The 193520-nt window shown below is 73.1% G+C and carries 134 protein-coding genes, 2 pseudogenes and 1 riboswitch; of the genes and pseudogenes, 32 read left to right on the top strand and 104 right to left on the bottom strand.

The annotated features are described in order from the left end of the window. The 24 genes and pseudogenes from ACFYZL_RS19260 to ACFYZL_RS19145 all read right to left on the bottom strand — a co-directional run. A partial coding sequence (locus ACFYZL_RS19260; RefSeq protein WP_388680225.1) for an adenosylhomocysteinase occupies positions 1–752 on the bottom strand: 752 nt, incomplete at its 3' end. Beyond that, positions 730–1653, bottom strand: a complete 924-nt coding sequence (metF, locus tag ACFYZL_RS19255) for a methylenetetrahydrofolate reductase [NAD(P)H] (protein ID WP_388680222.1) — start codon at positions 1651–1653, stop codon at positions 730–732. The genes ACFYZL_RS19260 and metF, both read right to left, overlap by 23 nt. Continuing rightward, a complete protein-coding gene (gene metH, locus ACFYZL_RS19250; protein ID WP_388680219.1) occupies positions 1650–5141 on the bottom strand; it encodes a methionine synthase in 3492 nt (1163 codons plus the stop codon). The genes metF and metH overlap by 4 nt, the downstream gene beginning before the upstream one ends. Further along, the gene (locus tag ACFYZL_RS19245) at positions 5138–6121 is read right to left on the bottom strand and encodes a carbohydrate kinase family protein (protein ID WP_384746064.1); all 984 of its coding nucleotides are present in this window, start codon (positions 6119–6121) and stop codon (positions 5138–5140) included. The genes metH and ACFYZL_RS19245 overlap by 4 nt, the downstream gene beginning before the upstream one ends. A 30-nt stretch (positions 6122–6151) precedes the next feature. Beyond that, complete coding sequence (metK, locus tag ACFYZL_RS19240; RefSeq protein ID WP_388680216.1) at positions 6152–7360, bottom strand: methionine adenosyltransferase; 1209 nt, start codon at positions 7358–7360, stop codon at positions 6152–6154. Positions 7361–7423: 63 nt separating this feature from the next. Beyond that, a complete protein-coding gene (locus tag ACFYZL_RS19235; protein ID WP_384746062.1) occupies positions 7424–7657 on the bottom strand; it encodes an acyl-CoA carboxylase epsilon subunit in 234 nt (77 codons plus the stop codon). Next, positions 7654–10476: pseudogene (locus tag ACFYZL_RS19230) on the bottom strand (beta-ketoacyl synthase N-terminal-like domain-containing protein); the annotation flags it as partial. The pseudogene ACFYZL_RS19230 and the gene ACFYZL_RS19235, both read right to left, overlap by 4 nt. 145 nt (positions 10477–10621) lie before the next feature. Then, positions 10622–17230: pseudogene (locus tag ACFYZL_RS19225) on the bottom strand (SDR family NAD(P)-dependent oxidoreductase); the annotation flags it as partial. 21 nt (positions 17231–17251) lie between these two features. After that, complete coding sequence (locus tag ACFYZL_RS19220) at positions 17252–25966, bottom strand: type I polyketide synthase (RefSeq protein WP_388680213.1); 8715 nt, start codon at positions 25964–25966, stop codon at positions 17252–17254. Positions 25967–26125: 159 nt separating this feature from the next. Continuing rightward, positions 26126–27229 (bottom strand): zinc-binding dehydrogenase, encoded by a 1104-nt coding sequence (locus ACFYZL_RS19215; RefSeq protein ID WP_384746060.1) that lies wholly within the window; start codon positions 27227–27229, stop codon positions 26126–26128. After that, positions 27226–28038 carry a phytanoyl-CoA dioxygenase family protein gene (locus tag ACFYZL_RS19210; protein WP_384746059.1) on the bottom strand — a complete coding sequence of 271 codons (813 nt, stop codon included), beginning with the start codon at positions 28036–28038 and terminating at the stop codon, positions 27226–27228. The genes ACFYZL_RS19215 and ACFYZL_RS19210 overlap by 4 nt, the downstream gene beginning before the upstream one ends. A gap of 86 nt (positions 28039–28124) precedes the next feature. Next, positions 28125–28862, bottom strand: coding sequence for an SDR family NAD(P)-dependent oxidoreductase (locus ACFYZL_RS19205; RefSeq protein ID WP_384746058.1), 738 nt, complete (start codon positions 28860–28862; stop codon positions 28125–28127). 5 nt (positions 28863–28867) lie between these two features. Next, positions 28868–29710: a phytanoyl-CoA dioxygenase family protein gene (locus ACFYZL_RS19200; protein WP_384746057.1), complete on the bottom strand. Its 843-nt coding sequence runs from the start codon at positions 29708–29710 to the stop codon at positions 28868–28870. 115 nt (positions 29711–29825) lie between these two features. Continuing rightward, positions 29826–30635, bottom strand: coding sequence for a thioesterase II family protein (locus ACFYZL_RS19195; protein WP_384746056.1), 810 nt, complete (start codon positions 30633–30635; stop codon positions 29826–29828). Next, on the bottom strand, positions 30632–31048 hold the full coding sequence (panD, locus tag ACFYZL_RS19190) for an aspartate 1-decarboxylase (RefSeq protein WP_384746055.1): 417 nt from the start codon (positions 31046–31048) through the stop codon (positions 30632–30634). Before panD ends, ACFYZL_RS19195 begins: the two co-directional genes overlap by 4 nt. 40 nt (positions 31049–31088) lie before the next feature. Then, the gene (locus ACFYZL_RS19185) at positions 31089–31295 is read right to left on the bottom strand and encodes an MbtH family protein (protein ID WP_384746054.1); all 207 of its coding nucleotides are present in this window, start codon (positions 31293–31295) and stop codon (positions 31089–31091) included. Next, positions 31292–32188, bottom strand: coding sequence for a class I SAM-dependent methyltransferase (locus tag ACFYZL_RS19180; protein WP_384746053.1), 897 nt, complete (start codon positions 32186–32188; stop codon positions 31292–31294). Before ACFYZL_RS19180 ends, ACFYZL_RS19185 begins: the two co-directional genes overlap by 4 nt. Before the next feature lie 57 nt (positions 32189–32245). Continuing rightward, positions 32246–36643, bottom strand: a complete 4398-nt coding sequence (locus tag ACFYZL_RS19175; RefSeq protein ID WP_388680206.1) for an amino acid adenylation domain-containing protein — start codon at positions 36641–36643, stop codon at positions 32246–32248. After that, positions 36640–39675, bottom strand: coding sequence for a type I polyketide synthase (locus ACFYZL_RS19170; protein WP_388680203.1), 3036 nt, complete (start codon positions 39673–39675; stop codon positions 36640–36642). The genes ACFYZL_RS19175 and ACFYZL_RS19170 overlap by 4 nt, the downstream gene beginning before the upstream one ends. Then, complete coding sequence (locus ACFYZL_RS19165) at positions 39668–46435, bottom strand: amino acid adenylation domain-containing protein (RefSeq protein WP_388680200.1); 6768 nt, start codon at positions 46433–46435, stop codon at positions 39668–39670. The genes ACFYZL_RS19170 and ACFYZL_RS19165 overlap by 8 nt, the downstream gene beginning before the upstream one ends. Next, positions 46432–48774 carry an acyltransferase domain-containing protein gene (locus ACFYZL_RS19160; protein WP_388680197.1) on the bottom strand — a complete coding sequence of 781 codons (2343 nt, stop codon included), beginning with the start codon at positions 48772–48774 and terminating at the stop codon, positions 46432–46434. Before ACFYZL_RS19160 ends, ACFYZL_RS19165 begins: the two co-directional genes overlap by 4 nt. A gap of 17 nt (positions 48775–48791) precedes the next feature. Next, complete coding sequence (locus ACFYZL_RS19155; RefSeq protein ID WP_384746047.1) at positions 48792–49247, bottom strand: ester cyclase; 456 nt, start codon at positions 49245–49247, stop codon at positions 48792–48794. A gap of 273 nt (positions 49248–49520) precedes the next feature. Beyond that, positions 49521–51074 carry an MFS transporter gene (locus ACFYZL_RS19150; protein ID WP_388680194.1) on the bottom strand — a complete coding sequence of 518 codons (1554 nt, stop codon included), beginning with the start codon at positions 51072–51074 and terminating at the stop codon, positions 49521–49523. A gap of 111 nt (positions 51075–51185) precedes the next feature. Then, on the bottom strand, positions 51186–52589 hold the full coding sequence (locus tag ACFYZL_RS19145; RefSeq protein ID WP_384746045.1) for an MFS transporter: 1404 nt from the start codon (positions 52587–52589) through the stop codon (positions 51186–51188). Between the two features lie 265 nt (positions 52590–52854). Here ACFYZL_RS19145 and ACFYZL_RS19140 point away from each other — a divergent pair, with 265 nt between their 5' ends. The 4 genes from ACFYZL_RS19140 to ACFYZL_RS19125 are packed head-to-tail and all read left to right on the top strand — an operon-like array spanning position 52855 to position 60957. Next, positions 52855–53838 (top strand): AfsA-related hotdog domain-containing protein, encoded by a 984-nt coding sequence (locus ACFYZL_RS19140; protein WP_388680190.1) that lies wholly within the window; start codon positions 52855–52857, stop codon positions 53836–53838. Between the two features lie 11 nt (positions 53839–53849). Further along, on the top strand, positions 53850–56795 hold the full coding sequence (locus ACFYZL_RS19135) for a BTAD domain-containing putative transcriptional regulator (RefSeq protein WP_388680187.1): 2946 nt from the start codon (positions 53850–53852) through the stop codon (positions 56793–56795). A gap of 2 nt (positions 56796–56797) precedes the next feature. Beyond that, positions 56798–59179: an ATP-binding protein gene (locus tag ACFYZL_RS19130; RefSeq protein ID WP_388680184.1), complete on the top strand. Its 2382-nt coding sequence runs from the start codon at positions 56798–56800 to the stop codon at positions 59177–59179. After that, the gene (locus tag ACFYZL_RS19125; RefSeq protein ID WP_384750648.1) at positions 59176–60957 is read left to right on the top strand and encodes an AMP-binding protein; all 1782 of its coding nucleotides are present in this window, start codon (positions 59176–59178) and stop codon (positions 60955–60957) included. Before ACFYZL_RS19130 ends, ACFYZL_RS19125 begins: the two co-directional genes overlap by 4 nt. Positions 60958–60996: 39 nt before the next feature. Here ACFYZL_RS19125 and ACFYZL_RS19120 read toward each other — a convergent pair whose 3' ends face one another. Continuing rightward, complete coding sequence (locus tag ACFYZL_RS19120) at positions 60997–61953, bottom strand: polyprenyl synthetase family protein (protein WP_384750651.1); 957 nt, start codon at positions 61951–61953, stop codon at positions 60997–60999. 226 nt (positions 61954–62179) lie between these two features. Then, entirely contained in the window at positions 62180–64930 is a 2751-nt protein-coding gene (locus ACFYZL_RS19115) for a LuxR C-terminal-related transcriptional regulator (protein ID WP_388680180.1), read from the bottom strand. A 426-nt stretch (positions 64931–65356) separates the two neighbouring features. Between ACFYZL_RS19115 and ACFYZL_RS19110 the strand changes: the two genes are divergently transcribed. Further along, a complete protein-coding gene (locus tag ACFYZL_RS19110) occupies positions 65357–66034 on the top strand; it encodes a 4'-phosphopantetheinyl transferase (protein ID WP_384750656.1) in 678 nt (225 codons plus the stop codon). 162 nt (positions 66035–66196) lie between these two features. On the opposite strand, the gene ACFYZL_RS19105 is transcribed toward ACFYZL_RS19110, so the two are convergent. Then, the gene (locus tag ACFYZL_RS19105) at positions 66197–66412 is read right to left on the bottom strand and encodes a hypothetical protein (RefSeq protein WP_384750659.1); all 216 of its coding nucleotides are present in this window, start codon (positions 66410–66412) and stop codon (positions 66197–66199) included. Between the two features lie 188 nt (positions 66413–66600). Between ACFYZL_RS19105 and ACFYZL_RS19100 the strand changes: the two genes are divergently transcribed. After that, on the top strand, positions 66601–67635 hold the full coding sequence (locus ACFYZL_RS19100) for a LuxR C-terminal-related transcriptional regulator (RefSeq protein WP_384750661.1): 1035 nt from the start codon (positions 66601–66603) through the stop codon (positions 67633–67635). A 51-nt stretch (positions 67636–67686) separates the two neighbouring features. Here the strand turns inward: ACFYZL_RS19100 and ACFYZL_RS19095 are convergent, their stop codons facing one another. Genes ACFYZL_RS19095 through ACFYZL_RS19060 form a run of 8 tightly spaced genes read right to left on the bottom strand, consistent with a single transcriptional unit; the run spans position 67687 to position 78580 of the window. Then, complete coding sequence (locus ACFYZL_RS19095) at positions 67687–68538, bottom strand: 4'-phosphopantetheinyl transferase family protein (RefSeq protein WP_384750664.1); 852 nt, start codon at positions 68536–68538, stop codon at positions 67687–67689. Further along, positions 68535–68717, bottom strand: coding sequence for an acyl carrier protein (locus ACFYZL_RS19090; RefSeq protein ID WP_384750667.1), 183 nt, complete (start codon positions 68715–68717; stop codon positions 68535–68537). The genes ACFYZL_RS19095 and ACFYZL_RS19090 overlap by 4 nt, the downstream gene beginning before the upstream one ends. Positions 68718–68760: 43 nt before the next feature. Then, complete coding sequence (locus tag ACFYZL_RS19085; protein ID WP_388680175.1) at positions 68761–70665, bottom strand: HAD-IIIC family phosphatase; 1905 nt, start codon at positions 70663–70665, stop codon at positions 68761–68763. A gap of 55 nt (positions 70666–70720) precedes the next feature. Next, on the bottom strand, positions 70721–71737 hold the full coding sequence (locus ACFYZL_RS19080; RefSeq protein WP_384750671.1) for a 3-oxoacyl-ACP synthase III family protein: 1017 nt from the start codon (positions 71735–71737) through the stop codon (positions 70721–70723). A gap of 11 nt (positions 71738–71748) precedes the next feature. After that, complete coding sequence (locus ACFYZL_RS19075; RefSeq protein ID WP_388680172.1) at positions 71749–74622, bottom strand: type I polyketide synthase; 2874 nt, start codon at positions 74620–74622, stop codon at positions 71749–71751. After that, positions 74622–74966, bottom strand: coding sequence for an acyl carrier protein (locus ACFYZL_RS19070; RefSeq protein WP_388680169.1), 345 nt, complete (start codon positions 74964–74966; stop codon positions 74622–74624). Before ACFYZL_RS19070 ends, ACFYZL_RS19075 begins: the two co-directional genes overlap by 1 nt. Positions 74967–74999: 33 nt before the next feature. Then, the gene (locus ACFYZL_RS19065) at positions 75000–76784 is read right to left on the bottom strand and encodes an acyl-CoA dehydrogenase (RefSeq protein WP_388680166.1); all 1785 of its coding nucleotides are present in this window, start codon (positions 76782–76784) and stop codon (positions 75000–75002) included. Beyond that, positions 76781–78580, bottom strand: a complete 1800-nt coding sequence (locus ACFYZL_RS19060) for a fatty acyl-AMP ligase (protein ID WP_388680163.1) — start codon at positions 78578–78580, stop codon at positions 76781–76783. Before ACFYZL_RS19060 ends, ACFYZL_RS19065 begins: the two co-directional genes overlap by 4 nt. Before the next feature lie 226 nt (positions 78581–78806). On the opposite strand from ACFYZL_RS19060, the gene ACFYZL_RS19055 reads away from it, so the two are divergent. Next, the gene (locus ACFYZL_RS19055; RefSeq protein WP_388680160.1) at positions 78807–79544 is read left to right on the top strand and encodes a DUF4097 family beta strand repeat-containing protein; all 738 of its coding nucleotides are present in this window, start codon (positions 78807–78809) and stop codon (positions 79542–79544) included. Positions 79545–79658: 114 nt separating this feature from the next. Here ACFYZL_RS19055 and ACFYZL_RS19050 read toward each other — a convergent pair whose 3' ends face one another. Then, positions 79659–80996 carry a class I SAM-dependent RNA methyltransferase gene (locus tag ACFYZL_RS19050; protein WP_388680157.1) on the bottom strand — a complete coding sequence of 446 codons (1338 nt, stop codon included), beginning with the start codon at positions 80994–80996 and terminating at the stop codon, positions 79659–79661. 100 nt (positions 80997–81096) lie between these two features. Further along, positions 81097–83145, bottom strand: coding sequence for an APC family permease (locus tag ACFYZL_RS19045; RefSeq protein WP_384750691.1), 2049 nt, complete (start codon positions 83143–83145; stop codon positions 81097–81099). Between the two features lie 220 nt (positions 83146–83365). Between ACFYZL_RS19045 and ACFYZL_RS19040 the strand changes: the two genes are divergently transcribed. Both ACFYZL_RS19040 and ACFYZL_RS19035 read left to right on the top strand, forming a co-directional pair. Further along, complete coding sequence (locus ACFYZL_RS19040) at positions 83366–84034, top strand: potassium channel family protein (RefSeq protein ID WP_384592346.1); 669 nt, start codon at positions 83366–83368, stop codon at positions 84032–84034. After that, the gene (locus tag ACFYZL_RS19035) at positions 84031–84693 is read left to right on the top strand and encodes a potassium channel family protein (RefSeq protein ID WP_384592343.1); all 663 of its coding nucleotides are present in this window, start codon (positions 84031–84033) and stop codon (positions 84691–84693) included. Before ACFYZL_RS19040 ends, ACFYZL_RS19035 begins: the two co-directional genes overlap by 4 nt. 144 nt (positions 84694–84837) lie before the next feature. Here the strand turns inward: ACFYZL_RS19035 and ACFYZL_RS19030 are convergent, their stop codons facing one another. The 7 genes from ACFYZL_RS19030 to ACFYZL_RS19000 all read right to left on the bottom strand — a co-directional run bounded on the left by ACFYZL_RS19030 (position 84838) and on the right by ACFYZL_RS19000 (position 91400). After that, entirely contained in the window at positions 84838–85563 is a 726-nt protein-coding gene (locus tag ACFYZL_RS19030) for a DUF3159 domain-containing protein (RefSeq protein ID WP_384757013.1), read from the bottom strand. A 3-nt stretch (positions 85564–85566) separates the two neighbouring features. Next, positions 85567–85995, bottom strand: coding sequence for an OB-fold nucleic acid binding domain-containing protein (locus tag ACFYZL_RS19025; RefSeq protein WP_384592337.1), 429 nt, complete (start codon positions 85993–85995; stop codon positions 85567–85569). Between the two features lie 38 nt (positions 85996–86033). Further along, a complete protein-coding gene (locus tag ACFYZL_RS19020) occupies positions 86034–86720 on the bottom strand; it encodes a response regulator (protein WP_384757016.1) in 687 nt (228 codons plus the stop codon). Further along, positions 86717–89332: a DUF4118 domain-containing protein gene (locus ACFYZL_RS19015; protein ID WP_388680152.1), complete on the bottom strand. Its 2616-nt coding sequence runs from the start codon at positions 89330–89332 to the stop codon at positions 86717–86719. Before ACFYZL_RS19015 ends, ACFYZL_RS19020 begins: the two co-directional genes overlap by 4 nt. A gap of 163 nt (positions 89333–89495) precedes the next feature. Beyond that, positions 89496–90278, bottom strand: coding sequence for a DUF3710 domain-containing protein (locus tag ACFYZL_RS19010; protein ID WP_384757022.1), 783 nt, complete (start codon positions 90276–90278; stop codon positions 89496–89498). A 1-nt stretch (position 90279) separates the two neighbouring features. Further along, the gene (dut, locus tag ACFYZL_RS19005; RefSeq protein WP_384592326.1) at positions 90280–90816 is read right to left on the bottom strand and encodes a dUTP diphosphatase; all 537 of its coding nucleotides are present in this window, start codon (positions 90814–90816) and stop codon (positions 90280–90282) included. Continuing rightward, on the bottom strand, positions 90816–91400 hold the full coding sequence (locus ACFYZL_RS19000) for a PaaI family thioesterase (protein WP_384757026.1): 585 nt from the start codon (positions 91398–91400) through the stop codon (positions 90816–90818). The genes dut and ACFYZL_RS19000 overlap by 1 nt, the downstream gene beginning before the upstream one ends. A gap of 58 nt (positions 91401–91458) precedes the next feature. On the opposite strand from ACFYZL_RS19000, the gene ACFYZL_RS18995 reads away from it, so the two are divergent. Continuing rightward, a complete protein-coding gene (locus ACFYZL_RS18995; protein ID WP_384757029.1) occupies positions 91459–91920 on the top strand; it encodes a DUF3093 domain-containing protein in 462 nt (153 codons plus the stop codon). Here ACFYZL_RS18995 and ACFYZL_RS18990 read toward each other — a convergent pair. The 4 genes from ACFYZL_RS18990 to ACFYZL_RS18975 all read right to left on the bottom strand — a co-directional run bounded on the left by ACFYZL_RS18990 (position 91914) and on the right by ACFYZL_RS18975 (position 95420). After that, positions 91914–92822, bottom strand: coding sequence for a hypothetical protein (locus tag ACFYZL_RS18990; protein WP_384757031.1), 909 nt, complete (start codon positions 92820–92822; stop codon positions 91914–91916). The two genes, ACFYZL_RS18995 and ACFYZL_RS18990, sit on opposite strands and share 7 nt — an antisense overlap. A gap of 12 nt (positions 92823–92834) precedes the next feature. Continuing rightward, on the bottom strand, positions 92835–93131 hold the full coding sequence (locus tag ACFYZL_RS18985) for a DUF4193 domain-containing protein (RefSeq protein WP_384592316.1): 297 nt from the start codon (positions 93129–93131) through the stop codon (positions 92835–92837). A 382-nt stretch (positions 93132–93513) separates the two neighbouring features. Next, positions 93514–94761, bottom strand: coding sequence for a sensor histidine kinase (locus tag ACFYZL_RS18980; RefSeq protein ID WP_384757033.1), 1248 nt, complete (start codon positions 94759–94761; stop codon positions 93514–93516). 5 nt (positions 94762–94766) lie between these two features. Further along, entirely contained in the window at positions 94767–95420 is a 654-nt protein-coding gene (locus ACFYZL_RS18975) for a response regulator transcription factor (protein WP_030008767.1), read from the bottom strand. A gap of 258 nt (positions 95421–95678) precedes the next feature. On the opposite strand from ACFYZL_RS18975, the gene ACFYZL_RS18970 reads away from it, so the two are divergent. Beyond that, entirely contained in the window at positions 95679–95846 is a 168-nt protein-coding gene (locus ACFYZL_RS18970) for a hypothetical protein (RefSeq protein WP_384757035.1), read from the top strand. 222 nt (positions 95847–96068) lie between these two features. On the opposite strand, the gene ACFYZL_RS18965 is transcribed toward ACFYZL_RS18970, so the two are convergent. Both ACFYZL_RS18965 and ACFYZL_RS18960 read right to left on the bottom strand, forming a co-directional pair. Next, positions 96069–96869 (bottom strand): inositol monophosphatase family protein, encoded by an 801-nt coding sequence (locus ACFYZL_RS18965; RefSeq protein WP_384758166.1) that lies wholly within the window; start codon positions 96867–96869, stop codon positions 96069–96071. Between the two features lie 27 nt (positions 96870–96896). Further along, positions 96897–98054, bottom strand: coding sequence for a ferrochelatase (locus ACFYZL_RS18960; RefSeq protein WP_388680145.1), 1158 nt, complete (start codon positions 98052–98054; stop codon positions 96897–96899). Between the two features lie 170 nt (positions 98055–98224). Between ACFYZL_RS18960 and ACFYZL_RS18955 the strand changes: the two genes are divergently transcribed. Together ACFYZL_RS18955 and ACFYZL_RS18950 are read left to right on the top strand one after the other, a co-directional pair. Further along, positions 98225–99478 (top strand): MFS transporter, encoded by a 1254-nt coding sequence (locus tag ACFYZL_RS18955; protein WP_384758161.1) that lies wholly within the window; start codon positions 98225–98227, stop codon positions 99476–99478. After that, positions 99432–100757: a D-arabinono-1,4-lactone oxidase gene (locus ACFYZL_RS18950; RefSeq protein ID WP_384758159.1), complete on the top strand. Its 1326-nt coding sequence runs from the start codon at positions 99432–99434 to the stop codon at positions 100755–100757. The genes ACFYZL_RS18955 and ACFYZL_RS18950 overlap by 47 nt, the downstream gene beginning before the upstream one ends. A gap of 31 nt (positions 100758–100788) precedes the next feature. On the opposite strand, the gene ACFYZL_RS18945 is transcribed toward ACFYZL_RS18950, so the two are convergent. Continuing rightward, positions 100789–101586: a hypothetical protein gene (locus ACFYZL_RS18945; protein WP_388680142.1), complete on the bottom strand. Its 798-nt coding sequence runs from the start codon at positions 101584–101586 to the stop codon at positions 100789–100791. Between the two features lie 527 nt (positions 101587–102113). Between ACFYZL_RS18945 and sepH the strand changes: the two genes are divergently transcribed. Then, positions 102114–103166 (top strand): septation protein SepH, encoded by a 1053-nt coding sequence (sepH, locus tag ACFYZL_RS18940; protein WP_388680140.1) that lies wholly within the window; start codon positions 102114–102116, stop codon positions 103164–103166. Positions 103167–103262: 96 nt separating this feature from the next. Here sepH and ACFYZL_RS18935 read toward each other — a convergent pair whose 3' ends face one another. Next, entirely contained in the window at positions 103263–104108 is an 846-nt protein-coding gene (locus ACFYZL_RS18935; RefSeq protein ID WP_384746225.1) for a sulfurtransferase, read from the bottom strand. 182 nt (positions 104109–104290) lie between these two features. Here ACFYZL_RS18935 and ACFYZL_RS18930 point away from each other — a divergent pair, with 182 nt between their 5' ends. After that, positions 104291–105082, top strand: coding sequence for a VOC family protein (locus ACFYZL_RS18930; protein ID WP_384746224.1), 792 nt, complete (start codon positions 104291–104293; stop codon positions 105080–105082). 50 nt (positions 105083–105132) lie between these two features. Here ACFYZL_RS18930 and ACFYZL_RS18925 read toward each other — a convergent pair whose 3' ends face one another. The 9 genes from ACFYZL_RS18925 to ACFYZL_RS18885 all read right to left on the bottom strand — a co-directional run bounded on the left by ACFYZL_RS18925 (position 105133) and on the right by ACFYZL_RS18885 (position 114555). Further along, the gene (locus ACFYZL_RS18925) at positions 105133–105441 is read right to left on the bottom strand and encodes a hypothetical protein (RefSeq protein WP_384746223.1); all 309 of its coding nucleotides are present in this window, start codon (positions 105439–105441) and stop codon (positions 105133–105135) included. Between the two features lie 60 nt (positions 105442–105501). After that, positions 105502–105924, bottom strand: a complete 423-nt coding sequence (locus ACFYZL_RS18920) for an acyl-CoA thioesterase (protein WP_388680136.1) — start codon at positions 105922–105924, stop codon at positions 105502–105504. Between the two features lie 46 nt (positions 105925–105970). Beyond that, entirely contained in the window at positions 105971–107080 is a 1110-nt protein-coding gene (locus tag ACFYZL_RS18915; RefSeq protein ID WP_384746222.1) for a radical SAM protein, read from the bottom strand. A gap of 50 nt (positions 107081–107130) precedes the next feature. After that, a complete protein-coding gene (locus ACFYZL_RS18910; protein WP_384746221.1) occupies positions 107131–107844 on the bottom strand; it encodes a Phenylacetic acid catabolic protein in 714 nt (237 codons plus the stop codon). 114 nt (positions 107845–107958) lie between these two features. Then, positions 107959–108834, bottom strand: coding sequence for a helix-turn-helix transcriptional regulator (locus ACFYZL_RS18905; protein ID WP_384746220.1), 876 nt, complete (start codon positions 108832–108834; stop codon positions 107959–107961). A gap of 260 nt (positions 108835–109094) precedes the next feature. Continuing rightward, the gene (locus ACFYZL_RS18900; protein WP_384746219.1) at positions 109095–109745 is read right to left on the bottom strand and encodes a thymidine kinase; all 651 of its coding nucleotides are present in this window, start codon (positions 109743–109745) and stop codon (positions 109095–109097) included. Positions 109746–109829: 84 nt separating this feature from the next. Beyond that, positions 109830–111032 carry an alkaline phosphatase family protein gene (locus ACFYZL_RS18895; protein WP_384746218.1) on the bottom strand — a complete coding sequence of 401 codons (1203 nt, stop codon included), beginning with the start codon at positions 111030–111032 and terminating at the stop codon, positions 109830–109832. After that, the gene (locus ACFYZL_RS18890) at positions 111032–111631 is read right to left on the bottom strand and encodes a DUF5998 family protein (protein ID WP_362294668.1); all 600 of its coding nucleotides are present in this window, start codon (positions 111629–111631) and stop codon (positions 111032–111034) included. Before ACFYZL_RS18890 ends, ACFYZL_RS18895 begins: the two co-directional genes overlap by 1 nt. 53 nt (positions 111632–111684) lie before the next feature. Then, the gene (locus ACFYZL_RS18885; RefSeq protein WP_388680130.1) at positions 111685–114555 is read right to left on the bottom strand and encodes a GNAT family N-acetyltransferase; all 2871 of its coding nucleotides are present in this window, start codon (positions 114553–114555) and stop codon (positions 111685–111687) included. 196 nt (positions 114556–114751) lie between these two features. Here ACFYZL_RS18885 and ACFYZL_RS18880 point away from each other — a divergent pair, with 196 nt between their 5' ends. Then, positions 114752–115033: an HPr family phosphocarrier protein gene (locus ACFYZL_RS18880; protein ID WP_384579769.1), complete on the top strand. Its 282-nt coding sequence runs from the start codon at positions 114752–114754 to the stop codon at positions 115031–115033. Positions 115034–115370: 337 nt separating this feature from the next. On the opposite strand, the gene ACFYZL_RS18875 is transcribed toward ACFYZL_RS18880, so the two are convergent. The 4 genes from ACFYZL_RS18875 to ACFYZL_RS18860 form a co-directional block, all read right to left on the bottom strand. Beyond that, complete coding sequence (locus ACFYZL_RS18875; protein ID WP_384746216.1) at positions 115371–116048, bottom strand: GntR family transcriptional regulator; 678 nt, start codon at positions 116046–116048, stop codon at positions 115371–115373. A 176-nt stretch (positions 116049–116224) separates the two neighbouring features. After that, complete coding sequence (locus ACFYZL_RS18870) at positions 116225–117028, bottom strand: M23 family metallopeptidase (protein ID WP_384746215.1); 804 nt, start codon at positions 117026–117028, stop codon at positions 116225–116227. A 13-nt stretch (positions 117029–117041) separates the two neighbouring features. After that, positions 117042–117198: riboswitch (cyclic di-AMP (ydaO/yuaA leader) on the bottom strand. A 220-nt stretch (positions 117199–117418) separates the two neighbouring features. Beyond that, entirely contained in the window at positions 117419–118786 is a 1368-nt protein-coding gene (locus tag ACFYZL_RS18865; RefSeq protein WP_384746227.1) for a M16 family metallopeptidase, read from the bottom strand. Positions 118787–118806: 20 nt separating this feature from the next. After that, positions 118807–120162, bottom strand: coding sequence for a M16 family metallopeptidase (locus ACFYZL_RS18860; RefSeq protein WP_384746214.1), 1356 nt, complete (start codon positions 120160–120162; stop codon positions 118807–118809). 359 nt (positions 120163–120521) lie between these two features. On the opposite strand from ACFYZL_RS18860, the gene ACFYZL_RS18855 reads away from it, so the two are divergent. Then, positions 120522–122978 carry a DNA topoisomerase (ATP-hydrolyzing) subunit A gene (locus ACFYZL_RS18855; RefSeq protein WP_388680125.1) on the top strand — a complete coding sequence of 819 codons (2457 nt, stop codon included), beginning with the start codon at positions 120522–120524 and terminating at the stop codon, positions 122976–122978. Positions 122979–123071: 93 nt separating this feature from the next. Further along, complete coding sequence (locus ACFYZL_RS18850) at positions 123072–125126, top strand: restriction endonuclease (RefSeq protein WP_388680122.1); 2055 nt, start codon at positions 123072–123074, stop codon at positions 125124–125126. On the opposite strand, the gene ACFYZL_RS18845 is transcribed toward ACFYZL_RS18850, so the two are convergent. Together ACFYZL_RS18845 and ACFYZL_RS18840 are read right to left on the bottom strand one after the other, a co-directional pair. Beyond that, complete coding sequence (locus ACFYZL_RS18845) at positions 125072–126235, bottom strand: CobW family GTP-binding protein (RefSeq protein ID WP_384746211.1); 1164 nt, start codon at positions 126233–126235, stop codon at positions 125072–125074. The genes ACFYZL_RS18850 and ACFYZL_RS18845 overlap by 55 nt on opposite strands. Before the next feature lie 35 nt (positions 126236–126270). Then, on the bottom strand, positions 126271–127437 hold the full coding sequence (locus ACFYZL_RS18840) for a citrate synthase/methylcitrate synthase (RefSeq protein ID WP_388680119.1): 1167 nt from the start codon (positions 127435–127437) through the stop codon (positions 126271–126273). 65 nt (positions 127438–127502) lie between these two features. Here ACFYZL_RS18840 and ACFYZL_RS18835 point away from each other — a divergent pair, with 65 nt between their 5' ends. From ACFYZL_RS18835 to ACFYZL_RS18825, 3 genes are read left to right on the top strand one after another with little or no spacing between them, the layout of a single operon-like run. Continuing rightward, positions 127503–128777, top strand: a complete 1275-nt coding sequence (locus ACFYZL_RS18835; RefSeq protein ID WP_388680117.1) for a citrate synthase — start codon at positions 127503–127505, stop codon at positions 128775–128777. Positions 128778–128836: 59 nt separating this feature from the next. Then, positions 128837–130528 (top strand): ATP-binding protein, encoded by a 1692-nt coding sequence (locus ACFYZL_RS18830; RefSeq protein WP_388680115.1) that lies wholly within the window; start codon positions 128837–128839, stop codon positions 130526–130528. Further along, on the top strand, positions 130525–131229 hold the full coding sequence (locus ACFYZL_RS18825) for a response regulator (RefSeq protein WP_384746207.1): 705 nt from the start codon (positions 130525–130527) through the stop codon (positions 131227–131229). Before ACFYZL_RS18830 ends, ACFYZL_RS18825 begins: the two co-directional genes overlap by 4 nt. Positions 131230–131256: 27 nt before the next feature. Here the strand turns inward: ACFYZL_RS18825 and ACFYZL_RS18820 are convergent, their stop codons facing one another. The 3 genes from ACFYZL_RS18820 to ACFYZL_RS18810 all read right to left on the bottom strand — a co-directional run bounded on the left by ACFYZL_RS18820 (position 131257) and on the right by ACFYZL_RS18810 (position 135585). Then, positions 131257–132849: a cation acetate symporter gene (locus tag ACFYZL_RS18820; RefSeq protein ID WP_384746206.1), complete on the bottom strand. Its 1593-nt coding sequence runs from the start codon at positions 132847–132849 to the stop codon at positions 131257–131259. Continuing rightward, positions 132846–133325, bottom strand: coding sequence for a DUF485 domain-containing protein (locus ACFYZL_RS18815; RefSeq protein ID WP_388680111.1), 480 nt, complete (start codon positions 133323–133325; stop codon positions 132846–132848). Before ACFYZL_RS18815 ends, ACFYZL_RS18820 begins: the two co-directional genes overlap by 4 nt. 139 nt (positions 133326–133464) lie before the next feature. Then, complete coding sequence (locus ACFYZL_RS18810) at positions 133465–135585, bottom strand: type IIA DNA topoisomerase subunit B (protein WP_384746204.1); 2121 nt, start codon at positions 135583–135585, stop codon at positions 133465–133467. A 447-nt stretch (positions 135586–136032) separates the two neighbouring features. Here ACFYZL_RS18810 and ACFYZL_RS18805 point away from each other — a divergent pair, with 447 nt between their 5' ends. Then, positions 136033–136266, top strand: a complete 234-nt coding sequence (locus tag ACFYZL_RS18805) for a hypothetical protein (RefSeq protein ID WP_243631750.1) — start codon at positions 136033–136035, stop codon at positions 136264–136266. A gap of 158 nt (positions 136267–136424) precedes the next feature. Here ACFYZL_RS18805 and ACFYZL_RS18800 read toward each other — a convergent pair whose 3' ends face one another. The 7 genes from ACFYZL_RS18800 to ACFYZL_RS18770 all read right to left on the bottom strand — a co-directional run bounded on the left by ACFYZL_RS18800 (position 136425) and on the right by ACFYZL_RS18770 (position 146811). Beyond that, positions 136425–137363 carry a S1 family peptidase gene (locus ACFYZL_RS18800; protein WP_384746203.1) on the bottom strand — a complete coding sequence of 313 codons (939 nt, stop codon included), beginning with the start codon at positions 137361–137363 and terminating at the stop codon, positions 136425–136427. A 109-nt stretch (positions 137364–137472) separates the two neighbouring features. Beyond that, positions 137473–139062 (bottom strand): RNA polymerase sigma factor, encoded by a 1590-nt coding sequence (locus ACFYZL_RS18795; protein ID WP_384746202.1) that lies wholly within the window; start codon positions 139060–139062, stop codon positions 137473–137475. 461 nt (positions 139063–139523) lie between these two features. After that, entirely contained in the window at positions 139524–140408 is an 885-nt protein-coding gene (locus ACFYZL_RS18790) for a FadR/GntR family transcriptional regulator (RefSeq protein WP_384746201.1), read from the bottom strand. A 191-nt stretch (positions 140409–140599) separates the two neighbouring features. Next, a complete protein-coding gene (locus tag ACFYZL_RS18785) occupies positions 140600–142426 on the bottom strand; it encodes an ATP-binding cassette domain-containing protein (protein WP_388680108.1) in 1827 nt (608 codons plus the stop codon). Positions 142427–142528: 102 nt separating this feature from the next. Continuing rightward, a complete protein-coding gene (locus tag ACFYZL_RS18780; RefSeq protein ID WP_384746199.1) occupies positions 142529–143275 on the bottom strand; it encodes an NUDIX domain-containing protein in 747 nt (248 codons plus the stop codon). Between the two features lie 69 nt (positions 143276–143344). Further along, entirely contained in the window at positions 143345–145333 is a 1989-nt protein-coding gene (locus ACFYZL_RS18775) for a glycogen debranching N-terminal domain-containing protein (protein WP_388680105.1), read from the bottom strand. 212 nt (positions 145334–145545) lie between these two features. Next, on the bottom strand, positions 145546–146811 hold the full coding sequence (locus ACFYZL_RS18770; RefSeq protein WP_388680102.1) for a DUF4192 domain-containing protein: 1266 nt from the start codon (positions 146809–146811) through the stop codon (positions 145546–145548). A gap of 123 nt (positions 146812–146934) precedes the next feature. On the opposite strand from ACFYZL_RS18770, the gene ACFYZL_RS18765 reads away from it, so the two are divergent. Together ACFYZL_RS18765 and ACFYZL_RS18760 are read left to right on the top strand one after the other, a co-directional pair. Further along, positions 146935–149094 carry a RecQ family ATP-dependent DNA helicase gene (locus ACFYZL_RS18765; protein WP_388680100.1) on the top strand — a complete coding sequence of 720 codons (2160 nt, stop codon included), beginning with the start codon at positions 146935–146937 and terminating at the stop codon, positions 149092–149094. 214 nt (positions 149095–149308) lie between these two features. After that, positions 149309–149938 (top strand): hypothetical protein, encoded by a 630-nt coding sequence (locus ACFYZL_RS18760; protein WP_388680097.1) that lies wholly within the window; start codon positions 149309–149311, stop codon positions 149936–149938. A gap of 177 nt (positions 149939–150115) precedes the next feature. On the opposite strand, the gene ACFYZL_RS18755 is transcribed toward ACFYZL_RS18760, so the two are convergent. From ACFYZL_RS18755 to ACFYZL_RS18745, 3 genes are all read right to left on the bottom strand, one after another. Continuing rightward, positions 150116–150796, bottom strand: a complete 681-nt coding sequence (locus ACFYZL_RS18755; RefSeq protein ID WP_384746194.1) for a hypothetical protein — start codon at positions 150794–150796, stop codon at positions 150116–150118. An 8-nt stretch (positions 150797–150804) separates the two neighbouring features. Continuing rightward, positions 150805–151515: a ribonuclease HII gene (locus tag ACFYZL_RS18750; protein WP_384746193.1), complete on the bottom strand. Its 711-nt coding sequence runs from the start codon at positions 151513–151515 to the stop codon at positions 150805–150807. 281 nt (positions 151516–151796) lie between these two features. Next, positions 151797–152399, bottom strand: coding sequence for a TetR/AcrR family transcriptional regulator (locus tag ACFYZL_RS18745; RefSeq protein WP_388680236.1), 603 nt, complete (start codon positions 152397–152399; stop codon positions 151797–151799). A gap of 154 nt (positions 152400–152553) precedes the next feature. On the opposite strand from ACFYZL_RS18745, the gene ACFYZL_RS18740 reads away from it, so the two are divergent. Then, on the top strand, positions 152554–154107 hold the full coding sequence (locus ACFYZL_RS18740) for an MFS transporter (protein WP_388680092.1): 1554 nt from the start codon (positions 152554–152556) through the stop codon (positions 154105–154107). Positions 154108–154179: 72 nt separating this feature from the next. On the opposite strand, the gene ACFYZL_RS18735 is transcribed toward ACFYZL_RS18740, so the two are convergent. The 8 genes from ACFYZL_RS18735 to nrdR form a co-directional block, all read right to left on the bottom strand. Next, positions 154180–155919 carry a DUF4153 domain-containing protein gene (locus ACFYZL_RS18735; RefSeq protein ID WP_388680089.1) on the bottom strand — a complete coding sequence of 580 codons (1740 nt, stop codon included), beginning with the start codon at positions 155917–155919 and terminating at the stop codon, positions 154180–154182. A 207-nt stretch (positions 155920–156126) separates the two neighbouring features. Continuing rightward, the gene (locus ACFYZL_RS18730) at positions 156127–157044 is read right to left on the bottom strand and encodes an ADP-ribosylglycohydrolase family protein (RefSeq protein ID WP_388680086.1); all 918 of its coding nucleotides are present in this window, start codon (positions 157042–157044) and stop codon (positions 156127–156129) included. 11 nt (positions 157045–157055) lie between these two features. Then, positions 157056–157715 carry a histidine phosphatase family protein gene (locus ACFYZL_RS18725; RefSeq protein ID WP_388680084.1) on the bottom strand — a complete coding sequence of 220 codons (660 nt, stop codon included), beginning with the start codon at positions 157713–157715 and terminating at the stop codon, positions 157056–157058. Positions 157716–157821: 106 nt separating this feature from the next. After that, positions 157822–158427, bottom strand: a complete 606-nt coding sequence (locus ACFYZL_RS18720) for a YdbC family protein (protein ID WP_329378496.1) — start codon at positions 158425–158427, stop codon at positions 157822–157824. Between the two features lie 32 nt (positions 158428–158459). Next, complete coding sequence (locus ACFYZL_RS18715; protein WP_388680081.1) at positions 158460–159296, bottom strand: arylamine N-acetyltransferase; 837 nt, start codon at positions 159294–159296, stop codon at positions 158460–158462. A 158-nt stretch (positions 159297–159454) separates the two neighbouring features. Beyond that, positions 159455–160144 (bottom strand): DUF6215 domain-containing protein, encoded by a 690-nt coding sequence (locus ACFYZL_RS18710; RefSeq protein WP_388680079.1) that lies wholly within the window; start codon positions 160142–160144, stop codon positions 159455–159457. Positions 160145–160329: 185 nt separating this feature from the next. Beyond that, positions 160330–163221, bottom strand: coding sequence for a vitamin B12-dependent ribonucleotide reductase (locus ACFYZL_RS18705; protein ID WP_384753664.1), 2892 nt, complete (start codon positions 163219–163221; stop codon positions 160330–160332). A gap of 140 nt (positions 163222–163361) precedes the next feature. Further along, a complete protein-coding gene (gene nrdR / locus ACFYZL_RS18700; protein ID WP_384579736.1) occupies positions 163362–163874 on the bottom strand; it encodes a transcriptional regulator NrdR in 513 nt (170 codons plus the stop codon). Between the two features lie 467 nt (positions 163875–164341). Between nrdR and lexA the strand changes: the two genes are divergently transcribed. Further along, positions 164342–165136 carry a transcriptional repressor LexA gene (gene lexA / locus ACFYZL_RS18695; RefSeq protein ID WP_384579735.1) on the top strand — a complete coding sequence of 265 codons (795 nt, stop codon included), beginning with the start codon at positions 164342–164344 and terminating at the stop codon, positions 165134–165136. Positions 165137–165284: 148 nt separating this feature from the next. Here the strand turns inward: lexA and ACFYZL_RS18690 are convergent, their stop codons facing one another. The 5 genes from ACFYZL_RS18690 to ACFYZL_RS18670 form a co-directional block, all read right to left on the bottom strand. Then, positions 165285–167255, bottom strand: coding sequence for an ATP-dependent DNA helicase (locus tag ACFYZL_RS18690; protein WP_384753668.1), 1971 nt, complete (start codon positions 167253–167255; stop codon positions 165285–165287). Between the two features lie 52 nt (positions 167256–167307). Continuing rightward, positions 167308–169164, bottom strand: coding sequence for an IucA/IucC family protein (locus tag ACFYZL_RS18685; protein ID WP_388680073.1), 1857 nt, complete (start codon positions 169162–169164; stop codon positions 167308–167310). A 97-nt stretch (positions 169165–169261) separates the two neighbouring features. Continuing rightward, positions 169262–169960, bottom strand: coding sequence for a GNAT family N-acetyltransferase (locus ACFYZL_RS18680; RefSeq protein ID WP_388680070.1), 699 nt, complete (start codon positions 169958–169960; stop codon positions 169262–169264). Between the two features lie 32 nt (positions 169961–169992). Beyond that, positions 169993–171942 carry an IucA/IucC family protein gene (locus ACFYZL_RS18675; RefSeq protein WP_388680233.1) on the bottom strand — a complete coding sequence of 650 codons (1950 nt, stop codon included), beginning with the start codon at positions 171940–171942 and terminating at the stop codon, positions 169993–169995. 855 nt (positions 171943–172797) lie between these two features. Beyond that, positions 172798–174294 (bottom strand): diaminobutyrate--2-oxoglutarate transaminase family protein, encoded by a 1497-nt coding sequence (locus ACFYZL_RS18670; RefSeq protein WP_388680067.1) that lies wholly within the window; start codon positions 174292–174294, stop codon positions 172798–172800. Between the two features lie 200 nt (positions 174295–174494). On the opposite strand from ACFYZL_RS18670, the gene ACFYZL_RS18665 reads away from it, so the two are divergent. Next, positions 174495–175670, top strand: coding sequence for a trypsin-like serine peptidase (locus tag ACFYZL_RS18665; RefSeq protein WP_388680064.1), 1176 nt, complete (start codon positions 174495–174497; stop codon positions 175668–175670). A gap of 134 nt (positions 175671–175804) precedes the next feature. Here the strand turns inward: ACFYZL_RS18665 and hflX are convergent, their stop codons facing one another. From hflX to miaA, 6 genes are all read right to left on the bottom strand, one after another. Beyond that, positions 175805–177310, bottom strand: coding sequence for a GTPase HflX (hflX, locus tag ACFYZL_RS18660; RefSeq protein WP_384745541.1), 1506 nt, complete (start codon positions 177308–177310; stop codon positions 175805–175807). A 134-nt stretch (positions 177311–177444) separates the two neighbouring features. Then, a complete protein-coding gene (locus tag ACFYZL_RS18655; RefSeq protein ID WP_388680061.1) occupies positions 177445–178887 on the bottom strand; it encodes a M1 family metallopeptidase in 1443 nt (480 codons plus the stop codon). Positions 178888–178998: 111 nt separating this feature from the next. Beyond that, positions 178999–181077 (bottom strand): RelA/SpoT family protein, encoded by a 2079-nt coding sequence (locus tag ACFYZL_RS18650; RefSeq protein WP_384745545.1) that lies wholly within the window; start codon positions 181075–181077, stop codon positions 178999–179001. 140 nt (positions 181078–181217) lie between these two features. Beyond that, a complete protein-coding gene (dapF, locus tag ACFYZL_RS18645; RefSeq protein ID WP_388680057.1) occupies positions 181218–182093 on the bottom strand; it encodes a diaminopimelate epimerase in 876 nt (291 codons plus the stop codon). Between the two features lie 88 nt (positions 182094–182181). Continuing rightward, complete coding sequence (locus ACFYZL_RS18640) at positions 182182–182730, bottom strand: hypothetical protein (RefSeq protein ID WP_384745566.1); 549 nt, start codon at positions 182728–182730, stop codon at positions 182182–182184. Between the two features lie 131 nt (positions 182731–182861). Beyond that, a complete protein-coding gene (gene miaA / locus ACFYZL_RS18635; RefSeq protein WP_384745549.1) occupies positions 182862–183800 on the bottom strand; it encodes a tRNA (adenosine(37)-N6)-dimethylallyltransferase MiaA in 939 nt (312 codons plus the stop codon). Between the two features lie 198 nt (positions 183801–183998). Here miaA and ACFYZL_RS18630 point away from each other — a divergent pair, with 198 nt between their 5' ends. Then, entirely contained in the window at positions 183999–184229 is a 231-nt protein-coding gene (locus tag ACFYZL_RS18630) for a hypothetical protein (protein WP_384745550.1), read from the top strand. Positions 184230–184252: 23 nt separating this feature from the next. Beyond that, the gene (locus ACFYZL_RS18625; RefSeq protein ID WP_384579719.1) at positions 184253–184501 is read left to right on the top strand and encodes an antitoxin; all 249 of its coding nucleotides are present in this window, start codon (positions 184253–184255) and stop codon (positions 184499–184501) included. A gap of 78 nt (positions 184502–184579) precedes the next feature. On the opposite strand, the gene ACFYZL_RS18620 is transcribed toward ACFYZL_RS18625, so the two are convergent. Further along, the gene (locus ACFYZL_RS18620; RefSeq protein WP_388680053.1) at positions 184580–185290 is read right to left on the bottom strand and encodes a class III extradiol dioxygenase subunit B-like domain-containing protein; all 711 of its coding nucleotides are present in this window, start codon (positions 185288–185290) and stop codon (positions 184580–184582) included. Positions 185291–185435: 145 nt separating this feature from the next. Then, positions 185436–186956, bottom strand: a complete 1521-nt coding sequence (gene miaB, locus ACFYZL_RS18615; RefSeq protein ID WP_384745554.1) for a tRNA (N6-isopentenyl adenosine(37)-C2)-methylthiotransferase MiaB — start codon at positions 186954–186956, stop codon at positions 185436–185438. Positions 186957–187120: 164 nt separating this feature from the next. Between miaB and ACFYZL_RS18610 the strand changes: the two genes are divergently transcribed. Next, positions 187121–188116 (top strand): TAXI family TRAP transporter solute-binding subunit, encoded by a 996-nt coding sequence (locus ACFYZL_RS18610; RefSeq protein WP_384745555.1) that lies wholly within the window; start codon positions 187121–187123, stop codon positions 188114–188116. A 26-nt stretch (positions 188117–188142) separates the two neighbouring features. On the opposite strand, the gene ACFYZL_RS18605 is transcribed toward ACFYZL_RS18610, so the two are convergent. The 3 genes from ACFYZL_RS18605 to ACFYZL_RS18595 all read right to left on the bottom strand — a co-directional run bounded on the left by ACFYZL_RS18605 (position 188143) and on the right by ACFYZL_RS18595 (position 191374). Further along, positions 188143–189108 carry an ROK family protein gene (locus ACFYZL_RS18605; protein ID WP_388680230.1) on the bottom strand — a complete coding sequence of 322 codons (966 nt, stop codon included), beginning with the start codon at positions 189106–189108 and terminating at the stop codon, positions 188143–188145. A 124-nt stretch (positions 189109–189232) separates the two neighbouring features. Further along, positions 189233–190645, bottom strand: a complete 1413-nt coding sequence (locus tag ACFYZL_RS18600; RefSeq protein ID WP_384745557.1) for an ATP-binding protein — start codon at positions 190643–190645, stop codon at positions 189233–189235. A gap of 12 nt (positions 190646–190657) precedes the next feature. Continuing rightward, complete coding sequence (locus ACFYZL_RS18595) at positions 190658–191374, bottom strand: response regulator transcription factor (protein ID WP_384745559.1); 717 nt, start codon at positions 191372–191374, stop codon at positions 190658–190660. 273 nt (positions 191375–191647) lie between these two features. On the opposite strand from ACFYZL_RS18595, the gene ACFYZL_RS18590 reads away from it, so the two are divergent. Then, positions 191648–192433 (top strand): amino acid ABC transporter ATP-binding protein, encoded by a 786-nt coding sequence (locus ACFYZL_RS18590; RefSeq protein ID WP_388680047.1) that lies wholly within the window; start codon positions 191648–191650, stop codon positions 192431–192433. A gap of 117 nt (positions 192434–192550) precedes the next feature. Continuing rightward, positions 192551–193405, top strand: coding sequence for a glutamate ABC transporter substrate-binding protein (locus ACFYZL_RS18585; RefSeq protein WP_384745562.1), 855 nt, complete (start codon positions 192551–192553; stop codon positions 193403–193405). Positions 193406–193520 lie beyond the last annotated feature (115 nt).

The raw sequence follows: 193520 nt of genomic DNA, 5'->3' as shown, positions 1-193520 counted from the left end.
ACGTCGGTGGCGCGGTTGATGCCGTCGATCAGGGAGTGGCGGCAGCCGTACTTGTTGTCGAACTTCGACTTCGTCACGGCGTCGTTCACGTTGATGGCAGGGAAGAGCAGGGCGCCTTCCTTGTGCATCTCGTACAGGCGGTGGACACCGGTGGTGGTCTCCTCGGTCACGCCGCGGATGCCGTCGGCGAGGGTGACCCAGTCGATGGTGCTCTTCTGCAGCAGGCCCAGGACGAGCGCGTACTCCTCGTTGTCCGCGGTGGACGGGTCCGGGACGGAGCCGGCCTTCGCGAACTCGACGCCCTTGTGGACCAGGAGGGTGGCGTCACCGCCGTCGTCGAGGATCATGTTCGGGCCCGCGTGGCCCGGCCAGGTCAGCGCCTGCTCGGTGCACCACCAGTACTCCTCCAGCGTCTCGCCCTTCCAGGCGAAGACGGGGATGCCGGCGGCGGCTATGGCCGCGGCGGCGTGGTCCTGCGTCGAGTAGATGTTGCACGACACCCAGCGGACGTCGGCGCCGAGGGCGACGAGGGTCTCGATGAGCACGGCCGTCTGCACGGTCATGTGCAGGGAGCCGGTGATACGGGCGCCGGCCAGCGGCTGCGACGCCGCGTACTCCCGCCGGATCGACATCAGACCGGGCATCTCGTGCTCGGCCAGGGTGATCTCCTTGCGGCCGAACGCGGCCAGGGAGATGTCGGCGACCTTGAAGTCGGTGAAACCGCTCGGGTCAGTGGGCGGCTGCGAGTGCATGGAAGCTCCTGTCAGAGGTGCGGAGGGAACGGGTGGGGCGGATGTTCTCGTGGATCTCAAGGGTCGCGGTCGATCGGTTGAGGGTGATGTAGTGCAGCCCCGGCGCGCCTTCCGCCAGAAGTCGTTCGGCCATGAGGGTGGCGTATTCGACGCCGATGCGATGAGCGTCGGCAGGGTTGTCGCCGGCTGCCTCCAGACGTGCGGCGAGGCCGGTGGGAAAACGGGCGTTGCTGAGCTCGGCGAAGCGGGCGATCTGGCGGAAGTCGGTGGCCGGCATGATCTCCGGGATGATCGGCGTCAGGCAGCCGACGGCGGCCAGCCGGTCGCGCAGCCGCAGGTAGTCCTCGACGTGGAAGAACATCTGCGTGATCGCGTAGTCGGCGCCCGCCCGGCACTTGGCGGCGAAGTGCCGGATGTCGTCGGCCCAGTCCGCGGAGCGCGGATGGCGCTCGGGGAAGGCCGCGACGCCCACGCTGAAGTCACCCAGCTGCCGGACGAGCCGAACCAGTTCGTGGGCGTGGGTGAAGCCGTGCGGGTGCGGGACCCAGGCACCCTTCGGATCGCCGGGCGGGTCGCCACGCAGCACCAGGACGTCGCGTACGCCGGCGTCCGCGTACGCGCCGATGATGTGCCGCAGCTCCGCGACCGAGTGTCCGACCGCGGTCAGGTGCGCGACCGGCCGCAGGGTCGTCTCCGCCGCGATCCGCTTCGTGACGTCGATGGTGCGGTCACGGGATGAGCCGCCGGCCCCGTACGTCACCGAGACGAAGGAGGGGCCGATGGGCTCGATCCGGCGGATGGCGTTCCACAGGGTGCGCTCCCCCGCCTCGGTCCTGGGCGGGAAGAACTCGAAGGAGAAGGTGGGAGTGCCCGTGGCGAGCGTCTCCCGCAGCGTGGTCATGATCGGCCTCCGGCGTTGAAGTACGTGGCCTCGGGGTGGTGGATGACGATGGCGTCGGTGGACTGCTCGGGGTGGAGTTGGAACTCCTCCGAGAGGTGGACCCCGATCCGCTCCGGCCGGAGCAGGTCGGCGATCTTGGTCCGGTCCTCCAGGTCGGGGCAGGCGGGGTAGCCGAGGGAGTAGCGGCAGCCCTGGTACTCGGTGCGGAACATGCCTGCCATGGACGTCGGATCCGATCCTGCGATGCCCAGTTCGGTACGTACGCGGGCGTGCCAGTACTCGGCGAGGGCCTCGGCGAGCTGGACGGACAGGCCGTGGAGTTCCATGTACTCGCGGTAGGCGTCGGCGGCGAAGAGCCGGGCGGTCTCCTCCCCGATGCGACTGCCTACGGTCACCACCTGGAGGCCGACCACATCGGTTTCCCCGGACTCCTCCGGGCGGAAGAAGTCGGCCAGGCACAGCCGACGGCCACGGCCCTGGCGCGGGAAGGTGAAACGCGTCCGCTCCGAGCCGTGCTCGTCGAGCACGATCAGGTCGTCGCCCTTGGAGACGCAGGGGAAGTAGCCGTGAACCACGGCCGCTTCCAGGAGGTTGTCGGTCTGTAGGCGGTCCAGCAGCCCGCGCAGGCGCGGCCGGCCCTCGGTCTCCAGGAGCTCTTCGTAAGAGGGCCCACCGCGGGCCTGCTTCAGCCCCCACTGGCCCTTGAACAGGGCGGTCTCGTCGAGCCAGGACGCGTACTCCTTGAGCGGGATGCCCTTGACCACACGCGTGCCCCAGAACGGCGGGGCGGGCACCGGGTTGTCCACGACCACATCGGACCGGCCTCCCGGATCGGGCTCCGCCACCTGGAGGGCGGGAGTGTCCCGCTTGGCGACGCGGCGCTGTTTCAGAGGCGGCAGCTCGACTCCGGGGACTCCGCGCTTGACGCCCATGAGCGCGTCCATGAGGCGCAGGCCTTCGAAGGCGTCGCGGGCGTAGCGGACTTCGCCCTCGTAGATCTCGTGGAGGTCCTGCTCGACGTAGGCGCGGGTGAGCGCGGCGCCGCCGAGGATGACGGGGTAGTCGGCGGCCAGCTTGCGCTGGTTCAGCTCCTCCAGGTTCTCCTTCATGATCACGGTGGACTTCACGAGGAGGCCGGACATGCCGATGACGTCGGCCTTGTGCTCCTGCGCGGCCTCCAGGATCGCGGAGACCGGCTGCTTGATGCCGATGTTGACGACGTTGTAGCCGTTGTTGGACAGGATGATGTCGACGAGGTTCTTGCCGATGTCGTGGACATCGCCGCGGACGGTGGCCAGCACGATCGTGCCCTTGCCCTCCGCGTCCGACTTCTCCATGTGCGGCTCCAGGTAGGCCACCGCGGTCTTCATGACCTCGGCCGACTGGAGCACGAACGGCAGCTGCATCTGGCCCGAGCCGAAGAGCTCACCGACGACCTTCATGCCCTCCAGAAGCGTGTCGTTGACGATGTTCAGGGCGGGGCGTTCCTGGAGCGCCTCGTCGAGGTCGGCCTCCAGGCCGTTCTTCTCGCCGTCGATGATGCGGCGCTGGAGCCGCTCCTCCAGCGGCAGGGCCAGGAGCTCTTCGGCGCGGCCGGCCTTCAGGGACTTGGTGTTGACGCCCTCGAAGAGGGCCATCAGCTTCTGCAGCGGGTCGTAACCCTCGGCGCGGCGGTCGTAGATCAGGTCGAGCGCGGTGTTGACCTGCTCCTCGTCGAAGCGGGCGATCGGAAGGATCTTGCTCGCGTGGACGATCGCCGAGTCCAGGCCGGCCTTCACGCACTCGTCGAGGAAGACCGAGTTCAGCAGCACACGGGCGGCCGGGTTGAGGCCGAACGAGATGTTCGACAGACCCAGCGTGGTCTGGACGTCGGGGTGGCGGCGCTTGAGCTCGCGGATCGACTCGATCGTGGCGATGCCGTCGCCCCGGGACTCCTCCTGACCGGTGCAGATCGTGAACGTCAGGGTGTCGATGAGGATGTCCGACTCGCGGATCCCCCAGTTGGTGGTGAGGTCCTCGATGAGGCGCTCGGCGATCGCGACCTTGTGCTCGACCGTGCGGGCCTGGCCCTGCTCGTCGATGGTCAACGCGATCAGCGCGGCACCGTGCTCCCGCGCGAGGCGGGTCACCTTCGCGAAGCGGGATTCGGGGCCGTCGCCGTCCTCGTAGTTGACCGAGTTGATGACCGCACGGCCACCCAGCTTCTCCAGACCCGCCTGGATCACCGGGACCTCGGTGGAGTCCAGGACGATCGGCAGCGTCGACGCGGTCGCGAAGCGGCCGGCCAGCTCCTGCATGTCCGCGACGCCGTCACGACCCACGTAGTCCACGCACAGGTCGAGCATGTGCGCGCCCTCGCGGATCTGGTCCCGCGCCATCTCCACACAGTCGTCCCAACGCGCTTCCAGCATCGCCTCGCGGAACTTCTTCGACCCGTTCGCGTTCGTCCGCTCACCGATCGCCATGTACGAGGTGTCCTGCCGGAACGGCACCGTCTGGTACAGCGACGCCGCACCCGGCTCCGGCTGCGGGGTCCGTGCGGTGACCGCCGCTCCGCGCACCCGATCGACCACCTGGCGCAGGTGCTCCGGGGTGGTACCGCAGCAGCCGCCGACCAGCGAGAGCCCGTACTCGCGGACGAAGCTCTCCTGGGCATCGGCCATCTCGGAGGCCGACAGGGGGTAGTGCGCCCCGTCCTTGCCCAGCACCGGCAGGCCCGCGTTCGGCATGCAGGAGATCGGGATACGGGCATTGCGCGCCAGGTAGCGCAGGTGCTCGCTCATCTCCGCCGGGCCCGTCGCGCAGTTCAGACCGATCATGTCGATGCCCAACGGCTCCAGCGCGGTCAGCGCCGCACCGATCTCCGAGCCCAGCAGCATCGTGCCCGTCGTTTCGACCGTCACCGAGCAGATCAGCGGGACGTCGACACCGAGCCGGTCCATGGCCCGACGGGCCCCGATGATCCCCGACTTGGCCTGGAGCAGGTCCTGGCAGGTCTCCACGACGAGCGCGTCGGCGCCACCGGACAGCAGCCCCTCGGCGTTCGTCTGGTACGCGTCACGCAGCCGCGTGTACTCGACGTGCCCGAGCGTGGGCAGCTTGGTTCCCGGGCCCATCGAGCCCAGCACCCACCGCTGACGGCCACTGGAGGCACTGAACTCGTCGGCCACCTCACGGGCGATCCGCGCACTGGCCTCGTTCAGCTCGAAATTGCGGTCGGCGATGTCGTACTCGGCCAGGGCCGACAGATTGCCACCGAAGCTGTTCGTCGAGACGCAGTCCACCCCGGCCGAGAAGTACGCCTCGTGGACCGATCGGACGATGTCGGGCCGCGTCACGTTCAGGACCTCGTTGCAGCCTTCGAGCTGCTGGAAGTCCTCCATCGAGGGGTCCTGCGCCTGGAGCATCGTCCCCATCGCCCCGTCGGCGACCACGACCTGCGAGGCCAACGCCTTCCTCAGCGCCGTCACGCGGCCCGGCGCGCTCACAGGGCCCTCGCCACATGCGGCGCGAAGTCCGCGACCGCCGCCGGGCCGTACGCCTCGCCCAGCCGGACCGTCAGGTTCTCGCGGTCGAGCCGGTACTCCTGCGTGCCGACGCACTCCAGGACCACCGTGGCGATCGCGCTGCCGAGCTGCGCCGCCCGCTCCACGCCCAGACCCCAGGCCACGGCCGCCAGGAATCCCGCGCGGAAGGCGTCGCCCACGCCGGTCGGGTCCACGGCGGTGGTGGTGGGAACGCTCGGCACCTCCAGGGTGGGCCGACCCGCCCGCCGGATGCGGGAGCCGGCCTCGCCGAGGGTGGTGACCCACATTCCGGTGCGCCCGAGCACCTGCTGCTCCGTCCACCCGCTGCGCTCCTTGAGGAGCACCGATTCGTACTCGTTCGTGAAGAGCACCTCCGCGCGGTCGATCAGGGCCCGTACCTCGTCCCGGTCCAGCCGCGCGAGCTGCTGGGACGGATCCGATGCGAAGGGGATGCCGAGCGCGCGGCACTCCTCGGTGTGCCGCAGCATCGCCGCCGGGTCGTTCGGGGAAACGAGCACCAGGTCCAGGCCCCCGACGCGGGTGGCGATCGGCGCCAGGCCGATCGTGCGCGCCTCGGCCATCGCACCGGCGTAGAAGGTGGCGATCTGGTTGTGGTCGGCGTCCGTGGTGCAGACGAACCGGGCCGTGTGGTGCGCGGGAGAGACGTGCACCGATTCGGTGTCGACGCCGTGTTCCTTGAGGCGGACCTCGTACTCCCCGAAGTCGCTGCCCACGGCTCCGACCAGGACGGGAGCGAGTCCCAACTGCCCGAGCCCGAAGGAGACGTTCGCTGCCACTCCCCCGCGGCGGATGTCCAGGCTGTCCGCCAGGAAGGAGAGGGACACGTGCTCGAGACGGTCGGCGACCAGCTGGTCGGCGAACCGGCCGGGGAAGACCATGAGGTGGTCGGTGGCGATGGATCCGGAGACGGCGATGCGCATGGCGTGGGGATCTTCCTGGGCTCGGGCGGGTCAGACGCCGGCGGCGCTGCGCAGGGCGTCGGCGCGGTCGGTGCGTTCCCAGGTGAAGTCCGGCAGTTCGCGGCCGAAGTGGCCGTAGGCGGCGGTCTGGGCGTAGATGGGCCGCAGCAGGTCGAGGTCACGGACGATGGCGGCCGGGCGGAGGTCGAAGACCTCGGTGATGGCCTGCTCGATGCGGTCGGTGGGGGCGGTGTTGGTGCCGAAGGTCTCGACGAAGAGGCCGACGGGCTCGGCCTTGCCGATGGCGTACGCGACCTGGACCTCGCAGCGCGACGCGAGGCCGGCGGCGACGACGTTCTTGGCGACCCAGCGCATCGCGTAGGCGGCGGAACGGTCGACCTTCGACGGGTCCTTGCCGGAGAAGGCGCCACCACCGTGACGGGCCATGCCGCCGTAGGTGTCGATGATGATCTTGCGGCCGGTCAGGCCCGCGTCACCCATCGGGCCGCCGATCTCGAACCGGCCGGTCGGGTTGACGAGCAGGCGGTAGCCCTCGGTCTGGAGCTTGATGCCGTCCTCCGCGAGATGCGCCAGGACGTGCTCGACGACGTACTCGCGGATGTCGGGCGCGAGCAGCGAGTCGAGGTCGATGTCGGAGGCGTGCTGGGTGGAGACGACGACCGTGTCGAGACGGACCGGCTTGTCGCCGTCGTACTCGATGGTGACCTGGGTCTTCCCGTCCGGGCGCAGGTACGGGACGGTGCCGTCCTTGCGGACCTCGGTGAGGCGGCGCGAGAGCCGGTGGGCCAGGTGGATGGGCAGGGGCATCAGCTCGGGCGTCTCGTCGGTGGCGTAGCCGAACATCAGGCCCTGGTCTCCCGCGCCCTGCCGGGACAGCTCGTCCTCACCGCCCTCGACGCGGGACTCGTACGCGGTGTCCACGCCCTGCGCGATGTCCGGGGACTGCGCGCCGATCGAGACGGAGACGCCGCAGGAGGCGCCGTCGAAACCCTTCTGCGAGGAGTCGTAGCCGATCTCCAGGACCTTCTCGCGGACGAGCTGCGCGATCGGCGCGTACGCCTTCGTCGTCACCTCGCCCGCTATGTGCACGAGGCCGGTGGTGATCAGGGTCTCCACGGCGACCCGGGAGGTGGGGTCCTCGCGGAGCAGGGCGTCGACGATGGTGTCGCTGATCTGGTCGGCGATCTTGTCGGGGTGGCCCTCGGTCACGGACTCCGAGGTGAACAGGCGGCGCGACATGACTTCTCTTCTCCACTGGTGGGGATGGGCTCAAGGAGCGTCCGGGCGGCTCCTTGCAATGGCCTAAAGCGGTCGGTCCCCGGTGCCGAAGCGGCGTACGGAGGCCCATGAGCGGGGGGCGCGGTAGCCGCGGTCGAATGCCCAGCGGGGGCCGGCGGGCCCACCCCGCTCCACGAGAGCCGGGTGGACGCCGCCGCGCAGGACCGCGATCAGGGCGAGGGTGGCGGCCGCGATCTGCTCGTCGTCGGGGCGGCCGCGGACGAAGCGGAGCACGTCCGTCTGCTCCTGTGGAGTCACGCCGCCCACGCCAGGGCGGCGGGGGCGGGGTGCTCGCGGGTGTCGTCCGTCGCGCACCACAGGACGGGGCGGTCCGGGAGGCCGTGCAGAACACGGGCGAGGGCCAGGGTGGCCACCGTGCCGCGCGGCAGGGCGAGAGCTTCGCCGCACGGGGTGGCGTCGGTGTCCAGCAGGCTGAGCACGGCGGCGGGGCGGGTCTCGGCCACCGCCTGCGCCAGCAGGGCGGCCAGCCCCTCCTCGTCGTCGGCCGCCCCGTCGAGGGCGATGGTGCGGGTCGCGACCGGGGTGCCGTCGGCGCCGAGGGCCGCGACGGCGTCGGTGACGAACGGATCGTCGGCGAATCCCGCCGGGACGAGCGCGAGCCGGAGGCCTGCGGCCGGGTCGGGTGTCGCGGGAGCCCACGTGACCGACTGGCGTTCCGTGACCGTGCGTTCGGGGGCGCCGAGCCAGTAGGACTGTCGCTGGAAGGGATAGGTGGGCAGGTCGACATGGCCGTCCCCGCCTGCCGGGGCGACGGTGGCCGCGGCCCAGTCGACGGGGGCGCCACCCGCCCAGGCGGCCGCGAGGGGGGCCAACAGGGAAGCGGGGTCGGCCAGGTCGACGACGGGACAGGAGCCGGCGGCGCCGGCGTCCACGGCGGGGCGGGGGCGGAACCACGGGTCGGACGGCCGGGCCAGGTCCGGCCGCTCCCCCAGGGCCACGCTGCGAGCCGCGGCGTCGAGAGAGAGGGCGCCGGCCGCATGGGCGGCAGCGGCCTCGTGAACCGTGTCGCCCACGAACAGCTCGGGCTCGACACCGAGCTCGCGCCACAGGTGGACGAGCGCGAGGGTGGCGGCGAACAGGGCACACCGCTCGGTCACCGCGTCCGCCGGGCGCTCGGCCCGCCGGACGCCCGTACCGGCGGCTCCCGCTTCGGGCACGGACGAACCGGAGCCGGAGGTGCCGAGTACGGCGTCCAGGACGGGCGCGTCGGTGTGTGCCGCCAGCGCGCGGGCCGTGGACTCCAGGCTGTGCAGGAACGCCGGTGCTGCGGCGGCCAGTTCGCGGGCAGTACGGCGCCACCGGCTGTCGGGTGCGGGCAGCGCGTACGCGAGTCGCTCGTCGCCCGCGACGCCTTGGACCACGTACGGCGAGTCCTCGCCGGCGGCCAGCGCCCGCAGCCCGGCTTCGAGTTCGGGGCGGGTGGCGCCCAGGACCACGGCCCGGTGGGTGAGCGCGGCGCGGCCGCGCGCCAGCGCGCGGGTGATCGCGGCGGGCTCGGTGCCGGGGTGGGCGGTGCTGTGTTCCAGGAGGCCCACGGCCTGGGCGCGCAGTGCCTCCGGGCTGCCGGCGGACAGCGGCCAGGCGAGCTCCGTGGTGCGCAGGACGGGCGGCTGCGGCTCCTCGGCGGCCGGACCGGTCTCCGCGTCCGCCTCGGGTGCCTGTCCCTCGTGTCCCTGTCCCTCGGGGGCCTGTTCGACGATGACGTGCGCGTTGGTGCCGCTGATGCCGAACGAGGAGACCGCGGCCCGGCGCGGGCGGCCGGTCACGGGCCAGGCCACCGTCTCGGTGACCAGCTCGACGGCGCCGGAGTCCCACTCCACGTTGGGCGTCGGGGCGTCCACGTGCAGGGTCTTGGGAACGGTGCCGTGCCGCATCGCCATGACCATCTTGATGACGCCGCCCACGCCGGCGGCCGCCTGCGTGTGGCCGATGTTCGACTTCAGGGAGCCGAGCATCAGGGGCTGTCCGGCCGGGCGGCGGCCGTAGGTGGCCAGCAGGGCGCCGGCCTCGATGGGGTCGCCGAGCCGGGTGCCGGTGCCATGGGCCTCCACCACGTCGACGTCGGCGGTGCCGAGGCCGGCCTGGGCGAGTGCCTGGCGGATCACCTTCTGCTGGGAGGGGCCGTTGGGAGCGGTCAGGCCGTTGCTGGCGCCGTCCTGGTTGACGGCGGAGCCGCGGATCAGGGCCAGCACGCGATGTCCGTTGCGCACGGCGTCGGAGAGCCGCTCCAGGACGAGCACGCCCACGCCCTCGCCCCAGCCCGTGCCGTCGGCGGCGGCGGCGAAGGCCTTGCAGCGCCCGTCGGGGGCCATGCCGCGCTGGCGGGAGAACTCCACGAACACCCCGGGGGACGCGAGGACGGTCGCGCCGCCCGCGAGGGCGAGGTCGGTCTCGCCGGAGCGCAGCGACTGCGCGGCGGTGTGCAGGGCGACGAGGGAGGAGGAGCAGGCGGTGTCGAGGGTGACCGCCGGGCCCTCCAGGCCCAGGACGTAGGAGATCCGGCCGGAGACCACGCTGCACGTGGTGCCGGTGAGCAGGTGGCCGTCCGCGCCCTCCCACGGCTGGTGCAGCCGTGGGCCGTAGTCCTGGGCGATGGCGCCGATGTACACGCCGGTGCTGCTGCCGCGCAGCGACAGCGGGTCGATGCCGGCCCGCTCCAGGGCTTCCCAGGTGGTCTCCAGCAGCACCCGCTGCTGGGGGTCCATGGCGACGGCTTCGCGCGGGGAGATGCCGAAGAACTCGGCGTCGAAGCGGTCGGCGTCGTGGAGGAAGCCGCCTTCGCAGGCGTACGAGGCACCCGCCCGGTCGGGGTCGGGGTCGTAGAGGTTCTCGGTGTCCCAGCCCCGGTTGTCGGGCAGTTCGCTGAGCACGTCGCGGCCCTCGGCGACCAGGTCCCACAGTTCCTCGGGTGAGGTGGTGCCGCCCGGGTAGCGGCAGCCCATGCCGACCACGGCGATCGGCTCGGTGCGGCGCAGTTCCTCCTCCCGCAGGCGGCGCTTGGCCTCGCGCAGTTCGGTGGTGGCCCGCCGCAGGTAGTCGCGGAGCTTGTCTTCCGTGGCGGTCGTGGGCGTGGATTCGGTGACGGTTGTGGGCGTGGTGTTCGCGCCGCCGCCGGCGGTGCTCGCGCCGTGGTGTCCGTTCCCCATCGGGATGCCGGCCTTTCTCGGGTTCGTCGGTGAAGTCTCGTCGGGTGGGGGCGGCTCAGCGCAGGTCGAGCTCGTCGTCGAGGGCGGCGAAGAGCTCTTCGTCGGACGCGGCCAGGAGGTCCTCCGCCGCTCCGGCGGGGTCGCCCGGGAGGTCGGCCGGCCGGTCCCAGCGCTGGAGCAGGGCCCGCAGCCGCGATCCGATGTCCTGGCGGGCCGCGTCGCCGGGCGCGGTGACCAGCAGGGCCTCCAGGTCGGCCTCCAGGCGGCGCAGTCCCGCCTCGTCGCCGCGGCCGGCGGCCGCGGGGTCCCCGGCCGTGTCGTCCGTGCCCGCCGCGGAGTCGAGCGCCAGCTCCTGGTACAGGAACTCGGCGAGGGCCGCCGGGGTGGGGTGGTCGAAGACGAGGGTGGCCGGCAGCTTCAGGCCGGTGTCGGACTTGAGGCGGTTGCGCAGTTCCACGGAGGTCAGGGAGTCGGATCCCAGCTCCTTGAAGGCGCGGTGCGGGCCGACGGCCGCGGGCGAGGATTCGCCGAGGACGACGGCGGCGTGCTCGCGGACCAGGTCCAGCAGCACCCGGCGGCGCTCCTGCTCGGGCAGCGGCGCCAGCCGGTCGGTCAGGGCCGGCCCCTCGGCCGCCGTCCCCGCCTGGGCGCGGCGGCGCCGGGGGGTGCGCACCATGGCGCGCAGCAGCGCGGGGGGCTCGGCGCCGGAGGCCGCGAGGCCCTGGGTGTCGAGCCGTACGGGCACCAGCGTGGGCCGGTCGGCGGCCAGACCCGCGTCGAGGAGCGCGAGCGCCTCGTCGGTGGGCATGGCGGCGACTCCGGTACGGGCGAGGCGGCGCAGGTCCTGCTCGCCGAGGGTGCCGGTGAGCGCGCTGGTCTGCTGCCACAGGCCCCAGGCCAGGGACACCGCTGGGAGCCCCTCGGCCCGGCGCTGGTGGGCGAGGGCGTCGAGGAAGGCGTTGGCGGCGGCGTAGTTGGCCTGGCCGGCGGTGCCGAGGGTGCCGGCGGCCGAGGAGAACAGCACGAAGGCGGCCAGGTCCAGGTCGCGGGTGAGCTCGTGCAGGTGCCAGGCGGCGTCCGCCTTCGGCCGCAGGACCCGGTCGATCTGCTCGGGGGTGAGCTGGTCGACGGCGGTGTCGTCGAGGATGCCCGCCGCGTGGACCACCGCGGTGAGCGGGTGGGCCGGGTCGATGCCGGCGAGGGTCTGGGCCAGTGCGGTGCGGTCGGCCGCGTCGCAGGCGGCGAGGGTGACCTGGGCGCCGAGCGCGGTGAGTTCGGCCGCCAGGGTGTCGGCGCCGGCGGCCCGTGCGCCCTGCCGGCTGGTGAGGAGCAGCCGGCGGATGCCGTGGTCGGTGACGAGGTGGCGGGCGACGAGCGCGCCGAGGGTACCGGTGCCGCCGGTGACGAGGACCGTGCCGTCGGTGTCGAGCGGCCGGGGCACGGTCAGGACCAGCTTGCCGGTGTGGCGGGCCTGGCTCATGTGGCGGAAGACGGCCGGGGCGCGCCGGATGTCCCAGGCGGCGGTCGGCAGGGCCGTGAGGGTGCGGTCCGCGAACCGGGCCAGGACCTCGGCGAGCATCTCCCGTACCCGTTCCGGGGCGACGAGGTTGAGGTCGTAGGCGTGGTACGAGCAGCCCGGGTGGTCGGCCGCGACGCGCTGGGAGTCGCGGATGTCGGTCTTGCCCATCTCGATCATCCGGCCCGCCGGGCCGAGCAGGCGCAGCGAGGCGTCGACGAACTCCCCGGAGAGGGAGCCGAGGACGATGTCCACGCCCCGGCCGCCGGTGGCCTGCCGTACCCCGTCCTCGAAGGCGAGGGTACGGGAGTCGTGGATGTGCGTGTCGTCGAGGCCGGCGGCGCGCAGGACGTCCCACTTGCCGCGGCTCGCGGTGGCGTGGACCTCCGCGCCGAGGTGCCGGGCGAGCTGGACGGCGGCCATGCCGACGCCTCCGGCGGCCGCGTGGACGAGGACGGTGTCACCGGGGCGGATGCGGCCGAGATCGACCAGACCGTGGTAGGCGGTGAGGAAGGCCACGGGTACGGAGGCGGCCCGGGCGAAGGTCCAGCCGTCGGGCATGGGGGCGATGAGGCGGTGGTCGGCGACGGCGAACGGTCCGAAGCCGTCGCGCACCAGGCCGAGGACGCGGTCGCCCGGGGCGAGGCCCGTCACGTCGGGGGCGGTCTCGACGACCACGCCGGCGGCCTCGTAGCCGAACTGGTCCCGGTCCTCCTCGATCATGCCGAGCGCGAGCACCACGTCGTGGAAGTTGAGGCCGGCGGCGCGCACGGCGATCCGCACCTGGCCCGGCGCGAGCGGGGCCGTGGCCTCGGGGGCGGCGGCGAAGGCCAGGCTCTCCAGGCTGCCCTTGCCTTCGGATACCAGGCGCCAGGCGTCGGTGTCGGGGAGGGGCAGGCCTGCCTCGTCCGCGGCCCGGGTCAGCCTCGGGATGTGGAACCGGTTCCCGTGCAGGGCGAGTTCGGGCTCGGTGCGCAGCAGGCCGGGCAGGGTGACCGGCAGCAGCTCGGCGGCTGCGCCGTCGTCGAGGTCGAGGAGGGCGAACCGGCCGGGGTGTTCGCGCTGCGCGGAGCGTACGAGGCCCCAGACGGCGGCGGCGGCCAGGGAGGCGGGGCGCTCGTGCGGGCCGGTGGCCACCGCCCCGCTGGTGACCAGGACCAGGGGTACCTCGGCGAGGGACTCGTGGGCGAGCCAGTCACGGACCAGGTTGAGCACCGCTCCGAGTCCGCTGCGTACGGCCGCTGCCGGGTCCTCGTCCGGCAGCGGGGCGAGGGCGGCGACGGGGGCGAGCACGGCGGCGGGGGCCGGCCGGCCGGCGGCCAGCGCGTCCAGCAGCGCGGGCAGAGCGGCGTGGTGGTGCTCGGCGGGGCCGGCGCCGAGTCCGTGGCCGGTGCCGAGGACGGCGAGGTCGGCGGGGGCTTCGGCGGCCGTCTCCTCCAGCGCGGTCCACGTGACGGCGTACAGGGAACGCTGCGCCCGGGTGTCCCCGGTGTTCAGGGCGCCCGGGGCCAGGGCGCGTACGGTCAGCGAGTCGGCGGACAGCACGGGGGCGCCCGCGGGATCCCAGGCGGCCAGGCCCACGGTGTCGTCGGCGTTGCGGGTCAGCCGCACCCGCAGGGTGGTGGCGCCGGTGGCGTGGACGCGGACCCCGGACCAGCCGAAGGGCAGGACCACCTGCTGGGGGCCTTCGCCGTCGGGGCCGCGCACGATGAGCGGGTGCAAGGCGGCGTCGAGCAGCGCGGGGTGCAGGGCGAAGGCGCCGGTCTCGGCGTGCCGGGCCTCGGCGAGGACGATCTCGCCGTACAGGTCGTCGCCGAGCCGCCAGGCGGCGGTCAGGCCCTGGAAGGCGGGCCCGTACTGGTAGCCGACCTCGGTGAGGCGCTCGTACGCGCCTTCCGTCTCGACGCGTTCGGCGCCGCGCGGCGGCCACGGAGCGGGGGCGGCGGCCGCGGGCGTGGCGGGAGCGCCGGGCAGCACCCGGCCGCCGGCGTGGTAGGTCCACTCGGTGCCGTCGGCGTCCTCGGGCCGGGAGTGGATCGCGACCCCGCGGCCTCCCTCGGCGTCGGGGGCCGACAGCGCGAGCTGGAGGCGCACCGCGCCCTCGCGGGGCACCACCAGCGGGACGGCGAGGTCGAGTTCGTCGACCAGGTCGCAGCCCACGTGGTCGCCGGCCCGCACCAGGAGTTCGAGCAGGGCGGTGCCGGGGACGAGGACCGTGCCGGAGACGGCGTGGTCGGCGAGCCAGGGGTGGGTGTGCAGCGAGATCCGGCCGGTGAGCAGGGTGCTGCCGTCCTCGGCGTTCTCGACGGCCGCGCCGAGCATCGGGTGGTCGACCGGTACGAGGCCCAGTCCGGCCGCGTCGGCCGCCTGCGCGGGTGCGTCGAGCCAGTAGGGCTGGCGCTGGAAGGCGTAGGTGGGCAGCTCGACCGGGTCGGGGGCGGTGGGGGGAGCACCGAGCAGCGCGGTCCAATCGACGGGAAGGCCGTGGACGTGGGCCCGGGCCAGTGAGGTGGTGAGGCGGGCCGGGCCGCCCTCGTCGCGGCGCAGGGTTTCCAGCGCGACGGCGGTGTGGTCGGCGGCCTCGGCGATCTCCTGGACGGCGCCGGTGAGCAGGGGGTGGGCGCTGGGCTCGACGAACACCCGGTGGCCGGCATCGACGAGGGTGCGGGCGGTGTCGGCGAAGCGGACGGTCTGGCGCAGGTTGCGGTACCAGTAGGCGGCGTCGAGCCCGAGGCCATCCTGGAGCTCTCCGGTGACGGTGGAGTAGAAGGGGATGCGGGTGGCGCGCGGGTTCACCGGGGCGAGTGCGGCGAGGAGTTCGTCCTCGATGACCTCGACGTGGTCCGTGTGGGACGCGTAGTCGGTGGAGATGCGGCGGGCCCGGACGCCCTCGGCCTCCCAGGCCGCGAGCAGCTCCTCCAGTGCCTCCGGCGAGCCGGCCACGACGGTGCCGGCGGGGCTGCTGACGGAAGCGATCTGGATGCGGCCGTCGGTGGCGGCGAGCAGCTCCTCGACGCGCTCGGCGGGCAGCATCACGGAGGCCATGGCGCCGGTGCCGGAGAGCCTGTCGCGGGCGATGCGGCTGCGCAGGGTGATGATGCGCGCGGCGTCGTCGAGGGTGAGGGCGCCACTGACGTAGGCGGCGGCGACCTCGCCCTGGGACTGGCCGATGACCGCGGCGGGGCGGACGCCGGCGGCCTGCCAGACGTCGGTGAGGGCGACCATGACGGCGAACAGGGCGGGCTGGACCACGTCGACGCGTTCCAGGTCGGGGGCGCTCTCCGCGCCGCGCAGCACCTCGGTCAGGGACCAGTCGGTGTGCGGGGCCATGGCGGCCTCGCAGGCCTCGATCGAGGCTCGGAACACCGCGGAGGAGTCGAGCAGTTCGCGGGCCATCCCGGCCCACTGGTGGCCCTGCCCCGGGTAGACGAACACGGGGCGGCCGCCGGCGGCCTCGGCCTGGACCAGCTGCGGGGAATCGGTTCCGGAGGCGAGGGCGGTCAGGGCGGCGGTGAGCTCCTGATGGTCGGCGCCGAGGGCGACGGCCCGGTGGGAGAGGACGGCGCGGGTGGTGCGCAGGGCATGACCGACGGCGACGGGGTCCGCTCCGGGGCGGTCCGCGGTGAACCGAAGGAGCTTGGCGGCCTGGCCCCGCAGTCCGGCGCCGCCACGGGCGGAGAGCGGCCAGACGTGCGGGGCTCCGGCCAGGACGGGCGTCGGGGTCGCGGAGTCGTTCGCGGAGGTGGTGCTCTGCTCGACGGAGGCGTCCTCGGTGGCCTGTTCGAGGATGACGTGGGCGTTGGTGCCGCTGATGCCGAAGGAGGAGACGGCGGCCCGGCGGGGGCGGCCGGTCTCGGGCCAGGCCACCGCCTCGGTGACCAGTTCCACGGCGCCCGCGGTCCAGTCCACGTGCGGGGTGGGCTCGTCCACGTGCAGGGTCTTGGGGACCAGGCCCTCGCGCAGGGCCATCACCATCTTGATGACACCGCCCACGCCGGCGGCGGCCTGGGTGTGGCCGAGGTTGGACTTCAGCGAGCCGAGCAGCAGCGGGCGATCTGCGGGGCGCTCCTGCCCGTACGTGTCCAGGAGGGCCTGTGCCTCGATGGGGTCGCCCAGCCTGGTTCCGGTGCCGTGCGCCTCGACGGCGTCGACCTCGTCGGGGGTGAGGCCCGCGTCGGCGAGGGCCTGCCGGATCACCCGTACCTGGGAGGGGCCGTTGGGGGCGGTCAGGCCGTTGCTGGCGCCGTCCTGGTTGACGGCGGAGCCGCGCACCACGGCCAGGACCCGGTGGCCGTTGCGCACCGCGTCGGAGAGGCGCTCCAGCACCACCAGGCCGACTCCCTCACCCCAGCTGGTGCCGTCGGCGGCCGCCGAGAAGGCCTTGCTGCGGCCGTCCGGCGCCAGGCCCCGCTGGCGCGAGAACTCCAGGAAGATGGTCGGCGTGGGCATGATGGCCGCGCCGCCGGCCAGGGCGAGCGCGCACTCCCCCTTGCGGAGCGACTGCACCGCCATGTGGAGGGTGACGAGGGAGGAGGAGCAGGCGGTGTCGACGGTGACCGCCGGGCCTTCCAGGCCGAGGGTGTACGAGAGCCTGCCGGAGGCCACGCTGGAGGAACCGCCCGTGATGGCGTAGCCCTCGTACTCCTGGGGCACCTGGCCCAGGCGGGCGGTGTAGTCGTGGTACATCAGGCCGACGAACACGCCGGTGTCGGTGCCGCGCAGCGCGGCCGGGTCGATCCCGGCCCGCTCCAGCGCCTCCCAGGACGTCTCCAGCAGCAGCCGCTGCTGCGGGTCCATCGCCACCGCCTCACGGGAGGAGATCCCGAAGAACGCGGCGTCGAACTCGGCGGCGCCGTGCAGGAAGCCGCCCTCCTTCACGTACGACTTCCCCGGCTTGCCCGGCTCCGGGTCGTACAGCCCGTCCACGTCCCAGCCGCGGTCGAGCGGGAAGCCGCCCATCGCGTCGGTGCCGGAGGCCACCAGCCGCCACAGGTCCTCAGGGGTTTCGACCCCGCCGGGGAACCGGCACCCCATGCCCACCACGGCGATCGGCTCGTGGTCGCGCTCCTCGCGGGCGCGCAGCCGCTGCCGGGTGGCGTGGAGGTCGGTGGTGACCTTCTTCAGATAGTCGCGAAGCTTGTCCTCGTTAGCCATCCGACCGAACACTCCTCATGAGATACCGAGTTCGCTTTCAATGAACTTGAAGATTTCGTCGTCGCTCGCCGACTCGATGGCCGCGAGGACGGGCTCGTCCGCGGGCTCCGGCGCGCCGGCCGCGGGGGCGGGCTGCGGAGCGGGCGCGAGCAGGGTCAGGATCCGCTCGGTGACGGCGCCCGGGGTGGGGCAGTCGAAGAGCAGGGTGGCGGGCAGTCGCAGGCCGGTGGCGGCGTTCAGCCGGTTGCGCAGTTCGACCGAGGTGAGCGAGTCGAACCCGAGCTTGGCGAAGGCCCGTTCGGGCTCCACCTTGTCGGCCGAGCCGTGTCCGAGGACCACGGCCGCACAGTGGCGGACCAGGTCCAGCACCGTGTCGTGGCGCGCCTCGTCGTCGAGCGGTGCCAGGCGCAGGGCGAGTCCGCCGCCGTCGGCCTCGGGGGTCCGGGGGCCGGCGGCCTGAGCGGCTTCGGTGCGCCGGCCGGGGAGCCGCACCAGGCCGCGGAGCATCGGCGGGGGCGGGGTGCCGTCGGAGGCCACCCGGGCGCGCAGCCCGGCGGTGTCCAGGGCCGCCGGGACGAGCAGCGCCTCCTCGGCGGCCAGAGCGGCGTCGAGCAGCCGCAGTCCCTCGGCGGAGGGCAGCGCGGCGACGCCGGTCCGGGCCATCCGGGCCAGATCCGCCCCGGTCAGCTCGCCCGTCATGCCGCTGGCCTGCTCCCACAGGCCCCAGGCCAGGGAGACGGCGGGGAGACCCTGGGCGCGGCGCAGGTGGGCCAGGGAGTCCAGGAAGACGTTGGCCGCCGCGTAGTTGGCCTGACCGCCCAGGCCCAGCGTGCCGGCCACGGAGGAGAAGAGCACGAAGGCCTTCACGTCCCGGTCGCGGGTGAGTTCGTGCAGGTGCCAGGCGGCATCGGCCTTGGGCCGCATCACGCGGTCGACGTGTCCGGCCGTCAGGGCGGGCACGGTCGCGTCGTCGAGCAGGCCGGCCGCGTGGACCACGGCGGTGAGCGGGTGGGCCGGGTCGATCCCTTCGAGGGTGGCCGCGAGCGAGCCGCGGTCCGCGGCGTCGCAGGCGGCGACCTCGGCGGTGGCGCCCAGTTCCCGCAGGGCCGCCACGAGTTCGGCAGCGCCCGGTGCGGCAGGACCCTGGCGACTGGTCAGCAGCAGGCGGCGGGCGCCGTGTTCGGTGACCAGGTGACGGGCCACCAGAGTGCCGAGGGTGCCGGTGCCGCCGGTGATCAGGACCGTGCCATCGGGGTCGAAGGCGGGCCGGTCCGCCTCGTCCCGGGTCTGCGCGGACGCGGATCCGGGGAGGGCCAGGCGGGGTGCGTACGCGGTGCCGCGGCGCAGGACGATCTGGTGTTCGCCGCGGTCGGCGGCGGTGGCCAGCGCGGCCCGCAGGGCGGTCGCGGAGGCGTCGGTGCCGGCGGTGGCGTCGGTGTCCAGGAGCAGGCAGCGGTCGGGGTACTCGCTCTGCACGCTGCGGATCAGCCCCCAGGCGGCGGCCGCGGCCAGGTCGGTGACCGGGTCCTCGGGGCCCGTGGCGACGGCGCCGCGGGTGACCACCACCAGGCGGGTGCCGGCGAGCCGGTCGGCGGCGAGCCACCGCTGGACGGTGGCGAGCAGGTCCCGGGTCAGCCGCCGCGCGGCCTCGGCCGGGTCGGCTTCCTCGGGCACGCGCCCCGCTCCCTGTGCGGTCGCGGTCACCGGTACGAGCAGCAGGTCGGGGGCCGCGGCGCCGGCGGCGATGCCGGCGAGCAGGGCGTCGAGCCCGGCGTGGGCGGTGGCGGCGCCGAGGCCGGGCACCTCCTCGGGGGTGCCGACGACGGCCGGCGGCACGTCGGCGGGCAGGTCGCCGCCGGTGGGCACCGGCGTCCAGTCCACGGCGTACAGGTGGTCGGCGCCGCGGGCGAGCTCCGCCAGCCGCTTCGGCTCGACGGGCCGCATGACCAGGGCGTCGACCTCGGCCACGGGCGTCCCGGCGACATCGGCGACGGACACCCGGACCGCGTCGCCCTCGGTGCGGGCCAGCCGCACCCGCAGCGCGGTCGCGCCGTGGGCGTACAGGCGGACCCCGTGCCAGGCGAAGGGCAACAGGGGCTTCGGGGTGCCCTCCCCGGGTCCGGCCGCGCTGCCGAGCAGGCCGATGGCGTGCAGGGCGGCGTCGAGGGCGGCCGGGTGGATGCCGAAATCGGTCTGGTCGGCCAGTTCCCGGGCCGGCGTCACCTCGGCGAAGACCTCGTCGTCGCGCTGCCAGGCGGCGGTCAGGCCCTGGAAGGCGGGCCCGTACGCGTAACCCTGCGCGAGCAGGTCGGCGTATCGGCGCGAGAGGTCCAGCGGCCGGGCGCCGGCCGGGGGCCAGGCGGCCTCGGCGGCGGGCGCGGGGGCGCCGAGGGCGCCGGGGGCGAGCCAGCCCTCGGCATGCCGGGTCCAGGACCCGCCGTCGGGCTCGCCCGGGTGCGGCTCGGGCCGGGTGTGGACCGAAACGGCGCGCCGGCCGGTGGCGTCGGCGGCGGCGACGACGACCTGGAGCCTCACCGGGCGGGCCTCGGTCAGCACGAGGGGGGCGTGCAGGACGAGTTCGTCCAGCCCCAGGCCGTCGAGTCGGGCGCCGGCGTGCAGCACGAGGTCCACGAAGGCCGTGCCCGGCAGCAGGACGGTGCCCAGGACCGCGTGGTCGGCGAGCCAGGCGTGGTCGCGGAGGCCGACCGTGCCGGCGAAGACCACCGGGCCGCCGTCGGGGAGGTCGAGACGGGCGCCGAGCAGCGGGTGTCCGGCGCTTTCGAGCCCGAGGCCCGAGGTGGCCGCGGCGGGGCGCGGCCGGTCCATCCAGTACCGCTCCCGCTGGAAGGCGTACGTGGGCAGGTCGGTCCGGCGCGGGGCGGCCGGCGTGTGCAGTGCGCTCCAGTCGACGGCGAGGCCGCTCACATGGGCGGCCGCGGCGGATGCGGCGAATCGGCGCAGTCCGCCGTCGTCCCGGCGGAGCGAGCCGGTGGCGAGCAGGGGTTCGGTTCCGGTGGCGTCCTCCACGGTCTCGGCGATGCCGGAGGAGAGCACGGGGTGGGGGCTGACCTCGATGAAGCGGCGATGTCCGGCCTCGGCCAGCCGGGCGACGGTCTCCTGGAAGCGGACGGTGCCGCGCAGGTTGCGGTACCAGTACGAGGCGTCCAGCGGCTCGTGCTCGATACGGCGGGCGAGCAGGGTGGAGTGGAAGGGGATCCGGGGCGGGCGCGGGGCGATCGGGCCGAGGGCGGTCACGACCTGCTCCGCGATCTCCTCGACGTACGCGGAGTGGGAGGCGTAGTCGACGGGGATGATCCGGGCCCGCCCGCCGTCGGCCAGGCAGCTCTCCACGAACTCGGCCAGGGCCTCGGGCTCGCCCGACAGGACCGTGGAGTGGGGGCTGTTGAACGCGGCGACGTTCAGGCGCGGGCCCCATGCGGCGATGCGCCGGGTGACCTCCTCGGCGGGCAGGGCGACGGAGGCCATGCCGCCGCGGCCGGCGAGCCGGTGGGCGATCTCCCGGCTGCGCAGGGCCACGACGCGGGCGGCGTCGTCGAGGGAGAGGGCGCCGCTGACGTAGGCGGCGGCGATCTCGCCCTGGGAGTGGCCGACCACGGCGGCCGGCTCCACGCCCCAGGAGCGCCACAGCGCGGCCAACGCGACCATCACGGCGAAGGAGGCGGGCTGGAGCACGTCGACCCGGTCCAGCGTGGGGGCGCCTTCGGCGCCGCGCAGCACCTCGGTGAGCGACCAGTCGGTGAAGGGCGCGAGCGCGGCCTCGCAGGCCTCGATCTCGCGCCGGAACACCGGTGCCGTGTCGAGGAGTTCGGCTCCCATTCCGGCCCACTGGGCGCCCTGGCCGGGGAAGACGAACACGGCGCCCTCGGCGTCGCCGTCGGGTCCGGCTGTGCCGCGTACGACGGTGGGGTGCTCCTCGTCCGCGGCCAACGCCGACAGTGCCGAGGCGAGTTCGACCCGGTCCGCCGCGATGACCACGGCCCGGTTCTCGAAGCCGGTACGGGCCAGGGCCAGCGAATGGCCCAGGTCGGCGGGGGTGAGGTCGGCGTCCGCGGCCAAGTGCTCGGTGAGGCGGGCGGCCTGGGCGCGCAGTGCCTGCTCGGTGCGGGCGGACACGGGCAGGGCGGCGGGCAGCCCGGACACGATGGTGGGGCTCGGCTCGGTGGGGGCGGCCCGACCTGCCCCGGACTCCGGGGCCTGGGGGGCCTGTTCGAGGATGACGTGGGCGTTGGTGCCGCTGATGCCGAAGGAGGAGACGGCGGCCCGGCGGGGGCGGCCGGTCTCGGGCCAGGCCACCGCCTCGGTGACCAGTTCCACGGCGCCCGCGGTCCAGTCCACGTGCGGGGTGGGCTCGTCCACGTGCAGCGTCTTGGGGACCAGGCCCTCGCGCAGGGCCATCACCATCTTGATGACACCGCCGACACCCGCGGCCGCCTGCGTGTGCCCGATGTTCGACTTCAGCGAACCCAGCAGCAGCGGACGCCCCTCGGGCCGCCCCTGCCCGTACGTGGCCAGCAGCGCGCCCGCCTCGATGGGGTCGCCCAGCTTGGTTCCGGTGCCGTGCGCCTCGGCCACGTCCACGTCCGCGCCGGTCAGGCCGGCCCGGTCCAGGGCCTGGCGGATCACGCGCTCCTGCGCCAGTCCGTTGGGGGCGGACAGGCCGTTGCTGGCGCCGTCCTGGTTGACGGCGGAGCCGCGCACCACGGCCAGGACCCGGTGGCCGTTGCGCACCGCGTCGGAGAGGCGCTCCAGCACCACCAGGCCGACTCCCTCACCCCAGCTGGTGCCGTCGGCGGCCGCCGAGAAGGCCTTGCTGCGGCCGTCCGGCGCCAGGCCCCGCTGGTGGCCGAACTCCACGAAGATGCCCGGGCTCGACATCACGCAGGCACCGCCCGCCAGCGCGAGCGAGGACTCGCCGGTGCGCAGCGACTGCACCGCCGTGTGCAGGGCCACCAGGGAGGAGGAGCAGGCGGTGTCGAGGGTGACGGCCGGGCCCTGCAGACCCAGGGTGTAGGCGATGCGGCCGGAGGCGACGCTGGTGGTGTTGCCGGTGAGCAGGTAGCCCTCGGCGCCGTCGGCGGGCTCGTGCAGGCGCGGGCCGTAGTCCTGGGCCATGACGCCCACGAACACGCCGGTGTCCGTGCCGCGCAGCGCGGCCGGGTCGATCCCGGCCCGCTCCAGCGCCTCCCAGGACGTCTCCAGCAGCAGCCGCTGCTGCGGGTCCATCGCCACCGCCTCGCGCGGGGAGATCCCGAAGAAGCCGGCGTCGAACTCGGCGGCATCGTAGAGGAAGCCGCCCTCCTTCACGTACGACTTCCCCGGCTTGCCCGGCTCCGGGTCGTACAGCCCGTCCACGTCCCAGCCGCGGTCGGTCGGAAAGCCGCCCACGGCGTCCGCGCCGGAGGCGACCAGCCGCCACAGGTCCTCGGGGGTCCGGGCCCCGCCCGGGAACCGGCAGCCCATGCCCACCACGGCGATCGGGTCGTCGTCCGGGGCGGTGCCGCCCGCGGCCGTGGCGGCCGCCGCGACGGGGGCGCCGGCAGCCGGTGCCGCGGCGCGGCCGGCGAGGTGGTCGAGGTCGCCGAGTTCGGCGGCCAGGTGGTCGGCCAGGGCCTGCGGGGTGGGCCACTGGTAGACGAGGGTGGTCGGCAGCTTGAGCGCGGTGGCCTCCTGGAGACGATTGCGCAGCTCGACGCCGGTCAGGGATTCCACACCCTGGTTCTTGAAGGTGACCGCGGGAGTGACGGACCCCGGTCCGTCGAGGCCGAGGACGGCGGCGGTGGTGGCGCACACCAGCCGGAGCAGCCGCCGGCGACGCGCGGCCGCGTCGTCGAGGGCGGCGAGCTCCAGGAGCAGCGGCGGCAGTTCGGCTTCCTCACCGACGGGCCCGTCGGACGGGGAGCCGGGGTGCGGGCCCGTGGGCACGGCGGCCGGGAGGGAGTCGAGCTCGGGAAGCCAGTGCCGCTTGCGCTGGAAGGCGTACGTGGGCAGGTCCACGGTCCGGGCGTCGGGGCACGTGGCGGCGAGGTCGACGGGCAGGCCCTTGGTGTGCGCCTCGGCCAGGGCGGCGAGGAAACGGTCCGGGCCGCCCGCCTCGCGGCGCAGCGTGCCGACGGCCGCCACGGTCAGGTCCGGCTCGGCGGTATCCGTGACCGCGGCGGTCAGGAGCGGGTGGGCGGTGGGCTCGACGAAGGCGGTGTGCCCGTCGGCGAGCAGGGCCGCGACGGTCTCCTGGAAGCGGACGGTGCCGCGCAGGTTGCGGTACCAGTACGAGGCGTCCAGCGGCTCGTGCTCGATGCGGGCGGCCAGCACGGTGGAGTAGAAGGGGATCTCGGGGGTGCGGGGGGTCACCGGGGCGAGCACGTCGAGGAGTTCGGCTTCGATCTCCTCGACGTAGGCGGAGTGGGAGGCGTAGTCGACGGGGATGATCCGGACCCGGACCCCCTCGGCCTCCAGTTCGGCGGCGAGCTCGTCGAGGAGCTCGGGCGCGCCGCAGACGACCGTGGCCGCGGGGGCGTTGACCACCGCGATCTCCACCTGCGCGAAGCGGTCGCGCAGCCGCTCTGAGACGGCGGCGGCGGGCAGCGCGACGGAGGCCATGCCGCCGCGGCCGGCCAGCCGGTCCCGGATGACGGCACTGCGCAGGGCCACGACGCGGGCGGCGTCGTCGAGGGAGAGGGCGCCGCTGACGTAGGCGGCGGCGATCTCGCCCTGGGAGTGGCCGACCACGGCGGCCGGCTCCACGCCCCAGGAGCGCCACAGCGCGGCCAAGGAGACCATGACCGCGAACAGGGCGGGCTGCACCACGTCCACGCGGGCGAGTGAGGGGGCGCCCTCGGCCTCGCGCAGTACCTCGGTCAGAGACCAGTCGGTGTACGGCGCGAGCGCGGCCTCGCAGGCCTCGATCTCGCGCCGGAACACCGGTGCGGTGTCGAGGAGTTCGCGGGACATTCCCGGCCACTGCGAGCCCTGGCCGGGGAAGACGAAGACGGTGCTGGGCGCGTCCGGGCCGGGCAGCGCGGTACCGCGCACCACGCCGGCGCACTCCTCCCCCGCGGCGAGCGCGGCGAGCCCCGCCTCCAGACCGGCCCGGTCAGCGGCGGTCACGACGGCGCGGTGCGCGAAGGCGGTACGGGTCAGCGCCAGCGAGCGGCCGATGTCGGCGGCGGGGGTCTGCGGGTGGGCGGTGCTGTACGCGAGCAGGCGGGCGGCCTGTGCGCGCAGGGCGGCCGGGGTGCGGCCCGACAGCGCCCACGGCACCTGGGTGGCGGGGGCGGGGCTGCGGGGCGGCGCCGCGGCACCCGGGAACGTGCCCGTGGCGGCCGCGTCGGCCACCGGAGCGGAGGCGTCCGCGGGCGCCTCCGTCACGACCAGGTGGCAGTTGGTGCCGCCCATGCCGAAGGAGGAGACGCCGGCCGCGCGCAGCCGTCCCTCGGGCGCCCGCCACGGGGCCCGCTCCGTCTGCACCGTCAGGCCCAGCCGGTCCAGCGGGATGGCCGGGTTGGGGACGGAGTGGTTCAGCGTGGCCACGAGCTCGCCGTGCGCGAGGCACAGGGCGGTCTTGACCAGGCCGACGATGCCGGAGGCGCCCTCCAGGTGGCCGACGTTGGTCTTGGCCGAGCCGACGGGCAGCGCCCGGCCCGCCACCCGCCCGTCGGCGGACGCGACCCCGGCCGGGGCCCCGGACTCGGACGCGGACGCGGCCCCGGACTCGGTCCGGGAACCGGTGGGGGAACCGGTGCGGAGCGCCGCCCCGAGGGCGGCCGCCTCGATGGGGTCACCGACGGGCGTGCCGGTGCCGTGCAGTTCCACGTACCCGATCTCCTCGGGCGCGAGGCCCGAGCGGCGCAGCGCGGTGCGGATCAGCTCTTCTTGCGCCGCCTGGTCCGGGGCGGTCAGGCTCGCGCCACCGCCGTCGTTGTTGACGGCGCCGCCGCGGATGACGCAGTGCACGCGGTCCCCGTCGGCGAGGGCGTCCGACAGGCGCTTGAGGACGACGGTGGCGCCGCCTTCGCCGCGGACGTAGCCGTTGGCGCGGGCGTCGAAGGTGTAGCTGCGGCCGTCGGCGGACAGCGCGCCCATGCGCTCCATGCCGAGGCTGCTCTCCTCGGCGAGGATCAGGTTCACTCCGGTGGCGACGGCGAGCTCCGTCTCGCCCCGGCGCAGGCTCTCGCAGGCCAGGTGGACGGCGACCAGGGACGAGGACTGGGCACAGTCCACGGTGAGGCTGGGGCCGCGCAGCCCCAGCAGGTACGACAGCCGGTTGGCGGTCATGGCCCGGTGCAGTCCGGTGGCGGTGAGGCCCGACACGGCTGCGGGGCCGGTACGGCGCACCAGCGTGGCGTAGTCGTCGTTGATGACGCCGACGAACACGCCGGTGCGGGTGCCGCCGAGCCCGTGGGGAAGCAGCCGTGCGTCCTCCAGCGCCTCCCAGGCGAGTTCGAGCGCGAGCCGCGCCTGCGGATCCATCGCGGCGGCCTCGCGCGGGGCGATGCCGAAGAACTCGGCGTCGAATGCGTCCTTGTGCGTGATCCATCCGGCCCACCGCCCGGTGCGCTCGTCGCGGGTGACGGCCGACGCGCCGCTGCCGAGCAGTTGCCAGAAGGCCTCGGGCGAGTCGGCGCCCGCGACCCGACAGGACATGCCCACGACGGCGATGGCCTCGGTGTCGGCGGTGCGGTCGGGGGCGATGGAGCCCTCGTCGGTCAGCATGAACTCGTGTCCCCTCGTCTCGGACGGGCCAGGGCAGGCCAAAACGGGCAGGCCGGCCGGGCGGTGTGCGGGTTGCGGCGGTACGGGCGGTGGGTCCGCGGATCAGCCGGCGAGCACGGCTCGGCCGGAGGCCTCGGTTTCAGGTGGAGCGCACGGCCCTCAGCTGGAGAGCACGGCCTTCAGCACGTCCCCGGTGGCGACGGCGGCCAGGGCCGTCCCGTGCTCGGCCAGCGGGTAGGAGGTCACCAGGCTGCGCAGGTCGAAGCGGGCGGTGAGAGCCGGCAGCAGCTTGACGTACTCGGTCAGGTGCGCGCCGGTGAAGGCCCAGGAGCCGATCACGTCGAGCTGCCGGTAGACGATCTGGTGCGGGTTGACCAGGGTGTCGCCGGCGTCGGTGTACTGGCCGATGATCAGGTACGAGCCGCCTCGGCGGGCCAGCGTGAGGCCCTGGGCCACGGCCGCAGGCACGCCCGCGCACTCGATGACCAGGTCGGCGCCGCGGCCGCCGGTCTCGGCGAGCACGGCCTCCAGGGCCGCGCCGGTGCCGCCGGGGCCGGTGATGTCGATGTGTACGTCGCCGATCCCGGCCTTGGCGGCCAGTTCGAGGCGGCCCGTCGGGCCGCCGACGACGATCACCTTGGCGGCGCCGGAGAGCTGCGCGAGGGCTGCCGCGGCCAGGCCCACCGGTCCGCTGCCCTGGACCACGACGATCTCGCCGACCCGCACCGGGCGGCGCTCGTAGAGGGCGTGCACGACCGTGGGTCCGGCGCAGGCGAAGGACATGGCGGCGAGCGGGTCGATGCCCTCGTCCAGCCGGACGACGGTGGCGCCCTCGTGCAGCACGATGGCCTCGGCCCAGGCGCCGGCCAGTTCGGAGCCGTCGGCCAGGGCGCGGTTGACGCCGTAGGTGCGGCGGTTCTCGCAGAGGGTCGGCTCGCGGTGCAGCCGGCAGGGAACGCAGGTGCCGCAGGCGATGGACGAGGCCCACATCACCGTGTCGCCCGCGCGCAGCTCGCGTCCGGCGGCGTCCCGACGGGGGGTGCCGGGGCCGAACTCCGTGACGGTGCCGAGTCCTTCGTGGCCCAGGACCAGCGGGGTGGGGATGGGCAGGTGGCCCTGCTGGAGGTGCAGGTCGGTACCGCAGACGCCGCCGTGGCGGCAGGCGACGACCATGCCGCCCGCCGGCGGCGGGGGCACCTCGAACTCTCGCAGCCGGAGCGGCCGGCCGAACTGCTCCAGTACGACGGCCGTGGCGCGGCTCATGCGAGGGCCCCTTCGAGCGCGGCGAGGAACGGGGTGTCGAGGGCGCGCAGCGGCTCGGTGTCCCGGCAGACCACGTACTCGGGGCGCGGCTCGCCGGCCCAGCTGGGCAGGTTGGCCGTGTCGTTGTACGTCATGATCAGCAGACGGCGCGGGAAGGGCGACATGTTGGGCGCGGAGCCGTGGACGATCTCGGGCGAGAAGAGGACGACGGAACCGGCCCGGCCCTTGGGGCTGACCATGCCCCGCTCCGCCACCAGAGCGGCCATCTGCTCCTCGGTGAGGGCGATGTCGTCCGGGTCGAGGTGCTGCGCGGACTTCGCCGCGTCCTTGCGGCTGTCGTTGATCAGGCCGGAGCGGTGGGACCCGGGAAGGAAGATGACCGGACCGTTGAACTCGTCCACGTCGTCGAGGAAGACGGCGACGTTGACCTGGCGCGGTGCGGGCAGGTTGTCGGCGATGCGCCAGGCCACGTAGTCCTGGTGCCAGGACCACTTCTCGCCACCGAAGGCAGGCTTGGCGTTGATCTTGAACTGGTAGATGTAGACGTCTTCGGCGAGCAGCTGCCGTACCGGCTGGAGCAGGCGCGGGTCGCGGATCAGGCCGGCGTACTCGGGTTGGCGCTGGTGGGTGGCGTAGACGGCGCGCACCTCGTCGCGGCCCTCCTCGGCCACGCGCTGCGGGCCGGGCACCTGGCAGTCGCGGACGAAACCCTCGCGCAGTGCTTCGACCTCGTCCGCGTCGAGGGTGAGGTCGAGCTTGAGGAAGCCGTCCTCATGATAGCGGTCCAGCTGTTCCTGGGTCAGATGCATGGGGAGTCTCTCCAAACGTTTCGGAATACGACACGGGTCGGGGAAAGAGAGCGCCAGGGGCCCGGCAGTGGGGCGCCGGGGCCCCGTCACATGAAATTCCCGCCGTCTACGATCAGTTGCTGACCGGTGACATAGCTGCTTTTGGCGGTCACCAGGAATTCCAGGGCGTCGGCGATGTCCCGCGCCGTGCCGATTCGCCGGGAGGGAATGGTGCGCAGGATCTCCGCGCGCCGCTCGGGGTCGTCCAGCCCGTACCGTCCGACCACCTCCGGTGTGTCGGTGAATCCGGGGATCAGGGCGTTCACGCGGACCTTCGGGGCGAATTCGAGGGCCAGGCATTTGGTCAGCTGGAGCAGACCGGCCTTGGCCGCGCAGTAGTTCGCCCCGTTCTTGCGCGGCCGGATGGCCGTGGTCGCGCCGATGTTGACGATGGAGCCGCGGCCCGCGGCCAGCATCGCGGGGGCCAGGGCCCGGGTCAGCCGGTAGGGGCCGGACAGGTTGACCGCGAGCACCTGGTCCCAGTCCTCGTCGGTGAGGTCGAGGAAGGGCCGGTCCCGGTTGATGCCCGCGTTGTTGACCAGGACGTGGGGGGCGCCGTGGGCGGCGAGCAGGCGCGCGCAGCCCTCGGCGACCGCCGTGGGGTCGGCGACGTCCAGCCGGACCGGTTCTACGAGTCCCCGGCCCAGCTCCGCCGCCTCGTCGGCGGTGTCCTTGTCGTTGTGGTAGAGGGCGACGACCCGGTGGCCGAGATCGGCGAGCCTGAGGCTCAGGGCGAGTCCGATGCCGCGGGTGCCGCCGCTGACCACCGCCGTGTGCTGCGCCATGGTGGTCAGGACCAGTACTGGAGGGTGCCGTCGGCACCGACTCCCATGAAGAAGGACAGCGCCACCCGGCGGCCGGGGCCCTCGTTGCCGCGTACCGCGTGGTAGTTGCGCGGGTCGAAGATGACCGCGTCGCCGGACGAGGGCCGCACCACGACCCTCGGCTCGTCGGCCGCCAGCGCCTCGTCGTAGCCGTAACCGTCGCGGGCCCGCTCGTCGCCGGGCAGCCAGCGCCGGCGGAAGATGTGCGTGGCTCCGCCGGCCTCGGGCATGGACAGGTACCAGTTGAAGCCGATCTGGGAGACGACCGGGTCGTCGAGTGCGCCCGGCAGCTCGCGGGCGATCTCGTCCCAGTGCATCTTCATGCCGCCGGTGGTCTCGCGGATCATGCCCGCGTACATCGCGCGGCCGGAGCAGGTGGCGGGGGCCATCGGGCCGTCCCAAGCGGCACGGATGCGCCCGGCGGCGACGGCGAGCGGGTCGGCGCCGTCGAGCAGGCGGGCGCGGTGGACCGCGGAGCGCTCCGCGTCCTCCCAGTAGGCGGCGCCCAGGCCGTACGCGTCGTAGTGGTCGTACGCGGCCGGGCCGAGCTTGGGGATCCGGGGGACGACGATCTCCTCGTCGTACGAGCCCATCGGAACGGAGTCCAGGCCCTGGAGGACGGCGGCGCATTCGGCGGGGCTGCCGAAGTTCTTGATGTGGACGGCGCCGACGGTGCCGGCGGCCAGCCGGACGAGGTGGTCCCTGGTCAGTTTCTCCGGGGAGTCGACGGTTTCCACGTCGAAGAGGACGTAGATGGGCGTCTCATTGCTGCTGACGTTCTCAGGTGCAGAGGCGGTGGCGGTTCCCACTTTTTCTCCAGACGTTTCTTCCGGGAAGGCGAGGGACGATGACGTAGTCCCTCGCCTTTCCCTCGAGTTCGACGGTACGAGGGGTGCGGTCCGAAACTGCACCCCTTATCGGCCCCTAAGCCTTGAGGGGGTCCACGTGCGCGGTGATGGTCGCGATCACGTCGCGCTGCCGCTCCACCAGGTAGAAGTGCCCGCCGGGGAAGATCCGCAGCGAGAAGTCGGAGGTGGTGTGATCACGCCAGGCGGCGGCCTGCTCCGCGGTCACGCGGTGGTCCGCGTCGCCGATGAGGGCGACGACCGGGCAGGCCACGGCTGCCCCGGGCTCGGGCGCGTACGTCTCGACCGCGGCGAAGTCGGCACGGATGGTGGGCACGACGAGCTGGAACAGCTCGGGGTCCTCCAGCATGCGTACGTCTGTGCCGCCGAGCTTCTTGATCTCGTCGAGCAGCTCCCGGTCGGGCAGGCGGTGGACGCCGTCGTCCCGGCTGAGGGCGGGGGCCCTGCGGCCGGAGGCCAGGAACAGGTCGGGGGCCCGCCCGACACCGAGCCCGGCCAGGGCCCGGGCGGTCTCGAAGCCGACCACGGCGCCCATGCTGTGGCCGAAGAAGGCCAGCGGTACGTCCGGGTCGACCGTCGAGGCCAGTTCGGCCGCGATGGCGCGGGCGAGCTCGCCGACGCTGGTCGCGCAGGGTTCGCGGTGGCGGTCCTGGCGGCCCGGGTACTGCACGGCGAGCAGGTCGTAACGGGCCGAGAGCGCCTCGGAGTAGGGGAAGAAGAAGCCGGCCGAGCCGCCCGCGTGCGGGAAGCACACGAGCGTGGCCTCGGCCAGGGCCGGGCGGCCGTGGTAGCGGCGCAGCCACGGCCCGGGATCCGTCGGGAGGGTGCGCCCGGCCGCGGTCGGGCCGGGCGCCTGCAGGGCGGTCACGAGGCGACGAGGTCGCCGCGCAGCAGTCCCGAACCCTCCGGGGTGGCGGCCGGGTCGGAGCCCAGGTGCTGGGCGGCGTTGTGCTCGTCGACGAAGACGACCCGGGGCTCCAGCTCGCGGGCTTCGGCGTCGGTGACGGTGGCGTACGCGATGATGATCACCAGGTCGCCGGGGCTGACCAGGCGGGCGGCAGCGCCGTTGATGCCGATGACGCCGGAGTCGCGCGGCCCCTCGATGACGTACGTGGACAAGCGGTTGCCGTTGTCGATGTCGACGATGTCGACCTTCTCCCCGGGGAGCAGGTCGGCCGCCTCCATGAGGTCGGCGCTGATGGTCACGGATCCGACGTAGTGCAGATCGGCCTGGGTGACCCGGGCCCGGTGGATCTTGGACTTGAACATGGTCCGGTACACGGCGGTGTTCTCTCCCGTTGTGAGGTGGATGTACGGCGGGTCAGCCCGCGGCCATACGGCGGCGCAGGCCCAGGGGGCGCAGATCGATCCAGTCGGCGGCGATCCGGGCCAGGCAGTCCTCGCGGCTGCCGGTGAAGCCGACCGGGCTCCAGCCGGCCGGTGGCTCCTGGTCCGCGGGCCAGACGGAGCGCTGCTCCTCGTGGTTGACGACCACGGACCAGCCGGTGGCGGTGGCGGGGGCGCTCATCGGGCGTCCCTCTGCGGCTTGGTGCCCGAGAACATGAAGAAGACGAGCATCATCGAGGCGTCCGGGCGGGCCACGAACTCGTCCATGGCGTCGGCCACGACCGCGCAGGGGCGCTCGGCGGCCGGGTTGACGGCGACCATCGCGGCGGTGCGCGAGCGGATGTCGAGCTGCGGGGCCAGCACGTCCATGCCGACCTCCTCGCTGGAGATGGCGACGGCCTCGACCTTGATGTCGGTGAAGCCGGCGGCCTTCATCAGCCCGCCCAGCTCACGGCCGATGAGGCGGTTGCCGCCCCGGCCGGCCTGGAGTTCGATGCGCAGCCTGACGACCTCGTCCCACTCCGGCAGCTCCGGCATCGGGTGCAGCAGGCCCCACAGGGAGTCGTCGACGTCGGTGACGACGAGCTTGCCTCCGGGGCGCAGGGTGCGGTGGATCTCGGTGAGGGCGTCCATCGTGCCGGGGACGTGCTGGAGGACCAGGCGGGCGTGGGCCATGTCGTAGCGGTCGTCCGGCAGGCCGCTGTCGAGGACCGAGCCGTGGACGATGTCCAGCTGGCCCTCGCGGGCCGGGGTGAGGTGACCGCGGGCGTGCTCGATCAGGTCCTCGTTGAGCTCCAGGCAGGTCAGGGTGCCCGCCGGGACCTCCGCCAACAGCCGCTCGCTGATGTAGCCGGGGCCGGAGCCGATCTCCAGGACGTCGGCGTCCTCGGTGAGGCCGAACTCGCGCAGGATGCGCGCCTCCTTGTCCCAGGACGCGGCGACCTGCTGGCGCAGGCGGTGGATCTCGTTCTGCGGCGCGTGGTGCTCACCCGGCTGGTAGTAGGAGGACGGACGGGTGAGGTCGGCTCCCGGGGTCTCGGACGCGGACTGCTCGGTCATGGTCTGGGTGGTCATGGTGGTTCGGTGTCTCCGTCGGTAGTGGGTGGTGAGGGTTTCCGGTCGTGGGTGTGGTCAGCGCGGCTGCGGCAGGTACCCGGTGGCCGCGAACCAGTCGAGGTAGGTGCGAAGGAGTTGCGCGTCGAGCGGCGGGCACGCGACGCCGGTGCCGGCGAGGTGGGCCCGGGTGTCCGGGTCGTCGAAGCGCACGGCGACGAAGCCGCCGCCCGCCGGGTCGAAGAGGCTCAGCAGCGGGTAGGCCGCGTTGTCCGGGTCGGCCTTGATGAGGTCCACCCAGTCGCCGAGGCTCTTCTCGACCAGCGGATAGCCGAAGTCGCGTACGTGGCCGAGCACTTCGACGAGCGGTACGGGCCGGGTGTTGACCTGGTGGTGGATTCCGCCGAGGGCTTCGGGACGCCGGGCCACGGCCACGATGGCCCGGGCCACGTAGTCGACGGGCACCAGGTCCGCCTCGGCGGTGATGCCCTCGGGTACCGCGCCCGCCTGGACGCAGCCCTTGACGACGCGCCACAGGAAGTCGTCGGCCTGGCAGGCGCCGGTGACCGTGTGTCCCGCGATACGGGCAGGCCGGTGCACGGTCACGGGCACGCCCTCGGCCCTGGCCAGGGCGATGACCTGCTCGGCCACCCACTTGCTCTGGGTGTAGCCCTGGCGCAGCAGCTCGGGCGGCCCGGCCGGGGAGGCCTCGGTGTGGGCACCGCCGTCCGCGGCCGCCCCGGCGAACACGCCCACGGTGGACACGTGGTGCACGGCCGCACGGCCGGTGGCGGCGGCCAGCCGCAGCACCTCGCGGGTGCCGTCGACGGTGGCGGGCTTGAGTTCCTCGTAGGGCAGGACCAGGTTGACGGCGGCTCCCGCGTGGTAGACCGCGTCGACGCACGCCGTGAGGTCCTCGTAGGTCGCGGGGTCGAGGCCCAGCTTCGGCGCCGCCAGGTCGCCGGGGACGGCGCGCACCCGGTGGGCGCGCTCCGGCTCCCACAGCCCGTATCCCGACAGTACCCGCTCGAGGCGCTGCCGGGCGGCGACCGCGTCGGCGGCTCGCACCAGGCAGTGCACGGTGGCGCCGGTGTCCCGGAGCAGGGCGTCGAGCAGGAAGGCGCCGAGGAACCCGGTGGCGCCGGTGAGCAGGATGTGGTGCTCACCGCCGGGAAGCGCGTGGGCGCGGTAGCCGCTGATGCCCTCACCGAGGACGATGTCGGCGCGCATGGCCTCCAGGGGCGCCACCGGGGCCTCCGCGCCGGCGCCGGCCTCGTCGAGGACGGCGGCGATGCCGGCCGCGGTGGGATCGGAGAACAGCACGCGCAGGGGGAGTTCGGTGGCGAACTCCTCACGGAGCCGGAAGACCAGGCGGGTCGCCAGCAGCGAGTGGCCGCCCAGATCGAAGAAGTTGTCGTGCACACCGACCCGGTCCAGGCCGAGTACGTCGCGCCAGGCGGCGACCACGCGGACTTCGGTGGAGGTGCGGGGCGCGACGTACGCGGCCCCGCCGGCGGCGCGGACCGGTTCGGGCACGGGCAGTGCCTTGCGGTCCACCTTGCCGTTCACGGTGAGCGGCAGCGCGTCGAGGACCACGACGGCCGTGGGGACCATGTAGGCGGGCAGCCGCTCGGCGAGGTGCTCGCGCAGCACGGCGGCCGTCGTCGCGTCGGACTCGCCGGCCCGTGCACCGGGCTCGCGGGTGGCATAGCCGTACAGGTGGAGTTCGCCGTCGGCGCCGCGCTGCGGGACGACCACGGCGGCGTGCACGTCGGAGTGGTCGAGGAGCACGGCCTCCACCTCGCCGGTCTCGATGCGGTAGCCGCGGATCTTGACCTGGTGGTCCGCGCGGCCGACGTACTCGAACTCGCCGCGGGCGGTGAGCCGCGCGAGGTCGCCGCTCTTGTACAGGCGGGCGCCGGGGCGGTCGGAGAAGGGGTGCGGGACGAACCGGTCGGCCGTCTTGTACGGGTCGCGGAAGTAGCAGCGGGCGAGGCCGGGTCCGCCGACGTACAGCTCTCCGGTGACGCCGATCGGCACCGGTTGGAGCAGGTCGTCGAGGGCGTACAGCTCCATGTCGGGCATGGGCCGGCCGATCGGGCTGCGGCGGTTCAGGCGTACGTCGTCCGCGGTCATCTCGCGGATGGTGACGTGGATGGTCTCGGTGATGCCGTACATGTTGACCAGGCGCGGGCCGCGGTCGCCGTGGCGTTCGAACCAGCTGGCGAGGGTGCCGGACTCCAGGGCCTCACCGCCGAAGATGATCACCCGCAGCGGGAGGGTGTCCGGGTCGTGTCCGGCGTCGACGGCGGCGAAGTGCACGAACGCCGACGGGGTCTGGTTGAGCACGGTGATGCCCTCGGCGCGGACGAGGGCGTAGTAGGCCTCCGGGTCGCGGGCGGTTTCCGTGGGCACGACCACCAGCCGGCCGCCGTGCAGCCAGGCGCCCCACATCTCGACGACGGACACGTCGAAGGCGTAGCTGTGCAGCATGGGCCAGGTGTCGTGCTCGTCGAACGCATAGGTGCTGGTGGCGGTCATGGCCGCGAACATGCGGGCCACGGTCGCGTGGCTGACCTGGACGCCCTTGGGGGTGCCGGTGGAGCCGGAGGTGTAGATGACGTACGCGGTGTTGTCGGGCTCCTGGGGGACCGGGTCGCGCGGCGGCACCGGGCGGGCGGGGTCCGGGAAGGGCTCCTCGGGCCGGTCGATGACCAGGAGGTGGCCCTCGTACTCGGGCAGGGCGGAGCGCAGCCCGTCATGCGTGATCAGCACGTGCGGGGTGGCGTCGCCGAGAATGCGGGCGAGCCGGGCGGCCGGGTAGAGCGGGTCCATCGGGACGTAGGCGCCGCCGGCCTTGAACACGCCCAGGATGGCGACGGCGGTGTCGAGGCCGCGGTCGAGGAAGAGGCCGACCAGGGTCTCGCGGCCGACACCCGCGGCGCGCAGCCGCAGCGCCAGCGCCTCGGCACGGCGGTCGACTTCGGCGTACGTGAGACTCTCGCCGCCGCAGGACACGGCGACGGCCTCGGGTCGCTGCCGGGCGTGCCGGGCGAAGGTCTCGTGCAGGCACTCGGTGACCGGGAAGTCGCGGGCCTTGCGGCCGATCTCGAGGACGCGGCGGCGCTCGGTGGCGCTGAGCATCGGCAGCCGGGACAGCCGGGTGGCGGGCTCGGCCAGGGCGCCTTCGAGGAGCACCAGGTAGCGGTCCAGCATGCGCTCGACGGTGGTGCGGTCGAACAGGTCGCTGTCGTACTCGAGGGTGGCGACCCATCCGTCGGGGCGCTTGCCGATGATGAGCTGGAGGTCGAAGCGGGAGGTGCCGTTGTGCGTCTCGACGGCCTCGGCGGCCACTCCCGGGAGGTCCAGGGCCGTGGTGGTCGCGTTCTGGAGGATGAACATGGTGCGGAACAGCGGGGCGAGGTGGCCGCCGCGGTCGGGCCGCAGGTCCTCGACGATCTTCTCGAAGGGCAGGCCCTGGTGGGCGTACGCGCCGACGGCGGTCTTGCGGACGCGCTTGACCAGTTCGCCGAAGTCCGGGTCGGCGCTGAGGTCGACACGCAGGGGGAGGGTGTTGACGAAGAGGCCGATCAGGTCTTCGGTCTCCACGTCGGAGCGTCCCGCGATCGGGGTGCCGATCACGATCTCGCTCTGTCCCGTGCAGCGCTGGAGCAGCGCGCCGTATCCGGCGAGCAGCACCATGTACGGGGTGAAGCCGCGGCTCTTGGCCAGGCCCGCGACCGCGTCCATGAGCGGCTCCGGGATCTCCCGGCGGATGCGGGCGCCGCGGTAGCCGGGCTCCTCGGGGCGGGGCCGGTCGGTGGGCAGTTCGAGGCCGGGCAGGTCGCCGGCGAGCTTCTCGCGCCAGTACGCGAGGTCGGCCGCCATGGCTCCGCTCTCGAAGCGCTGCCGCTGGCGGGCGCCGAACTCGGCGTAACGGCACGTGGGTTCGGAAAGGCCCGCGTCCGCAGCCCCGGAAGCCAGCTCCCGATAGGCGGTGTTGAACTCGCGGATCAGCACGTCCAGGGACCAGCCGTCGCACACGAGGTGGTGGACGGTGAGCGCGAGGACGTGCTCGTCGTCCGCGAGCCGGGCCAGACCCACGCGCAGCAGCGGGGGCCGGTCGAGGGCGAAGGGGGCGGTGGCCTGCGCGTGCAGCCAGGCGCTCAGGGTCCGCTCCCCCTCGCCGCCACCGCCACCGGGGCCGAAGTCGGCCACCGCGAGGGCCACGTCGGCCTCCTCCGGAGGCAGGACGCGGTTCCCGGGGACGCCCTGGTGGACGCCGAAACCGGTGCGCAGGGTGTCGTGGCGGCGTACGACCGCCCGGAAGGCGCCGTGCACGGCTCGGACGTCGAGGGGGCCCGTCAGACGCACGGCGAGCGGGATGTTCTGCAGCGCGGTTCCGGGCACGAGTTCTTCCATGAACCACATGCGCTGCTGTGCGAACGACAGCGGTTCGCTGGTCGGGATGGTCACTGCTCCACCGCCTCGGCAGGGTTGTCGGTCTGTGCGCGGAGGGCGAGTTCGGCCATCCGCCGTACGGTCGGCTCGTCGAGGAAGTCCTCGAGGGGCAGTTCGACCTTGAAGAGCCGGTTGGCTCGGGAGATCAGCTGGGAAGCGTTGAGCGAGTCGCCGCCGAGCATGAAGAGGTCGGCGTCGGGGCCGATGTCGTCGATGCCGAGCAGTTCGCGCCACAGTTCGGTGATCTGCGCCACGGGGCCCGCGACGGGGGCCGGCGGCGCGGGGGCCGGGGCGGGTGCGTCCGGCGCGGCGGCGGCGTGCGCGGACTCGGCGGGCAGGGCCTGCGCCGAGTCCGCCGCGGGTGCCTGCGCTGCCCGCGCGTCGGGGACGTGTACGGGGGCGGGGAGGGCCTCCGGCGACTCCACCGGATCGATCCAGTGCCGTCGGCGGTTCATCGGGTGGCCCGGCAGGTCGGTCACGCGGCCCGCGTCCGGGGCGGCCTCCTGCAGGTCGACGTGGACCCCGCGGGCCCAGGCCTGGCCCAGGGCCTCCCGCAGCAGGCGCCGGTCGGAGCCGGTCCCGCGGGCCCCGCGGACGGTGGTCACCGGCCACAGGTCGGGACCGCCCACCTGGGCGGCGAAGCGGCCCAGGGCCCGTCCGGGGCCGAGCTCCAGCAGCACCGGCGAGGGCTCGGCGGCGAGCAGGGCCGCGACCCCGTCGGCGAACCGTACGGCGGCCCGGGCCTGGCCGGCCCAGTACCGGGGATCGGTCGCCTGGCCATCGGTGATCCAGGTGCCGGTCACGTTGGAGACGAAGGGGATGGCCGGAGTGCGCAGCGCGACCGAGGCGACCAGGTCCGCGAACGGGCCCACCATCGGGTCGAGCATCGCGGAGTGGAACGCGTGCGAGGTGACCAGCCGCCTGGCGCCCACCCCGCGCTCGGCGAGCAGCGCCTCGGCCCGGGCGACGGCCTCCCGCGTCCCGGAGAGCACGCACCGCGCCGGGGCGTTGAGGGCGGCGACCGCCAGCTCGGGGCCTTCGAGCGTACGGGCCTCGGCCTCGGGCAGCTCGACGGCCAGCATGGCGCCCGGGGGGCACTCGGCCATCATCCGGCCGCGCGCGGCGACCAGTCGCACCGCGTCCTCCAGGGTGAACACGCCCGCCAGGCAGGCCGCCGTCCACTCGCCCAGACTGTGGCCGAGCATCGCGGCGGGCGTCACGCCCCGGGCGGTCCACCAGCGGGCGAGCGCGTACTCGACGGCGAACAGGGCGGGCTGGGCGAGCCGGGTGTCGACCAGGGGGTCGACCGCGCCCGGCTCCGCCGGGGCGGACAGCAGGGAGACGAGGTCGATGCCGGTGTGCGGAGCGAGCAGTTCGGCGCACTCGGCGATGTGTCGGGCGAACTCCGGCTCGGATGCCAGCAGTTCGGAGGTCATGCCCTGGTACTGGGTGCCCTGGCCGGGGAAGAGGAACACGGCGGGGGCGGGTGCCGGGGCGTGCCGGGCGGGGGCCCGCCGCAGCTGTGCGGCGGCCTCGGCCGGGGTCGCGGCCACGACGGCGGCCCGGTGCGGGAAGCGCCGGCGGCCCGCGGCCAGCGTGCGGGCCACGTCCGGCAGCGCGTCCTCGGGGGCCCGCTCCAGTACGCCGGCCAGTCGGGCGGCGGTCTCGGCGAGCGCGTCGGGGGTGCGGGCGGAGAGCACCAGCAGCCGGTCGGGTGTCCGGTCGACCCCCGTGGCCCGGCCCGCCGGGGCCTGCTCCAGGACGACGTGGACGTTGGTGCCGCCGACGCCGAGCGAGCTGACCCCGGCCCGGCGGGGGCCGTCGCCGACCGGCCAGGGCCGCAGCCGGTCGTTGACCGCGAAGGGCGACTTGTCGCTGGTACGCGGGTTGCGGTTGCGGTAGTGCAGGCTGGACGGCAGCTGCCCCTCGCGCACCGCGAGTACGGCCTTGATGAGCCCGATGACCCCCGAAGCGGCGTTCAGGTGGCCGATGTTGGTCTTCACCGAGCCGATGGCCACGGCACCGGGTGACACTCCCTGGGCCGCGAACACCTCGTCCAGGGCGGCCAGTTCGATGGGGTCGCCGATGGCGGTGCCGGTGCCGTGCGCCTCGACGTAGCCGATCGAGGCCGGGCTGACGCCTGCGGCGAAGTAGGCGTCGGTGAGCACCTGGATCTGACCGTCGACGCTGGGCGCCGCGTAGCCGGCCTTGCGGGCACCGTCGTTGTTGACGGCGGACCCGAGGATCACGGCGTGCACCCGGTCCCCGTCGGCGATCGCGTCGGAGAGCCGCTTGAGGGCCACCACGCCGACGCCGCTGCCGAAGACGGTGCCGGCCGCCTCGGCGTCGAAGGCCCGGCAGTAGCCGTCCGGCGACTGGATGCCGCCGGTCTCGTACACGTACCCCCAGTCCTGGGGGAGTTTGAGCGAGGCGCCGCCCGCCAGGGCCATGTCGCACTGGTAGTCCAGCAGGGCGCGGGCCGCCTCCGCGACCGCGACCAGCGAGGTGGAGCAGGCGGTCTGCACGGTGACGGCGGGTCCGGTCAGGCCCAGACGGTGCGCGACGCGGCTGGTCAGGTAGTCCTTGTCGTTGCCGTGCAGCAGGGCGGCCGGGTACTCGCCGAGCAGCTTGCCGCGCGAGAGGCCGGGCAGCACGTTGAACACGAGGTACGAGTTGAACGAGACGCCGCCCCAGACCCCGATGCGGCCCGGGTAGCGCTCCGGGTCGCAGCCGGCGTCCTCCAGCGTGGCCCAGCACTGCTCCAGGAAGAGCCGCTGCTGCGGGTCGGCCAGTGCGGCCTCGCGCGGGGTCATGCCGAAGAACTCCGCGTCGAAGTCCTCGGCGCCCTTGATGCGCGCGACCGCCGGCACGTACCCCTCGGGCGCATCGGCCGGTACGTCGAGCCGCTCGATCGATTCGACGCCGCCGACCAGGTTCTCCCAGAAACCGCGCACGTCGTCGGCGCCGGGCACCCGGCAGGCCAGGCCCACGACCGCGATCTTCTCCGGCTCGTCCCCGAAGTCCTCAGCTCCCACGAGCTCAGCCATCCCCCTGTCCCCTTCTCATCCGGCGCCGCCGGTCGGCGGCCCGTCTGGCGCGTTCGGCCGCCTCGTCGCGCGCGGCCTGGTCGTTGCTCGGTCGGTGTGCGGCCCCGGCGCCCGCCACGTCACCGGTCCCGTCGAACGGCCCATCCGCGAGCAGGCCGTCGAGGTGGGCGGCGAGCGCGGCCACGGTCGGGTACCGCAGCAACTCGACCACCGGTACGTCGACGCCGAGGTCGGCACGGATCCGCAGTTGGAGCGGGACCAGTTGGAGCGAATGGCCGCCCCGGCCGAAGAACGTGTCCTCGCGCCCGATGTCCGCGACGCCGAGCAGCTCCTGCCACAGGGCGCGGACCCGCTCCTCGGTCCGGGTGGCAGGCGTGCGGGCGGCCGCCGCGCCCCGCTGCGGGCGCCGGGCGCGCAGCGCCTCGACGTCCACCTTGCCGTTGGCGGTGAGCGGGAGCTCCCCCACCACCTCGACCGTGCCGGGCACCATCGCGGCGGGCAGCCGGGTCAGCAGGTGGCCGCGCAGGGCCGGGCCGTCGGCGGAGCCGTCGGTGGTGGCCCAGGCGGCGAGGGTGAGCTCCCCGGTGGTGTCGGTGACGGCGGCGGCCACGGCGGCCGTGACGGCCGGGTGGGCGCGCAGGGCGTGCTCGACGCCCGTGAGGTCGACGCGGTGGCCGCGCACCTTGACCTGGCGGTCGCCGCGGCCGGCGAACACCACGGTGCCGTCGGGCCGGTGCCGGCCGAGGTCGCCGGTGCGGTACAGCCGCTCGCCGTGGCGGCCCGCCGGGTCGGCGGTGAAACGGTCCTCCTCGTCGGGGCCGAGGTAGCCGTCGGCGAGGTGGGCGGTGCGGACGACGATCTCGCCGAGCTCGCCGGGTGCCGCGGGCAGGCCGCCGCGCAGGACCAGCAGCTGGGCGCCGTCGATGCCGGTGCCCAGCGGCACGGACTCGTCCGGAGCCGTTTCCCCCACCGGATGCCAGGCCGGGGCCTGCGGCGTCTCGGTGGCGCCGTAGAAGTTGACCAGCCGGGCGCGGGGGGCGAGCCGCCGCACGATGGCCGCCTCGTTGCCGGTGAGCCGGTCGCCGCCGAAGAACACGTACCGCAGGGCGGGCAGGCGGCCTTCGGCCAGGCCGCCGAGGAAGCGGGCCATGGGCGGGGTCAGGTGCAGCACGGTGATGCCCTCGGCGGCCAGCCAGGAGGCGAAGGCTTCGGGCGCGGCCAGGTCCTGCGCGGTGGGGACGTGCAGCCGGGCGCCCAGGGTGAGCGGCACGAACAGGTCGCGCAGCAGCGGGTCGTGGCTGAGTCCCGAGGTGAGGGCGAACCGGTCCGCGGCGCTCACCGCGAAGGTCCGGGTGTACCAGTCGACGAAGTGGGCCAGCGGGCCGTGGCTGCCCACGACCCCCTTGGGTTGCCCGGTGGTGCCCGAGGTGAAGGCGAGGTACGCGGTCTGGCCGGGCTCGGCCGGGACGGGCGCGGCGGTGCCGGCGGCGGTGGAACCGGCGGCGGGCGCGGCGACCACGCGGGCGAACGGGACCTCGGGGCCCAGCACGTCGGGCCGTTCGGCACCCGTCTCCAGCCACGCGGTCGCGGCGAGGCCGCGGGCGATCGCCTCGCGGCGCTCGACCGGGTGGGCCCGGTCCAGCAGGGCGAACGCGGCGCCCGTGCGCAGGGCCGCCAGGACCGCGACCACGAGGGCCGGGGTGCGCTCGGCGTGCACGGCGACGGTGCCCCCACGGCCGGTGCCGGCGGCCCCCAGCTCGGTGGCCAGGGAGGCCACCGCCTCGTGGAGCCGGCCGTAGGACCACTGCGCGCCGCGGTGGCACAGGGCGACCGCGTCGGGCGCGGCTTCGGCGGTGGCGGCGAACCGCTCGTGCACGGCCGCGGTCCACGGGCCGGGGGGCAGCGGGGCGGCCGGATCCGGCAGGGCGGCCGGGCGCGGTACGGGCAGCTCGTCGACGGCGCTGTCCGGATCCTCGGCGGCGGCGTCGAGCAGGCCCTCGAACTGGTCGAGGAACGCCAGGGCGGTCGCCTCGTCGAAGAGGGCGGCGTCGTAGACCAGGTCCAGGCCGAGCGAGCCGTCGGCGGCGGGCTTGGCGTACAGCGTGAGGTCGTAGCGGGCGGCGACGTCCTCCGCCTCGACGAGGCGGGCTTCGACCCCGGGCAGTTCGTGGCGCGAGTCGTCCAGGTTGAGCATGTTGAACAGCACCTGGAAGACGGGCGTACGGGTCAGGTCCCGGGCGGTTCCGAGGCGTTCGACCACGCGCTCGAAGGGCACGTCCTGGTGGGCGTCCGCATCCAGCGCGCTCGTGCGCACCCGACGAAGGGCCTCGCGGAAGGCGGGACCGCCGGACAGGTCGGTGCGGACCGCCACGGTGTTCACGTACAGGCCGACGGCGTGGTCGAGTTCGGGCCGCCCGCGGCCGGCCACGGGCATGCCGACCACGATGTCCTGCCGGCCCGACCAGCGGCGGAGTACCGCCTTGTAGCCGGTGAGCAGGGCCATGGAGAGCGAGGCGTGCTCGTGGGCGGCCAGGGTGCGCAGCCGCTCGGCGAGGCCGACGGGCAGGGTGCGGCGCACCCGGGCGGCGGGCCGCTGCCCGAGGTCGCGGCGGGGCCGGTCGGTGGGCAGATCCAGGGCGGCGGGCGCACCCGTCAGGGTGGCCACCCAGTGGGCGAGCTCCGCCTCGCCGGCCGGGCCGCTCTGCCGCTCGCGCTGCCAGGCGGCGAAGTCGGCGTACTGGACCACCGGTTCGGGCAGCGAGGCCTTCGGACCGCCGGTGTACTCGGCGTACAGCGCGGTCAGTTCGCGCACCACCAGACGCATGGACCACCCGTCGGCGGCGATGTGATGGACCGCCAGGCGCAGGATGTGCCGGTCTTCCGCGATCCGCACGAGCTGGGTGTGCAGGGGGGTGCGGGTGAGGTCGAAGGGTCGGCGGGTGAACCGCTCGGTCTCCTCGGCCAGGGCCCGCTCGCGCGCGGCGGGCTCCAGCGCGGCCAGGTCGACCAGCGGCAGCAGCTCCCCGGCCGGGACCTCGGCGATCACCTGGCGGGGGTCCCCGTGGTGGGCGGCGTACACGGTGCGCAGGGCCTCGTGGCGGCGTACCACCTCGGTGAGCGCGGCGCGCAGGGTGACGGTGTCGAGCCGTCCGTCCAGGTGGAGTTCGCCGGCGATGCGGTAGGCGAGCCCGCCGGGCTGGAGTTGCTCGACGAACCACAGCCGCTGCTGCGCCGAGGACAGCGGCAGCCCCTCGGCCTCGCGCGGCAGGGCGGGGATCGGGTCGTCCGCGGGCGCGAGCGCGGCACTGGTGCCGTCCGGGCCGCCCGCGAGGGCGTCGATGCGGGCGGCGACGGCGCCGAGCAGGGGTGCGTCGAAAAGGTCCCGCAACGGGAGTTCGACGCCGGTGCGCTCGTGCAGCCTGGCGGCCGCCTGGACGGCGAGCAGCGAATGTCCGCCCAGCTCGAAGAAGTTGGAGCCCGTGCCCAGCCGGTCGGTGCCGAGCAGGTCGGCCCACACTTCGGCGACGGCCTTCTCGGTGGGGGTGGTGGGCGGCGTACCGCCGTGCGCGCCGTCCTCGGGCAGCTCCTCGGGAGCGGGCAGCCGCTCCCGGTCCACCTTGCCGTTCGGGTTGAGCGGGAAGGCGCCCATGACGAACAGGTGCGAGGGGATCATCGCGGACGTGAGCCGCTCGGCCAGATGTGCGCGCAGGGCGGCGACCGTGGGCGCCTGCTCCGCGGGCTCCTCGAGGACGTATCCGGCCAGGATCAGCCGGCCGTCGCGGCCCGGACGGGCCATGACCACGGCCTCGCGCACGCCCGGGTGCGATTCGAGGGCGTCCTGGACCTCGCCGGGCTCGATCCGCACGCCGCGGATCTTGACTTGGTGGTCGGCGCGGCCGAGGTAGTGCAGGGTGCCGTCGCGGTCGAAGCGGACGCGGTCGCCGGTGCGGTAGACCCGGGCCCCCGGCTCGTCGGAGAAGGGGTGCGGCACGTACCGGTCGGCGGTGAGGTCGGGGCGGTTCTGGTAGCCGCGGGTGACACCCGTGCCGCCCAGGTACAGCTCGCCGACCACCCCTGGGGGGACCGGGCGCAGCGCGGCGTCGAGCACGTACAGCTCGGTGCCGGGCAGGGCGCGGCCGATGGGCGGGACGGTGCCGTCGGGCCGCAGGATCGCGGTGGTGCAGAAGACGGTGATCTCGGTGGGGCCGTAGGCGTTGCAGATCCGGCGGCCCGGGGACCAGGCGCGCACCAGGTCCGCGGAGATGGCCTCGCCGACGGAGGTGAGCTCGGTGACGGTGGGCGCGTCCTCGGGGTCCATGGTGGCCAGCACCGAGGGCGTGGCGCTGAGCGTGGTGATGCGCTCGCGGCCCAGGGTGGCGACGAGCGGCGGGCCGGGGCGCAGCTCCTCGCGCGGGGCGACCACCAGGGTGGCGCCGGTGGTCAGCGCCATCATCCATTCCCAGGTGCTGACGTCGAAGCTGATGGACGCGTTCTGCAGCACGCGGCGGCCGGGGAAGGCGGGCATCGACTCGCGGTGGGCGACGTCGAAGTCGACCAGTCCGGCGTGCTCGACCATGACGCCCTTGGGGCGGCCGGTGGAACCGGAGGTGTAGATGACGTACGCGAGCCGGCCGCCGTCGGGTTCGGGAAGCGCGGGAGCGTCCGCCGGGATCTCGTACTCGTCGTCGAGGAAGAGCACGGGCACGTCCACGGCGGGCAGCTTGCCCACGACGGAACGCTGGGCGAGGAGCAGGGCGACCGAGGAGTCCTCGATCATGTACTCCAGCCGCTTGACGGGGTAGGTGGGGTCGAGGGGGATGTACGCGCCGCCCGCCATCAGGATGGCCAGCATGCCCGCCCACAGCCGGGGGGTGCCGTCGCCGCTCAGACCCACCTTGGTCTCCGGGCCCACGCCGTGGGCGCGCAGCACGTACGCGAGCGCCGTGGCCCGCTCGGCGAGCTCGCGGTAGGTCATGCGCTCGCCGCCGCCTTCGACGGCGATCGCGTCGGGCGTACGGGCGGCCTGCGCCAGCACCAGTTCGTGTGCCCCGCGGTGGGTGAGGGCCGCCGGGTTCCCGGGGCGGCTCCACTCGGTGAGGACCTGGCGCAGGTCGGACTCCGACAACATCGGCAGCAGGCCGTGCGCGGTGTCGGGGGCGGCGACGCAGGCGGCGGCCAGCGCCTGGAAGTGACGGCCGAGGTTCTCGGCCGTCAGGCGGTCGAACAGGTCGGTGGCGTAGCGCAGGGAGCAGGTGAGCCGCCCGTCCACCTCCTCGGCGAAGACGGTGATGTCGTGCTCGCTGCCCTGGACGGGCAGCGGGTGCGGCTCCAGCACGAGGTCGCCGAGGGCGAGGCGGGCGCCGGCGGCGCCGGTGGCGAACAGGGACAGGCCCTGCTCGGTGGTGTAGGAGGCGGACTCGTAGTAGAAGGCGACGTCGAAGAGCGAGCCGCCGGCTCCGCTGTCCGCCAGGCCCTCGGCCACCAGCGGGTAGGGGTAGTCCTGGTGTTCCATGGCGTCCAGGGCGCTCTCGCGGACCTGCTCCAGCAGGGTGCGGAAGGTGTGCTCGGGCGCGATGCGCGTGCGCAGCACCATCAGGTTCGCGAAGTAGCCGACGACGTCCTCGAAGGCGGCCTTGCCGCGGCCGGTGGACACCGAGCCCAGCCATATGTCGTCCTGGCCGGTGTAGCGGTGCATGAGCAGGTTGAACGCGGTGAGTACGGCGGTGTAGAGGGTGCCGCCGCTCTCGCGAGCCAGTCGGCGCAGGCTCGCGGTGGTGTCCGCGTCGAGGGTGAAGGCGTGCACGGCCGTGCGGTGGCCGGGGCGTGCCGGGCGGCGCCGGTCGGCGGGCAGTTCGAGCCGGGGGACCTCGCCGGAGAGCTGCTCGGTCCAGTAGGCGGCGGCCGCGCGCCCCTTGGGGCCGTCGACGAGGGCGCGCTGCCAGCGGGTGTACTCCAGGTAGTCGGCGGCGGGCGCGGCCAGTGCGGCGGGCCGGCCTGCACGGACGGCGGGGTAGGCGTGCTGGAGGTCGCGCAGCATGAGCGAGAAGGCCCACAGGTCCGCGGCGATGTGGTGGGTGCCGAGGAGCAGGACGGCCTGCTCGGGGCCGGTGCGCACCACCCGCGCGCGCAGGAAGGCGCCCTCGCCGAGGTCGTACGGGCGCTCGGTGAAGGCGGTGACGGCCTCGCGGAGCGCGGCCTCGCCCCGGCCGGTGAGGTCCTGCTCCGAGAAGTCGACCTCCACGCCGGTGCGGACGCGCTGGACCAGCTCTCCGCCGCTCTGGACGACGGCGGTGCGCAGGACCGGGTGGTGGTCCTGCAGGACCTGCAGGGCGGTGCGCAGGGCGTCGGCGTGCAGCGGACCGGTGACCTTGGCGGCGAAGCACAGGTTGTAGGCGGGGCTGCCCGGGTGCATCTGGTCGAACAGCCACAGGGCGCGCTGGCCCTCGGAGACCGGATGGTCGGCGGGGGCGGCCGGGGCCGCCGTGACGGCCGGCACGGTTCCGCTGCCGGGCGCGGAAGCCGTTCCCCCGCCGGGGATGGTGGGCGCCGGGGAGGCGGCGGGGCCGGGAGCGTTCGCTCCGCGGGCGGCGGCACGGCGCAGCAGTTCGGCGCGCAGCAGGGCGCGGCGCGGATCCGCCGAGGCCGCTGCGGGGGCGTCCGAACGGGCGGCAGCCGGGGTGTCGGCCGGCGTGGCAGCCGGGGCGGCCGCCTGGGCCGGGGAGCCTGGGGCCGTGGGGGGCGTGGACTGGTGTGTGCTCATATCTCGCCCGCTGCGTCACCGGCCAGTCGGCCGAGCAGCGAGTCCACCTCCTCCGGAGAGAGCGCGTCGAGTTCGGCCAGCAGCCGTTCGATGTCCGCGGGGTCGTCGAGGTCGGGCAGGGGGGCGGGGCGGCCGCCGTCGGGGCCGGGCGCCGGGGCCTCGGCGAGGTCGGCTGCGAGGTCGGCGGCCGCGGCCAGTTCCTCGCCCAGTTCGGCCGCGAGGTCGGCGACCGTGGCGCCACGCAGGATGCGCACCAGGCCGATCTCGACCCCGAAGTCCCGCTCCAGGCGGCGACGCAGCTCCAGGCCCATGACGGAGTCCATGCCGAGCCGGTTGAGAGGCCGGTCGGCCGGCACCCGGTCGGGGCCGGAACGCAGCACCGATGCGGCGGCCCGGCGGACATGCCCGGTGAGCAGCTCCAGTCGGGCCTCCGGCCCGGCCGCGAGCAGCGCGGCGAGGTCGGGTGCCGCGTCGGTGTGGGCGTCCTCGGTCGGCACGGTCGCCTGGTCGGCCGGGGCGGCGGCGGAATCCGTCGTGTCCTTCGCCCGCCACGTGGACCGTGCGATGCGGAGCAGGGTCCCGCCCTGCTCGTCCAGGACGTGTACGGCGGTGCCCGCCGGATCCGGTGCCTCGCCGGCGTTCGGCGGGGCGGCCTGCGCCGTCGGTGCGGCCTGCGACATGGGCCCGGCGGGAGCCAGGTGCACCCAACGGGCAGCGGCACCGGACTCGTGGCGCTCGACACCGTGCAGGGCCGCCGGCGTGTGCGCGCCGAGGGCCGCGGCCGCCACCCGCAGGGCGACGTCGAGCTGCTCGCGCCGAGTGCCGGCGGTACCCGGGCGCAGCCGTACGAGCACCTCGTCCCCGCCGTGCCAGGCCGCCTCGACCGCGGTGTCGGCGACGGTGCCCGGCTCGGCGCAGCGGGCCGACAGCTCGACCAGGGACCCCGGTCCGGCGGACCGGTCTCCGGCGGACCGGTCTCCGGCGGGACCGCTCACGAGCGCGGTCTCCTCGGGCCGGGCCGTGGCCAGCCGCACCCAACCGCCCTGCGGCGCACGTCCGTACGCGGCGACGGCAGTGGCGCCGGGCGCCACGGGGGCGGCCGCGAGCGTGGCCTCCCCGGGCAGCGGTGCGGCGGCCGGCTCGAACCGCACGGCGGCGGGGCCGGCGGGCAGCAGCCCCAGCGCCGTGTCGGCCACGGCGGCGGCGAGCTGTGCGGCTCGGCCGCGCAGCGCGGGACGCGGGGTCTGCCCCGTGGTCGCGGCGAGGAAGCGGACGGCCCGGGGCGGGCCGGCGGCGGGGGCGCGCACGGCGCCCGCGGCGCGCAGCCGCCAGACGGTGCGCAGCAGGGACTCCTGTTCGCCTTCGGCGCGCCGCAGGCTGGGCAGGATCAGCGGCTCGATCCCACGGGCCGCGCAGATGTCGGCGAGCGAGGGGGAGAGCGTCGGATGGGCTCCGACCTCGACGAAGGTGCGGCAGCCCAGGGCCAGGAGGCGGTCCACGGCCTGGACGAAGCGGACCGGCCGGCGCAGGTTGTCTCCCCAGTACGCGGCGTCCAGCGCCTCGCCCGGTACGACGTCGCCGGTGACCGTGGACACCAGGGGTGCGGTGGTGGCACGCGGCGCGATGCCCTGGGCGGCGTCGGTGAACTCGGCGCGCAGGGGCTCCAGGTACCGGCTGTGGAAGGCGATCTCGCCGGGCAGGATCCGGCAGAACACCTCCTCGGCCGTCAGTTCGCCGACGACGGCCGCGACCGTGGCGGCCTCTCCGGCGATGAGGGTGGAGCCGGGCGCGTTCCAGGCGGCGACGTCGGCCCGGCCGCCGTGCCGGGCGATCCGGCCGGCCGCCTCCTCGGCGTCAACACCGAGGAGGGCGGTGCGTCCGGTGCCCACCGCACGGCGCATCAGCTCGCCGCGCAGACCGGCCAGCCGCAGCGCGCCGGGCAGGTCCAGCGCCCCGGCTGCCGCCGCGGCGGCGATCTCGCCGAGGCTGTGACCGGTGAACGCGTCGGCGACCACGCCCCGTTCGGCGAGCAGCCGGGCGAGAGCGATCTGCAGCGTCACCAGCACCGGCTGGAGGACGGCCGGGTCCTCCAGCCGCGACTCGTCCTGGGGAGCGGACAGTTCGCCGAGCAGGGACCAGCCGGCAGTGGTGCCGAGGATGGCGTCCGCCTCCTCGAACACGGCTCGTACGACCGGTTCGCGGTGCAGCAGCTCCCGGCCCATGCCCGGCCACTGGTTGCCCTGACCGGAGAACACGAGGGCGGTGCGGCCCGCCCCGTCGCCCGGGGCGGCGTCATCGGCCGCCACCGTCGTGTGGCCGGCCCAAGTCGATGTCGTCACTGGTGCGCCTCGGCCCCTCAGTCGCCGTCGATGACGGAGAGGGCCTGCTGCGGGTCCCAGTAGTTCTGGGCCTGGTAGATCTTCCCGTCCTTGAAGCGGGTCTGGCCGGTGTACGTGAGGGTGAAGGTCTTGCCCGTGGGCTCGCGGTCGAAGATGTAGCCCTGGTGCGTCACGGTGGTCTTCCACTCCAGGTGGGCGATGTCGCCCTCCCAGCGCACGACCTCGGCGCTGTAGTGCGGCGCGAGCTTCTCGCGGACCTCGATCAGGCCGGCCTTGATTCCTTCGAGGTCGGTGCCGTCGTTTTCGAGGGCCAGCGCGCTCTCGTCGGTGAAGTGGCGGAATTCGGGGTGCATGAATTCCTCGACCAGCTCGTCGCGGTGGTTGTTGAGCAATTCGTCGATGTAACGGCGCAGGACGTCTTCCAGCTCCACCTGGAGCGGGGTCTTCTCCAGCTGCCCCTGGACCTCGGTCATTGATTTCCCTTTCGAACGGGCGTCTACTCAGGGAAAGTTATTCGGCCAGCCGGCCGAAGGGCACCCCTAGCCCGCCCCTAGAACGGCCCCGGCACACCCCGATCGGGAACAGCACAACCCCTTTCCCGGACACATCGCGGCGGATGTGCGCGGGCGCGCCTGCGCGCATTGCGGCGGGTACGAAAAAGCCACCCACGCGACGGGGGTTCGCGTGGGTGGCCGGTTTATCGGGTGCGGCGGAATCGGCATCTCGGGTTCAGGGCCCGTCTGCCGTCAGACGGCGGTCTCCCGGGCGACCACGGCGCCCCGGGCGGAGGTGCCGTCCGCCGCCTTCGAGCCCTCGGAGGGGCTCTCGATCCGCCGCGGGAGCAGGAAGGCCGCGGCCACCGCGCCGAGCACGACGACGCCGGCGCACACGGCCGCGGAGGCCGAGAAGGACTTCTCGAAGGCCTCGCGCGCGGCGGCGACGGTGGCCTTGGCGGCCTCCTCCGGCAGGCTCTGGGCGGCCTCCAGCGCCTGGTCGAGGGAGTGCTTGGCCGGCTCGGGCCCGTCGAGGGTGTACGTGGAGGCGTACCGAGTGGCCAGCACACTGCCGACCACGGCGACGCCGAAGGCCGCGCCCATCTCCTGCACGGTGTCGTTCATGGACGACAGCAACCCGGACTGCTCGGGCGGGCCCGCCGTCATCAGCACGTCGTTGACGAGCGGCTGTGACAGTCCCATGCCGGCGCCGACCAGCACCATGGCGGCGACCATCGCCGGGTACCCGTACTCCCGCGTGAACACGGCGTACGTGCCGTATCCGGCGGCCAGCACCAGCAACGAGAGCACGACGGTGGCCCGCACCCCGAGCGCCTTGGTGACCACCGGCGACAGCGGCGAGCAGATCATCAGGGCCACCGCGACCGGCAGGATCGCCGCTCCCGCCGCCAGCGGCGAGTAGCCGAGGACCAGTTGGAACTCCTGGGTGATCACGAACAGGCTGCCGGTGAGGGCGAACATGAGGACCGCCATGGTCCCGCTGGAGCCGAGGAACCGGGGGTTGCGCACCACCGCGAGGTCGATCATGGGGTGCCGCGCCGTGGCCTGGCGGACGAAGAACAGGACCGTCACCACGGCGCCGCCGATGAGGCCGGTCAGCACCTCCGTCGAGGTCCAGCCGTAGCGCGGCTGCTCGATCACGCCGTAGACGAGCGCGGTGACGCCGACGATGGAGAGCAGGGCGCTCAGGGCGTCCAGCGGCCGGGCCGTCGGATCGGTGGACTCGGGTACGAGCACGAGCGCGCCGAACACGGCCGCGGCCACCACGCCCACGTTGACGAGGTAGAGGGAGCCCCACCAGAAGTGCTCGAGCAGCACCCCGCCGATCAGCGGGCCGGTGACGGCGCCGAGCGCGGTCACCGCGCCCCAGATGCCGATGGCCTTGGGGCGCTCCTCATCGGAGAACACGTGGACGAGAATGGACAGCGTGCCGGGCATGAAGGCGGAGGCGCCGGCGCCCATCAGCGCCCGCGTCGCTATGAGTTCCCAGGACTCGGTGGAAAGGGCGGCGGCGACCGAGGCGACGCCGAACAGCACCAGTCCGATCACCAACAGCCTTTTCCGGCCGAACCGGTCGGACAGGCTTCCGCTCATGAGCAGGAGTCCGGCGAGCACCAGGGAATAGGCGTCCACCATCCATTGCAATTCCCCGGTACTCGCGTCCAGTTCTCTGCCCAGGGTCGGCAGCGCGACATTGAGTACGGTCGCGTCGATCGACACCACGAATACGGCGACTGCCAGCACGGCCAGGATCGCCCACCGGCGGGGGTGTTCCCTGTTATCCACCACGACTCCTCGTGCGGCAGTGCAGTGCCGCTCAACGACGTAAGAAACGAATCGACCGTAAAGGGACCGCAGTTGGCGGAGCAAGCCGGTACGGGCGGGATAGGGGTCCCCTTATGCACCCCGTCGGCGCCGCCGTAGCACCGCCGCCGCCACCGCCGTGGCCAGCACCGGCACCACCGCCATGCCGGTGAGCACCCCCAGCTCCGCCGGCGCCGACTGACCCACGGCCCGCCCGCTGTCGGAGGAGACGTATCCGAACGCCTGGAGCACGAGCGAGTACAGGAAGGGGCCCACCGCCAGACCGGCCGCCTCACCGGTGGAGAACAGCCCGGCGAGCAAGCCCCCGTGGCTGGTGCCACTGCGCGCGTCCGCCTCCGCGATGCACTCGGGCAGCATCGCGTACAGGAGCATCAGCTGTCCCGCGTGACCGGTGCCGGCCAGCGCCATGGTGGCGAGCACGGCCGCGGGCGGCAGGACCGGGGCGGCGAGGAACAGCGCGCACCCGGCGGCGAACAGGGCGCAGGAGACGGCGTACGCCCGGTGGGTGCCGAGCCGGTCACCGAGGCGACGCCACAGGCCCGTGGTGGCGAGGTTGGGGACGACGAACGCGGCCACCAGGGCTCCGGCCCAGCCAGGGGCCGGAAGCACCTGGCGGGCAGCGTACGGGGTGCCGGCCAGCAGGACACCGGTGGCCAGGGCCTGGGCCGCGGCGGCGCCCAGCAAGGCGGTGAACCGGGCGTTGCCGCGCGCCGCGCGCAGTTGGCGGCGCAGGCTGGGCTCGCTCTCGCGGACCGGGCCTGCCGCGGCGGAGCGGGTGCCGAGGAAGACCCCGAGCGTTCCGGCGGCGATGACCGCCGCCCCGAACAGGCCCGCCCAGCGGTGCCCTTCCACGCCCCCGCCGCCCAGATCGACCAGGACCGGTGTCACGGCACCGACGATCAGTGCGGCAAGCCCCAGGGCGACGACCCGGCCGACCGCCAGGGCCACCCGGTCCCCCGGGCGGCCGCCGATCTCGGCGGGCATCGCGGCGTACGGGATCTGGAAGCAGGCGAAGGCCGAGGCGGCGAGGAGGAAGCCGGCCTCGGTCCACCACGCGCCGGCCGTGCCGTGGGCGGGTCCCGAGAGCATCAGGGCGACGGCCACGGCCATGGCGAGACCGCCGACGAGCACGTACGGGCGGCGCGCTCCCCAACGCGAGCGGGTGCGGTCGCTGAGGCGGCCGATCACGGGGTTGAGCACGGCCGCCCAGACCTTGGGGACGAGGACGGCCGCCCCGGCGACCGCGGCCGTGACGCCCAGGGTGTCGGTCAGGTAGGGGAGCAACAGGAGACCGGGCAGGGTGGTGAAGGTACCCGAGGCCAGTGCCCCGGAGGCGTAGCCGATGCGCACTCGCCGGGCCAGGCCCGCAGGCCCCGGAGAGGTGCCGGTCGTGGCGGTGGCCGTCGCGGCACCGGCCGCTCGGGCAGCCGCGCCGGTGTCCGGCGCCGACGCGGCCCGGACAGGTGCTGTGGTCATCGGGGACCGCCTTTCAGCTGTTCAGCCGGAATCGAAGCCCCGCCCGGCCTCACGAGGGGGGCGGGAGGCCGGGCGGGAACTGCAGGACACCGTGGGACGGTCTGCCTGTATTTCGCTAAACCTCCCGGTCCGCGCCGCGCACGCCCTGCGGGATCCGCAGTACCGGCCGTGCAACTTGCTGCCACCGTCCGGCGCTGGCGGCCCGCGCCGCGCCCCGCCCAAGCTGAAGGCGCGGCGCGTCCGACGCCGCACCGAGGGGGAGACGATGACGCAGGCCATGACGGCCTCGCCGAGACCGACGGGCCCGGGCACCACCCGGCACCTGATCCACTGCCCGGTCTCGTGGGACCACTGCCTCGACGCGCCGGGCATGGCCGAGGGACACTTCGTGCTCGCGGACCGCGTCCCCCAGCGGCACCCGCTGTTCAATGACGGCGGCAGCCGCTTCCACGACCAGCAGACCGTCATCGAATCGGTGCGCGAGGTCGGGGAGTTCGTCGGGCATCGCTACTTCGGCGTGCCGGCCGACCGGCCCGGCCTGTTCTACCGGTTCGACCTGGAGCTGACCGATCTGGCCTCCTGGCACAGCGGGCCGGTCGCCGACTCCCGCCTCACGACGCGTCTGCGCGCCGTTCCCACCCACGTCGTGGGCGGCGTTCCGCGCGGTCTCGACTTCCACGTCGAGGTCGGCATCGACGGCACTCCGTGCGCCGGCGGCTCGGCCGGGCTCGTGTTCCTCATGCCCGCCCTGTACGCCACCCATCTCGCGCACGCCCGGGCCGCCGCGCGGGAGGCGACCGGTGCGGCGCGGGCCCGGCCCCGGACGACACGGCAGGTGGAGCCGGCCTCCGTGGGACGCGAGTGCCCCGACAACGTCCTGGTGGGCGAACCCGAGACGGACGCGACGGGCCGGCTGACCGCCCCGGTGCGCACCCGCGGCCTGGCCCCCGTGTTCGCGGCCGAGAACGGGTTGCTGCCCGGGCTGCACCTGTTGGAAGCCCTGCGGCAGACCGCTCTGCTGTGCGCCGGACGCGGGCCCGGGCTGGCCGCCTCGCGCAGCGTCCTGGCCGCCTCCCGGGTGCACTTCCGGGGGTACGCCGACGCGGACACCCCGCTGGCGTGCAGTGCCGTACCGGGCGCCGTGGAGCGGGACCGGGCCGGGCGGCCGGCCGTACCGGTCGCTCTCACCCTGACGCAGGGCCACCGGGCGGTCGCCGAGGCCACCACCGTCGTGGTGCAGGACTTCTGAGAGGCAACACAGTGAGGTTCCGGATTCTGGGCCCGCTGGAGGTCGCCGGAGATCCGGACCCGGCCTCCGCGGGCCTGCACACCCCCGGCCCCGCCAAGATCCGCGTGGTGCTGGGGACGCTGCTGGCCCGGCCCAACCAGGTCGTCTCGGCCGAGGCGCTGATCGACGAGCTGTGGCCGGAGTCGCCGCCGCGCACGGCGCTGCAGACGCTGCACGTGTACGTGTCACAGGTGCGCAAGTGCCTGATGGCCGCGAGCCCTCGGCACGGCCAGGACACCCTCGTCACCCAGCGCCCCGGCTACCTGTTGCGGGTGGCCTCCGACGAGCTGGACCTGACCCTGTTCGAGCGGCTGCACGAGCAGGGGCGGGCCGCGGTGCAGGCGGGGGCGTACGACCGGGCCGCCGACCTGCTGGCAGAAGCCCAGGACCTGTGGCGCGGCCCGCTGCTGTCCGACACCCCGCACGGCCCGATTCTGCAGACCGCGGCGGCCCGGCTGCACGAGGCCCGGCCGGCCGCGCTGGAGCTGCGCATCGGCGCCGACCTCCGCCTGGGCCGGCACCGCGAGCTCGTCGCGGAACTCAGCGCGCTGGTCACCGAACACCCGTTGCGGGAGGAGTTGCACGCGCAGCTGATGACCGCCCTGTACCGCAGCGAGCGGCTTCCGGAGGCGCTCCGCGCGTACGCGCGGGTGCGCCGGACCCTGGTCGAGGAACTGGGCGTGGAGCCGGGCCCCCGCCTGCGCGCCCTGCACCGGCAACTGCTGGCCGCCGACACGGCACCCACGCCGGCCCTGGGCCCCTGGGCGGACTCCGGCCCTGCGGGCGGGCATGCGGCCGCCCCCTGGACGCACGCCGGCCAGACGGTTCCCGGAGCGGCGAACCGCACGACGACGCACGGTGGTTCAGCCGACTTCGCCGCGCGGGGCGGGCCGGCAGCAGCCCGTCCGGCGAGCCATGCCCCGGCTGACGGCCGTGCCTTCGCCGCCTCGACGTACGTCGGCCAAGCGGGTGGCGGTGTCGCGGCGCCCGGCACGGGGGACGGTGCGTCGGTGGCGGCCCGATCAGTGGGTGAGGGCGCCGTGGGTGGCGGTCTCGGGTCCGGCACGTCCGTGCCCGGGGGCCGCGGGGCCGACGGTTCGGCGGCTCCCGCCCCCGCGCACCGCACCGGGTCGACGGGTGCCACCGTCCCGCCGGGGCACGGCGGTTCCGTCCCCCTCGGGCTCACGGCGTGGCTGCCGGCCGAGGACCCCGTCCTCGTCGGGCGCTCCGGCGAACTCGCCCGTCTGACGGAGCTGTTGCGCGGCGCGGCGGCCGGTTCCTGGGCCGCCGTCACCGGGCAGCCCGGATCCGGCAAGACGGCGCTCGCCGTCGCCGCGGCCCGTCGCGCCGCCGACGCCTACCCCGACGGCGTGCTCTTCCTCGATCTCTGCCCCGAACCGGCCGAACCGGCCGAGTCCGCCGAGTCGGCCGGTGCCGCCCGGCCGGCCGTGGGTCTCACGCCCGCCGAAGCCTCCCGGCGACTGCTGCGCCAGGCGGGCGTGTCGCCCGCCGAGGGCGACCCCCTTGACGCCTTGCGGGCCCTCACGGCCACCAGGCGACTGCTGCTCGTCCTGGACAACGCCCGCTCCGTGGCCCAGGTCCGCGCTCTGCTGCCCGTCACGGCCGGCAGTACGGCGGTCGTCACCGGCCCGCTGCTGCCCGCCGGGTCGGCGGGGATGCGGACCATCCGCCTCGGGCACGTCGGCCACGCGGCCGCCCGCGAGATCCTCGCCGGAGCCGGTCCGGCCGCCGACGAGATCGCCCGACTGTGCGGAAGGCTCCCGCTGGCCCTGCGGGCCGCCGCGCTGCTGCTCAGCTCACGTCCGCATTGGACGGGCGAGACCCTGGCCCGCACGCTGCGTCCCGAGCGGACCCGGCTCACGTCCCTCGGCATCGGCGAACTCGACGTTCGGGAAAGCCTGCTGAGGACCTATCGCGCCCTGCCCGAAGACGAGCGCCGCACGGTGCGGCTGCTCGGCGCGCTCCCCCCCGGGGTCTTCGGTCTGCGCCCTGCCGCCGCCGCGCTCGGTCTGCCCTCGCGACGCGCGGCGTCCGCGGTGGAGTCCGTGACGGACCGCGGGCTGCTGCTGCCGCTCGGCGAGGACGCCTACGCGTTCCCGGAGTTGCTGCGGCTCCTCGCGGTGGACCGGCTCCGGGCCGACGAGTCACGGGAGTCCGCGAACGAGGCCACCGCACGGGTGTGCGGCGCGTACGCCGGCCTGCTCGCGGACCCCGCCGCGGCGCCCGCCTCCGCCCAGGAGCTGTCGGCGCTGACGGACCTGGTCCGGCGGGCGCACGCCGCCACGCTCTGGCGACCGGCGGTGGAGCTGGCGGACGCTCTGGCCGGTCCGCTGGAGAGGGCGGTGTCCTGGGAGAACTGGGAGGCCGCCCACACGCTCGCCCTCGACGCCGCCCGGCGTGCCGGCGACCGCGGCGCCGAGGCGCGCATGGTGCGCTCGCTCGGCGATCTGTGCTGGCAGCAGCGTCGCACGGAGGAGGCCGAGGAACACTACCGGGAGGCCCTGCGGCTCGCCGAGCGGGCGCGGACTGCCGAGGAGGCGGCCCGCGCGCTGGCGGGGCTGGCGGAACTGCGGCTGGAGCACGGCCGGACGGCGGAGGCGGACGCGCTGGTCGGCGACGCCTTGGCCCGGCCGGAGCCGGGCCCGGGGCTGGGGCGGTACGAGGCGTACCGGGTGCAGGCGCAGGTCCGCTTGCGCTCCGGAGACGCGGCAGGTGCGGCCGTCCCCCTCGGCAAGTGCCTGGCCATCGCGACGGAGCTGCGCGACAGCCGCCGGGAGGAGCACGTCCGCCGCGTGCTGCGGGCGGCCGGCGGTGACACGGACGCGCATGAAGTACGGCCCGGAATATGGCGGTTGCCGATGCGGGAGCCCGCGTCGGCAACCGGGATGAGGAGTTGACGATGCCCCCGACGCACCCCCGCCCCTCGGCGGCACCCACCTCCGGGCCCACCCCCTACGCGCCGGCCGAGTCGACCGACCCGTATCCGGCGAACGCCGTGGACGTCCGGGCCGACCCCGCCCCCGCGGACCCCGGCGCCCCGGGCGCCCCCGGGTCCGTCGGCGCGGAGCCGGACTCCGGCCTGATCGGCCGCGACCATGAGCTGCGCGTGCTGGAGGGGGCCTTGCGGGATCCGGGGACCCGGATGGTCACCCTCGTCGGCCCGGCCGGCGTGGGCAAGAGCGTGCTCGCCGCCGCGGTGGCGAGCACGCTGACGCCCGGCCCGGCGGGGACGCCCGGCACGCCCGTGTTCGACGCACTGCGCACCACCGCGCCGGGCGCGGGCGCCGTGCCCGCGGGCGGCCGCACCCTGCTGCTGCTCGACGGCTGCGACCACGCGCGGCGCCGGTCGCCCGAGGCGATGGCCGCGCTCCTCGCCGCACACCCCGGCGTCACTGTCCTGGCTACCGCGCTGGAGCCGCTGGGCCTTTACGGCGAGCGGACGGTGCAGGTGGCCCCGCTGCCGGTGCCGCTGCCGCACGAGGTGGAGACGGGCGATCCGACGGCGCTCGGCCGGGTGCCCGCCGTCGTGCTGTTCGTCCTCCGGGCGACACGGTCCTGCCCCGGGTTCGCGCTGACCGAGGAGAACGCGGAGGCGGTCGGGCGGCTCTGCGTCCTGCTGGAGGGGCTGCCGGCCGCTCTGGAACTGGCCGCGGGCCGGATGCGGCTGTACTCCCCCGCCACGCTGCTGGCCCGCCTGACGCGGAGCCCCGGAGCGCTGTCGGGCGGACCGGCCTCGGCACCCGAGCGGCACCGGTCTCTCGCGGCGCTGGCGGAGTTCGGCCTCGAAGGGCTGACGGCCGATGAGCGGGAGCTGGTGGAGCGGCTCTCGGTACACGAGGGCGGCTTCGGCGGCCTCGGTGTGCCCCGGTCCGCGGAGGACGCCCTGGACCGGCTGCTGGAGCGGGGCGTGCTGCGCCTGGCGCACCGGGACGGCGCCCGAGTGGCGGAGCCCCGGTACGCGGTGCCCGAGCCGGTGCGTTCGTACTGCCTGGCCCGGCTCGCGGACGCGGGTGACGGCCGCCGCGAGGCGGCCGCCGACGAGCACGCCGACCGCTACGCACGCCTGGCGGCGACCGCCGCCCCGCGCCTCGTCGGCCCGGAGCGGGCCCGTTGGTTCACCGTACTGGCCGACGAGGCGGACAACGTACGGGTCGCGCTGGAGCGGCTGGTCGCTCGCGGCGACCGGGCGACCGCGGCGGCGACGGTGCTGGCCTGCCGGGAGCCCTGGCTGGCGCAGGGGCGGCTGCGCGAGGGGACGGCGTGGTGCGAGCGGATGCCGGCCGAGGGCCCGCCCGGGCTGCCCGAGCCCGTCCTCGCCCGACTGACCGAGCTGGCCGGGGTCCTGGCCCTCGCCCGCGGCGAGACCGCGGAGGCGGTCCACCTGCTCCGATCCGGCCTCGACCGGAGCAGGCGGCTGGGCGACCGCAGACAGACGGCGGCCATCGGTGCGCAGTGGGGCGAGGCCCTCCTGGCGGACGGGGATCCGCACGGTGCCGTGGCGGCCTTGGAGCCGGCCGCGGCCGCCCTGGAGTCGACGGGCGCCGCGGCGGCCGCCGCGCGGGCCCGCACGTCGCTGGCCCGGGCCCAGCACGAGCTGGGCCGGACCCGCGCGGCGGCGGAGCTGCTGGACCAGGCCCAGTCCGCGCTGCGCAGGGTCGGCGACGTGCGGGGACTGGCGGAGGCGCTGCGCGGCAGGGCCGCGCTGGAGGCCGACGGCGGGGAGCACGAGGAGGCCTTCCGGTCTCTGCGGGAGGGCCTCCAGCTCGCCGAGGAATGCGCGGAACACACCCGACTCCCCTGGCTGGTGGAGGATTTCGCCCTTGCCGCGCTCCGGATCACCCCCGAGCAGCGGCCCCGCGTGGTGCGGCTGCTGACCGCGTCGGAGGCCTTGCGGGCGCGGATCGGCGCCACCGCGCCCGCGGCCCGGCGCGCCTCGCTGGCCGAGGTGTCCGACGGGCTTCGGGCGCGGCTGGGGTGGACCGGTTTCACGCGCGCTCGCACCGAGGGCCTGGCCCTGGGCCCGGCGGGGGCGCTGCGTGAGGCACTGTCCTCCCCCGCACCCGCCCGGACGAGGACGGCCGAGGAGGCCGGACCACAGCCACTGACACCACGCCAGGTGCAGGTGGCGATGCTGGTCGCCGAGGGAATGACCAATCGTCAGATAGCGGAAAGGCTGGGATTGTCGGAGTGGACCGTGGTCAACCACGTGCGTCAGATCATGCGCCGCCTCGGCTGCTCCTCCCGCATCCAGGTCGCCTGGGCCTCGGGCCGGTGGTCATGACCGACCCCCGTACCCGCGCGCCCCGCGGGGAAGACGGCACCGGACAGGACGGCACCGACGTGGCCGCCGCGCTGGCGGCGCTCGCCCCGCCGCCCGCCGTCGCCGCCGCCTTCCACGGACGGGGCTGGTGGCGCACCGGCACCTTCGCGGACGACCTGGCCCGTACCGCGGCCCGCTTCCCCCGCCGACCGGCGGTGGTACAGCACCGGCTGCACCGTCCCGCGGACCGGCGGGCCGTCCGGCTCGACCAGGCCCGACTCGCGCTGTACGTCGAACGGTTCTCTGCCGCGCTCGCCTCGCTCGGCATCACCGAGGGCGACCCGGTCGCCTACCAGCTCCCCGACTGGTGGGAGGCCGCCGCACTGGCCCTGGCCTGCATGCGGCTGGGTGCCGTCGCGGTGCCCGTACTGCCCACCGTACGCGCGCGGGGCCTGCGCGCGATCCTGGCGGCCAGTCAGGCCCGGCTGTGCGTGGTACCGGACTCCTGGGACGGCTTCCCGCACGCCGAGGCGTTGGCGGATCTGGCCGCGGAACTGCCCTGGCTGCGCCACCGGGTCGTGGTCGGCGACGCCGCCCGGACGACCGGCGCGCTCGACTTCGGCTCCTGCTTCCTGCGCACCGCCCACGAGCGGGGCCCGTACGGACGGCGGCCCGGCCCGCGCCCCGGTCACGCCGACCGGGTCTGCCTGATGGTGACGGTGATGGGTCTGGGCGAGGAGTACACCGCGGTCCTGCACACCCCCAACACCCTCTACGCCAACATCAGTACGCAGGACGACCGCGGCGGTCCGGGGCGGCGGCCCGGCGAGGTGTTCTACTCGGCGCTGCCGCAGACCTCCCTCGCCTCGACCCTCTACACCGTGTGCTGGCCGGCCGCGGTGGGCGGCACCGGCGTGTACCAGGACGTGTGGACCCCCGACGGCTGCCTGGACCTGATGGCCGAGGCGGGCGTCCACCAGGCCTACGCCTCCCCCGCCCACTGGGCCGAGGTGCTGCTCGCGCAGCGCCGCCGCCCCCGGGACCTCCCGGCGCTCCGCCTGGCCCTGTCCGGGGGGCGGACCGGCACCGCCCGGTCCCTGCTGGCCGAACTGCCGCCCGCGCTGGGCGCGCCGGTCCGGGCTGTCTGGGGCGCGCCGGAACTCGGCTTGGGCACCCTGACCCGCGGCGACACCCCGGCGGAGCGCGCCGGGGAGAGCGACGGGGTACCGCCGGCGGGTCTGGAGCTGTCCCCCCTGCCGGGCCGGGCGGCCCCCCGGGACGAGGCCTCGGCGCTGCGGGTGCGGGGCCCCTCCGTCTGCCTGGGGACCTGGCGTCACGGGGCCCCCGCGCCCAGCGCCACCTGGGCTGCGGACGGGGGCTGGCTCGACACCGGGGACCGGGCCCGCCCGGACGGGCTCGGCGGCATCCGTGTGACCGGCCGGGCCGCCGCCCGTACGGGAGCACTGTTCGTCGTACCGGTGGACCGGATCGAGGCGGCGCTGCTCGACCATCCCGGAGTGCGGGAGGCCGCGGTCATCGGGCACGTCGACCCGGAGCAGGGCGAGCGGCCGTGCGCGGTCGTGGTGCCGGCCGTGGAGGAGAGCCCGCCGGGCCTGCTGGAGCTGCGCGAGCACCTTTCCGCGCGTGGTGTGGACGACGCGGGGCTGCCGACGCGGCTGGAGCTGGTGGGTTCGCTGCCCCGGGACGATCGGGGCGAGGTACGCAAGGACGGTCTGCGGGACTGGCTGGAGCGACTGCGCCCCGGGCGGCCCCACCCGGCCCCGGACACGACGCGGTAGCAAGGGGGCGCCGCGCTCGGGTACGGCGTACGACGGCGGTCAGCCGTGCTCGGCAGCGGTCAACAGGGCTCCGAGGATGCCGAGTTCGGCGCGCCAGACCAGGGACAGCGCAGGCGCGAGGGCTTCGGAGCCCGCGGCGGCCAGTTCGCCCGCGAGCGTCTCGGCGGCGCGTCGGGTCCGGCCGTCGAAGAGCACGTCGCGCAGCAGCTCGGCGTCCTCGCCGAAGTCCGGTCCGCCGGCCAGGAAGCCGCGCAGCCGCCAGCCCGCGTGGATCTTGTCGCTGTACGCGGCGTAGGCCTCGGCCAGTTCGGGGCGCCCGGCCAGCGCCGCGCCGAGCAGCATCGGATGGCGCACGGCGTACCAGCCCGCGGCGCAGCCCCGGGGACAGTCCGCGATCACACACCGGCCGGGCCAGGGGTCGTCCTCGTACGCCGCGCCGGCGGCTGCGCTCGCGTGGGCACCCAGCACCCGCTCGGCGCGCAGCTCGTCCCAGATCCTGCGGGCCCCGGCGGGCAGACCCGACGCGAGGCGATCGGCGTAGGCGAGGGCGAGATCCCCGGCCAGCACCGCGGCGCCCTCGCCGAACCGTCGCGACTCCCCGCGCCAGCCGTTGCGCTCGTGCTCGGCGGCGTGGCTGACGTGCAGGGTGGGCAGCCCCCGGCGCAGCGCGGCACCTTCGCGGATGTCGCTGCGGATCAACAGCCAGGTGTCCAGGAACTCCAGCGCGGCCGCGGCGTCGAGGACCTGGGGCGCCTCGGGGTCCCCGCCCGCGGCCAGGTAGCCGCTGAGCAGCAGGGCCGCCCGGACCCGGTCCCGGCCGGCACGCATCACCGTGGCGAGGTCGCCGACCAGGACGGCCGCGGCCGAGTTCTCGGTCGCCCAGCGGCCGTGTTCGTCGGCCAGCAGGGCTCCGATGTGCTCCTCGACGCGCTGGAGCGCCTGGGCCCGCTGGGCCGCGGGGGTCGTGGGGCTCCGCATCTGCTGATGGCTCGTCATGGTCTGCTCCCCCTCGCTCGGGCCGCTGTCGTGACTCAGCCTGCCGGGGTGGCTGCGCACGGGCGGTGCGGACGGGGTCGCGGCGTGCGAGGGCAGCCCGAAAAGTCGGCGTGCACGACAGGGACCGGTCGGTCTCCGGCGCGGCCGCCCCCGGGCCTGCCATGCGCCTGCCATACGGACCCACCCCACGGCCGCGGTCCGCGCACCGTCACGGCGGGAGCCCCGCCTACGTGGACAGGAGCTGGAGTTGCACCGGCAGCTCCATGCGGCGCGTCACACCCAGCTTGCGGTACGCCCGCGTCAAGTGCTGCTCCACGGTGCTCACCGTGATGCTGAGCTTCTGCGCGATCTCCCGGTTGGTGTCCCCCCGTACGGCGAGGGTCGCGACCCTGCGCTCCGATTCGCTGAGCCGGCCCACCACCTCGGCGAAGGAGGTCATCGGGGCCCTCGTCGGGGCGGGGGCCTCGCGCGGACCGTTGTGGGCGATGGTGTTGCGCAGCGGGTGGGCGCCGCATTCGTCGGCCAGGTGCCAGGCCGTGCGGTTGACCATGGCGGCCCGGCCGGTCTCCCCCGGCTCCTGCAGGGCCCGCCCGAGCTCCGCGAGGGTGCGGGCGAGTTCGTAGCGGTCGCCCGCGCGGCGCAGGGCCTCGCCCGCCCGGGCGAGGCAGATCTGGCGTTTGCGGGGCTCCTGGCAGACGGCCCGGGCCCGCAGCGAGATGCCCTGCACCCAGGGATCGGCGGCATCGGCCGTGGCGAGCTGGTCGATGACGAACCGGTCGGCCTGCCGGGTCTCGCCGAGCCGGTGGAGCGCCTCCGCGGCATCGGTGCGCCACGGGATGACCACCGGCCGATCCAGGCCCCAGCGCTTCATGCACCGGCCGATCTCGAGGAAGTCGCCGAGGGCCGCGTGGTAGCGGCTGGCCGCGAGGTGGAACTGGCCGCGGGCGCGCAGGTATTCGAGGCCGTGGACGCTGGCGGTCAGGGCGGCCGGCACCGGCCGGGCCAGTTCGGCGGCGGCCTCGTCGGTCCGCCCCATGGCGAGAGCGGCCTGTACCAGCACCCCGGAGGCCAGGCTCAGCAGGGAGCCGGCGCAGGAGCGGGGTACGGACTCCAGCGCCGCGCGGGCCTCGCTCTCGGCATCGGCCAGCCGGCCCTGGCGTAGCAGCGCCTGGGCGTGTACGGCACGGAAGAGGGCGGCCCAGCCGGTGGCACCGCGGCGTTCGGCCTCGGCAACGGCCTCGCGGCACCAGGGAAGCGCGCGTTCGGCGCGATGGGCGCCGCCCAGGTGCAGCAGGGTGCGCAGGGCCTGGAGCGTGGGCCCGGCGGTGGCGCAGGCGGGCGAAACCCCGCGCAGGAAGGACTCGGCGGCCTCCACCGCCCGGGGGGAGATCTCCGGGAGCTGCCACAGGGTGGCCGACGACCGGGACGGGGTGTCGGCCGGTCCTCCGTCCTCACGTCGGCCGGCCGGGCGCCGGGAGGGGGTGCGGGGGAAGGCGGCGAGGCCGTCGAAGGGGTCGGCGCCCGCCGCCCGGCCCGCGGACTCCGCCCCGGCGAATGAGGGGAACAGCCCCAGCACCTCTTCCGCCTCGTCGAGCCGTCCGTGGCCGGCCAGCTGCCGGGCCAGCGCTCCGAGGTTGGCGGGACCCAGGCGGCCGGCCCGGGCGTCCTCCAGGGGCTGTAGCAGCCGCCGTTCGGCGCCGCCGGGATCGATGCGTCCGTCGGCCGCGGCCATCCGCAACGTGTTGTCCGTACGGGCCTGGTCGTCGCCGATGCCCTCACCGGCGAGTTCCAGGTACGCCAGGGCGCGCTCCGGGCGGCCCGAGGAGAGCAGTTGGGCGGCGGCGCTGTGCAGGACGGGCACGGCCCAGCTGCGGTCCACGAGGCGGGCGGCCAGCAGCTGGGCCGCGATGTCGGGGGCGTCCGCCCCGGCCTCGCGCGCCGCCTCGGCCGCGCGCGCGTGCAGGGCGGTTCGTTCGTGCGGGGCCATCCGGCCGAGTACGGCGAGGCGGGCGGCCTCGTGGCGGAAGCGGCCGTCACGCAGGAGCCCGGCGCGCTCCAGGGCCGCCGCGACCCGTACGGCCCCGGCGGCCGGTCGTGCCCCGGGAGCGGCGGCGGAGCGCTCGGCCGGCGTGGTGCCGGCCGGCGGCTCCAGGAGCGCGGCGGCCCTCTCGGGCGTGGCGTGCGCGTCGAGGACGGACAAGGCCCGGGCGAGGCCGAGCGCGCCGGGTCCGGAGCGTTCCAGGCAGGCGAGGACCGCCTGGGCGAAGGGGCCGTGGGGTTCGGGCTCGGCATCGGCTCCGGCGGTCCTGCGTTCTTCGAGGAGAGCGCGCAGCAGGAGCGGGTTGCCGCCACTGAGGTCGTACAGCCGGTCCGTTTCCGCGGCGGGCGTGCCGGGCGCGTCCCGGCGCACCAGGTCCCGGGTCCCCTGGCTGCTCAAGGGGGCCAGCGTGAGCCGGACGAGCCCGTCGAGCCTGATGAGCTCGGTGTCCGGCATGTGACCCCGGTCGGCCCCGTCGATGCCCCGGGTGAGGACGAGCAGGACCCGGTCGGTGCGGGTGGCGTGGGCGAGGTGCATCAGGTGGGCAAGGGAGAGCTCGTCCGTGTGCTGCCAGTCGTCGACGCAGATCACGACGGGAGCGTCCTCGCTCATGCGCCGCACCGCGACGGTGAGGAGCTCCATGGACGCGCTCCGGCTGCCCCGCGTCCCGCCGTCGCGCGGCGTGAGGGCACCGGCCGGTGCGCCGGCCGCCAACTGGCCCAGGACGCCGAGGGGCAGTGTGCGCTCGGCGGCGCTGCCGGTGGCCCGCAGGACGAGTGCGCCGTCCGCCCAGGCCTCGCGCATGGCGAAGGCCAGCAGCTCGGTCCGCCCGCAGCCGACGGGGCCCTCGATGAGGACCGTGCTCCCCCGCCCTTCACCACAGGACGCAAGGGCGGTTTTCAGCCAGTGCGATTCCGCCGCTCTCTCCATCAGCCTCATATCGCTCCCCCATGTATTCCGAATTCCGGGCACCCGGGGACAATCGGCGACGCCGCCCTTGCGCACCCATGAATTGTGCGCCGAATTCCGGGGCGTTCCGCGCGTTCCCACGGTGGCCGGTAGCTGCATGTCAGGAACTCCCGACACTCGGCTCACCGAACCGGATCGGTTGAAATTTCGATCAATATTCCGTGCCCCAATGGCAAGGCCATGGCAAGGTGCCGCCGGGCCCCTTGACAGCCCCCGACAGGCCGCCCGCCCGAACGGGCCGCCGATGGCAGCGCGCCGGCGGAACGGGTCCGTCACCGCGCCGACCGCCGCGCGGGCCCCGCCATCAGTGGCCCGCGCACCCGGCGCCGCGCACCGTGGGGGGCGAGGCCGCGGCGTCCGCCGCGGCCGTACCGACCCCCGCGGAACGGAGTCCCCGTGCTGTCCTCCCTGCTCCCGCCCGACATCGTGGCCGTCGAGACCCTGACGGCACCGGTCGGCGTCGTCCTCTTCCCCGAGGAAGAGCACTGTGTGCGCGACGCGGTGGCCAAGCGCCGGACGGAGTTCACCGCGGTGCGCTGGTGCGCCCGGGTGGCCATGGCCCGACTGGGCCTGCCTCCGGCCCCCGTGGTGTCCGGCGTGCGCGGCGCCCCGGGCTGGGACCCCTCGATCGTCGGCAGCATGACCCATTGCGTGGGTTACCACGCGGCCGCGCTGGGGCTCCGCGAGCACTACGCCTCGGTGGGCATCGACGCCGAGCCCGACCGACCGCTGCCGGAGGGGATCGTCGAAGTCATCGCCCTGCAACCGGAGCGGCGCCAGGTCGAGGGGCTGCTGCGCACCCGCCCGCACATGTCCTGGGACCGGCTGCTGTTCAGCATCAAGGAGTCCGTCTTCAAGACGTGGTACCCCGCCACCGGGCGGGAGCTGGGCTTCGAGGAGGCGCTGATCACGCTGGATCCGGAGACCTCGGCCTTCCACGCCCGCATCCTCGCCCGGCCCGAACTGCCGGGGGACGAGTACGCCCCCCGCGAGTTCACCGGCCGGTGGGCCACCGACGGCAAGGTCCTGGTCAGCGCGATCGCGTACACCGCCGACGCCCTGGTCACCGCATGACGGGGGGCTCCCCGCGCGCAGGTAGCGCGGAGAGCCCCTGGCCATGACGGGCGGCGGCCGCCGGCCTCGGGCGGCGCCGGTCGAGCGGCCGGCCTCGGGCGGCGCGACTCACACCGCGCGGCTCACACGGCGCGACTCACACGGCGCGACTCACACGGCGCGTCAGTTCCACTGGTCGTCCGCGGGCTTGACGATCGCGCCGGCCAGACCGCTCAGCCCCGCTCGGAGATCGCGCACCACGTCGCCCGGCGTCATGGCGACGGACGCGGTGACCCCGGTCCCGGGCGCCGCGAAGGCGCTGCCGGAAGCGACGGAGCCCAGCAGGACCGCCGCCACCACCGCGCCGGAGATCACACTGAGCCGCTGGATGCCTGCCATTTCTTTCCCCCAAGGATGTGCAAAAGAATTGTAAGGACGACGGTCCCGCCATGCGGAGCGGTCCCTGTCGATTCGTCGCCCTGTCTGCCGTGAACAGCTTGGCCTGCGATCTTCCCCCTCACCAGCGAGATCCCGGTGGCGTAATGTTGCATGACAACAAATAGCACCGAACGGCGAGGAGAAAAGGGATGGTTGGAAGCAATTATTCCGCTTCCGGTTTCGCAGAGCTGGACGACCTCAGCGCCTCCGCATATGGGCAGGCGGTACGCATGGGCCGGTTCGAGCGGGCATCCATCGCCGCCACCCTCTCCGTGAGCCCCGAGGAGGTCGCGCGAACCGAGCTCGTGCTGCGCCACCTCAAGCTGCTCCAACCGATGCCGGGTGACCCCTCGGTGCTGGTACCGGTGGGACCGGACGTCGCGGCGGCCGACCTGGTGGGCGCGGCCGAGGCCCAGATACGCGATCTCCAGAGCGCGGTGACGGACGTGCGGACCAAACTGCTGTCGCTGACCCCGCTGTACTTCGAGGGCCGCAGGGAGCGCAACCGCGTCGAGGCCTTCGACCTCATCAACGACGCCGCGCTGGTGCAGTCGATGATCAACGAGCGTCGCCAGCAGTGCCACAGCGAGGTCCTGATGATCCAGCCGGGCGGCCCCCGCCCTCCCGAAGTCCTCTCCGCCGCAAGGGAAACGGCGCACGAAATGCTCGGCCGAGGAGTGCGCGTGCGCACGCTCTACCAGCACACCGCCCGCAGCGATCTCCCCACCCGGTCATACGTCCGCGAGATCACGGAGGCCGGCGCCGAGGTGCGCACGGCCGACGAGGTGATCGACCGCCTCTTCATCTACGACCGGGAGATCGCGTTCCTCCCGGAGCGCACCGCGGACCCGGGCCGGCCCCCGGGTGCGGCGGTGGTCCGCGAGCCCACGCTGGTGGCGTTCCTGTGCTCGGTCTTCGACCACCTCTGGGACGGAGCGACGCCGTTCGTGCCGGAGACCCCGAAGGCGCCCGCGACCGGAGACGACGTCAAGCGCTCGATCATGCGGCTGATGGCGAAGGGGTTCAAGGACGAGATGGTGGCACGCAGGCTGGGCATGTCGGTGCGCACGTGCCGTCGGCACATCGCGGAGATCACCGAGGAGATGGAGGCGACGAGCCGCTTCCAGGCGGGGTTCAACGTCGCCGTGTCCGGGATCCTCGCCCAGATCAACGACCTGATCTAGCGGGCACACCCGGTCCGGCGGGCGCCCCGGCACCGCCGCCGGGCCGGACGGTCACCTCTCGGACGGCAGGGCGTCCGAGAGGGTGTCGACGCAGTCCTGGTCCAGCATCGTGGTGATGTCCGTCTCGACGGACGACCCGAATCCCGCGTCGTACACGGCGGCGCTGACGCAGTACTCGTCGTCGATCACGAAGGTGTGGAACCCCCATTCGGTGCCCGTCCCCACGGTGCCGTCGGGGCGCTGCACCTGCACCGGCCGCCCGTCGGGGCCGAAGCCGAACTCGGTGAACCGGAAGTTCATGCCCTGCCCTATGGCCTTGCTGTAGGCCTCCTTCAGCGTCCACAGCCGCACCAGGCTGGGGTTGCGGTCCTTCTCGTCCAGCCCCGCGAGCGTGATCAGTTCGTACGGCGTGCACATGTGCCTGCCCATTCCGCCCTGATAGAGGGGGCGGTCCGTGCGCTCCGCGTCCACGCCGATCAGCCCGCGCGTGGTGAGCCCCACCAGCAGCAGGTCCCCGGTGTGGCTGAGGCTGATGTCGATCTGGTCGAATCCGCGCAGGTACGGCCGCCCCGTGGGCCCGTAGGTGAGCTCCAGCTGCACCGGATCGGTACGCAGCACCGCCGCGGCCGCGTACTTGAGCAGCAGACGGGAGGCCGCGTACCGGCCGCGCATGTCGACGTGCGACAGTTCGAAATAGCGCGTCCAGTCGCGCCCGAGGAGGGCCCGCAGCTCCTCGCCTTCGGGAAGCCGTGCGCGCAGCTCGGACATCCGGGCGTACAACAGGGTGGAGCCGTGTGCGCGCAGGTCTTCCCGCACCTGTTGCCAGGCGCCCTCCGAGCGGTCGGAGAGTTCGACGGGCGGGCCGACCGGAGGTCCGGGGCGCACGTCTCGGGAGGCCGTCATGCGCACTCCTTCACCAAGGCGTAGATCTGTTCGAACGTAAGGGCTTCGAGAACGGCGCGGACGGAGAGCCTGCGGCCCGTCTCCTCCTCGACCAAGGCGATGAGCTGCAACAGCAGCACCGAGTCCCACCCCGGCACCTCGTCGAGGGCCGTCGCCAGGCCCCGCTCACCCAGGTCCAAGGAGAACTCATCATGGATCAATCGGCCGAAATCGGCGAGAGTTTCAAGATTCTTCTGCATCGTTTCCAGCCGCGTCGACGGTCATACGGATGTGCTCGGGGAGCGCCGGAAGATCGCTCAAGTCGTGGCGGAGAATGATTCCGTCCCCGTTTCGAGACACCTCCGTGAAACCGGCCGCAGGGTAGAAACCCGCGGCCGGCGCATTGGCGCGGATTGGCCTGTACCTTGCGGTCACCGCCGCACAGCCCCGCTGCGCGGCGTCCGCCAACAGGGCCGCCAGACAAGCCTGTTCGATGCCGCGCGCCAGGACGCGGCAGCTCATCCAGATGTTCTCCAGGTCCAGCAGGTCGCCGGTCCGCCGCGCCAGTACCGCCCCCACCAACCCGTCGTCACCGAACCGGTCGGCCGACCTGGCCACCAGCAGCAGCCGGCCGGGGTCCGCGGCCGCGGCGGCCGCCTCGGCCTCCGTGAGCCGGGTCCCGGCCAGGTTGAACCGGTTGGTCCGCTGCGTCAATTGGGACACCCTGGCCAATTCCCGACCCCTCGGCGGGCCGAACTCCAGACGGATGTCGAGGTCCCTGAGATAGTCCTGCGCCGTCGCGGACCTCTCCCTGGTCTCCCGGCGCCTGCATTCGGCCTGATATCGACGGCTTCGGGACCGGTCGTCGCCCGTCACGCTCGGGCAGTCGAACCAGCCGTCCCGCAGCAGCCGCTCCACATGGAGGGCGGGCTCGTCGTCGAAGCGCACGACGGCCACCCCGGGCAGCTCCTGGCGGATCAGCCCGCACTCGGCCGGGGAGTCGTCCACGAAGACAAGCGCTTCGGGTGCGATGCCGAGTTCTGCCGCGATGGCGCGCAGTCGCCCGTCCTTCGGGGACCAGTCCGCGCTGATGAGCACGAAGTCCTCCGCGCGCAGGACCATGTCCGGGTGCCCGGACAGCGCGGCCAGGACGTCGGTGCGGTCGTTCTTGCTGCACGCCGCGAGCAGCACGCCCTGGGAGGCCAGTTGCGCGACCGTTCGCTGGAGGTCCCCGAAGGCCCTGCCGCGGTCGGTGCCGGCGGCGCCGACCCCCGCCGGACCGTCCTCCGCGAGGACCCCGTCCCAGAGGGTGTGGTCGAGGTCGAGCACGAGGCACTTGCGCGTCATCCCGCGCAGCGACCGGATCAGATGGCCCGTCTCCCTGGCACAGGCCGCCAGCAGGGCCGCCCCCAGCCGCGCCCCCGCGTAGTGCGCGAGCCGCGCGTCGCGAACCGGCCCGCCGTCGGCGACGAGCGGCTCGAGGTCGAGCACGGTCACGCCGGGGCAGGACTCGGCCAGCCGCAGCAGACCGCAGTTGAACTCCCGCCACGCCACCCCCAGGCCGGCCCGGGACCGGTGGTCCAGCAACCGGTGCGCGTAGCTGCGGGGCAGCGGGACGGTGGTGAGCACCAGCGGCCCGTGCCCGCGCTCGGCCCGCCCGGCCGCCACCGCCGCGAGCAGGCCGAGCACCTCTTCGGCGGCCCGCCGCACGTCCGCCACGTGCCATACGGCCGGCACCCGCGAGAACACCGCCTCCGCGTCGAGCAGACACAGCGCCAGGTCGTGGTCCGGTGCGTGGAAGGCCCCCGCCGGGTCGGCGAGGTCGTGCACCCAGGCACCCTGGTCACCGAGTCGGGGTTCCAGCAGCAGTCCGTGGCGGGCGAGTTCGGCGGAGAGCGGGTCGATGACGGGCGCGACGGTGGACTGGCCGGTGACCGCCACCGTGACCACGGGGAGTTCGGGATGCAGCTCCCGGATCCGGGCCCGGTCGGCTGTGGCGAGCAGCCGCCCGATGCGGCGCAGTTCCACCGGGTCCTCGGCCGCCTCGCAGCGGGCGAGCAGCGCCGGGACCGTGTCGTACGCGGCCTCCAACCGCCCGTGTGCACGGAGCCGGCGCAACCGCTCCAGCGCACCACCGCTGTCGTTCATGCGTACCTCGGATTCATGCGGACTTCGGTCCGCGGAGCTCGCGTTCACGGAGACCTCAGACCCTCTCCAGGGCCAGCCCGGCCTTGATCCACTTGCTGGACTCGACCGCCAGGACGAGCGCCCGCTCGCCCGCGGTCATCTCCGGCAGCAGCCGGTCGAGCTGGAGGAAGGGCAGGGCGTTGCCGGTGTTTCCGGTGTCCGCGACGCAGGAGATCTCGCGGGCGTCCGGCAGCGGCAACCGCTCCCTCACCCGCTCGGTCATCCGCCCGGACAGCTGCGGGGGCAACAGCCACGCGATCTCCTCGGGCCTCCAGCCGACCAGGCCGAGCAGGTCCCACAGGACCTCGGCGGCCATCTCGGGCACCTGCTGCTCGATGGCCTTGTAGTCCTCGGCCAGCAGGGTCCGCTCCGACGCGCGATCGCCGACCCCGTACCAGTCCACCAGCTGCCCGGGCTCGCGGCCCAGGCCCGCGAGCGCGTGCACCACGCCGTGGACCGCGACCCGGTGCCCGGCGGGTTCAGCCGTCAGCACGGCCGCCCCCGCGCCGTCCCCGAAGAGCACGTAGTTGACCAGTTCGCGGGTGGGCCGCCGTACCGCGCCGGGCCGCAGGTCCAGATGGCGGTGGGTGACGTCCCCGCCGATCACCAGGCCGGCCCCGGCGCCCGCGCCCAGCAGGGCCCGGCCGAGCTCGACGGCCTGGAGTGCTCCGGAGCAGCCGGACTGCAGTTGGTAGGCGGGCAGGTGGTCGAGACCGAGCCGGTCGGCCACCTCGGTGGCGGTGGTGGGCAGCAGCCGGTCGGGGGTGGCCGTCGCCAGGACGAGGAACTCGATGTCCGCCGGTGGCAGCCCGCTGTCCGCCAGGGCCCGGGTGGCGGCCTCGGCGCACAGGTCGGCGAGCGTGTCGCCGATCTCGCCGGTGGCCAGGTTCCGGGCGAAGTGCCGGCTGCGGGTGCCGACGAACAGGTCGATCCACTCGTCGCTCACGCCGAGGGCCGCGCCCAATTCGCCGTTGCCGACCGGCTCTCCGGGCAGGGCGGAGCCGGTGGCCGCGAGATACGCGGTGGGGTGCATGGTGCTCTCCTTCATGCGGCCGGGGTCCCCGCAGCGGCCAGGTGGTCGGTGAGGAACCCGGTCAGCGCGGCGACCGAGCCCAGCGCGGGCAACATCTCCGGTACGGACACGTCGGCCGGCCGCGGCAGCCGGGCCTCGATCCGGTCCTTGAGCTGCATGATCATCACGGAGTCGAAGCCGAGGTCCTCGTAGAAGCGGGTGGCGGGCCCGACCGTGCCCTCCGGGTAGCCGCCGACCTCGTGGACGGCGGCGACGACGGCGGCCAGTACGGGGTCCGCTTCCACGCGCAATGCCCGGACGAAGTCCGCTCCGGGGGCGGCACCCGCCGACGCGTCGACGGGGCCCGGCATCCGGTCGGCCACGGCCGCCACCGCCGCCGGGCGCTCCTCGCGGAAGCGGCGCTCGGGGTCGAAGACGTACGGCGCCAGCGGTTCGACGCGGCGGTCCTCGGGTGCGTACAGCATGGCCCAGTCAGGGTCGAGGCCCGCCGTGTACAGCCGCGCGACGACCTCGGCGAGGTCCCGCCCCGTCGCCTCGGGCCCGGGGCAGGGGTGCAGGAACTCGGCGCCGTGGGCCTCCCCGGCCATCCCGGCCGGCGGCGGCAACTGCGGGCGGGGCCCCAGTTCGAGCAGGTGGGTCGGTCCGCTCTCCCGCATGAGGGCGCTCAGGGCGTCCCCGAAGAGCACCGGCTCGGCGGCCTGGGCCACCCAGTAGTCGGCGTCCAGCGGCTCCTCGCGCAGCATCCGCCCGTGGCGCGTGGAGGCGAACGGCACCTGTGGCCGCTCCGCGCGCAGGCCCCGGGCGGCGTCCCGCAGGTGCGGGAGTACGGGAGCCGGCACGGCCGGGTGGAAGGCTCCGGAGACCGCCGGCATGGCGTCGTCCGGGGGCAGTTCGGCCATGAGGGCTCCGCGTGCGGCCACCAGACGGGCCGCGTCGCCGAGGCCGAGCACGCCGGCGGCCACGGCGGCGGCGTACTCCCCGACCCCGTGACCCAGTACGGCGGCGGGTCGCACCCCCAGTTCGGCGAAGGTCGCGGCCAGGGCGTAACCGACGGCGAAGAGGGCGGGCTGGGCGTGGCGGGTGCTGCCGATCCGGCGGTCGCCGGTGAGGATCAGCTCGCGCACGGAGTGGCCGGTGTGCGGGGCGAGGGCCGTGTCGGCGGCGTCGAGGTGCCGCCGGTAGGCGCGCGACTCCCGGTACAGGCCCGCGGTCATGCCGGGATACTGGCCGCCCTGCCCGGTGAAGAGGAAGGCGACCGTGGGCGCCGACCACGAGCGGGGGCGGCCGACTCCCTCGCCGCCGCTCGCCGCGGCGCGTTCGAGGACCTCGGCCAGTTCCCGGGTGTCGCGCGCGGTGACGGCGTATCGGTGGGACAGGCCGGTCTTGACGCGGGCAGAGCTCCAGCACAGCGCCGCCACGGGCCCGCGCGGGCGGGCGCGCAGGGCGGCGGCCTGGGCGACGAGGTTGCGGCGCAGCCCCGCCGGGGAGTCGGCGGTGAGCGTGAACACACCGGCCGCCGGGGCGCCGCCGGCGGGCCCGGTGCTTGCGGTGCTTCCGGCGTGTGCGGTGCTTGCGGTGCTTCCGGCGTGTGCGGTGCTTCCGGTGCGTGCGGCGGGGCCCGCCTGCGACCGTACGACCTCGGTGCGGGGCGCGCTCGCGAGCACGGCGTGGGCGTTGGTCCCGCCCATGCCGAAGCTGCTGACGCCGGCGAAGGACTCGCCGCGCGGCAGCCGCAGGGGAGAGCGCAGCAGCCGCAGCCCCCGCTCGGCGAGCCGCAGCCGCGGGTTCTCCCGGTCGGCGAAGAGGCTGGCCGGCACGATCCGGTGGTGAAGGGCCAGCGCCGCCTTGACGAGTCCCACGATGCCCGCGGCGCCCTCGGTGTGGCCGAGGTTGCCCTTCACGGAGCCGATGGCGCAGGGCTGGTCGCGCTCCACCCCGTGCACCGAGCCGAGGGCGGCGCACTCGATGGCGTCGCCGAGGACGGTGCCCGTGCCGTGCGCCTCGACGAAGCGGACCTGGTCGGCGGTGACGCCGGCCCTGCGGTAGGCGGCCTCCAGCACCTTCTGCTGGGACCAGCGGCTCGGGGCGGTGACCCCGTTGCTGCGCCCGTCCTGGTTGACGGCGGTGCCCCGGATGACGGCGTAGACGCGGCTGCCGTCGGCGAGCGCGTCCGCCAGCCGGCGCAGGACGACCACCGCCACACCGTCGCCCCGTCCGATGCCGTCGGCGTCCGTGCTGAAGGGCTTGCACCGCCCGTCCGGGGCCGCGAGGCCCATCTGCTCGTACACCAGGCCCAGGGCCGGGGAGAGCACCAGGTTCACCCCGGCGGCCAGGGCGGTATCGCACTCGCCCGACAGCAGGGAGTTCACGGCCAGGTGCACGGCCACGAGGGAGGAGGAGCAGGCCGTGTCGACCGCGAGGCTCGGGCCGCCGAGGTCGAGGTGGTACGAGACCCGGTTCGCGATCATTCCCGCGCTGCTGCCGGCTCCCAGTTGCGGGGTGACCCACCGGGAGTCGGACATGGTCAGCCGCCCCCACTCGCCGCCCATCACGCCGACGAACACGCCCGTCTCGGAGCCGGCGAGGGCGGACGGCGCGGTGCCCGAGTCCTCGATGGCCCGCCAGGCGCACTGGAGCAGCATCCGCTGGTGCGGGTCCATGGCCGCGGCCTCGCGCGGCGGGACGGCGAAGAAGACGTGGTCGAAGACGTCGATGTCCGCGGCGAAGCCGCCCCGGGAGACGCTGGGGAACTCCTCGGCCCGCCACCGGTCCTCCGGGACGGCGCCGGTCACCTCGCCCCGGCGCATGAGCAGGTCCCAATAGGCCGGAGCTCCGTGAACACCGGGGAAGAGACAGTCGACGCCGACGACGGCTATGCCCTCCATCAGCCCCTCCTCCGCGCGGTCGGCGCGGTCGCGGTCGGCGCGGTCGCGGCCCCCGCGGGGAGCGTCGCGGCGCCGTCGGGGAGCACCGTGGCCAGGTAGGCGCCCAGGCCTTCCAGCGTGGGGTGGTCCCACAGCAGGGTCGGCTCGGCCTGGAGTCCGAACTCGTCCTCCAGATCGCCGCACAGGCTGAGGGCGATGACCGAGTCCAGGCCGTACTCGGCGAGCGGGACCCCGGGGTCGAGGGTGGCGGCCGGACGGCGCAGGTAGAGCGCGGCCCGGTCCAGCAGCCACCGGTGCAGCGGCGCGGCTGCGCCCGGGGCGGTGCGGGCGGTGGGAGCGGTCATCGGTGAACTCCTTCGGCGGGGGCCGCGGTCCGGTCAGCCGTACAGGGGGGTGTTGTAGAGGTCGTAACTGTGCTGCGTGCCGAATCTGGCCCGGGTCTCCTGCCGCAGCCGGGCCTCGCACTCGGGTGGCAGAGCGGGTACGCGGGCGCCGAGCCGGCGGGCCACCTGGTGCAGGGCGGCTGCGGCCCAGGCGGCGTCGGCGAGGAAGGGGTCCCCGCCCCCGCCGGCGTGGTGCCACACGCCCAGCACCGCCGCGCCGGCCAGCAGCAGCGCGTACCGGTCGGCCAGGGCGAAGCCGGCAGCGGTGGGCAGCGGCGCGCGCCCGCCGTCGTCCAGGGCCCGTACCCGGTCGCGCAGTTCGCGCAGCTCGCCGGTGAGGACCCCGACGAGTCCGGCGAGCGCCCGTGTGCAGGGGTCGGCGCCGGTGATGCCGGCGCCGAGCAGCGGCAGGCAGGCCACGACCGCGTCCCGCCCCGAGGCCAGCGCGAGCCGCTCGGGAGGCACGGTGGGCAGGGGGTCCCAGGGGCGGAACAAGGCGGCGGGCGCAGGCTGCTCGCGGAACCACGAGAAGCGGGCCAGGTGCGACAACTGCGGGACGAGGGTGGCCTGGCAGGCGGCCGAGCCGGCGTGGCCCAGGCTCAGGACCGGTACGTCGCGCACGTGCTTCTGGAAGATCCCGAGGGTGCCCTCGCGGCTGTAGATCCCGGAGCCCAGCACCGTCGACAGGTCGTACATGGTCTCGGTGAGCACCTTGGGCAGCAGGTACTTGAGCGCCGCGGAGAACACGCTGGTCTGCTCGGGCAGCAACTGCAGCGCGCGCAGCGAGACCACGGCGAGGGCGTCGTACAGCAGAAGGTTGACGAAGGCGCCGGTGGTCGCGGAGAAGGCCTGGTCGGCGTCGGTTCCCGCCCCGGATGCGGCGGGCGAGCGGACGGACTCGGCAAAGCCGGTGGCGGTGCGCAGGACGGTGTCCACCGCCCCGACCGCGAGCGCGGAGATCACCGTACGGCTGGCCTGGAAGGAGCGCAGGGCGGTCGCCACTCCGCTGCCGAGGGGGCCGAGCAGCGTGTCGGCCGGCACCGGGCAGTCGGCGAACTCCAGGCCCGCGAACCGGCATCCGCGCAGGCCCACGGCGAGGTGGCGGGGCAGTAACGTGGCGCTGCCGGTCGGCAGCGCGGCGGGATCGAGCAGCAGTGCGGAGTGGCTGCGGCTGCCCGGGGCCGGGTCGGTACGGCAGAACAGGACCAGGGCGCGCGCCCGTTCCAGGTTGTTGATGAGCGGTTTGGCGCCGCTCAGGACCAGCGTGGCACCCTCGCGGCGGGCCGTGACCTGGCTGCGGACGTAGTCGTTGCTGTGCGGGGTCTCGTGCTGGGCGATGGCCGCCTTGCCACCGGCCAGCATCGTGTCCGCCAGCCAGGTGCGCTGGCGCGTGGTGCCGGCCAGCCACACGTCGGAGGCGGCCATCCAGCTCATCGCCCCGTATCCCATGCCCAGGCCCACGTCACGGCGGAACACGGGACGCAGGACGGCCACGAGGTTCTCGAAGGTGTCCAGGCGCCCGTCGAGCTCGACGGGCACGAACTCGGCGAACACCCGTAGCTCGTCGAGGAGTTCCTCGCCGGCCGTGAACCGGTCTGCCGCCCGGTCCGCCGCGAGCAGCGGCGCGTACCCGAAGGGGTTGGCCGGGTCGGCCGGGTCGCCGAGGGCTCCCTCCAGCCGGGCGGCGCGCGCCTGCGCGCTCTGCCCGGGGCCGGCGGCCCGCGCGCTGCCCTCCGGGCCGGTGCCCTCGGCGGGACGGGACAGGAGAGGGGCCGTCACCACCGGCCGCCACCCCCGGCCGGCTCGGGGGTGAGCAGGTCCTCGCCGAGGGCGAGATCACGGGCGCGGACCATGGCCTTGACGGCCGGATCGAGCAGCTCGTGGTCGGCGCGGAGTTCACCGCGCAGGAACATGCGGCGCATCAGGGTGCGCTGGATCTTTCCGCTGGTGGTGCGCCCGATCACCCCGGCGCGTACGAGCAGGACGTTGGCCACGGGGATGCCGAACTCCGCGCCGACGGTCTCGACGATCCGGCGGGCCAGGGCGCGCCGGTTCTCCGCGTCGCTGTCGGCCGGTCTGACCTCCTGGACCACGACGAGCTGCTCGGTGCCGCCCGCGTCGACCGAGAACGCCGCCCCGACCCCGGAGCCGAGGGCGGGCGAGATGCCGCGCACGGCCCATTCGATGTCCTGCGGGTAGACGTTGCGTCCGTTGAGGATGATCAGCTCCTTGACCCGCCCGGTCACGTACAGCTTCCCGTCATCGATGGTGCCGAGGTCGCCGGTGCGCAGGTATCCGGTTTCATCGCCGAGAGTGGCGCGGAAGGTGTGCTCGGTCTCCGCGGGCCGCCGCCAGTAGCCGCTCGCGACGCTGTCGCCGCGCAGCCAGATCTCGCCGACGGCGCCCGGCGGCAGCTCCAGCCCGGCCTCGGGGTCGACGATCCGCAGGTCGTAACCCGCGGCAGCGCCGCAGGACACGAGGGTGCGTCCGGGCTTCGAGGGGGCGGCGGGCTCCAACCGGCCCTCTTCCAGGGCGGCGGCGTCGGCGCGCATGCCGTGGTGCAGGGCACCGGGGGTACCGGCGGCCACCAGGAGGGTGGTCTCGGCCAGGCCGTAGCAGGGGTACATGGTCTCGGGCCGCAGACCGGCCGGGGCGAACCGCTCGGCGAAGGCCGCCATGGTGGTCTGGCGCACCGGCTCGGCGCCGTTGAGGGCGAGCCGCCAGTGGGAGAGGTCGAGTCCGGCGATGTCCTCGTCGCGGACCCGGTCGACGCACAGGTCGTAGCAGAAGTTGGGGCCGCCGCCGATGGTCACGCCGTATTCCTCGATGGCGCGCAGCCAGCGCACCGGCCGCTTGACGAAGGAGGCGGGCTGCATCTGCACGGACGTGCTGCCCAGCCACAGGGGGTGCAGGAGGTGGGCGATGAAGCCCATGTCGTGGAAGTGCGGGAGCCAGCCGCCGAACCGGTCGTCGGAGGTGGTGCGCAGCACCTGCCGGAGCAGCGTCTGATTGTGCATCAGGTTCCGATGGCTGATCATCACTCCGCGCGGGTCGGAGACCGAGCCCGAGGTGTACTGGAGGAACGCGAGGTCGTCCGGCCGGGTGCGCACCGGGACCCAGGCGTCCGCATCCCCCAGCCCGGGCAGGTCGGTCGCCAGGCAGGACACTCCGTCGACGAGCGTCTCGGCCAGCCACCGGGAGACGGCCGGGGCATGCTCCCGCTCGGTCAGGACGAGGTGGGCACCGGTGTCGCGCAGCACGGCGGTGACCCGGTCGGTACGGCGGGCCCGCTCGCCGCCGGGCAGCGGGCTGGGCACCGCCACGGCCCCGGCGTACAGGCAGGCCGCGTAGGCGGTGAGGAACTCGGCGGAGGAGGCGTACAGCAGCAGGACGGGGGCACCCGTGGCGCCGCGCTCCTGGAGGACGGACGCGATCCGGCGCGCCTGACGGTCCAGTTCCCCGTACGTCAGCTCGCGCGGCAGGCCCCGGTCGCGCAGCTCGACGTGGGCGACGCGGTCGGCCAGTTGGGCGGTCCGCTCGTGTACGACAGCGGTGAATGTGGACTGGTTCGGCATCGCTCCCCCTCGCGCCGGACATACGGAACACGCCGGGCTGCCCACACGCGGCGGTCCCGACTCGCCCCATGGTCGACACCAGCCCTAAAGATCCCCTTGTGCGCCGGGGCCGGGACCCCAGACCGACCCCTGACCCACCCCAGACAGGCCCGTTCGGCCTGTGGCCACGACACGTGGAGCCCTAGCGTCCGCACCCGTGGAACCGACCCCGACCGAAGGAAGTCCCGTGCGCACCCGCATCCCCGCCCCCTCCCTCCGCAGCCGCGCGACCCGCGCCGCCCTGCCGTCACTGCTCGCAGCAGCGACGACAGGCGCCCTGCTGACAGGCTGCACCGCCCTCCCGACCGACACCCGCACCGAACATCACTCGTACGAACTTCCCGACGCGGTACGGGCATTGGAGGTGACCAACGAGGGCGGGGACATCGAGGTGACCGCCGCTCCCGCCGGTTCAAAAGTCAAGGTCACCGAGACCGTGCGCTTCCGCCGGACCGCGCCGGCGACCTCCCACTCCGTCACCTCGGGCACGCTCCGGCTGACGGCCGCCGGCTGCGGGGAGACCGGCCTGCCCGGCTGCGGGGTGCACCTGCGCATCGAGGCGCCGCAGGACGTGCCCGTACGCCTGGACAGCGCGGGCGGCGACATCATCGTGCGCGGGCTCGCGGCCGCGACCTCGGCCAAGACGGGCGGCGGCGCCATCTCCATCGAGGACAGCACCGCCGAGGACGTGGTGGCGCACACCGACGGGGGTGACATCACGGCCCGCCTGACGGCCGCCCCCCGGCGGATCTCCGCGACCACGGACGGCGGCGACGTCTCGGTCCGAGTCCCCGCCGGACCGTACGCCCTGGACGTGGCCTCCGCCACGGGTTCGCGAAACGTCTCGGTGGAGGACGCCGCGTCGTCCCCGCACAAGGTGCAGGTCCACTCGAAGGGCGGCGACGTACGCGTCGACACCACCTGACCCGGCGCACCGCGCGGGCCGCGGGCGACCCACCCACGGCCCGCGCGACGGGTGGTCGGTCGGTTACAGAGTCCGATCCCGTGGAGGAATAACGCGCACGCGCGAAACCGCCGGTCAGGCGTCCTTCGCGATGGGCTCCAGGATCGCCACGCACTCCACATGGTGCGTCATCGGGAACAGGTCGAAGACCCGCAGCGTGCGGACGCGGTAGCCGTTGTCCTTGAAGTAGCCCAGGTCGCGGGCCAACGCCGCCGGGTCGCAGGCCACGTAGGCGATGCGGCGGGCCGAGAGGCCGGCCACGTGGCGGACCGTCTGCTTGCCGGCGCCGGCGCGCGGGGGGTCCAGGACGACCAGGTCGCACTCCGTGATGCCGGTCTTCGGGAGGACGGTTTCGACCTTGCCCTGTTCGATGCGGACCCGGGGGAAGTCGGCCAGGTTGTGGCGGGCGTCCTCCACCGCGCGCTTCGTCGACTCGATGCCGAGGACGGCGCCGGTCTCGCCGAGGCGTTCCGCGAGGGCGCCCGCGAAGATGCCGACGCCGCAGTAGAGGTCGAGGGCCATCTCGCCCTTGCGCGGCATCAGGCCCTGCATGACGGCCTTGATCAGGGTGTCCGCGGCCTGCGGGTGGACCTGCCAGAAGCCGCCCATGCCGACCCGGTACGTACGGCCGTCCGCGCGCTCGCGGACGAAGGGGCGGCCGTGGACGCGGTGGACGCCGCCGTCCTTCTCCTCGACCCGGAGGACCGAGACGGGCTTGTCGAGCTCGACGAGGGGCAGGCGGCCGCCGGGGCGCGGGGTGAGGACGACCTGGCGGTCGCCCGAGCCCGAAGCGGCGATGGCCTCGACGGTGGCCATCTGGGGCCAGTCCTGCTTCTCGATGCCGAGTTCGGAGACGCCCGGCGCCGCGATCATGCAGTGGTCGATCAGCTCGATGTCGTGCGAGCGGTGCTTGCGCAGGCCGGCGTTGCCGTCCTCGTCGATCGCGAACTGCACGCGGGTGCGCCACTGCGGGACCTGGCCCGCGGGCAGCTTGTCGCCCTCGGCGGGCATGACGGTGCCGTCCCAGCCCGCCTCCTCCGGGGTGAGGCCGGCGAGCCGCTTCAGCTGCTCGGCGACGACCTCGCCCTTGAGCCGGCGCTGGGCGCCGGGCTTGGCGTGCTGCCAGTCGCAGCCGCCGCACTTGCCGGGGCCGGCGTACGGGCAGGGGGCCTCGACGCGGTCCTTGGAGGCCGTGAGGACGGTGATGGCGTCCGCGCGCAGGAAGCGGGAGTCCACGTCGCCCTCGGTGACCTTCGCGACGACCTTCTCGCCGGGCAGGGTGTGGCGGACGAACAGGACGCGGCCGTCGGCGGTGCGGGCGATGCAGTGGCCACCGTGCGCGACGGGGCCGACCTCGACCTCGTACTCCTCCCCGACCAGTGACTGCTTCTCGTTCTGCTCGGCGCTCGTCATGGTGGGGAGACTCCAAAAAACTGAAAAAGGAAAACGGCCGGACGACCGACCCACCAGTTTACGTGGATCTCGTCCGGCCGTTCACCAACCACCAGGGCCGCTACTTCGCCGCCGGGTCCTTGGGACGCGGCGCGTCCACCGGTCCGCGGCGCACCGCGCCCGGGGCGCTCCACTCCGCGTGCTTCCTCGCCCGCTTCTTCGCGAGTTCCGAGGACTCCAGCTGGTAGGGCACCGAGGTGACCATCACACCGGGGGTGAAGAGCAGCCGGCCCTTGAGCCGCAGCGCGCTCTGGTTGTGCAGCAGGTGTTCGTACCAGCGGCCGACGACGTACTCGGGGATGTACACGCTGACCGCGTCGCGCGGGTTCTCGCTGCGCAGGCCCTTGACGTACTCGACCACCGGGCGGGTGATCTCGCGGTACGGCGAGTCGAGGATCTTGAGCGGGACGTTGATCCCGCGCCGGTCCCACTCCGCCTTGAGGGCCTTGGTCTCGGCCTCGTCCACGTTGACGCTGAGCGCCTCCAGCCGGTTGGAGTGCAGCAGCTTGGCGTAGGCCAGTGCGCGCAGCGTGGGCTTGTGGAGCTTGGAGACCAGGACGACGGAGTGCACGCGCGAGGGGCGCACGTATTCGTCGGGGCGCTCCTCGGCCGCGGCGATCTCGACGGCGACCCGGTCGTAGTGCCGGCGGATCGCGGTCATCGTGGCGTAGAAGATCACCATGCCGAGCAGGGCGACCCAGGCACCGTGCGTGAACTTGGTGGCCAGGACGACGACCAGCACCAGGCCGGTGAAGAAGGCGCCGAAGGTGTTGATCGCGCGGGAGCGGATCATGTGGCGGCGCTTGGCGGGGTCCGTCTCCGACTTCAGGTGCCGGTTCCAGTGTCGGACCATGCCGGTCTGGCTGAGCGTGAACGAGACGAAGACGCCGACGATGTAGAGCTGGATGAGCTTCGTCGAGTCGGCCCCGTAGAGCCAGGTCAGCAGCGCCGCGGCGCCCGCCAGGAGCACGATGCCGTTGGAGAAGGCGAGCCGGTCGCCGCGGGTGTGCAGCTGGCGCGGCAGGTAGCGGTCCTGGGCGAGGATCGAGCCGAGCAGCGGGAAGCCGTTGTAGGCGGTGTTCGCGGCGAGGAACAGCACGAGCGCGGTGGCGGCGGCGAGCAGGATGAAGAAGAACGAGCCGTCGCCGAAGACCGCCTCGGCCACCTGGGAGATCACCGGGTTCTGGACGTACGAGGGGCCGACCGGCACGCCGCCCACGAGCAGGTCCTCGGCGGGGTTCTCGGCCATCCTGACGTCGGTGGCCATGGCCAGGGCGATGATGCCGCAGAACATGGTCACGGCCAGGGCGCCCATCAGGGCCAGTGTGGTCGCGGCGTTCTTGCTCTTGGGCTTGCGGAAGGCGGGCACGCCGTTGCTGATCGCCTCGACGCCGGTGAGCGCGGCACAGCCGGACGAGAAGGCGCGCAACAGCAGGAAGATCAGCGCGAAGCCGGCCAGTCCCGCCTTTTCGGCCTTGATCTCGAAATCGGCGGTCGGGGCCTTCATCGTGTCGCCGAGGACGAGACCCTTCCAGGCACCCCAGGCGATCATGATGAATACGGCGGCGACGAAGACGTAGGTCGGAATCGCGAAGAGTTTTCCGGATTCCTTCATGCCGCGCAGGTTCAGCAACGTGAGCAGCAGGATCATCCCGACGGCGCAGAACACCTTGTGCTCGACGACGAAGGGGATGGCCGAGCCGAGGTTCTCGACGCCCGAGGCGATCGACACGGCGACGGTCAGCACGTAGTCGACGAGCAGGGCGCTGGCCACGGTGAGACCGGCCTTGGGCCCGAGGTTGGTGTTGGCGACCTCGTAGTCACCACCACCGCTGGGGTACGCGTGGACGTTCTGCCGGTACGAGGCGACGACGGTGAACATCAGCACGACGACCGCGAGGGCGATCCAGGGGCTGTAGCTGTACGCAGAGACGCCCGCGATCGAGAGGACCAGCAAGACCTCGCCGGGGGCATATGCCACCGAGGAGAGCGGGTCGGAGGCGAAAACGGGAAGGGCGATCCGTTTGGGGAGGAGTGTTTCTCCCAGACGGTCGCTGCGTAGCGCCCGGCCGATCAGGATCCGTTTGGGCAGGTCGGTCAGTTTGGACACGCAGAGGATCGTAAGCGTTCGAAATCAGACTGACGAACCCCCCACCCCCTCACACTGCAATCCCACCCCATTTCCTCCTCCGCAGGGCCCCAACCGCAGCACAAGAGGTCACACTCGTGACCGCCCGTGTGTAGCTTGGGCCATGGTCTGAGACCCTGTTAAGCCAGAGCATGCAATGAGGCTGGGAACCAGCGAGCCGCTGACAGCCGGAAGGACGGCCGTGCACATCGTCATCATGGGCTGCGGAAGAGTGGGCTCCGCTCTCGCACAGACCCTGGAACAGCAGGGGCATACGGTCGCCGTCGTCGACCAGGACCCCACCGCATTCCGCCGCCTGGGCGCCGGTTTCGGTGGCCGCCGGGTCACCGGAGTCGGATTCGACCAGGACACCCTGCGTGAGGCCGGGATCGAGGAGGCGGGAGCCTTCGCCGCGGTCAGCAGTGGTGACAATTCCAACATCATCGCCGCCCGCGTGGCCCGCGAGATGTTCGGCGTCGAGAACGTCGCCGCCCGCATCTACGACCCCAAGCGCGCCGAGGTCTACCAGCGCCTCGGCATCCCCACCGTCGCGACCGTACGGTGGACCGCCGACCAGATGCTGCGCCGGCTGCTGCCCTCGGGCGCCGAGCCGCTGTGGCGCGACCCGAGCGGCGGCGTACAGCTCGCCGAGGTGCACACCTCCGCCTCCTGGGTCGGGCACAAGGTCAGCAAGTTGCAGGACGAGACGGGCGTGCGGGTCGCGTTCCTCACACGACTGGGCGAGGCCATGCTGCCGACGTCGCAGACGGTCCTGCAGGAGGGCGACCTCGTCCACGTGATGATGCGCACGGACGAGATCGACAAGGTCGAGGCGGCCTTCGCCGAGGGGCCCGAGGAGGCACACGCATGAGGGTCGCGATCGCCGGAGCCGGCGCGGTGGGCCGCTCCATCGCGGGTGAACTGCTGGAGAACGGCCACGAGGTCCTCCTCGTCGACAAGGCGCCGACCGCCATCTCGGTGGAGCGGGTGCCGCAGGCCGAGTGGCTGCTGGCCGACGCCTGCGAGATCACCTCGCTGGACGAGGCCGCGCTCCAGCGCTGCAACGTGGTCATCGCCGCCACCGGTGACGACAAGGTCAACCTCGTCGTCTCCCTCCTCGCCAAGACCGAGTACGGGGTCCCGCGGGTCGTGGCGCGCGTGAACAACCCGAAGAACGAGTGGCTCTTCAACGAGTCCTGGGGCGTCGACGTCGCGGTCTCGACGCCGCGTCTGATGTCGGCCCTGGTCGAGGAGGCCGTCAGCGTCGGCGACCTGGTGCGCCTGCTGCGCTTCAGCCACGGCGACGCGAACCTGGTCGAGCTGACCCTCCCGGCGGACTCCTCGGTGGCGGGCACCCAGATCGGCGAGATCGCCTGGCCCGAGGACACCTCGCTGGTCACGATCATCCGCGGCAACCGGGTCCTCACCCCGCACGCGGAGGAGACCCTGGAAGCGGGCGACGAACTCCTCTTCGTGGCCGCCCAGGCCCGCGAGGAGCAACTGGAGGACCTCCTCCAGGCCCGCCGGTAGCCCTGCCGTTCCAGCCCCGCCCCTCCAGCCCCGCCGGCGTTTGAGGCGCGGGGTCCGGGGCAGAGCCCCGGCAACGGCGCCGCACCCGTGAACGACGAAGGGGCGGGGTGACCGACTCGGTCACCCCGCCCCTTCACGTGCGGCTCAGGCCCGCTTCTCGCCGGCGGCAGCCTCGGCGGCTTCCTTGGCCTCCCACTCCGCGATCACATCGATCGGCGGCGGCGCCTTCGCCAGGAACACCCACGTGAAGTACACCGCGAGAACCATCGGCGGCAGCTTCAGCGCGATCAGCACCCAGCCGAGCTGCGTCGCGTCGCCCCACCAGTACAGCGGGAAGAGGATCGCGTACTTGGCGAGGAAGATCAGCCCCCACGCGAGGCTGGCCTTCACGTACGCCTTCTTGCGCCCCGGGTTGCGCGTCCGCCAGGACAGGTTCTCCTTGAAGACCGGCCCGAGGATGACGCCCAGCAGCGGGAAGCCGACCAGCGCCGAGAGCGTGAAGGCCGCGCCCAGGCAGACGCCGTAGATCATGCCCGGCAGGTAGAAGCCCTTGGCGTCGCCCGTGAACAGGGCGAAGGCCACGCCCACGCCCACGCCGAAGACCCCGCTGAACGCGTGTTTGACCGTGTCCTTGCGCAGCAGCCGCACGATCACCAGCAGCACCGCGACCGCGCCCGCCGCGATCGCGGAGGACTTCACGTCCTTGTTGATCGTGTAGATCATCACGAAGAGCAGGCCGGGGAGCATCGTCTCCACGGTGCCCCGGATGCCTCCGAACGCGTCGAACAGCGCCGCCTGCGTCACCGCCTTCTGGTCCGCGTCAGGCGTGGCGGCGGGTTCCGGAGGGGTCGGTCCGTCGAGTGACATCACCGGTCAGTGCTCCTGTCCGAGCGGTCGGAGTTCGTACTTCGGGTTGAAGAGCACCCGGCGGCCGTGGCTCATGGAGATGCGCCCGGAGGCGATCAGACGGCGGCCGGGCTCGATTCCCACGATCGAGCGACGCCCGAGCCAGACCACGTCCAGAGCCGCCGAGCCGTCGAACAGCTCGGCCTCCAGGGCGGGCACGCCCGCGCGGGGCCTCAGGGTGACGGTGCGCAGGGTGCCCGTCACCTTGACTATCTGGCGGTCGTGGCAGTCGCAGATCCGCGTGCAGCCCGCGGCTTCTGCGTCCTCCTGCAGCTCCGCCGAATGCAGCTCCTCCTGCGAGGACGACAGCCGCTCGATCATCCGGCGGAACCGGCCCGCCGGCCTGGCCGCCTTGGCCGGCTTCACGGACTTCTCGGGACGCGGTTCAGCACTCATGAAAGGAAGCCTACCGGCGTGACGACCGCCCATCGAAGCTACCTCTCGAAGCGGTACCCCATGCCCGGCTCGGTGATGAAGTGCCGCGGGTGCGAGGGATCCGCCTCCAGTTTGCGGCGCAACTGGGCCATGTAGACCCGCAGGTAGTTCGTCTCGGTGCCGTAGGAGGGCCCCCACACCTCCTGGAGGAGCTGCTTCTGGCTGACGAGCTTGCCGCCGTTGCGGACGAGGACCTCCAGCAGGTGCCACTCGGTGGGCGTCAGCCGTACGTCGCGCCCCTCCCGTACGGCCTTCTTCGCGGCCAGGTCCACCGTGAAACCGGCGGTCTCCACGACCACCTCGTCCTCTCCCGCGCCGGCGGACGGCTCGGCCCGGCGGACGGCGGCGCGCAGCCGGGCCAGCAGTTCGTCCATGCCGAAGGGCTTGGTGACGTAGTCGTCGGCGCCCGCGTCGAGGGCCTCGACCTTCTCGTCGGAGGTGTGGCGGGCCGAGAGGACCAGGATCGGCACGCGGGTCCAGCCGCGCAGGCCCTTGATCACCTCGATCCCGTCCATGTCGGGCAGGCCCAGGTCGAGCAACACCACGTCGGGGTGGCGGGCGGCCGCGAGCTCCAGTGCGCTCGCGCCGTCCGCGGCGGCGTCGACCTCGTACCTGCGCGCCTTGAGGTTGATCACGAGGGCTCGGACGATCTGCGGCTCGTCTTCCACCACGAGCACCCGGGTCATTGAGGTCCTGCCTTCTGTCGTTCCGCGTCGAGGTCTTCCATGATCATGTCTGCCGCCGGTCCGGTGGCGCGGGCTTCGCCGTCCACCGTGACGCGCGGCGGCGGGCCCGCCCGGCTCGCCGCCCGGAGCGTGAGCACCATGGTCAGCCCGCCTCCCGGGGTGTCCTCTGCCGCCAGGGTGCCGTCCATGGCCTCGGCGAAGCCCCGGGCCACGGCGAGCCCGAGGCCCACTCCGGCTCCGCGCGGGGCGTCCCCGTGCCGCTGGAAGGGGGCGAAGATCCGGTCCTTGGCCTCGTCGGGCACACCGGGGCCGCGGTCGACGACGCGCACCTCGACCCGGTCGCCGAGGAAGCTGGCCGCCACCAGCACCGGCTCGCCCGCCGGGCTGTACTTGACGGCGTTCTCCACCACGTTGGCCACGGTCCGCTCCAGCAGCCCCGGATCCACCGCGACCATCGGCAGCGTCTCGGGCACGTCGAGCAGCACGCTGTCCTCCGGTACGCCGCCGAGCGCCATCGGCACCACCTCGTCGAGGTCGATCTCCCTGATCAGCGGGGTCACGGTGCCGGTCTGCAGCCGGGACATGTCCAGCAGGTTGCCCACGAGGTGGTCGAGCCGGTCGGCGCCGTCCTCGATGCCTTCGAGGAGTTCGGCGCGGTCCTCCTCGGACCACTCCACGTCGTCGGAGCGCAGGGAGCTCACGGAGGCCTTGATGGACGCGAGGGGCGTACGCAGGTCATGGCTGACGGCGGCCAGCAGCGCGGTCCGGATCCGGTTGCCCTCCGCCAGCCGGCGGGCTTCCTCGGCCTCCCCGACCAGCCGCTGCCGGTCCAGGACCACGGCGGCCTGGGCGGCGAAGGCGCCGAGCACCCGGCGGTCCTCGGCGGGCAGCACCCGGCCGGACAGGGCCAGCGCCATGTGGTCCCCGATCGGCATGTCGACATCGGCGTCCTCGGGCCGGTCCACGGGCGCCGGGCCGACGCTGCCGGCCCGGGTCCAGGGCTCGGTGTCGCCCGCGCGCTCCAGCAGGGCCACGGACTCCATCGCGAAGGTCTCGCGGACCCGCTCCAGCAGCGCGGGCAGCGCCGTCTCGCCGCGCAGCACGCTGCCGGCGAGGAAGGAGAGGATCTCGGACTCGGCGCGCAGCCGGGCGGCCTGGTGGGTGCGCCGGGCGGCCAGGTCCACCACGGACGCGACCGAGACGGCCACCCCGAAGAAGATGGCGATCGCCACGATGTTCCTGGGGTCGGAGATCGTGAACCGGTGCAGGGGCGGGGCGAAGTAGTAGTTCAGCAGCAGCGAGCCGAACGCGGCCGAGGCCAGCGCCGGCCAGAGCCCGCCCAGCAGCGCCGCCGCCACGGTCAGCGCCAGGAAGAGCAGCATGTCGTTGGCGAGCCCCGGGTCCGCCTCGACGTGGGTGAGCAGCAGGCACAGCAGTACGGGGAAGATCACTCCCACCGCCCAGCCGGCGAGGATCCGGGCCCGGCCGAGGCGGGCCCCCGAGCGGGCCACCGGCAGCCCGCGCCCCTTGGCCACCTCCTCGTGCGTGACGATGTGGACGTCGAGGTCGGGGCCCGAGTCCCGGGCCACGGTGGCGCCCACGCCGGGGCCGAAGACGTACTGCCAGGTCTTGCGGCGGCTGGAGCCGAGCACGATCTGGGTGGCGTTGACCCCGCGGGCGAATTCGAGCAGCGCTTCCGGGACGTCGTCGCCGATCACATGGTGAAACGTTCCGCCCAGGTCCTCGACCAGCGTGCGCTGGATCGCGAGCTCCTTCGGCGAGGCCGCGGTCAGCCCGTCGCTGCGGGCGATGTACACGGCGAGGATCTCGCTGCCGGAGCCCTTGGCCGCCATCCGCGAGGCGCGCCGGATCAGCGTGCGCCCCTCCGGGCCGCCGGTGAGCCCCACGACGATCCGTTCGCGCGCCTGCCAGGTGGAGCTGATGCCGTGCTCGCCCCGGTACACCTGGAGGTACTCGTCCGCCCGGTCGGCCACCCACAACAGCGCGAGTTCGCGCAGGGCGGTGAGGTTGCCGGGCCGGAAGTAGTTCGACAGGGCCGCGTCGACCTTGTCGGGCTTGTATATGTTCCCGTGCGCCATCCGCCGCCGCAGCGCCTGCGGGTCCATGTCGACCAGCTCGATCTGGTCGGCCCGCCGGACCACCTCGTCCGGGACGGTCTCCCGCTGCCGGACCCCGGTGATCGATTCGACCACGTCCCCGAGGGACTCCAGGTGCTGGATGTTGACGGTGGTCACGACGTCGATGCCGGCCCGCAGCAGCTCCTCGACGTCCTGCCAGCGCTTGGCGTTGCGCGAGCCGGGGACGTTGGTGTGCGCCAGTTCGTCCACGAGGGCTATCGCCGGCCTGCGGGCCAGAACCGCGTCCACGTCCATCTCGGTGAAGACCGCGCCCCGGTGGGTCAGCTCCCCGCGCTCGACCTGCTCCAGCCCGTGGAGCATCACCTCGGTCCGCGGCCGCCCGTGGTGCTCGACGAAGCCGACGACGCAGTCGGCGCCCCGTTCCACCCTGCGGTGCCCCTCGGAGAGCATCGCGTAGGTCTTGCCCACACCGGGTGCCGCGCCGAGATAGATCCTTAGCCTGCCGCGTCCCATGGGCCCATTCTCAAGGACGTTTGCCCCGTTCACGCACCTTTGGCGGCCCCGGCGCCCATCCCTGACGAATCCCTGACGCCGGCGCCGCGAAGCACCGTGGGCCGTACCCCCAGGGAGTACGGCCCACGGCCTGAAACGATCGCGGCCCTCGCGGCCGCGGAGGTCAGCGGACCTCGGTGATCTCCGGGCCGCGCTCCAGCTGACCCATGCCACCGCCGAAGCGGGAGCCTTCCTGCTCCTCCGTCTGCACGCCGTCCGGCACCATCTGGGCGTCGTTCGGCAGCTTCAGGACGATCGGGTCACGCGGGGCCATCGGGCCGTCGCCGCGGACGACGACGGTGTCCCGGAAGATCGTCTCCAGCAGACCGGCCGACTCGGGGCGCACCGCGCCCTGGCCGGAGATGACACCGCGCAGGAACCAGCGCGGGCCGTCGACGCCGACGAAGCGGACCAGCTGGGCGCCGGTCTGCCCGTCCGGGAGCGGTACGGGGACCTGCGCGCGCAGCTCCCAGCCCAGCGGACCCTCGACCTCGTCGATGATGCCGCCCTGCTGGGTGATGCCCGCGGCGATCTCCTCGCGGACCTCGCCCCAGATGCCTTCCTTCTTGGGCGCGGCGAAGGCCTGCAGCTGTACGGCGCTGTCGCGCAGCACCACGGTCGCGGCCACGATCGCGTCACCGGCGACCTCGACGCGCAGCTCCATGCCCTCGACACCGGGTACGAGGATGCCGCCCAGGTCGACCCGGCCCTCGGCCGGGCTGCCGGGGACCTCGGAGACGTCCCAGGGGCCGTCCGGCCGCGGGGCCGGCGGCAGGTTCACGCGGCGCGGCGCGGCCGCACCGTCCTGCTCATCGGCGTCGGCCGCAGCGCCGTCCACGCTGTCGACGACCTGCTCGGCCGCGCCGCCGTCCTTGACGGAGTCGTTCTTCTTGCGACGTCCGAACACGTCACTGTCCTTCCCGGTCGGTTACGACCGAAGCGTAGCCATTCCCACCCTGCTGACCAGCGCCTGATCCGGCCACGGCCGCATGACCGCCGGTGGAGCCGAAACCCCCCTCGGCCCGGGCCGAGCCGGGAAGTTCCGCCACCTCGTGGAAGCGCACCTTCTCGACCCGCTGGACAACCAGCTGGGCAATGCGGTCGAAACGCTCGAACCGGACGCTCTCGCGAGGGTCGAGATTGACCACGATCACCTTGATCTCCCCACGGTACCCGGCATCCACCGTCCCGGGGGCATTCACGAGCGCGAGCCCGCAGCGGGCGGCGAGCCCGGAGCGCGGGTGCACGAACGCGGCGTACCCGTCGGGCAGCGCGATGGACACGCCGGTGGGCAGGACGGTCCGCTCGCCGGGGGCGAGCTCGGCGGCCTGGGTGGTCACCAGGTCGCAGCCGGCGTCGCCGGGGTGGCCGTACGCCGGGATGGGCACCTCGGGGTCGACGCGACGGATCAGCACGTCGACGGGAGAGCTGTCGTTCAGGGACATCAGGGGTTCACCTCGAAGGCGCGTGCGCGCCTGACCTGGTCCGGGTCGGCCATGGCCGCCTGGATCTCCTCGGGCCGACCGTTGTCGATGAAGTGGTCGACCTTCACCTCGATGAACAGCGCGTCCGCGCGCACGGCGACCGGGCCCTCGGGCCCGCCTATGCGGCCTACCGCACTGCAGTAGATCTTGCGCCCGGCCACGGCGGTGACCTCGGCCTCCAGGTACAGCACGGTGTCCACGGGCACCGGTCGTACGAAGTCGGTCTCCAGCCGGCCCGTCACCGCGATGACGCGCAGCAGCCAGTTCAGGGAGCCCAGCGTCTCGTCGAGCGCGGTGGCCAGCACCCCGCCGTGGGCGAGACCCGGGGCGCCCTGGTGTGCGGGCTTGACGGTGAACTCGGCACTGACGCGCACGCCCTCGCCCGCCCGGGCCTCCAGGTGGAGTCCGTGCGGCTGGCCCCCACCGCAGCCGAAGCAGTGCTCGTAGTGCGCGCCGAGCAGCTCGCCCGGTGCCGGGGCGTCGGGGTGCCGGACCGGTGCGACTGCATCGGCCGGGGGCGTCAACGTTGTGTTTCGTCCACTCACAGCCGCAGACCTTACCCGCGCGGCTACCCGCCGGTCGCCTCGTGGCAGGCTTGACGGCATGCAGCTCTCCCCCGCGCACCACGACGAACGCCTGACCGCCCCCCGTTCCTGGTGGTTCATCTCCGTACTCATCGGGCTGGCCTGCGCGTTGATGTTGCTGCCGCTGGGCACGCTGCCGCTGCTGGCGGGCCTGGTCGGCGGCAGCGCGCTGGCGGGGCTGCTGGTGAGTTCGTACGGGTCGGCGCGCGTGCGCGTGGTGAACGGGGCACTGGCCGCCGGGGAGGCGCGGATCCCGGTGACGGCCCTGGGCGAGCCCGAGGTCCTCGACGCCGAGGAGGCCCGCGCCTGGCGCACGCACAAGGCGGACACCCGCGCCTTCATGCTGATGCGCAGCTACGTCCCGACGGCGCTCCGCATCGAGGTCACCGACCCGGCCGACCCGACCCCGTACGTCTACGTCTCCACCCGCGAACCGCAGGCCCTGAGGGCGGCCCTCCTCGCCGCCAAGGCGGCTCAGTAGTCCTCGGAGCCTTCGAGTGCGGCCCTGGTGGCCTCGGGAAGGGGCTGGGAGGGCTGCTCCAGGGGCGGAAGCTGCGGCAGGGCGTCCCAGGGCACGGCGCGTCTCCGGAGGTCGCCACGGACCTTCTCCGCGACTTTGCGGGTGTCGCGGCGGTTCATGACCGCGCCCACCGCCGCGCCGATCATGAACGGCATCAGGTTGGGCAGGCTGCGGAACATCCGCTTCATGATCTGCTGGCGCAGTTCGCGCTTCATCTGACCGCCGAGCGCCGCGTTCAGCGTCGTCGGCTTGGTCAGGTCGACCCCGCGCTCTTCCGTCCAGGAGGTCAGGTAGGCGAAGCTGCGCTCCGGGAGCGTGCCGGGCGCCCGCAGGCCGTAGACCTCGTGGAGCTCGGCGATGAGCTTCAGCTCGATCGCGGCGACCCCGGTGATCTCGGTGGCCAGTTCCACCATCATGGCGGGCGGGACGGGCAGCATGGCCGCCGCTCCGATGCCGGCGCCGACGGTGGAGGTGCCGTTGGCGGCTCCCGTGATCAGCTTGTCGGCGAGTTCATCGGGGCCGAGGCCCGGAAACTGGGCGCGCAGGGTCGCCAGGTCCCGGACCGGAACGCGTGGTGCGTTCTCGATGATCCGGTCGGCGATGTACAGGGCGGCGGCCCTGACGCCCGCGCCGCCCTTGCGTACACCGTTCTTGACGGCTTGGAGCCGACGGGCCCCGGACCCCTGTCCGGACGCCTCGCCGGCCTCTGTGGCCGACGGCACCGCCGTCGCGGCGCCTGAGGGCACGGCGGGTCCGCCGGGGGCTCCAGGACCCGTTTCCGGGTCCGTGGTTCCCACCTGCGTCTCCGCCGGTTCACCACGTTTGCGCAAGCCGAGCTTGCGAAATGGTGTCGAGCCAGCCACGGCCGACGCCTCTCAGTCGCAGTCGCGGCAGATCGGCTGACCGTTCTTCTCTCGTGCGAGCTGGCTGCGGTGGTGCACCAGGAAGCAGCTCATGCAGGTGAACTCGTCGGCCTGCTTCGGCAGGACCCGGACGGCCAGTTCCTCGTTGGAGAGGTCCGCGCCGGGCAGGTCCATGCTCTCGACCGAGTCGAACTCGTCCATGTCGGTGGACGAAGAGGACTTCTCGTTGCGCCGCGCCTTCAGCTCTTCGATGCTGTCGTTGTCGACGTCGTCGTCGGTCTTGCGTGGGGTGTCGTAGTCCGTTGCCATTTTTCGCTCTCCCCCTCTGGGTGTTAGCGGTGTCTCAGCGCAGGTAACGCGCGAGAGGCCGGACTTGTGCCCGACCTGAGGCGGAGATTTTGCCTCACATCAAGGTCTGTTACTCAATCGACACCCAGCCGCACGCCTGAAGAGCCGATTGGCTGGGATGACGACCGGGACCGTACACGGTCCGGAGGTCGTCTTGCACAAACGCCACCCCGTCTATTTCCCGCCATCAGGGGGGCCGGAAACCCGGACTTCCCGGGCTTTCCGGCCTCCTGAAGGTCACCGAACGCACATGGCCGGACACCGGGCACTGTGATCGATCACACAAAAGCAGGCGACTGCACAGGGCAAGTATTCAGCCAACAGCGAACACGGGGTTGGGGTCTCACAAGGGGAGAGTGACACGCATCACGAGGCCACCGCCCTCCCGGGGCACCGCCTGGATCCGTCCGCCGTGTGCGCGCGCCACGGAGCGCGCGATCGACAGCCCGAGCCCGACCCCCTTGTCGCTGCCCGTTCGCTCCGTACGCAGCCGTCTGAAGGGCTCGAAGAGGTTATCCACCTCGTACGCGGGAACGACGGGACCCGTGTTCGACACCAGGAGCACCGCCTGGCCGTGCTGGACGCCGGTCGTGACCTCCACCCAGCCGCCCTCCGGCACGTTGTACCGGACGGCGTTCTGCACCAGGTTCAGGGCGATCCGCTCCAGCAGGACGCCGTTGCCCTGCACGACGGCGAGCGCCCGCTCGCCGCGGATCTCCACGTTCTTCGCCTCGGCCTCGCCGTGCACCTGGTCGACGGCGCGCGAGGCGACCTCCGCCAGGTCGACGGGCTTGCGCTCGACGATCTGGTTCTCGCTGCGGGCCAGCAGGAGCAGGCCCTCCACCAGCTGCTCGCTGCGCTCGTTGGTGGCGAGCAGGGTCTTGCCCAGTTGTTGGAGCTCGACCGGGGCACCGGGATCGGAGAGGTGCACCTCCAGCAGCGTCCGGTTGATCGCGAGCGGCGTTCTCAGCTCGTGCGAGGCGTTCGCCACGAATCTCTGCTGGGCCGTGAAGGCCCGCTCCAACCGGTCGAGCATCTCGTCGAAGGTGTCGGCGAGCTCCTTGAGCTCGTCGTCCGGGCCGTCCAGCTCGATGCGGCGGGTCAGGTCGGAGCCGACCACCCGGCGGGCCGTGCGGGTGATCCTGCCCAGCGGCGAGAGCACCCGGCCGGCCATCGCGTAGCCGAAGGCGAAGGCGATGATGCTCAGGCCCAGCAGGGCCATCAGCGACCGGCTCAGCAGATCGTCCAGCGCGTGCCGGCGCTGTGCGGCCATGCACTGGTTGATCGCCACGTCGAACTGGTCCCAGTCCTTGATGTTGGCGACGCCGGGACAGGTGTCGCTGGCGACCTTGATGTTCTGCCCGTTGATGATCTTGTACGGGATGGTGTTGCTGCCCTCGCGCAGGGCCTGCGCCGCGAGCAGGTAGATGATCGACAGCAGCAGGATGCCGGCGATCAGGAACATCCCGCCGTACAGCAGCGTGAGCCGTATCCGGATGGTCGGCCTCAGCCATGGGAAGGGACCCTCGGGCTGGCCGGGGTCCCAGGTCGGCTTCGGTGGCGCCGCGGGTGGCGCCGGAGTCGTCGCCACCCCCGTCAGATCCGGTACCCGGAGCCAGGGACGGTCACGATGACCGGCGGCTCCCCCAGCTTGCGGCGCAGTGTCATGACCGTCACCCGCACCACGTTCGTGAAGGGATCGGTGTTCTCGTCCCATGCCTTCTCCAGCAGCTGCTCGGCGGACACGACGGTCCCCTCACTGCGCATGAGGACCTCCAGCACCGCGAACTCCTTGGGTGCCAGCTGCACCTCCTTGCCCTCGCGGAACACTTCGCGACGGTTCGGGTCCAGCTTGATCCCGGCCCGCTCCAGCACGGGCGGCAGGGCGACGGTGGTGCGCCGCCCGAGCGCCCGTACGCGGGCGGTCAGCTCGGTGAAGGCGAAGGGCTTGGGCAGGTAGTCGTCCGCCCCCAGCTCCAGGCCCTCCACGCGGTCGCTGACGTCCCCGGAGGCGGTCAGCATCAGCACGCGGGTGGGCATGCCGAGCTCGACGATCTTCCGGCACACGTCGTCGCCGTGCACGAGCGGGAGGTCGCGGTCGAGCACGACCACGTCGTAGTCGTTCACGCCGACCCTCTCCAGGGCGGCGGCGCCGTCGTACACGACGTCCACGGCCATGGCCTCCCGGCGCAGTCCGGTGGCCACCGCATCGGCGAGCAGCTGCTCGTCCTCGACGACGAGTACGCGCACGTCGTTTCCTTCCTCCGAGCCCTTCTGGGCACACGTGTATTGCGTCTGTTGCGTCGTCCATCCTGCCCGTTTCGCCGGTAAACCGGCTGTAAGGCACCGCGCGGAGGGGTGCCGGCGGGGCAGGAGTGAGGATTGGCTCACGTGGTGAGGTTTCCGGGCCCCGGGCGCTGGGGAGGACGACAAGCACACCCCATCCACTCCCTGACGGCGGACAGCCACGTGCCGCCGCCGACCCACGAAGAGGGGGCGAACCCCATCATGGACGCATTCACCGCGGGTCTCCTGCAGCGCATCAGGGCCACGCAGTCGGACCTCATGCAGGCCCGCGAGACGGGCGACGACTTCCTCGCGGAAGTGGAACAGGCGGAGCTGGAGGACCTCCAGCGCCTCGCCGCCGAGCACGGCGTAGCCGTGTCCGCCGTCTGACCTCCGGTCCGGTACGACTCCGAACCCCGGCCGTCCCCAAGGGCGGCCGGGGTTCGCTGCTTGCGGCCCGCACCACTGCCGGGGCCCCGCCCCCGGACGCCGCGCCTCGAACGCCGGCGGGGCTGGATCCACCGGCCTTCGAGGCCGCGCCGGGGAAACTCCTGCCTCGCCGACGTTTGAGGCGCGGGGGTGGGCGGGGCCCCGGACGCCGCTCCGCAGCCCTCAGTCGTGCCAGGCCCCCGCCTCGTCGAGCAGCGGCTGCAGCGAGGCGAAGACGGCGGGCGTGGCCGCGAGGACCAGCTCGCCCGACGCGCGCTCCCCCGGCCGGCCGCCCGTCAGGGCCCCGGCCTCTCGGGCGATCAGGTCGCCCGCCGCCAGGTCCCACGGGTTCAGGCCCCGTTCGTAGTACCCGTCCAGCCGCCCGGCGGCCACGTCGCACAGGTCCAGCGCCGCCGAGCCGCCCCGCCGGATGTCCCGGACCAGCGGGATGATCCGCGCCGCGACCTCCGCCTGGTGGGCCCGCCGGCTCTGGAGGTACCCGAACCCGGTCCCCACCAGCGCCTGGTCCAGCGGCGCGGCCGACCGGCACGCGAGCCGGGCCCCCTCCAGCCACGCCCCGCCGCCCAGCACCGCGTGGTACGTCTCCCCCCGCATCGGCGCCGCCACGACGCCGACCACCGTCTCGCCCTCGTACTCGGCCGCGATGGACACGCCCCAGCTCGGCAGCCCGTAGAGGTAGTTCACCGTGCCGTCCAGCGGGTCGACGACCCACCGCACCCCGCTCGTGCCGGGGGTGTCGGCCCCCTCCTCGCCGAGCAGCCCGTCCGCGGGTCGTCGCTCCGCGAGGATGCCGGTGATCAGCTTCTCCGCCGCGATGTCCATCTCGGTCACCACGTCGATCGGACTGGTCTTGGTCGCGGCCACCGCCAGATCGGCCGGCCGGCCGTCGCGCAGCAGCGCACCGGCCTGCCGGGCCGCGTCCAGGCCCACGGCCAGCAGTTCTGCCTTCAGTTCTTCGGAGATCACGGTCCCGCTACCCCTCTGCGTTCCCTACGCGTACGGACTGTCCACGCCCGCGGCCGCCGGCCGGGGGCTCCGCGCCGGGCAGCAGCCCACCGCGCACAGGTCGTGACTGGCCCCCAGCAGTCCGAGCGCGCACCGCTCGACGCCTTCGCCCCGCTCGGCCGCGGCCCGCTCCAGCACGAGCTCGCGCACCGCCGCGGCGAACCGCGGGTCGGCGCCGACCGTCGCCGAGCGGGCGATCGGCAGGCCGAGCTCCGCGGCCTTCGCCGTCGCCTCGGTGTCGAGGTCGTACAGGACCTCCATGTGGTCCGAGACGAAGCCGATCGGCACCATGACGACCGCCGGGGTGCCCGCCCCGTGCAGGGCCTCCAGGTGGTCGCAGATGTCCGGCTCCAGCCACGGGATGTGGGGGGCGCCGCTGCGCGACTGGTAGACGAGGTCCCAGGGCAGTTCGGTGCCCGTCTCGGCCCGTACCGCGTCCGCGATCACCTTGGCCACGTCCAGGTGCTGCTTGACGTAGGCCCCGCCCTCGCCGCCTTCCGTGTGCTCCTCGACCGGGCCGGAGGCGTCGGCCGCCGCGGTGGGGATGGAATGCGTGGTGAAGACCAGGCGGGCGCCGGCCCGGACCTCCTGCGGCAGGGACTCCAGCGAGGCGAGTACCCCGTCGATCATGGGCTGCACGAAGCCGGGGTGGTTGAAGTAGTGCCGCAGCTTGTCGACCTTCGGCAGCTCGGTCACGCCCTCCTCGGCGAGCGCGGCGAGCGCGTCGGCGAGGTTCTCGCGGTACTGCCGGCAGCCCGAGTACGAGGCGTACGCGCTGGTCGCGAGGACCGCGATCCGGCGGCGCCCGTCGGCGGCCATCTCCCGCATCACGTCGGTCAGGTACGGGGCCCAGTTGCGGTTGCCCCAGTAGACCGGGAGGTCCAGCCCGTGCTCGGCGAAGTCCTTGCGCAGGGCGTCCAGCAGCTCGCGGTTCTGGCCGTTGATGGGGCTGACGCCACCGAAGCCGAAGTAGTGCTGCCCGACCTCCTTGAGGCGCTCGCGCGGGATGCCCCGGCCGCGCGTGACGTTCTCCAGGAACGGCACGACGTCATCGGGTCCCTCGGGGCCGCCGAAGGACAGCAGCAGGAGGGCGTCGTACGGGGCGGCGGACCCGCCGGCGGGCGGGAGGAGCTGGTCTGACATGCCCCGAATCCTGCCACCCGGCGTCCTCGCGCGGGAACCTGCCCGGCCCCGACGCGCCCCGCGGAACAGGTAAGGTAAGCCTAAGTTCCATGATCCGGAACTTCCACGTGCAGGCGTCCGGTCGGCGGTCGTAAGCTGTACGAGCCGATGACGTCCCTTACGGAGGGCCCTTGCCCAGTCCCTACCGCGCCATCTTCGCGGCTCCCGGAACCAAGGCGTTCAGTGCCGCCGGCCTGATCGGCCGACTGCCGATCTCCATGGTCGGCGTCGGCATCCTGACGATGATCTCCGAGATCACCGGCCGCTACGCCATGGCCAGCGCCCTCACCGGCACCCTGGCGCTCTCCGCCGCCGTCATCGGCCCGCAGGTCTCCCGCCTGGTGGACCAGTACGGGCAGCGCCGCGTCCTGCGGCCCGCCACCCTGATATCCGTGGCGGCGGTCGCCGGACTGCTGTTGGCCGCCGCGAACGGGCTGCCGGACTGGACCCTCTTCGTCCTCACCGCCATCGCCGGCTGCGTGCCGAGCGTGGGCTCGATGGTCCGCGCCCGCTGGACCGTGCTCTACGCGGACTCCCCCCGCGAGCTGCACACCGCGTACTCCTTCGAGTCCGTGGTGGACGAGATCTGCTTCATCTTCGGCCCGATCATCGCCATCGGCCTGTCCACCACCTGGTTCCCCGAGGCCGGCCCGCTCATCGCCGCGGTCTGCCTGATGGTCGGCGTCTGGCTGCTCACCGCGCAGCGCTCCACCGAGCCGAAGCCGCACCCGCGCGAGACCAGCGGCAAGCACACCTCGGCCCTGCGCTCCCCCGGCCTGCAGGTGCTCACGGCGACCTTCGTGGCGACCGGCGCGATCTTCGGCTCCATCGACGTGTCCACCCTGGCCTTCGCCGAGGAGCAGGGCCACAAGTCCGCCGCCAGCCTCATCCTGGCCATCTGGGCGTTCGGGTCCTGTATCGCCGGAATCGTCTTCGGCCTGCTGCATCTCAAAGGCCGGATGGAGCGTCGCTGGGTGCTGGGCATATGTGCGATGGCCGTGAGTATGATCCCCCTCCTACTGGCCGGGAACTTGCCGTTTCTGGCCGTGGCGCTCTTCGTCTCGGGCCTCGCCATCGCTCCCACGATGATCACCACGATGGCCCTGATAGAGGCGCACGTCCCACGCGCGAAGCTGACCGAGGGCATGACCTGGATCAGCACCGGCCTCGCGGTCGGCGTCGCCGTCGGCTCGTCGGTGACCGGTCTGGTCATCGACGCCGCCGGGGCTCGCAGCGGGTACGTCGTCTCCATCTCGGCGGGGGTGGCCGCGGCGGCGGTGGCGTTCGCGGGATACCGCCGGCTGACGAGGCCGGCGCAAGGGGAGGAGCGCGTCAGCGATGGCGACGGCGACAGCAGGGAAGAGCGCGCAGACCGCGTGGCGTAACTGGGCGGGGAACGTCACCGCCACGCCCGCCCGCACCGTCACCCCGGCTTCGGTCGGGGAGCTTCAGGAGGCGGTCCGCCGGGCCGCCCAGGAGGGCATGCGGGTGAAGGCGGTCGGCACCGGCCACTCCTTCACCGCGGCCGCCGCGACCGACGGCCTGCTCGTACGGCCGCAGGCGCTGGCCGGGATCCGGGAGATCGACCGGGCCGCGGGCACGGTGACGGTGGAGGCGGGCACGGTCCTCAAGGACCTGAACGCGGCCCTCGCCCAGGAGGGCCTCTCGCTCACCAACATGGGCGACATCATGGAACAGACCGTCTCCGGCGCCACCAGCACGGGAACGCACGGCACCGGCCGCGACTCGGCGTCCATAGCCGCCCAGATCCGCGGTCTGGAGCTGGTCACGGCGGACGGCGAACTGCTCGTCTGCTCCGAGAAGGACCACCCGGACGTCTTCGCGGCGGCCCGGGTCGGCATCGGGGCGCTCGGCATCGTCACCGCGATCACCTTCGCCGTCGAGCCGCTCTTCTTCCTGACCGCCCGCGAGGAGCCCATGGGCTTCGACCGGGTGACGGCGGAGTTCGACCAGCACTTCGCGGAGAACGAGCACTTCGAGTTCTACTGGTTCCCGCACACCGGCAACTGCAACACCAAGCGGAACAACCGCAGCCAGGGCCCCGCCGCCCCGCCCGGACCGGTCAGCGCCTGGATCGAGGACGAGCTGCTGTCCAACGGCCTCTTCCAGGCGGTCAACTCGCTGGGCCGCGCGGTCCCCGCCACGATCCCCTCCATCGCCCGCGTCGCCAGCCGCGCCCTCTCCGCGCGCACCTACACGGACATCCCGTACAAGGTGTTCACCAGCCCGCGCCGGGTGCGGTTCGTGGAGATGGAGTACGCCCTCCCGCGCGAGCGGCTCGTCGAGGCCCTGCGGGAGCTGCGGGCCATGGTGGACCGTTCGCGCCTGCGGATCAGCTTCCCGGTGGAGGTGCGGACGGCCCCGGCGGACGACATCACGCTGTCGACGGCCTCCGGGCGCGAGTCGGCGTACGTCGCGGTGCACATGTACAAGGGCACCCCGTACCAGGCCTACTTCACGGCGGCCGAGCGCATCTTCACCGCGCACGGCGGGCGTCCGCACTGGGGCAAGGTGCACACGCGCGACGCGGAGTACTTCGCGGAGGCCTATCCGCGGTTCGGCGAGTTCACCGCGCTGCGCGACCGCCTCGACCCGGACCGGGTGTTCGGCAACGACTACCTGCGGCGGGTGCTGGGCGACTGACCGCGGGCGTCCGGGTCGGCCACCCTCCGGTTCAGGGGGTGGCGCCCTGGACCCCCCGACCCGTCTGCGGCGACGGCTCCGTGACCGGCGAACGGCTCGGGGCCGGTGTGGTGGCGGGGGCGGACGGGGTCGGCGTGGGGGTGGGCGTCGGGTGCCCCGACTCCGAGCGGCTCGGGGCCGGGCTCGGGCCGCGCCCGTCGCCGTCCGACCCGCCGGAGGGGTTCGGGGAGGAGCCGGCGCCCGGGACCTGCCCGTCCTTCGGGCCCTTGTCCCGCCCGTCCTCCCCGCTCCGCTTCCCGCCATCGGTGCCCGACTCGCCGCCCGGGTCCCGCCGTTCCTGGCCCGCCGTGCGCGTACCGCCCGAGAAGATGGTCCCGCCGCCGCTGCTGACGGAGGTTCCGGCGACGGCCTCGTACGTTCCGAGGACCCCGAGCGAGATGGCGAAGGCGGCGCCGGCCGCGACCGCCGTGCGCTTCCAACCCCGTACCCGGGTGCCGTGCACGGTGGCCTCGCCGAACTCCCCGTCGGGGACGGGCGCGGGTGCCCGGCGGGACTTGGGGCGGGTGCTCCCGCGCAGCCGGTCGCCGGTATGCCGGAAGAGGTGCTGGATGACCGGTCCTCCGGCGGTCGCGACCACGCTCACCACGCCCGCGCCCAGGATCGTTCCGTAGACGCCCAACTTGGAGGCCAACAGCGCGGCCGCGACGGTGGCGAGGGAACTGCCGGCGACCTGGGTCGCGCTCAGGTCGAGTTTCTTCCTCTCCGACTCCTCCGGTCCCGTCGACCGCCGTATGTCCGGTTCGGCGCCGTGCGCCGCTTTCTGACCCATCGCCATCCCCTGCGCGTCGTGCCCCTCGCGTGTCCAATCCCTCAGCAGTTACCGACAGCTGAACGAAACGGAAAGTTCCGTTTCTGTGGATTCTGTGAAGCAAGACACCCCGAATCGGACACGTGCGCAGGTGGGACCCGACAGAGGGCAGGCCAACTCCCGCCGTCCGGGAGAAGTTCGGCGGCGCGGCGGTCCACCCAGGTGGCCCGAATGGAGTACTGTGGCGATCCCTGGGACTGTCCTTCCTTACGGATGTCCGGACTCGGGTGAGGGGGCCGATTGATGGAAAACGGCACTCGAAGACCGGCGATACCGCGATATCGCACGGGCTCCTGCTGCGCACAGTAACCACTTGGTCACTGTGCGTGCCCAACAGGTAACCGTGCCATAACGGCGATCAAGGGCGCATGCCCGACACGCCGGTTTAACTCGGCAAGGTTGTGGCAGGCTGCACCCGGGCAGGCCACACTCGACTAGCGGAAGCAGCGACGCACGTGACGTCGGCAGGCACCACCCGGGAGGTCCCCATGCCCGAACTGCGTGTCGTGGCCGTCTCCAATGACGGCACACGACTGGTGCTCAAGGCTGCGGACAGCACGGAGTACACGCTTCCGATCGACGAGCGGCTTCGGGCTGCCGTACGCAACGATCGAGCACGCCTGAACCAGATCGAGATCGAGGTCGAGAGCCACCTCCGCCCCCGCGACATCCAGGCCCGCATACGGGCCGGTGCCTCCGCTGAGGAGGTCGCTCAACTCGCCGGCATCCCCGTCGACCGCGTACGCCGCTTCGAGGGACCGGTGCTCGCGGAGCGCGCGTTCATGGCCGAGCGCGCCCGCAAGACCCCCGTGCGCCGTCCCGGCGAGAACACCGGGCCGCAGCTCGGCGAGGCCGTGCAGGAACGCCTCACCCTGCGCGGGGCCGAGAAGGAATCCGTCCAGTGGGACTCGTGGCGCCGCGACGACGGCACCTGGGAGGTCCTCCTCGTCTACCGGGTCGTGGGCGAACCGCACTCGGCGAGCTGGACCTACGATCCGCCCCGCCGGCTGGTGGTGGCCGTGGACGACGAGGCCCGCTCCCTCATCGGGGAGGCGGAGGACCTGCCGGCGGCGCCGGAGCCGAGCTTCCCGTTCGTGCCGAGGATCGCGCGGCTGCCGCGCGACCGGCCGCTGGACCGCACCCTCGACCGGCCGCTGGACCGGGCTCTCGACCGGCAACTGGAGCGGGCCGAGGCCAGGGCGGCCGCCCCTCAGCCGGAGCCGGAGGAGGAGCGGGACACCCTGACGAGCCTGCTGGAGGCCGTCCCGAGCTTCCGCGGCGACCTGGTGGTACCGGACCGCACTGAGACCCCGCCCACGGAGGCGGAGGTGGAGGAGCCGCCGGCCCCGGCCGCCTCGGCGGGCGCGGGCGCCGCGTACGCGGACGTCCTGATGCCCCGTACGGTCGCGGGGCACCGCGACCGGCTGACCGGAACCACCGACCGCCAGGCCGAGGCCGACGGGGTCCGTCCGGGCCGCCGCGCGGCGGTGCCCAGCTGGGACGAGATCGTCTTCGGGACACGGCGCAAGAAGCAGGAATAGCTCGATCCGCTCGGTGCGACCCTCGCATCGCGACGGCCGGGCCGCCGCCGGTACTCCCGGTGGCGGCCCGGCCGTCGCACCGCGCGGTTGCCGCTCCTACTGCGGGTCCGGGCCGGTGGCCACGGGGCGGTCCGGGTCGGAGGACCATTGCGACCAGCTGCCCGCGTACAGGTCGGACTCGATGCCGGCCACGGCCAGCGCCAGGACCTCGTGGGCCCCGGACACGCCCGAGCCGCAGTACACGCCGACCTCCGTGCCCTCCACGGCGCCGAGCGCCTCGAATCGGGCACGCAGCTCGTCCGCCGGACGGAAACGGCCGTCACCCGTCACGTTCTCCGTGGTCGGGGCCGACACCGCGCCCGGGATGTGGCCGCCGACCGGGTCGATCGGCTCGACCTCGCCGCGGTAGCGCTCCCCCGCCCGGGCGTCCAGGAGCAGCCCCGCACGCGCCCGTGCGGCCGCGCCGTCGGCGTCCAGCAGCCCCGAAGCCGCCGGAGTTGGCTTGAAATCGCCCTCCACGGAAGTCACCCGGTCGGCCGATACGGTGCCCCCGGCCGCCACCCACGCGGCCAGGCCCCCGTCCAGTACCCGCACGTCCGGGTGCCCCGTCCAGCGCAGCAGCCACCACGCGCGGGCCGCGGCCCAGCCCTGGCCGCCGTCGTACACGACCACGGGCCCGTCGGAGGTGACGCCGGCCCGCCGCATCACCGCGCCGAAGGCCTCCGTGTCGGGGAGCGGGTGGCGGCCGCCCGCGCCGGGCGGACCTGCCAGTTCGTGGTCGAGGTCGACGTACACCGCGCCCGGCAGGTGCCCGGCTTCGTAGGCGGGGCGCTGGTCGGGGCCACCCAGCTGCCAGCGGACGTCCAGCAGCACGGGCGGCCGGGAGCCGGCCAGCTCGGCCCGCAGCTCGGCGGCGGAGAGGATCGCAGAATTCGCAGTCATGCGGCCCATCTTCCTCCCCGCCCGGGCCCGGCGTAACACGCCCGTCACCGCGCGGGCGCACCGATCCGGTCATCTATGTCCCCGGGCTCCGCCATGCGGCCCGGTCGGGGCGCGCCGGGGCTCCGGGAGTGGAAGCATCAGCACCGGCGAGCGACTCGAACTCGACAGAGGAGACGGCTCACATGACCGAGCCAGCGACAGCGACCCGGTACGCGCCCGGCACCCCGTGCTGGGTGAGTCTGATGGTGCACGGTCTCGGGACGACCGAGGACTTCTACGCCGATCTGTTCGGCTGGGAGTACGAGCCCGGCCCGGAGCAACTGGGCCCGTACGTCCGGGCCGTACTGAACGGCCGGGAGGTGGCCGGTATCGGCGAGATGCCGCCGGACCGGCACCTGCCGGTGGCCTGGACCACGTACTTCGCCACCGACGACGCGGACGCGAGTGCCGAGGCGATCCGCTCGTGCGGTGGCACGGTGGCGGTGGGCCCGCTGGACGGCGGCAGCGCGGGGCGGATGGCGATCTGCTCCGACCCGCTGGGTGCGATCTTCGGGCTGTGGCAGGCCCTGAGCCACCCGGGCACCCGGTTGCCGGGATCTCCCGGCACCCCGGTGTGGAACGAACTGGTCACCCAGGACACCTCGACGGTCGGCAAGTTCTACCAGCACGTCTTCGGCCACGAGGTGGCGGCCCACGACCCGGGCGCCGACGACTTCGACTACCTGACCCTCCAGCTGGGCGGCCGCCCGGTTGCCGCCGTGCACGGGGTCGGCCGCTCGCTGCCGCACGACCGGGGTCCGCACTGGATGGCGTACTTCGAGGTGGAGGACACCGACGCGGCCGCCACCCGGGTCGCCGAGCTCGGCGGGCGCGTCGTCGAACCGCCCCGCGAGGGCATCGAGGGACGCGTGGCCACGGTCGCGGACCCGGAGGGCGCGGTGTTCACCCTCGTGCGCTCACGGGGCCGGGACTGACCTCGCCGAGCACGTCCGGCCGCCCGCGGCACCGCCCTGCCCGTGCGGGGTCAGCCGCGCCGGCCGGGCCGTGACGGACGCTGGGCGCGGGTGATCAGTACCAGGCCGAAGAGCAGTGCCACGGTCCCCGGCATCGCGAAAAGACTCGCGTACGGGGAACCCGCCACCGACAGGCCGGCCAGTTGGACGAACAGGGCTGCCGCGATCAGCAGCTGCGCCCAGCCGAACAGCCGTGGGCGGACGACGTGTGTGCGCTGCCAGGGCAACATCCAGCCCGTGGTGAGCGTGGCGGTCCCCGCCGCGGCGACGAGCAGCGCCACGACGGCGACCGGTATGCCGATGTAGAGGCCGAATCCCATGGTGGGATTCTCCCTCTTCGGTGCGCCGTTCGGGTGACGGGGTCCGGTTCGGGGCCCCGGTCAGAGTCCGAGGACCGTGGGGTCCTCGGACAGCTTGCGGAGGTAGCCGCCGGGGTCGGTGACCAGGGTGCGGCGGGCCAGGTCGAGGAGGCCGATCGTGCCGGTCACCTCGCAGGCCAGGGTGCCGTCCGCCTTCCGGATCTCCTGGCGCAGCCGGAAGGTCTTGCCCGTCCCCCACTCGAAGGTGCAGACCACGTCGACCCGGTCGCCGCCCTGGAGCTCGCGCTTGAACTTCAGGGTGCACTCCAGCTGGGCCGGTCCGACCCCGCCGGCCAGCAGCTTGTCGCCCGGGATGCCCGCGGCCAGCAGCACCTCCCACAGCGCGTGCTCGCAGTACTGGAGGTAGACCGACTGGTTGAGGTGGCCGCGGGTATCGAGCTCGTACTCGCGGACGGCGATGCGAACGCTGAACGGCTGGGGCACGTGAGTGCGTCCCTTCCTTGTTTCTCGGGGGCTTGCGGTGGTTCGGTCAGGCCGTGCGGTGCGGGCTGTACGGCGACCAGCTCCACTGGCGCCAGTAGCCCTCCGAGACGCCGAGCCAGGTGCGCAGGTCGTCGGGGCTGTCGAGGAACTCGTGCATGCTCATCAGGAGCCAACTGTGCACCGCCTGGCTGTCCCGGCAGTCCCCGCAGTGGCCGGAAGTGCAGCAGAACTGCACGGTTTCGAGATCGGCGCCCCACGCGTTGAATCCCGGCAGCACCGGGTTTCCGTTGGCGATGCGGTCCGCGTGCGCCTTGTGGTCCACGCTGATGCTCGGGCACACGTCGTACCCGAAGTCCCGGCCGTGCGAGCGGCCGGTGATGAGGGCCTCGATGTAGTACGGGTCGTTCACCACCGCCTCCGGGAACAGCTCCTTGACGCGCAGGGCCTCGTCGAGCAGCTTGCGGCCTTCGAGCGCCTTGAGCGGGTGGTCGCCGCCGTACTCGCTGTAGAAGTTGAAGCTGATCAGATTGCCGTTGTCGGCCATCTTGCGGACGGTCTCTTCGATGTGGCCGACGCCGGGCTCGGTCAGCGCGTAGATGAACGTGGCCCGAGGGTCGTCGCGGTAGTTGTCGAGGGCGGTGTCGATCAGGCCGGAGAAGCGGCGGCCGTTGGGGTGGATCGCCCGGAGCCGGTCGTCGAGCGGCCCGCCGCCGAAGACGGACACGGCGATCGCCACGTCCTCGAACCCCTCCCGGGGCAGGGCCAGGAGGCCGTTGGTCGAGATGGTCACGTAGTCCAGCAGCTCGACGAACGGTCTTATCTTGTCCGGGACGAGGGTGGGCTCCCCACCGATGAGGAGCGCCGAGGTGACCCCGTCGGCCTTCAGGCGCTCCACGAAGCCGCGCACTTTGACCAGATCGCGCTCGTCCGTGACGGCCGAGTCGAAGTCGTGGGCGAAGAACCAGCAGCCGTCGCACCGGATGTTGCAGGCACCGGTGAGGTGTACCTCCGTGTTGCGCACCTGCCGTCCGAAACTGCGTAACGCGTCGAGTCTGACGCCCAGTTCCGGTTCCTTCTCGACGATGTCGGCGACGCGTGCACGGATCTCGTCCCGCGAGCGGGGCCGCCGGGTGAGGTTGAGTGGCTGGGCTGACATGTTCGGGGTCTCCTCTGTTCAGCTGCCGGTCTTCCGCAGATCGGGCCGGGTCAGACCGGAAGGGTCAGCCCGAGTTTCTTCACCTTCGCGCCACCGCGGACCGCCCAGTCGTGCCGGGCCTCGGCGTTGGTACGGGTTCGCAGACCCCAACCCACGGCGATCTCCGCCTTCTTGGAGTCCGGACTGCCGAAGACGTCCAGCGAGTGCGGCCACAGCCGGTCGACGGCCGCCTGCACCTGCTTCTTGCCTTCGCGGTCCTTGACCAGGCCGCGGACGATGCGGGCACCGTGCGCGATGTGCACGCGCTCGTCCTGGATGACGGTGCGGAAGGAGTCGGCCCAAGGCCGGTAGCTGCTCGCGGACATCTCCTTGAGCAGCTCCATCACGGCGTCCTCGATCAGCCAGGAGACCACTCCGCGCTCGGCCCAGGTGGTGCTGTTGTGGAAGTCGGCCGTCAGGAAGAGCTTGCGCCGTTCCTCCAGCGTCTGGGTCGACATCTGTGTGGTGTCGATGCCCAGGTCCGACAGGACCGCGCTGGCCACCTTGAAGTGGTTGATCTCCTCGGCGGCACGCTCGCAGCAGACCTGCCGCTCCTCCGCGTTCGGCGCCAGCGGGTAGAAGACCCGGATGTAGTCGTCGGCACCGGACAGCTCGCCCTCGGCATGGATGAGCATCTGCCTCGTCGCCATGGACTGGTATTCCTCGGGCATTCCGAGGAACTCCTCGGGGGTGCGCACCACGATCACTTCGTCATCCGACGGCACCTTGGCCACCTTCACTCTCTCTGGCAGGGGAAGCGTCTCCAGGCGGGGCGGCTTCACCCTGTCATCGCGGGGGACGGCCCGTCTTGTAGAAATCGGCCGCCGTACGTGCCCTGCTCAGGCGGGGAGGAGGACGCTGGTGACCTGGCCGGCGATGCGGTCCACGCGGGCGGGCCCGGCGTCGGCCCGGGCCCGGTGGGCCAGGAACTCCGCCGGCGTCAGGCTGGTCATGGCCTTGAACTCGTGCTGGAAGTGCGGCTGGTCGTGGAATCCGCAGGCCGAGGCGGTGGCCGTGGTCGACGCTCCGGTGGTGAGCAGGTGCAGCGCGTGCCGTAGCCGGACCACGCGCGTGACGGCCATCGGGGACAGTCCGATCTGCTCCTGGAAGCGTCGTCGCAGCTGCCGTTCGCTCCAGCCGACCTCGGCGGCGACACGTCCGACGGGAAGGTGCCGGCGGCCGACGCACAGCAGTTCCCAGGCCCTCAGCACCTGCGGGCAGGCCACGGGCCCGGAAGCACAGGCGCGGGTCAGCACCCGGTCGAGGAGGGCGAACCGCTCGTCCCAGCCCGGAGCGGCGGCGAGCGCGTCGGCGAGGGCCCGGCCCCGAGGACCGAGGACCGCGTCCAGGTCGACCACGGATTCGGCGAGCTCGTACATGTCGACGGCGAGTAATCGGAATGCGGCCCAGGGGGTGAGGATCACCTGCACCCCGGAGGCCCGACCGTCGTGCTCCCCCAGCGCGGGGCGGGTGTGCAGCCCCGCGACCAGCGAGGTGTACGGCTCGCCCGTCCGACGTACGGGGTCCGTGACGCGCACCGGACCCTCGAATCCGATGACCAGCGTGACCATCCCCTGGGGCAGTTCCAGGCGGCGCTGCGGCCCCCTCGGCGCGATCCGGAACCCCCGGTAGCCGTGCACCCCCGGCCGTAATCGCTCGTCCGGCAAGGCCCGTGCGATCTCCCACTCATCCAACGGACAGGACAAAAGCCTCATGTCGACTCCCCCCTTCCACGGCATCCAACCGCGCGCCCTTCCCCTCCTGCCAGCGGGGAATGAGTCAGTCCGCGCGGAGCCCTCGACGGGGCACGGGAGACCGGGTCCGAGGGCATCGGGAGCCGCGGCCGGGCAAGGGTCCGCAGAGGGAGGCGGCCGGCGTCGAGGAGCGAATCGCCCGAGCCCGGCACGCCCCGGACCTGCCGGGTTCGACTCGGCGATCGGCCCTTCCGGTCCCCGGAGGCTCTCGAACCGGGGGTTCAGCCGGAGCTGACCGGCAGCACGTCGGGCGACAGCGAACCCGCCCGCGAGGTGGCGCTCGTCATGCGCTTGCGGTGGTGGCGGCGGCAGAGGACCTCGTAGCCGATCTCCTCCGCCGGGCGGTTCACGTCGCCGACGACCACCTGGGCGCCCTCGACGACCATTTCGCCGCCCACCGTACGGGCGTTGTGGGTGGCGCGGGCCCCGCACCAGCACAGGGCCTCGACCTGGAGCTGTTCGAGGCGGTCCGCCAGCTCGATCAGGCGCTGCGAGCCCGGGAAGAGCTTCGTGCGGAAGTCGGTCGTGATGCCGAAGGCGAAGACGTCCATGTCGAGCTCGTCGACGATGCGGGCCAGCTGGTCGATCTGGTCGGGGGCCAGGAACTGCGCTTCGTCCGCGATCACGTAGTCCGCCCTGCCGCCGGCCGAGAGCTCGCCCACCAGGTACGCGTACAGGTCCATGGTGTCCGTGACCTCGACCGCGTCCGTCACCAGGCCCAGGCGCGAGGACAGCTTGCCCTCGCCCGCCCGGTCCTGCCGGGTGAAGATCACGCCCTGCAGGCCGCGCGCCGAGCGGTTGTGCGTGATTTGCAGAGCCAGAGTGCTCTTTCCGCAGTCCATCGTTCCGGAGAAGAACACCAGCTCGGGCATGGGAAGTGCGGGACCTTTCGGGTCGTGGGCAGGTGGAGCGGCTCGGCAGCGGAGGGTCGGGAGCAGCGGTTCGGGAGCGGGGGTTCAGGAGCGGATTTCGAGGAGCGGGACCAGTTGCTCGGCCGCCGTCATCGAGCCGTGCATGCCGGCGAGGGCCGACTCGTTGGGCTCGTTGCGGGAGGCGGTGATCGCCACGTCGGCCTGGGCGGCCGCGATCACGTCGCCGATGCGGCCGAGAACGCGCTCGTCGCACTCCCCCGGCGCGCCGAACCAGCCCAGTTCGAGGGCCTCTTCGCGGCTCGCGACCCAGAAGCGGTCGCCGAGCACCTCGCGCCACACGGTCAGGACGTCGGCCTCGGCTCCCGGTACCGCGTACACGTGCCGGGCCCGGCCCTCGCCGCCGAGCAGGGCCACGCCGGCGCCGAGCTCCCAGTCCTCGTCGAAGTCGATGCGGGAGTCCTCGTCGAAGGGGACGTCGACCATGCCGTGGTCCGCGGTCACGTACAGCGCGGTGCGCGGCGGCAGCTGCTCGGCGAGGCGCTGGACGAGCCGGTCGACGTACATCAGCTGACCGCGCCAGGCGTCGGAGTCGACGCCGTGCCGGTGGCCGGCCCCGTCGAGCTCGCTGAAGTACGTGTACACGAGCGAGCGATCGCCCTCCGCGAGCTGGATCGCCGCGAGGTCCATCCGCTCCTCGCCGGTCATCCGGCCGTGGAAGGTTCCCCCGGACAGCGCGATCTTGGTGAGCGGAGTGGTCTGGAAGGCGGGCGAGGACACCTGCGCGGTGTGCACCCCGGCCTTGTCGGCCAGCTGGAAGACGGTCGGGTACGGCTGCCAGGGCTTCGGCGAGGTCCACGGGTGCCAGCGCAGCTGGTTCATCAGCTCGCCACTGGCCGGGTTGCGGACGGCGTAGCCGGGCAGGCCGTGGAGGGCCGGCGGCAGGCCGGTGCCGACCGAGGCGAGCGAGGTGGCGGTGGTCGCCGGGAAGCCCGCGGTGATCGGGCGGCCGGTGCCGCCGCGCGAGCTCGCGAGCAGGGAGGTGAGGTACGGCGCCTCGTCCGGGTGGGCCTTGATCTGCTCCCAGCCCATGCCGTCGACCAGGAACACGCAGTTGCGGTCGGCGGGCGTCAGCTCGGCGATGGACGCGGTGAAACCGGGCACGCCCTGACCGGCCACGAGGGTGGGCAGCAGGTCGGCCAGCGAGCCGGTGCCGTAGTGCGGGACGGGGGCGCCGGCCAGGTCCAGCAGCTCCGGTTCGTCCCAGCCCTGCGGTGCGGAGTACGCCATCAGCGGGCGGAGGGGGCGGACGTCGCCGCCGTCGCCTCGGAGAGCGCCTGCGCGAAGACGAGCGTCTGGCGCACGGCCTCGGGGCCGTCGCCGGCCTCGCTGACGCGCAGGCTCAGGTCGTCGGCGGTGGAGTTGCCGGTGTAGCCGTGGTCGGAGTCGCAGTTCGGGTCGCCGCAGGCGGCCGGCTCCAGGTCGATCCGGGAGACCGCGCCCCAGCCGATGGTCAGGACGACCTCGCGGGGCAGGGTGCCGGGGGTGTAGGACTCCGGGTTCGCGACGACCCGGCTGAGCACCACGGAGGAGATGCTGGACAGCTTGACCGACTCGGTGGAGGTGGTCGCGTACGGGGAGGGGGATCCGGCGTCGGCGGCCTGCTCGTCGGTGTGGCTGACGATGAAACGGTTGCCCGTCAGGACGAGGACGGTGACGTGCCGGCGCACCTCGTTGGAGTCGAAGGTCGTCTCCTGGTGGACCAGGTACGACGAAATCGGCTCGCCGCCCACCGCGGCCTCCACCGCCTCGGCCACGAGGGCCGGGTAGTAGCCGCTGCGCTCGATCGCCGTGCGCAGCCCCTGGGTCGTCGTACCGGATTTCGCCATGAGGTCCATCCTAAGGCCCGTTCGGGGCGCCCCGGCCTTTCCCCGCACCCCGCTCAGTAGCTGGGAAGCGTCCGTGGGCCGAGGTCGCCGCGGACCGGCGGGTGGGCGATCCGCACGGTGGCGCTGAGCACGGAGAACCCCTCGGTCGCGACCACCACGGGCTCCAGGGAGACCCCGACCACCTCGGGGTGGTCGTCCACCATGCGGGACACGCGCAGGAGCAGCTCCTCCAGCGCGGGGGTGTCGACGGGGTCGCTGCCGCGCCAGCCGAAGAGGAGGGGAGCGGTCCGGATCGACCGGATCAATTCCGCGGCGTCCCGGTCGGTGGCCGGGACGAGTCTGTGGGCGGTGTCACCGAGCAGCTCCGAGGCGACGCCCGCCAGCCCGAAGGACAGGACCGCGCCGACGGCCGGGTCCACGACGGACCGGACGACGGTGTCGACCCCGCGCGGCACCATGGCCTGCACCACGGGCAGGAGCTCCGCGGGCTTGCCGAGCCCTTCGGTGAGCTCCTCGTACGAGCGTCGCAGCTCGGTCTCGTTGGCGAGGTCGAGCCGTACGCCGCCCAGGTCCGCGCGGTGGCGCAGGTGCGGGGCGGTGGTCTTGAGCGCCACGGGGTAGCCGAGGACCCCGGCGGCGCGGACAGCGGCGTCGGGGCTGGGCGCGGGCAGGGCCGGCAGCACGCGGATCCCGTAGCGGGCGAGCAGCTCGCGGCCGTCCCAGTCGGGCAGGGTCAGCACGCCCCCGCTGTCGGGGTCGAGGTCGACCAGCAGGGCGGCCAGCTGCGCGGCGGCCCCGGGCTCGTCGATGTCCTCGTACTCGGGGACCTGACCGACCGTGTCCGCGGCGGCCCGCCGCCACTGGCCGTAGCGGACGGCCTCGGCGAGGGCCCGTACGGCCCGCTCGGCCGCGGGGTAGCTGGGGATCCGGTCCGGGTACCCGGCCGCCGGCGTGGCGGGGGCGGTCGCGAAGGGCGGGAGCGCGGCGGGGGCGGGCGTCTCGGCCGGCGGTGCGGGCTTCGGCTCGGTCGGGGGCGCGGCGGGGGTCCGTACCTCGGGGACCGCCCCGGGAGGGAGGGGCTCTTCGGGATCGGAGGCCCTGGCCGCGGAGAGGGCGGCCACCAGTTCGCCGAGTTCCACGTGCACGACGGCGACCGGCTTGCCCGGTACCTCGGTCACGGCGTCCCGCAGGGCGTCGGCGAGGTCGTCGGCGAGCGCGTGCTCGCTCAGCCAGGGGATGGCCGTGACGACGACGGCGTCGTTGTCGGGGGAGGCCAGCGCGGCGGCCAGCGCGTCGCGGAAATCGGCCGGGGAGGCGGCGGTCGTCAGGTCGAGCGGCGGCAGCGGGCTCAGGCCCTGGGTCAGGCAGGCGTCGTAGGTGAGCACGCCGAGGGACTCGGAGTTGCCGAGGATCGCGATCCGGGGCCCGGCGGGCAGCGGCTGCGCGGCGAGCAGCAGACCGACGTCCACCAGCTCGGTGACGGTGTCGACCCGGATGACGCCGGCCTGCCGCAGCAGGGCGGAGACGGTGGCGTCGGGCAGCCGGGTGCCGGGGACGAGGTGGCCGGCCGGGGTGTGACGGCCGCCCTTGGCGACGACCACCGGCTTGGCGGCGGCCGTGCGGCGGGCGAGGCGGGTGAACTTGCGCGGGTTGCCGAGGGTTTCCAGGTACATGAGGGCGACGTCGGTCGTCTCGTCGTCGTACCAGTACTGGAGGATGTCGTTGCCGGAGACGTCGGCCCGGTTCCCCGCCGAGACGAAGGAGGACAGCCCCTCCCCGCGTCGGAGCAGGGCCGAGAGCAGGGCGATGCCGATCGCCCCGGACTGCGTGAACAGGCCGATCCGGCCGCGCATGGGCATCGGGGCGGGGGTGAGGGAGGCGTTGAGCTCCACCTCCGGGGCGGTGTTGATCACCCCGTAGGCGTTCGGGCCGATCAGCCTCATCCCGTACGAGCGGACCTGGCGCACCAGTTCGCGCTGGCGCTCCAGCCCCTCGGGGCCGCTCTCCCCGTATCCGGCGGACAGGACGACGAGGCCCTGCACCCCGTGCTCGCCGCAGGCGGCCACGGCTTCCGGGACCCGGTCGGCGGGGACGGCGATCACGGCGAGGTCGACGGGCGCGCCGATGGCCTCGACGGTGCGGTAGGCGCGGACCCCGTCGAGCAGGTCGCGGGTGACGGCCTCGTTGACGGCGTACAGGTGGCCGTGGAAGCCGCTGTCGCGCAGGTTGCGCAGGGCGGCCGCGCCGACGCCGGCTCCGGAGCGGCTGACGCCGACGACCGCCACCGAGCCGGGGGCGAGCAGGCGCTGCACCGAGCGCGCCTCGGCTCGCTGTTCGCGGGCGCGCTGCACGGCGAGGGAATGGGCGGTGGGTTCGAGGTCGAGGGTGAGGTGGACGGAGCCGTCCTCGAAGCTGCGCTTCTGCTCGTAGCCCACGTCCGTGAACACCTTGATCATTTTGGTGTTGGCGGGCAGCACCTCGGCGGCGAACCGGCGGATGCCGCGCTCCCGGGCCACCGCTCCGATGTGTTCGAGGAGGGCGGAGGCGACCCCGCGGCCCTGGTGGGCGTCCTGGACGAGGAAGGCGACCTCGGCTTCGTCGGCGGGAGCGGAGGCGGGGCGTCCGTCGGGGCCGATGCGGTCGTAGCGGACGGTGCCGATGAACTCCCCGCCGATGGTCGCTGCGAGGCCGACGCGGTCCACGTAGTCGTGGTGCGTGAAGCGGTGCACGTCGCGGTCGGAGAGGCGGGGATAGGGCGCGAAGAACCGGTAGTACTTCGACTCGTCGGAGACCTGCTCGTAGAAGCTGACCAGGCGACCCGCGTCCGCGGTGGTGATCGGCCTGATGCGGGCGGTACCGCCGTCGCGCAGGACGACGTCCGCTTCCCAGTGGGCCGGGTACGAGGGGTCCGACTCGTTGGTCATGCCCATACCTTACGGGCCGGACGCACGCTTGGACGGGGCGGGTCGCGCTCGCGCGGCGCTATAGGCAATCCGGGATGAAACGGTGCAAGCTGGGGAGGGCCGACCGGCGGGAGATTCGGGACGAAGGTCGGTTCGAGCATTCCGGGCTTCGTGAGAGACTGGTCTAGACAACCGTAAGAACCTGAAGGGCATCACCATGGCAGAGCGCCGCGTCAACGTCGGTTGGGCCGAGGGCCTGCACGCTCGTCCCGCCTCGATCTTCGTCCGTGCGACGACCGCTTCCGGCGTCCCGGTGACCATCGCGAAGGCCGGCGGCGACCCCGTCAACGCCGGTTCCATGCTCGCGGTTCTGGGCCTGGGCGCCCAGGGCGGCGAGGAGATCGTCCTCGCCTCCGAGGCCGATGGCGCGGAGGTCGCGCTGGACCGCCTCGCGAAGCTGGTCGCCGAGGGCCTCGAGGAGCTCCCCGAGACCGTCTGACCCTTCGGGTTCGCCACACCCCACCCACCGAAGCCGCGGCCCCTCCCGGGCGCCGCGGCTTCGGCGCGTCCCGTGGACGGTTCAGCCCCTCCGGCGTTTGAGGAGCGGGGTCCGGGGCGGAGCCCCGGCGGCGGAGCCGCACCCGACCCGACGGCCCGGCCGCTCCCCCGTAAAGGCCCGGCGCAGCCGAATGTCACACCCCGGAATTCCGCACGCCGAAATTCACCGGCCCCGCGCAGCGAATCCCGCCGCACCGCACCCAACGCACGGCATGCAGCGAATCAACAAATGCGGGAATTCCACCGCACCGGCACGCGTCCTTTGTATACGGCCGCTGTTAATGCCGACCGCTCGACATGTTTACGGCAGGTTGCGAAGTGCTCACCGCCACCCCGATCCGCAGCCGGTGCGCCCCCGTCGCCCGCTCCGCGTGGGCCGCCGCCAGCACCCGCGCCCGTTCCGCGTCACCCCGGGCCACGGCGTCCACCACCGCGCCGTGCTCCGCCCAGGACTCCACCGGCCGGGCGGGCGCCTCCACCACGTACATCCACGCGACCTTGTGCCGCATCTGCGTGAGCAGCGCGATCAGCCCCGGGCTGCCCGAGGCCTGTGCGAGCGTCTCGTGGAACCAGCCGCCCAGGGACCTCAGGTCCTCCCCCTGGCCCCGCCTGGCCCGCTCCTGGCCCAGCCTGACCAGCCCCCGCAGCACCTTGAGGTGCGCCTCGGTCCGCCGCCGGGCGGCACGGGCGGCGGCGAGCGGCTCCAGGAGCATCCGCAGCTCCAGCAGATCGGCCGCCTCCTGCTCGGTCGGCTCGGCCACGCAGGCCCCCGCGTGCCGCCGCGTGGTCACGAACCCCTCGGACTCCAGGGTCCGCAGCGCCTCACGGACCGGGACGCGGGAGACGCCGTACCGGCGGGCCAGGACCTCCTCGGTCAGTCTGCTGCCCGGCCCGAAGGCCCCGGAGACGATGTCGTCGCGAATTGCCGTGCATACCGCGTGCGCAGGAATACGCAAGACCGGACCTCCGCTTTTTCCGACTCACACCCTCATTGGTGCCACCACTGCTGCGACTCTATTGCAACACACGGCAATTTCCGAGAGCGGCCGGAAATGGGGAACCCGTGGAAACACGAAGACCCCGGCTCGGGGAGCCGGGGTCTTCGGTGAAGCGGGTGGTGCGGCGGAGTCGATCAGAGGTCGACGCCGTGCGAGCGCAGGTAGGCGAGGGGGTTGATGTCCGAGCCGTACTTGGCGCCGGTGCGGGCCTCGAAGTGCAGGTGCGGGCCGCTGGAGTTGCCCGTGGAGCCCGACAGGCCGATCTGCTGGCCCGCGGTGACCTGCTGGCCGACGGAGACGTTCAGCCGCAGCATGTGGCCGTACTGCGTGTACGTACCGTCGTTGTGCTTGATGACGACGTTGTTGCCGTACGCGCCACCCCAGCCCGCCTCGACGACGACGCCCGCGCCCACCGCGTGGACCGAGGTGCCCTCGTCGGCGTGGAAGTCGATGCCCGTGTGGCTGCCGGAGGACCACATGCCGCCGCCCGCGTGGTACTGCGTGGAGACGTAGGAGCCGTCGACCGGGGCGACGAAGGTGTTGAGTCGCTTGCGCTCCTCCTCGCGGGCCGCGCGCTCGGCGGCGTCGCGCTCGGCCTTCGCCTTGGCCTCGGCGAGGCGCTTGGCCTCGGCGGCCTGCTGCTTGGCGTCGGCCTCGGCCTGCGCCTTGGCGGCGGCGTGCTCGGCGGCGCGCTGCTGGGAGTCGGCCTGCTCGGTGATGTCGCCCTGGAGTTCATCGGCGACGACGACGGCACCGAGCGCGTTGTCCTGGGAGTGGTTGTTGCCACTGTTGTCCGCGGCGAAGGCCGGGGCTGCGATGGTGGCGACGACGCCGGTGGTGGCGAGGGCGGCTATGCCGGCGTAACCGGCGGTCTTGCGGCTCAGACGGCTGGAACCGCGGTGCTTGCCGGACGCAGCGGGACGACTGCCAAACGCCATGGAGGGGCTGATCCTTTCCTTCCTTCTCGCCTACCGGGTTAGCTGACGGGTTCGGAGCAGGAAGGTCTCCTACGGGCCCCCTCTTGCGAGGCGGTCCGATTCACCCCAGGGACGTGTGGGTCCCCGGCTCCCCAGGCTCGCGCCTGACGGGGACTCGGCGATCGCTGACCGGTGCCGCGGATGCGGCGCGTACAACTGACGGACAGCACGGCCGACGCTAGGCGGATCATCAGCCAATCACCAAACAGACACGCCCTTTTGTTGCGTACGCCACACCGCAAACAAGCAACCTCACCACCAAACGGACAAAAGGGGCCCTGGCGGTCAAGCCGCCCGGGCCCCTTCAAGAAGCGCTGTTCAGGCGCCAGTTGAGGGCGCCAATGGGTCACTTCAGTTGGTGACGACGCTCACTTCACCGATACCGAGGGCGCGCACCGGCTCCTCGATCAGCGACGCGTCACCCACGAGCACCGTGACGAGCCGGTCCGCGGGGAAGGCGTTCACGACCGCCGAAGTGGCCTCCACGGTGCCGGTCTCGGCGAGCCGCGCGTACAACTGCGCCTGGAAGTCGTCCGGGAGTTCCTGCTCGACCTGGTCGGCGAGGGTGCCGGCGACGGAGGCCGCCGTCTCGAACTTCAGCGGGGCCACGCCCACCAGGTTCTGCACCGCCACGTCCCGTTCGGCGTCGGTCAGGCCGCCCTCCGCGAGGGTGCGGAGCACCTTCCAGAGGTCCTCCAGGGCCGGTCCGGTGTTCGGGGTGTCCACCGAGCCGCTGATGGCGAGCATCGAGGCGCCCTTGCCGTCCGCGGTGGAGCGCAGCACCTGGCCGAAGGCGCGCACCCCGTAGGTGTACCCCTTCTCCTCGCGCAGCACCTTGTCCAGGCGGGAGGTGAGGGTCCCGCCCAGGCAGTAGGTGCCGAGCACCTGGGGCGCCCAGACCCGGTCGTGGCGGTCCGGCCCGATGCGGCCGATCAGCAGCTGCGTCTGGACCGCGCCGGGCCGGTCCACGATGACCACGCGGCCCGTGTCGTCGGCGGTGATCGGCGGCACCGGGCGCGGCTCGGCGGTGTCACCGGTCCACGCGCCCAGGGTGTCGGCCAGGACGGCGTCCAGGTCGATGCCGGTGAGGTCGCCGACGACCACCGCGGTGGCGGTGGCGGGGCGTACGTGGGCCTCGTAGAAGGCGCGTACGGCGGTCGCGTCGATGCGGGCGACCGTCTCCTCGGTGCCCTGCCGCGGGCGGGACATCCGCAGGGCGGCCGGGAAGAGCTCCTTGGAGAGCTGCTTGGCGGCCCGGCGCTGCGGGTTGGCCTGCTCGTGCGGGATCTCGTCGAGCCGGTTGCGCACCAGCCGGTCGACCTCGCTGTCGGCGAAGGCGGGGGCGCGCAGCGCCTCGGCGAGCAGGCCCAGGGCCTTGTGCAGGCGGGAGGCCGGGACCTCCAGGGAGACCCGCAGGCCCGGGTGGTCGGCGTGCGCGTCGAGGGTGGCGCCGCAGCGCTCCAGCTCGGCGGCGAACTCCTCGGCGGAGTGCTTGTCGGTGCCCTCGGAGAGCGCGCGGGCCATGATGGTGGCCACGCCGTCCAGACCCTCGGGCTCCGCGTCCAGCGGGGCGGCGAGGTTGATCTCGACGGCGACGACCTGCTGGCCCGGCCGGTGGCAGCGCAGCAGGGTCAGGCCGTTGGCCAGCACGCCCCGCTCGGGAGCGGGGAAGGCCCACGGCCTGGCCTCGCCGGCCTGCGGCCGCGGGTGGAAGGTCATCGTGACGGCTGCGGTGTCGCTCACTGCTCCGCCCCCTCGTTCTCGTCGCTCTCGTCGGACTCGGCGGACTCCTCGGAGCCCGGCAGCGGCTCGTAGACCAGCACCGCGCGGTTGTCGGGGCGCAGTCGGGCCGCGGCCACGGCCTGCACCTCCTCCGCGGTGACGGCGAGGACCCGCTGGACGGCGGTCAGCGCCAGCTGCGGGTCGCCGAACAGCACCGCGAAACGGCACAGTTCGTCCGCGCGGCCGGCCACCGTGCTCAGCCGGTCCAGCCACTCCCGCTCCAGCTGCGCCTGCGCGCGCTCCATCTCCTCGGCGGTCGGGCCCTCGGCGGCGAACCGCGCGAGCTCCTCGTCCACGGCCGCCTCGATGACGGGAACCTCGACCCCGCTGGAGGTCTTGACGTCCAGCCAGCCCAGGGAGGGCGCGCCCGCCAGCCGCAGCATGCCGAACCCGGCCGCGACGGCCGTCTGGTCGCGGCGGACCAGACGGTTGTGCAGCAGGGAGGACTCCCCACCGCCCAGGATCGTCAGCGCCACGTCCGCCGCGTCGCACTCGCGCGTGCCGTCGTGCGGGAGCCGGTAGGCGGCCATGAGCGCACGCGCCGGGACCTCCTCCACGATCTCCTCACGCAGCTGCCCGCCCATGATCTCGGGCAGCGAGCCGTCGCGGGGCGGCTGCTTGCCGTCGTGCGCGGGGATGGAGCCGAAGTACTTCTCGACCCAGGCCAGGGTCTGCTCGGGGTCGATGTCCCCGACGACCGACAGCACCGCGTTGTTGGGCGCGTAGTACGTACGGAAGAAGTTGCGCGCGTCCTCCAGGGACGCGGCGTCCAGGTCGGCCATGGAGCCGATCGGGGTGTGGTGGTACGGGTGGCCCTCCGGGTAGGCGAGGGCGGTCAGCTTCTCGAACGCCGTGCCGTAGGGGACGTTGTCGTACCGCTGGCGGCGCTCGTTCTTGACGACGTCGCGCTGGTTCTCCATGGACTCGTCGTCCAGGGCGGCCAGCAGCGAGCCCATCCGGTCCGCCTCCAGCCACAGCGCGAGCTCCAGCTGGTGGGCCGGCATCGTCTCGAAGTAGTTGGTGCGCTCGAAGCTGGTGGTGCCGTTGAGGGAACCGCCGGCGCCTTGGACGAGCTCGAAGTGACCGTTGCCCGATACCTGCTTCGATCCCTGGAACATCAGGTGCTCGAAGAGGTGAGCAAGGCCGGTACGCCCCTTGACTTCGTGGCGCGAGCCGACGTCGTACCACAGGCAGACCGCGGCGACCGGGGTCAGGTGGTCCTCGGAGAGCACCACGCGCAGGCCGTTGGCCAGCCGGTGCTCGGTCGCTGTCAGGCCGCCGGAGCCGGCCTGAGCTGTGGCCGTGTGACCCATGGGCATGTGGTCCCTTCGATCGCGATGCAGAGATTTCTTCTCGACCTGCCACTGTATGCAAGCGCGTCGCCCACCGGATAAGTTCCCGGGTCACTCCCCCGCACTCCGTATGGGGGGACCCCCGGGGTCGGAGTCGGCGTTGTCGGTGCCTCGGGCCACAATGGTCCGCGTCGTACCCGCATGACACCCGGTCCCATCCCGGTCCCGTCCCGGTTCCACCGCGGTCCGGCTGCAGCCCCACCAGGTCCCACCGCAGTCCGACAGCCCCGAATCGGCCAGACGACGCCACACCCGTCACACTCAGCAAGACCCAGCCAGACCCCAGCACACTTCATTCTTGGTTAAGGAGCCGCGCAGCGATGGCCCGCCGCAGCACGAAGACCCCGCCGCCGGAGGATTTCGAGGAGAAGATCCTCGACATCGACGTCGTCGACGAAATGCAGGGCTCCTTCCTCGAGTACGCGTACTCGGTGATCTACTCCCGTGCCCTGCCCGACGCCCGGGACGGCATGAAGCCGGTCCACCGGCGCATCGTCTACCAGATGAACGAGATGGGGCTGCGCCCCGACCGCGGCTACGTGAAGTGCGCGCGCGTCGTCGGCGAGGTGATGGGCAAGCTCCACCCGCACGGCGACCAGTCGATCTACGACGCCCTCGTGCGCATGGCCCAGCCCTTCTCCATGCGGCTCCCGCTGGTCGACGGGCACGGCAACTTCGGTTCGCTCGGCAACGACGACCCGCCGGCCGCCATGCGTTACACCGAGTGCAAGATGGCCGACGCCACGTCGCTGATGACGGAGTCGATCGACGAGGACACCGTCGACTTCACCGCCAACTACGACGGCCAGGAGCGCGAGCCGGTCACCCTGCCCGCCGCCTACCCGAACCTGCTGGTCAACGGCACGTCCGGGATCGCGGTCGGCATGGCCACCAACATGCCCCCGCACAACCTCGGCGAGGTCATCGCGGCGGCGCGCCACCTGATCCGCTACCCGCAGGCGGACCTGGAGGCGCTGATGCGCTTCGTACCGGGTCCCGACCTGCCCACGGGCGGCCGGATCGTCGGGCTCTCGGGCATCAAGGACGCCTACGAGAACGGCCGCGGCACCTTCAAGATCCGCGCGACGGTGACCGTGGAGAACGTGACGGCGCGCCGCAAGGGCCTGGTCGTCACCGAACTTCCCTTCACGGTCGGCCCCGAGAAGGTCATCGCGAAGATCAAGGACCTGGTCGGCTCGAAGAAGCTCCAGGGCATCGCCGACGTCAAGGACCTCACCGACCGCGCGCACGGTCTGCGCCTGGTCATCGAGATCAAGAACGGCTTCCACCCCGAGGCCGTGCTGGAGCAGCTCTACAAGCTGACGCCGATGGAGGAGTCCTTCGGCATCAACAACGTGGCCCTCGTGGACGGGCAGCCGCTGACGCTGGGCCTCAAGGAGCTGCTGGAGGTCTACCTCGACCACCGCTTCGAGGTCGTCCGGCGCCGCAGCGAGTTCCGTCGCGGCAAGCGCCGCGACCGGCTGCACCTGGTCGAGGGCCTCCTGGTGGCCCTGCTCGACATCGACGAGGTCATCCGGCTCATCCGGGACAGCGACAACTCCGCGCAGGCGAAGGAACGCCTGATGGAGCGTTTCTCCCTGAGCGAGGTCCAGACCCAGTACATCCTGGACACGCCGCTGCGCCGGCTCACCCGCTTCGACCGGATCGAGCTGGAGTCCGAGCGCGACCGGCTGAACGGCGAGATCGACGAGCTCACCGGGATCCTGGAGTCCGACACCGAGCTGCGCAAGCTGGTCTCCACGGAGCTGGCGGCGGTCGCGAAGAAGTTCGGCACCGAGCGCCGTACGGTCCTGCTGGAGTCGGCGGGCACCGCGGTGGCGGCGGTTCCGCTGGAGGTCGCGGACGACCCGTGCCGGGTGCTGCTGTCCTCGACGGGCCTGCTGGCGCGCACGGCGACCGGCGACGCGCTGCCCGAGGACGAGGGCGGCGCCCGCGCGAAGCACGACCTGATCGTGTCGCAGGTCGCGGCGACCGCGCGGGCCGACGTCGGCGTGGTCACCTCGTACGGGCGGCTGCTGCGGCTGTCGGTGATCGACCTGCCGCAGCTGCCGGACACGCACGCCGCGCCGAACCTGGCGGGCGGCGCCCCGGTCTCGGAGTTCCTCTCCGGGCTGGAGGCGGACGAGAAGGTGGTCTGCCTGACCTCGCTGGACGAGTCCTCGCAGGGCCTGGCGCTGGGCACCGAGCAGGGTGTGGTCAAGCGGGTCGTGCCGGACTACCCGGCCAACAAGGACGAGCTGGAGGTCATCACCCTCAAGGAGGGCGACCGGATCGTGGGCGCGGTCGAGCTGCGCACGGGCGAGGAGGACCTGGTCTTCATCACCGACGACGCCCAGCTGCTGCGCTACCCGGCGGGCCAGGTGCGCCCGCAGGGCCGCCCGGCGGGCGGTATGGCGGGCATCAAGCTAGCCGACAACGCCAAGGTGATCCACTTCTCGGCCGTGGACCCGGCCCGGGACGCGGTGGTGTTCACGGTGGCGGGCTCGCAGGGGACGCTGGACGACTCGGTGCTGTCCGGCAAGCTGACCCCCTTCGACCAGTACCCGCGCAAGGGCCGGGCCACCGGCGGTGTCCGCTGCCAGCGGTTCCTGAAGGGCGAGGACATGCTGGTACTGGCCTGGGCGGGCGGCTCCCCGGCCCGCGCGGCCTCGGCGACCGGCGCTCCGGCCGAACTCCCGGCCCCGGACCCGCGCCGTGACGGCTCGGGCGCCGCACTGCCGGCGGTGGTCGCGACGCTGGCGGGACCGGCGCTGTAACAGGCGTACGGGGTGTCCGGTCCGGGACCGGACACCCCATTTGCCGACTAGTGTTTTCCCTCAGGCACTGGTGGGGTGGGGAGAACAGAGCTGATGAGTCGTCGCTCGGGCGGAGTGATCGGGGACTGGGCGGAGGCCCAGCGCCGGATGCAGCAGACGCAGGTGATCCAGCAGCGGGAGGCCGAGCGCCGGCAGCGGGCCTACGAACGGGACGCGAACCGGAGCCATCGCCAGTACCGCGAAGCCGAGGCCCTGCGGCGCACGGCGCAGATCGACGCCGAGGTCGAGGCCCTCAAGGGCCTGTTGGTCGCGGGCTGCCGGGCGCCGGCGTTCCGCATCTCGACCCTGACCCGGACCGGCCGGCTGGAGCCCTTCAACCCCGGCGCTCTGGCGCAGCCGGTGCCTATGCCCCGCATCGAGGACTTCCAACAGCAGAGCAGCGGCTGGACCCTCGGCTCGAACCACAGGGCTCAGGCCGAGCGCGAGGCCCACGCCCGGTACACCCGGGCGTGGCAGGCCGCGAACGCCGCGGAGGCGCAGCGGCAGCAGCAACTGGCCGCATACCAAAGGCAGTACGAGCGGTGGGCGGCGGAGCAGCTCGCGGAGATACAGGCGCACAACAGCGGACTCACCGAACTGGCCGACTCCCTGCGCGCGGGCGACGCGGAGGCGGTGGTGGAGTACTTCTCCGCCGCCCTGTACGCCTCGACCGCCTGGCCCGAGGCCTTGCCGAGGCAGGTGGCGGCTGCGTACGACCGCGCCGCGCGCCAGCTCGTACTGGACTGGGAACTGCCCGGGTACGCGGTGGTACCGGAGGCCAGGGCGGTGCAGTACCTCCCGAGCACGGACCAGGACAAGCTCAAGCCCCGTCCGGTCACCGAGCGCCGGGCGCTCTACCGGGACCTGTTGGCGCAATGCGTGCTGCTGGTGGTGCGCGAGCTGTACGCGGCGGACGAGTTCGGCGTGCTGGACTCGGTCGTGGTCAACGGCTTCGTGGACGCCCACGATCCGGCGACGGGTCAGGAGGCGCGGTTCGTGCTCTCCACCGTGCCGGCGGCGCGCAGCGCTTTCGCAGGGCTTCGACTGGAGCAGGTCAGCGCGGTGGACTGCCTGGTCTCCGGGTTGGGCGGGCAGCTGTCGACGCGCCCCGACCAGCTGACGCCGGTGCGCCCCGGGCGCCGGCCCGACGAGGTCGGCTCCGTGGTGAGCCACGGCGGTCACGCGGGCGACGAGGACGAACCCGACCTGTTCGCGATGGACCCGATCGCCTTCGAGAACCTGGTGGCGGAGCTCTTCCGTGCGATGGGCATGGAGGCGGTGACCACGCAGCGGTCGGGCGACGGCGGCGTGGACATCGAGGCGCTGGACCCGTCCCCGATCCGGGGCGGGCGGATCGTGGTGCAGGTCAAGCGCTACCGGAACACCGTGTCACCCACGGCGGTCCGGGACCTGTACGGCACGGTCCAGGACAAGGGGGCGAACAAGGGGGTGCTGGTCACCACCGCGTCCTTCGGTCCGGGCTCGTACACCTTTGCCAACGGCAAGCCGCTGGAGTTGGTTCCCGGCGAGCAGCTCGTCGAACTGCTGCACCAGTACGGGCTGCGCGGCCGCCTCGGCGGCGGTCCGGAGCGACCGGCGCCCGAACCCCCGTCGGCCCCCTCGTCGGCGCACAACGTGCTCGGCATGTCCTGGGCCGGCTCGGTCGCCCTCGACGTGTGCGCTCTCGTCTGCACGGGCAACCGGGTGTTGAGCGAGGAGCACTTCGTGTTCTTCAACAACCCGCGGACACCTGACGGTTCGGTTCGGGCCCGTGCGCACGCGGCGCCCGACAAGGCCGCGGTGGAGGTCGCCTTCGACGACCTGCCGCGCGAGGCGGACCGGCTGGTCCTGGTCGCCGCGGTCGACCCGGAGGTCGACCCGCACGCCGACCTGGCGGGCTTCACGGACGCCCGGATCCGGCTCCTCGACGCGGCCGGTGCGGAGCTCGGGCAGTTGGAGGTCTCCGACGGACGGGCCGGTGAGACCGCGCTGGTCCTGGGCTCGTTCCGGCGCCGGGCGAACGGCGACTGGGACTTCGTGATCGGCGGCAAGGGCTACCGGGGCGGGCTGGAGGACCTGCTGCGGGAGTTCGGCGTCGAGGTGGAGTAGGTCGAGGCGGAGTTCTCGGTCCGGTCCTCGGAGTCCGGGGCCGCCGGTTCGGGCTCCGCGGGCCGCGCCACGTACCTCAGCACTCCCCACATGCTCTCGGGGCCGAGCAGTCGCGGGGACTCCTCGCGGCAGGCCTCCAGTTCGCCGAGCAGGCCCGGTCCGTCCGTGCCGGAGCCGATCAGGACGAGCTGGGTCAGCCGCTCCTCGCCCCGCCCCCAGGGCCCGGGCGTGAAGCGGAGGAAGCGGCCGACCGCGTGGACCTCGTACTTCTCCTCGTGCCCGGGGACGCCGAAGTGGACGAAGCCCTTGATCCGGTAGAGCCCGGCCGGGCGGCGGTCGAGGAAGTCGATGAACCGGCGCGGTGAAAGGGCCTGTTCGGAGACGAACTCGACGGTCTCGTAGGCGGCGTGCACGTGCGTGTCGTGGTCGTGGCCGTGGTCCTCGGCCTCCGCGAGGAGGTCCTCGAAGGAGAGCTGACCGCGCGTCTCGGTCCAGGGGCGGCGGTCGAAGAGGAGCTCGGGGTCGATCCGGCCGTGGTCGGCCCCGACGACCGGCGTGCCCGGGGCGCACAGGGTGGCCAGCAGTCCCTCGATCCGGGCCCGCTCGGCCGCATCCACCCGGTCGGTCTTGTTGAGCACCACGAGGTCGGCCACGGCGAGGTGGCGGTCGGTCTCCGGGTGCGCGGTCCGGGTCGCGTCGAACTCGGCCGCGTCCACGACCTGCACCAGGCCGCCGTAGCGCACGGCCGGGTTCTCGTTGGCGACGAGCATCCGGACCATCTCCTGGGGCTCGGCCAGCCCGCTCGCCTCGATGACGATCACGTCGATGCGGTGGACGGGTGCGGCGAGCTTGTCCAGGTAGGCGTCGAGCTCGCTGCCGTCGACGGCGCAGCACAGGCAGCCGCCGCCGAGGGAGACCATCGAGTCGCCGAGCTGCCCGGCCACCGACATGGCGTCGATCTCGATCGATCCGAAGTCGTTGACGACGACTCCGATCCGGGTGCCTCCGCGGTTGGCGAGGAGGTGGTTCAGCACGGTGGTCTTGCCGGATCCGAGGAATCCGGAGAGGACGACGACGGGGATGGGCGGGGTGGTCTGCCTGCTGCTCACCCGGTCGATCGTAGCCAGGCGGGCCACCGGCGCGGTCAGCCGAGGGCGGGAACCGGCTGTGGCGGGGTGGGGCCGGTGTAGCGTGCCGCAGGGCGGATGATCTTCGAGTCGGCGGCCTGTTCGAGGACGTTCGCGCTCCAGCCGACCACTCGGGCCGCGCAGAAGGTCGGGGTGAACATCTCCCGGGGCAGTCCGCACAGCTCCATGACCACGCCCGCGTAGAACTCCACGTTGGTGTGCAGTTCGCGGCCGGGCTTGAGCTCGGCGAGGATCTCCTCCACCTGGCGCTCGACCTCGACGGCGAAGTCCACGAGGGGGCCGCCGAACCGGCGCGCGATGTCGCGCAGCATGCGGGAGCGGGGGTCCTCGGTGCGGTACACGGGGTGGCCGAAGCCCATGATCCGGTCCCCCGCAAGGACCCGTTCGCGGATCCACGGTCCGATCCGGTCGGTGGTGCCGATGGCGTCGAGGGTGTCGAGGGCCCGACTGGGCGCGCCGCCGTGCAGCGGGCCGGAGAGCGCGCCGATCGCGCCGGTCAGACAGGCGGCGACGTCGGCGCCGGTGGAGGCGATGACGCGGGCGGTGAAGGTCGAGGCGTTGAAGCCGTGGTCGATGGTGGAGATGAGGTAGCGCTCGACCGCGCGCGCCTTGGCCGGGTCGGGTTCCTGCCCGGTGAGCATGTACAGGTAGTTCTCGGCGTACGGGAGGTCGTCGCGCGGCTCGACCGGCTCCAGGCCCTGCCCCAGCCGGTGCAGGGCGGTGAGCAGGGTCGGTACGGCGGCGCAGGCGGCGAGCGCGTCGGCGGCCCGGCGGGCCGGGTCGATGTCGTAGACCGGGCGGAAGCCGGCGGAGGCGCCGAGCAGCGAGAGGCCGGTGCGCAGCCCGGCGAGGGGGCCGGAGAGCGCGGTGGCCCGCGCGAGGGCGGGGAGGGCGACCTGCACCTCTTCGGGGAGCCGGCGCAGCGGGGCGATCTCGGCCGCGAAGGCGGCGCGTTCGGCGGCGTCCGCGGGGAGTGCGCCGCGGAACATCAGGTGCCACACGTCCTCGAAGGTGCGGCCGGCCGCGAGCTCGACGGCCGAGTACTGGCGGTAGTGGTAGAAGCCCTCACGGCCTCGGACGTCACCGAGCTCGGTTTCGGTGACCACGACTCCCGCGAGACCGCGGGGTACTTCGACGGTGGTGTTCATGGACCGACCATCCATGATGGATTGAATCGTTGTCAATATTGATTGAATCAATATGAAGCCGACTCTGTAAGGTATGCGCCATGAGCGACGAGAGGGACGCCGGATCGCAGCACGGGCGCAGGATCGGCACACAGGAAGCGGCCCGGCTGCTCGGGGTGAAGCCCGCGACGGTGTACGCGTACGTCAGCCGCGGCCAGCTCACCAGCCGCCGTGACCCCGCGGGCCGGGGCAGCACCTTCGACGCGGCCGAGGTGGAGGAGTTGGCCCGGCGCAGCCGCCGGGAGGCCGCGGCGCCCGCGGGCGGGGAGCTGTCCGTACGCACCTCGCTCACGCTCATCGAATCCGACCGGTACTACTTCCGGGGCGTGGACGCCGTGGCCCTGGCCTCCCGGTACCGCTACGAGGAGGTGGCCGAGTGGCTCTGGACGGGAGCGATCGGGCACGGTGCGCGGTTCACCGCTCCCCCGGAGCTCCTGGCGGCGGCCCGACGCGCGGTGGCGGCCCTCCCCGAGCACAGCGGGCCGGTCGACCGGCTCCGGGTGGCGGTCGCCGCCGCGGCCGTGGCCGATCCGCTGCGCTTCGACCTCTCGGAGGCGGCCGTACTGGGCTGCGCCCGCTCCCTGATCCCCACGCTGGTCGGAGCCCTGCCGGTGGTGGGCACGGCGCAGTGGGCCGGGGACGGCCGCACTACCCGGCAGTTGTGGTCGCGCCTGACCCCGCGGGAGCCGGACCCGGACGCGCTGGCCGCCCTGGACCTGGCGCTCGGACTGCTCGTGGACCACGACCTGGCCGCCTCGACGCTGGCCGTACGGGTCGCCGCATCGGCCCGGGCCCACCCGTACGCGGCGGTGTCCGCGGGACTCGGCGCGCTGGAGGGTCCGCTGCACGGCGCGGCCGGACGTCTCGCGCACCGGATGCTGGTGGAGGTCCTGGAGCGGGGCGGCGCCGCGCCCGTGGTGGCCGAATACCTGCGGGCCGGCCGCCGGGTGCCGGGCCTGGGCCACCGGCTGTACCGGGGCGAGGACCCGCGGGCACTTGCCCTGTTCGAGCGGCTGGAGGGCCTGGCGCAGGCCGCTCCGGCGTTGGCCGCGGCCCGTGAGGTGGCCGCGGTGATGGCCCGGCAGGGCGGGCTGCACCCCAACGTGGACCTGGCGCTCGCGGTGCTGACGGTGTCCTGCGGGATGGAGGCGGAGGCCGGGGAGACGGTCTTCGCGGTGTCCCGGACGGCGGGCTGGATCGCGCACGCGCTGGAGGAGTACCAGGAACGCCCGCTGCGCATGCGGCCCAGCGGCCAGTACCAGGGCCCCCGCCCGCCACAGCCGATGCCGACGGCGGCCGACCCCACCGGGATGTGACAAGGGCGGCGCACCGGGGACATTCCGCTCGTGCCGGAGCCGACCTACCGTGGGTATCCATGCGGTTCCCCCTCACGAGCGCTCGGCGCCTCGGGCTGCCCAGACGGGCCGTCTCACAGATCCTGCTGACCCAGCTGGCCATCGCCGCCGGGGTCGTCGTGCTGGCCACCGGACTGTTCCTGGCACCGCTCGGCGCACAGCTCGACGACCAGGCCATGCGGCGCGCCCTGGCCATCGCGCAGAGCGCGGCGGCGGACCCGTCCCTGGCCTCCGACCTCCTGGTCTCGGGGGCGACGGCGGACAGCCCCGTGCAGGCCACCGCCGAACGGCTGCGCAGGGCCACCGGAGCCGAGTACGTGGTCGTCCTCGACCTGAACGGGATCCGCCACTCGCACCCCAGCCCCGAGCGCATCGGGCTGCCCGTCTCGACCGACCCGAGCGAAGCGCTGGCCGGCCGCGAGGTCATGGAGATCGACGAAGGCACCCTGGGCCGCTCCGCCCGCGGCAAGGTACCCCTGATCGCCGCCGACGGAGAGATCGTCGGCGCCGTCTCGGTCGGCATCTCCTACGATGGCGTCCGCGACCGGCTGCTCGGCGCCATCCCCGGCCTGCTCGCCTACGCCGGAGGCGCCCTCGCGGCCGGCGCCCTCGTCGCCTACCTGCTGTCCCGAAGGATCCAGCGGCAGACCCGGGACCTGGCCTTCTCCGACATCGCCGGACTGCTCGCGGAGCGCGAGGCGATGCTGCACTCCATCCGCGAAGGCGTGATCGCCCTCGACCGGCACGGCCGGGTCCGCCTGGTCAACGACGAGGCCGCCCGTCTGCTCGGTCTTCCCCCTCAGCACTTCCCGGCGTCGCCCGGCACGGCGGACCTCACCGCCGGCGCGGGCACCGCGGACCCGGCGGACCCGGCGGACCCGGCGGACAGTCTCACCGGACGCCTCCTGGACGAGGTGCTCGGCGCCGGCCGCACCGCCGACGTGCTGTCCGGTCGGGTCACCGGCCGGGATCTGCTGACCGTCCAGGGTCCCCGGGTCCTGGTGGCCAACCGCATGCCCACCGAGGACGGCGGCGCCGTCGCCACCCTGCGCGACCGCACCGAACTGGAGCACCTGAGCCGCGAGCTCGACTCCACCCGGGGCCTGATCGACGCCCTGCGCGCCCAGGACCACGAGCACGCCAACCGCCTCCACACCCTCCTCGGCCTGCTGGAACTGGGCCTGCACGAAGAGGCGGTGGAGTTCGTGACGGAGGTCGTGGGCGTGCACCGCACCACCGCCGAACAGGTCACCGAGAAGATCCACGACCCCCTGCTGGCCGCCCTCCTGGTGGGCAAGGCGACCGTGGCGGCGGAGCGCGGCGTCCCGCTGCGCCTGGCCGCGGCCAGCCTCCTCCCCGACCGCCTGGTGGACCCGGGCGGTCTCGTCACGATCGTCGGGAACCTGGTGGACAACGCCCTGGACGCCGCCATCGGCTCGGCGTCGCCCGCTGTGGAGGTGGAACTCCGCGCCGAAGGCCGGGCGGCGGTCCTTCGGGTGCGCGACAGCGGCCCGGGCGTACCGGCCGCGCACCGCGAGGAGGTGTTCACCGAGGGCTGGTCCACCAAGCAGCCCGCAGCCCACCGCGAGCGCGGGCTGGGCCTGGCCCTCGTGCGCCGCCTCGCGGAGCGGCAGGGAGGCACGGCCCGGGCCGGCGGGACAGAGGACGGAGGGGCGGAATTCTCCGTCGTGCTCCCGGAGGCCCTGCGATGAACGAGACCCCGATCCACGTATTGGTCGTCGACGACGACGTGCGTGTTGCCCTGATCAACGCGGCGTACGTGGAGATGGTTCCCGGCTTCCGGGTGGTCGCCAAGGTCCATTCCGCCACCGAGGCCCTGGAGTTCCTCGGCACCCGTCCGGTGGACCTGGTCCTGCTGGACCACTACCTGCCCGACGAGAACGGCCTGGACCTGGTCCGTCGTATGCGCCAGCTCGGACACGGCACCGACGTGATCATGGTCACGGCCGCCCGGGACCTCGCCACCGTCCAGGCCGCCATGCGCCTCGGGGCGCTCCAGTACCTCGTCAAGCCGTTCGCGTTCGCCGGTCTCCAGACGCGTCTGGAGGCCTACCGCGCCCTGCGCCGCACGCTGGACACCGGCGGAGAGGCCGAACAGGCGGTGGTGGACCGGCTCTTCGCGACACTGGCCACCGCCGCATCCCGCAACGAACTCCCCAAGGGCCATTCCCACGCCACCTCGGAACTGGTCCGCCAGGTCCTGCGCTCGGCCGGAGGCCCCCTGTCCACCCAGCAGATCGCCGACCGCGCCGGCATCAGCCGCCAGACCGCCCAGCGCTACCTCAAGCTCCTCGAACGCACCGGGCGCGTGACCCTGGCCCTGCGCTACGGCGAGACCGGCCGCCCCGAGCACCGGTACACGTGGCTCCCGGGCCGGTCCGAGGGGGCGTGACGGCTCACACGGCCCTGCTCCGGTCGCTCACACGGCACCTGCTCCGGTCAGGGAACGGACCTCGGTCTCGGCGTGCTTGGCCTCGTCCGGCTCCTCCACCGAGGTGACCGTGCCCAGCCAGCCCGCCAGGAAGCCCAACGGGATCGAGACGATCCCCGGGTTCTGGAGCGGGAAGTACTGGAAGTCCGCCCCCGGGAACAGCGACTCGGGGCTGCCCGACACAACCGGCGAGACCAGGACCAGCAGCACCGCGGGGATCAGGCCGCCGTAGACCGACCAGACGGCTCCGCGCGTGGTGAAGCCGCGCCAGAACAGCGAGTACAGCAGCACCGGCAGGTTCGCCGAGGCCGCCACCGCGAAGGCCAGCCCCACCAGGAAGGCCACGTTGAGGTTCTGGGCGAGCAGCCCGAGCGCGATCGCCACCGCCCCGATGCCCACGGCGGCGACCCTGGCCACCGCCACCTCGCTGCGCTGCCTGGCGTGCCGCCGCTTGAGGGAGGCGTACAGGTCGTGGGCGACGGAGGCCGAGGAGGCCAGCGTGATCCCCGCGACCACGGCGAGGATGGTGGCGAAGGCGATGGCCGCCACGAAGGCGAACAGCACCGTGCCCCCGGTGGAACCGGCTCCGCCGCCGAGGAAGGCCGCCAGCAGCGGGACCGCCGTGTTCCCCGAGGCGTTGGAGGCCCGTACCCGGTCCGGCCCGAGCAGCGCGGCCGCCCCGAAGCCGAGCACGATGGTCATCAGGTAGAAGCCGCCGATCAGGCCGATCGCCCACACCACCGAGCGGCGGGCCGCCCGCGCGGTGGGCACGGTGTAGAAGCGCGACAGGATGTGCGGCAGACCGGCGGTCCCGAGGACCAGGGCGAGGCCGAGGCTCATGAAGTCGATGCGAGAGGTCCAGTCGCCGCCGTACTTGAGCCCGGGACCGAGGAAACGGGCCCCGTGCCCGCTGCGTTCGGCTGCGCTGGCGAGCAGCTGGCCGAAGTTCCCGTGGAAGCGCAGCAGCACGAGACCGGTCAGGGCGAGCGCCCCGCCCATCAGCAGGACGGCCTTGACGATCTGGATCCAGGTCGTGGCCCTCATCCCGCCGAAGGACACGTACACGACCATCAGCGCGCCGACCCCGACCACGGCCATCGTGCGGGCCACGGTGCTCGAACTCCCCAGCAGCAGACCGACGAGACTGCCCGCGCCGACCATCTGCGCGACGAGGTAGAGCACGGAGACGACGACCGAGGAGGTGCCGGCCGCGATCCGCACCGGCCGCTCGCTCATGCGCGCGGCGATCACGTCCGCCAGGGTGAAGCGCCCGCAGTTGCGGACGAGTTCGGCGACGAGGAAGAGCACGAGGAGCCAGGCGACGAGGAAGCCGACCGAGTAGAGCATGCCGTCGTAGCCGAAGAGGGCGATCAGCCCGGAGATGCCGAGGAAGGAGGCGGCGGACATGTAGTCGCCGGCGATGGCGAAACCGTTCTCCATCGGCGAGAACAGCCTGCCGCCCGCGTAGAACTCCTCCGCCGACCCGTGCCGGTTGCGGCTGACCCAGGTGGTGATGCCGAGGGTGACCGCGATGAAGACGCTGAACAGGATCAGCGCGAGGCTCTGGTGCTCGGTGGTCACCGGCCGGTCCCCCTCGCGCGGGTCCGCTCCTGGCCGCGCTCCTGCTCGAAGACGGTCCAGCGCAGGTCGAGCGCCGCCCGGTCCCGGCGCAGCCGCGCGTGCCGGGCGTAGGCCCAGGTCAGGACGAAGGTGCTGAGGAACTGCCCGAGGCCCGCGACCATGGCGACGTTGATCGCGCCGGACACCGGCCGGGCCATCACACCGGGCGCGACGGTCGCGGCGACCACGTAGGTCACGTACCAGAGCAGGAATCCCGCGGTCGCGGGGACGACGAACCCCCGGTAGCGGCTGCGCACTTCCTGGAAGGCCGCGCTGCGCTGCACTTCGAGGTAGATGTCGGACGCGCCGGGGGCGGGGTGGGCGGGCGCCGCTGCGGGCGGCTCGCCCTCGCTCTCTCCCCACCCGACGGCCGGCGCGTCGTACCAGGGGTCGTCGAGCCGGATCGTTCCGGCATCGGGACCGTCGTGCTTGTCCACCGAACTCTCCTTGTCCGCTGCCGCACTGGCCGCGTGCTCACAAGGATGTGCGGAAGGGACGTTTCGAGACTGGTGTCCGGGTGCTCTTCACTCCTTCAGGTGATGGGGCGAAGAGCACCCCGTCGGACGGGCGGACCCGTCAGGCGTCGATGCGCGAGCGGTCGAGCGTGGCCGCGGAGCTGGTGATGAACTCCTTGCGCGGGGCCACCTCATTGCCCATCAGCAGGTCGAAGACCGTCTCGGCCGAATCCAGATCGCCGATGTTGATCCGGCGCAGGGTACGGAAGCGCGGGTCCATCGTGGTCTCCGCCAGCTGGTCCGCGTCCATCTCGCCGAGGCCCTTGTAGCGCTGGATGGAGTCCTTGTACCGGATGTTCTTGCGCTGGTACTCCAGCAGGGTCTGGCGCAGCTCGTTGTCCGAGTACGTGTACACGTACTTGTCCTGGCCCTTCTTGGGCTGGACCAGCTCGATCCGGTGCAGCGGCGGCACCGCGGCGAAGACCCGGCCCGCCTCGACCATGGGCCGCATGTACCGCTGGAAGAGCGTGAGCAGCAGGCAGCGGATGTGCGCGCCGTCCACATCGGCGTCGACGAGCAGGACGATCTTGCCGTACCGGGCGGCGTCGAGGTCGAAGGTCCGGCCCGAGCCGGCTCCTATGACCTGGATGATCGCCCCGCACTCGGCGTTCTTGAGCATGTCCGAGACGGACGACTTCTGGACGTTGAGGATCTTGCCGCGGATGGGCAGGAGCGCCTGGAATTCCGAGTTCCGCGCGAGCTTGGCGGTACCGAGGGCGGAGTCTCCCTCGACGATGAAGAGCTCGCTGCGCTCCACGTCGTCACTGCGGCAGTCGGCCAGCTTCGCGGGCAGCGAGGAGGTCTCCAGCGCGGTCTTGCGGCGCTGCGCCTCCTTGTGCTGGCGGGCGGCGATCCTCGTCCGGGCGGCCGCGACGATCTTCTCCATCACGGCGCGGGCCTGCTGCTTGTCGTCGCGCTTGGTGGAGGTGAGGAAGGCCTTGAGCTCCTTGGCGACCACGGCGGCGACGATGCGGGTGGCCGCCGAGGTGCCGAGCACCTCCTTGGTCTGGCCCTCGAACTGCGGCTCGGCGAGGCGGACGGTGACGACCGCGGTCAGGCCCTCCAGCGCGTCGTCCTTGACCACGTCGTCCTCGGCGACGCGCAGCAGCTTCGCCGAGCGCAGCACCTCGTTCACGGTCTTGGTGACGGAGCGCTCGAAGCCGGAGACGTGCGTGCCGCCCTTGGGGGTGGCGATGATGTTCACGAAGGACTTGAGGTTGGTCTCGTAGCCCGTGCCCCAGCGCAGGGCGATGTCCACGCCGAGCTCGCGGGTGACCTCGGTGGGCGTCATGTGACCGCGGTCGTCGAGGACCGGGACGGTCTCCTTGAAGTTCCCCGAGCCCGTCAGGCGCAGCACGTCGCAGACGGCCTTGTCCTGGGCGAGGTAGTCGCAGAACTCGCTGATGCCCCCGTCGTAGCGGAAGACCTCCTCGGTCTTGCCGGCCCCGTCGATGCCGCGCTCGTCGCGGACCACCAGGGTCAGGCCGGGGACGAGGAAGGCGGTCTGGCGGGCGCGCTGGTAGAGCGTCTCCAGGGAGAGCCGGGCGTCCTTGAGGAAGATCTGGCGGTCGGCCCAGTAGCGGATCCGGGTGCCGGTCTTGCCCTTGGCGATCCGCTTGACCTTGCGCAGGCCGTTGGCCGGATCGAAGGGGCTCTCGGGGCCCTGCTCGGTGAACATGCCGGGGACGCCCCGGCGGAAGCTGATGGCGTGCGTCGAGCTGCCGCGGTCGACCTCGACGTCCAGGCGGGCGGAGAGGGCGTTGACCACGGAGGCGCCGACGCCGTGCAGACCGCCGGAGGCCGCGTAGGAGCCACCGCCGAACTTTCCGCCGGCGTGCAGCTTGGTCATGACGACCTCGACGCCGGACAGGCCGGTCTTGGGCTCGACGTCCACGGGGATGCCGCGGCCGTTGTCCCGGACCTCCACGGAGGCGTCCTCGTGGAGGATCACCTCGATGTGGTCGCAGTAGCCGCCCAGGGCCTCGTCGACGGAATTGTCGATGATCTCCCAGAGGCAGTGCATGAGGCCCCGGCTGTCCGTGGAGCCGATATACATGCCGGGGCGCTTGCGGACGGCCTCCAGCCCTTCGAGGACGAGCAGGTGCCGCGCGGTGTAGTTGGAACCGTCCCGGTCTGCTCCGGACAGCAGCGCGCTGGAAGGCACGGACGTGTCGGCGGTCACGCAGTTCGCTCCTCGCTGAATTTCTTTTCTGGCCCGGTCGGGCGCAGGGGTGGCTCGGGTACCGGTGGAAGGGTACCGAGGCCAGGTAGAGCCGATGCAACGCCACCCTCGCGCATTCCTCAGCCTAGTCCAGATCCGCACGGATGTTCGATCCCCCGTGCGGGTGAAGCAAACATCACGTTCCCTTCCGCGCATGAACCATTTAGGGTTCGGGCACGTCCTCATGAACAACCTGGCACTCAGCCGGGGGAGGATGGAACTGCGACAAGCGCACGACTGACAACGCGAAACCGTAAAGCAACGCAATACGGCTCCTTCGCCGCCAACCGGCAACAGCCGGCCAGCTTCGGAAGGAAGTTTCGAGGAAAAGCCGCGAGCGGGAACGTTTTCGGCCTGGTTGGATGTTGACCCTGGTACGACAGCTCGTCGAGCTAGAGAAGAGGCGACGTGACTACTGTTCTGACACCCGCGACCCCGCTGACGGCCGCTGACCGATGCGACCGTTGCGGCGCCCAGGCATATCTGCGCGTCGTCCTGCTGAGCGGCGGTGAACTGCTCTTCTGCGCCCACCACGGGCGTAAGTTCGAGCCGGAACTCAAGAAGATCGCCGCGGAAATACAGGATGAGACCGAGCGGCTCACGTCCGCTCCGGCTGCCAATGCCGACACCGAGGACCGCTGACACAGGCCTGCACCTCGCATCCGACGAGCCAGGACCGGCCATGCCGGTCGACGGGCGGCACCCCCGAGATCCGGGGAGGCCGCCCGTCCTCACGTGCACACCCGTCCGCGCCCCGGAGGCCGGCCGCCCGAGCGGGGCCGACGGCCTCCGGTCGCTCCCTACCGGACCGGCTCATCCGTTCGATGCCCCTCCCCGGGCCCTGCTGCCGGTACCGAGCCCCTCCGGGCAGTGCCCGCGACCCCGTGGACCCCGCCCGGCCGCGCGCCCGTCTCCGGGCCCGTCACGAAGTCGGCCAGTGGGGCGATCCGCGTGTACACGCCGGGGCTGTCGGCCCGTCCGCAGCCGCGGCCCCACGACACCAGGCCGATGAGCCGCCCCTTCGCCACGAGCGGGCCTCCGCTGTCGCCCTGGCAGGCGTCCTTGCCGCCCCGGTCGTCCCCGGCGCACACCATGGACTCCGCGCGGTACTGCCCGTCGGCGTCCCCCGGATAGGCCCGCCCGCAGACGTCGTCCGCCAGCACCGTCACCCGCGCCGCACGCAGCGCGTACGCGTAGTCACCAAAGCCGCTCGTGTCGCCCCAGCCGTACACGGCCGCCTCCGTACCGGCCGTGTAGGCGGTGTCCCCGGGCCCGGCCATCGGGATCACGTGCTGCGCCGGAACCGCCTCGACGAGCTCCAGCACGGCGAGGTCCCCGGCGTTGCTCCCCGGGTCGTACGCCGGGTTCACCCGGGCCGCGCGCACCGCGATCTCCCTGCCGTCCGTCGCGCGCAGCTCCGTACGCCCGGCGATCACCCGGAGGTCGGGGACGGACTCGACGGGGCCGCCCAGCACCTGGCTGCCCAGGCAGTGTGCCGCGGTCACCACCGTGGTCGGGGCCACGACGACGCCTCCGCAGAACTGCCCGCCCCGCGTACCCCCGAACCGGTCACGGCTGGCGAGTGCCACGACCCAGGGGCTGTCCGCCACCTTCACCGGCTTCCCGCCGATCACCACGCTGTCTGCGGCTGCCCGGGGCGCCTGGGCCAGCGGCGCCGCGACCGCTCCCGCCGCCAGGGTCAGCGCTCCCGCCAGAGCACGGGCAATGGGACGACGCATGAGGCCTCCTGACTCCGAGTGTGCATGACTCCACCCAGAGTGGGATGACCAGTGGCCGTGCGCACCCGCGCACGGCCACTCACGTACGGTCCCGGGCGTCGCCCGCCGGTCAGTCCAGGTAGTCGCGCAGCACCTGGGAACGCGACGGGTGGCGCAGCTTCGACATGGTCTTCGACTCGATCTGGCGGATCCGCTCGCGCGTGACGCCGTAGACCTTGCCGATTTCGTCGAGGGTCTTGGGCTGGCCGTCCGTGAGGCCGAAACGCATCGAGACCACGCCTGCCTCGCGCTCGCTCAGCGTGTCCAGCACCGAGTGCAGCTGCTCCTGCAGGAGCGTGAAGCTCACGGCGTCGGCGGGAACGACGGCCTCGGAGTCCTCGATGAGGTCACCGAACTCGCTGTCGCCGTCCTCGCCGAGCGGGGTGTGCAGGGAGATCGGCTCGCGGCCGTACTTCTGGACCTCGATGACCTTCTCGGGGGTCATGTCCAGTTCCTTGGCCAGCTCCTCCGGGGTGGGCTCGCGGCCCAGGTCCTGGAGCATCTGGCGCTGCACGCGGGCGAGCTTGTTGATGACCTCGACCATGTGGACCGGGATGCGGATGGTGCGGGCCTGGTCGGCCATGGCACGCGTGATCGCCTGGCGGATCCACCACGTCGCGTAGGTGGAGAACTTGTAGCCCTTGGTGTAGTCGAACTTCTCGACCGCGCGGATCAGACCCAGGTTGCCCTCCTGGATCAGGTCGAGGAAGAGCATGCCGCGGCCGGTGTAGCGCTTGGCGAGGGAGACCACGAGGCGGAGGTTGGCCTCCAGCAGGTGGTTCTTCGCGCGGCGGCCGTCCTCGGAGATGATCTCCAGCTCGCGCTTGAGCTTGGGCGCCAGCTTGTCGGAGTTCGCCAGCTTGTCCTCGGCGAAGAGGCCGGCCTCGATCCGCTTGGCGAGCTCGACCTCCTGCTCGGCGTTGAGGAGGGGGACCTTGCCGATCTGCTTGAGGTAGTCCTTGACCGGGTCCGCGGTGGCGCCGGCGACCACGACCTGCTGGGCGGGGGCGTCGTCCTCGTCGTCCGAGATGACGAAGCCCTTGTTCTCGCCGCCCTCCTCTTCCTCCTCGGCCTCGGCCTTCGCGGCGTCGGGGCCCTCCTCGGGGGCCTCCTCGTCACCGGCCTCGTCGGCGTCCTTCTTGGCGGCGGTCTTCTTCGCCGCGGTCTTCTTCGCGGCGGTCTTCCTGGCGGGTGCGGCCTTCTTCGCCGCGGTCTTCTTCGCCGCCGTCTTCTTCGCGGCGGGCTCGGTTCCGGGCTCCTCCGTCAGAGCGTCCGCGGTCTCCGGGTCGAGGGACCCGGGCGCCGGGGCAGCGGCTTCGGCGGTGCTCGCCGTCGTCTTCGCCGCCGTCTTCCTGGCCACGGGTTCGGTGGCCGTCCGCTTGGCCGGGCTCTTCGCTGCGACGCTCTTGCGGGTGGCGCGCTTGGGCGACTCCGCGGCACTGACCATCAGCGTCACACCCTCTTCCTCGAGGATCTGGTTGAGGCTGCGCAGAACATTCTTCCACTGGGTCGCAGGAATCTGGTCAGCCTCGAAGGCCCGACGCACGTCATCGCCGGCGATCTGCCCCTCGGCCTTGCCCCGCTCGATGAGCGCCATCACAGACTCGGAATCGGCGATCTCCGGCGGGAGCGTACGGGATGTGCTGGCCGACACGAACAACCTCTCGGAACGATGGAAACGGCTTCCGACCCCGGGCCGAGTGGTGCTGGACCGGAGCCGACGACCACCGACTGGGGATGGGCCGGGGGCGCGGGCAGGGGCCGGGGAGCTGCACAGCACCCACAAGGGCTGCTGTTCCCTCCGTCGGCCATCACCTCTTAGGTCATCGCGGGACCTCGCGGAGCGTTACGCCCAATCTTCGTGGCCCAAGTCACACCTCGTATGGATTGATGCCGGTCATAGGGTCATACGTCTGGGTCGCGGCACGGCGGAGCCCCGGCGGAGCGGCGGGGCGCACCGGCCGGGTCGATGCACCCGGGGCGGCGCGGAGGATGCGGCAGGGGCAGTACGGCGCGGGCGCCGGGAGGGTGTCGGGAGGGCGCCGGAAGGGTGGCGCACACCGGTGTCGCCGGACCCGACCGGGCCCGGCGACAGGTCGTGCTCCCCCACGCGTCCGCTCCTCAGTGCTCGCGCGGGGCGGGCACCACGCGCTCGACCTCCGGATGCACCGTCAGCAGCTGACGCATGGCGCTCTCCGCACCCGCCGCATCACCGGACGCGAGGGCCTCGACCATGCGGGCGTGGTGCGCGACGCAGGTCTCGCTCGGCCGGTCACAGGCGGTGACCGGGCTGCCGGAGACCTGGAGGGCGGCGGAAACGATGCCGGAGAGGTGTTCCAGCATGCGGTTGCCCGCGACCTGGATCAGCAGCGCGTGGAACTCGTTGTCGGCGCGCGCGAAGGTGATCGCGTCGCCCTGACCGAGGGCGTGGCCCATGATCTCGACCATGTCGGCGAGCCGCTGCTGGATGTCGGGACGGCCGTGGCCCGCGGCGAGGCGGGCGGCGAGCGGTTCGATGGTCCAGCGGAGTTCGTTCAGCTCGCGGCGCTGGTCGTCACGCTGGGGACCGAAGGCCCGCCACTCGATGATGTCGGGGTCGAGCAGGTTCCAGTCGGCGACGGGCCGGACCCGGGTGCCCACGTTGGGGCGGGCGCTGACGAGGCCCTTGGCCTCCAGGACCCGCAGCGATTCGCGGACGACGGTACGGGAGACCTCGAAGCGCTGGCCGATCTCCTCGGGGACCAGAGGGCGGTCCGCGCCGAGGTCGCCGGAGACGATCATCTGGCCGAGCTGCTGGACGAGTTGGCCGTGCAGGCCGCGGCCGCGGCTGCCTGCCGCGCGTCGGCCCACGCGGCTCAACTCGACGTCTGAACCGTCCCATTGGGGCGCTGGACGGTCGGACCCGGGGGTCTCCGCGTAGGGGTAGCGGTCGAGTTCGCCCGGGCCGGCGAGGCCGGAGTCGGCATGGCGGGCGGCGGTCATCATGGTGTGCGCAAGGGTACTCACGAATCCTTTGTCGGCCGCGCCCCCACCGCCCTTGAGGTCTTTGCTGAAAAGCACACGAAAGGGTGATCGGTGCCACCTACGCAATTGACGACTTATCGTAAATAACCGGGCCTTTTAGTGGGAGTTGCGGTCCGGTTGACGCGAGGCGGAACTCAACGGTCCCGCACGTGACTCCTCCCGCTCCCGAACGATCACCAACGGACTCTGCTGCGCAGTCCGGTGAACCCATAGGCGCACAACAGGACCATCAGCGACAGCACGAGCGCCGTCCCCACGGGCTGGGCCATCACCCGCAGGGCCCCGAGGAGCAGGCGGTCGACCTCCGGCGGCCACTGCACCCAGGCCAGACCCCGCAGTCGAGGCCCGAGTCCGGTCATCGGGTACGCGGACGAGCCTTCCAGCGCCCGGCGCACCAGCGGGACCACTGCCACCGGTACGGCGAGCACCGCGGCCAGACCGGCGGTGGCGGAGCGGAAGACGCCCGAGGCCAGGACGCCGGCCCAGGAGCAGCCGATGAGCAGGCCGGCCCAGCTGGCGGCCGGGGCGAGCCACTCCGCCGGAGTGCGCAGCGGCCCGCTGTCGAATACGAGGGCCAGCGCGGCGGCGTCCGCCGTGACGGCCAGCGCGCCCAGCAGGAGGGCGAGGGCCGCGGCGACGCCCAGTTTGGCGGTGAGCAGTCCCATCCGGCGGGGTACGGTGCCGCGGTCCGCGGCGAGCGCGGGGTAGCGGTACTCCTCACCGAAGGCCAGGGCGCCGAGCAGTCCCGCCCCGAGCGCGGCGGGCGGCAGTGGGAGCAGCTCCGGCCAGGCGGCGAGCAGCCGGTTCTGCGGGGTGTGCCCCGCCCTGGCCAGCACCAGGGTGGTGAAAACGGAGACGGCGACGACGAGGGCTGCGGTGAGGACGGGCGTGGCGGTGCCGAAGACGCGGAGCAGCTCGTAGCGCAGCGGCCGGAGCGGTCCGCCCACGCGGCGCACCGCCGAGACGGGCCGCTGCGACCGGGCATGCCGCGGATGACCGCCGGCCTCCCCGTCGACGGCTTCCGCGGCAGTGGGTCCCACGCCCCCGCCGGGGACGGCCTCCGAGGCCGGGTTCGGGCCGGAGGGGGGCGGCGATCCGAACTCGGGACGTGCGTGCGGGAGCGGCGCACCGGCGTCGCCCGTCTCGTCGGCGAGGCGGTGGACCAGCACCCCGTGCCGGAACGCCGCTTCGCCGACCTCGGCGCAGTTGCTCCCGTACACCGACAGGCGGCTGCCGCTCTCCTCGACGATCTCCACCGCGCGATGAGCCGCCCGGGCCTCGCGGCCCAGTACGTCGGCCAGCCGGGCCGCGTGCGGGGTGCGCACGGCGACCCTCGGCCGCAGCCTGGTCCGTGCGAACTCGGCGGCGTCCTGGTCGGCGACGAGCCGGCCCGCCGCGATACTGACGACGCGGTCCGCGCTGCGGGCCGCCTCCTTGGCGTCGTCGGTGGTGAACAACACCGCTCCGCCGAGGGAGGCGTGGCCGCGCAACAGCCCGTGCAGCCAGCCGCGTTCACGCGGGGAGAGCCCGGCACCCGGCTCGTCGAGGAGCAGGGTGCACGGATCGGCGATCAGCGCCGCGGCCACCGCGACCCGGCGCTCCATGCCGAGGGAGAGCGATCCGAGCCGCTGGTCACGCAGCCCCGCGGCGCCGACGACCTCCAGCATGGTGTCGGCCCGTGAGGCCGGCACGCCGGCGGCGGCGCAGAGCATCCGCAGCTGGTTTCGGACGGTTCGCGCGGGGTTGCCGGGGACGTCGCCGAGCAGCACGCCGACCTCACGGCCGGGGTGCGGGATCCGGTGTAGTGGCCGGCCTCTGAAGTAGGTGACTCCGCGGCCCGGTTCGAGTTCGAGCATGAGCCGCAGCGCGGTGGTCTTGCCCGATCCCTGCTCGCCGAGCAGGGCGGTCACGGTCCCCGGGCGAGCCTCGAAGGTGAGGTCGTCCACGAGGGGCGGGGAGTCATGGCGGGAAGTGCTGGTGAGTCCGATGGCCTGGAGCATCGCTTCTCTCGCGGGGGGTGAGACCGCTCTGCGGCAGGGTGAGTACCGCAAACAAGATAACGCGATATGTCCGATTTTCGGCGCAACCGGCCCGTCGGAGCGTCAGACTTCCGGGCGCAGCATCGGCGGGTTGAGCAGTGTGGCCCCACCGGCCCGGAACAGCTGCGCCGGACGCCCGCCCTGACGGGTCGTCGTCCCTCCGGCCGGCACGAGGAATCCGGGTGTGCCGGTGACCTTGCGGTGGAAGTTGCGCGGGTCCAGGGCGACCCCCCAGACGGCCTCGTACACCCTGCGCAGCTCGCCGACGGTGAATTCGGTCGGGCAGAAGGCGGTGGCCAGCGAGGAGTACTCGATCTTCGAGCGGGCCCGCTCGACGCCGTCGGCGAGGATCCGCGCGTGGTCGAAGGCGAGCCCTGCGGAGGCCTCGTCCAGGGGGGCCAGCAGCTCGTCGACCGGGGCCCAGCGGGCACTGTTGGCGTCTCCCCCGGCGCGCGGCGCAGGCAGGTCCGGAGCCAGCACCAGGTGCGCCACGCTGACGACGCGCATGCGCGGGTCCCGCTTCGGATCGCCGTATGTGGCCAGCTGTTCGAGGTGCGCCCCGTTGTCCACGCCGGGCACGGCGGGGTCGTGCGCGCAGAGCCCGGTCTCCTCGGCGAGCTCCCGGGCCGCGGCCGCTCCCAGGTCCTCGTCCCCTCGGACGAATCCTCCGGGCAGCGCCCAGCGCCCCTGGAACGGTGCCTCACCCCTGCGGACCACCAGCGCGCAGAGCGCGTGGCGCCGCACGGTGAGCACGACCAGGTCGACGGTGACGGCGAAGGGCGGAAAGGCCGACGGGTCGTAGGGCGACATGCCGCGATCATAGTCGTCTGCTTGACGATAAACAGCTCTTTGGTGACCTTGGAACCACTGTTCTGGACGCTAGCCTCCCAGTTGGAGCGCATCGGCCGCCTCCTCCACCATCGCCAGCCCCAGCCTGCTGATCCGGACGGAGAAGGGTTCTCCCGCCACCCGCAGGCCCGAGAGCCGGAGCGCTCCGAGCGGGGCGCCCGGGAGCGGGACGAGGGCGACGGTGCCGGCGGGGGCGTCGGGGCGGATTCCGACGACGGCGCTCAGCACGTGCACCCCGGCCGCCGCGGCCACGGCCGCCGGCCGGCAGGCCGCCGGGTGCGGAAGGGGCACTCCTGCCGTGGTGCGCTGCTCCGAGGCGAACATCTCGGGCAGCCGGTACCCGAAGGCCTCCGCCGCGTCGAGCAGGCCTCCGAGCAGACCGGAGGCCTCCTTCTCGAAACCCGCCTGGGCCAGGCCGGCCACCGCCACCGCGCTCTCGTACGCGCGCACGGCACCGGAGCGGTGGCCGAACGGGTTGTGCCCCGGCTCCTTGACCGCCATGCTCCGCAGCCCCCATCCGCAGTCCATGGCGGGGGCTCCGAGCAGCCGGGCCAGCTGCTCGGTGCGTGTTCCGTCCAGGAGCCCCGGGGCGGGGCGGCCACCGCCGAGCAGTCCGGTGTCGAGGAGGTGGGCGGCGGCCCCCGTGAGCCGGGGCAACGGTCGTCCGTCGGGGTGCAGGGCCGCCGCGGGCCGACCGCCGTCCGGGCCGTCGATCCAGAACCCGGCCCGGAACCGCTCCCGCAGATGTGCCGCGCGCTCCCTCCACTCCTGGGCCCCGGGGCGTCCGCACGCGGCGAGGAGGTCGGCCCCCAGCAGGGCGGCCCGGTGGGCGTGGGCCTGGGTCTCGCAGCGCCGCGGCCCGGGATCGGGGTCGGCGAGGAAGCCGTCCTCGCCCAGCGCTCCGCGCAGCCACTCCAGGCACTTCTCGGCAGCCGGCAGCAGTCGGGCCAGCTCGTCCTCCGGCATCCCCCAGAGCCGTGCTTCGGCGAGCACGGTGGGGAACGCCAGCGTGGCCTCCGTGCCGGTGCACCCCGGGGGGAGCTGCGGGCCCGCCCCGCGCAGGGGGCCGGGGATCTTCCCCGCCTCGGGCCCCCGCCCGCCGGTCTGGGTCCGGGCCAGGACCCGCAGGGTGGCCGCCGCGAGCCCCGTACCGAGGGGCAGCGCCATCCTGGCGGCCCAGAGCGCTTCGGCCGGGGCCAGACCCAGCCGCCAGGGCGCGCCCGCCGCGGCGAAGCAGTCGCCCGGCTCCGCCGGATCCCTCAGCAGCAGCGCGCCCAGGTCGGCGACGCTGGTCGCGAACCATGCCCCGGCTCTCGGATCGTCCCCCTCGGCACGGGCTTCGGCCAGCGGGTTGGCCACCTGCCCGGCGGGCGCCCGCGCCGAGCGGTCCTGCGTGGTCCGCAGCTCGATGGTGCGGGACTCGCCGGGGCCCAGTTCGAGCTGCCAGCGCAGCAGGCCGGCCGAGGCCAGCGCGTCGTCCGGCGCCGGATCTGCGGCGGTGACGGCCTGGGCCTCGCCCGTGCTCCAGCGGAGCCCGGCGGCGTGCACCCCGGCGGGCAGTTCCGGCCCGGTCCGCCCGGCGGCCACCGCGGCCAGATCGGCGAGATCGGTGCCGAGCAGCACCTCCACCGGAAGGCGCACGGGCCGGAGGGCGAAGCTGCGCAGGGTGATCCGCTCGGTGCCGTCCGCGTGCCGGACCCGTTCCACGCCGATGTCCGGGTCGGGACCGAGCTCGGCCCCCGTACGCACCGTCGCCGTGAAGGCGGCGCGGTCGGCGCCGAGGCTGCGCCCCTGGACGGAGACGGGATCCCGGCCGCCGACCCGCAGGACGCAGCGGGACAGCAGCCGTCGCCCGGAGCGGTAGATCCCGTCGATCCCCCGCCCGGTCAGCTGCCCGTGCTCCGGGGAGATGGCCAGGCAGGGCGCGGCGACGCAGATGACGGCGCCGTGCACGGGCGGCAGCTCGGGCCTGCGTGCGCCGGGAACCGCGGCGGGGCGGGTAGGTGCGGGGTGAGACATGTGTCGCCTTGTCTGCGCTCCGGTCGGTTCGGCTGGGCGGCGGCGCGGCCGGTCCCCCGCCTCCCTCCGTGGGAACGCCCCCACCCCCGTGCGGGTCACGGGCCCGGGCGCCGGGCGGGGAAGGCCGGGGCGAAGCCCGCGCCGCAGCAACAGGCCGAGGGTGCGGCGCGGGCGGCGTACCGGGGTGCCGCACGGGGCCTGCGGTCGCGGGCTCACTGGTCGCTCCTCGTGGTGCGGCGGGACGGGCGGCGGTTGGTGCTCCGCTCCCGGCGGCCGGGCGGACGGCTGCCCGCCTTGGGACGCCCGCGCCGTGGCTCGCGGCGGCTGCGCTCCTCCCGAAGGCACTGCCTGAGCCCTTCGGGGTCGATGCCCTCGTTGCAGGCGTGGTGGAGCAGTTGGGCGAAGCGGTACTCGGCGTCGGCCCGCAGGGCGAGGCCCAGTGCGATGCGGGCGGTCGGTTCGTCCCCGGTGGACCAGGAGACCCAGCCGGCGAGGGTGAGCGGGGCCGCCGCGTGCTCGCCGTAGGCCCCGACGCAGCGCCGGGCCAGGACCCGCCAGAGCCGTAGGGCGGGGGCGGCCTCCTCGCCCTCCATCCATTCGGCGGCGACGTCCCGGATCCGGCGGTCCTGGAGGCCGAGGATCAGCGCGGCCGCCTCGTCGTGGGTGAGCAGCGCGTCGTCCCAGTCGTCGGCCAGCGGCCCTCCTTCGACGGGCAGGGCGCGGGCCATGCGCCGCATCAGGGTTCCGGCCAGTGCGACGGTCTCGGCGCCGACCTCCTCCCTGGTCGCCCCGTCGAGGATCTTCGGCACCAGGGCCCCGGCGGCCCGGTCCAGGGCTCGTTCCATCTCCTGTGCGACGGCCCCGCTCAGCGGCGCCAGCCGTCGTTCGATCTCCCTGAGGGAACCCCGGACCTGGAGCCCCGCGAAGGTGGCCTCGGCGGCCAGCACCGAGGTTCCGGCGGCGGGCATCGGGCTGCCTTCGGCCGGGCAGCAGTGCCCGTCGGGGCAGACGTAGGACCAGAACCGGCCCGCGGAGAGGCACAGGGCCTCCAGTACGGGCACGTCCAGTTCGCCGCAGGCCAGCCTGATCCGCTGGGCGAGCGGGCGCAGCCGGGTCATCACCCGCTGCCCGCTCTCCTCCCCTCGCGGCTCCTGGCAGAGGAAGACGACGATGCCGTCGGGCTTGCCGCCGCGCCGTGCGCTGCCGCGGATCAGGCAGTCCGCGACCTGCCGTGCGGTGTCCTCCCATTCGGCGGTGGCCGTGGGGATGCCGACGCGGAGCCGGCCGCCGAAGCGGCCTCCCTCGCCGTGCACGGCGACCATGACGAGGGAATCGGTGGGGTGGAACCCGAGCATGTAGGGCAGCGCGTCGGCCAGTTCGGCCGGGCTGCGCAGGGTGATCTGTGGTTCGGTCGCGGCTCCGGGCGTGCTGACGGAGGGGCGCTCGGACGGGGTGCGTGATTCGTGGCTGTTCGTCATGCCACGAAGATCCCGGCGGTGATCCGATCCCGAAAGCCCTGTGGATAACTGTTTACCATTCAACATCCACACGGCAGTGGGCCGCATTGGCGCGATGTCAGAGACATCGGGTTGCATGGGGGCATGAACGCAGACCTGAGGTCCTCGGCCGACTCCGTACTGGCCCGTCTCGTGGGCGACCCCACGGGCACCGCTCGGTTGCGCGAGGACCAATGGCTCGCGATCGAGGCCCTCGTCGCGCACAAGCGGCGGGCGCTGGTGGTACAGCGCACCGGCTGGGGCAAGTCCGCCGTCTACTTCGTCGCGACCTCGCTGCTCCGCGCGGCCGGCGCCGGCCCCACCGTGATCGTCTCCCCGCTCCTCGCGCTGATGCGCAATCAGGTCGAGGCCGCGGCCCGGGCCGGAATCCGCGCCCACACCATCAATTCGGCCAATCCCGAGGAGTGGGAGGGGATCCAGGCCGAGGTGGCGGCGGGCGAGGTCGACGTCCTGCTGGTGAGCCCGGAACGGCTCAACAACCCCGACTTCCGCGACCAGGTGCTGCCCAAGCTGTCCGCCGCGACCGGACTGCTCGTGGTCGACGAGGCGCACTGCATCTCCGACTGGGGGCACGACTTCCGCCCCGACTACCGCCGGCTGCGCACCATGCTCGCCGACCTCCCGCCGGGCGTCCCGGTCCTGGCCACCACCGCCACGGCCAATGCGCGGGTGACCGCCGACGTGGCCGAACAGCTGGGCACAGGGGCCGGTACGGACGCCCTGGTGCTCCGCGGCCCGCTGGACCGCGAGAGCCTGAGCCTGGCCGTACTGACCCTTCCCGACGCCGCGCACCGGCTGGCCTGGCTCGCCGACCACCTCGGGGAGCTGCCCGGCTCCGGAATCATCTACACGCTGACGGTGGCGGCCGCCGAGGAGGTCACCGCGTACCTGCGCCACCGCGGTCACACCGTCGCCTCGTACATGGGCAAGACGGAGAACGCCGACCGGCAGCAGGCCGAGGAGGACCTCCAGGCCAACCGGGTCAAGGCCCTGGTGGCGACCTCCGCCCTCGGCATGGGCTTCGACAAGCCCGACCTGGGGTTCGTCGTGCACCTGGGCTCGCCCTCCTCCCCCATCGCCTACTACCAGCAGGTCGGTCGCGCGGGCCGCGGAGTGGAGCACGCGGAGGTGCTGCTGCTGCCGGGCCGTGAGGACGAGGCGATCTGGCAGTACTTCGCTTCCGTGGCCTTCCCGCCGGAGGAGCAGGTGCGCCGGACCCTCGACGTCCTCGCCCAGGCCGGCCGCCCGATGTCGCTGCCCGCCTTGGAGCCGCTGGTCGACCTGCGTCGCACCCGCCTGGAGACGATGCTCAAGGTGCTCGACGTGGACGGGGCCGTGCACCGGGTCAAGGGCGGCTGGACCTCGACGGGCGAGCCGTGGGCGTACGACGCCGAGCGCTACGCGTGGGTGGCCCGCCAACGGGCCGCCGAGCAGCAGGCGATGCGCGACTACGCGGCGGCCACCGGATGCCGGATGGAGTTCCTGCGGCGCCAGCTCGACGACGAGGAGGCCGCGCCCTGCGGCCGCTGTGACAACTGTGCGGGAGCCCGGTTCACCGCGGACGTCTCCACCACCGCCCTGGACACCGCCCGCGGCGAACTCGGGCGGCCCGGCGTGGAGCTGGAGCCCCGCAAGATGTGGCCGACCGGTCTGACCGCGGTCGGCGTGGACCTCAAGGGACGCATTCCCGCCGGGGAACAGGCCTCGCCGGGACGGGCCTTGGGCCGGCTGTCGGACATCGGCTGGGGCAACCGGCTGCGCCCGATGCTCGCCCCGCACTCTGCGGACCAGCCAATTCCGGACGATGTGACGCAGGCCGTGGTGGCGGTTCTGGCCGACTGGGCACGGGGCCCGGGCGGCTGGGCCTCGGGCACGCCGGAAGCGCCCGCACGGCCGGTGGGCGTGGTCGCCCTGCCCTCGCGTTCCCGGCCCCAGCTGGTCGGTTCACTGGCCGCGCGGATCGCGGAGATCGGACGGATGCCTCTGCTCGGGACGATGGCGTACACGGATCAGGCACCGGAGTTCGGATTGCCGTCCTCCAACAGCGCCCAGCGGGTGCGGGGGCTCCACCAGGCCTTGACCGTGCCGCCTGCCCTGGCCGCGACACTCGCAGAGGCAGCGGGTCCGGTGCTCCTCGTGGACGACCGCGCGGAGAGCGGCTGGACGCTGGCCGTGGCCGCCCGGCTGCTCCGACGGGCGGGCGCGCGCGAGGTGTTCCCCCTGGTACTGGCGCTCCAGGGATAGCCGAATGCGTCATCTTCGGCGTGGCGGGGCAAGGATATGAACGGCATACCGTTGGATTCCGGTCGGCGACGGCAATTGCTCGTTGCCGCATGCTCGGAGGCCACGCGAGAATTGCAGTGCTCCCGCTCGGCTCCCCGGCGCTCTCCTGGGCCGTGCTGCGGCGCGCCCGAACTCCAGCAGTGCCCGTCCGCGGGCGGTACCCGAAGGGAGGACCGTGACCTTCGGATCCGCCCCGCCCTCGACCACGTCACTGACCATGGCCACCGGCGGCACCAGCCGGCACGGCAGACTGCTGGAACCCGCCGAATGGACGGCGTCGGGCATTCCCCTGCTGCGGAATCCACGCGAAGTCGTCAGCGGCCTGCACTCCCGACACGCTCCCAAGCCGTCGACGGCGGTCATCGCCGTCCTCGGCCCGGAGGAGCAACTCGTGGCGAGCGCGTCCTTCGCGCAGCGGTCGACCTCGGCCGACGGCTGGGAGTACCGCAACGCCCTGCTGTCCCAGCTGCGCCGCGTCCTCCCGCACGACCTGCGGCGACGCACCCCGGTGCGAACCGCGGTGCTCTTGTACTGCCGTGACGGCGACGAGCGGTGGACCGAGGAGGACGGGGCCTGGATGTGGGGGCTGCGGGACGCCTGCACCCTGCACGGCCTGCGGTGCGGCGCGTACATCACGCTCACCCGCGACGGCTGGCAGGTCCTGGGCGAGGGTCGGGGCGGCCGACGGCCGAGCGCCGACTCACGGCCCCAGCGCCTCGGAGACACCGTGGCCGAGTTCGCCCCGGTCGCCCTGCACACCGGCGGCGGCGCGGCCGAGGCCCTGCGCCGGACCGCGGCACGCTGACCACCGCGCGCGCCGACCTCTCCCTGCGAGGCGAAGAACTCCACGGCAAGGGCCTGTGCGTAGGCAGGCCCAACGGCCGTACACCCTGGAGCGGGCGTACGGCGGATCAGGCCTCGGGCTTCAGCGGGGCGGGCTCAGGCCCCGCCCCGCCCCACGCCCGTACCCGGGTACGGGGCGTCAGACGCCCGCACCCAGCACGGAGTTGATCTGCTGCGGCTCGCCGCACACGATCAGCAGCGCACCGGCCCGCGCGAGCGCGACCGGCAGGGTTCCGGCGAGCGTGCCGGTCGCTCCGCCGTTGGCCGCGACGACCACGACGGGACGCCCGGCCGCGCGCTGGACCTGCGCCGCGTCCGCGTAGAAGACGTCGTCCCCGGCGTCGTGCAGGGCCCAGTACGCGGCCTCGCCGAAGGACAGCTCGTGCGCGGCCCACGGGTGCGGGTCGCCGGTGGTGAGAACCAGGATGTCACCGGGCGCGCGCCCGGTGTCGAGCAGCAGGTCGACGGCCTCTTCGGCCGCGTCCAGCGCACCCTCGGCGGAGGCCGGGATCAGCTGGATCTGAGGCACCGCGGCCGAGACGGACGGTGCGGCGGGGGCTGCGGGAACGGGTCCGGGAGTGGCCTGCGGCGCACGCTGCGCGGGCGGTGCGGGCCGGACGGGACCGGGGCGTCCGGGCCGCGGTACGGCTACGGGACGCGGACCAGGTACGGGACGGGGGGTCGGCGCGGTGCGGCCGGCGGCCGGCGTGACGCGGGGACCCTGGGCACTCTCGTGAATCTGAGGCTCCTCGATGGCGGGGTGAGAGGCGGGTTGATGTCTATCAAACACCGGTACGAAACGTACCGGCTGGTGGCACATGGGTGCGATCAGAAATCGAAGCCGAGTTGGCCTCCGTTTTCCAGCTCCATCGATTCCTCGCTGCGGCGCACCTTCTTCAAGTGGCGCCACCGGGGCAGCGCGTCGAGGTACGACCACGAGAGCCGGTGGTACGGGGTGGGCCCCCGTTCCTCAAGTGCCGCCCGGTGTACGGGCGAGGGATATCCGGCGTTGGCGGCGAAACCGAAGTCTTCGATCCCGTCGCCCTGTTGGCCGAGTTCGGCCATCATCCGGTCACGCCTCACCTTGGCGATGACCGAGGCCGCCGCAACGGCGACGCAGGACTGGTCGCCCTTGATCACCGTCCGAACCCGCCAGGGCGGGCCGAGATAGTCGTGCTTGCCGTCGAGTATCACCGCGTCGGGCCGCACGGGGAGGGCCTCCAGGGCCCGCTCCGCCGCCAGCCTCAGAGCCGCGGTCATGCCCAGCTCGTCGATCTCCTCCGGGGAGGCGTCACCGAGGGCGTACGCCGTGACCCAGCCCTCCAGGACCTCGACGAGGGCATCGCGTCGCTTGGGCGTGAGCAGTTTGGAGTCGGTGAGACCCGCGGGCGGCCGGCGCAGACCGGTGATCGCCGCGCACACGGTGACGGGACCGGCCCAGGCCCCTCGTCCGACTTCGTCGACACCGGCGATGACCTTGGCGCCGGTGGTTGCACGGAGGGAGCGTTCGACGGTGTGGGTGGGTGCTTCGTACGGCATGGCGCCAGCAAGATTACGCCGCCACGCGCCGCCTGCACACCCCGGCCCGGCCACCGCTCCCGCGCGGCTCGCGACGAGACTCCTTCCGGGCCGGCGCGAGCCCCCCTCCGGGCCCGCCGGGCGACCGCCGCTAGGCCGCCCACCAGGCCCCTTCCGCCCAGGCCCCGCAACGCTTCCGCGGCATTTCCCGACCGCTCCGACACCCCTTCGGCGCGGCTCCCACGCCCCATCCGCGCTGCGCCCGCGCCGCCTTCGCTCCCCTCCGCGCCCCGCGCCCCGTCTCACACTCTGAGCGCCGGGACCATCACCTCGTCGATCATCGCCCCGATGTCCGCGTCCGCCCATTCGCTCCCGCGCATCTTCGCCCCGTACATCAGCAGCGCCGGAATGACGTCCACGACGTACGGACCGATGGCGTCCGGCCGGACGTCACCCCTCTCGATGCCGCGCGCCAGCAGCTCCCCGATCAGTTCCTGCGCCGGCTCGTGCAGCCCCGACCGGATGACCCCTTGGAAGCGGGCGGCATGCGCGTGGTCGCACTCGTGAAGGACCGACCGCAGAGCCAGCCCGGCCGGCGAGGACATGACGTCGCGCATCCGCACGCACAGGAGGAACAGGTCCTCCCGGATCGATCCGCGGTCGGGAATCGCGCCGATCGGCGGCAGACCGGACCGCAACACGTCGGCCACCAGGTCCGCCTTCGAGGGCCAGCGCCGGTAGACCGCCGCCTTGCCCGTCCGCGCGCCCGCCGCGACGCCCTCCATCGTGAGCGCGTGCCAGCCGACCGTGCTCAGCTGCTCCAACGCGGCGTCGAGAATCGCCCGTTCGAGTTCGGGACCCCGCCTGCGCCCCGGTGACGCCGCCGACCAGCGCGAACCCACCATCATCCGAACCTCCCACCGGCCGGCGCGCCCACCGCGCGCCCCTCGTACACATTTTCAACCTTAGTGAACGCTTGCGTTCCCTAAGACCGGGCTCCTACCGTAGGCCGAAGTGAACGGATGCGTTCACTGTTTCACTTTGGTGGGGGGATCCTCAGTGACAAGCTCTCAACTCGCCACACCCCGAATACCGGGAGCGGCCCGCCGCGAGGGGCGCCCCGGAGTGGCGCTCACCGTCATCGCCGCCTGTCAGCTCATGGTCGTCCTCGACGCGACCATCGTGAACATCGCACTCCCGCACATCCAGACCGCCCTCGCCTTCAGCACCACCGACCTCTCGTGGGTGCTCAGCGCTTACACCCTGACCTTCGGCGGCCTGCTCCTGCTGGGCGGCCGGGCCGGCGACATCCTGGGCCGGCGCCGCGTCTTCATGGCGGGAATCCTGCTCTTCACCCTGGCCTCCCTCCTCGGCGGCTTCGCCCAGGAGCCCTGGCAACTGCTCGCCGCCCGCGCCCTCCAGGGCGTCGGCGGCGCGATCGCCTCACCGACCTCGCTCGCACTGATCACCACCACCTTCGCGGAAGGCCCCGAACGCAACCGGGCCTTCGGGGTGTTCGCCGCCGTCTCGGCCGGCGGTGGCGCGATCGGCCTGCTCGCGGGAGGCATGCTGACCGAGTGGCTCGACTGGCGCTGGGTCTTCTTCGTCAACGTGCCGATCGGTGTGCTGATCGCGGTGCTCGCCCCGCTTTACATCAGCGAGTCCGAGCGTCACCCCGGCCGCTTCGACGTCGCCGGAGCACTCACCTCGACCGCCGGCATGGCCTCGCTCGTCTACGGGTTCATCCGTGCCTCCGAGGACGGCTGGCGCGACTCGCTCACCCTCGGCTCGTTCTTCGCGGCCGTCGTCCTGCTCACCTCGTTCGTGGCCGTCGAGTCGAGGGCCCGCGAGCCGATCATCCCGCTGCGGATGTTCGCCGACCGCAACCGTGCCGGCACCTACGTGATCATGCTCAGCCTCGCCGCGGCGATGTTCGGCATGTTCTTCTTCATCGTCCAGTTCGTGCAGAACGTGCTGGGCTTCAGTCCGATCCAGTCCGGGCTCGGCTTCCTGCCCGTGACCGCCGCCATCATCACGGCGGCAGGCCTCTCGCAGCGCTTCCTGCCGCGCCTCGGCCCGAAGCCCTTCATGGTCACCGGCACGGCCCTCGTCGGCACCGGGCTGACCTGGCTGACCTTCCTCCGGACGGACTCCTCGTACGTCTCCGGTGTCCTCGGCCCCATGCTGCTGTTCGGCTTCGGCATGGGCCTGAACTTCGTGACGCTCACCCTCACCGCCGTCTCCGGCGTCGCGCCCAGGGAGGCAGGCGCGGCCTCCGGTCTGCTCAACGCCAGCCAGCAGGTCGGCGGCTCGCTCGGCCTGTCCATCCTGGTCACCGTCTTCGGCACGGCCACCCGCGGCGAGGCCGAGAAGCAGACCCGGTCCTTCGTCGCCCAGGCCGATCCCGGTCAGCTGGCCGCGGCCAAGGAGTCCGGGCGACTGCCCGACCCCTGGGGGGACCTCGTGCTCGCCCACGGCATCTCCACCGCGTTCCTCGCCGCCGTGGCGATGGCGGGACTGGCCCTGGCCACCGCCGTGCTGGTGATCCGGGTACGCAAGAGCGACCTGGACGCCCTGAACGGCGCGGCCGCGAAGGCCGGTCCGGCCGCCTGAGCCCGGTACGCCGTACGAGGGGGCCCGGGCCCGGGAGCGATCCCGGGCCCGGGCCCCCTCGTGCACCGGCCGCTAGTACTCGATGCGGCTGCCGAAGGCGCCGAGGCGCGAGCACTCCTCGTACGAAGCGGTCACCGGGCGCTCCCGCAGGATCTTCCGCGCGCGGTACTCGCCCAGGCTCATCGCGTACCAGGGGACGTCCCCGGCCCGTGACATCTCGTCGTTGATACCCCGCAGGGCGCAGGACCGCCGGGGTTCGGGCAGCCGGTCGAGGGCGGGCACCGCGTCCGCCGACAGGGACTGGAAGTAGGCGAGGTCGATCTTGCCGTCGGTCTTGTAGCGGGCCACGTTGTTCTCGGCGACCATTCCGTCCGGGGACAGCAGGCCGAAGGCGAGCACGCCCGCGGCGACGCTGCCCGCGACCGCACGGGGCAGCATACGGGCGCCGAACACCCCCGCCGCCATGATCAGGACGATGACCAGCCCGAGCCACAGCTCCATCGCGGCCACCGACAGGCGCAGCCTGGTCAGTCCGTACGCGTCGACGTAGAGGTCCATCCGGCGCAGTGCGGAGGCCACGACCACCAGCGTCATCGCGCACAGCACCCCGAGGACGACGCGGACGAAGCGGCGGTCGGCCGCCCCGGCTCGCGGGGCCCAGCGCAGGGCGAGCGCGATCACGACGAGGGTGAGCAAGGTGGCCCAGAGCAGCTGCCAGAAGCCCTGCCGGGCGTACTCCGAGTAGGTGAGCCCGGTGCTGCTCAGGACCTTGTCGTAGCCGCCGAACAGGACGGCCAGCTGAACGGCGTTGAAGCCCGCGAAGAGCAGGTTCAGCACGACGAGCGGGAGCGCCCATTCGACGCGGGAGCGCGGCTTGCCCGGGGTGACCTCGATCCGGTCCCAGCGCAGCGGGGCCGCGGCGGTGCGGGCGGCGGCGAGCGCGAGGACGGCGCCGAGGGCGAAGAGGACGATCCGGAAGGGACCCTCCCCGACGGAGACGTCGGGGATGAGGTCGCCCGCCAGGTCGGCGAAGGCGGCGTCCGCGGAGGCGAAGAGCGTGCCGAAGAGCACCAGCAGGGCCGCGGCCACGGCGGTCGCCTTCAGAACGGGCAGCCAGCGGTCCTTGCTGATGCCCCCGCTGCGCGACCGCAGGCCCGTCCACGCCCAAGCGGTGCCGGTCACGGCGGACTCGAAGAGGCCGAGCGGGCTGAGCAGCACCCCGGGCCAGGTGCGGCCGCCGTGCAGGGCGAGCGCGCCGAGCAGAACGGCGGCCAGGATCGCGAGCGTGGCCGGCCAGGCGGAGTCGCGCAGGGCCGGTACGACGAGGAGCGCGAGGCAGCCGACCGCCCAGATCAGGGTCCACGGGCGGGGCGCCCGACCCGCCGCGCGGGCGGCGAAGTAGGCGGCGACGACGGCCGGCAGCACCGCGAGCGGCAGCCCGGGGCCGAGGCCGTCGCCGAGCAGCAGGGCGGTGGCGAGGCCGGCCACGAGGGCGGCGACGAGCGTGGCGAGCCGTACGGGAGCGGCTTCGGCGGGACGTATCCGTACGACCCATGTGGGTGGGGCGGAGGCCTTGGCGAGGGCCTCGGCACGCGCCCGCTGCTGGTGGGCCTGCCAGGACATCTGCGCGGCGACCTCTGGGGGCACACCGGGCTGCGGGGCTGTCGGGGCGCCGGAGGCCGCTCGTGGCCGCGGGCCGGGCGCCGCGGCCAGCGGTTCAACCGGCGCCTCGACCGGCGCCTCGACCGGATTCGCCGCCCCACCGGCGGACTCGGACGCGGTTTCATCCACGCCGTCGGCGTTCTCTGACATCAAGATCCCCTCCCAGCAGGCCGCCCCGGCATTTCGGTTCGGGGCGGCTGAGCGGACAGAGTAGGCCGAGGCAGGAAGGTTTTGAACAGGATCAAAAGGCGCTGTGGCAGGACCGTGACAAACGGAAGGGGCACCCCAACAGGGGTGCCCCCGGCCCGACTCGGGCAGGATCCGGAGCGTCCGGCGGATCGGGGCCGGACACCGCACCTAACTCGCCGCCGCCTCCGGGAGCCAGGCCGGCAGAGCCTCGGTGCGCGCCAGCCACGCGGCCGGCAGCACCTCGTCGCCGCGCGCGCCCAGCACTCCGCCGACGATGGCGCAGGTCGTGTCCACATCGCCGCCGACCTGCGCGGTGGTCCAGAACGCCCGCTCGTAGCCCTGCAGCGAACGCGCCGCAGACCACAGGGCGAAGGGCACGGTGTCGTGGGCGCTCGTGCGCCGCCCGCAACCCAGCACCGCCGCGACCGTCGTCGCGTCGCCGTAGTCCAGCATGTCCCGCGCCCGGCGCAGCCCTGCTCCCACCGCGCTGCGCGGCACCAGGGCGATCACGCCGTCCAGCAGGTCGGAGGCCTTCGGCGGACCCGCCGGATCCGCCGCGAGCGCTGCCGCGGCGGCGACGGCCATGGCCCCGCACACGGCTTCGCGGTGCTGGTGGGTGGTGTAGGCGGAGATCTCCGCCTGGTGCGTGGCCTGCTCGGGATCGTCGGCGTACCAGGCTCCGAGCGGAGCGATCCGCATGGCGGCGCCGTTGCCCCAGGAGCCCTGCCCGTTGAACAGTTCGGCGGCCAGCGTGCGCCAGTCCTCACCCTCCCGGACCAGCCGCAGCATCCGGTTCACCGCGGGTCCGTAGCCCCGGTCGAAGTCGTGGTGGTGCGCGAAGGAGCTCGCGAGCGCGTCCTGGTCGATGCGGCCGTGCTCGGCCAGCACGGCCACGACCGAGCAGGCCATCTCGGTGTCGTCGGTCCACTGCCACGTCTCGGTGCCGGCCGGCAGTTCGCGCCGCTTGAGCAGCGGGTAGTTCACGGGGACGAAGTACTGGGAGCCCAGGGCGTCCCCCAGGGCCAGCCCTCTGAGGCTGGACATGGCGCGTGCGTAGCGCCGTTCGGGAGTGGAATCAGGGGTCATCGCGGGCCACTCTAGCCGTCGAGGTCATAAGGCTCGGGTGTGGTCCACCGCTCAAACGGGCGGTCCATCCGGTAGCGGCCGTCCGGGCCGCGCATGAGGACCCGGTATTCGCCGTTCCCGGGATTGGACAGTGACTCGAACTCGGCCACCGACCAGTGGAACCACCGCATGCAGAAGAGTCGCATCGTCAGCCCGTGCGTCACGAGCAGCACGTTCTCGGGGTGGTCCGGAGCCTCGAAACTGCGGTAGAGGCTCTCCAGGAAGGACCCGACCCGGTCGTACACGTCGGCGCCCGACTCCCCCTGCGCGAAACGGTAGAAGAAGTGCCCGTACGCGTCCCGGTACGCCTTCTGGAGGCGTACGTCCTCCCGTTCCTGCCAGTTCCCCCAGTCCTGCTCGCGCAGCCTCGGCTCCTCGCGCATACGGACGCGGGTCGGGTCCAGCCGCAGCTCCCGGAAGGTCTGCAGGGTCCGCCGGTAGGGGGATACGTACGCGCTGATCGTCTCGTCGCCGAAGAGCTCGCGCAGCCGCTCACCCGCGGCCACGGCCTGTTCGCGCCCCTTCTTGGTGAGCCGCAGGGCGTGGTCGGGCTCGCGCTCGTACACCGAGTCGTCGGCGTTACCCTCCGATTCCCCGTGTCGGACAAGGACGATGCGACGTGGTCGAGACATCCCACGACCCTATTCGGCCACCGGCGGGCCGTTCGACGGGCACGCCGATCAGGGCTCGGCCGAGCCGGCGGTCGTCGTACATCCCTACCGCCATACCGTCACACGATCACACGGTCCAGGACGGTTCGAGGTCGACGACGTCACCGGTGAGGGCCTCCACATCGGCCTGGATCTGGGCCCTCAGGGAGAGCCGCTCCACCCGCTCCTGCCGGTACTTGCCGTGCTCGGCCGCCGCGTGCCACATCGACAGCACCAGGAACTCCCGGCCGGGCGCCTCCCCGAAGAGACCCCGGATCATTCCGGGCGAGCCCGCCATGGCCGGGTTCCACACCTTCTCCTGCATGAGGGCGAAGTGGTCGACCCGGCCCTCACGGATCTTGGTGTGCGCCACGCGTACGACGTCGGCGTCGGTGAACCGGGGCTCGAACCCCGTCTTCACGTCGAAGCGGTGGTCGAAGAGGGTGACGCGCAGGTCGGTGTAGGTGCCGTTCTGCGATGCGGCCAGTCGGTCGTGGCTGCGGGCCATGAAGGAGTCGTAGAAGGACCGGCTCTCCCAGAACGCGAAGACATGCGCGACCCCCTGCCGGCCCCGGCTCCAGCCGCCGCCCTGCCCCCGGAATCCCGGCTCGCCCGGCAGCCCCGCCCATTTTCGCTGCCCGCGCTCGAACCCCCGTCGGTCCGTCACCGTGCAGCGAATCCACTTGACCAGCACTGCGCCATCGTACGGGCCCGGCGCGTCCCGGGTCAGTCCCCGGCGCGGTGGATCCGCACCACTTCCGCTTCATCCCGCCCGGACAGCCGAAGACCGAACTCCCTGTCGAGCACGGCGATCAGCTCGTCCGGCCCCACGACCTCCCGCTCGACCTGCCCGTCCGGATGGAGCCGGGTGAGCTCGCGCCCGACCAGCGCGAGGCGGACGGCGTCGCCCGGGCGCTGCGCGATGACCCGGGAGACGAAGGCGGATCGGGGGTGCGTGGAGCTGTAGTGGTTCAGCACCACGTAGTCGACGGGGTGGTAGCGCTGCGGGGAGAACGCGTACAAGTCCCGCCATGCTCCCCCGCGCAGGACGCCCAGCACGAGGACGCCGGCCTCCTCCTCGCGGACGCGGTACGTCCACTCCCCCTGCCGCACCTCGACACCGGGCCGCCCGAGCGGGACGGGCTCGCAGGGCCCCTGGTAGCCGAACCCGGCGTCGCAGAGCCACGGTTCGCCCTCGACCGTGACGACGAGGACGGCGTGCGTCACGGCCGTGAGGGAGTCCCCGCGGGTGCGGTTGCGGGCACCGCGCCCGGAGACCTCGAAGCCGATCCGCTCCAGGGCAGCGGCCAGCAGCGAGTTCTGCTCGTAGCAGTACCCGCCGCGGCGGGCGTGCACGAGCTTGCCCTCGATCGCCTTCACGTCCAGCTCGACGGGGCGGCCGAGCAGTACGTCCAGGTTCTCGAAGGTGACGGCGGCGGTGTGGGCGCGGTGCACTGCGTACAACGTCCTGAGATCCGGACGGAGTTCCCCGGAGGCCGATTCCGTTCCGAATCCGATCCGGGCCAGGTAGGCGTCCAGATCCAGCTCGTCACCGCTCCACATGGCTCCCGCTCCCCGTCCTGCTCCGACTTCCAATCCCACTTCCGCTCGCGTCCCCACTTCCGCTCGCGTCCCCACTTCCGCTCGCGTCCCCACTTCCGCTCGCGCCCCCACTTCCGCTCGCGCCCCCACTTCCGTTCGCATCCCCAGCTCTGGCTCCGTCATCCGGCGGCCCACCCCGGGGCCGCCGGCAGCACCTGCTCGGCGACCCGGAACAGCGCCCAATCATCGGGCGTCCTGTCGTCCTGTCGCCACACGACGACCTCGAACCAACCACCCTCGTCCCGCGGGCTCTTGGCCACGAGCAGCCGCCGGGCGATCCCGCCCTGGCCCACCGTGCTCTTCCCACCGTCGAGCCTGAACGTGAGGGCCATGGTCCGGTCCGAGTAGAGGGCCGCCGGGTGGCCCAGGACCGTCGTACGCTCGACGGACGCTCCCAGAAGACCGGCCATGTCGCCGACCTTGAGCGCACCGGTGGACGCCGACAGCTTCACGGAGTGGGCCGTCAGGCCGACCTCCGCCTCGGGGGAAACGGTCTTCCTGCCGTCGGCATGGGTGAACTCGCCGCCCTTCCCGGAGGCGTTGCGCACCATGTCCCGCGGCGTGCCCAGGAGCGCCGGCAGGTCCGGCCGGTTGAGCGCCCTGCACAGCTGCGCCCCGGTCTCGTCCGCCTCCGACCGACCCTCCGACCCGGACGGACAGACCGCCGGCTTCGGATCCACGGCCTTCGCGTCGAGGGAATCCCTGGCCACCCATGCCACCGCGGCCAGCCCTCCGACCAGCACCACCGCCATGACGGCCTGCGCCGCCGCGTTCACGCCCGTCCCGGATCCGGCCCCGTTCTCGGCCACGTCCCCCGCCCCTTCCCCCGCTGATCACACGTGCGGGCTGGAGACTAACCGGTGATCGTTTGGGCGGGAAACGAGTATCCGGCCCCCTTGCCCGGAGACGGGCATGGCGAAGGGGACCGGCCACCGGCCGGTCCCCTTCGTCGTACTACCGGTCAGCGGGCCCAGGGCCTACCGACCTGCCGGCATCAGCTGCAGCCGCTGGTGGAGCCGCAGCCCTCGCAGATGTAGCAGGAACCGGCGCGCTGCATCTTCGTACCGCAGGAGAAGCAGAGCGGAGCGTCGGCGGAGACGCCGAGCTGCATCTCGACCAGTTCGGCGTTGCTGTGCGCCGTCTTCGGAGCCGGGACCGGGACGGTGACCGCGGCCGGCTTCGGGGCCGAAGGCACCGCGGCGAGCGGGGCCGACTGGGCCAGAGCCTCGGTGTCCAGCTCCTCCTCGATGGGCTCGTAGGAGCCGGTCTCCAGGTGGCGCTGGCGCTCCTCGGCGGTGTGGATGCCGAGGGCCGAGCGGGTCTCGAAGGGCAGGAAGTCCAGCGCCAGGCGGCGGAAGATGTAGTCGACGATCGACTGCGCCATCCGCACGTCCGGGTCGTCCGTCATGCCGGCCGGCTCGAAGCGCATGTTCGTGAACTTCGAGACGTAGGTCTCCAGCGGCACGCCGTACTGGAGGCCGACGGAGACGGCGATCGAGAAGGCGTCCATCATGCCTGCGAGCGTCGAGCCCTGCTTGGACATCTTCAGGAAGACCTCGCCGAGACCGTCGTCCGGGTAGGAGTTGGCGGTCATGTAGCCCTCGGCGCCACCCACCGTGAAGGAGGTGGTGATGCCCGGGCGGCCCTTGGGGAGGCGCTTGCGGACGGGGCGGTACTCGATGACCTTCTCGACGGCGGCGCGGATGGTCTCCTCCGTCTTGGCGGTGACCTCCTCCTTCTCCTCTTCCTTCTTCTTGGCGGAGAGGGGCTGGCCGACCTTGCAGTTGTCGCGGTAGATCGCGAGCGCCTTGACGCCCATCTTCCACGCCTCGAAGTAGATCTCCTCGATCTCCTCGACGGTCGCCGTCTCCGGCATGTTGACCGTCTTCGAGATCGCGCCGGAGATCCAGGGCTGGATCGCGGCCATCATGCGGACGTGGCCCATCGCGGAGATGGAACGCTCGCCCATGGCGCAGTCGAAGACCTCGTAGTGCTCGGTCTTCAGGCCCGGGGCGTCGACGACCACGCCGTGCTCGGCGATGTGGGCGACGATCGCCTCGATCTGCTCCTCCTGGTAACCCAGGCGGCGCAGGGCCTGCGGGACGGTGCCGTTGACGATCTGCATCGAGCCGCCGCCGACGAGCTTCTTGAACTTGACCAGGGCCAGGTCCGGCTCGACACCGGTGGTGTCGCAGGACATCGCGAGACCGATGGTGCCGGTCGGCGCGAGGACGGAGGCCTGGGAGTTGCGGAAGCCGTTCTTCTCGCCGAGGCGCAGGACGTCCTGCCAGGCCTCGGTGGCCGCGGCCCAGATCGCGTTGTCGAGGTCCTCGGTGCGCGGCGCGGCGGCGTTGGCGTCCGCGTGCTGCTTCATGACGCGCTTGTGCGACTCGGCGTTGCGGGCGTAGCCGTCGTACGGGCCGACGATCGCGGCCAGCTCGGCGGAGCGCTTGTACGCGGTACCGGTCATGAGGGAGGTGATCGACGCGGCGAGCGTGCGGCCGCCGTTCGAGTCGTACGCGTGGCCGGTGGCCATCAGCAGGGCGCCGAGGTTGGCGTAGCCGATGCCCAGCTGGCGGAAGGCGCGGGTGTTCTCGCCGATCTTCTGCGTCGGGAAGTCGGCGAAGCAGATGGAGATGTCCATCGCGGTGATGACGAGCTCGACGACCTTGGCGAAGCGCTCGGCGTCGAAGGACTGGTTGCCCTTGCCGTCGTCGTTCAGGAACTTCATCAGGTTGAGCGAGGCGAGGTTGCAGGACGTGTTGTCCAGGTGCATGTACTCGCTGCAGGGGTTGGACGCGGTGATGCGGCCGGACTCGGGGCAGGTGTGCCAGTTGTTGATCACACCGTCGTACTGGATGCCCGGGTCGGCACAGGCCCACGCGGCCTCGGCCAGCTTGCGGAAGAGCGCCTTGGCGTCGACCTTCTCGATGACCTCGCCGGTCATGCGGGCGCGCAGGCCGAACTCGGTGCCGTTCTCCACGGCCGTCATGAACTCGTCGTTCACGCGGACGGAGTTGTTGGCGTTCTGGTACTGGACGGACGTGATGTCGTCGCCGCCCAGGTCCATGTCGAAGCCCGCGTCGCGCAGGGCGCGGATCTTCTCCTCCTCCTTCACCTTGGTCTCGATGAAGGCCTCGACGTCCGGGTGGTCCACGTCCAGGACGACCATCTTGGCCGCGCGGCGGGTGGCGCCGCCCGACTTGATCGTTCCTGCGGACGCGTCGGCGCCGCGCATGAAGGAGACCGGACCCGAGGCGTTGCCGCCGGAGGACAGGAGCTCCTTGGAGGAGCGGATGCGGGAGAGGTTCAGGCCGGCGCCGGAGCCGCCCTTGAAGATCATTCCCTCTTCCTTGTACCAGTCGAGGATCGACTCCATGGAGTCGTCGACGGCCAGGATGAAGCAGGCGGAGACCTGCTGCGGCTGGGGAGTGCCGACGTTGAACCACACCGGGGAGTTGAAGCTGAAGATCTGGTGCAGGAGGGCGTAGGTCAGCTCGTGCTCGAAGATCTCCGCGTCGGCGGGCGACGAGAAGTAGTCGTAGTCCTCGCCGGCCTTCGTGTAGGTCTTCACGATCCGGTCGATCAGCTGCTTCAGACCGGTCTCGCGCTGCGGGGTGCCGACCGCACCGCGGAAGTACTTGCTGGTGACGATGTTGACCGCGTTCACCGACCAGAAGTCGGGGAACTCGACGCCGCGCTGCTCGAAGTTGACCGAGCCGTCGCGCCAGTTGGTCATGACGACGTCACGACGCTCCCAGCTCACCTCGTCGTAAGGGTGCACGCCGGGGGTGGTGTGGATGCGCTCGATACGCAGGCCGCCCTTGGCGGCCTTGGTCCCCTTGGCGCGGGAACCACGTGCCGAGCTGCTCGCCGTCTCTGTCATGCCGCCTCCCAATGCGGGCAAAACGCCCTAAAGTGCCAGCGCTATTCCGCGGCACGGTGCTGTGTATCTGTATCTACGTCTCTTCGCTCGGCTGACCGGCCACACCGCGGCGCCTGGGCTCCACGGCGAGGGCCGTCCGGTCAGTCGGCGGCGGAGGCGGGCACGGGGACCGAACCGGTCCCCCCGGGCTCGCACTCTTCGGGGTGAGGCCGCGGCTCGCGCAGTTCCGCGATGGCGGTCTCGAAGTCTTCAAGGGTGTCGAAAGCTTTGTAAACGGACGCGAACCGCAGGTACGCGACCAGGTCGAGCTCCTGCAACGGACCGAGGATGGCCAGACCCACGTCGTGGGTGGTCAGCTCGGCACTTCCGGTGGCGCGCACCGCCTCCTCGACCCGCTGGCCGAGCTTGGCGAGGGCGTCCTCGGTGACCGGCCGCCCCTGGCACGCCTTGCGCACGCCGGAGATGACCTTGGTACGGCTGAAGGGTTCGGTCACCCCGCTGCGCTTGATCACCATCAGCGAGGCCGTCTCCACCGTCGTGAAACGACGGGAGCAGTCGGGGCACTGACGGCGCCTGCGGATCGACGTGCCGTCGTCCGTGGTGCGACTGTCGACGACACGGCTGTCGGGGTGCCTGCAGAAGGGGCAGTGCATGGTTCCCTCACCCTCCCTCTTGGCACGACTGAATCACCCCACGGGGCCCCTGAACGACAGGGACAAGCTCTGTCGGGGGCTCGTGAAGCAGCCACAAGCATATGCGATGCCGGGACCCTCGGCAGACCGAGGACCACAACCTCTGGGTGGCAGCGCTCATCCAACCACTAGATCTTGGGTTGCGGCGGATTTAACCCACTCCGCGTGTCGCACCGTCCGATAGCCGGATGCGAGGCCCCGCGGTGCCACACTGGGCACAGCCCCGAAGGCGGCGACCCGACCGGGAAGGGTACCGTAAGCAGCGGGCGCCGAGCCGAACCCGTGTTCGGCCGACCGAGCGTCTATACACCTCTCGATATGCCCACGCGGGACGATCTGCGATTTTTCACTCGAACGTGTGTTTGGCGCAACCTTTCGAAAGCTACTACCGTTGTCCAGCTAGGGAGAACATTTCGAGAGGGGCCGACGTGACCACGACCGCAGACAGTGCCACCATCACTGCCCAGAACCGCTCCCAGAGCCGACTCGAGCCGGTGCATGCCATGAACGACGCAAACCTGAATCCGGAGGCGGAGCCCGTCGTACGCCCCGCACGCTCGCTGCCAGGTCGACCTCCAGGCATCCGCGCCGACAGCTCCGGGCTCACGGACCGGCAGCGGCGGGTCATCGAGGTCATCCGCGACTCCGTGCAGCGTCGGGGTTACCCGCCGTCGATGCGGGAGATCGGCCAGGCCGTCGGCCTGTCGAGCACGTCGTCCGTCGCCCACCAGCTGATGGCCCTGGAGCGGAAGGGCTTCCTGCGGCGCGATCCGCACCGCCCCCGCGCCTACGAGGTGCGCGGCTCCGACCAGCCGAGCTCGCAGCCCACGGACACCACGGGCAAGCCGGCCGCGTCCTACGTTCCTCTGGTCGGCCGGATCGCGGCAGGCGGCCCGATCCTCGCCGAGGAGTCCGTCGAGGACGTGTTCCCGCTCCCCCGCCAGCTCGTGGGCGACGGTGAGCTGTTCGTCCTCAAGGTCGTCGGCGACTCGATGATCGAGGCCGCCATCTGCGACGGCGACTGGGTCACGGTGCGTCGTCAGCCGGTCGCGGAGAACGGCGACATCGTCGCCGCGATGCTGGACGGCGAGGCCACCGTCAAGCGCTTCAAGCGCGAGGACGGCCATGTGTGGCTCCTGCCGCACAACGCCGCCTACCAGCCGATTCCCGGCGACGAGGCGACCATCCTCGGCAAGGTCGTCGCGGTACTGCGTCGGGTCTGACACCCGCCGCCCCCATCCAGCCCCCGGGACCCACTGCGCCGGTCCCGGGGGTTGCCGCCTTCTGCGGCTAAATCGCCGCCGCTCTCGCGAAGGCGGTCTCCCGCCGTTGGGGTTGCTCAATTGATGGTTGCTGCTCGTGCCCCCGAAACTACTTGCCGTCGGCCTTCGCGGTGGCGTCGATGGCGGCCAGGGAGCGGCGGGCCTGGTTGCGGTCCGTGGTGTACCAGAAGTCCGGCAGAGTGGCCCGCAGGAAGCTCCCGTAGCGGGCCGTGGCCAGCCGCGGGTCCAAGACCGCGACGACACCCCGGTCGCCCGAGGCTCGTACGAGGCGACCCGCGCCCTGGGCCATCAGCAGGGCCGCGTGCGTGGCGGCGACGGCCATGAAGCCGTTCCCGCCGTGCTCCTCCACCGACTTCTGGCGGGCGCTCATCAGCGGGTCGTCGGGGCGCGGGAAGGGGATCCTGTCCATCACCACGAGCTGGCAGCTGGGACCGGGAACGTCCACTCCCTGCCAGAGCGACAGCGTCCCGAACAGGCAGGTCTTCGGGTCGGCCGCGAAGGTCTTGATCAGCTCACCGAGCGTCTCCTCGCCCTGGAGCAGGATCGGGTTGTCGAGCCGGCCGCGCAGCTCCTCGGCAGCCGCCTTGGCGCCGCGCATGGAGGAGAACAACCCGAGCGTGCGGCCGCCGGCCGCCTCGATCAGCTCGGCGAGTTCGTCCATCATGTCGCCGCGGGTCCCCTCGCGGCCCGGCGTGGCCAGGTGTTTGGCGACGTAGAGGATGCCCTGCTTCGGGTAGTCGAAGGGCGAGCCGACGTCCAGGCCCTTCCAGGCCGGTACGTCGTCCCCCTCGACCCCCTCGGGTGAGAGCCCCAGCGAGGCCGCGACGCCGTTGAAGTCGCCGCCGAGCTTGAGGGTGGCCGAGGTCAGGACCACCGAGCGGTCCTCGAACAGCTTCTCCCGGAGCAGGCCGGACACGGACAGCGGGGCGACCCGGACGGTCGCGCCGAAGCGGTCGTGGCGCTCGTACCAGACGACGTCGTACTCGGAGCCGTTGGTGATCCGCTCCGCCACCGTGTGGATGCCCTCGACCCCGGCCAGGGCCTGCTTGCGGACCGCGTCCTCGTCGTGGACGGACTTGTCGCGGGTCGCACCGATCGCGGAGATCACATTGCGCGAGGCGTCCCGCAGCGCCATCAGCGCGTAGCCGAGGTCCTCGGGGAGCACTTCGAGGCGGCCCGGGAGCGCCAGCTCCATGACCCGTTCGAAGGTCTCCGCGGCGGTCTGCAGGGAGTCCGCGATCTTCTCGTCGACCAGCTTGGCCGCACGCTTCACGGCCCTGTTGACCTGGCCCGGGGTGAGCTCGCCGGTGGCGACCCCGGTCACGCGGGAGACCAGCTCGTGCGCCTCGTCCACGATCAACACCTCGTGCTGGGGCAGCACGGGGGCGCCCTCGATGGCGTCGATGGCGAGCAGGGCGTGGTTGGTGACGACCACGTCCGCGAGCTTGGCGCGCTCGCGGGCGGCCTCGGCGAAGCACTCGGCCCCGTACGCGCACTTCGTCGCCCCCAGGCACTCACGGGAGGAGACGGAGATCTGCCCCCAGGCCTTGTCGGAGACGCCCGGGGTCAGATCGTCGCGGTCGCCGGTCTCCGTCTCGTCGGCCCAGTCCCGCAGGCGCAGCAGGTCCTTGCCGAGCTTGCTCGTGGGGGTGGCCGCCTCGAACTGGTCGAAGAGACCCTCCTCCTCGTCCTGCGGCGCGCCCTCGTGCAGACGGTGCAGGCACAGGTAGTTGGACCGGCCCTTGAGCATGGCGAACTGCGGGCGGCGGCGCAGCTGCGGGTGCAACGCCTCCACCGTCCGCGGCAGGTCGCGCTCGACGAGCTGCCGCTGCAGGGCGAGGGTCGCCGTGGCCACGACCACGCGCTCTCCGTGGGCGAGGGCCGGCACCAGGTATCCGAGGGACTTTCCGGTGCCGGTGCCGGCCTGGATGAGCCGGTGGGAGGTGTCGTCGATCGCTTCGGCGACGGCTTCGGCCATGGCCACCTGGCCGGGACGCTCCGTACCGCCGACGGCGGAGACGGCGGCGTGCAGCAGGTCGGGGAGGGAGGGCTTCGTCATAGCACTCCCAACCCTACGGGGCCGCACCGACAGTGAGCGCACCGGCGAGGAATCACGGCCTGTACAGGGGGTTGGGCACGGTGCCGTGCTGGACCGCGTGAGGGCGGTCGGGGCGGTCGCGGTAGCCGTCCTCGTAGAGCCGGTTCCGGTTCAGGCAGAGGCGACCGATGCGTTCCCCCAGCAGGTCGAAGAGCTCGTATCGGTCCTTCAGCTCGGGGAAGCGGGCCTGGTGGCGCACGATCTCCGCCCGTACGAGGGACCAGAACTCGCTCTCCGGCACGTCCAGGCGGTCCTCGCACAGGGCGGAGAGGTAGCGGAAGACGCCCACGAAGAGTCCGGAGTGGATGAACTGGGGCAGGAAGTCCGCGGGCTCGGTGAGCAGGACGGCCCGGACCTCGTCGGGCAGCGTGGCCAGCTCGGGGAGCGGCTCGTCGCTGATGTTGATGTCGTCCACGAAGTCCTTGACCGCCAGCCGGACCGGTACGTCGTGCTCGTCGAAGATCACGACGGTGTTCTCCCCGTGCGGGGAGAAGACGGTCCCGTAGCGGTAGAGGAAGTGGAGCAGCGGGGGCAGCACGGCGGCGAAGAGTCGCTGGAGCCAGACCGCCGGGGCCAGACCGGACCGGGCGACGAGTTCGGCGGTGAAGGAGCGGCCGCGCGGGTCGGTGTGGAGGAGGGAGGCGAGGGTACGGGCGCGCTCGCCGGGGGCGAGGCGGCCGGTCAGCGGCTCGCGCCAGATCGCGCCGAGGAGCTCCTTGTACTGGTACGGGACCTCGGGGAGCTCGTCGTACACGGGATGGCGGACGGTGACGGAGGCGACTTCGCCGAGCAGGATCACCCCGCATTCGTCGCGGAGGAAGGGGTCCCCGTCGCGGATCGAGTGGATCCACGCGGTGACGGCGGGCGCGGCGAGGGCCAGGTCCGAGGGCAGGCCGCGCCAGACCATGGTGTTGAAGACGGAGAGCGGCAGCTTGACGCTGTGCCGGTCGGGGCGGGTGAGGTTGAGGAAGGTGCGGATCGACTGCTGGGGCAGGCGCACGTTGGGGTCGGCGGGCAGTGGGACCAGGGTGCCGGCGGCGAGGGCCGGGGCGAAGAGCGGGAGGACCACCTCGTCCCACTGCCAGGGATGGACCGGGAAGTAGAGGTAGCCGAGCGGGTCCAGGCCGCGGTCGCGCAGGCTCTGGTCGAAGGCGGCGCGGGTGACGGGATCGAGCTCCGCGGAGTAGAGGCGGGCGGGGTCCTCCAGCCCGGCGGTGCCGCGGTAGGCCGCGATCGAGGTGTGGGCGGCGAGCCAGGGCAGACGCTGGCGGGTGCGGGCCTCGGGGGCCCAGGCAGCGGTGTCGGAGGCGGAGAGTCCGATGCGGCCCTTGTTGAGGACGAGCCAGGGGTGGCCCGTCTGGTGGCCTTCGAGAGCGGCGTAGTCCAGGTCCGCGAGGACGTCGGCGGTGAGTGCGGTGTGGTCGATCCGGGCGTCGGCGGCGAGGGTGGCGCTGAGCTCGCGGACGAGGTGGCCGAGGGTGGCGCCGTCGAGGCCGAGGAGGGTGCGGGCGCGGATCAGGAAGACGTACGGGTCCCCGAAGGCGAGGGGCGGCCGGGTGGAGGACGGCGCGGGAGTGAGGGTGATGCTGTCCGGGATGACGTGCCAGCTGCCGTAGACGCGGCGGCGGGCGCGGAAGCCGAGGCTGCTGCCCTCGTCGAGCGTGAGGGTCCAGGCGTCTTCGGCCCGGCCGGAGGCGCGGACCGGGCTGATGATCTCCTCGTACGCGAACTCGGAAAGCATCTTGGCGAGCAGTCGACGGGCCGCGAAGTCCCACGTCGAGCGGGTGAGTTCGGGGGGTGTACAGGGGTGCTGGGGCGAGGGCGGCACGGACGGTTCCGTGGCTTCGTGGGGGGTCGGGAAATTCTGCACGGGTCTCCTCGGGGCTCGGGAACTTTGCCGCGTGGCGCGGAGTTTTCGAAGGGAGAGGTGCGAAGCGGCGGGGCGGTCGGGGCCTGCGGGGTGGCAGTCAGAGGAGATTGCGCAACGCCCGCTCCCGGATCATCAGTGCGGCGCGCTTCTCGGGCAGGTCGATTTCCGCGAAACAGCGGAAACCCGAGCCCAGGAAGGCTGATACGGAGGGGGTGTTTCGGATGTCCGGTTCGGCGATGACGCGTGTGCAGCGAGGTCGGTTGTCGAGCACCAGGTCGGCGACGGCGCGCAGCAGTGTGGTGCCCAGGCCCCGACCGCGGTTCGTTCCGTCTCCGATCAGCAGGTGGATACCCGTGTCGTGGGGGCGCGCCGCGTAGTACCGGGACAGCGGGTCGAGATCGGCCCGGTAGATCTCCCAGTAGCTCATCGGGGTGCCGTCGAGCAGGCCGAGGCAGGGGATGCTGCGGCCGTCTCCGTCGAGCTGGGCCCGCAGATGGGTTTCGGTGACGGCTTCGGGGCCGGCGAGCTCCCAGTAGGCGTCGACTTCCGGATCGTTCATCCAGCCGGTGAGCAGCCGCAGGTCCTTGTCGGGGCGTACGGGTTCGAGGCGGAAGACGCCGGCGGGTGTATCCGTGCTGCCCCAGAGAGCCGGGGAGTCGAGCAGGTCAGCCTCGGCGAGCAGGGGCAACCGGTGGACGGGAAGTCGTAGTTCGATCGTGCTGTCGATGGTGCGCAGGCTGCCGAACGCACGGGTTGGGGAGCCTGCGGGGTCGGCAGAGGTTTCGGTGGAGGGCATCGGGAGCTCTTCTCCGTGTCGGCGCTGACGTGTCAATCGTGAAGGGGGTTGGCGATGGTGACGTAGACGGACTGGGTGTCGACGGGACCGACCAGCTCGTCCAAGCCGCCCAGGCGGGTGAGCAGATTCGCCTTGCAGCGCAGGGTGGGTGAGTCGAGGAGCCGCGTGGGGAGCGGTCCGAGGTGGGCTGCCTTGCCGAGGAACCGGCGGAAGGCGGCGAGCAGTACGCGCTCGTCGGCGAGGCGCTGGGAGCCGAAGGCACCGATGAGGCCGAGCACGTTGTTGATGCCGAGGTAGTAGGCGAAGCGTTCGTCGGTGACGGCGTCGGAGACGAACGTGTCGCTGACGCTGCCGATGCCCGGGAGACGGTGCTCCAGTTCCGCGCGGCGGGATGCGCGGAAGTAGTAGCCCTGGTTGTCGCGGAAGCGGCCGCCGACCGGCCAGCCGGCCGGGTCGAGGAGGACCAGCGTGTTCTGCTGGTGGGCTTCGAGGGCGATGCCGGCGAGCGCGTCGAAGGCGAGGACGGGCAGGACCACGTGGTCGAGGTAGCGCAGGAACCACTCGGCGGCGACGGCGGAGGTGGGGCGGCCCGTGCTCGCGGCGAGGTGGGAGATGGTCTCGGCGAGCCGGGAGGTCATGCCGGTCCGGCCGGGCCACGGCCGGGGAGAGGTCAGAGCGGCGACGCAGACGGCGTCGTCGCAGGAGCGGAAGGGGTTGTGGCGCAGCAGGGCGTCGAGTCCGGGGACGGGTGTGCCGTCCGGGGCGTCGACGGCGACCCAGGCGGGGTCGCGGACGATGTCGAAGCCGGGGTGGCCCGTCTGCCACTGCTCGGCGAGGCCCGTGCGGAGCAGTCGGTGGACCTCGACGCCCCGGTGGAGTTCCTTGCGGAGGTTCTCTCGGCGGGAGTTGGTGATGCGCAGACCCAGGGAGAGTTTGAGCATCACCGGGGTGCCGGGGCGGTGGACGGTTCGGACGGAGGAGGTGGGGTACCAGGGGGCGCCATGGGGGCCGAGGTCGTGCAGGAGGCCCGCTTCGCGGAGGGCGGTGACGGCGGGGCGTTGGAGCAGGTCGCGGGCCTGCCAGGGGTGCAGGGGAAGGGGGGTGGCACCGGCGGGCACATCGAGGCCGGGGGCGAGCCGGCCGAGGAGCCGGGCGGCGGAGACGGGGCGGCCCCGTTCCGTCCAGGCCGATTGGGTGGCGAGGGCGGCGGGTTCGACGGCGAACCAGTGCAGGGGGAAGGAGCCGTGCAGTTCGGGTGAGTAGAGGCGGACTTCGGTCTCCGAGAGGCCTTCGCGGCTCTTCGGGTCCGGTTGGAGGGGGTGGCCCAGGAGGAGGGATTGTTCGGAGGTGAGGAAGCGGTCCGCGCTGACGGGGGCCGGGGCGGTGGGGCGTTCGCGTCGGTCGGCGATGAAGTCGGCGGTGCGGCGGACCGAGTCGGCCACCCTGGCTACGAGGTCGGCCGAGCCGTGGTCCTGGTCATGGTCATGGTCGTGGTCGTGGTCGTCGCCGGTGGAGGTGCGCGTACGAGTGCCTTCACGGGCGAGGAGGGCGGCGAGGGTGACGGCGTCCAGGGCGGGGGCCGTGGTGGGTGCGGCTGCCAGTCGCGCCGGGCCGAAGCGGTGCCAGCCTGCCGGGGACCAGTGGCGGACGGGGACGTGTACGGCGGCTCCGGAGGCGGGAAGGGGGATGCGCAGCGTTGTCCCGGCGGGGCCGTCGGGACGGCGGAGTCCGGCTTCGCGGACCCAGCAGCGGAGCAGGTTCTCGACCGTCGCGGCCTCGGCGGCGGCCGTCGGGTCGGGGTGGTCCAGGGGCTCGGGCGGCCCGGCCTGCTCCGGCCGGGCCGTGTCTCTGCGGCCGACGCCGGGCGGGGCCGTGCCGTCCTTCTGCCGTGGCACGGTGACCGCCGCCGGGCCCTCCGGCGCGGGCGCCGCCCGTCGGCCCGACTCGCCGGCGTACTCCCCGTCGCTCCCGGTTCCCGTCAGGGCCTCGGGGTGCGCCGCCTTGGGCTCGGGGGACGCGCTCCGCGGGCCGGCAGGCTCGGTCCGGGGTTCCGCCGGCCCAGGGTGCACGGGCCTCGGGTGCGCGGGGGTGACGTGCGGGGTCCGGGGCCGGCCGGGGTCGGCGGGTGCGGACTGCGGGTCGTCCGGCCCGAGGGATGTCCCCCGGGGCTGGGCGGGCTCCGGGGGCGCCGGCTGAGGCCGGACGGCCTCGGCAGACGTGGCCCAGGGCTGCGCCGGTCCCGGGGGCACGGGCCGCGGATGGGTCGGGGGTGCGGGCAGCACGTGGGCGGGCTCGGCGTGGGCGGGCTCGGCGTGGGCGGGCTCGGCGTGGGCCGGCTCGACGTGGGCCGGCTCGACGTGGGCCGGCTCGACGTGGGCCGGCTCGACGTGGGCCGGCTCGACGGGTCCGGCCCACGGGTTGGCCGGGGTCGGTGGCGCGGGCTGGGGGTGGGTGGGCCTGACGTGGGCGGGCTCGGTGCGGGTGGGCCGGGGGTGGGCCGGGGGCGTGGGCTGTGTGAGGGTGGGCTCGGCGGGGGCGGTCCAGAGGTGGGCCTGTTCGGAGGTCGGTGCGTCGGGGGTCTGGGGTGCGGCCCAGGGCCGGGCGGGGGTGGGGCGGGACGGTCGTGTGTGGTGCTCGGCCGAGGAGGGGCCCGTCGGGGCGGGCGGGGTACCGGCCGCGTCCGGGGTGGGGGGCTGGGGCGATTGCTCGGTGGGGGCGGGCGGTTGATGCTGCGCCCCGGGGGCCGGGGCCGGGCTCAGGCGGTGCTCCTCGCCGCCTGAGCCGGGGGTCGGTGTGGAAGGGTGCGCGTCGGGCATCGCGGGTCCTCGGGGTACGGGTCAGTGGGGCCGGCGGGCGGCTGCCGGGATGGCGTCGGCCAGGCGGTCGAGTACCGCCCCGGCCTGCTCGTCGGTGAGGGTCAGCGGGGGTAGCAGACGGACGACGGCGGAATGGCGGCCACCGAGTTCGACGATCAGCCCGCGATCCAGGCACTCCTGGCGGACGGCGGCGGCGAGGGCGGGAGCGCTGTCCCCGGTCTCGGGGTCGACGAGTTCGACGCCGATCATCAGGCCCCTGCCCCGTACGTCCCCGATGCAGGGGTGGTCGGCGGCGAGGCCCCGAAGGGCCGAGAGCATCCGTTCGCCCAGGGAGGCGGCGCGCTCGGCCAGCCGGTTCTCACGGACGTAGGCGAGGGTGGCGGTGCCGGCCGCCATGGCCAGCTGGTTTCCGCGGAAGGTGCCCGCGTGCGCACCGGGGGCCCAGACGTCGAGACCCGACCGGTACACGATCACCGCGAGGGGCAGACTGCCGCCGATCGCCTTGGACAGGACCAGCACGTCGGGCACCACCCCGGCGTGGTCCACTCCCCAGAAGGCGCCGGTCCGGCCGACGCCCGTCTGCACCTCGTCTGCGATCAGCGGGATCCCCCGCGCCGCGGTGATCTCGCGCATCCGCCGCAGCCAGGCGTCGGGGGACGGGAGGACACCGCCCTCGCCCTGGACGGGCTCGACGATCATCCCGGCGGGTGCGGGGACCCCGCCCTTGGGGTCGTCCAGGAGGTTCTCCGTCCAGCGGGCGCACAGTTCCGCGCCCTCGGTGCCGCCGACGCCGAAGGGGCAGCGGAAGTCCTGCGGGTACGGCAGTCGGGTCACCCGTACGTCCGCCGCTCCGCCCGACGCGTCCAACGCCCCGGCGGTCATCCCGTGATAGGCCCCGGTGAAGGCGAGCAGTCCGGAGCGCCCGGTGGCGGTACGGACCAACTTCAGGGCCGCCTCCACCGCGTCCGTACCGGCCGGCCCGCAGAACTGGATCCGGGCGTCGGCGGCCAGCGCGGGCGGCAGGTTGGCGAACAGCTCGGTGGTGAAGGCGTCCTTGACCGGCGTCGCGAGGTCCAGCACGTGCAGCGGGGCCCCGGAGTCGAGTACGCCGCGCACGGCTTCGAGCACCACGGGGTGGTTGTGCCCGAGGGCGAGGGTGCCGGCGCCGGAGAGGCAGTCGAGGTAGCGCCTCCCGTCGGCGCCCTCGATGGTCAGCCCCCGGGCCCGTACCGGGACGATGGGCAGGGAGCGTGCGTACGTCCGTGCGGCGGACTCCCGTTGGGACTGCCTGCGCAGGATCCCGGAAGCGGAGACGGTGGCGCCGGAGACAGGAGCGCCCGAGGCAGGGGTTCCGGGTGCACCGGGCGTGCCGGGCGTGCCGGGTCGTCGTGCCCGGCTCGCCTGGGGCGGTACCTGTGACTCGGCGTCGGCAGCTCCGGCTGCCGCGGCCGGCTCGGTCAAAGCCACGAGTGTCGGACCTCCCGCACTGATTCCTCTTCCGGATTGCGCCTCGAACATGAACGCTGCTCCCCCATCCCCCGTACGTACCAACGACGGTGACGCCGACGGATCACGGGTGGGCGCAAGATCCTTGCCCGGCGGGGGCAGAGACACCGCCCGGGCCAGGAACCACGACCCCGGCTGTGCCGTCCCCAACCTCGGCGGCATAGTGGGTTGCTGCACTCGACGCCTCGAATCCACCAGGGGGACGAACCGACATGCGACCGAACCGACCGGTCACCGCGATCCTGTGCGCGGCCGCGCTCGCGCTGACCGCCGCCGCGTGCGGCCCCGGCGACGACGAGGCCGGCGGCGACGCCAAGCCGACCGTGGCACAGGCCAGTCCGGTCCCGGGCTCGGGCGGGCTCAAGATCCCCGACCAGCTCAAGGACAAGCTCAAGGAACACGGCATCGACATGGAGAAGTGGAAGGGGGGTGCGTGGAAGAACTGGAAGAAGGAGGACTGGCTCCGCGAGGCGGGCGACTACATCAACCCGATCATCGAGGGCCTGTGGGACCCCGACCGCATGCGTGACGCCGAGCAGCCGAAGCAGCCGGCCGTCGACCCGGACGCGGGCAAGGACCAGGGCGTGACCGACCCGACCCCGGCTGCGGTGACGGCCAAGGCCGCGAACCCGCCCTACCACCAGAGCGTTCCGTCCTCCGGCAAGGTCTTCTTCGACGGGCCCGAGGGTTCGATGGTCTGCTCGGCGACCGTGGTCAAGGACCCTGCGCACCCCGGGAAGTCCAACATGGTCTGGACCGCGGGCCACTGCGTGCACGCGGGCAAGGCCGGCGGCTGGTACCGCAACATCGCGTTCGTGCCGTCCTACAACAACGCGGGCAAGCCGACGGCGCAGCTCAAGGGCACGCCCCGCGAGCAGGTGGCCCCGTACGGCGTGTGGTGGAGCGACTGGGCCCAGACCTCCGACCAGTGGATCGCCACGGGCGGTCCGACGGGCGGTGCGGGTGCCCCGTACGACTTCGCGGTGCTGCACGTGACTCCCGAGCAGGGCGGCGGCAAGTCGCTGGAGGAGATGGTCGGTTCGGCGCTTCCGGTGGAGTTCAACGCTCCGGCCGTGCCGAAGGTCGCGAGCATCACGGCGACCGGCTACCCGGCGGCGCCGCCCTTCGACGGCCAGAAGGCCTACCAGTGCACGGACAAGCCGGGCCGGCTCTCGCTGAACGCGAACGACCCGGTGATGTACCGCATCGGCTGCACGATGACCGGTGGCGCCTCCGGCGGCGGCTGGGTCGCGGCGGGCGCCGACGGCAAGCCGGCCCTGGTGTCGAACACCTCGATCGGCCCGTCGAAGGCGGGCTGGCTGGCCGGTCCCCGGCTGGGGCCCGAGGCGAAGGGTGTCTTCGACGCCGTGAGCGGCAAGTTCAAGTAGACCGCGCACCAGTGGCTCGGGGCCAAGCGGCCCCGGCCCAGGTCGACGTGGGTGCGAGCGAATGACCGAGGGCCCCCTGCACCACGCAGGGGGCCCTCGGTCGTTCAGCGCGTCGGACCGGGGTCCGGGCGGGTTCAGCTCTTCGCGAGCACGTACGGAGCCAGGTCCGCCGCCAGTTCCTGGTGGACCCGGGCCTTCAGCAGGGTGCCCTCCGCGGTGTGCTCCTCGGAGATCACCTCGCCCTCGGCGTGCGCCTTGGCCACCAGCGAGCCGAGCGTGTAGGGCACCATGACCTCCACTTCGACCTCGGGTCGCGGCAGCTCGGCGTCGATGAGCGCGAGCAGCTCGTCGATGCCGACGCCGGTCCGTGCCGAGACGGCGATGGAGTGCCGCTCGATCCGCAGCAGACGCTGCAGGACGAGCGGATCCGCCGCGTCCGCCTTGTTGATCACGACGATCTCGGGCACGTTGACCGCGCCGACCTCGCGGATCACCTCACGCACCGCCGCCAGCTGCTCCTCCGGCGCCGGGTGCGAGCCGTCCACGATGTGCAGGATGAGGTCGGAGTCGCCGACCTCCTCCATCGTGGAGCGGAACGCCTCGACGAGGTGGTGGGGCAGGTGCCGGACGAAGCCGACCGTGTCGGCCAGGGTGTAGACCCGGCCGCTCGGCGTCTCGGCCCGGCGCACGGTCGGGTCGAGGGTGGCGAACAGCGCGTTCTCCACCAGTACGCCCGCGCCCGTGAGGCGGTTGAGCAGGGAGGACTTTCCGGCGTTGGTGTAGCCGGCGATGGCGACCGAGGGCACCTTGTTGCGACGTCGTTCCTGTCGCTTGATGTCGCGGCCGGTCTTCATCTCCGCGATCTCCCGGCGCATCTTCGCCATCTTCTCGCGGATCCGGCGCCGGTCGGTCTCGATCTTGGTCTCACCGGGGCCGCGGGTGGCCATGCCGCCACCGCCGCCGCCACCCATCTGGCGGGACAGCGACTGACCCCAGCCTCGCAGTCGCGGCAGCATGTACTGCATCTGCGCGAGCGCGACCTGCGCCTTGCCCTCTCGGGACTTGGCGTGCTGGGCGAAGATGTCGAGGATGAGGGCGGTCCGGTCGACCACCTTCACCTTGACGACGTCTTCGAGCGCGATGAGCTGGCCGGGGCTGAGCTCGCCGTCGCACACGACGGTGTCGGCGCCGCTCTCCATGACGATGTCACGCAGTTCGCGCGCCTTGCCCGAGCCGATGAAGGTGGCCGGGTCCGGCTTGTCACGGCGCTGGATCACGCCGTCGAGTACGAGAGCACCCGCCGTCTCGGCGAGCGCCGCGAGCTCCGCGAGGGAGTTCTCCGCGTCGTTCACCGTGCCGGAGGTCCAGACACCGACGAGTACGACGCGCTCCAGGCGGAGCTGTCGGTACTCGACCTCGGTGACGTCTTCGAGTTCGGTGGAAAGGCCGGCCACGCGGCGCAGGGCCGCGCGCTCGGAGCGTTCGAACTGCTCGCCGTCCCGGTCTCCGTCGATCTCGTGGCTCCAGGCGACGTCCTCTTCCATCAGGGCATCGGCCCGAAGGCTCTCGGTGAAGCTCTGCGGGTCCCGCACGTCCCGTGCGTCCCGCGCGTCCTGGGAAGGGGAAGAAGAGGAGGTCATTGGATCCTTACGTCGATTCGAATAGCAGTGTCACGCCCGGCAGGGGACACGTTAGCTGTCACGTCCAACGTGTCGCACCGCCCGGGGATTCCCCGGAGGGACCCGTCGATGGTGACATGCCCGTTCCGGGCGGGTCACACGCTTTTCCCGCTCCAGTCCGGGTGCCCCGGCATCGCCGGGGTGGTCTTCCCGTACAGCCACGGCTCCAGGAAGGCCGTGAGGTCCCGGCCCGCCTCCTGCGAGGCCAGGCGTACGAAGTCCTCGGTGCCCGCGACGGAGTCCCGGTGCTCCGACACCCAGCGCCGCTCGACCCGGTCGAAGGCCTGGACGCCGATCTCCTGGCGCAGGGCGTAGAGGATCAGCGCGGCGCCGTCGTAGACCACCGGGCGGAACAGGCCGATCTTCTCGCCGGGGGCGGCGGCCTTCGGGGCCGCCGGCGGCCCGCCCGCGGCCCTCCACTGGTCGGAGCGGGTGTACGCCTCGCGCATGCGCCGCTCCAGGGAGTACTTGCCGAGGCCGTCCGCGTACAGGGCCTCGTACCAGGTGGCGTGGCCCTCGTTCAGCCACAGGTCGGACCAGGTCCGGGGGCTGACGCTGTCGCCGAACCACTGGTGGGCGAGTTCGTGGACCATCACCGATTCCACGTACCACTCGGGGTAGCCCTCACCGGAGAACAGGCTGTTCTCGAAGAGGGAGAGGGTCTGCGTCTCCAGCTCGAAGCCGGTGGTCGCCCGCGCGATCAGGACCCCGTAGTTCTCGAAGGGGTAGCGGCCGACCCGCTCCTCCATCCACGCGATGTGGCCGGCGGTCTTCTTCAGCCAGGGGGCCAGCCGCTCGCGGTCGGCCGCCGGCACCACGTCGCGCAGCGGCAGACCGTGCGGTCCGGTGCCGTGGACGACCGCGGAGCGGCCCACGGAGACCTGGGCCAGTTCGGTGGCCATGGGGTGCCGGGTCCGGTACGTCCAGGTCGTCGCGCCGCCCGCGCCGGGGACGGGCAGTGCGCCGGGCACCCCGTTGGCGACGGCCGTCAGCCCCGCCGGGGCGGTGATCCGGAAGGTGAAGTACGCCTTGTCGGCGGGGTGGTCGTTGCAGGGGAAGACCCGGTGGGCGGCGTCCGCCTGGTTGGCCATGGCCAGGCCGTCCGTCGTGGGCACCCAGCCGCCGTCCGCGCGGCCGCGCGGGTCGCTGGTGTGCCGGACGGTGATGTGCAGCGGCACGTGGGCCGCGACGGGGCGCGCGGGGGTCAGCACGAGATCCTCGCCCGCGCTCTCGAACCGGGCCGGCTCCCCGTTGACCTCGACGGACGCCACCTTGCCGTGGGTGAAGTCGAGGTTGACCAGCTCCAGCGGCCGCAGGGCGCGCGCGTCGATGACGGTGACCGCGTCGAGGGGGCTCTTGTTGTCCTTGTACGTGAACGACAGGTCGTACGAGAGCACGTCGTAGCCGGGGTTCCCGAGCTCCGGGAACAGCCGGTCGCCGATGCCCAGCGCCTTCGGCGGGGGCAGGACTGCGGCGACGAGGGTGAGGGAGGCCGCGGCGAGCAGGGCGGCGCGCAGGCGCGGGGAGGTGAGCTGCATCCACCACCGCTTACCAGCGCCCGCCGCGCGGCCGCCCGCGACGCGCGACGGGGCCACCCGAACGGGACCTTCCTGGCCCGCCCGCTGACACGCGGGAGGGCCGCGCCCCTTCTAGGCGCGGCTGACGTCGTAGACGCCGGGCACGTCCCGCATCGCCCGCATCAGGGCGGGCAGGCCGGTCGCGTCGGGCAGCTGGAGGGTGTAGCTGTGCCTGACCCGCTGCTCGACCGGGGGTTCCACGGTCGCGGAGACCACCTCGACGCCCTGCCGGGCGATGGCCTCGGTCAGGTCGGCCAGCAGATGGGGGCGGCCGAACGATTCAGCGAGCAGGGTGACCCGGCAGTCGGCGGTGGCCCGCCAGTGCACGGCGACCGAGGTACGCCCCACGGCGCGCATCTGTGCCACCGCCGCGCAGTGGATCCGGTGGACGGTGACGGCCCCGCCGCGGACCACGAATCCGGCGACGGCGTCGGGCGGCACCGGCGTGCAGCACCCGGCGAGCCGTACGGGGGCGTCCGGCAGGTCGGCGACCGCGTTGGCGCCGCCGCCCCGGGCGCCGACCACGGACAGAGGTGCCCGCGCGGCGGAGGTGGTGGACATGGCCCGGTCGGGGTGGGCGTCGAGCCAGCGGCTGATGGCGATCCGGGCGGCCGGGGTCCTGGCGTGGTCGAGCCATTCGGCGGCCGGGCCCGAGGAGGCGTCCTGCGCGAGCAGCAGCTGCACGGTGTCGCCGTCGGAGAGCGGGGAGGAGAGGGAGGTGAGGCGCCCGTTGACCCGGGCGCCGATACAGCCGTGGGCCGCCTCGCCGTGCTGCGCGTAGGCGGCGTCGATACAGCTGGCCCCGGCCGGGAGGCCCAGCGTGCCGCCGTCGGCGCGGAAGACCGTGATCTCCCTGTCCTGGGCGAGTTCCGCGCGGAGCACGCTCCAGAAGGTGTCGGGGTCGGGCGCGGACTGCTGCCAGTCGAGCAGCCTGGACAGCCAGCCGGGCCTCGTCGGGTCCACGCGCTCCTCGTCGGCTTCGGCGGCCTCCGCCTGGGCGGTGGCGTAGGGGTTGCCGAGGGCGACGACGCCGGCCTCCGCCACGCGGTGCATCTGCCGGGTCCGCACGATGACCTCGGCGACGTACCCCTCGGGGGTGGCGACGGCCGTGTGCAGCGACTGGTACAGGTTGAACTTGGGGGCGGCGATGAAGTCCTTGAACTCCGATACGACGGGGGTGAAGCAGGTGTGCAGTTCCCCGAGCACGGCGTAGCAGTCGGCGTTCTCGCCGACGAGGACGAGGACGCGCCCGAAGTCGGAGCCGCGCAGCTCGCCGCGTTTGAGGGCGACGCGGTGGACGGAGACGAAGTGCCGGGGGCGTACCTGGACCTCGGCGGTGATGCCGGCCTCGCGCAGCACGGTCCGTACGGAGTCGGCGATGCCGGGCAGCGGGTCGTTCTCGCCGGCGTGGGCGGCGATGAGCGCGCGGGTGTGCTCGTACTCCTCGGGGTGCAGGATCGCGAAGACGAGGTCTTCCAGTTCGGTCTTGAGGGCCTGGACGCCGAGCCGTTCGGCGAGCGGGATGAGGACGTCGCGGGTGACCTTGGCGATGCGGGCCTGTTTCTCGGGGCGCATCACACCGAGGGTGCGCATGTTGTGGAGCCGGTCGGCGAGTTTGATGGACATCACGCGGACGTCGTTGCCGGTGGCGACGAGCATCTTGCGGAAGGTCTCGGGTTCGGCGGCGGCGCCGTAGTCGATCTTCTCCACCTTGGTGACGCCGTCGACGATGAAGCAGACCTCGTCACCGAACTCCTCGCGGACCTGATCAAGGGTCACATCGGTGTCCTCGACGGTGTCGTGGAGGAGAGAGGCCGTCAGGGTCGTTGTCTCGGCGCCGAGTTCGGCGAGGATCAGGGTGACGGCGAGCGGATGTGTGATGTACGGCTCACCACTTTTTCGCATCTGGCCGCGGTGCGAGGTCTCCGCGAGCAGGTAGGCCCGACGCAATACGGACATGTCGGCGTCCGGATGGTGGGCGCGGTGCGCTTCCGCGACGTGCCCGATGGCGTCCGGGAGGCGGTCGCGGGACGTCGGCCCGAGGAGCGCGGCTCGGCCGAGCCGGCGCAGATCGAGCCTGGTCCGGCCGCGTCTGCGGAGCTCAGGGCGCACTTCGGGGTGTGCTTCGGGGTTCGTGGCCTCTGCACTCATGGGCACCTCCGGCGGCTTCGACCGGCGGTGGTGGGCATGGGGTGAGCCCTCAGGGCCGGTGCCTGATGTTACCGACCCCACCACGTGGCGCAGTCCACCTCTCGCCGAGCGTGAAACGGATCACCCATTAGAGGGAAGCTTCAGACGAAAGCCGTTTCGGTGAGCCAGGCCGCGTCGAACTCTCCCGCGGCCACGATCACAGCCGGTCCGGTCATCTCGATCCGCCCGTCGGGGTGTTCCGTGATGACGAGGGTTCCGCCCGGGAGGTCGACGGTGTACGTCGCCGGTTCGCCGGTGGCGGCCGGGTCGACGCCCTCGCGGCGAATGGCGGCGACGGCCACGGCGCAGGCGCCGGTGCCGCAGGAACGGGTCTCGCCGGAGCCACGCTCGTGGACGCGCATGGCGACGTGTCGGGGGCCGCGGTCGACGACGAACTCGACGTTGACACCCGTCGGGTAGGCGGACGCCGGGCTGAAGTCGGGGGCGTCGTCCAGCTTCCCGGCGTCGTCGAGGCTTTCGACGAACGCCACCGCGTGCGGGTTCCCCATGTTCACGTTCCGCGCGGGCCAGCTCTTCGCGCCGACCGCGACGGTGACCTCGCCCTCGGGGAATTCGGCGCGGCCCATGGAGACCGTGACGCCGCCCGTCTTGTCGAGGTGGACGCGCTTGACGCCGCCCCGGGTGGCGACGGCGAGGTCGCCCGCCTCGACGTGGCCCGCGTGCTGGAGGTAGCGGGCGAAGACGCGTACGCCGTTGCCGCACATCTCGGCGATGGAGCCGTCGCTGTTGCGGTAGTCCATGAACCACTCCGCCTCGTCGGCCAGGTGCGCCGCCTCGGGGTGCGCGGCGGACCGAACGACGTGCAGGACGCCGTCCGCGCCGATCCCGGCGCGCCGGTCGCACAGCTTCGCGACGGCGGACGCCGGCAGCTCGATGGCGTTGTCCGGGTCCGGGACGATCACGAAGTCGTTCTCGGTGCCGTGGCCCTTGAGGAAGGGGAGGGTCGTCTGCGTCACCCGCCCATCGTACCGATCCGCTGGTCAGGGGCATCGGGCCGTCCGAGGGACGGTCAGCGGCGAGCCCGGCCTGATGCGAAGACAGGCCCTAGCGGAGCCGGGCCACCCGGTACACGGCGAGCGCCACGACGGCCAGCGCGACCACGGCGTACAGCGCGGCCATGCGCCAGTCGGGGCGGCGGCCGCTCCCCCGGGCCGGGAGCCCGGGCCAGCTGTAGCCCACGCGGCGGGCGGCCATCATCCCCCAGCCGCCGGCGCAGCAGCTGATGAGGAATCCGAGCATGGCGACCACGGCTCCGCCGTCGCCGAACTCGAAGGCGAGCGGGAAGGCGAACATGAGCGAACCCGCTGCGGCCAGCACCGCGATGGGGATGATCTGCCACACGCGCAGACGCCTCTGCGGGCGCAGCTCGACCTCGACCTCGGGCCCGGCGGCGGCCTCGGCCTCCGCGGTGTCCGGGGCGTCCGGACCGTCCGGGGTCAGTCGCGCGGGACCCGCGGGCAGCCCGAGGGTGTCGGGGACGTCCGGACCGTCGGGCCGCCCAGGGCCCCCGAGGTCCTTCGCCGGGTCGAGAAGCGTCGGGTCCGCTTCCCTCCGGATGTCGTCCCGCCCGGTGTCACGAGGGCCGGCCTCCATCGCCACGCGCCCTCCCCACTCGGATTCAGTACGCCGCCATTCACTGCGGGTGACGCACCCGCCGAAGTTTGATGATGGCACGCCCCCAGGCCCGCTACGGGCCCCCGGGGCGTCCCGATGCCATCACGTGATCAGGCTGTGACCGCTCGTTCGACCAACGACTGCGCGAGTCCGGTGAGTTCCCCGCGGTCGGCGACGGCCCCGCTGAGCCAGTGGACGCGCGGGTCGCGCCGGAACCAGGAGTCCTGGCGCCGGGCGAAGCGCTTGGTCGCCCGGACGGTCTCGGCCCTGGCCTCGTCCTCGGTGCACTCGCCGGCGAGCGCGGCGAGCACCTGCTGGTAGCCGAGCGCCCTGGAAGCGGTGATTCCGTCGCGCAGTCCGCGGGCCTCCAGCGCGCGGACCTCGTCCACGAGTCCGGCCTCCCACATCCGGTCCACGCGCAGCGCGATCCGCTCGTCGAGCTCCGGCCGGGCCACGTCGACGCCGATCTGGACGGTGTCGTAGACCGACTCGTGGACGGGCAGGTTGGCGGTGAAGGGGCGGCCGGTGATCTCGATGACCTCCAGCGCGCGCACGATCCGCCGGCCGTTGCTGGGCAGGATCGCCGTGGCGGCGGCCGGGTCCGCGGCGGCGAGTCGGGCGTGCAGGGCCCCGGAACCGCTCAGCGCGAGCTCGGCCTCCAGCCGGGCGCGGACCTCGGGGTCGGTGCCGGGGAACTCCATGACGTCCAGGGCTCCCCTGACGTAGAGGCCCGAGCCTCCGACGAGGACGGGGGTGCGGCCCTCGGCGAGCAGTTTGTCGATCTCGACCCGGGCCAGGCGCTGGTACTCGGCCACGTTGGCGGTGTCGGTGACGTCCCAGATGTCGAGGAGGTGGTGCGGGACCCCGCCGCGTTCCTCCGTCGTCAGCTTGGCGGTACCGATGTCCATCCCCCGGTACAGCTGCATGGAGTCGGCGTTGACGACCTCGCCGTCGAAATGGCGGGCCAGGGCGACGCCCAGGTCGGACTTTCCGGCCGCGGTGGGACCGACGACGGCGATGACCCGCTGGGCGGGGGCTGCTTTCCTCACCGCCCCAGTCTCTCAGCCCCCGGTCAAGACGCCGACGCGTACCCGATCGAGCTACGTGACGCAGTGGGGGCGGGGTCGTTGCCCTGGCGTGGTTCGGCCCGGTGGAGGGAGCTCCGGAAGCCCCTGCGGAGGGGCTTGTGGTGGCCCCTGCGACCAAGGCGGAACTCCACTCACACGAGTAACGTTATAGGAGGAGAAATGGGCGTTTTCGATCGGCTTTTCCGCCGCAAGGAACAGGTCGTGACCGAGGAGGTCGCCGCCGAGGCCACGACGGCGGAGTCCGGTGCGGCCGAGGAGGTCGAGGAGAACGGGACCGGGGCCGGAGCGGCCGAAGTGGAGGCTCCGGCGGCGGAGGCCGTCGAGATCCCGAAGCAGCAATCGGCCGCGCAGGCCGTGGACAGCGAGGCCGGCGAGGGCGCCCGTACGTAGCGACCGCCAATGGAAGGTGACCCATGGGCCTGCTGGACAATCTGAAGGCCAAGCTCGCGCCGGCGAAGGAGAAGGTCGGCGACCTCGCCCAGAGGAACGAAGGCAAGATCGCCGGGAGTCTGGACAAGATGGCCAAGGCCGTGGACGAGAAGACCCACGGCAAGTACAGCGACCGGATCACGAGCGGGACGGGCAAGGCCAAGGACGCCCTGGGCAAGATCGCGCACAAGGACGCCCCCGGCGGCGGACCGACGCCGCCGACGGCTTCCTGACGCGGTACCGGAAAGGGGCGCGGCACCGGCGACGGCCGGTACCGCGCCCCTTCCTCGTGCGTGTGGTGCCGTACGGGTTCAGGACCAGGCGGCGACGAAGTACCCGACGCCGTAGGGCGCGTCCTCGTACAGTAGCCGCCCGTCCAGGCCCGCGCCCTCGGCGGCGCCGGCCAGCACCTGCCAGGGGGCCCGGCCGGCGGCCTGGAGTTCGGCGGCGAGTGCGCAGTCCATGGCGGCGAGCGCGGCGACGTCGGCGGCGCCGAGCGCGCGGGCGGCGGCCGCGTCGAAGGCGGCGGCCCGGTCGTCGAGGTAGCCGGGGGCCTTCAGGGTCCGCTTGGCGCTGCCGTCACCCGTCACGAGCAGTGCGACCCGCTCGTCCCGCGCGGCGAGTTCCCGGCCGGCCCGCAGGCAGTGCGCGGTGTCGTCCAGCGGCTCCGCGACCCCGAACCCCTCCACGGGCGCGGCGCCCCAGCGGGCGTGGCCCAGCAGCCAGGCGCCGACGGCGAGCGGGGCGGGCAGCATCCGCGGCCCCTCCTCGCCCTCGCCGAGCCGTACGTCGGCCTCGACCCCGAACCCGCGGAAGCTGCCGCGGGCGCCCTGGGGGTAGGGCCCGCCGTGGTCCCGGTCGGCGGCCCCGACGACGACGAGCAGGTCGGGCCGGGACGCGGCGAGCACCGCCAGCGCGTCGGAGCAGGCGGTACGGGCGTCGTCGAGTTCGGCGGCGGCCCCCGCGGCGACCTCCGGCACGAGCAGCGGCGGGGCGGGGCAGACTGCAGCGGCTACGAGCATGATCCGCAGCCTATCGCCAAGCATGGCCGGGGCCGGGCCGCTCGCGCGGGGCGGGTGCGGGTTCAAGACCCGGGGCTCCGCCCCGGACCCCGCGCCTCAAACGCCGGCGGGGCTGGAATCGCCCCGCGCCGGCACTCGGGGTGGCTCAGGACTGCGGGGCCGCGCAGCCCGACGTTGCCGCGGGGAGGGGGGCCGGGACGCCCAGGGTCGGGATGCCGAGCATGACGCCCGCCGGCTGGGCCGGGGCGGCGTTGCGCTTCTCCCAGGCGTCGCCGGCGCGGGTACGCCGCACGGCCGTGGTCGGGCCCTCGGCCAGCAGGTGGTGCGGGGCCGCGTAGGTGATGTCCACGGTGACCACGTCACCCGGGCGGACCTCCGCCTCCGGCTTCGTGAAGTGCACCAGGCGGTTGTCGGCGGCGCGGCCGGACAGGCGGTGCGTGGCGCCGTCCTTGCGGCCCTCGCCCTCCGCGACCATGACCTCCAGCGTGCGGCCGACCTGCTTCTTGTTCTCGTCCCAGGAGATCTCCTCCTGGAGGGCGACCAGGCGCATGTACCGGTCCTGCACGACCTCCTTGGGGATCTGCCCCTCCATCTCGGCGGCCGGGGTGCCGGGCCGCTTGGAGTACTGGAAGGTGAAGGCGCTGGCGAAGCGGGCCTCGCGGACCACGTGCATCGTCTGCTGGAAGTCCTCCTCCGTCTCGCCGGGGAAGCCCACGATGATGTCCGTGGAGATCGCGGCGTGCGGAATGGCGGCGCGGACCTTCTCGATGATCCCGAGGAAACGCTCCTGCCGGTAGGACCGGCGCATCGCGCGCAGGATCGGGTCCGAGCCGGACTGCAGCGGCATGTGCAGCTGCGGCATCACGTTCGGGGTCTCGGCCATGGCGGCGATGACGTCGTCGGTGAAGTCCTTCGGGTGCGGGGAGGTGAAGCGCACCCGCTCCAGGCCCTCGATCTCGCCGCAGGCCCGCAGCAGCTTGCCGAAGGCCTCGCGGTCGCCGAGGTCGGAGCCGTACGCGTTCACGTTCTGGCCGAGCAGGGTGATCTCGGAGACGCCCTCGCCGACCAGGGCCTCCACCTCGGCGAGGATGTCGCCGGGACGCCGGTCCTCCTCCTTGCCGCGCAGCGCCGGGACGATGCAGAAGGTGCAGGTGTTGTTGCAGCCGACGGAGATGGAGACCCAGGCCGCGTACGCGGACTCGCGACGGGTCGGGAGCGTCGACGGGAACGCCTCCAGCGACTCGGCGATCTCGACCTGCGCCTCCTCCTGGATGCGGGCGCGCTCCAGCAGCACGGGGAGCTTGCCGATGTTGTGCGTGCCGAAGACGACGTCGACCCAGGGGGCCTTCTTGACGATCGTTTCGCGGTCCTTCTGGGCGAGGCAGCCGCCGACGGCGATCTGCATCCCGGGCCGCTTCGTCTTCATCGGGGCCAGCCGGCCGAGGTTGCCGTAGAGCTTGTTGTCGGCGTTCTCACGGACCGCGCAGGTGTTGAAGACCACGACGTCGGCGTCGCCGTCGGAGCCCTCGGGCGCCCGGACGTACCCGGCGTCCTCCAGCAGACCGGAGAGCCGCTCCGAGTCGTGCACGTTCATCTGGCACCCGTAGGTGCGCACCTCGTAGCTTCGCTTCACGTCCACTGCCTGGCTCCGGTCGCTGCTGGTCATGCATCAAGGGTAGGCGGTGCCGGAGTGCCCTCCGCCCCGCCGTGGGACAGGGCCGCGGACAGGGCCGGCGGCGGGGCCGGGGACACGGCCGAAGCGTCGCAGGCCGGGGCGGGTGGGGCGGCCGGGGCGTGACAGGGCGGCAGGGGGGTGGCAGGATCGCCGGCATGCCTCTCGTACCGCCCCGGATCAGCAGGCGCCACGCCCTGCGGGCCCTGGTGGCCGTACTCGCCGTGCTCGGGGTCCTGCTGTGGTGGCTGCGGCCCTTCGGGGAGCCCGAGCTCAAGGGGGAGCTGACCTTCAGCACCGGTGTCCGCAACGGGGTCTACCACCGCTACGGACAACTGCTGGAGCAGGCGCTCAAGCAGGACATGCCCGGGGTGAAGGTGCGGCTGGAGACCAGCGAGGGCTCGCAGCAGAACCTCCAGCGGGTGGCCGCCGGTGAGGCGGACTTCACCGTGGCGACGGCCGACGCGGTCGCCAAGTACCGGCTCGACGGGAAGCCCGGCGCGGCCTACCTGCGTGGATGCGCCCGCCTCTACGACGACTACGTGCAGCTGGTGGTACCGGCGGGCTCGCCGGTCCAGTCGGCGCGGGACCTGCGGGGCAAGCGGGTCGCGGTCGGCCAGCCCGGTTCCGGGGTGCGGCTGATATCGGAGCGGCTGCTGGCGGCGGCGAAGCTGGACCCGGCCCGCGACATCACGGCCGTGTCCATCGGCATCGACACGATGCCGGCCGAGCTGGAGGCCGGGCGGATCGACGCCTTCTTCTGGTCCGGCGGTCTGCCCACCAACGCGGTGCGCGAACTGTCGGAGCGCTTCGAGATCCGGCTCGTACAGCTCGGCGACCTCGTGGAGCAGCTGCAGGGCAGCGGGAGCCCCGCGCGCTACTACCGGGCGGCGGTGATGCCGCAGGACGCGTACGCGCGGGCCCGGAACACCAGCGCGGTGGCGACCCTCGCCGTGCCGAACCTGCTGGTCACCACCGAGGGGATGGACCCCGAGCTGACGCAGCAGTTCACCCGCACGGTGATCGCCAGCCGTGACGACATCGGGCACGAGGTGCACGCGGCGCAGCTGGTGGACCTCCGGACGGCGATCTACACCGATCCGCTGGACCTGCACGAGGGTGCCCGCCGGTACTACCGGTCCGTCAAGCCGTAGGCCGTCGAGCCGTAGCCCGTCACCGATCAGTGCGGCAGCAGCATCGTCGCCGCCGCGGCCGCGCCGATCAGGCCCGCATGGGTACCGAGGGCGGCCGGCACCACCTTGAGGTCCCGGACGAAGGACAGCGTCGCGTACGAGGCCAGGTGCCGCCGGATCGGCTCGAAGAGGGTGCCCCCGCTGGCGGCGACCCCGCCGCCGACGACCGCGATGTCCGTCTCGACGAGGGTGGCCGTGGCGGCGATGGCGGCGGCCAGGGCGCGGCCCGCGCGGTCGAAGGCCGCGAGCGCGACCGGGTCCCCCGCCCGGGCGGCGACGGCCACTCCCGCCGCGGAGGCGTCCGCCGCCGGGGTCCACCCCTGGGCCAGCGCCCAGCGGGCGATCGCCGTGCCGGAGGCGATGGACTCCACGCAGCCGTGGCCGCCGCAGGCGCACGGCTCTCCGTCGAAGGCGACGCTGATGTGGCCGATGTGGCCCGCGTTGCCCGTGGGGCCGGGGTGGAGCTGGTTGTTCAGGACGAGGCCGCCGCCCACGCCCGTGGAGACGACCATGCACAGGGCGTTCGCGTGCCCTCGGGCCGCGCCCAGCCAGTGTTCGGCGGCGGTCATCGCCACGCCGTCGCCGGCCAGCACCGTCGGCAGCTCGGCCCCGCGCGCCGCGAGTTCCGCCTCGATCCGGGCCTGGACGGGGAACTCCCGCCACGCGCCGATGTTGACCGGGCTGACCGTGCCGCGCGAGGCGTCCACGGGGCCGGCGCTGCCGATCCCGCAGCGGACCGCCGTGGTCCACAGCGGCGACCGGGACAGCTCCGCGACGACCTCGGTCACCGCCGCCATGACCGTTTCCGCGTCGGTCCCGCGCGGGGTCGGGCGGCGGGTGGTGGCGGTCATGGTGCCGTCGGGGTGCACGAGCGCACCGGCGATCTTCGTGCCGCCGATGTCGATGGCCACCGTCGGTCCGTCGGCCGCCGCTGCGGCTCGCGGTACGGGCAGGGGGGCGGTGCGGGTGGTCACGGTGGCGGCTCCAGGAAGGGGTCGGGATCCAGTATGCGCCGGGCGGCGGCGCCCTACTCCCGCGCGGCCCGGCTCCCCCCTCCCTCCTCGGGACGCGGCCGGCTCAGCCGCCGTGCGGTTCGGTGCGCGGGACGCTGACCGTCACCCGCAGCCCGTGCGGCGGGTTCGTCTCGTACGCGAGGGTCCCGCCGCCCGCGGCGAGCAGGGCGCGGGAGATGGACAGGCCGAGCCCGGAGCCCTTCACGTTCTGGTGGCGGCCGCTGCGCCAGAACCGGTCGCCCACGCGGAGCAGCTCCTCCTCGGTGAGTCCCGGCCCGCGGTCGGCGACGACCACCCGGACGAAGCTCCCGGCCGCGGCGACCGACACCTCGACCTCCTCGTCCGCGGGCGTGAACTTCAGGGCGTTGTCGATGACGGCGTCCAGGGCGCTGGACAGGGCGACGGGATCCGCCCAGCCGGTGATGGCGGTGCGGCCCGTACCGGTGAGCCGGACGCCCTTCTCCTCGGCGTACGGGCGCCACGCGGTCACCCGTTCGGCCGTGAGCGCGCCGATGTCGATGAGGCTGATCTCGGCGGAGGCGTGCTCGGCCAGCGCCAGGTCCAGCAGGTCGTCGAGGACCCGGGTCAGGCGCTTGCCCTCGGTGCGCACGGAGGCGATCTCCTCGTTCCCCTCGGGCAGTTCGAGGGCGAGCAGCTCGATCCGCAGGAGCAGCGCCGCGAGCGGGTTGCGCAGCTGGTGGGAGGCGTCGGCGACGAACGCCCGCTGCTGCTCCAGCACCTCTTCGACGTTGTCCGCCATCTCGTTGAACGAACGGGCCAGCCGCTGCAGTTCCGGCGGCCCGCCGGCGGCCGCGACCCTGGACTGCATCCGCCCGGTGGCGATGCCGTGGGCGGCCGCGTCCAGGGTCCGTACGGGCTTGAGCACCCAGCTGGTCAGTCTCAGGGCCGCGCCGAAGGCGAGCAGCATGGCGGCGGCGAGTCCGGCCGCGATGAGCAGCCAGCCCCGCAGGATCCGGCCGCGCATCTGGTCGGTGGGTGATTCGGTGGCGACGACGGCGACCACGTCACCGTCGAGGACGACCGGGGAGACGACGAGCAGCTTCCCGTGGGTCTGCCAGGGCCAGACCTGGCCCGGGTCGTGGCTGCGCCGCCCGGCCAGCGCCTCTTCGAAGGCGCGCCGGCCCTCGCCCTGCTCGGGGAGCTGCCACCAGCCGGGAGCCCGGACCATGGCGTTGTCGTCGCGGTAGAAGATGCCGACGCGGATGCCGTAGAGCTCCTGGTAGCGGGCCAGTTCGAGCTGGAGGGTGTCGCGCCGCTCGTCGGCGCCGGTGGCCCCGGAGCCCTCGGCGTCGATGACGAACTGGGCGAGGGCCGCGAAGCGGGCGCTGTCGTCGATGCGGTCGACGACCACCCGCTGCTGCTGCGCGGCGGCCAGGCTGACGGCCAGCGGCAGGCCGAGCGCGAGCAGTACGCCCGCCATGAGGACGACGAGCAGGGGGAGCAGTCGGGCGCGCACGGAGGGTGACCGCTAGGGGGCGGACGGGGCGGCGGGGGTGACGAGCCGGTAGCCCACCCCGCGGACGGTCTCGATGAGTGCGGGCATGCGCAGCTTCGAGCGCAGCGAGGCCACGTGGACCTCCAGGGTGCGCCCGGTCCCCTCCCAGCTGGTGCGCCACACCTCGCTGATGATCTGCTCGCGGCGGAAGACGACTCCGGGCCGCTGGGCGAGCAGGGCCAGGAGGTCGAACTCCTTGCGGGTGAGCGGCACGTCGGCGCCGTCCACGCTGACCCGGCGGGTGGGCAGTTCGATGCTGACCGAGCCGAGGCGGACCAGACCGGGGGTGCCGCCGCCGGCCGCGGCCTCCTCGGCGGCGCCGGTGCCGGTGCGCCGGGCCACCGCGTGGATGCGGGCGAGGAGTTCACCGGTGTCGTACGGCTTGACGACGTAGTCGTCGGCGCCCATGTTGAGGCCGTGGATGCGGGAGCGCACGTCGGCCCGCGCGGTGACCATGATCACGGGCGTGGCGGTGCGCTTGCGGATCTTGCCGCAGACCTCGTAGCCGTCCTGGTCCGGCAGGCCGAGGTCCAGCAGTACGACGCCGAAGGGCGGGGCTCCGGCGGGCAGCAGCGCCTGGAGCGCCTCCTCGCCGTTGCGGGCATGGGTGACCTGGAAGCCGTGCCGGGCGAGGATCGCGGACAGGGCGGCGGCGACGTGGTCGTCGTCCTCGACGAGCAGCAGTCTCATGTCGTCCCCCTCTCCTTTTCTCGATCTTCACGTTCCGTGAGGGCCACCCTGCATCCCATGCGGATGCGGAGTCCCGCGTCAAGGGGGTTCCGCTCCGGCGCGCCTTCCGTTATCCACCCGGTACGAGCACACCACCGGCCACGCCGGTGCGGCACACGGAGCGTATCCGGGTGAGGCCGGATCGTTATGCTCAATTCTCCCTCAGATGTGATGACGGTGTGCTCGACACGTCACTACTGTCCTGCCAACCGAGGAGGACGGAGCAAGAAGCCGATGAGCGGAGTATCAGTGGCCGAGGACGTGCAGGACGCGGCTCCCGCCGCGAACGACCTGGTCGTACTGAGCAACGTCAACAAGCACTTCGGCGCGCTGCACGTGCTTCAGGACATCGATCTGAGCATTGCCCGCGGTGAGGTCGTCGTGGTGATCGGTCCTTCGGGATCGGGCAAGTCCACGCTGTGCCGGACCATCAACCGCCTGGAGACGATCGACTCGGGCGCCATCACGCTGGACGGCAAGGAACTGCCCTCGGAGGGCAGGGAACTGGCCCGACTGCGTGCCGACGTCGGGATGGTCTTCCAGTCGTTCAACCTGTTCGCGCACAAGACGGTGCTGCAGAACGTGATGCTCGGCCAGGTCAAGGTCCGCAAGACGCCTGCGGCCGCGGCCGAGAAAAAGGCGCGTGAGCTGCTGGACCGCGTGGGTGTCGGCTCGCAGGCCGACAAGTTCCCGTCGCAGCTGTCGGGTGGCCAGCAGCAGCGCGTGGCGATCGCACGCGCCCTGGCCATGGAGCCGAAGGTGATGCTGTTCGACGAGCCGACCTCGGCTCTCGACCCGGAGATGATCAACGAGGTGCTGGAGGTCATGCAGCAGCTCGCCCGGGAGGGGATGACGATGGTCGTCGTCACGCACGAGATGGGCTTCGCCCGCTCGGCGGCCAACCGGGTCGTCTTCATGGCGGACGGAAAGATCGTCGAAGAAGCCGCCCCCGAGCAGTTCTTCAGCAACCCGCGCAGCGACCGGGCGAAGGACTTCCTGTCCAAGATCCTGCACCACTGAGGGTCTTCTCTGGTAGGCATCCCTAGGCGGATCCCTGCCGGAACAGATCCTGACCGGCCGTCATGCGCCGTTCGCGTCGCTCGTCGTTCAACAACGTCTCATCCGAGGGAAGTTCACATGAAGATCTCCAAGGCCGTTGCGGCCTCGGCCGCGGCCATCGCTCTCGCCCTGACCGCGACCGCCTGTGGCGGCGGCAGCGACAAGGCCGCCAGTGACGGCGGGGCGTCCGGTGGCGCCAAGAAGGACAAGATCGTCATCGGCATCAAGTACGACCAGCCGGGTCTGGGCCTGAAGACGCCCGATGGCAAGTTCACCGGCTTCGACGTGGACGTCGCCACGTACGTGGCCAAGGAGCTCGGCTACCAGCCCGACCAGATCGAGTTCAAGCAGGCCGTCAGCGCCGAGCGCGAGAACCTGATCAAGAACGGCGACGTGAAGCTGGTCGTCGCGACCTACACGATCAACGACAAGCGCAAGGCGGCGGTCGACTTCGCCGGCCCGTACTTCCTGGCCCACCAGGACCTGCTGGTCCGCGCCAACGACAACTCGATCACCAAGGCCGAGGACCTCAACAAGAAGAAGCTCTGCTCGGTCACCGGCTCCACCTCCGCGCAGAACGTCAAGACCAAGCTGGCCCCCGAGGCCGACCTGCAGCAGCTGGGCGGCTACTCCGAGTGCCTCACCGGCCTGGAGAACGGCTCCGTCGACGCCCTGACCACAGACAACTCGATCCTCGCCGGCTACGCGGCGCAGGAGAAGAACAAGGGCAAGTTCAAGCTGGTCGGTCTGAAGCTCAGCGACGAGCCCTACGGCATCGGCCTGAAGAAGGGCGACAAGGAGCTGCAGACCAAGGTCAACGCCGCGCTCAAGAAGATGGTCGAGGACGGCTCCTGGCAGAAGGCGGTCGACGCGAACCTCGGCCCCGCCGGTTACAAGGCCGAGCCGGCCCCGCAGATCACCGAAGGCAGCTGATTCATCGGTGGGGCGGGGGGGGGGGGCCCCCCCGCCCGGGGGGGGGGGGGGCGCCCCCCCCCCCCGGGGGGGGGGGGGGGGGGGGGGGGGGGGGGGTGGGGGTGGTGTGGGGGGG

Origin of the sequence: Streptomyces sp. NPDC001717 (genome assembly GCF_042892775.1) — a bacterium.
Taxonomy (GTDB): Bacteria; Actinomycetota; Actinomycetes; order Streptomycetales; family Streptomycetaceae; genus Streptomyces.
Note: the sequence above shows the minus strand (reverse complement) of the source record. Positions and strands in the feature narration are given on the sequence as shown.

Excerpts from the sequence above, each read along its gene's own strand:
- metF (WP_388680222.1), bottom strand. The coding sequence starts at position 1,653 with ATGACCACGCTGCGGGAGACGCTCGCCACGGGCACTCCCACCTTCTCC.
- ACFYZL_RS19245 (WP_384746064.1), bottom strand. The coding sequence starts at position 6,121 with ATGCGCATCGCCGTCTCCGGATCCATCGCCACCGACCACCTCATGGTC.
- metK (WP_388680216.1), bottom strand. The coding sequence starts at position 7,360 with ATGTCGCGCCGCCTGTTCACCTCGGAGTCCGTGACCGAGGGCCACCCC.
- ACFYZL_RS19220 (WP_388680213.1), bottom strand. The coding sequence starts at position 25,966 with ATGCTGACCGACGAGGGCTCCATCGCCCCCGACCGCACCGCCGACACC.
- ACFYZL_RS19215 (WP_384746060.1), bottom strand. The coding sequence starts at position 27,229 with ATGAGCCGCGCCACGGCCGTCGTACTGGAGCAGTTCGGCCGGCCGCTC.
- ACFYZL_RS19210 (WP_384746059.1), bottom strand. The coding sequence starts at position 28,038 with ATGCATCTGACCCAGGAACAGCTGGACCGCTATCATGAGGACGGCTTC.
- ACFYZL_RS19205 (WP_384746058.1), bottom strand. The coding sequence starts at position 28,862 with ATGGCGCAGCACACGGCGGTGGTCAGCGGCGGCACCCGCGGCATCGGA.
- ACFYZL_RS19185 (WP_384746054.1), bottom strand. The coding sequence starts at position 31,295 with ATGAGCGCCCCCGCCACCGCCACCGGCTGGTCCGTGGTCGTCAACCAC.
- ACFYZL_RS19180 (WP_384746053.1), bottom strand. The coding sequence starts at position 32,188 with ATGACCACCCAGACCATGACCGAGCAGTCCGCGTCCGAGACCCCGGGA.
- ACFYZL_RS19170 (WP_388680203.1), bottom strand. The coding sequence starts at position 39,675 with ATGGCTGAGCTCGTGGGAGCTGAGGACTTCGGGGACGAGCCGGAGAAG.
- ACFYZL_RS19165 (WP_388680200.1), bottom strand. The coding sequence starts at position 46,435 with ATGAGCACACACCAGTCCACGCCCCCCACGGCCCCAGGCTCCCCGGCC.
- ACFYZL_RS19155 (WP_384746047.1), bottom strand. The coding sequence starts at position 49,247 with ATGACCGAGGTCCAGGGGCAGCTGGAGAAGACCCCGCTCCAGGTGGAG.
- ACFYZL_RS19145 (WP_384746045.1), bottom strand. The coding sequence starts at position 52,589 with ATGACCACAGCACCTGTCCGGGCCGCGTCGGCGCCGGACACCGGCGCG.
- ACFYZL_RS19140 (WP_388680190.1), top strand. The coding sequence starts at position 52,855 with ATGACGCAGGCCATGACGGCCTCGCCGAGACCGACGGGCCCGGGCACC.
- ACFYZL_RS19130 (WP_388680184.1), top strand. The coding sequence starts at position 56,798 with ATGCCCCCGACGCACCCCCGCCCCTCGGCGGCACCCACCTCCGGGCCC.
- ACFYZL_RS19125 (WP_384750648.1), top strand. The coding sequence starts at position 59,176 with ATGACCGACCCCCGTACCCGCGCGCCCCGCGGGGAAGACGGCACCGGA.
- ACFYZL_RS19120 (WP_384750651.1), bottom strand. The coding sequence starts at position 61,953 with ATGACGAGCCATCAGCAGATGCGGAGCCCCACGACCCCCGCGGCCCAG.
- ACFYZL_RS19115 (WP_388680180.1), bottom strand. The coding sequence starts at position 64,930 with ATGAGGCTGATGGAGAGAGCGGCGGAATCGCACTGGCTGAAAACCGCC.
- ACFYZL_RS19105 (WP_384750659.1), bottom strand. The coding sequence starts at position 66,412 with ATGGCAGGCATCCAGCGGCTCAGTGTGATCTCCGGCGCGGTGGTGGCG.
- ACFYZL_RS19100 (WP_384750661.1), top strand. The coding sequence starts at position 66,601 with ATGGTTGGAAGCAATTATTCCGCTTCCGGTTTCGCAGAGCTGGACGAC.
- ACFYZL_RS19095 (WP_384750664.1), bottom strand. The coding sequence starts at position 68,538 with ATGACGGCCTCCCGAGACGTGCGCCCCGGACCTCCGGTCGGCCCGCCC.
- ACFYZL_RS19085 (WP_388680175.1), bottom strand. The coding sequence starts at position 70,665 with ATGAACGACAGCGGTGGTGCGCTGGAGCGGTTGCGCCGGCTCCGTGCA.
- ACFYZL_RS19080 (WP_384750671.1), bottom strand. The coding sequence starts at position 71,737 with ATGCACCCCACCGCGTATCTCGCGGCCACCGGCTCCGCCCTGCCCGGA.
- ACFYZL_RS19075 (WP_388680172.1), bottom strand. The coding sequence starts at position 74,622 with ATGGAGGGCATAGCCGTCGTCGGCGTCGACTGTCTCTTCCCCGGTGTT.
- ACFYZL_RS19070 (WP_388680169.1), bottom strand. The coding sequence starts at position 74,966 with ATGACCGCTCCCACCGCCCGCACCGCCCCGGGCGCAGCCGCGCCGCTG.
- ACFYZL_RS19060 (WP_388680163.1), bottom strand. The coding sequence starts at position 78,580 with ATGCCGAACCAGTCCACATTCACCGCTGTCGTACACGAGCGGACCGCC.
- ACFYZL_RS19050 (WP_388680157.1), bottom strand. The coding sequence starts at position 80,996 with ATGACGAGCGCCGAGCAGAACGAGAAGCAGTCACTGGTCGGGGAGGAG.
- ACFYZL_RS19035 (WP_384592343.1), top strand. The coding sequence starts at position 84,031 with ATGAGGGTCGCGATCGCCGGAGCCGGCGCGGTGGGCCGCTCCATCGCG.
- ACFYZL_RS19025 (WP_384592337.1), bottom strand. The coding sequence starts at position 85,995 with ATGAGTGCTGAACCGCGTCCCGAGAAGTCCGTGAAGCCGGCCAAGGCG.
- ACFYZL_RS19020 (WP_384757016.1), bottom strand. The coding sequence starts at position 86,720 with ATGACCCGGGTGCTCGTGGTGGAAGACGAGCCGCAGATCGTCCGAGCC.
- ACFYZL_RS19015 (WP_388680152.1), bottom strand. The coding sequence starts at position 89,332 with ATGGGACGCGGCAGGCTAAGGATCTATCTCGGCGCGGCACCCGGTGTG.
- dut (WP_384592326.1), bottom strand. The coding sequence starts at position 90,816 with ATGTCCCTGAACGACAGCTCTCCCGTCGACGTGCTGATCCGTCGCGTC.
- ACFYZL_RS18995 (WP_384757029.1), top strand. The coding sequence starts at position 91,459 with ATGCAGCTCTCCCCCGCGCACCACGACGAACGCCTGACCGCCCCCCGT.
- ACFYZL_RS18985 (WP_384592316.1), bottom strand. The coding sequence starts at position 93,131 with ATGGCAACGGACTACGACACCCCACGCAAGACCGACGACGACGTCGAC.
- ACFYZL_RS18970 (WP_384757035.1), top strand. The coding sequence starts at position 95,679 with ATGGACGCATTCACCGCGGGTCTCCTGCAGCGCATCAGGGCCACGCAG.
- ACFYZL_RS18960 (WP_388680145.1), bottom strand. The coding sequence starts at position 98,054 with ATGTCAGACCAGCTCCTCCCGCCCGCCGGCGGGTCCGCCGCCCCGTAC.
- ACFYZL_RS18950 (WP_384758159.1), top strand. The coding sequence starts at position 99,432 with ATGGCGACGGCGACAGCAGGGAAGAGCGCGCAGACCGCGTGGCGTAAC.
- ACFYZL_RS18945 (WP_388680142.1), bottom strand. The coding sequence starts at position 101,586 with ATGGGTCAGAAAGCGGCGCACGGCGCCGAACCGGACATACGGCGGTCG.
- sepH (WP_388680140.1), top strand. The coding sequence starts at position 102,114 with ATGCCCGAACTGCGTGTCGTGGCCGTCTCCAATGACGGCACACGACTG.
- ACFYZL_RS18935 (WP_384746225.1), bottom strand. The coding sequence starts at position 104,108 with ATGACTGCGAATTCTGCGATCCTCTCCGCCGCCGAGCTGCGGGCCGAG.
- ACFYZL_RS18930 (WP_384746224.1), top strand. The coding sequence starts at position 104,291 with ATGACCGAGCCAGCGACAGCGACCCGGTACGCGCCCGGCACCCCGTGC.
- ACFYZL_RS18925 (WP_384746223.1), bottom strand. The coding sequence starts at position 105,441 with ATGGGATTCGGCCTCTACATCGGCATACCGGTCGCCGTCGTGGCGCTG.
- ACFYZL_RS18915 (WP_384746222.1), bottom strand. The coding sequence starts at position 107,080 with ATGTCAGCCCAGCCACTCAACCTCACCCGGCGGCCCCGCTCGCGGGAC.
- ACFYZL_RS18905 (WP_384746220.1), bottom strand. The coding sequence starts at position 108,834 with ATGAGGCTTTTGTCCTGTCCGTTGGATGAGTGGGAGATCGCACGGGCC.
- ACFYZL_RS18900 (WP_384746219.1), bottom strand. The coding sequence starts at position 109,745 with ATGCCCGAGCTGGTGTTCTTCTCCGGAACGATGGACTGCGGAAAGAGC.
- ACFYZL_RS18895 (WP_384746218.1), bottom strand. The coding sequence starts at position 111,032 with ATGGCGTACTCCGCACCGCAGGGCTGGGACGAACCGGAGCTGCTGGAC.
- ACFYZL_RS18890 (WP_362294668.1), bottom strand. The coding sequence starts at position 111,631 with ATGGCGAAATCCGGTACGACGACCCAGGGGCTGCGCACGGCGATCGAG.
- ACFYZL_RS18885 (WP_388680130.1), bottom strand. The coding sequence starts at position 114,555 with ATGACCAACGAGTCGGACCCCTCGTACCCGGCCCACTGGGAAGCGGAC.
- ACFYZL_RS18880 (WP_384579769.1), top strand. The coding sequence starts at position 114,752 with ATGGCAGAGCGCCGCGTCAACGTCGGTTGGGCCGAGGGCCTGCACGCT.
- ACFYZL_RS18870 (WP_384746215.1), bottom strand. The coding sequence starts at position 117,028 with ATGGCGTTTGGCAGTCGTCCCGCTGCGTCCGGCAAGCACCGCGGTTCC.
- ACFYZL_RS18865 (WP_384746227.1), bottom strand. The coding sequence starts at position 118,786 with ATGACCTTCCACCCGCGGCCGCAGGCCGGCGAGGCCAGGCCGTGGGCC.
- ACFYZL_RS18860 (WP_384746214.1), bottom strand. The coding sequence starts at position 120,162 with ATGGGTCACACGGCCACAGCTCAGGCCGGCTCCGGCGGCCTGACAGCG.
- ACFYZL_RS18855 (WP_388680125.1), top strand. The coding sequence starts at position 120,522 with ATGGCCCGCCGCAGCACGAAGACCCCGCCGCCGGAGGATTTCGAGGAG.
- ACFYZL_RS18850 (WP_388680122.1), top strand. The coding sequence starts at position 123,072 with ATGAGTCGTCGCTCGGGCGGAGTGATCGGGGACTGGGCGGAGGCCCAG.
- ACFYZL_RS18840 (WP_388680119.1), bottom strand. The coding sequence starts at position 127,437 with ATGGATGGTCGGTCCATGAACACCACCGTCGAAGTACCCCGCGGTCTC.
- ACFYZL_RS18835 (WP_388680117.1), top strand. The coding sequence starts at position 127,503 with ATGAGCGACGAGAGGGACGCCGGATCGCAGCACGGGCGCAGGATCGGC.
- ACFYZL_RS18830 (WP_388680115.1), top strand. The coding sequence starts at position 128,837 with ATGCGGTTCCCCCTCACGAGCGCTCGGCGCCTCGGGCTGCCCAGACGG.
- ACFYZL_RS18825 (WP_384746207.1), top strand. The coding sequence starts at position 130,525 with ATGAACGAGACCCCGATCCACGTATTGGTCGTCGACGACGACGTGCGT.
- ACFYZL_RS18800 (WP_384746203.1), bottom strand. The coding sequence starts at position 137,363 with ATGCGTCGTCCCATTGCCCGTGCTCTGGCGGGAGCGCTGACCCTGGCG.
- ACFYZL_RS18785 (WP_388680108.1), bottom strand. The coding sequence starts at position 142,426 with ATGCTCCAGGCCATCGGACTCACCAGCACTTCCCGCCATGACTCCCCG.
- ACFYZL_RS18780 (WP_384746199.1), bottom strand. The coding sequence starts at position 143,275 with ATGTCGCCCTACGACCCGTCGGCCTTTCCGCCCTTCGCCGTCACCGTC.
- ACFYZL_RS18775 (WP_388680105.1), bottom strand. The coding sequence starts at position 145,333 with ATGTCTCACCCCGCACCTACCCGCCCCGCCGCGGTTCCCGGCGCACGC.
- ACFYZL_RS18770 (WP_388680102.1), bottom strand. The coding sequence starts at position 146,811 with ATGACGAACAGCCACGAATCACGCACCCCGTCCGAGCGCCCCTCCGTC.
- ACFYZL_RS18765 (WP_388680100.1), top strand. The coding sequence starts at position 146,935 with ATGAACGCAGACCTGAGGTCCTCGGCCGACTCCGTACTGGCCCGTCTC.
- ACFYZL_RS18755 (WP_384746194.1), bottom strand. The coding sequence starts at position 150,796 with ATGTGCCACCAGCCGGTACGTTTCGTACCGGTGTTTGATAGACATCAA.
- ACFYZL_RS18750 (WP_384746193.1), bottom strand. The coding sequence starts at position 151,515 with ATGCCGTACGAAGCACCCACCCACACCGTCGAACGCTCCCTCCGTGCA.
- ACFYZL_RS18745 (WP_388680236.1), bottom strand. The coding sequence starts at position 152,399 with ATGGTGGGTTCGCGCTGGTCGGCGGCGTCACCGGGGCGCAGGCGGGGT.
- ACFYZL_RS18735 (WP_388680089.1), bottom strand. The coding sequence starts at position 155,919 with ATGTCAGAGAACGCCGACGGCGTGGATGAAACCGCGTCCGAGTCCGCC.
- ACFYZL_RS18730 (WP_388680086.1), bottom strand. The coding sequence starts at position 157,044 with ATGACCCCTGATTCCACTCCCGAACGGCGCTACGCACGCGCCATGTCC.
- ACFYZL_RS18725 (WP_388680084.1), bottom strand. The coding sequence starts at position 157,715 with ATGTCTCGACCACGTCGCATCGTCCTTGTCCGACACGGGGAATCGGAG.
- ACFYZL_RS18715 (WP_388680081.1), bottom strand. The coding sequence starts at position 159,296 with ATGTGGAGCGGTGACGAGCTGGATCTGGACGCCTACCTGGCCCGGATC.
- ACFYZL_RS18705 (WP_384753664.1), bottom strand. The coding sequence starts at position 163,221 with ATGACAGAGACGGCGAGCAGCTCGGCACGTGGTTCCCGCGCCAAGGGG.
- nrdR (WP_384579736.1), bottom strand. The coding sequence starts at position 163,874 with ATGCACTGCCCCTTCTGCAGGCACCCCGACAGCCGTGTCGTCGACAGT.
- ACFYZL_RS18690 (WP_384753668.1), bottom strand. The coding sequence starts at position 167,255 with ATGACGAAGCCCTCCCTCCCCGACCTGCTGCACGCCGCCGTCTCCGCC.
- ACFYZL_RS18680 (WP_388680070.1), bottom strand. The coding sequence starts at position 169,960 with ATGCCCTCCACCGAAACCTCTGCCGACCCCGCAGGCTCCCCAACCCGT.
- ACFYZL_RS18670 (WP_388680067.1), bottom strand. The coding sequence starts at position 174,294 with ATGTTCGAGGCGCAATCCGGAAGAGGAATCAGTGCGGGAGGTCCGACA.
- ACFYZL_RS18665 (WP_388680064.1), top strand. The coding sequence starts at position 174,495 with ATGCGACCGAACCGACCGGTCACCGCGATCCTGTGCGCGGCCGCGCTC.
- hflX (WP_384745541.1), bottom strand. The coding sequence starts at position 177,310 with ATGACCTCCTCTTCTTCCCCTTCCCAGGACGCGCGGGACGCACGGGAC.
- ACFYZL_RS18655 (WP_388680061.1), bottom strand. The coding sequence starts at position 178,887 with ATGCAGCTCACCTCCCCGCGCCTGCGCGCCGCCCTGCTCGCCGCGGCC.
- ACFYZL_RS18650 (WP_384745545.1), bottom strand. The coding sequence starts at position 181,077 with ATGAGTGCAGAGGCCACGAACCCCGAAGCACACCCCGAAGTGCGCCCT.
- ACFYZL_RS18640 (WP_384745566.1), bottom strand. The coding sequence starts at position 182,730 with ATGGAGGCCGGCCCTCGTGACACCGGGCGGGACGACATCCGGAGGGAA.
- ACFYZL_RS18630 (WP_384745550.1), top strand. The coding sequence starts at position 183,999 with ATGGGCGTTTTCGATCGGCTTTTCCGCCGCAAGGAACAGGTCGTGACC.
- ACFYZL_RS18625 (WP_384579719.1), top strand. The coding sequence starts at position 184,253 with ATGGGCCTGCTGGACAATCTGAAGGCCAAGCTCGCGCCGGCGAAGGAG.
- ACFYZL_RS18620 (WP_388680053.1), bottom strand. The coding sequence starts at position 185,290 with ATGCTCGTAGCCGCTGCAGTCTGCCCCGCCCCGCCGCTGCTCGTGCCG.
- miaB (WP_384745554.1), bottom strand. The coding sequence starts at position 186,956 with ATGACCAGCAGCGACCGGAGCCAGGCAGTGGACGTGAAGCGAAGCTAC.
- ACFYZL_RS18610 (WP_384745555.1), top strand. The coding sequence starts at position 187,121 with ATGCCTCTCGTACCGCCCCGGATCAGCAGGCGCCACGCCCTGCGGGCC.
- ACFYZL_RS18595 (WP_384745559.1), bottom strand. The coding sequence starts at position 191,374 with ATGAGACTGCTGCTCGTCGAGGACGACGACCACGTCGCCGCCGCCCTG.
- ACFYZL_RS18590 (WP_388680047.1), top strand. The coding sequence starts at position 191,648 with ATGAGCGGAGTATCAGTGGCCGAGGACGTGCAGGACGCGGCTCCCGCC.
- ACFYZL_RS18585 (WP_384745562.1), top strand. The coding sequence starts at position 192,551 with ATGAAGATCTCCAAGGCCGTTGCGGCCTCGGCCGCGGCCATCGCTCTC.